We start from the raw sequence: 230,156 nt of genomic DNA, 5'->3' as shown, positions 1-230,156 counted from the left end.
CTGAGCGCGGCGGCAGGGATGTCCCTGGTCTGAGCGTCGCCTTCAACCGTCGAGGGCGCGCCCCTGGGGGACGAAGCCGGACGCGGCCGTGAGGAGTCGGTGCGCCGGTCGACTGCTGCTCGCACCGTTCGGTATCGGACGGCGTGCGGCTGTCATGTGTGTGGGTGTCATGTGTGCGGCTGCCAGGTCGCTAGGGCGGCGTCGACTGTGTCGGCCACCGTCTCCCTGTCCGGCTGTGCGCCGAGCATGAGCCGCAGGAAGAGCAGAGGGCCGAGGATCCGGGAGGCCAGGTCCCGGGTGTGTTCTTCGACGCCAGAGCGCAGTTCACCGCGTGCGACGGCGGCGGCGAGCGCGTCGGTGAGGTGCTCGCCGGCGCGGCCCGACATCTCGTCGCGCAGGCTTCGTACCGCCGGGTCCCGCTCCGCGCGCTCCATGATCGTAGCGATGACGGAAGCGGAGACCGGACGGTTGAGCCAGTCGGCCTGCTGCTGCAGGTACGTCACCAGCTCGTCGCGGAACGGGCCGTGGCCCAGGGTGAGCACGGGGTGGGCGGCGCTGGTCAGGGTGTCCAGGAGGAGGGCCTGCAGGTCGGGCCAGTGCCGGTAGACGGTGGCGCGGCCCACTTTGGCTCGTGCGGCGACGGCGGCGTGGGTGATGTGTCCCGGCCCTCCTTCGGCGAGGAGTTCGGTCGCAGCGGCCAGGGCGGTGGCGCGGCTGCGGCGGGCTCGGGGGTCGTCGTTCGTACGAGGCATCGGGGCACCATTCTTTCCGAGTAGTTTGTGAGACGACTTGACTCACAAGCTAGCTCTGATACATACTGTCTCACAGATGGCTCGGAAGCCGCGGCAGCGGGCCCCGCACGTCACCCACCCCTTGAGGCCAAGGAGACAGCTCATGCCTGTGACCATGAACGAGAACGCCATCGCCCTCCGTTTCGCCGACCGCGCCACCGCCTACCAGGCACTCAGCGAGCTGAAGCACCTAAACTCCGCCACCACCGAGGTCCGCGGCGCCGTCCTGATCGAGCGCATGGAGGACGGCACCGTCCATTTCCCCGAGGGCATGGACACGGAGTCCGGACGCGGCACAGCGGTCGGCTCGCTTATCGGTTCGCTCGTCGGCGTCCTTGGCGGGCCCCTCGGCCTGTTGATGGGCTGGGGCATCGGTGCGCTGATCGGCGGAGGCCACGACTACAAGCGGGCCACCGAAGCGACCGAGGCCGTCGGTGCCTTCACGCCGCATGTCCCGCCGGGCGGCACCGTCATCCTGGCCGGGGTCGAGGAGGCCGACACGGAGGCTATGGACCTGCTGGCCACGCGCTACGGTGCGGCCCTCGAGCGCCGCCCCGCCGACGAAGTGCGGGCCGAACTGAAGGCGATGGAGAAGGCGGCCGACGAGATCAGGAAGCAGGAGGCCAAGGACAAGCGCGACGGCAAGCGCGCCGAGCGCGAGCGCAAGGCAGGCGAGCGGAAGAGCAAGGACGGCGCTGACACGTCGGGGGCGAACCTTGCCACGGCCGACACGTCCTCCACAGACGCGGGGTAACACCCCCCTGCCCCGCAAGGTGGGGGGCGGGCCGGCCAGGTCCGCCTCCCACCGTCTTCATTCGTTGCAGACTTGATGCCGCGTACAAGTCAGCCTGGTCGCTGTGTGAGATCGCTTCGCGGCGGTTCGGTCTTCGCCTTCCGGCCCGGCTACCTCCCACTCGCCTCGTCGATCTGGGAGATGGGCGGATCCGTCCAGCCGACTGGGCTCCGGCTCCGGGGCAGACGCCGGTGGTATGGAACCGGCTGCGGTAGCCACCCGGCGAGACTCCGCAGGACCAGCCGCGCGCAGTGTGCCCAGTGGGTCGTCGCGCGGTGTCCGTTCGGTACCCCGAGGGCAGCCAGCCTGAAGACCCCGGTGTGGATGAGGCTGGTTTCTCGGCGGCGAGACCGAGGGGGCCGACGCGCTTCGGGCCGCGGGCCGCGGTACGCGAACGCGCCGAGCGCGACTGCGACATGGATCTGTGGGTGCTCGACAAGGACGGCAACCTGCTGTCCGACCCCATCGACGGCTGGTCGTCACTCCGTAGACCCCGGGTATGCAGAGCGGCGTACCCGGCCTGCACCGCCCGTGAGGACGGGAACGGTGCGATGAACGACCCGGCCGCGGAGGCCACGCTCCCTTCCCCTCGGGAGACCGCGGCCGGGTCTCTTCCCATCCGGCATCGGCATGAGAGGCAGGGCGGTGCACCTGGTGATGCGGGAGACGGCGAGTAAAGCACTGATCACAGTGCCGCGGCCACCGCCGAGAGCAGGCGCCACAGTCGGGTGTGGGGCGTGGGGTCGTGGATGGCGCGGTTGGTGAGGTAGGCGAGCGAGATGCCGGATTCCGGGTGGGCGAAGGCAAGGTGTCCGCCGAGGCCGTCGTGGCCGAGTGAGCCGTGGCCGAGCATGGGCTGGCGTGGGGACGACAGCGCGAAGACAGTGCCGAAGCGGGTGGGCTGGTCGACCAGGACCTCGTCGGGCCCTGAGGCCTGCTGGCGTCGGACACGGTCAACGGTGGTGGGTGAGATGGTGCGCAGGGGGCCGTCGACCACGCTGGAGTAGAGCCGTGCCAGTGACCTGGCGTCGAAGACGCCGTTGGCGGCGGGGATCTCCGGCTGCCACATCGCGGGATCGTTGAAGAGATCCGCGGTGACGACGGGGTTGTTGAAGGTGGCGTGCGTGAGCGTGCCCGGCCTGTCGGCGGCCGAGGCCAGGAAAGCGCCGATTCCCGGTGTGGGAGCGGCGTCCTGGTAGCGGACGACGCGATCGTTGTGCTCGGTGGGCAGACCTATCCATGCCTGCGGGTCGCTGTCCTGGGCGAAGCGCTCGCGCAACAGGGCGCCGACGCTCTCGCCGCTCGCGCGCCGCGCGACCTCGCCCACCAGGTAGCCGAGGGTCAGGGCGTGGTATCCGTGCCGGATGCCCGGATACCACGCCGGCTCCTGTCGGGCCAGGCGTCGCACGCACCCGTCCCAGTCGGCAAGGTCGGCCTTGGTCACCGGCTCGTCGAAGGCGGGCAAGCCGGCTCGGTGCGAGGCCAGTTCACGGACCACGACGCCGTCCTTGCCGGCCACGCCGAACTCCGGCCAGTAGGCCGACACCGGCGCGTCGAGATCCACCTCGCCCGTATCGACCAGGCTCGCGAGCACCAGGCCCATGACGCCCTTGGTCACGGAGTACCCCACGTGCAGGGCGTCCTCGGGGTACGGCGTCCCGCTGGTGTCCCGGGCGCCGCCCCACAGGTCCACGACCAGCTCGCCGTGGTGGTAGACGGCGACGGAGGCGCCGATGTCGTCGCCGTTGCGGAGGTTGCTCTCGAAGGCGTCGTGGACGCCTGAGAATCGGGGCGACGTATAGCCGAATGCCGTCGCCACCGGCGTGTGCATCGTGCTCATGCCTGCTCACGCTCCAGTTCCTCCATCGCCGCTCCGCCCGCCATCAGGTCGATGACCTCGGCGGCCTCCTTCTCGCCGCGCGCGAACGAGGCGACGAGCCGGCCGTGGGCGATGACGGCGAAGTGGTCGCCGACCCGCAGAGCTTGGTGTGCCTGGTGAGTGATCAGGACGACGCCGATGCCCCGGTCCCGTGCCGTTTCGACGGCCTGCAGGACGGTCTCGGCCTCGCGGACGCCGAGTGCCGAGGTCGGTTCGTCCAGGATCAGCACCCGGGCGCCGAAGTGCAGGGCGCGGGCGATGACGAGGGCCTGCCGCTCGCCGCCGGACATGGTGCCCACCAACTGGTCGGCGTCTCGGATCCGGCGGATGCCCAGCTGCTGGATCTCCCGCAGGGCGATCCGGGCCGCCGTCGCGGCGTCGAAGCGGCGGAACAGGCCGCGGCCCTTGGTGGGTTCGGCCCCGAGGAAGAAGTTGCGGGCCACGCTCATCAGCGGGACGGTGCCGGCGCCCTGGTGGACGGTTGCGATGCCACGGTCCAGGGCGTCGCGTGGGCCGCCGAGCGTCACGGGCTCGCCGTCGATGAGCATCGTGCCCTCCGTGGGCGTGTACACCCCGGAGAGGATCTTGATGAGGGTGGACTTGCCGGCCCCGTTGTGCCCGAGCAGGCAGAGCACCTGGCCGGGGCGGACGGTGAGCGAGATGTCCGAGCAGGCGCGTACCCCGGTGAACTGCTTGGTGACGCCCTGGAGTTCGATCAGGGGATGGTCGGTCACGGTGGTTGTCATGAGGGTCACCTGCCACTCAGTGCGAGCTTGCGGAAGTAGTTGTTCGCCATGACGGCGACCAGCAGGAGGGCGCCGAGGAAAAGCTGGGCGTAGTCGGTGTTCCAGCCGGTGTAGAAGATGCCGATGCTGACGATGCCGTAGGTCGCCGTGCCCAGGAGGACGCCGAGGGTGGAGCCGTAGCCGCCCTGCAGGAGCACTCCGCCGATCACGGCGGCGATCACGCCGTCGAAGATGAAGCTGGAGCCACGGGTGACGTCACCCCCGCTGTAGGTGATCGTCTGCAGGACACCGACCAGTGCGGCACCGGCGGAGGTGGCCATGAAGAGCCCGACCTTGACCCGGGCGGTCGGCACGCCGGCGTCCCGGGCCACTTCGGGGGCCCCTCCGGTGGCGTAGATCCAGCTTCCGGTGCGGGTGCGGGTCAGCACCCACCAGGCGACCAGGGTGATCGCCAGCCACCACACGATGGAGATCTGGAACTGACCCGCCTTGGAGCCGAACACGGCCTGCACGCTCGGCTCCGGCGTCAGCGTCACCGCCGTACTCCCTGACAGGGCGCGGCTGAGGCCCAGGGCGCCGCCGCCCACGACCAGCGAACTTCCCAGGGTGACGATGAAGGAAGGCAGCTTGGTGCGGGTGGCGACGAGGCCGTTGACCAGCCCGACCAGCAGGCCGAAGCCGATGGCCAGAGGGATCGATGCCCATTGGGGCATGGTGTAGGTGCCGCTGGCGATGGCCACGATCGCCGACGTGGCGCCGACGACGGAGCCGATCGACAGGTCGAACTCCCCGGCGATGAGGAGCAGCGCGACCGGGGTGGCGACCACTCCCAGTTCGGCGGCGGTGTCCAGCCAGCTCGCGGTGCCGTCCACGCTGGTGAAGCCCGCGCCGGACGCGGTCACCAGGAAGAAGACGTACACAGCGACAGCGCCGATCAGCGCGCCGAACTCCGGGCGCCTTGCCGTGCGTGCGATCAGTGAACGGGTGAGGGGTTCGCTCTGCTGGTCCGGCACAGCGGGCGCCGGAGCCGCTTGGTGAATGGTCATGAGTGCTCTCTCCTGAAAACGAGTGGTCTGCTGCTGCGGCGTCTCAGGAGGCACCGCGGATGCCCTGGTACGTCTGGTTGATCTTCAGCGCGACGCCCGCGCTGTCCTTGTCGATGACCAGCGGACCGGTGAGCACCGTGCCGGAGGGCGCGATCCCGTACTGCACGTACTGCTTGGCTATCAGGACGCCGTAGTACGTCTGGAGGTAGGGCTGCTGGTCCATGGCGTACTGGATCTTGCCTGCCTCGACGTCCTTGAGGACCTTGGTGGACAGGTCACCGCTGCCGATGGTCAGCTTGCGGCCGGCGTTGTTCGCCGCGGTCAGCGCGCTCTCGGCGACGATGGAGCCCGTGGTGAACACACCGTCGATGCTCTTGTCGGCCTTGAGCGCGCCCGCGATGGCCTGGGTGACCTTCGTCGGGTTGGTCGAGTTCTGGTACGGGATACGCAGCGAACTCGCCCTGCCACCGGCCTTCTTGAGTGCGTCGGTGTAGCCCTGGCAGAGCTGCTCCAGGGCGGGGTTGCCCGGGACCGTGTTGACGCACAGCCCCTTCTTCACTCCGAGCTTGGCCGCTTGCAAGCCCGACCTGGTGCCGGCGACCGCCGGCTCGATGCCGACGAACGAGAGGGCGCCGAGCTGTTTCCAGTCCGTCACGCCGGAGTTGATGACGACTACCGGAATGCCGGCCTTGATCGCCGCCTTGATCTCGGGGCTCTGGGCCTCGGGGAAGAAGTTGCCGACCACGATGGCGTCCGGCTTCTTCGCCATGGCCGCCTGCATCAGCTTGGCCAGCGTCGGGCCGGAGGCGTCGGTCGAGGTCGGGCTGAGGTACTCGGTGGAGACGTTCAGCTCCTTGCCGGCGTTGTCGGCGCCGGTCTTCATCGCGCCGAAGAACGGGTCGCTCAGCGGGCCGGACACGACGACCACGGACAGCTTGCGGCCGGAGGAGCTGCCGGAGCTGTCCGAGTCGGCGGAGTCGGTGCGCTTGGAACAGGCGGTGGTGACGGCGGCGGCGGCGACGACCGTCGCGATCAGGACGATGCGTGATCTGCGGGAGTGGGACATGGCTGCTCCAGGGGTTGGGGTGGGTCAGTGGTGACGGGACGGACTAGGGGGAGGGGGGGCAGGGGAGACGGGCGCTGGTCCGGATGACTTGGTGGGGGCCGGGTGGGGGGCGAATCCGCCGGGTCGGGGTGCCGTACCGGGGGCGCGCGCCCTGCGGGGAGGGCTGGCTCAGCCGCTGACCGCGGTGGTCTGCGGCGCCCAACGGCCGAGGCGGGCGGCGGCATCCTGCGCCATCCCGCGCACCACTTCACCGGCGGGCAGGATCTCCTGGACCAGACCCACGCCCTCGCCGACGATCATGTTCGCGACGTCGAAGTCCTGCTGCGAGACAGCCGCCTCGAACTCCGCGGCGGCCTCGGGGAGATGTGCGCCGAGTTCCGACTCCCGCCCGTGCCACCGGTCGATGAAGTGGTTGCGAAGCAGGCGCCCGTTGTACTCGGCGGGCCAGTCGTACTGGCGCACGATGTCGTAGACGCTCGTTCGGACGGTGTCGTCGCCGCTTGCGGCCACCGCGCGGGCGTGGGCGCGAGCGGAGACCGCTGCTTCCCCGGTTGCCCAGAAGCGGGTTCCGACCAGGACACCGTCCGCGCCGAGGGCGAGTGCGGCGGCGAGTCCGCGACCGTCCGCCACCCCGCCTGCGCCCAGCAGGAGCGTGTGCGGAGAGCGCTCGGCGATCAGGTCCGCGACATCGGGTACGAGGGTGAACGTCGACCGCGTCCCGACTCCATGCCCGCCGGCCTCCCCGCCCTGCGCGACAATGACGTCAGTTCCGGCGTCAAGGGCCTGGCGGGCCTGGTCGAGCGTATGGACCTGGCACAGCAGCGGTATGGCCGCGGCGCGGATCCGGTCGGCGAACGGGGCCGGGTCGCCGAAGGACAGCATGACCGCGGCGGGCTGGTACTCCAGGGCGACATCGAGCAACTCGGAGTGGCGGGCCAGGCTCCAGGTGATGAAACCGCAGCCCACCCGGGTGCCGGCCGCTGCGTCGAATTCCCGCTTCAGCCACTCTCCGTCGCCGTAGCCTCCGCCGATCATGCCGAGTCCACCCGCGGTGGTCACCGCGGTGGCGAGCGGGGCCCCGGAGACAAGGTCCATCGGGGCGAGCACGACGGGGTGCTCGATTCCGAAGGCGTGGGTAAGGCGCGTTGTCAGCAAGGCGAAGTCCCCTTCGTCCGGGCATCCGCCCGACAATGCGGCGGGCGGTGCGGCGTTAGGAGGACAGTAGGTTCGCCGAGATTTCATATCCAACGATTGGTTGCGATGGGAGGCATCGCTGGAAGAGAACCTTCCGATGGCCGACGAGCGTCAGGACGGTGACCAAGCGGCCTCGGGGAAGTGAGACACGCCCCAACGGCGCCCGGCACGGCACGTTGACGCGCTACCGCATCAACCGTGGGGCGGGCCGCCAGTACCAGGCCGACGCGCAGCACGCCGACGCACCACACCGGACGACGCGGAAACGCACCCCACTTCTCCGAGGCCGCTTTGCCGTCGCTCAGCCGGTTGCCGTGGAAGAACCCCCGACCATCCGCAGGACGGGCGGAGCCTGTTCCGCGGCCCGCGCGTGCGTGAGGAAGCGCGTCAGGGCGGGCGAGGGCGGTGTGTCCACGCGTTGGACGAAGACGGTCTGAGCGCGTGCCTCCTCCTCCGGCAGCTCGTGTACGCGAAGCTGTTCCTGGGAGACGTGTCGCTCGACCACGGCGGCAGGCAGCAGGGTGAGGCCCATGGCGGCCCCGACGCAGCCGAGGATGCCGTCCAGGGTTCCGAATTCCATGCAGCGAACACTGGCAGCGCCCCGCGCCTGCAAAATGCTTTCCAAGCGCCTGCGGTATGAGCAGCCGGTACGGAAAACCAGGATCTTGGGGTCGCGCATGACGGAGTCCAGGTCGGTGACCCGGCGTGCCGTGACGAGGACGAGGCGTTCCTCGAAGATCGCGGTTTCCACCATGTCGCGCTGTCGCACGGGGCCACTGACCAGCGCGCCGTCGAGCCGGTACTCCAGGACATCCCGGACCAGCTCATCGGTCGGCCCTGTGATCAGCGAGAGCTCGACGCGGGGACAGTCCTCCGCGAAGGCTGCCAGCACCGGGGGAAGCCGCAGGCCCGCCGTGGTTTCCATCGACCCGATCCGCAGTGGTCCGCACGGATCGGTCTCATCACCGATGACATGCCGCGCGTCGTCGACGAGCCTGCTGATGCGCTCGGCATACGGCAGCAGCTGCTCGCCCGCATTGGTCAGCGCCACGCCCCGGGCATGCCGACGGAACAGCGGGGCGCCGAGCTCCTTTTCCAGCGCGTGAATCCGTGCGCTGACATTCGACTGCACGGTGTGCAGTTCCTGAGCGGCCTTGGTAATGCCCTGCGTGCGCGCGACGGTCAGGAAGACCCGCAGGTCGGACAGTTCCATGGCGACCTCCACATGGGCCTGGGGTGGCCAGAAGCATACCTGCGGGCGGTTACGGGGTGGATGATCTCAGCGGCCGGGGACGGGCAGGACGCCTTCGGTGTACTGGGCGCGCCCGTGGCCGAAGGACCAGTCCTGAGGACCGTTCTCCATGATGCTGATGAAGACGTCCTCGCCGCTGATGCCGAGGGCTTCCAGCTGCTTGGCGATGGTGTGGTAGACGCGTTGCTTGACCTCAGTGGTGCGTCCTGACTGGGTGAAGATCTGGATCATCACCATGCGATCGGTGCGCTCCAAGCCCAGGCCGGCGTCGAGGGCGATGATGTGATCGGCGTCGTGCTCGGTGATGATCTGGAACCTGTCCCGCTCGGGGATGTCCAGCACGTCCACGAGTGCCCGGTGTGTCGCGTCGGCGACCGCCCGCACTTCGTCGATACGGCGTCCGCGGATGAGATCGATACGTACGAGTGGCATGTGTCGCTCCTTGAGCATGTGTTGCTGACGTTATGCCGTCGGCGTCGCGTTCACCGCCCCCGGGACCGTGGACCGCGGGGACGGCCAGTACGGTCAGGTGGCCGCCGCCGTCCGCGCGGGGCAGAAAATGGCTGGTCCACGGAGAAAGGCCGACGGCCCGTGGTCCGAGGCGTCCGGCGGCCAGGGGCCCCCTGAGCACCAGGGCGCTCTCGCGAACACGCGTCCGCCGATGTCGATCACGGCCGTCGGGCCGGACAGCCCTGTGCTCATCGCAACCCTCGCCGAGCGCTGCTGATCGTTTCGCTCACGCCATTGACGCTAATGACTGCGCAGCCGGCGATAGGAGATGAGTGCAGATCCAATGAAGGTGCGTGCCGCCGATCAGGCGGTGAGTATGAGCCGGTCATGGCACAGGCATGGTGGATGCGGGTGCACTCAGGTTGTTCGTACCAGGCGCAGTAGGCTTCGAAGTCGCCGTTGGCGCGGACGGCGCGCAGCTTGAGGAGCACTGACCAGGACCCAGGGGCGCCCGGTGATGTCCACCCGGTCTGTGACCGGTTGGCGGCGCATGCTCCTTCGATGATGCCGGTGGCGATCGGCCACCGCTTTTTCGGCGGTGTCATGGCGCGGGTATTGGGCCTTGTTGGCAAGGTGGCTCACGGCCTCATGGATGCCCCTGCGTTTGGCGCAGCACAGTCTTGCAGTGCGGGCCGGGCCTCGAGCGCGGCGGTGGTCTTCTGCACGTCACCGGCCAGGAGGGGCGGGCGTGGCGGGCGACCCAGGTCTCGGCGTAGGGCGCGCCGGTGTCGCGTAGGCACCAGGCTGCGCCACAGATGCTCGAGCACGTGGATCAGGTCGACGATGATGTGGATGTCCGCGCCGCGCTGCCCTGCTTCCGCCTCGATGAGGTCGATCTGATGGTGGGCCCCGTCGACGAGAACGACCCAGGGCCCGCGGTGCTCGGCCTGGCAGAACGCGTTGGCCACCACCTCGGCGGCGGTGTTGTTCACTGAAGCGCATACCTGTTTTCAAACTGGCCTTCGGCCCGGGCGGCGCTCGAGGGGCTCGGGATGGGCGGTGCCACGCCGGCCGGGGACGTCGAGGAAGTCGTCCGCCGTGCGCGGCGCGGGCCAGGAGTCGTGGATGGCTACCAGGAGGGCCATCCGTTTCCTGCTGTGTTTATCTCCGGACGCCGGCTGGGTCTTCATCGTGTTGCCCCCTGGCCGCACCCGACGCACGGCGCACGGTGCGGCGCGCTACGCCGACGTGGCCGCTGCCTCCTCCGCCGAGAGGCGCGGGCGGGTTGTCGACGCCTTGAGCCGTGCCTGGCTTCCGGCCGGGTCCGCCGGGCGTCGGGTGTGCCAGTCCGTGACCGCCTGGTAGGCCGCGGCGACCTCCAGGAGGCGGTCCTCCTCGTACGGCTGTCCGCCGAGGATGACGCCTGCCGGGACACCGTCGCCGTCGAAGCCGATCGGGAAGGCGATCTCGGGCAGGCCGAGGATGTCGAAGGGGACGGGGGAGGTCTGGAGGAGCACGTCGCACTGGTTCAGCACGCCGTCGAGCACCTCCCTCACCAGGTGGTTCTTGGCGCGCTGGGCTGTGATCCACTCGTCGCCCGAGAGCATCAAACCCTGCAGCCAACTCAGCAACGACACACCGAACTTGGCCGGATCGGCGCGCAGCCAGTGCCGGAACGGTTCCGTGCGCTCGCAGAGCCGTGCCGCGTTGAAGGTGCCGGTGAGGAGCGCCCAGTCGTCCGGGTACTTGACCTCGACGAGCGTGACACCGGGGATCGCGCCGAGCTGGTCGAGGAAGGCGCTGCGCAGCTCTCGCCGGTCGGAGAGGAAGTCGGCCGGCACGCCGACCTTCGTGGCCCGGCGTACACGAAGTCCCTTCGTTCCGACGGGCGTTGCCGCCCTGATGAGGTCGGGTACGTCCGGCAGCCCCAGGGTGCGTGGGTCACGGGCGTCCGGCCCGGCCATCACCTGGAGCATGATCGCCGCGTCCATGGCGTCCCGCGCCAGCGGCCCCGCGTGGTCGCGGGTGAACGACAGCGGTATGACGCCGTGCAGGGAGACTCGCCCCATCGTGGGCTTCAGCCCCGTCAGGTTCTGCTGGTTGGACGGGAGCACGATCGAACCGCCGGTCTGGGTGCCGATGGAGGAGGACGCGAGCCGTGCGGCCACCGCGCAGGCGGGTCCCGTGGAGGAGCCGCCCGGGTCGACGGACGGATCGTCGGGCGTCCACGCGTTGACCGTGGTCACGGTGCCGTTCGGCGTCGTGGCCCGGGTGGTCGCCAGCGGACCCATCTGTCCCTTCCCGAGGAGGATCCCGCCCGCCTGCCGCAGCCGGGCCACGGCGGTCGCGTCCTCGTCCGGCACGAAGTCCTCGAAGATGAAGGAGTTGCAGCGCGTCGGCACGCCGTCGGTGAAGTAGTTGTCCTTGACGCACAGGGGAATGCCGTGCAGGACACCCCGCGGGCCCTGGCCCCGGTCCGCCTTGCGCGCGGCGGCGAGCGCGGCCTCTCCGGTGACCTCCGCGTACGCCTGGTACACCGCGTCGTACCGCTCGATCCGCTCAAGGTACGCCTCGGTGAGCTCCGTCGCCGTGAGCTTCCCGCGCCGCATGAGTACGACGGCCTCGGCGAGGGTGGCCTCGGAGGGGTCGTTCCGTGCGGCCTGCCGTACGTCGACGTCGGGGACGCGGGGCGTGGCGGTGTAGGCCCGGGCCGGCGTCGCCGACAGCACCACCCCGCCCGCCACCGCGGCGGAACTCGCCAGGAAGACCCGCCTGTTGAGTGCCCTGTCCGCCATCACTCGCCCACCTTCCCGGTCCATGCCTCCGCGATGGACGGGTAGAGGAGGGGAGGTGCCTCCTGCTGGGCGTACGCCGGGCTCTCGGCGGACGGGGTCCACGCGGATATGGCCCCGGGGACGGATGTCACGAATGACCGCAGGTTCTCCAGGACTTGGGCCCGGGTGGGCACGCCGGTCTCGGCGTCCCCCTGCTCCGGCAGCAGTGTCAGATCGAAACCGGCGAGCGCCAGACGGGTTCGCACGAACGCGTCCAGCTCTTCCTGGGTAGGGGCTGGCACCTCAGTCAAGGTGGATCTCCTTGATCAGCACAGCGGGCTTGGGGAACCTACTATGCAATCTTGAAGAGTCAACCAACCCACGGTTCACAAGAGTTACACGGCACGGGCCTCGCTCACCGTTCCCGATCCCCCCGGATCGACCTGGCAGCACCCGCGATTCAGCCCTGCCCCGGCCCGCCCCCGGCCGTCACCTGCTCGACCGTGAAGCGGAGGGGCCGGTCCGCGCGCGGCCTCGGTGTCCCAGGCCTCACGGCTGTCGTGTATACGACGACCGGCTTGCCCATCCTTCCCCTCATGCACACGCAGGAGGTACTCGAAGAGCGCGGTGGACAGCTCCAGCCGGGTCCGCCACCGCCTGCGGTGAGCAGTTCGACCTGAACCCGGGCCCAGAAGGACTCCAGAGGTCGAAGACCTCTACCAGCGGTGTCGGTGGTTCGAGTGCTGCCTACGGCTTTCGTCGGGTCGCTGCGCCCATGAGCCGACGGCTCGCGGGGTGGTGTTCTCTGGCGCCAATTGGTCCGCGATCGGTCCGGATGGAACTCCGCAGGTCGCTATAGAGTAACGGCAAGAATTCAACTCATTACAATCATTTCGGGATATGCGCGTTCAACGGCCAAGGGGAGGCCCCTTCTTCTCAGTGCCCGGCTCCGACGCCCCACAGCAGCGGGTCCGCGGTAGGGGCGGTGCGGCGCCGGTGACCGTCCTGGACAGTCCGTCCCAGGCAGTCGGCGCGGGCTGTCCGAGCAGGTCAACTGAGGCTGCTGTGGCGGCAAACCGGTCCCCGTTGCGGGCCGGACCGGGGCGGTGCCGTCGCATAGACTCGGGTGACCAGCGTGGCGGGTGGGGGAGGCACGGGTGGACGATCGTGAAGCCGGTGATCCCAGAGTCCGGTTTGCCGCGGCGCTGACCCGGCTGCGTCGGCGGCTGCCAGACGTGTCGGACGAGACCCTGGCCCGGCGGGCCAGCGCGGTGGAGCTACCGTCCGGGCGCCGGGTCGCCGTCAACGCCCGCAGGCTCGGCGAATGGGCCAGCGGTCAGTCGGTACCGCGCAAGTTCGAAGTCGTCATGGCGTTGGTACAGGCCGTCGAGAGGGCGGCTGGAGGCGCGTCCGCCGATCAGCCCACTGTGGCGCACTGGCAGCGGCTGTGGCGTGCCGCGCGGGATTACCGGAGCAGCCCCGACCCCAACCCCAACCCCAACCCCAACCCCGACCCTGGCCAGCAGCCTCAGCCGCAGCCGCAGATCGTGATCGGCCGTCCGCCGAGTGATGCCGCCGCACTACGGCGGCGTGACGGGCTGGCCGAGAGCATCGACGCGGGCATGCGAGACGCATCCGTCCGGCAGATCCTGCTCACGGGCGCGGGCGGCGTCGGCAAGTCTCAACTGGCCTCGGCGGCGTTCCACCGCGCCAAGCAGCGGGCCGAGATCCTGCTCTGGGTGCCCGCGGGCGACCGCCTCTCGGTTCTGGGCAGTTACGCCCGCGCATGGCGGGCGCTGTCCGGGGCGCGCCTCGCGGGCATCGCGGGGAAAGTCCCCGCGCCCGGCACCGACCCTGGCGGGGACGACGAGACCCAGGCCGACCTGTTCCTGGCCTGGCTGAGATCAACCGCCACTCCCTGGCTCGTGGTCCTCGACGACATCGACGACCCGGGCGAACTGGCCGGGCTCTGGCCCGCCGGTGACGCAGGCCGGACCGTCCTGACCACCCGTCGGCGGGACGCCACGCTGCTGCGCCCGGGGGTCCGGGTGATTGCCGTCGGCGTGTTCACCGCCGACGAGGCCACCGCTTACCTGGCCGACCGGCTGCTGCTCGACCTGGGCCCGGCCGCCGGGCACCACGGGCCCCCGGCGCACCGTCGCGAGGATCTGGCGACCCTCGCGACAGCCCTCGGCCACTTTCCGCTCGCCCTTTCCCAGGCGGCCGCCTTCCTCATCGACACCGGCATGGACCTGCCCGCGTACCTGAGCCTTCTGGCAGACCGGCGGGAGAGCGTCGCCGGTCTGCTCCCGCCGTCCTCCCCCGCGGACGAGCACGGCGGCACGGTGACGAGCACCCTGCAACTCGCCCTCGGGCGGGCGGAGTCGCTGGCACCGCCCGGGACCGCCCGTGCCATGCTCGAACTGATCTCGATGTTCGCACCCGACGGCATTCCCGACGCGGTACTGCTCGGTCCGGGGGCGCGTGACTGGCTCGGCGGTGGCCGCGTCCCGCAACGGGGTGTCCTGCTGGCGTTGCGGGCACTGCACCGGTTGAGTCTGGTCACCCACCATGGACCTGCCGGCCGGGCGGTCGTCGAGGTGCATTCCCTCGTCCAGCGCGCGATCCGCGACGGTGTACCGGCCGACCGCCGCGAGCGGCTCGCCACGGCCGCGGCCGACGCGCTGGAGGAGCTGTGGCCCGCACCGGACTGCGCACCGGAGACGGAGACCGCCCTCTACCGCAGCGCCGAAGTGCTGCTGGCGAATGCCGGCGGTCAGCTCTGGCACGGCGGTGGCCTGCATCCCCTGCTCCGCCGCTTCGGGCCGCATCTGACCGCTCTGGGCCGTCCCGCCGCGGCCCGGGACATGGCCCAGGGCCTGGCCGACCAGGCCCGGCGGCGGCTGGGCGACGGCCACCGGGACGTGCTGACGCTGCGTTCGCAGGCGGCCCAGGCCGGGGGCGACCTCGGGGACACCACGGCGGCCGTCCGGTCACTGGCGGAGATCAGGCGCGAGGCGGAGGACAGCCTCGGCCACGCGGACCCGGACACGCTGTCCATCCGGCTGCACGAGGCGCGCTTCCGGATGGAGTCGGGCCTCATCGACGCCGCGCTGGCCGACTTCGTCACTCTGGCCGCCGAGGCGCGGGCGACGCTCGGCGCCGGTGACCCGCTGGTGACCGCCGCCGACGAATACGTCGCGCTGTGCCGCGGACTCTCCGGGGACGCCCACGGCGCGCGCGTCGCGTACGCCTCGATCGCCCGGGAACTGGAGCGGGACCTCGGGCCCCGGCATCCGGCGACGTTGAAGGTCCTCACCGACCTCAGCCGGTGGATCGGGGAGACGGGTGACGTGCGGCTGGCTGTCACCACCTATCAGCAGGCGGTGGACGGCCTGGTCTCCGTCGTCGGCCGGCTGCACCCCGAGACCCTTGTCGCCCGGCACAACCTCGCCTACTGGCACGCGATCGCCGGCGACCTCGACGGGGCGATCGAGCAGTTCGTCACAGCGGCCGACGACGCCGAACTCGCGCTGGGCGCCGAGCACCCCACGACCCTGACCTACCAGGTCAACCTGGCCTTCTGGCGTGGCGTCGCCGGCGACACCGCCGTCGCGCAGGGCCGACTGGAGTGGCTCCGGCGGACCTTGGAACGGGTCCTCGGCGCCGACCACCCGCGCACCCTGCGGGCCCGGCAGCAGCAGGCCGAACTCCTGCACCGCGGCGGTGACCACGCCACCGCCGCAGACCGGCTCGCCACCCTGCTGGACGACATGATCCGGGTCCAGGGCGCCAACCATCCGCGTACCCGGGAGGCCGGCCAACTGCTGACGCGGTGGTCGCAGGAACCGGCCGTCGCGGTCTCGCAGGACCTCAACGCGACGGAGAAGGTACCGCAGGCCGCCGCCGACGGACAGTCCTGACCACCGCACCCCCCGCCACGGCCGAGACCGTGCCGCCGATCGCCACCGTGATGTTGAGACGCTCGCGGTCCTCGACCCTCCGAAGGTACTCCCTCGCCTGCGCCTCGCCCTCGGGCGAGAGCTGGAGGTCATAGAGGTAATGCTCGGCCAGCCGCCGCTCGTCCTTGTTCACATACGTCAGCAGGCTCAGCACGGCGAACGCGACACCCACCACGATCATGAGTACGCCCACCACGGACACGGTCCTGCGCATGATGCCTCCCTGATGGCGGCGGCCGGAAGGTTGCCGCTGCCGTGCCTTGAGGCTGCCGAACCTAGGGCCGGGGCCCGTTCGCTGTCCCTCGCCGAACCCGCCGGCATCTACATCGGACCAGGCCAGGAGCGGGATCGCGGCCCCCGCTCCGGCCCGGTACGGGAGGCCGGGTGCCCCCGGTCGGCGCTGGGTGCCATCGCGTGTTGCGGAAGGCTGGGTGCGTGCGGGGTCGGGCGGGGCGTTGGCCGTGTCGGGGTGTGCCGCCGGAGCCAGTTGTGCATGTGCGGGGGATGGTGTGGGATCTCGACAGCGGCGGCCCGTGGGGGCGTTGGGGCGTGGGGACGTGGCAGGGGGTTGTCGGGTGGAGCCGTTCGAGGCGCTGGAGGCGGGGGATCCCCGGCAGGTGGGGCGGTACCGGATCGTGGCCCGGCTGGGCGCGGGTGGGATGGGCCGGGTGTACCTGGGGCGCTCGCCCGGCGGACGGTTCGTGGCGGTGAAGGTCGTACGCCCGGAGCTGGCCGAGGACGGTGGTTTCCGGCGCCGGTTCGCCCGGGAGGTGGCCGCCGCCCGCCGGGTGAACGGGGCGTTCACCGCGGGCGTGGTCGACGCCGATCCGGACGGATCACCGGCATGGCTGGCAACGGTGTACGTGCCCGGGGTCCCGCTGGGTGATGCCGTGGCAGCGCACGGACCGTGGCCGCAGGCCGCGGTGTTCGCACTCGGGGCGGGACTGGCCGAGGCTCTGGAGGCCATCCACGCGGCCGACGTGGTCCATCGGGACCTCAAACCGTCGAACATCCTGCTCGCTGCGGACGGACCGCGAGTCATCGATTTCGGGATCTCGGTGGCGGGCGAGGCCAGCGCGCTCACCAGCACCGGCACGGTCGTGGGCACGCCGGGGTTCATGTCCCCCGAGCAGCTGACCGGCAAGCCGGTCGGACCAGCGAGCGACGTCTTCGCCCTGGGCGCGGTACTGGCCTTCACCGCGACCGGGGCCGGGCCGTTCGGGACCGGCTCGGCGCACGCCCTCAGTTTCCGCGTCGTGTACGAAGAGCCCGACCTGCACCAACTGCCGCCAGTCCTACGGACCCTGGTGGCCTCCTGTCTGGCCAAGGAGCCCGGCCGGCGGCCCACGGTGACCACGCTGCTGCACCAGCTGGCCGATACCTCCGACGGCCAGCCGGCCGTCCCCCGGACAGTCACCGAGTCCGGCTGGCTCCCCGAGCCGGTCGCCGCGACCGTGCACTCGCGCAGCATCGCCGCGCCGCCGCCGGCGGCTCCACCACCCGCATCGCCCGAGACATCCGAGCCCCCGCCCACAGAGCCGGTGCCGGCAGAACCCGGTGCCGGCCTGCCGGAGCGCCCAGCACCGGCCCTGTCGAGGGAACAGCGCGGCTTCGTCCTCCCGCCGCCCGCGCCGCGGCTCAAGTCCCGGCCCTCCGCGAACGCTGCGGGACGCCCGCCCGGGATCACCCGCAGACAGACCCTGCTCGGCCTCAGCGGCGCCACCGCCGCAGGACTCGGCTTCGTCGGCTGGAAGATCCGGGGCAGAGGTTCCTCCGCCCCCGGCGAGCAGCGGTGGCTGTTCCGCGCCGGTGACTCCCTGGACTCGTCGTCGGCCGTGGCGGGCGGCGTGGTGTATGTCGGCTGCAACGACGGCTACCTGTATGCGGTGGATGCCGCGACCGGCGAACAGCGGTGGAAGTTCCGCACCCGCGACAGAGTGGGCTCGTCGCCGGCTGTGGCCAACGGGATGGCGTTCGTCGGCAGCTTGGACGGCTACCTGTACGCGGTGGATGCCGCGACCGGCGAGCAGCGGTGGAAGTTCCGCACCGGCCGCATCGTGTCCTCGTCTCCGACCGTGGCGGGCGGCGTGGTGTATGCCGGCAGCGTCGACGGCGACCTGTACGCGGTGGACGCCGCGACCGGCAAACAGCGGTGGAAGTTCACTATGGGCGGCATCGTGGGCCCGCCGGCTGTGGTCGGCGGGGTGGTGTATTTCGGCAGCGTCGACAGCAACCTGTATGCGGACGGCAGCCTGTATGCGGTGGACGCCGCTTCCGGTGAGCGGCGGTGGGAATTTCCCACGGACGGGGGCGTGTCCTCGTTGCCGGCTGTGGTCGGCGGGTTGGTGTATTTCGGCAGTGCGAAGGGCTACCTGTACGCGGTGGATACCGCGACCGGCGAGCAGCGGTGGAAGTTCCGCACCCGCGACAGTGTGCTCTCGTCGCCGGCTGCGGCCGGCGGGTTGGTGTATGTCACCAGCTACGACCACAACCTCTATGCGGTGGACGCCGGCACCGGTGGGCAACGGTGGAAGTTCGGCACGGGCGACGTCGTGTCCTCGACGCCGGTCGTGGCGGGCGGCGTGGTGTATTTCGGCAGCGTCGACAGCAACCTGTACGCGGTGGACGCCGCGACCGGCGAGCAGCGGTGGAGCTTCCGCACCGCCGGAGAATTGTACGAGGACCCTGCTGTGGCCGACGGGGTGGTCTATATGGCTTGTGGCAGCGTTGGACTTTATGCGGTGACGCTGTAGGGGCCGGGACCATGTGGCCGACGCGCGACGGCAGTCATCGGCCGGCGTCTGCATGTGCGGAACCGCGCATGAGTGACGTGTGGAGGTCCGACAACTGCTGTGCGTAGGTGTTGAGGTGCGGCGTAGGTGGCCCGGGTGGCCAAGGGGTGGCCGGACGCCTTTGGACGGTGCAGCACGAGGTACTGGCGCCCTGCACGGCGCAGGTGGTCCGATCAGGCACAAGGGCATCCCGCAGCATCAGTCGCGACGAGGCGGCGTGATCCCTGGTGCCCTCGTCATGCGTAGGTCTCGGGTTCGAATCTCGAAGGGGCGGCTCTGTGAAAGCCCCAGGACTCACTCGCCGTGACCTGGGGCTTTTGCTTTTTTCGGTGTTCGGTGGGTGAGCGGACCGGCCGGTGAAGGTCGGGCCGCGGACCTGGGGTTTCCTGCTCCTGCTGCCCCTCACTGGGCCTCGGCGCGGCCGGACCAGCTCCGAGGCCCGCTCACCGGGCGGTACGGTCAGCAGCGAGTCCAGCACTGCCCGCTGTCCGACGCTCAGCAGCCGGTACAGGGTGTCCCACGAGCGGCTGGTTCGCAGCGCCCTCCACGAGCGTCAACGCACTCACCCCGCCAACCCCGAGGGCGACCGGCCATGCTGCCCGTCAGCTCTCGTGAACTCCGCACCCGGCTCCGGGCTTTCGCCCTGTCCCGACCCCGCCAGGACACCGACCCGGCCCACGCCCTGGGCTGGTCGAACTGGCGCCGCCGTCCCCACCACCGCGCGACTGCCTGCCATCGCCGCTGGAACGAGAGCACCGCAACAGCTGCCGCATGACCAGGAACCTCTGTCACGAACTACAGTCGCCGTGTCAGGTGCCATTGAGGGGCCACAAGGACAGGGACACCTTGACAAGCACCGCACAGGACTGGCACGGATCAGCGTGTCTGACCTGGGAAAACGTCAAAGATGAGCATTGATCGGCAACGACCGCCAAGATCCCTGGCGGACTCATAACCCGTCGGCCGTGGGTTCGAGTCCCACCCGCCCCACTTGTGCAGGTTGATGACCTGGCGAAACGTTCCTCGTCAGGTGTCGGACCGTCTACTCCCGCTCAACAGACTGGTCTGACCTGCGCGTATGCGCCCGGAAACGTAGCTGTGAGGCGTGTTCTGGTCGGCTCTGTGTCTCGTACATGCGGATGGCGACGATCAGGCCGGAGACGGCGGTGAGGGCGCGACGGCGAAGCCGCCGTCGCGCCACCGGCGGTAGACCCCGACGGCGCGGGCGTGCCTTCGCGGTCCGTCTGCGGTGCGCACTTCAACCCTCAGCACGTCGAGCGCCCGCCGGCCCGGCGTCAGCATGCGGTCGAAGAGTTCGATGGGGGTCCTCTGGGTTGTGGACCGCTCGGGATGTGCCTGAGCCATGGCCGGTAAGTGGTGAGGAAACGGCCCGAGAGAAAGCGGCCCGAGAGAAAGCGGCCTCGCAGGGAGCCCTCGACGGTTGTCGGGGGCGGTCGAGGCCGAGTCTCGTTGAGGCGTGCTGCCAGCTGCGAGGGACGGCGGTCGGACGTCCACGGTCGCACGGCGACCTGCCCCCGGCGTGCCGAGGTCAGCGGCTGTTCCACCGCGGTGTCCCATTCGGTCTGCGGCGGCGGGCTCCGCAACATCTTCCGCGGGTAGGCTCTGCCTGATCAGGCGAAGTCGGCGGGGACGAGGCATGGGCGGGGTCGAGAAGACGCGGAATGGCGGGGCCGAGCGGGCGACCTCGCGGGATGTCGCCCGGCTCGCTGGGGTGTCGCACACGGCCGTGTCCTTCGTCTTCAACGGGCGTGCCCAGGGCAACCTCTCCGCCGAGACGCAGGAGAAGATCCGCAAGGCGGCCGAACAACTCGGCTACCGGCCGAACGCGGTCGCCCGCGGCCTGCGCCGGCGTCGTACGGCCGTGATCGGTCTGGTCACGGACGAGATCGCCACCTCTCCGTTCGCCGGGCGGCTGCTGCGCGGGGCCATGGACATGGCGTGGAGCAGTGAGCACTTGGTGCTCACCGTCGACTCCGGGCAGGACCCGGTCGCCGAGGACGCGGCTGTCGCCGAACTGCTCGACCGGAGGGTCGACGGGATCATCTACGCCGCGCTGTCGTTGCGCCGTGCCCGAGTCCCGGAAGGGCTGCACCGCACGTTCGCCGTGTTCGCCAACTGTCTCCCCGAGGACGGCTCCCTCCCGGCCGTCATCCCCGCCGAGCGGGCCGGTGGCCGCAGCGCCGCGCGCGTCCTTCTCGACGCGGGCCACCGCCGTGTCGCCCTGGTGGGCGGTCTGGACGACATCGCGACCGCGGAACGGCTGCGCGGCTTCCGGGACGCGCTGCGGACGGTGGGGCTGACGGCTGGGAAGGACTGGGTCGTGCGGACGGGAGGGGAGATCTCCGCCGGGTACCAGGGCGCGCTGCGGCTGCTGGACGGTGTTCCCGCCCACCGGCGACCCACGGGGATCGTCTGTTACAATGACCGGGTCGCCGCGGGCGTCCTGCACGCCGCCGCCCGCCTGGGCCTCGACGTGCCCGCCGAGTTGTCCGTCGTCGGCTATGACGACCAGGAGCACATGGCGGCTTTCCTCAGCCCGCCCCTCACCACGGTCGCGCTGCCCCATCGCGCGATGGGAGAGACGGCCGTCCGCCTGCTCCTGGACGCCATCGACAGCGGGACCGCGCCGCCGGTCATCACCCGGCGGCTGGAGTGCCCCGTCGTCACGCGGGGTTCGGTGGGACCAGCTCCCAGCCCGTGACCTCGACGTCCGTCCCCGTCACGGTCAGCTCCGCGATGTCGTCGTCCCGTCGGTACACCCGTTCCGTGGCCGTCGCCCGGTCACCCGCGAACAGTTCCAGCAGGGAGCCGTCCACGAGGATCCGTACGGTGAGGGTCTCGCTCGGCGGGGTCGGCAGGACCAGGAGGGCCGTGCCGTCCGGGCGGGAGCGTGGCCAGGCCGTGCGGTCCAGGGTCACCGTGCCGGACGCCGGATCGAGTCGCACGGTCAGTTCGGCCCCGGACGTGGCCCGCAGCAGACTCACGGTCGCCGCCGAACGGGCAGACACCAGCAGGTCGTACGCGAGGGGGAGTGGCCGGTGCGGTCCTGGTGCGGCCGTGAACGGGACGGCCGCTCGCAGGAGTTCGAGCTCCGGAGCCGGTACGACCCGTAGCGTGCCGTCCTCGTGGGTGTCCATCACCCGGGGTGCCGTGAGGACGCCGGACCAGCCCGCGCGGTCCACCTCCTCGGGCGGGCGTGACTCCCAGGACCAGCCCCAGAGCAGGGCGCGGCCGGACTCCGTGTCCTGGAGGACGGAGGGGGCGTAGAAGTCACGGCCGAGGTCCAGCGGGCCGCCGCCCGTACCGGCCGCGAACCTCGGTCCGCCGTCCGCCTGCACCACCAGACGGCCCGTGACGTACGCGGTGCTCAGCGGGTCGCCGTCCCACAGGGCCACCGCCAGCACCCAGTCGCCCCTGGGGGTCACCCACAACTGCGGGCACTCCCAGCCGATCGCCCGCCTGCCGAAGGCGCGGGCCGCCGCCGGGTCCCGGCCGTCCAGCAGGACCCCGGCGAACCGCCAGTCGTACAGGTCCTGACAGTCGTACACCAGGACGGACGGGGTGCCGTCGGCGTGGCCGGCGCCCATCAGCGCCCAGCGGCGTCCGGCGAAGCGGAAGACGAAGGGGTCCCGGAACATCGTCACGTCCAGGCCGGGTGGTGGGCCGGCGACCACCGGCACCGGCAGTTGCTTCCACTCCTGGAGGCCGTCGTCCTCGGCCACGGCGAGACAGATCGCGCTCAGGCCCTGGTGGTCGTGGTCGATCCCGGAGTACACCGCTGTCGGTACACCACCGTCGTCCACCACGCAGCCGGACCAGCAGCCCGCCTCGTCCGGGCCGTCTGGCGTGGGGCGCAGGGCGATCCCATGGTCGTCCCAGTGGGCGAGGTCGGGGCTGGAGGCGTGGCCCCAGTGGACGTTCGTGTGCACGGGGGCGTCGGGGTTGTGCTGGTAGAAGAGGTGGTATCGATCGCCCCAGCGGAACGGGCCGTTCGGGTCGTTCATCCAGTTGGCCGGCGGGCGGACCCTGAAACGCGGGCTGTTGGCGTCGGTCGACCGGCTCACGGGACTGCCTGCGGCGGAACTCAACGATTGACTCCTGCGGATGTGATGCCCTCGCGCAGAGGGCGCTGGCCGACGACGAACACGAGGACGGCGGGGATCATGGAGAGGACGACTCCGGCGAGGACGACGGAGATCGAGCCGGTGCCGAGGTTGCCCTGGAGGGAGACCAGGCCCAGGGGCAGCGTGAGGTTCTCGGTGGAGGTTTCCAGGATCAGCGGCCGGAAGAACTCGTTCCAGTGGTAGTTGAAGGCCAGCACGCCGACGATGGCGAGACCGGGGGCCGCCAAGGGGGCGTACACCGACCGGAAGACGCGCCACGGACCCGCGCCGTCGATCATCGCCGCCTCGCCCAGGTCCTTCGGCATGCCCAGGAAGTACTGGCGCATCAGGAAGGTGCCGAAGGCCGTCGGGAAGGCCGGGACGATGAGGCCGAGCAGGGTGTCGGTCAGACCCATCGTCTTCAGTTCCAGGAAGACCGGGACCATCGTGACCTGCAACGGCACCATCATCGTGGCCAGGACCAGCGCGAACAGCGGCGTCTTGAAGCGGAATTCGAGGCGGGCGAAGGCATAGCCCGCCAGGCCCGCGGTGATCATCTGGCCGGCCGCGATCAGCGCGGTCACCAGGGTGGAGTTCAGCGCGTACAGCCAGACGTCGATCTGGTCGAAGACCCCCCGGTAGGCGTCGACGGTGGGGTCCGTGGGGATGATCTTCGGCGGCAGGCCGAAGGACTCCGCCGGCGTGCGCAGTGACGTCGACACCGTCCAGATGACCGGGCCGAGCGTCAACAGGGCGCACAGCGCCAGGCCCGCGATCCGGCCCCAGGGCGCCAGGCCGTGCCGTACGCGTGACGCGGTGGGGCTCGTGCGGGGACCCGGCATCGAACCCGATACCGAACCCGAACCCGCACCCGATACCGAACCCGAGAGGGAACTCGTACTCATCTGACTCACCCGGCTCACTGGTAGTGGACGTAACGCCGGCTGAGCCGGAACTGGAGTGCGGTGACCGCCATGATCAGGGCGAAGAGCACGACGCCCACGGCGGACGCCTCGCCGAAGCGGAGCTGCTCGAAGGCCGTCTCGTAGATGACCATCACGACCGTGCGTGTCGAGTCGCCGGGACCGCCCGCCGTGAGGACGTACGGCTGCTCGAAGACCTGGAGGGCGTTGATGATGCCGACCACGGACGCGACCAGCAGCGTGGGCGACAGCAGCGGCAGGGTGATGGCGAGGTGTTTGCGCACCCCGCTCGCGCCGTCCAGCGCGGCCGCCTCGTGCACCTCTTTCGGGATGTTGTTCAGGCCGCCGACGAACAGCAGGAACGAGAAGCCGAACTGCTGCCAGACGTACGCCAGGACCACGGCCGCCATCGCCCCGTTCTCCGAGGTCAGCCAGGGGACCGAGGGGATACCGACCGTGCCGAGGAGCCAGTTCACGGGGCCGAAGTCCTGGTTGAACAGGTACTTCATCACCACCGAGATGGACGCGGCGGACAGCACCAGTGGGAAGAAGAACGCCGAACGGAACACGGACCGCAGCCACTTGGGCATCCGGCCGTTCACCGCGATCGCCAGCACGAGCGCGATCAGCAACTGGAGTGCGACCGCGAGCACCATGAAGACGAGCGTGTTGCGGAAGGAGACGAGGACCGTCGAATCGGTCAGGATCTCCCGGTAGTTGGCCGCTCCGGCCCACCGCGGGTCGTCGATCACGTCCCACTGGAAGAGGCTGAGGACGACCGAGCCGACGATCGGTACGACGGTGAAGACGACGATGCCGACGACGGTGGGCGCGAGGAACAGTACGGCGAGGAGGCGGGTGCCCCGGGTGCGGATGGTGGTGGCGGCCGTGGACGTGGACTCGGATGCCTTACGGGTCCGACCGGTCCTGCGGTTCCCGCGGTTCCTGTGGCTCATGCGGGTGCGGGCGGGCTCCGGCCCCACGGGCCTGGTCTCGGTGTTCGTCACACTTCACGCTCCATGGCCTTCTCCAGGTCCCCCTGCAGCCGGCGCAGCGCGGGACGCACCGCGCCGGGGCTCGCGAGGGCGGTTCCGGTGTGCTTGATCAGCAGCTGCTCGATCTCGTTGACCTGCGGCGGGGCCGGGATCGGGCCGGTGGTGGGGATCTTGTCGAGGGTGTCGTAGAAGACCTGCCAGTGAGCCGGTCCTGTCTCCCGGTAGCGGGCCTCGTCGACCATGGAGCGGCGGGCCGGAGTGGTCTGGTTGGCCGCGAAGAGCTGGGTCATCACGTCCTTGCGGGCGGTGTACTTGATGAACTCCCAGGCCTCGTCCCGCATCTTCGACGTGCGCAGCATCGCGTACCCGGCGGCGCCGAACTGGTGACGCCGGGTACGCCAACGAGGGAAGTACCGCACGTCGTAGTCGGCCGGTTTCATGCCCGCCTGATGCAGGCCGCCCGCCCAGAAGCCGCCCGCGGGCGTGACACCGACGCGGCCGGTGGAGAAGACGCCGACGAGGTTGCGGCCGTCGCCGCCCTCCGGCCGGGTGCACAGGTCCTCCTGGACGAGGGAGGACAGGTAGTCGTAGACCTCCGCGACGCGGTCGGAGTCGGCCAGGGGCGTCGTCCACCGGTAGCCGCCGCCCCGGCCGCGCCGCTGTGCCTCGGGATAGAAGGAGTTCCAGAGCCAGTCGCCGCCGGGGGCCTTGGACTCGGTGAGGAGGTTGGTGTCGTTGGCGAAGAGCCAGGGGACCACTCCGCCCCACAGCCGGTTGGTCCAGAAGTACGGGGTGAACCGGTCGCCGTTGCTGCGTTTCATCGCTCGCAGCAGCGTGGTGAAGTCGTCGTGGGTCCAGTCGTCGTCGGGGAGGTCGGCACCCGCGCGTTCGAGGACCCGGTTGTTGAGGTACATGTCGGCCGCGTTGAACTCGACCGGCAGCTGGTGGAGGCTCCCCTCGTACATCATCGACTCGACCAGCGAGGGATGGACGTCGGCGAAGTACGTGCGCAGCTCGGCCGCGTCCCGCTTCGCCCACCTGTCCAGCGGTACGCCGAGCCGCTGGGCGAAGAGCTGCACGCCCTCGGTGGCGACGTACACGAGGTCGGGTGCCGTGCCCGCGGCGATCTGGGTGAGGATCTTGGAGAAGAAGTCCGACCAGTCGTAGGCCTGTACGGGGTTGATGCGGATCCTGATGTCGGGGTGGGCCTCGCGGAATCCGTCGCGCAGGGCGCGCTGCGCCTCGGGGTTGAAGGCGGAGCCCAGGGTGGCGATGACGAGCGAGCCGTCGTCGCGGCCGGGGATGTCGGCGGCGGTGAGGCGGTCCCAGCCGGCCGCGACACCGGCGAGAGCGGCGGCTCCGGCGCCGTACGCGCCGTAGCGCATCAGGGCCCGTCGGGAGAGGAGCGAGTCGGTCATCGGCGAGCCTAACTCGTGTTAGCCGAAGTTTGATTCCACGATGATGAGAACCCCGCAGCGGCTCTGTCAAGGGACGTGCACGGATGGGAAGTTGCGAACGAAGCCGGTGCGCGAAGGCTTGACCTTTAACGTGTTAGGTATACGGTTCCGGTCGACATGAGCCGCGTCCCGACGACGACGTCGGGGAAGGGAGCCGCACGATGCGTGGCATGAAGAGGAGTTCGCTCGGCCCAGGGGAGACACTGTCCAGGCGGTCGCTTCTGACGGCCTCGGCCGCCGGCGCCGCCGGTGTTCTGCTGCCGGACCTCGTGAGACCGGCGGTGGCGGCGGCCCGCGAGGCGACGGCCGCGTGCACGGGCAGCTACCGCGCCGAGTACCACTTCACGGTCCCCGACCAGTGGATGAACGACCCGCAGCGCCCGATCTGGATCGACGGCGAGTACCACTACTACTACCTCTACAACCCCGACTACTCGACGGGCGGCACGACGGCCGGCACCGCCTGGCGCCTGGCCACCAGCACCGACCTCGTCTCCTTCACCGACCGGGGCATCGCCGTGCCGAAGAACACGACTCCCAACGGCGATGTCTGGTCCGGCTCGGCCGTGATCGACACCGGCAACACCGCGGGCTTCGGCGCGGGCGCGGTGATCGTCATCGCCACCATGGCGCCCGACGAGGTCACCCAGGCCCAGTACCTGTACTACTCGACGGACGACGGCCGCACCTTCACGAACCACGGCACCGCCCCGGTCCTCCCCAACCCCGGCGTACGGGATTTCCGCGACCCCAAGGTGATCCGCGACGAGGAGCACGGGCGGTGGGTGATGCTGCTCGCCGAGAACGACAAAGTCGGCTTCTACCACTCCGCCGACCTCAAGGCGTGGACGTACGTCGGCGGCTTCGTCAAAGGCGGCATCGGCGTCCTGGAGTGCCCCGACCTGTTCCGGATCAGGGCGGACGACGGGACCTGGAAGTGGGTGCTGGGCGTCAGCGCCAACGGCAAGGGCTCCGGGCTGCCGAGCACGTTCGCGTACTGGACGGGTTCCTTCGACGGTACGACCTTCACCGCCGACGCGTCCGATCCCCAGTGGCTGGACCACGGCTGGGACTGGTACGCGGCGGTCACCTTCGACAAACGTGACGCGAGCGGGGCCCTGGACCCTGACGCGCGGTACGCGATCGGCTGGATGAACCACTGGGACTACGCGAACACCACGCCCACCATCGAGTGCGACGGCTTCAACGGCACCGACTCGATCGTCCGCGAGATACGACTGAAGCACGCGTCGGGTACGTATTACCTGGCGTCCCAGCCGGTGGCGGCCCTGGACGACCATGTGTCGCGCACGGTGGACCTCGGCGACATCGCGGTCGACGGCACACGACCGCTCGACTACACGGGTACCGCGTACGAGCTGACCTGTGAGATCACCTGGGACCAACTGGTGGGCGCCGGCCTCCAGTTGCGGCGGTCGTCGGACGGTGGGCGGCACATCGACGCGGGGGTCTACGGCGGCTACGCCTTCGTCAACCGCGGTTACACCGTGAGCCCCGACACCTCCGGCCGCTGGCAGGAGAGCCGCACGCCGTTCGACCTGTCCGCCGGCACGGTCCGCCTGCGGATCCTCGTCGACCGCACGTCCGTCGAGATGTTCGTCGACGACGGCCGGTACGTGCACTCGACCGAGGCCTTTCCCGACCCGTCCGACACCGCACTGGCGCTGTTCACGATCGACGGGCAGGCGGTGTTCCGGAACGTGGTGATCCGGGAGTTCACGGTCTGATCCGACGGGGAGGTGGCCGGGGCGGGCCGAGAGGCGGCCGACGACCGGCGCGCAGCGCTGCTCGCAGGCCGCGCTTGTACGACGATGACGGCCTCGGCACTGCTCCGAGACGCGACGACGGGCCGCAGAAGACTGTCCTGACCGGGCTGCACCAAGGCTGGATCCGGCGCTGGCGGAGGCCGGCGTTTCTTCGGCCCGGCCCTACAACCGTGGCGCTGTCCTCGCAGGACCGCGACGACACCGCGTTGAGAATTCGTCCAGTGAGGGCTCGGTTGGCCGAGGCGGCGCGGCGGCGGGTTGAACTGTGCCCACCAGTGCGCCGCGTACACCTGTCCCTCACAGACGGCAGGGCCGAACCCAGGGACCGGCTGCCGACACGAGCGCCCGTCACTTCCGCAGCACGGGAGCACGGGTACGGCTACCTGATGCCCTGTACGCTGCGGCCACCCGCTGGGCGGACCTCCAAGGGCGGTCAGCCGGTGCGCGAGCCCTGCCCACCACCCCCCCCCGGAAACATCGGGCGAACGCCCCTAGCCGGCCTCAGGAGCCTACGAAGGCTGTCGGCAGCAGGTTGGGGTAAACCGGACGCGAACCGGAAATGGTCCCTGCCCTGAGCCCTCCGCATCCCGCGGTGCGGGGCCGGGCCCCTCCAGGACCCGGCCCCGCGTCCGCCCGCGACTCCGGTCCACCCGGGACACTCAGGCGATGCCCACCTTCTGATACGCCTCGTCGATCGCCGTCTGCGCGGCGGTCCGCAGCGGGGCGTTGCCGGAGAGATACGTGCTGGCGACGTCCCGCAGCGCCCGGTGCATGTCCTCGAACTCCGACTCCCTCAGCAGTCGCACCAGGGCGAGATAGATCAGCAGCGCCCACTCCTCGGCCTTGAGGACCGGCTTGCCCGCCGTGTCCACTGAGGTGAGCAGGTGGAACATCGCCTTGTTGTGGATGTTGCTGTTGGTGTGCACCCCACCGCTGTCGCGCGTCGTGCGCAGATAGTCGCGCATGTGGTCGGGATCGCCGGTCCGGACGGGATCGCTCATGTCGCGCAGCGGCAGCCCGTCGCCGCCCAGCCCGGCCCCGATCTCCCAGTTCCACGTGCGTACGTCCTCGCGGTCCGGTGCCTGGTACCAGTTGGCGATGATGACGCCCATCGTGTCCGCCAGCGACTCGTTCAGGGCGCCGGACTGGTCCTGGTAGACCAGATCGCTGGAGGTCTCGATCACCCCATGGGTCATCTCGTGGGCGATGACGTCGAAATGCCGGGCCAGGCTGACCAGGCGGGTCCCGTCGGACACCTGGCCGCACCACATCCGCCTCTTGAACCAGACGGCGTTGAACCACTCGGGTCCCGGCCCGTCCTCGTGGTAAGTGCAGTTGACCACGGAGATCAGGTCCATGTCGGCGTCGTCGATGCCGTTTCGGAACAGCTGGTCGCGGTAGAACCTCTCCACCCGCTCGGCGTTGACATGCGCCGAGACCCCGGCCCGGTGGCCGTCGCCCAAGTCCGCCTGCGGCGAGCCGATCGCCGAGGCCGGCGGCCGGGCGGTGTCGATGTCGGCGAAGTCCAGGTCGTAGGTGGCGATCTGCCGCCACTTGTCGTGGAGCAGGTACGAGCCGTCCTGCCGACTGCCCTGGATCCGCTGACGGACACTGACCTCGTCCTCGCCCTCCAACCGGGTGGGCACGGTGATCGTGGGGGCCATCCCGTACGACTTCAGGATCTCGCCGGAGTACGCGTCGACGAGGTAGCCGGTGAGCGGGCAGGCGTCGCGCGGCGACGACCCGAGACCATGGCCGCGATGGCCTTCCTCGCGGCGGTTTTCCGGCAGTTGGGCCGGCACTTCACGCACGTGCCAGGCCAGGTGCCAGTGGTCGTCCCGGCTGACGTACGCCAGCGTCGGCGGTGGCAGCTCCTCGGCGCTGATCGTGCTCCCGGTCGCCGCCCTGACCCGCTCCACGGCCTCCGTGCCCGACAGTTCCGGCACGGAGCCGACCTCGGTCACCTCGCCTAGTTTGCCGTCCATCGAGATCAGCCGCTGGTCCTCGTCCATCTCGACCAGCACCTCGGCGCCGAAGACGGGGATCTCCTGCTGGGTCTGCTCGAAGCGGACCAGAGTGGTGCCGGTGCCTGCCTGGTGGCGCTCCGTGCTCAGGGCGAGATCGGGCACCCGCTCGGGCCGGTCCTCCCGAACGGCCTCACGCAGCGCCGGCGCCTCCTCCTGCGCGAGCTTCTCGGCCAGGTAGAACCGTGCGGCGGACTCGGCCGAGTTGAAACCCCGGGGCTCAGCGCCCTCCGGGGCTCCCACCCCGCGAACCGACTCGGGCCCCGGAGGCGCGCCGCCCGCCTGCGGGTCGTCGGTGAAGTGATAGCGGAATCTTTCCAGATGCGACATGACTATGACCCCTTGCTGCGCCTCTCGCCGATTCTGTCTCGCCCCCGTGCCGTTCCCACCGTTCGCATATGCCCCCTTCAAACGTCACACCGCGGTGTGCAGGCGGCAACCGGACGGTTCGGAGCACCGGGCAACCCGTATCCCGTTCAACTGTGCGACGTTGAACGGGATCCCCCTTACGCCCCGGGATGCGGGAACGCAACCGCGGGCCGAGGATGGAGTCATCGGGAGCCTGTTCTCGAAGCAGCGTGCACGGTCGCGGGCCGCGGCGCGGGGCCACAGGGCCCCCCCGGGCTCCCGGGTCGCGGAGGAACTGAGATGCCCGTGCTCTTCTTCGACATCGGGGCGACCCTGGCGGATGGCCGACTCGAGGCCGACGGCTCGCTGACGCTACTGCCCCGGCCGCGCGTCGTCGCTGTGCTCGACTCCTTGCGTGAGGTGCCCAAGGGCATCATCTCCAACCCCGGGACGAGCGAAGGCGCAGCCGCCTCGGCTGCGGCGGCGCTTCACGAGGCCTTCCCCGGCCGTTTTCCGGACGACGGTCTCGTGCACTGGGGTCCGAAGAACAGCCGGCGGCTCTTCGACGAGGCGGTCGCGAGCGCGGCGGGTGCGGGGGCGGGAGCCGTCGAAGCCGACGAGTGCGTCTTTGTGGGGGAGGACTCTCAGGAGCGCGCGTTCGCCCGGGAAGCGGGGATGCGCACCGCGGCCCATCCCGTGTTCACCCTCGCGGCCATGGAGAACCGTCCCGCCTTCTGGACACGGATCGAGCTGCCGGAAGGCCAGGAACTGCCCGGGCTGGAGGCGGTCGCGAACGAGGCCGAGGTCGTTCCGGTGCATGTCGCCCCCGAGCGGCTCGTACTCGCCATGGCCACCACGCGCGGCGCCCAAACACTCGAACGGGCCGGATTCACCGTGGACATGCGCGGACACGTGGGGGACACGGCGGCCTTCCTCGTCCGCGACAACCGTCCGCTCCAGGTTGCCGACACCTTCGCGGACACCCCGTCCGCTACCCGCTACGCGGCCGAAACGTCGCTGCGCGCCACGGCCGTCTTCGGTTTCGTCGCCGATGAGCTGGCGGGAACGGCGACTCCGCCGGTCGCTTCGCTGGGGCCCGCACCCGGCGGTGTCTATCTTGCCGCGCCTGCCGGTACCCCGGTCGAGGATGTACACCTGCCCGGCGCGAAGCCCGGACACACCGAACGGCTGCTGCCTGACCCAGCCCTCCTCGCCCCGCGCGGCGAGGTGCGGCCCGCAGGCCTCACCGCGATGGCCGGTGACGGTCTCCCCTCCACCCGGACGATCGCCGCGGTCCGCGCGGCCGTGACCCCCGACGTGCTGCGCGGGCACGTGGCCCGCATCTCCGGGATCGAGCCGCTGGTGGCGGGCGGGTCACTGAAGGTCCGCAGCCGCGACGCATCGGCCGAGGACAACGGACGGGTCGTCGAGGCGCTGGCGCGCCGGTTCCAGGACCTCGGGCTGACGGTCCGACTGCACCCCTTCCGGTGGCGCGGACATCAGCTCTTCAATGTGGAGGCCGAGCACCGTGTCACCGGCGCCGACTCCACCGTGCTCATCACCGCGCATCTGGATTCCACCGCGGCCAATGGTGAGTTCTTCGACGCGGACGGCGAGCCGCGCCTGTACGACCCGGCCGTGGACCCGGCGCCGGGCGCCGACGACGACGGGAGCGGCACCTCGGGCGTCATGGCTGCGGCCGAGTGTCTGAAGGCGCTGCTCGAAGACGGTGGCGCGCCGATCCGGAACGTACGCTTCGTACTCTTCAATGCCGAGGAACAGGCGCTGGCCGGCAGCAAGTTCTACGCACGGGCCGCCGCTGCGGCGGGCGACCGCATCGCCGGTGTCTTCCAGATGGACATGATCGCGGGCCGGCAGCAGGGGAGCACGCCCACCGTCGAGATCCACAGCGGCTCCTCGGTGCCGGGCCCGGTCGTGAGCGCGTCCGACGCACTGGGAGGCCGTGTCGCGCGTACCGTCCCGGTCATCGACCCCGAGGTGACGGTCCAGCAGGTCACCGGCGCCGACGACCCGGCGGTGGGGCGCAGCGACCATGCGAGCTTCCACGAGCGGGGGTGGGCGGCCGTCGCCGTCTCCGAAGATCTGTTCTCCACGCCCGACGGCGCGCCCGGGAATGGCACCCGGCAGTACCACACCCCGGGCGACACCCTCCACGACCAGGACCACAGCACGGACTTCGCGGCCACCGTCGCACGATCCGTCACCGCGACCGCCTTGACGCTCGCCGGTCTGTGACCCATGTTCGCCCTCCCCGCGGGCATCACATGCGTCGGCGTGGAGAGGGGCATAACCATATGGTCGGTGTGACGGCCGTCGGCTCTGACCGCGGAGAACGCCGAGCGGTTCCGTTCCGTCCACCGGCGCGACAATCTTTCCTGCCGGATCTTCTTCGCCCACCAGTCGAACCGGTCCGGCGCCTCGCGGCGGCCGGCCCAGGCATCGGCATCGACGTCGCGATCACCGGTCGGGCCAGAGGAAGACACTCACGATGTGGAGCCCGGCCAGGTAGCTAGTCGCGGTCTTCCCGTAGCGGGTAGCGATGCCCCGCCACTGCTTAAGACCGTGTCTACGGCCTCCTCTGAGGTTGGTCAGGGGTGAGCGTGATGTCTGTGTTGCATCCGCAGCGGCAGCGCCACCGGTCGGTGGTTTTCCCGGGATAGGGCTCCGACGGCTCGAACCCGGCGGAGCGCGCCTCCGCGGCGGCTGCCGCGGGATCGGTTCGGCTGCCGGATCAGGGGCACTTCTTGCAGCCGGTGGTTCCTGACCGGATGGAGGACAGGCGCGTCGCATCTTCGTTTCCGCAGAAACAGCGGCACCGCCAACGGTCCGTGGTACGGCCAAGGTGCGGCTCCAGCGGCTCGAACCCGGCCGCGCGCACTTCGGTGGACGCACGCTCGTGGGTTGCCGAGTCGAGGGCACAGAACCGACAACCCCTCGAACCGCTGTTGACGTTGGAGTAGGTGGGGCTGGTTTCCCGACCGCATGTGGTGCAGCGGCATCGCCACGGTGCATGGCTGCCTGGGTAGGGTTCCAGAGGTTCGAGTCCGGCCGCGCGCATGGGTTCGCTGGCCTTCGGCGCGTTCGTGGCGGCTCCTTGCGCCTGGGTCTTCTTCGCCCGGCAGACGCGACAGCGCTGGCCCGCGTTACGGACAGCGAGCCCACGGCATGTGGGCCACAGGACTTGACCTCGATGCTTGTGACCATCGCCGAGCGGTATGCCGAAGGACCCATCGGTCACCTGCTTGAACGCGAAAGATTGGATCCCTCGATTACAGCCACCTGCTACCCGGCCTGGTGGGTAGCAGGTGGCCATGCTGCTGGTTGCGGGAGTGATCGGCGCAGCCAGTGTGGCTGGCGTCCCATCGGAGGCGCTGGGCCCGCTGTTGGGCGGCAGCGCAGTCCTGGCGGTCTTGGTCCTTTTCCGTGACCGCGGAGACTCTGGAAGAACCCAAGTTTCTTCGGGCTGTATGAAACCAAAACGGGAGGGCGCGAGCCAAGGCCAATCGCGAGGGTTGGCCCGCGTCGGGTCCAGATCTTCGTCAGCCGCGGCCGACCACCCGCACCGCTTGCCCCCGACCGGCGTCGGCGGGGCCCCTGCTCCGTTACCTGGGGGCGGGCACGGGCCGGATGCGTGAGCGGCATCCTCGGGGTCGGTCGCCTCCGCGTCGGCGCTCGGCCGCGCGAGTCGCGATGACTCTGGGCAGCATCGACGTAAGGCCGGCCACCCGGGGTGGCTACGGTCGCAGGTTCGCGTTGAGCAACACCCCGGCTGAATGGCCGAACTCGCCGGTGTGCCGCGCCGTCTGCTCCACGAGTGTGAGGTCAGGCACCTGGCCCCGTCGGCTCGGAAATCGACTGCCAAGCAGGAAAAGAATCCTTTGCTCGCATGTTTGTCATGCGGGGTGCTCTGCGTGTTTCGTAGCGGTGCCGTCTGCGGTGCGCGACCATACGGACGCCGACATCACATTCATCGGCATGGTGCGTGGAATCACCGAGACAGAAAGAAGGACGACGTGTCCGGTAGCGAAAGCGAGAACCCGGCAATCGCCTCCCCGACCCCCACGCCGACTCGGCCCAGGACGAACCGAGACTGGTGGCCGAATCAGCTGGACCTGCAAATTCTCCACCAACACTCGTCCCACTCCAATCCGATGGACGAGGACTTCGACTACGCGAGACAGTTCGCGACCCTCGACCTGGACGCGCTGAAGCAGGACGTCTTCCAGGTAATGACGACGTCACAGGACTGGTGGCCTGCCGATTACGGCCACTACGGGCCGCTCTTCATCCGGATGAGTTGGCACGCCGCGGGCACGTACCGTGTCGCCGACGGCCGGGGCGGTGGCGGCAGCGGCGCCCAGCGCTTCGCCCCCCTCAACAGCTGGCCGGACAATGCGAGCCTCGACAAGGCACGCCGTTTGCTGTGGCCGGTCAAGCAGAAGTACGGTCAGAAAATCTCCTGGGCCGACCTTCTGGTCTTCGCCGGTAACTGCGCCATGGAATCAATGGGATTCAAGACGTTCGGGTTCGGATTCGGGCGAGAGGACATCTGGGAACCCGAGGAGATCTTCTGGGGGCCCGAGGACATCTGGCTCGGAGATGAGCGCTACAGCGGCGACAGGGAACTCGCCGCGCCCTTCGGGGCCGTGCAGATGGGACTGATCTACGTCAATCCGGAGGGGCCCAACGGCAACCCGGATCCGCTGGCGGCCGCCCGGGACATTCGCGAGACATTCGGGCGCATGGCGATGAACGACGAGGAGACGGTCGCGCTCATCGTCGGCGGCCACACGTTCGGCAAGTGCCACGGTGCGGTCGATCCCGCGTACATCGGCCCGGAACCCGAGGCCGCACCCATCGAGCAACAGGGCCTCGGCTGGCGGAACACGCACGGCAGCGGAAAGGGCGCCGACGCGCTCACCAGTGGGCTAGAGGGCGCATGGACCGCCGAGCCGACCAGGTGGGACAACGGGTATCTGGACAACCTGTTCAGGTACGAATGGGAGCTGACTACGAGCCCCGCCGGTGCCAAGCAGTGGACTCCCACGGATCCTTCGGCCAAGGGCACGGTGCCCGATGCTCATGATCCGTCGAGGAGGCACGCTCCCATGATGCTGACGACGGACCTCGCGCTGAAGCTGGATCCGATCTACGGCCCGATCTCGAAGAGCTTCCACGAGAATCCGGGCAGGCTCGCGGAAGCCTTCGCCAAGGCGTGGTACAAGCTGCTGCACCGCGACATGGGACCCGTCACGCGTTACCTCGGCCCGTGGGTTCCCGAGTCGCAGCTGTGGCAGGACCCCGTCCCTGAGGTCGATCACCGACTCGTCGTGGACGAGGACATCGCTGCTCTCAAGAGCAGGATCGTCGCCTCAGGACTGTCCATCTCCCAGCTGGTCACCACCGCTTGGGCGTCCGCGGCGAGCTTCCGCGGCACCGACAGGCGTGGCGGGGCCAACGGGGCACGGATTCGCCTCGCGCCGCAACGGGACTGGGAGGTCAACCACCTGCCCGAGGTGGCCGAGGTGCTGCAGAAGCTGGAGCAGATTCAGCAGGACTTCAACCTCTCACATGCCGGCGGCACGAGGGTCTCGCTCGCCGACCTGATCGTCCTGGGCGGGTGCGCGGCCGTCGAGCAAGCCGCGAAGAACGCCGGTTACGACATCACCGTCCCGTTCGCACCGGGGCGCACGGACGCCTCGCAGGAACAGACCGACGTGGAGTCGTTCGCCGTGCTCGAACCCAGGGCCGACGGATTCCGGAACTACGTCCGCGCGGGAGAGAAGTTGTCGCCGGAGACACTCCTGCTGGACCGCGCCAATCTGTTGACGCTGACCGCCCCCGAGATGACGGTACTGATCGGCGGCATGCGGAACCTCAACACCGGCTATCAGCGATCCTCACACGGCGTCTTCACTCACCGGCCGGAGACACTGACCAATGACTACTTCGTCAACCTGCTCGACATGGGCACGGAGTGGAAGGCGTCAACTTCGGACGAGAACGTGTTCGAAGGCCGGGATCGCGCCACAGGCGAGCTCAAGTGGACCGCTACCGCGGTCGACCTCATCTTCGGTTCACACTCCCAGCTTCGAGCCGTCTCGGAGGTCTACGCGTCCCAGGACGCGGGACACAAGTTCGTGCGTGACTTCGTGGCTGCATGGGACAAGGTGATGAACCTCGATCGGTTCGACCTCTCCTGACCCCAACCGATGTCCCGCCGATGTCCCGGCCGGGGCGGTGACGCCGATCGCTCAGAGCTCCCGCAGCGCTTCCACGGCGGGCACGCGCGCTCCACTCCCAGCACGCGTGCCCGCCGCCCGCCCAAAGTGCCACTCGAAGCACAGCGGCTCTGCGGCACCCTGGGCTACCCGGCCTGTTCCCGCAGTCGGAGAGCGACATCCGGGCAATGCCGGACCGGGCGCGATCGTCAATGCTCCTGGAGCACGGAGAGAACGTTCCCGGCGGGGTCGGTGAACCAGGCGATCGCCGCAGGGCCGCCGTCACCGACGCGGACCACGCCCTTCCCGTCATGGTCGAACCCGGGATAGCGCTCAAGGCTCACGCCGCGCCGCTCCAGTTCATCGACGGCGGCCTCGATGTCGTCCACAGGGAAGTTGAGAATCGTGAACGTTGCGGGGGTGTGGGCCTCCTTCGGGTAGACGAAGACACGTGCGCCGCTGCCGAGGGTGAGGGTCAGCATCGCCATGTCCCCCTGCCCGGTCTCCTCCACCTGGAGACCGAGAGTCTCACCGTAGAACCGGCGGGCCTCGCCAAGGTCGTCGACCGCGAAGCCGCTGAACGCCTGCGACTGTCCGAACATGCCGTATGTCTCCTTCACAGGTGAACTGTCACGAGATCTCAGGGCACACCACACGCACCACGGTCAACGGCACGCCACGCGGTCGACGCCCGGATGGTCGTGCGCCCTTCACCCTCATCCAGCGATGGCCGGCCGCCGCCTGTGCTCCGCCGACGGACTCATCCTCGCGGAAAGTCACCGGAGCCAGCTGACGGTGGCGACGGCCTTGACGCGGTGGTCGGTCGCGGCGGCGTCCACGACGTGGCCGCCGCCGGTGCGGATGCCCAGCACGCCGATGCGGCCCGGACAGACCTCCTGACGCGTGGTCAGGTAGCTGACGGCGTTGGTGACGTCCTCGGCGCGCTGGAAGGGATCTTCCAAGAAGCGTGGCCCCCTTCGCCCTCGCCCTGAAAGGCCGCGTCGAAAGCGAGGGCGGCGAAGCCGAGGGCGGCCAGCCGTCGCGCATAGGGATCAGCCGTCTGCTCCTTCACGCCGCCAAATGGGTGGGCAATTACGATCGCGGGCAGGGATGCCGGTACACCGCCACAGGCATCGGGGTGTAGGGGTTCCGGAAAGAATTCGGTGGCCGGAGCTGGTCTCCGGCCCTGCCCATACCTCGCTGCCAGTGTCGCGTCTGCCCGCAAGAGGGGAGAGTTCCATCTCGGGAGTACGTCCGTGAGCTGTCGGCAGCCGGGTGGCGTGAATTTCCGGGAGGGTAGGGCATCCTGGGATAAAATCGACCCCGTCACAACTCGATGGTTTCATGCGACAGTTACTTGCGTGGAAAGCAGCATACATTTGCAGGAGCTGGGTGAATTCCTCAAAGCCCGGCGAGCGGAATTGAGTCCGCGCACGGTCGGGCTGCCGGAGACCGGAGGGCCACGAAGAGTGCCGGGTCTGCGGCAGGACGAGGTCGCCCGGTTGGCCGGGCTCAGCAGCTTTCACTACACCCGTCTGGAGCAGGGGCGCGCAGGGCCGTCGGCGGCCGTGCGCGCGACGCTCGTCCGCGTCCTGCACCTGAACGACGAACAGCGAGATCGCCTGTTCGAGCTGGCCGGCAAGGTGGGGGTCAAGGTCTGTCGACGGCCGGCGCAGAAGGTCCAGCCCCAGGTGCAACGGTTCCTGGACGACATCCCTTTCGCCCCGGCGCTGGTACTGGGGCGGTACATGGACATCCTCGCGTGGAACCCGTCGGCCGCCAACCTGTTCACCGACTTCGCCCTGCTGCCGGGGAAGAAGCGGAACTTCATTCGGCTCCTCTTCACCGAGCCCGCGGTGAGGGCGCTGTACGCGGACTGGGAGCGTGTCGCCCATGCTGCGTCACGCAGCTGCGGATGGAGGGAGCCAAATGCCCTGGAGACGCGCAGCTGGCCGAACTGGTGGGTGAACTGTCCGTGGCCGACGCCGACTTCCGGCGATGGTGGGGTGCCCGAGCACGCCACGGCGCTGAGCGTGGGGACAAAGACTCTGCGGCACCGCTCGTCGGGGAGATCACCCTCGACTGGGACAGCTTCACCTGCACCACCGATGCCGAGCAGCAACTGGTGATCTGGACCGCCGAACCCGGTACGGCATCGCACGACAACCTGCGCTTGCTCTCGTCCTGGACGGCGCAGCCGCCCGCACGTGCATCCGATGCTCCCTGATACGCCTGCGTCTTTACCGACTGTCCGCTTCCGTACTTCCGTGCTTGCATTCAACAGCTTTCTCGCTGACGGGAAAAGGCGGCGGAGTTCCCCCTGGGAGAAGAACATCCAGGGAGAAAACTCTCCCTCCCAGAACTGATGCCGATGATGCGAGACTGCCCGGCGTGACCGACCGCGGGCCTCGCAGCACGTGCGAATAGCGCCCGGTGGTGATGACGTCACGGGATTCGCCCCGCCCCTGCCGATGCGCAGGCCAGGTCCCCGCCCGCCGAGTCCGAAAGCGTATGTATGTCCTCCACTGAGTTCACCGATCCAGACGTTCCGCCCCCCACCGACTCCTCCGACTCCACCGAGTCCCCGGCACCACCCACCCGGCGCACGTTCATCGCCACGACCACTGCTGTCGGTGGTGCCGTCGTCGCCGGCGGTCTCATCGCCGGATCGACCTTCATCGATGCGGAGGATGCGGCAGCCGACGAGGCCGCACCCACGAGCCGCGTCTCCCTGACGGTGAACGGCTCTCGCCGAACCGTCACGGTCGACAACCGCACCTCGCTCCTGGACCTGCTGCGCGAGCACTTCGGTCTGACCGGCTCCAAGAAGGGCTGCAACGCCGGCGCCTGCGGCGCGTGCACCGTCCTGGTCGACGGCCGGCGCGTCAACTCCTGCCTGACCCTGGCGGCACGTCTGGAAGGTGCTGAGGTCACCACGATCGAGGGCCTGGCCGACGGCGACGAACTGCACCCGCTGCAGCAGGCGTTCATCGAGCAGGACGCCTTCCAGTGCGGCTACTGCACACCGGGCCAGATCGTCTCCGGGGTCGGCTGCATCCAGGAGGGTCACACCGGTTCACCGGAGGAGATCCGGGAGTGGATGAGCGGCAACATCTGCCGCTGCGGCTGTTACGTGAAGATCGTGCGCGCGGTCGAGCAGACCGCCGGGAAGTAGGGGCAATGCATCCTTTCTCCTTCACCAAGGCCTCCGACACCCGTGAGGCACTCGACGCCGGTCGGCACGGCGGCCGTTACATCGCCGGCGGCACCACCCTCGTCGACCTGATGCGGGAGACCGTCGAGCGCCCCGAGACCCTGGTCGACATCACCGGCCTGCCGTTGCGCGAGGTCACGGTCACCGAGCGCGGCGGCCTGCGCATCGGTGCGCTGGTGAGCATGGCTGAGACGGCCGCGAACCGGAAGGTACGCACCACGTACCCGGTCGTCTCCGAGGCCCTGGAGCTGAGTGCGTCGGCGCAGCTGCGGAACATGGCGACCATCGGCGGCAACATCATGCAGCGCACCCGGTGCACGTACTTCCGTGATGTGACCGCCGACTGCAACAAGCGCGAGCCGGGCTCGGGTTGTGCCGCGCTGGAGGGCTTCAACCGCACGCACGCCATTCTCGGTACGTCCGGCGCCTGTGCGGCCACTCATCCCTCGGACGTCGCCGTGGCGTTCGCGGCGCTGGAGGCGCGGGTGCACCTGCTGGGCCCGGAGGGCGAGCGCACCGTGCCCTTCGCCGACTTCCTGCTGCGACCGGGGAGTACCCCTCAACGTGAACAGGCCCTGAAGCAAGGTGAGTTGATCACCGCCGTGGAGATTCCCGCTCTTCCCCGTCCGCTGAAGTCCGGCTATCTGAAGGTGCGCGACCGGCAGTCCTACGAGTTCGCCCTTACGTCGGCGGCCGTGGCTCTGCACGTGCGTGGCGGGGTGATCCGGGAGGCGAAGGTGGCCGCCGGGGGAGTGGGCACGGTGCCGTGGAAGCTGCCCGCCGTCGAGCAGCATCTGGTCGGTGAGCGTCCCTCGGAGTCGTTGTGGGCGGCAGCCGCTGAGCGAGCCGCCGAAGGAGCCCGCCCGCTGCAGCACAACCGGTTCAAGGTCGAGCTGTTGAAACGGACCGTCGAGCGTCAGCTGCGCGTCGTAGGAGGTACCAAGTGAGCCCCCAGCCGCAGGCCGCCGTGGGTGCGCCGCTGTCGAGGGTGGACGGCCGGCTGAAGGTCACCGGCAAGGCGCAGTACGCCGCCGAGCACGACGTGGACGGGGCGGTGCACGCCGTGATCGTCGACGCGAGCATCGGACGCGGCCGTATCACCTCGGTCGACACCGGTGACGCCGAGAAGCACCCGGGTGTGCTGCGAGTGATCAGTCACCGCAACGCGCCGAAGCTGCCGTACCGCGACAACGCCGGGTCGAACAACCCACCCGGGCGCAGGCTGCGGGTGTTCCAGGACGACCGGGTGCTCTTCCACGGTCAGCCGGTCGCCGTTGTCGTGGCCACGACCCTGGAGGCCGCGCAGCACGGCGCGAGTCTGGTCAAGGTCCGCTACGACGCAGAAGAGCCCTCCACCGACCTGCACGAGGCCGAGCCGGACAAGCCGACGGACTACGCGCGCGGCGACGCGGAAGCCGGCCTGCGCTCCGCACCCGTGCGGCTGGATGTGACCTACCAGCTGGCGCGCAACCACCACAACCCGATGGAGCCGCACGCCACCATCGCCCGCTGGGACGGCAACCGGCTGACCGTGTGGGACAAGACCCAGTGGGTGATGGGCACGCACGACGAGCTCGCCGCCGTGTTCGACCTGCCCGCGGAGTCGGTGCGCGTCATCAACCCGTTCGTCGGCGGCGGCTTCGGCAGCGGGCTGCGGTGCTGGCCGCACACCGTGGTCGCCGCGCTGGCCGCGCGGGTGACAGGCCGTCCGGTGAAGCTGGTGCTGAGCCGCCGGCAGATGTACTTCGGTACCGGCTTCAGGCCGTCGTACGCGTACCGGCTGCGGTTGGGCAGTGATCGGCGCGGCCGGCTGTCCGCGGCGATCCATGACATCGACGCCGAGACCTCCTCGTACGAGACGTTCACCGAGGCCGTCATGGGCGCGGGGCAGATGACCTACAGCATGCCCAACGTCAGCCAGGCGTACCGGACGGTGCCGCTGGACGTGAACACCCCGATCTGGATGCGTGGCCCCGGCTTCGCCTCGGCGTCGTTCGCGATCGAGTCGGCCATGGACGAGCTCGCGGACCGGCTCGGCATCGATCCGATCGAGTTGCGTCGGCGCAACGAACCCAGCGAGGACGAGGCGAGCAACCTGCCGTTCTCCAGCCGGCGGCTGCGTGAGTGCTACACCGTGGGTGCCCGCGAGTTCGGCTGGCAGCGGCGCTCGTCGCGGCCGCGGTCGCGACGCGAGGGCGACTGGCTGATCGGCTTGGGCATGGCCGCCGGCGTCTATGACTGCGGGCGTTTTCCCGCGCAGGCCCGGGCCCGGCTGGACGCCGACGGCACCGCGGTGGTCGAGGCGGCCACCAGTGACATGGGGCCGGGCACCTACACCTCGCAGACTCAGGTGGCCGCGGACGCCCTCGGGCTGACCATGCGTACGGTGACCTTCCGGCTCGGCGACTCGCTGTATCCGCCGACGTCGCCGCACGGTGGCTCGGCGACCATGGCCAGTGTCGGCTCGGCAGTCGTCGACGCCTGCAACCAGGTGCGGCAGCAGGCGATCCGGCTGGCCGTCGAGGACCGCGAGTCGCCGCTGTACGGGGTGGACGCCAAGGATGTGGTGGTGCGCAGCGGTCGGCTGCACGTGCAGGGCAACCCGGCACGCGGTGAGAGCTACCGCAGCCTGCTGACCCGCCACGACCGCACCCATCTGGAAGCACGGGGAGAATATGCCGGGGCGCCCAGTCCCGCGCGGCGCTCCTACTTCGCCTACAACGCGACCTTCGCGGAGGTCGCCGTGGACGCGGCCCTGGGTCTGGTGCGGGTGCGGCGGATGCTCGGGGTGTACGACGCGGGCCGGATCATCAGCCCGAAGCTGGCCGAGAGTCAGGCGTTCGGCGGCATCGTGGGCGGCATCGGCACCGCCCTGCTGGAACACACCGTCACCGACCACCGCGACGGCCGGATCGTGAACGCCAACCTCGCCGACTACCTCGTCCCGGTGAACGCCGACGTCCCCGAGGTCAGGGCGATCTATCTGGACGGCGAGGACAACGACGGCAACCTTCTGGGCGTGAAGGGGCTCGGTGAGGTCGTGCAGGTGGGTGTGGCGGCCGCGATCGGAAACGCGGTCTTCAACGCCACTGGACGGCGGGTGCGTGAACTGCCCATCACGGCCGAGGCGTTGCTCTGACCCCAGCACGTCGGCACGTCCATTGACCGGTCCGGCAGCCGGTCCCCCGTCCGACTGCCGGACCTCCCCAGGGTCGCCGCCGCCCATGCACTCCCCGTAGGCGCGGCGGCGGCCCGCCCCATGCCCCCACGGCGAACCACGGAGAAGCCCCATGCTCAACATCGCGGACACACTGCAGCACTGGTGCCGCGAGGCACGCCCCTTCGCCCTGGCCACCGTCGTCGGCGTCACCGGCAGCGCACCGTTGCCGGTCGGTACCTCGGTCGCTGTCGACGAGGACGGCAACGCGGTCGGCAGCATCTCCGGCGGCTGCGTCGAAGGCGCGGTCTACGAGCTGTGCCGGCAGGTTCTCGACGACCGCGGCGTCCCGCAGCGTGCCTGGTTCGGCTACTCCGACGACGACGCCTTCGCCGTCGGGCTGACCTGCGGCGGCGAACTCGACGTCCTCGTCCAGCGCGTCGACCCCGCCGCCGACCCCCATCTCGGCGTCGCCCTGGACGACATCGTCCAGGGCAGGCCCACCGCCATGGCGCAGGTGGTCGACGGCCCGCACCACCTGCTGGGCCGCACGGTGTGCGTCCTTGCCGACGGCACCGCCTCCTACGGAACCCTGGACGGAGGGCTGACCGACCGCGTGGTGACCGCACAGGCGGCCGCCCTGCTCCGGTCGGGACGTACCGCCCGCGTCGAGCTGGGCGGAGACGCCGACACCTGCCCGGACCGGCTGTCCGTCCTCGTCCATGTGGCGGCGTCCCGCCCCCGCCTGCTGATCTTCGGCGCCGTCGACTTCGCCGCCGCGCTCAGCCGGGCCGGGGCCTTCCTGGGCTACCGGGTCACCGTGTGTGATGCACGTCCCGTCTTCGCCACCGCTGCTCGCTTCCCGGACGTGGACGAGGTGGTGGTCGACTGGCCCCACCGGTACCTGGAGCACACGGCCGTGGACCGCCGTACCGCCGTATGCGTCCTCACCCACGACGCCAAGTTCGACATCCCCCTGCTCCGGCTGGCCCTCGACCTGCCGGTCGGCTACGTCGGGGCCATGGGATCGCGGCGCACCCACGAACAGCGTCTGAGCCTCCTGCGCGAACAGGGCCTGTCCGACGAACACATCGCCCGCCTGCGCTCCCCGATCGGCCTGGACCTCGGGGCTCACACACCGGAAGAGACGGCCGTCTCCATCGTGGCCGAGATCATCGCCTCCGCCAACCTCGGCAGCGGCCTGCCTCTCTCCCAGGGAACAGGCCCGATCCACCGCCCGGTGCCCGCCCCGGCCGACGGCCGGCCCGGACGCGAAGAGATAGCCGTACGCGCCGGTGTGGGACGCGCCACCGGATCCCCGGTGAACAACGGCTCGCCCCACGTCGGCGACGCGAGCCGTGCGGTCGCCGAGCTGGTCCACGTACCAGCCACAGCCGCCGGAGGGCCCGTGAACCGGACGAATGGTGCCGCGGGCAACGTCCCCGAAACCCAGCCCCGCGCCCTCGCGGAGCCGTGACCGCCGTTCCCGCCTGACCTGTGGACCTTCCTCCCGCAAGGGCGCAACCAGAAGGTCCGAGCTACCGGGACTCCGCTCCGCCATGGGGCCCCATCCTTGGGAGACTGGCTGACATGACCGACAGCGCAGCCCATGAGCTGGGCGAATTCCTGAAAACCCGGCGTGCCGAGCTGACCCCCCGGTCAGTCGGACTGCCCGACTCGGGAGCCCCGCGCCGGGTACCGGGGCTGCGCCGGGAGGAAGTGGCCTTGCTGGCCGCGATCAGTACGGACTACTACACACGGCTGGAACAGGGTCGCATCGACGTGTCCGAACCCGTTCTGGCTGCCCTCGCCCGGGTCCTGAAGCTCGACGACGACCAGCGGGAGTACGCCTTCGAGCTCGCGGGCAAGGCGACCGGCCGCCCGCGCCGACCCGAGGTGCAGGTCGTCAACCCGCAGCTGCAGCGACTGCTCGACGACCTCGCCTCCATCCCGGCCGTGGTCCTCGGGCGCCAGACGGACGTCCTGGCCTGGAACGAGATGGGGGCTGCGCTGGTCGGGGACTTCGGAAAGATCCCGGAGAAGGATCGCAACTACGCGAAGATGATCTTCTCCGACCGTATGAGGGGCCTCTACGCCGACTGGGAGGGCGCGGCCCGTATGTCCGTTGCGCAACTGCGCATGGAGGCGGCTCGCGACCCCGACTCCCCGACGCTCGTCGCGCTGGTCGCAGAGTTGTCGGAGCGAGACGCGGACTTCCGGCGGTGGTGGGCCGAGCATCACGTGGCAGCCCGACGGGTCGGTGCGAAGACGCTGAACCATCCGGCCGTCGGCGAGCTCGTCCTCGAATGGGACACCCTCACCTGCAGCACCGACCCCGATCAGCAACTGACCATCTGGACCGCCGCACCCGGCACGCCCACGCACGACCGGCTGCGCCTCCTCGCGGCCTGGGTGGCTGACGGGAACTCGCTCGCCCCTGGCGCGGCGAGCTGACGACGGTGTGGCGCACGGGCCACGACCGGCTCCGGCGTCGCCGCGGAGCCAGGACTTCACCGACGCGGCCGCCTCACGGCGGTCATGAGGCGACGTCATCGAGCGACGTAGCCACCGTCGACGGGAAGGGCGACGCCGACCACGAAGCTCGCTCCCGGGCTGCACAACCAGAGCACCGCCGCGGCGACCTCATCCGCGTGGCCGAGCCGGCCGATCGGCTGGGCCGCCGCGGCCTCGGACCGGTCGAGTTCGCCCTGCGCTTCTCGCCCGCCTCGTGATGAGAAAGCCGCCGACTTCGTCCTGACTGGTCATCGGTTTCGCCCTTCATAGCGAACGGGCCGGTGCTTCCGTTCATTTGTCTGCCGCGTCGCCCATAGTTATGGGTCACCGTTATGGGTAACCCAAGCTGGAATCTGCCTTTGTTGCTTGTAAGGGGAGTTTTTCTTCCTGGGAGTAGCGGATCCGGGGAGAAAACTCTCCCCCTCAGCCGTCCTGCTATAGAAAAGCCGATCAGATAACCTGGCCCCGACAGGTGTAATCTGCGGTGCTTTTAGAGGACGTCTCAGTTGGGGTCCAGCAAGAGGCAGAAACGGCAAGCTGGCCCAGGGGGTTGGGTCGCCAAGGAGCAGTCCTGGGCGCACTGGCTCAGCGGGCCATCCAGCGGTCCATCTCCCGCGCCCGCGTGTCCAGCGCGGTGACGACGGCGGCTGAGCCGGTCCGGGGACTGGCGGGAACCTGCACCTCGTGCTGGACGCCACCACACACCTCACCGGGCCCCAGTTCGGGCATCTCCACCTCGATTCCCGCGCGCCGCGCGAGCGCGACCGCCGTCGCCACGAACCCCTCGGAGAGCGCGAGGATCACGGCGTGCCCCGTCCGGCAGTGCCAGGCGACCAGGCCGCGTGCGAACTCGGCGTATACGGCCGGATCGACCTCGAGTGTGTCCGGGTCGCCCCAATATTTTCCCTGGCCGATTCCTGATGGCAGATTGAGCTCCGCCTCAAAGACCTCGACCTGCCGTAGGAAGAGGCGGCCGGCACCGTTCGACGGGTTCCACAGCGTCTCGTCACCGATGTCGAAGTACATGCTCATCGCTAATCCCCCTGCTCAGCCGTCCCGGCACAGAGTAGAAGAACGGGCGGGTCGTAGGCACCCGGGTAAAACGGTGCCTCGGGAGGCCAAGGCTCGTTGCTCTGGCATGGGCATAGTTGAGCAGCTGGTACCGGACGGACGGACTCTGGGAGATCTTCCAGGACGTGGCGCCAGAGCCGCCCGTGCGTGCCCAGGGCGGCGGTCGGCGGCGGTGTGACGACCGCGCGGTTCTTGCAGCGATCATCTTCGTCGCCACGTCGGGCTGCACCTGGCGGCAGCTACCGCCGGTCTTCGGCGCCTCCTGGCAAACGGTCCATCGGCGCTTTACTGGCTGGTCCAAGGCCCGGGTGTGGGCAACGTTGCACCGCGTGGTGCTGGATCGACTCGGCGCGAACGACGAGCTGGACTGGTCCCGGTGCGCAATTGACTCGGCCAGTGTCCGGGCGGCCAAAGGGGGCCCTTGACCGGACCGAATCCGACCGATCGCGGCAAGCTCGGGTCGAAGATCCACGTCATCTGGTGACCGCAACGGCCTGCCGATCTCGGTGGGCATCTCCGGTGCCAACCTGCACGACAGCCAGGCCCTGATCCCGCTGATGCGCGGCATCCCGGCGATCCGCTCCCGCTACGGGCCAAGGCGCCGCCGCCCGGCCAAGCTGCACGCGGACAAAGGCTACGGCTTCGACCATCTGCGCGACTGGCTGCGCCGCCGCCAGATCGCTCCCCGCATCGCCCGCCGCGGCATCGAACCTTCCAACCGCCTGGGCCGGCATCGCTGAGTCGTGGAGAAAGGACCATGTCCTGGCTCAACGGATGTCGGCGCCTGCACCGCCGCTACGAGCGCAAGGCAGAGCACTTCCCCGCCTTCGTCGGCATCGCCAGCACCCTTATCTGCTACCGCCGATGCACCAACTGAGACGATGCCTTAGCTCTTCCAGCCGCCTTCATGGCGGCGGCCCGTCTCGGTCAGCTGACGGGGGAGGAGGCCGGCAGGTCCTGGTCGGCGGCCCAGGAGGCCAGGATGCGCAGGCGTTCGTGGGTGGGGGAGTCGGGCCCGGCGGTCCAGACGGTGAGGTGCTGGTCGGGGTCGGTGTTGGCGGTGAGGGTGTCCCAGTCCAGGACGAGTTCGCCGACGACGGGATGGTTCAGTGTCTTCGTGCCCACGGTGCGGGCGGCGACGTGGTGATCGCCCCACCAGCGGGCGAACTGCTTGTCCCGCATGGACAGTTCACCGACCAGCTCGATCAGGCGGGGATCCTCGGGATACTTCGCGGCCTCCATACGTAGTTGGGCGACGGCGATGTGCGCGGAGCTCTCCCAGTCGGCGTACAGGGTGCGCATGGCGGGATCCGTGAAGATGATCCGCGGGTAGTTGCGATGCTTTTCCGCGAGGCGGGAGAAGTCGGTGACCAGTGCGGCGGCCAGCGCGTTCCAGGCCAGGATGTCGCCGCGCCTGCCCTGCACGATGGCGGGTGTGGCGGTGAGGTCGTCCAGGACCCGCTGCAACTGCGGCTGGACCTTCTGCCGGCCGCGCCGCCGGGTACGGGTGCTGGTCTTGCCGGCGAGCTGGAAGAGGTAGCCCCGCTCGTCGTCGTCCAGGTGGAGGACCCGGGCGAGGACGTCCAGCACGGGCGCCGATGCCTGCATACGGCCTTGTTCGAGTCGGGTGTAGTAGTCGGTGCTGATGCTGGCGAGCTGGGCGACCTCCTCGCGGCGCAGCCCCTCCACCCGGCGGGGCCTGTCGGTCTCGGGGAGGCCGACCGTGCGAGGGCTCAGCTCGGAGCGGCGCTTCTTGAGGAATTCTCCCAGCTCATTGAGGGGAAGGTTGGCGGTCATGCTGCCCAGGATGACATCGATCGCACCTGCGTAAGGGGGGAGAATTTCCTCCCCGGATGTTTCCTTCCTGGGATGTTTCTCTCCGCTTTTCGCGCCTGCCCTCGCGGGTGAGGCTCGATCGTGAGCAGTCGTTCCTCACGATGGCTGCGGCTCACCGATCCCCGCACCGAAGGAAGATCCCATGCGCGGAGCAGTCATTCACGCCCCCGGCGATGTGCGCTTCGAGACCCTGGACGACCCGAAGATCCTCCAGCCGACCGACGCCGTCATCCGTACGGTCGCCACCTGTGTGTGCGGCTCGGACCTGTGGCCCTACCGGGGCGCGGAACCCATCGGCGACCCGCACCCGATGGGGCACGAGTACGTCGGCATCGTCGAGGAGGTGGGCAGCGAGGTCACCAACGTCGCGCCGGGCCAGTTCGTGGTCGGTTCCTTCGCGACCTCGGACAACACCTGCGCGAACTGCCAGGGCGGCTGGCAGTCCGCCTGTCTGAACCGCGAGTTCATGAGCACCTGCCAGGCCGACTACGTGCGCATCCCCAACGCCCACGGCACCCTCGTCGCCACCGACGGGCACCCGCATGCCGAGCTGGTGCCCAGCCTGCTCGCCGTCTCGGACGTGATGGGCACCGGCTGGTACGCCGCCCTCGCCGCCGAGGTGAAGCCCGGCTCGACGGCTGTCGTGGTCGGCGACGGCGCGGTCGGCCTGTGCGGTGTCATCGCCGCGAAGGAACTCGGTGCGGAGCGGATCATCGCCATGTCCCGGCACGCATCCCGCCAGAAGCTCGCCCTGGAGTTCGGCGCCACCGACATCATCAGCGAACGCGGCGACGAAGGCGTCGCCCGCGTCAAGGAGCTCACCAGCGGCATCGGCGCCGACTCCGTGCTGGAGTGCGTCGGCACCGCCGAGTCCATGCGGCAGGCCCTGCACTCCACCCGCCCCGGCGGCAACGTCGGCTTCGTCGGCGTCCCGCACGAGGTGGCCATCGACGGCCAGGAGCTGTTCTTCTCCCATGTCGGCCTGCGCGGTGGTCCCGCCCCCGTACGCCGCTACCTGCCCGACCTGATCGACCGAGTCATTACCGGCCGGATCAACCCGGGCAAGGTCTTCGACCTCACCCTGCCCCTGGACCAGGTCGCCGAAGGCTACAAGGCCATGGACGAGCGCCGCGCCATCAAGACCCTGCTCAGGCCCTGAGCGCAGACGCGTCCACACCCGGGGCCGCACCGACGCGGTCCGGCCCCAGGACCGGCAGCCAACCCCGCTCGCACAAGGACTGACCATGACCACCTTCGCCCTCATCGGTGCCGGACCCGGTCTCGGACTGGCCACCGCCCGCCGCTTTGGAGCCGCCGGCCACACCGTCGCCCTCATCGCCCGCGACGCGAAGAAGCTGGACGGTCTGACAGCCGACCTCGCCCGTGACGACGTCCAAGCGCGCGGCTACACGGCCGACGTCCTCGACATCGAGTCCCTGACCGCGGCCCTGTACGTGGCCGCGGCCGACCTGGGCACTGTCGAGATCCTCCAGTACAGCCCCGTGCCCCGCGCCGACTTCATCAAGCCGGTCCTCGACACGAGCGCCGACGACCTGGACGCCCCGCTCGCCTTCTCCGTCAAGGGCCCTGTCGCCGGCGTGCACGCCGTCCTGCCCGGCATGCGGGAACTGGGCCGCGGCACCCTGCTGTTCGTCAACGGCTCCAGCGCCGTACGACCCAATCCGAAGGTCGCCGGCACCTCGATCGCCTTCGCTGCCGAGAGCGCCTACGCCCGCATGCTGCACGACACGCTCGCGGGGGAGAACATCCACGCCGCCCAGCTGATCATTCCCGGAGCGATCCGGCCCGACGCCGAGCACAGCAGCCCCGACGTGCTGGCCGAGCGCCTGTACGACATCCACACCAAGCGGGATGGCTTCCGCCACTACGCCGAGCCTCTGCCCGCCTAGCCCCTGGACGACCACGTGAACCTCTCCCCGCTTCGCGCTCTCGCCCGCGCGGGCCCGGCCGCCGCCCTGCTGCTGGTCATGACCGCCTGCGCCGACGATTCCCCGCCCGCCTCCGCCGCCTCCTCCGCCTCCAAGCCCGCGTCGCCGCGGGCTTCGACGGCCCCGGCAGCCACGACACCGTCCGACAGGAACACCGCCATGGACATCCGGGTCACCCTCGACGGCCGCCCCGTCGACGCCACCCTGAACGACAGCCCCACCGCCCGCGACTTCGCCGCCCAGCTCCCCCTGACTCTCTCCCTGCGCGACCTCAACCAGGCCGAGAAGATCGCCGATCTGCCCCGGAAGCTGTCGACCTCCGGTGCCCTGGAAGGCGCCGACCCCGATGTCGGTGACCTGGCGTACTACGCGCCCTGGAACCAGCTCGCCACCTACTACCGCGACGCCCCCTACGCGACCGGCCTGGTCATCCTCGGGCACATGGCCGATGGCGGCGCCGAGCAGCTCGCCACCGCCGACGAGATCAACATCGAAGCCGCGCCCTGACCCTCACCGATCGCCCCTCACGGGACACCCCCGTGGCCGCGCCGTCCACTGTCCGCCGCGACGGCTTCAGCCGCCACCATGATCCCCTGTTTTCCACGCAAGGAGAGACCCCACGCATGCCTTCCGCATCCGGGACCACCCCCGGCAAGCTGCCCTTCGTCGTCTGGGTGCTCGCCGCCGGCACGTTCCTGATGGGGACCACCGAGTTCGTCGTCGCCGGCCTGCTGCCGGAGCTGGCCGGTGACCTCGGAGTCGGCGTCTCCCACGCCGGCCTGCTGATCACCGCCTTCGCCATCGGCATGATCGTCGGGGCGCCGACCATGGCCATGGCGACCCTGCGCCTTCCCCAGCGCCGGACGCTGATCCTGGCCCTGTCCGTGTTCTGCCTCGGACATCTGGTCGCCGCCCTCAGCACGTCCTTCACGGTCGTCCTCGCCGCCCGCGCCGTCACCGCCCTGGCCACCGGCGCGTTCTGGTCCGTCGGCTTCGTCGTCGCCACCACCGCCGCCGGCCAGCACAACGCCACCCGCGCCACGGGTGTCATGATCGGCGGCCTGACCCTGGCCAACGTCGTCGGCGTGCCGATCGGCTCCTTCGCCGGGCAGTTCACCGGCTGGCGCGGCCCCTTCTGGGCCCTGGCCGTCCTCTCCGGACTCGCCGCCGTGTCCATCGGCCGCTTCATCCCCGCCCAGGAGCAGCGCGCCGAGGTGTCCGTCCGGGCCGAGGTGCGGGCGCTGCGGCAGGGCCCGCTGTGGCTGGCGCTCGGCGCCGCGATGCTGATCATGGGCGGCGTCCTGGCGACGTACACCTATGTCACGCCGCTACTGACCGACCGCGCGGGCATCCCCGAAGGCGCCGTACCGCTCGTCCTCATCGCCTTCGGCGTCGGCGCCCTGGGCGGCACCACCACGGGAGGCCGCCTGGGCGACCGGCGTCCGATGGACACCACCATCACGGCCGCCGCGGCCACCGCCCTGATCCTGCTCCTGATGATCCCGCTGTCCGGCAACCCGGTGACAGCCACCCTCCTCGTGTTCCTCATGGGCCTGACCGGCTTCACGGTCAACCCGGTGGTCACCGCCCTCGCAATGCGCTGCGCGGGCGACGCCCCCACCCTCACCTCGGCGCTGACGACCTCCGCCTTCAACACCGGTATCGCCGCCGGCTCGGCGCTCGCCGGCACGGCCCTGGACTCCTCTCTCGGCCTGACCGGACCGCCCCTGGTCGGCACCGTCATCGCCGCCCTCACCCTTCTGCCCCTGATCGCCCTCGCCGTCCACGGCTCTTCCCGCAAGGGCCGGATCGTGGCCCGGAGCAGCGCTACCACGCACACGCGACGCGACAAACCCGCGCAGGTGCCGTCGCAGCACTGACTCACGCCCGGATCCGCGAACTGCCGAAACGTACCCGACGACGCACCAGCATGCGAGAGGACTCTGCCCATGACCGTGACCAACGAGGCCCTCACCGGCAAGCTGGCCTCCGTGACCGGAGCCGGCATCGGCCGCGCCACTGCCGTCGCCTTCGCCCGGGGAGGCGCCCGTGTCGCCCTCGTGGACCGGTCCCCGGACGGCCTGGGGGAGACCGCACGGCTCATCGAGGAGGCGGGCGGACAGGCCTTGGCCCTCGCCTGTGACGTCACCAGCGAAGACGATGTGCAGTCCGCGCTGGACGGCACCGTCCAGGCGTTCGAACGGCTGGACGTCGCCTTCAACAACGCCGGCATCGAGCAGCCGGTCAAGCCGGCCGCGGACATCGCGAAGGACGAGTGGGACCGCGCCATCGGCGTCAGCCTGACCGGGATGTTCCTGTGCATGAAGTACCAGATCCCCACTGATGCTCCAGCAGGGGGCCGGTACGATCGTCAACGCCTCGTCAGGCGCCAGCGTCAAGGGCTTCAAGGGACAGCCGGCCTACGCCGCGGCCAAGCACGGCGTCATCGGCCTGACCCGCTCCGCCGCCTTCGGCTACGCGGCGTCGAACCTCCGGGTCAAGGCCGTCTGCCTCGGCATCATCGAGACCGAGATGATCCGGCGCTTCGCCGAAAGCACACCCGGAGGACGGGACGCCCTGATCGCGGACGAGCCGATCGGACGCCTCGGCACACCGGAAGAAACAGCAGCCGCCGTGCTCCGGCTCTGCTCGGACGCCGCCTTCTTCACCACCGGCCACGCCCGGTCGTCGACGGTGGCCAAACCGTCTGACAGCGGCTCATGACAAGGCGTCATGGCGCCGCAGCCCATCCGGGCAGCCTCGACGCCACTCGCATCGCCGCACCTCCGCACCTGAAGGGACAACAGGACGTGAACCCCACGTACGACTTCACCGGCCAGGTCGCCTTCGTCACCGGGGCCGGCGCCGGTATGGGTCTGGCGACCGCCCGCGCGTTCGCCCAGTTTGGAGCCGCCGTCGCCCTCACCGACATCGACGAAGCGGCCCTGAACGCGGCCGCGAAGGAACTCACTGACGCCGGCCACCAAGCCCTCGCCCTCACCTGCGACGTCAGCGACGAGGACCAGGTCGCAGCCGCCGTCGACCGCACCGTGGAGACCTTCGGCCGCCTCGACATGGCCTACAACAACGCCGGCATCCAGATCCCGCCCAGTGACGCAGCCGACGAACCCGCCGAACGGTTCGACCGTGTCAACGCCATCAACCTCCGCGGTGTGTGGGCCTGCATGAAACACGAACTGCGGCACATGCGGGCCCAGGGCAGCGGCGCGATCGTCAACTGTTCGTCACTCGGCGGTCTGGTCGGTCTCCCCGGCCGCGCCTCGTACCACGCCTCCAAACACGGAGTCATCGGCCTGACCGCCAGCGCCGCCCTCGAATACGCCCCGCGCGGCATCCGCGTCAACGCCGTCTGCCCCGGCACCATCGACACCCCTATGGTCAGTGACATGATCGCCAAGGGGGAACTCGACCGCGCCGAGGCCGAGGCCAATCAGCCCGTCAACCGGCTCGGCACCGCTGAGGAAATCGCCCAGGCGGTCCTGTGGCTGTGCAGCCCCGGGGCGGGTTTCGTCGTGGGTGTCGCCCTCCCCGTGGACGGCGGCTACGTCGCCCGCTGAAGACAGCCGACGCTTGAAGGAGAGCTGAGAGACACCATGGAATTCATCAAGCAGCAGCCCAGCAGCAAGGCCCCGGCGGACTGGTTCACCGGCGACGTGTGGTGGGACGTCATCGTGGCCGGCCAGGAGCCCTCCCGGATGCGCGCCAACCTGGTCCGCTTCTCACCGGGCGCCCGCACCAACTGGCACTCCCACGCCCTGGGCCAGACCCTGCACGTCGTTTCCGGCATCGCCCTGATCGGCACCCGGGACGGCACCGTCTTCGAGGCCCACCCCGGCGAGACCGTGGCGTGTCCGCCGAACGAGGAGCACTGGCACGGCGCCGCCCAGGACCGGTTCATGGAGCACATCGCCCTGTGGGAGGGCACAGGCGACGGCACCCCCGAGACCACGTGGGCCGAGCCGGTCACCGACCAGCAGTACAACGGCCGCCGCACCCGCGACCAGTAGCCCCGGCCCATCCATCACGCATCCGGGGCTCACTCAGGACCTCACGGCGCCCCGTGGAGTGCCGTGTTGCCGACCTGCGCGGCAGCGCGGCAGCGCGGCAGTGGTCAGCGGTACGAGGATGAGCGCGGCCGCCGCCGTGCCTCTGTCGAAGCCGGATTCGGGCCGCGGAGCCTGCGCCGGGCGACCAGGGGCGAGCCTGCGACCAGCCCGAGGGAGACAAGGGCGAGCTGGCCGGCGTCGGATGGGCAGTCCGACGGTGTGTCGTAGCCGCCGCCATCGAGACCGGCCTGACGTTCGAAGTGGTTGAACGAACCGGGGAAGAACACCTCGTCGAGGGCATACAGCGCGGGGAAGGCGGCAGGCCCGCCGGCGAGCGAGACGGCCGCCCACTGGTCGGCGTGCCGGGCCTCGTGTTCCGCCAGGCGCTGCGTGCGCGGCGAGTCCACCTCCATGCGCTGGTCGGTCAGGAAGACCGTGCCGGACATGGTGCCGGCGCGGACGACTCCGTCGTCCAGGACCGCAGCGGTCGTCCCATTGTCGCCCTGACGCACCTCGCCGCCCTTGCCGACGCCGTAGAGCAGGGCCGCTCCGGAGACCGGCTCGCGGCTGGGGCGGCCACACCGCGCCGCAGCCGGGACGGCGCCCGCCCGCGCAGCGTGCCGACGATGGCGAGGACAAGGCCCACGAAGCCGCCGCAGATCAGGCACGCCGCCCACCACAACGCCCTGCGAGCTCGCCGGTTCCCCGGCCGCATGGCGGCGGGCACCTGTCGCTCCGGGACGGCCGGTCGGCGCTCCGAGGCGACCGTGGGAGCGGGCCGGTCCAGCGCTTTACCGGGCGCGATGCGACGGCTACCCGGACACGGCCGTGTCTGGACCGGGGCGTCGGCCCAGGCGCCTTGGGCGGCGACTGTGCGCAGGTGATCGGCAGCCAGGGCGTACCCCGTGTCCGGGTGAGTGGCCGAGCGGGCGCAGACCATCCCGTACACCTGCCCGTCCGTGGTCATCAGAGGTAGGCCAGTTGCCGGGGCGGGCGGGAGAGCGGATCTGGTAGACGTCGGTGGGGTGACCGAGAACTCGTAGACATCGAAGCCGGCGGCGTCCATCGGGTCGCCACCGTCGCGGCCCGCAGGCCGAGGCCGCCGTTGCGGGTATCCGGCGGCCACGGCGGAGCTGCCTCGCCTCGCGTCGCCTCGCGTCGCCTCGGCGAGGGAGCAGGCCGTGGCATTCAGCCCGGGCACGCACGCGTAGCACCGCGGCGCCGGTGCCCACGTCGTACAGGACGACGGTCGCGGGCAGCCGTTGCCCCGTCCGCCGAGCGGATCCACGGACGGTCCGCGCTGGCGATGACATGGGCGTTGGTCATCACCAGGCCCCCGCCGTAGACGAACCGCTGCCCTCGGAGCCCCGCCCGGTGTCGCCGACCCGTCCGGTGACCTGCACCCTGCTCTGCTGCGCGACACATGTCGCCGTGGCGGTCACGGCGTCGCCGGAGAGCTCGGCGACCCCGGTGGCCGGCTCGCTCTGGAACGGATTGAGCACTCGGGGGAAACCGGCCTCAATGAGCACGCCGGGCTCGGACGACCCACCTGACCTTCTGCTAAGGCAGCCGGTCGGTCAGGGTGTGCATGGTTGTCGACTCGCTATCTGAAGCTGCATGGCGGTCCAGGTGTACGGGGATCCCGCTGCGCTGCCCGCGGTGGCCGAACGACGCCGAACTGCCCAGCATTGGGTACGGCGTTCTGGGATGAGGTGGCCGACCGGCGGCGTCCGCGCATGGGAGGACGAGACAGGCTTCGACTCGGTGAACCGGTCCATGAGGGATGGTCGGCCCGCTCCGTGTTACGGCGTGGGAGGCCGCTGCGGGGAGCGGAGTACGAGCAGGGTGATCTCGCTGGGGGCGAAGACGCGGAACGGCGGGCCCCAGAAACCGGTGCCGCGGCTGGTGTAGAGGAGGGTGCGGGTGCCGTGGCGGCTGAGGCCGGCGACGACGGGCTGGTCGAGGCGGACGAGGTAGTGGAAGGGCCAGATCTGGCCGCCGTGGGTGTGGCCGGAGAGCTGGAGGTCGACGCCGCCTGCTGCGGCCCGGTCGACGAACTTGGGCTGGTGGGCCAGGAGCAGGACGGGCAGGTCGGGGTCGGCGCCGTTCAGGGCTCCGGCGAGGTGGGCGCGGTGGCCGGCCAGACCGGAGTACTCGGCGGTGACGTCATCCACGCCGGCGACCACAAGGGTGTCGCCGCCGCGTTCGAGCAGCAGATGACGGTTGCGCAGCGGCTCCCAGCCCAGCTCGTCCATCAGGTCGACCCAGCCCTGAGCCTCGCTGTAGTACTCGTGGTTTCCGGTGACGTAGACCCGGGCCCGGGTGGCGCGCACGGTGCCGAGCGGAGCGGCCTGGGCGCGGCGGCGTTCGGCCGTGCCGTCCGCGATGTCGCCGGTGTGGCAGACCAGGTCGGCCTCCAGAGTGTTGACCTTCGCGCAGACCCGCGCCGACCAGCGGGCGCGATCGAGCGGGCCGTAGTGGGTGTCGGTGATGAGGACGACGCGGGTGCCGTCCAATCCGGCTCCCAGGCGCGGGAGTTGTACGTCGAGCTGGCGCACCCGTGGCACCCGGCGGGCCTCGGCGTACCCCCAGGCGAGGAGCACGGCGGCTACGCCGAGGACCGCCCAAGTGACGATCCGGGCGCGGTCCTGACCGTCGCCTACGCCGGCCACGGTCAGGGCGAGGCGCAGCAGGACACCGAGCAGGACGGACCAGGTGAACAGCACCCAGCTGGTTCCAAGGAGGGTGTCTCCGACGATCGCCGCCCAGTCCTGCTGCCGCCGGCCGTGGCCGCGCACCATCGCGAGCGGCATGGCGATCAGACCGAGGACGAACAGGGCTGTGCCGCCTGTCGCCACGGGGAGCGGCCAGTGCTGGCCGGCGTGCAGCAGCACCCAGCAGGGCACAGTCCACAGCAGGACGGGAGCGATCAAAGGGATGTAGCGCATCAGGCGGCGCAGCCGGCCCTGCTGGGGCGCTGGCGCCGCACCGTCCTCGGATCGGGTTTCGCTGGTGGCGGTCACGCTTTCCCTTTTCTCAAGTAACCAGACTGCCGACCCGCGCACTGTATCCGGTCGTCCTGGGGGAGGTCTTGCCGATCATTGACGCCCATTTCATGGCAACGTGCGCGACGGGGCGACCGGCCCGGACCCGATCGATCAGGAGTCGTTGGCCGTGCGCCGTCGGACGGGCATGGGGATGGGACCGGTACCGCGAGACCCCGACCTGTGCCGTCACCGACTACCTGGCCATCGAGACCGTGCACTTCGCATGCTCACCCGAGGACAGGGGTGAACTGGTCCACACTCTCAGGCAGCAGGGGCGCCGGGTCGCCTTCCTGGGTACGGTGGATGGCATCGCACAGACGGCATACGTCCTCGCGTCGCCAGGGCCCGGCACATCACTGGCCAGACTGTCCACGTCAATGGAGGCGCGTTCACCACGCGGTAGCGCCCGTCGGCGAGGTCGAATGGTGCCGCCGAACATGATGCCCCGTATGGCGACTGATCCCGGAGCCTGATCGCCAGGCTCCGGCGCGGGAACGCTGCCCGCGCTCCCCGCACTGTCGCCGACCTCCGACACGTCGTCGGCCGCCCGAGACACAAGTCTCGGGCGGCCGACGCAAGATCCCGCAGCCGGATGCGCCAACAGGGTCTTGAGTACGCCGGGGTTGAACGGGATCACTCCCGCTCAGCCCACAGGGACGGTACGGAGTTACTGGGCGATGGTGAGGTAGGCCCGTTCGATCGTCTGGACCACCGTGTTGCCGGCCCGGTCGGTCAGCTTGGCCCGCAGCGAGACGGAGCCCGCCTTCGCAGGGTGGGTCAGCGACAGGTGGGTACCGCCGACCGTCTTGGCGGGCTGCCAGGTGGCACCCTCGTCGTACGACACGTCGAAGGCGAGCTTGGCGGGCCGCTGGCCGACCGCCGCGCCCGCGACGGTGAAGGGCACCGTGAACCGCTTGCCGGCCTTCGCCGTGCTGGACAGGCTCAGGTCGGGCGAGAAGCGGATCACCGACAGCGGGAGCGCGGTGATGTCGTCCTCCGGGGTCGTGGCGGAGCGGAAGGCCCACTCCGTCCGGACACGGGTGCTGACCGGATACACCGCGGGATCACGTGAGGAGTCCACGGTCAGCCTGTACGCGCTGTCCTGGGCGGGAACGGTGAACTCGGTGAGGTCGGTCACCGGGACGCCGTACTCGTCGGGGATCTCCTTGCCGTCCGCCTCCAGCTTGCTGCTCACCGAGGTGTAGTCGCTGATGCCCCAGTGGCCGGAGCCGTCGCCGAACTGCGGCAGATAGGCCCTGATGACGTTCCCGTGCCGCACGATGCCGGGGAATCCCTCCTCCGGTCCGGGGTGTCCGGCGCCGTTCAGGACAGGGCCGAAGACGCCGACGTTGAACCGCTCGCGGTAGCTCTGACCGGCCTGCCAGGTCCTCGGCATCCGCATCAGGAAGTTCTCCCAGACCGTTTCGCGGCCGTCGCCGCTGGTCTGCCAGGTACGGAAGGACCATTTGACGTCATTGGCGAGGACGTAGTCCGTGGTGCTCAGCGGCAGTTCGCCGCGCAGGTCGTGGGAGCCGAAGACCAGGCTCCCGTCGGGTGTGTGGGGCGACACCTCGACCTGGACGCGCCTGCCCTCGACGGGTACGCCCACCTGGAGGTCGACCTTGGCGAGCTGCTTCCGCGCGATGTCGGCGGCGAAGCCCTCCAGCTTGCCGGGGCGGTTCCAGGCCAGGTGGTAGGTGACCGGCCGGCCCTCGTCGTCCTCGCGGGTCCAGTCGCCGGCGAACACGGCGGACGCCTGGTCGGCGGACGGCTCGGGTCCGAGCTGTCCGAAGCCCGCGCCCTGGAAGGTCGGCAGGATGAACTGCATGGTGCCCGCGCGCAGGCCCTCGCCCCGGTCGTAGGTGTAGTCGACCATGGCTTCGGTGTTCTTGGCCGCGGCGTCGGGCACGGTGACCTCGACCGGCCGCGCCTGCCGTGCGTCGACCGTGACGGTGGTGTCCCCGTCCAGGGTCAACTTCGGCTGCACCAGCACGGCGTGGGTGGCGGAGTCGAAGGAGGGGTGGATCACCCCGTTGAGGGTGTAGTCGCCCTTGGGCAGCCGCACCGTGAGCTCGCCGTCCTGCTCATCGGCGTACATCTCGTAGAAGTCGCCGTCGTAGGCCGCGACGGAGGTGGCGGCGTCGCCGGTCGGCTCGCCGCTCTCGTCGAGGTGCTTGAGCGTCAGGCTGTACGACTCCACCTCGCGCTCCACGCCGACAGCGGTCCGCACCTGGACCCTGCCGTCGGCCGAGACGGCGGCCACCGAGCCGCCGAAGGAGCCGTCGGCTGTGCCGGCGCGGGTGTCGACGGTGACGGATGCGCTCGCCTCGCCGCCCGCCGGGACGGTGACCTGCTGCGGCGACACGGCGAACATGCCCTCGGCGGCGGGCTTGCCGTCCACCGAGAAGGCGTCGACGGACAGGTCGAGGGTGACCGGCTGGGTACCGAGATTGCGGTACGTCACCTGCTTGGTCGCCGGAGCGTCGTCGCCGTGCGGCCACTGCTGGACACCGAAGTCGAGCGGCTGCTGCTCGGTGACGACGCTCTGCTCCAGCGCCCGGACCAGGTCGGTACGGCCGGTGCCCTGCTGGAAGGAGCTGTACGAGCCCGGCTTCGCGGAGCCCGTGAGGACCGCCTTGATGCGCTCGCCGGTCCAGTCGGGATGCTGCTGGGCGAGGATCGCGGCGGCGCCCGCGACGTGCGGGGTCGCCATGGAGGTGCCCTCGATGGTGAGGTAGCCGGGTATGTCGGAGGGGTACCACTCCTCCAGGAGGCTGCCGGCGGCCGCGGCGGCCGTGATGGCGACGCCGGGCGCGGTCAGGTCGGGCTTGACCCCGCCGTCACCGACGCGCGGACCACGGCTGGAGAAGTCGGCGAGCCCGTCGGCCTTGTCGACCGCGCCGACGGTGAGCGCGGAGTCGGCGCTGCCGGGCGAGCCGACCGTGCGTTCGCCGAACTCGCCGTCGTTGCCGGCGGCGATGACGAAGAGCGAGTCGCTCTCGGCGGAGAGCCGGTTGACCGCCTCCTCCATCGGGTCGATGCCCGGCAAGTCCGTGCCGCCGAGGCTGAGGTTGACGACGTCGGCGCCCTGGGCCACCGCCCACTCCATGCCCGCGATGATCCCGGAGTCCGAGCCGAAGCCGTCGTCGGCCAGGACCTTGCCGTTCAGGAGCTTGGCCCCCGGGGCGACACCCTTGTACTTGCCTCCGCCCTTGGCGCCCGTACCGGCCGCGGTGGACGCCACGTGGGTACCGTGTCCGAACGCGTCGCCGGTACCGGTGGACCCGGAGAAGTCCTGCTCGGCGATCACTTGGCTCGCGAGGTCGGGATGGGCCGTGTCGATGCCGGTGTCCAGCACGGCGATCTTGATACCGGTGCCGTCGTAACCGGCGGCCCAGGCCGTGGGCGCGCCGATCTGCGGCACGCTCTTGTCCAGGCTCGCCTTGCGCCTGCCGTCGAGCCACAGCTCCTCAACGGCGGTGGAAGCGGTGAACTCCGCCGTTCCGTCGCCGTTGTCGGCGGTGCCGGTGCCGGTCACCGCGTTCCAGAACTCGGCGCCGCGCTTCTTCACGGGACGTATCGACTTGCCGTTGACGACCGGAAGCGACCGGCCGATCTTCGCCCCGGCCCCGGTGAACGGGGTCATCGAGGGCGCCTTCTTGCCCCGGAAGGTGACGATCAGGGGTACGTCGCCACGTCCTGCGTCGTCGTACCCATCGGCGACCAGCTGTGTCACGTCGAACAGTCGGGCGTCCAACTTGCCCTGTGCCAGCAGTAGTTCGGCATCACCGGGCACGACCTGGGTGTGCCCGGCGACCACCCGGACGGAGAACGGCACCCGCTCCCGGCCCTCCGCCCGCATCACGCCGGTGACCTTTCCGGCGCCGTCCAGCATGACCCGGTCACCGGTGACGAGGGTCACTGTCTTCACCGCCTGGGCGGTGCCCGGCGCCTTGGACATACCGGCCGCCTCGGCGGTCATGACGGTACCGGCGCCGCTCGCGCCCTGGGCCACCCCGCCCGGAACACCGGCCAGCAGAAGGGCCGTGGAGGCCACCCCTGCCGCCACGACCGCACGCCTCGGCCTCGCGGGTCTCGCGGGTCTCGCGTGTAACTCCACCTGAACTCCTGACACTTCGACATCGGACAGTGGCCGTCCCGCGTACGCCGACGGCTCGCACCAAGAGACGGACGGGGGCGGCGTCGGGTTGGAAAAGAATCCGACTTGTTTCTGACGACATGTCAGTGGGCGGTTCCACCGAGGCGGTACTGCCCTTCAGGGCAGGAGATCGGGCTGCCGGGATCCGCGGAGGTGCGCGGGGTGACACACCGGGCGAGACGAGCGGGGCGAAGTAGAAGAGCTCACCCGACGGGGATCCGCCAACAGCGTCGTGCCGCACAGGCCGGGCTGCCTCGCATGTCCGCGTCGCACTGAGCCGAATCAGGGGGCTGACCATGTCCTCCGCGCGCCCCTGCACCCACTCCGGGGCCGACGCAAGGGAGCGCGGGATACGTTTGAGAAGTGCCTCCGACGGTGGCGGCAACAAGGACCTTGACGATCCTCCTTCTTGCTGGCCAGAGGGCCTCCGCCCTCCCCTTGCGGGCTCGTCAATCGGTCCGGATGCGGAGGCTCCGCGCCAGGGTGGGGATGATCACCGTCGCAGGGATGAGGTGCAGCCCGAGGAGGGCGGTAGTGGTGGCGGCGTTTGCCCCGGCGAGGAGGGGCGGGAGCAACGAGATCGCGGTCAGCGACACTGCCGTCCACACGAATCGCTCGGCGGGGCGAGCGCTCCAACGAAGAAGAGCGGCGGCAATGACGACGCCCACGACCGAGAACAAGCCGGTCACTACGGCGAACCCGGACAACGGGATCGTCTCGCCCCCATCGGGGACCTCGAAGTCGACGCCAATGGCCTGGGCAAGCGCAGCGGCGAGGGTGGTGGCCACCATCGCTGCGAGCGTGGCAATGATGCCGGTGCCGGCGAGCCCGCGGAGTCGGTGGGCGCGGTTGGTCCGGCCCGATGGGCCTGCGACGCCCCCGGTGTCATTCGTGCTGCTCATTTCGCTCCTCCGTCAGTGACTGGCGCTCCGGGCGTGCTGGCCGGCAGGTGACCGTCCTGGCCCTGGGGGTGACGATGCGCACCCTCGCCGTGCGACGGCCGGGGTTCCGCAGGGCGCGGACCCCGGTGCCGCGGAGCCAGAACCCGGCGTCGCGTCCGAGGACCGGCCCGGGCTCGCCGTCGCGCAGCTCCAGCTGCACCCGCCCGCGGGTGACGACGCCGAACGCGTCGTACCACTGGGCCGCGACCACCGCTACACGCGCGCCACCGCGCAGCGCGAGCGTCCACACCGGGACTACTCCGTGCCGTCCGCCGGCAGGCGCTCCGGCAGCCCGAGCCGCGGGAACTGGTCGTCGTGGAAGGTGACGATCTCGGTGATCGCCCCGCCGGTGACGCGCAGGACGTCGATCGTCAGCGGCAGGTACGCGCCCTCCTGCTTCTGCCAGAGGTAGAAGGCGACGGCGGGCTGCCGGTTCACGGAGGTGGGGACGGCGCGCAGGCCCTTCATTCCCTCGAAGCCGTCCTCGATCCAGTCGTTCACCACCGCGTCGCGGCCGACGTACAGGCCCGGTGTGGGCGGCATCGAGCAGCGGACGTCGTCCCGCAGCATCGCGGCGAGCGCCGGGATGTCCGTGGCCACGCTGGCGTCGGTGAAGCGGCGCACGAGCTCGCGCATCCCGGCGTCCTGTTCGCCGCCGGTCCAGTCCTGCCGCTCGGCGGGCAGGTGCTCCCGCATGCCGGCGCGGGCGCGCTGCAGCGCGCTGTTCACGGAGTTGACGGAGTCCCCGAGGAACTCCGCGACGTCCTTCGCCGGCCAGCCGAGCACGTCCCGCAGGATCAGCACGGCCCGCGGGCGCGGCGCGAGATGCTGGACTGCGACCACGTAGGCCAGCTCGATCGTCTCCCGCGCGACGGCGACGGTCTCGGGCTCGTCCGCGTCGCCCGCGGGCAGCTCGTCGAGCAGCCGGTCCGGGTACGGCTGCAGCCACAGCACCTCGCCGCCGGTCGCAGGCTCCGGGCGGCACTTGGCGAGCAGGTCCAGGCAGGCGTTGGTGGCGATCCGGTACAGCCAGGCCCGGAACGTCGACCGCCCCTCGAAGGTCTCCCGCCGCCGCCAGGCACGGAGGAACGTCTCCTGCACGGTGTCCTCGGCGTCCTCGAACGACCCGAGCATCCGGTAGCAGTGCACGTGCAGCTCCCGCCGGTGCCGCTCCGCAAGCCCCGAGAACGCCGGCTCGTCGACCTCGCCCAACCCGCTCACGCCCAACTCCTCCAGCCGCGTGTCCGCACTCATCACGTCATCCTTCCGCCTCGTCGTGTCCCGTCGTAGGTGTGACGGCTGCGGGCGCGAAAACTCATCACCAGGGTCGGGTCGGTCGGCATGGCTGAGCGTTCTCTCATCCTTGGCAGGTCGGGTCTTCGACGCGGTGGACAACGAGGACGGCCTGCACCACTGCGGTCGTCCGGGAGGGGCCGCAGCGCAGCTTGCTCACGATCTTCCAGGTCTTGAGGGTGGCGTCGGCGCGTTCGCCGCGGCAGCGGATCCGGGCGTGGGCCTTGTCCACTGCCTTCTGCCGGCGCGACAGCTTCGGCCGGTAGCGGTGCCGCTTGAACGGGATACGCACGAAACCGCCGGCGCCCTGATACGCCTCGTCCACGAAGGCCATCACGTCTGCGTCGGTCAACGCGGCGATGATGCCGTTGGTTCGCGTAGCAGACAGGTCGTGTGCCGAGCCAGGAAGTGCCGCCGACGCCCAGGCGAGGCCTCCGGCCGCATCCGCGATCACCTGCACGTTCATCCTGCGGCGTCGGTGCTTTCCGGAGTAGGACGGCTTCCGATCGTGCACGGTCGATCGGGATCAGCGTGCCGTCGAGGATGACGTAGGCCAGCAGCGGGATCGTGGTCACCGCCTGGTGCAGATCGTTGGCGGTCACGGCGAGCAAGGTGATCGCCTCGCGGATATTCCGGGGGCGAGCCCCTACCGGGCGCCTCGCCTCTGTTCTCGGCCGGCCATCGGTCTCACCGCCTTCTTGACGGCGGCACTGGCCAAGCAGATGACGTCGCCGGTGGTGTCAGGGCGGTCGGGCCGGAATCCGTCCAGACGGCCACGCCACTGAAGTGATCTGACTCACATGCTGTCACAGGGATCGATTAGGCGGTGTCTTGTGCGCGAACCGCTCGAAAACAAGGGAGACATCATGGCTGAGAAAACGGATGTGGTTGTGATCGGCGGCGGATACGCCGGTGTCATGGCGGCCAATCGCCTGACGCAGCGCGGCGACGTGACCGTGACGCTGATCAACCCGCGCCCGGCCTTCGTCCACCGGGTCCGCCTGCACCAGCTGGTGGGCGGGACCGGCTCCGCCGTCGTCGACTACCAGGAGGTCCTGGCGGAGAGCGTCCGGCTGGTGGTCGACAGTGTGACGCGGATCGACGCGGCCGGGCGTGGTGTGGAGCTGGCAAGCGGTGGTGCGGTCGGCTACGACTACCTGGTCTACGCGGTGGGCAGTGGCAGCGCCGACCCGCGGGTGCCCGGGGCGGCCGAGTTCGCCTACCCGATCGCTGGCCTGGAGGAGGCGCAGCGGCTGCTGCCGGTCCTCGATGCCGCGCCCGCATCGGCCGCGGTGACGGTGGTCGGAGCCGGCCCGACGGGCATCGAGACCGCCGCCGAGCTGGCGGAGCAGGGCCGCAGCGTGACCCTGGTCTGCGGCGGGGTGCTCGGGCCGTACTTGCACCGGCGGGGGCGGCGTTCGGTGGCCGGGCGGCTGGCGGCGCTCGGGGTGAGGGTCGTGGAAGGCGCCGACGCGAAGGTGACGGTGGTGACGCGTGATGCGGTGCGGCTCGCTGACGGCCGGGAGCTGCCGAGCGCGGTGACCATCTGGACCGCCGGCTTTGGCGTGCCGGACCTGGCCGCGCGCAGTGGGCTGAGCGCCGACGCCCTGGGTCGGCTGCTCACGGACGAGACGTTGACGAGCGTGGATGACGAGCGCATCGTCGCGGCCGGGGACTCGGCGGCGCCGTCGGGCCTGCCACTGCGGATGAGCTGCCAGGCTGCGATGCCGCTGGGTGCGCGGGCCGCCGACACGGTGCTCAGCCGGTTGGCGGGGGAGCAGCCCGAGACCCTCAACCAGTCGTTCGGAGCGCAGTGCATCAGCCTGGGCCGGGGCACCGGCATCTTCCAGTTCGGCAACAGGTCCGATGCCGCGGTGTGGTTCCACATCGACGGTCGCCTCGGCGCGAAGATGAAGGAGGCCGTGTGCAAGGGCATCGTGAAGCACCTGGCCGATGAGGCGCACAAGCCCGGTGGGTACAGCCTGCACCGCATGAAGGGAGGCGCCGGGCGCCAGAATGCGCTGGAGGCCATGAGCGCCGAAGCGCCGCTCGTCGAACGGGTTTCCTAGCTCTGGGCCGGCCGAGGGGGAGATGATCAGGACATGAGTGAGGATCGCGCCATTGACCGGGCGACCGAGACATTCGTCGCCCACCGCAATCTGCTCTTCACCGTCGCGTACGAGATGCTCGGCTCGGCGGCCGATTCCGAGGACGTCCTGCAGGAGACCTGGCTGCGGTGGGTCGAGGTCGACCTGGAGCAGGTGCGCGACCAGCGTGCGTACCTGGTCCGGATCACGACCCGGCAGGCACTCAACCGACTGCGCACGATGTCGCGGCGCAGGGAGTCGTACGTGGGCCCGTGGCTGCCGGAACCGCTGCTGACCGCGCCGGACGTGGCCCAGGACGTCGAGCTCGCCGAGAGTGTGTCGATGGCGGTGATGCTCGTCCTGGAAACCTTGTCCCCGACCGAGCGGGCCGTGTTCGTGCTGCGCGAGGTCTTCGACGTCGGCTACGACGAGATCGCGGCGGCGGTCGACAAGACCCCGGCAGCCGTCCGCCAGATCGCGCACCGGGCCCGCCGGCACGTGGACGCCCGGCGCCCGCGCGCGGTGGTTTCCCAGAAGGAGACGCGGGCGGCTCTGGAGTCGTTCCTGCGGGCGCTGGAGGGCGGCGACCTGCAAGGCCTGCTCGACGTGCTCGCACCTGAGGTCGTCTATATGGGCGACGGCGGCGGTGTGAAGCACGCTGCGCCGCGGCCGATCATCGGCGCCGACAAAGTGGCCCGCCTCTTGGTCGGCGGCCTCGGCAAGAGCACGGTCCCGATCGCCTTCGGCCCCACCACGGTCAACGGCAGCCCGGCGCTGGAGGTCCACCTGGACGGTGAACTGGACGGCATCATGGCGGCCCGCGTAGAGGCCGGCCGCATCACCGGCATCTACCTCGTCCGCAACCCGGAGAAACTGTCCCGCATCGCATCCGAGACCCCGCTCACCCTGCGATGAACTACCGGGAGCGGATCAGCCACTTGGGGATCAGACGCAGCACTCAACCCCGTACGGTTCACCTCGCGTGTCACAACACCGCCTGTCAGAACACGCAAAGCTCGCCTTGCTGCATGGCTTTGTGCTCCAGGTATGACCGGGAGCACAAAGCGATGTGCGTCTGCTCGACGACGGCATCGGCCGCCCCCGGCGTGGGCGCACCCGTGAGAGCCTCGAAGACGGAGTTCGGGGCGGTTGCTCCACGCCCTACACAATTACCGGGCCCGCTCCGGCCAGAACTGCGCCGTGTACTGCTCCACGCCCTCCGGCACACCGCGGGCAGCGAGCTCAGCAACCTGGCGACGTCCAGCACTGACCACACGCACACTCCACGTACCTGGCCCATCCGACAACTCGATGCTGCCGGGCATAGGCCCACCCGCCATGCTCCACGCACGCAGCCTGCCCGACGAGCAATACACGATCGCCTCAGCCGTTACGTCCCAGAGACCAGCAGCAACGGCCGGCTCAGCATCCCAGACCTCAACCGTGAGAGCGGCTGTGTGCGTGTGCCCCGCACTCGTGAAGTCCAAGCGACCTTCACGCGCGGAGAGAAACGGGCCTTGCTCGAATGCGCCGGGGAACCTGACAGGCACCTGCGTGTCATCCCAGTCCTGCAAGGCCCAGGCGCCGAAGTCGACCTCGACGCACGTCTCCTGCCGCCTGATCAAAGTCGGCACAGCCCCTCCTCACGGGACGCCTACGGCGTCCGCCATCCCATCACGTATCCACCGACATGATCCCGAATCCACTCTCCAAGAGCGTGATAGCAGGTAGTGCCGCCAGGCCGAACTGGTCACCTGCACCGGTAGAGCCGGTGAAGCTGCAGCAGTCTGCCACCGCGCGCGGGATTCGCCGGCCTCGTCGGCACCTCCTGACCGAGCCCTGCGGATGGAGCTGTCGCTGGGCACTGTGCATGAGCGGATACGCGACGTGGGGCAAGCCGGGAGCCTCAGGAGCACCGGTGCTGCTGATCCCGTCGAGCCAGGGCTCTCACAACCGCACCTGGGCGAGCGGTACCCGGTGGCTCGGCAGTGCGCGCGAACGAGGCCCGTTGATTCAGCCGGCGCGGCGGGGGCCGCCACCTGTGGCGTGGGGCACGCCGAGGCGCTCGAGCAGTAGTCCTTCCCGCGTCGACCAGGGGCAGATCTCGACCTCCTTGGCCCCGCAGGCTTCCATGAGGGTCTCTGCGATCAGGGCTCCGGCCAGGGACTGCTCGGCGCGGTGCCGGGAGATGCCCGGCAGCTTCGCACGACGGGAAGGTCCCGCGTCGGCCAGCAGGGAGACCGACCTGCGCAGTTGAGGTAGCGCCAATTGCCGCCTGGCTCGGCGGGACTTGGCCCGGGCGGCGGCGAGACGAGCGAGCTGTTCGAAGGTTTTGGAGCAGGCCAGCACCCGCCCGCCCGGTTCGGCCTGCGGCAGGCCGGGGACGGCTTCCAAGGACCGGCGGAGGTGCTGCCGGATCTCGGCCAGGCGGCGTTGGGACGGCACGGTGCCGCCGGGAAGCCAGTCCCGGGTGATCCTGCGGGCGCCCAGCGGCAGCGAGTAGACCGCGCGAGGCTGGTCCCCGGTGCCGGAGGCGATCTCGACGGTGCCGCCGCCGATGTCCAGCACCAGCAGCTGCCCGGCCGTCGGACCCGCCCACTGGCGGGCGGCCACGTACGCCAGCCGCGCCTCCTCCTCGCCGGTCAGCAGGCGCAGGCGGGTGCCAGTAGTGCGTGCCACACGCGCGACGATCTCGTCGCGATTGGGCGCGTCCCGGATGACCGAGGTCGCGAACGCGAACACTTCCGGTCCGCGCAGACGCGGGCCGGCGGCGACGGCCTCAGCCACTGCCCGCTCGACGCTCTCCATACCGGCCTTGCCCAGCCGCCCCTTGCCGTCGAGAGTCTCGTGCAGGCTCAGCCGCACCTTGCGGGAGAACACCGGCTCCAGAACCGTACCCGGGCGCCGCCGCACCACCGTCAGCAGAGCACTGTGGCACCCGACGTCGAGCACACCTGCCTGCCGCATCCCATGACCTCCCCTGGTCCCGCACTCGACCGGACCGACTCCTGCCGCCATCCCCGACAGCCCAGACGACGGCCGGACGGGGACTCCGGCCCATCGTAGGAGCATATCGTCACCACCCGTTCACCCTCCGCCCCGGCCTACGCCGGCGGAGCCATTGACGAGTTCACGCCATCAGCCTGTCGTGCGTGCACCGTCTGGGGCCGCGAGAATGAGGGCCCGGTGAGGTCACGATCTGGGCGCTGGCCGCCATCCGCTGGAACCAGTCGGTTGCCCGGTGAGTTGCGCGGCGCTCCATGGCTCGTCCAGTCTCGACGACGGCTGAAAAGTGGTTCTGGATCACTTTTCAGTGCCGAGCCACGGAGGGGCGCCGACGCGGCCTGGACGTCGACGGCGTCGACTCCTCCGCCGACATGCTGGAGCGGCTCCGGCGCCGGGCAGACGAACAAGGCATTGGAGCCACCGTGTTCCACCAGCGCATGGAGGCTTTGAACCTGCCCCGCCGCTACCGGGCGATCTTCCTCGCCGGGCCGACCTTCACCCTGCTCCCCGACGACGCAACAGCGCTCGCCGCCCTGCGCGGCATCCGCGCTCACCTGCCTGAGGGCGGCACCGCCCTGGTGCCCCTGTTCACTCCCGCACCGACCCCCGCCGAACAGATCAGCCGGGTACGCACGGCCGCCGCACCCGACGGCGCCGAGCACCGGGTATCCGTCGTCGCCGAGCAACGCGACGAGACAGCCCGGACACAGACGACACTTCTACGCTACGAACGGCACCACGGCACAGACAGCACCATCGAAGACCGCCCATGGACCATGCATTGGTATACCCGGGACCAGTTCGAGACGCTGGCCACGACCGCCGGCCTGACCGTGACCGCGGTCACCGACCCGGACGGCAAGCCAGTCCCTGCCGATGGCACCGGTCTGCTGCACTGCCGACTCCAAGCCACCTGACCGCCTTGCTTCTGAAGAGCCTGGGATCACCCTCAGCAGGGTTCGATTTCGAAGGCCCGGGTCCGTATGAGACCGCGTACGATACGCGCCGCCGCGCAAGGGCAGGACGTGATGCTCCGTCAACTGTGCGGAGTCTGCCTCGTGTTCGGCCGTGGCCGGTGACAGTGCTGGTCATGCAAGCCGACATATCGTTCAGGGTTACTGAGGTTGAACTCGTGGTGTCGTAGGGGCTGACGGCTGGCCGTCGGCCGCGGTATCTCCGGAGGCACGCGGTATCCACAAGGGGGCGGGCTGACCGCCGAACGTCAGCAGTTCTTGATCCCCAGATCGGCGGCAACCGACCTGATCGTTGCCCTGGGACGCGACTGGTACAGCGCGACCGCGTCCGCCTTGAACTGCGGCGGACAGTTCCTCATGACCACGAGATGTGTCCGCTCTCAGATCCTTAAGGATCCAGTGTCTCGCGTGTCCAACATCAAGGGTCAAGGCCTTCCATCGCAAGGCCGCACTGCACCGTCCTGCCAGCTGACCGGCAAACTCAGACAGCCTACGACCGGAAAGACCCTGGAGAACCAGACCACCGGGCTGGTCTCCGCCCTGCCCGAACACCGACAATCGCGTCGGCCGCCCGACAACAGTTCCCCCTCAACGACTCTTCATCGCCCCAACCAAGACAGCGAGGTTGGATCGCTGATGAGACGTCTGGCCGACCGCGCCTACGGGTGCGTGTCCGTGATCGCGATGACCTCGTCGAGGTGGTCCAGGGCGGCCTGCAGGTCGTCGATCTTGGCCTGGATGCGCTCGCGCTCGGCTCGCAGCATGGCTCGTTGCTCGGCGTCGGTGTGCCCGGCGTCCCAGCACGGCAGGAGTTCGGCGATCCTTCGGCTGGTGAGGCCGGCGGCGAACATCTGCTGGAAGAAGTGGACCAGGGGGATGGCGTCCTGCCGGTACAGGCGCTGGCCGGACGGGCTGCGCTCCGCGATGAGCAGCCCTTGCTGCTCGTAGTAGCGCACGGCGCGCACTGAGACGCCGGCACCTCGTGCCACCTCGCCGATGCGGATCAGCCGCTCGGCTGCGGCCACTGTGACAGTCATGGTGATTCCTCTCACCCTTGGCCCTGACGACCAGCACTTGCCTCTGACGCTAGCGTCAGGTTCTAGCGTACCGGCCATGGATATCAACAACTCCGTCGCCCTTGTCACCGGAGCCAACCGCGGCCTGGGCCGCGCCTTCGTCCAGCGCCTGCTCGAACGGGGCGCCCGCAAGGTCTACGCCACGGCCCGCCGACCGGAGACCGTGGACCTGCCCGGGGTCGAGGTGCTGCCCCTCGACATCGCCGACCCCGCATCCGTGAGGGCCGCCGCCGAGGCCGCCCCGGACGTTTCGCTACTCATCAACAACGCGGGAATCAATACGGGCACCGACCTGGTGACCGGTTCGCTGGACGCGGTGCGGCACGAGCTGGAGACCAACATGTTCGGCCACCTGGGAATGATCCGGGAGTTCGCGCCGGCGCTCGCCAGGAACGGCGGGGGCGCGATCGTCAACGTCCTCTCCGCCATGTCGTGGTTCGGGGGCAAGGGCGCCAATGCCTACCACCTGACCAAGGCCGCCGCCTGGGCCATGACCAACGGCGTCCGCCTGGAACTCGCCGAGCAGGGCACGCTCGTCACAGCGGTACACCTCGGCCTGGCCGACACCGACATGGCGGCGGGCTGGCCCGTGGACAAGATCGCTCCGTCGGACCTGGCCGACGCGGCGCTCGACGGTGTCGAGGCGGGCTCCGCCGAGGTCCTCGCCGACCAGTGGAGTCGGGACGTCAAGTCCCGTCTGCCGCTGACGCCGGAAGAGTTCAACGCCGCAATGGACCGCGCCCTGGCGGCGCTGATGGCGGCCTGAGGGCCCCTCGGGCCGCACGGACTTCGGTCGACTGCTTCTCCTCGGCCTCTCGAACTCCTCTACTTGAGGTTGAACTCGTGGTGTTGTGTCGCTGATCAGGCGGGTCCGATGGTCAGGCCGGTCTCGGCGAGGCAGCCGTCTAAGAGGTGACTGCGGTACTGGATGAGGCGTAAGCCGCGTCGGATGCCCTGGTCGAGGTGTTCGGGGGTACTGAAGGCGACGTTGGAGAGCCATCCGCGTCGCAGGAGAGACCAGATGCCTTCGACGAGGTTGAGGTCGGGTGCGTAGGGCGGCAGGTAGGAGATGGTCAGCCACTCCCGGGCTGCCGCCCACTGCCGCAGGTCGGCGGCTTCGTGGACGTTGACGTTGTCCCAAACCAGGACGACCGGGCCGCCGAGCTGCTGGTGGGCAGCGATCAGCAGGTCCCGATAGTCGCGCCAGGAGAAGTTTGCGCCCGTCGCGTCGGCAGTCGTCTCTGCGAGGCCGGTAGATCAGCCTTGAGCGGTGGCCGGGTTTGGAGCAGGCCAGTGCGGCAGTGGATATCCGTCTGCGGGAACGGCCGCGGAGCCGCACCACCGGTGTGTGTCCGCGTTGTGACCAGGTCTTCGCCTGCGGCGGCGTCATGGAGAATCCGGTTCCGTCCTCGCAGACGGGCCAGGCTCCCCACGAGCCGCCGCGTGTCTGCCGCGCAGTGCCACACCTTCTTGCCCCACCCGGCGACCGCGTCATCGTCCCGCTCGACAGCGCGTCGGGTTGGAACCTGGCAGGACCAGCCGTTGCCGACCAGGAGTTTTCGCACGCCCTGGATCGTGTAGGTCAGGTGGAAGCACCGGCCGATCACCGTTTTGACCCGCGCCAGCGTCCACCGCTGATCCTCCCAGCCATGCGCGGCGGGACCCTTGGCCAGCTCCGCTTCCAACTGCGGGAACTGCTTTTCGCTCAGCCTCGGAAACGATGCCGGCCCCTGCGACCGCAGCGCCCGGGGACCGCCCTCGTCCTACTCCGCCGCCACCGCTGCACCGAACGGCCGCTCACCCGCAGGTCCTTGGCGATCACCGAGCTCGCCTCACCCCGAGCGAACCGGTCCGCCGCCTGGAGCCCGTAACTCCTCATGGAACTGCTGCCGTTCGGCGGTCAGCCCGCCCCCTTGCGGATACCGCGTGCCTCCGGTGAAACCGCGGCCGACGGCCAGCCGTCAGCCCCTACGACACCACGAGTTCAACCTCAGTAGTCGTTCAGCCAGTTGCCTGGGATCAACTCACGAACGCGATCGAGGTCTTCTGCCGTCCGTCCGCGGGCCAGGACGGCCGCGCCGTCATCGTCTCGCAAAAGGACGTCCTGACCAAGGAACCACCGGGATCCGTGTTCCTGACCGGTGGGATACACCGGGAACGGCAACCGGACGGCGTTCGCCTCCAGCAGCTCGATGCTGTCTTCGTCCGGGTCGAGGAAGTCGCAGAGACCTTCATCTGCGACCAAGGACTCGGACAGGACGATCTCGACGAAGCAGAGGGAAAGGCGCTCCAGCCAGTCCTCCCACCGCTCGGCGCTCTTGTCCGCGAGGTCAGGCCGCACGCACACCGCGGGGTCGTCGTCCTGGAGGCTGTCGAGGAGGATGCCCCAGGATGCGGCTCCCTGGTTCTCGTGTCGGAAGACCAGGGCCTCCTTGGCGTCATCCACATACAGTTCGGCCGGGCCGAGCAGCACATCATGGTTGCTGGTGAGATCGCGGCGGCGCCCGAACAGTAGATACGCCTCGCGCAGTGCTGTCGGCAGGCGGACGCCCAGCCTCTCTTCGGCAGCGACCAGGTCTGCCTCCGCCCACCCGTCGCCGTTCTCCAGGGCGCGGCCCCAGTGGGCAGCGAAGCCCTGGACGAAGCTCCATGCACCGCTGCGGCGTTCGACGCCTCTGGCAAGAGACGCAGCAAGACCGAACCCTTGTGTCATGCGAGGACGATAGCCGTCCCGCTCAGCAGCCCGCTGCACACCCCGACAGGCCGACGAGCGTTCGCGGTACTCGGCAAGATTGTGGACCCGCTTGATCAACACCTGTTGCCCGAACTCGGCATCAACCGGTCTCGCCTTGCACCGCAGGAGCCAGACCCGCGAAGGCATCCACGAGGGCGGCTGCGGGGAACTCCTGGAGGGATCTTGCCCATCCAGCAGTGCAGGTGGCGCCCAGCCCCGTCGCCAACCGCCAGGACCGGGGCGCGCATGTCCCGTCGAGTACTGGATCCATGGATCCATCTGCGGGCCACGAACCCGATCGAGTCGACCTTTCGCGACCGTGTGGCTGCGGACCAAGGTCACTCGAGGCGCCTGCTCCGGCACCGCTGCCCTCGCGATGGTCTTCAAGCTGATCGAATCCGCCCAGGCCCGCTGGTGGGCCGTGAACGCACCCCGCCTCGTCGCGCTCGCCGGTGCTGGAGCCCGCCTGGCACGCGGCCGACTCATCGAACGCCCCGAGGTGGTTGCGGCATGATCGAGGCCAGCCGATTCCCTGGAGGATCCGACGTGGCAGGGTCTGAACATGTGGTGGTGCGAGACGGCGTCCGGCTTGCCTGCCGGGACTGGGGCGGGCCGGGGCAGCCCATCGTGTTGCTGCACGGCCTGGCCGGTCACGCGGGTGAATGGGACGTGCTGGCACGGCGCTTGAGCTCTGGGTATCGGGTCGTCGCGGTCGACCAGCGCGGGCACGGCGCCAGCGAGCGGCACCCGCTGGACGTCTCCCGCGCCGCTTACGTCGCCGACGTCATCACTGTTGTTGATCAGCTGGCGCTGCGGCGGCCTGTCCTGGTCGGCCAGTCGCTGGGTGGTCACACGGCCATGCTCACCGCCTCTGCACATCCCGGACTGGTCCGCGCGCTCGTGCTCATCGAGGCCGGCCCCGGCGGTCCAAACCCGAACGGCCCCGTGGACATCGGCGGATGGCTCGGCTCGTGGCCGACACCGTTCCCCTCACGCGAGGCAGCGGCCGCGTTCCTCGGCGGCGGACCGGTCGGCGCGGGCTGGGCGGCCGGGCTGGAGGAACGTGAGGGCGGATGGTGGCCTCGCTTCGACCGGGACGTGATGGTCCGCTCGCTGGCGGAGAACGCCCAGCGTTCCTTCCTGCACGAGTGGGGGCAGGTCGCGTGCCCCACCCTGGTCGTCCTGGCCCAATACAGCTTCATCCGCGCGCAGGAAGCCGACGAGATGCTCAGGCAGCGACCCGCCACCCTGGCCATGAGCATCCCCGGCACCGGCCACGACCTGCACCTGGAACAGCCCGAAATCCTGTACACCGCTCTCTCGAGCTTCCTCGAGGGCCTTGCTTGAGAACTCCTGGGCGGTCACGACGAGACCACCGTGAGACCTCGCAGATAGCCATCGATCCACAGATCTTGACAGCGACTCGCCACCCTGCACGGCCGGGCTCGAAGCATCACGTACTGACCGAGGCGCACGGCATCCCGCTGCGGGTGTCACTGACCGGCGGTCATCGCAACGACGTCACCCAGCTCCGGCCCCTGGTCGACAGCCTTGGGCCAGTGAGGGGCAAGCGGGGCAGGCCCCGGCGCAGCCCCGCACGTTATACGCCGACCGAGGCTACGACCACGACGTCTACCGTCGCCGTCTGCGTGAGCGCGGCATCACGCCGAAGATCGCCAGGCGCGGCGAGCCGCACGGCTCGGGCCTGGGTCGCGTCCGGTGGGTCGCCGAGTCCGCCATCGCCTGGCTCCACGGACCCCGCCGCCTACGGACCCGCTGGGAAACCCGAGACGACATGCACGACGCCTTCCTCCAGCTCGCACACCGCATGACCCTCGCCCGCAAGCATCCGGCTTTCTGAAAGCACCCCTAAGCCTATTTCTTGTCGTCGGGCCCGGTCGCGTGGTCACTCTTCGGAGCGACCAGCGGGTGCGCGGGCGGCCTTCCCCGTGATCCTGAACTCTGCGACGAGATGCAGGGTTCACAAGAAGGGCCGTGGGGATGAGTGTGCTGGCACAGGCCAGGGCGTGGCCGAACGGGCGCTGCTCGAGGTCATGCTTCTTGTGGGTGTAGTAGAGGCCGATGACGGCGATGATGCCGGCGGCGAAGGCGACGAGGCCGGTGCGTACTCCGGTGATGATGACGCCCTCGGCGGTTCGAGGTCGTATTGCGGATGTGGAGTCCGTCGGACCACCAGGGTACTGGCCAGAAGGTGATGACGAAGGCCGTGGCTGCGAGGATGCCTAGCACCAGGGCTTTGATTTGATGGGCACCTTCTTCTCCTGCTCCTCGTTCACGGCGGCACGATGTCCGCCGTCGGTGGGCGGGATGCCGTGAACGTCCGGTCGCAAAGGAAGAGTTGAGGTTTCGAGTGCGTTCGACTCCCCTGATCGCGGGCGCGGTGATCGCGCATGCTGGCCGTGTCCTGCTGATCCGCCGCGCCACTCCGGCCGGTGCTCTGCTGTGGTCGTTCCCGTCGGGCAAGGTCGACCCGGGCGAGACGGCCAGCCAGGCTGCGGCGCGGGAAGCCCACGAGGAGGCGGGTGTCACGGTGGCGCCGCTGGTGGTGCTGGGTTCTCGGGTGCATCCGGTGACGGGTTGGCCGGTGGTGTACGTGGCGTGCCGGCTGCTGTCGGGCACCGCTCGGGCGGCCAGCCCGCGGGAGGTGGCGGAGGTGGCGTGGGTGCCGTCGGCGAGACTGCGGGAGTACGTGCCGGGCGGCGTTTATGCGCCGGTGCGGGCGTGGCTGGGGGCGCGCTGGTTGACAGACGAGAGTCCCCGCTTCGGACGGTGAGTCCTGGCGGGGCGGCATCGCGTCAGGGGAGTTGCGGAAACTCCTGGTGTGGGTCGGCGGCCATGCGGGTGATCGTCTGGTGGTTTCGTCGTGGGGGTCGTCGGCGAACGAGCGGTTGGCGTTGTGGCCGAGCTGCCTGAGGAAGGCGTCGATCTCTTCCGAGAGGTCGATCCAGTCTTCGTTGAGTGAGTACTGGGTGTCGGGCCGGCGCCCGAGCGCCATGTCGTAGGCCCGCTTGTGTGCGACGAAGAGCGGAGTCTGCTGCCGCGCTCACCCTCTTCGCGGACCTTGACGCGCCAGACGACGACGCCCTCGTCGACGATCTGCTTGCGGCAGGCGTCGCAGACGAATGCGGGGCAGTTCATAGCTTCGGATTCGCCGCCATACGGCGCCTATTCGATCACGTTGGGCTCCGGCGCGTGCGGGTGTGAGTCATCCGAGGTACGTCACCTGCAGGACGGTGAGCGTCTTGGTCTGCTGCCCGACGAGGAGTACGGCGAAGGACTGCTCGGTGACGAGCATGCGCACGACTCCGTCGTCTTCGCCGTAGGGCTGGGTTACGCCTAGCGGGTCGTGGCAGGCGTCGTCGAGTGCAAGGGTGAGGGCTTCGCTGGCGGCCGACGGCATCGACTCGTGGACGGCCTCAGCGGCAGGGTCGTACTTCAACCGGTAGAACACGTTCGCGGCCTTTCGCGAGGTCGCGGAGCAGCATTGCCGCAGAGTAGCGGATCGACGACGGTCTGTGTCGGACGATCGGGTGATCAGGCGGCGCCGCGAGACCTGATCCGTGCAGCATCGGCGAAGACGCGGTCCGTCGCGTCGATCCACTCACCTGCAGGTTCTTCGCCGCGTGCCTCAGCTGCAGCGATCTCGCGGCCGCGGTCCGCGGCAGCGACGGTGTCCTTGGCGATCCGCTCCCACTTCGCGAATACGACGAGCAGCTGGTGCGCGGGCGCACGGTTGATCTCCGAGAGGAAGCGCTGGGCGAGCGTTGGGTTGCCGAGGGCGTCGCGGATTCGCTCGATGGTCCAGGGCTCGCTGCTCATCGCTGTCTCCCTGCTAGGAGGTGCTGGGGTTGCAGACCTGCAATCTCACCAGGGTATCGCCGGGAGCGTGCAAGGTTGCACGTTCTGGCGCTTCGCGTGCAGGTCTGCATGCCGACAGCCGCTCTTCTGCGCGGCCCGCCGTTCGGCGAGCGGCAGCCGTAGCGTTGGGGCGCGGGCTCTTCGCCACCCATAGGGCGCCTCCGAAGCTGCCTCATGACTGGCCGCGCGTTTGCGGCTTCCCGGATATACGCGAACGGCCAGCTGCCACCTACGCCTGGCCAGATGTTCCACGTGTCATCTGGGGGCATGTATGGCTTCCGGCTCGGGACGCACGGCGACGGGTCGATGCCCTTGTTGGTCACACGGAGGTGACAGTGGATCTTGCGGCTCATCTTTAGGGAGGAGAGGGACGGTTCGACTGGCCGCAAGACTGGCTGCGTCGCCGTGAATTGCAGCCTCTCTGTACGGGAGTTCGCGGTTTCGGTCTGCCGTCGTGATCACCGACGGCGGCTACCTGGAGATTGAAATCGTCCTCGACCAGGCCGACCTCATCGAGGGCGACCACACGCACGCCGTCCTCCATGATGATGTGTCGTACGTGCCGATGACGCCGTCCGGGCGGAGCACCGAGTCGCGATAGAGCGCCAGGAACGGGCCCTGCCGCAACAGCTCCCTCGCCGTTCGTACTCACCCCATGCCGCACCTCTCAGCGCATCACCACCAGTGGGGCAGGCGAATCTGCGTGGCGCTACGCTGAAATCCCGACGTCTGCAGGCGGCTTCAGCCGCGATACGGCTCCAGATTCTCGGGAGCCTCACGCTTGGAGGCGGCATCACCGGCTGCTCCGACTGGCGGCGCGACGCAGTCGAGCAGCTGCAGGCGCTCGACTGCCGGGCGACGGTCCTCAACCCACGGCGCGCCCCGCTTTCCCGCGGGCGATCCGGCCGCCCACGGTGAACAGGTGGCCTGGGATCACCACGCGCTGGCCGGGGCCGACGTCGTCCTGCTCTGGTTCTGCCAGGAGAGCATGCAGCCGATGGTGCTGTACGAACTCGGAGCACACGCCGTAAGCGGCGCCACTCTCGTGGTCGGAGCACACCCGGGATACGAGCGCCGCCTGGACGTCGTTGCCCAACACCGGCACGCCCGTCCTGACCGCACGGTGCATGACGCCCTGCAGGCCACCGCCGGGCTGCCACCGCCAAGGTCGCGGCCATGGTGGCCCGGCTCTCCGGTTCGGCGCGGCTGAGTTGTCCGCCGACATCGCAACCTGTTTCCTCAGCCGCGGAGATGGGAGCGCACGGGGCCCCACCTGCACCCATGCCACGATCACCTGCGTGTCTGGATCACTCAACGGTGAAGTCGGCCGCCTTGGTGTCCAGCGTCGTGTCGCCGTCCTTCGCGGTGGCCAGGACGGCGACGTGCCACAGACCGCGCGGCGACGCGTCGGCTTCGGCGCGGGTGACGGTGACGGTATAGGTGCAGTGCACGGTGTCCTCACCGTACGGCTTGCAGACGGCCGACTCCACAGCGGCCATGTCCTTCGCGGTCAGCTGCTGCTTGGCGAACGACGAGTTCGCCGGCCAGGCCAGGACCTTCACGTCCTTGATGCCCGAGGACGCCGTGACGTCAGTGGTGAAGGTGAACGAGCCGCCGCGGTCGCCGTCGGGGGCGGCGTAGCGGGCGGTGCTGTGCGCCACAGACAGCGGCTGGTCCCCGGCGTAAGCGACGGCGAATGCTCCGGCACCTGCGAGGACGACGACACCGGCGGTCACGGACAAAACGATACGTCGCGACATGAGAAATTCCCCCAACAGACTCAGCTGGATCAGACCGGCGCTCTCGGTTGCGCCGTTGCACCAATACTGGCCGCGCAGCGGGCACCGGGTATGAGCTCACGTACTCAACCCAGGCCTGAGTAGCGCCAGTTCGGGTTGCGGAGTGTCACTGAAGCAGGTTCATCTTGCGGAGCAGTTCGCATCCGGCTCGCCCGTATAGTTGCCTTTTGATCTCTTTTGGTGCGGTTCACGCCACCTTCGGTACCGCCAGAGCTCCAGTGCAGGGTGAGTCCAGCGGTCACGGCGCCGAGGTCCCGGAGCAGGTGGAGGGCGAACGTTGGTGAGGCCGGGCAGTTGGCACTGCGCCTACCTCGACCTCGAACCCGGACGCCGGCCCGCAGCCCGGCGAGCCCGCCGCCGTCGAACTCCTGGACCACCTCTGCAACGTCGTCGTCACCGCCGTCGCACCTGACGCGCTGGGATTCCTCACCGGCCAACTCCCCAAACCCACCAGCGCCTGGCTACGGGGCTGCGCGCTGCGCCTGGCCGGCGTCGACGACGGCGCCGCTCTTGGTGGCAGTACGCCGCCGGCGCCGAATGCACCCCGGCCGCCTACTGCCTGTCCCTCTACCACCGGGCCCGCGGAGAAGCCCACGCCGCCGCCTTCTGGCACGAAACCAGACCGGCCTGGACGCGGCAAACGCCTCCGACACACGCCGGCATCTCCACCGTCCTGCGCATCCTCAGCCGCCTCGCCGGCCCCGGCCAACGGTCACGTACTCGCCGCGCCGACGCCATCATCAACCAACGCCAACGCCGTCACCCGCGGCTACCGCCGCTATCCCGGCGTCGAGATCCCCGTGCCCGAGCCCCGCTTCGCGGACCGCATCCGCTTCATCGGAATTTTTTTCGTCCTTACCTAAGCGCTGAGCCCGTAAACGATCTTCGTGTCCTTCGTGGCCAATGGCCCTGTCCGCTGGTCGGGATGTGCGGCAGACTGAGGCAACAGACACGGTCGAGTGGGAGGGCGCATAGAACACAAAAGTGAGTCGATGACAGCTTGCAGTCCGTCGGTGCTGGACGCGCTGGGTGCTGCTGGGTGGACAGCAGGTCGCAAGATCTCCATCACGGAGTGGACGCGGCGACTGACGGGTGCCGGGTTCGAACTCAACGACGTGGCGGTAGCGGTCTGGGCCGAGTTCGGCGAGCTGACGATCCGGAGTTCCCCGAGCCGTGTCCCCGGTTCCTCACTGCACATGGACCCCGTTGACGCCTGCATCGACGACGCTGAGGAAGCGTCCAAGTTGAGGCGGCACTACGGAGAGAACTTCAGCCCTCTGGGCATGTGGTCGAGCCAGTTCCTTGCGTACATCTCAGCCAGCGGTCGCGTCATCGCCGTGGGGCCGAACTGCCTCTGGTGGCTGGGTTCTACCTTCATGGAGGCGTTGGCCTACGTGGTGGACGGCGATGGCGGCGTCGATCGTGCGGAGCAGGCGGACTGGCTCGCCAACTGCCTGCCCGGCAGGTGAGACGATCTTGCCGTGGCTGGTGTGATCACAGCGTCGGAGCCCTCGTGGATAGCCCCGTTCACTGGGCTGAGCCCACGGCAGTTCGCCGAGTTGCTCACCACGTTGCGGCGCGAGGCCGCAGACCCGGTCCGCAAGGGCAGGCCTTGGAGCCTGCCCTTGCGGAACGGGTGCTGCTGGTCACCGCATATTGGCGCACGAACCTGACGCTGGGGCAGCTGGCGCTACTGTTCGGCGTCTCGAAGTCCGCGGCCGACCGCATCATCGACCACCTGGGTCCGGCGCTCGCGGTGCGGCCCCGTAAGCGGTTCCGTCAGGACACTGTGCTGATCGTGGACGGCACTCTGGTGCCCACGCGTGACCATACGGTCGCCGAGCAGTCCAAGAACTATCGGTACTCGGCGAACCACCAGGTCGTCATCGACGCTGACCCCCGGCTCGTCGTCGCGGTCGGCCGGCCGTTGCCGGGCAGTCACAACGACTGCAGGGCGTGGGAGTTGTCCGGAGCGAAGGACGCCGTCGGCACCACCACCGTGATTGCCGACGGCGGCTACCGGGGCACCGGCCTTGGCCATTCCGCACCGCCGCGAACCCGGCCAGACCGAACTCCCGGCCTGGAAACAGGAACGCAATGCGTTCCACCGCAAGGTCCGCGCCCGCGTCGAGCACGCCTTCGCCCGGATGAAGACCTGGAAGATCCTTCGCGACTGCCGTCTCAAGGGCGACGGCGTCCATCACGCCATGCTCGGCATCGCCCGTTTGCAGAACCTCGCCCTCACCGGATAGCCCCACCGTGCAGGGGATCGAGGGTGTGACTGCCTTAGAGCTCGCGCGGATAGGGCACGCGCGTCACGGGCACCGGGCAGGGCGAGCGTCCCACCTGTAACGGACCCAGGACTGGCGGACCAGGCGGCCGATGATGATGACTGCGCTGGCCAGTGCGACCCAGGCGTTCTGCACGCACTCCTGCCGGTCGGTCACCTTTGCCAGCGTCGAGAACCCTCGGTTGTGCCATGAGTTGGTCCGCTCAACGACCCATCGATGGGTGTGGTTGATAGGCAGGAAGGTTCCTTTAGGTGTGATGTTCGGGGTGCAGCCCAGCTCGGCGAGCAGGTCCCGGGTCCGAGCCGAGTCGTAGCCTGCGTCCAGGTGGACTGTGATGGCCTCTGGAAGCCGGAACCCGAGCACGGCGAGCGTCTCCAGCGTGGGACGCAGGAGCGGGGAGTCGTTCCTGTTGGCCCCGGCCAGGACCCATCCGATCGGGATCCCGCCGCCGTCCACGAGCACCGATCTCTTGAGACCTGATTTACCGCGGTCGATAGGGCTGCGGCCAGTGTTCTCTCCTCCGCACGGTGCTTTGACGATGCATCCGTCGACCACGAGGTTGTGCAGGTCGAGGCCGACGGTCTGGTCGTATGCCTCCAGGGCCAGGTGGTGGAGCTGTCCGAAGACGCCAGCGCGGATCCACTCGTCGCGCCGAGCGCGCATCGTGGTCGCCGAGCAGGAACCGTCAGCGTGCTGCTGATAGGTGCCGCCCAGGACGAGGCGGGCCAGGAGTTTGTCGAAGACGATCCGGTCAGGGATGCGAGGCCGGTGACATCCCAGAGGGTGGTTGATGTTCCGTTCGGGAAGCAGCGCCTGGAACTGCTCCCACAGAGGGTCGGTGATGAAGGTGGGCAGGACGGGCACGCGGTCTTCTGATCGTCGTCGGCTGAACGAAGAGGTGGGGCTGTCGCGGCGCAGCCGTCTGGGCGCGGCGCGACAGCCTGCTCTTGCTACTCGCCCTGCGAGTACGCCACCGCGCCGGCAGGCGAGCGGGCGATGACCACGGCGCCGACGAACCGTTCACCCTCGCCCTCGAAGGTGGACGCGCCACCCTCGATCCGCTCGATCAGGCCGCGGGTCCACTCCACGCCCGCGTCCGCCGAGTGCACCCAGAAGTGCATGATCTCGCCGATGTGGCCGAGCTGTCCGGGCCCGTCCTCCGGGGTGTAGTAGTCGGTAACGCTCTTGCGCCACTCCTCGTGCCCCTCCACCCGCTTCTTCAGTAGCGCCACCGCCTCCTCGCGCGGCAGGTGAACGATGAAGCCGATGCCGGACGAGACGACGTCCATCTTCTGGTCGTGGGAGACGAGGGCCTCGCGAAGGAGGGAGAAGAATTCCTCGGTGCCCCGCTGTGTGAGCTCGTACTCGGTGCGCGGCGGGCCGCCCGCCGTGGACGGGGCGATCTCGTGGGCCAGCAGCAGGCCTCGCTTCGCCATCTGCTTAAGCGCGTGGTAGATCGAGCCGGGCTTCGCGCTCGACCACTCGTGCGCACCCCAGTACTCCAGGTCGTTGCGCACCTGGTAGCCGTGCGCGCGGCCACGCTGGCGGACGGCACCCAGGACGAGGAGACGGATCGCGGGCATGCAGAGAACCCTTCCCCATCTAATCAATTTTGACTAGTGTAGCGGGTATGGCCGAAAAGACGATCCCCTTGCTCCCATGTCAGACCATCCAGCCCGTCATCGACTTCTACATGGCTCTCGGTTTCGAGGTGACCTTCCTGCAGAAGAGCCCCAATCCGTTCACGGTTGTCGAGCGAGGCGATATCGGGCTGCAGTTCTTCGGCATGAAGAAGTACGAGCCCAGCGAGTCGTACAGCACGTGCTATGTCCTCACCGATGACGTGGACGGGCTGTACGAGGCGTTCCGGGCCGGGCTCAAGGCCGCGTACGGGAAGATCCCGAGCCGGGGCATTCCGCGAATCGGGCCGCTCAAGGACATGTCCTACGGGGTGCGGCAGTTCCTGATGACCGACCCTGGGGGCAACTGCATCCGGGTCGGGCAGCCCACCAGCGAGGACCTGCACCACCGGCCCGCCCCCAAGGAGACCTTCGCGCGAGCGCTGCACAACGCCACCCTCTTCGCCGACTCCAAAGAGGACCCAGCAGGTGCGGCGAAGATCATCGACCGGGTGCTCGGGCTCGAGGGCGAGCGGCCGACACCCGCGCAGCTCGTACGCCTCCTCGTCCTGCGCAGCGACGTGGCCGGGCGGCTCGGTGACGAGACGACGGCGGTGTCCGCGCTGAAGAAGGCCGCCGCGGTCCAACTCACCGATGAGGAACGGCAGTCGGTCAGCGGCGACCTGGAGAGACTGAAGGACCTGGCGGGTTCGGAGCCGAAGCTTGAGGTGTGACATCTGAGCTGGATCGTCGGCCCGCCGTTCGGAGCGGTCCTTGGCGTGCTGAACCCCATCTGGCAGTCCGGCCGCCTCGTGTCTGAGGGCTGGACCTATCCGCGCGACCTCCTACTCGAATGACGTCACACGTCAACGGTCAATGAAGTTGGCATTCCCACGGCTCGATGTCCGGCTCCCCTGGGGGCAGCTCCATGGTGCAGTATCGGTAGAGCCAGGCTGCAGCCCTGCGCTCCGCGTGCTTCTCGTTGACCGGTTCTCCCTGCTCATCCAGTTCGAGGACGTTGGCGAAGATCGCGACGCAGATCTCCATCTGGGAGGGAGACTCGCGCAACTCCTCCCAGTAGTCGACCCCTTCCAGCATCGGGTGGCCTACCGACCCCCGGGCGAGCCATCCAGCGAAGCGTCGGAAAGCTCCGGAAGCACCATGACTGAGATGCGAAGGCATGCGAAGAATCTAGCCCCAGCCTTCCCAGGTCGATCGTCGACCTCCCACCGCAGGAGGCAACGGACTCTCAGGGGGCGGCGCCGATCCTTCGGGACACCCCTTTAGGGACGGCGCTTTACCCGCGACAGAGGGCGATTTACGCCACCGGCTGTCCGACCCCGAGTGCAACTCTCGTCACTCACCTGCGCGTTGGGCACCGGGCCACCCCGTTCAGCGCTCCCAACGCAATGGTCTTCGAGGTGGTTGCATCGCTCCGGGACTATTGATCCGAGGTGCGGGGTGGCGCGGCCGAAGCCGTGGGAAGTGGATGACGAGTTGTGGGCGGTGGTCGAGCCGCTGGTCCCGAAGGCCGAGCGTCGGTACCGAACATCCGGGACGCAAGCGGCATCCGGACCTGCTGGGGTTCCAGGGCATCCTGTTCGTGCTGCATACCTGGATCGGATCGCCTGGGAGTACCTGCCACAGGAACTCGGCTTCGGGTCGGGCATGACCTGCTGGCGTCGCCTGGCGGAGTGGATCGAGGCCGGGGTGTGGCCGCCCCGTCTGCATGAAGTCCTGCTCGCCAAGCTGGTCAGCGCGAACGTCCTGGACTTCTCCCGAGCGGTCGTCGACGGCTCCCGCATCCGGGCGTTAACGGGGGAGCCAGGACCGGACGAAACCCTGTTGACCGGGGCAGAACCGGCAGCAGACACCACCTGATCCCCGATGCCACCGGCATCCCGCTCTCCGCCACCCTGACCGGCGGGAACCGCAACGACGTCACCCAGCTGATCCCACTGCTCCAAGCGGTCCGCCCGTGCGCGGGAAGCGCGGCCGCCCCGGCGCCGTCCGGACGTAGTGCTAGGCGACCGCGGCTACGACCACGACAAGTACCGCCGGCTGGGGCCTCGGAGTGAAGCCACTGATCGCCCGCCGCGGCACCGAACACGTTTCCGGCCCGGGCAGCCCAACGCTCGGTAGTGGAGCGCGCGTTCGCCCACCGGCACTGGTTCCGCCGGCTGCGGATCCGTTGGAGATCCGCGACGACATCCACGAGGCCCTCCTGGCCCCGGATGCGCACTTATCTGCTGGCGGCGCCTGAACTCATCCCGGCAGGAGTCCTTACTACGTCACGACCGGGGGCAGCGGTTCACAGGCCGCGTGCCATGCAGTAGGAAGGGCGGCAACGCCGGTGCGGGCGGCGATGACCCCGCCCGCGATGGCGCAGGTAGTGTCGATGTCGCCGCGCCCGGAGACCGTGACCCACAGGCCCTCGTGCAGGTCGTCGAGGTGTCCCGCCGCACACCATAGGGCGTACGGGACGGTGTCGGGCCCTGACATCCGGTAGCCGGAGCCCAGGACCTCCGCGGCGTGCCGAACCGAGGTGCGCTTCGGCATCCGGGCCGCGATCCGCACTCCCGACCGGACGTCGCTGTCGGGGAGTCGCTCGGCGACTGCCTGAAGGAAGTCCGGTCTGGCCGGGGTGGGCCCGCCCCGGCTGCGGGTCGCCAGCGCCGCGGCCAGGGCGACCGCCACCGCTCCGGTGACCGCCTCCGGGTGGTGGTGCGAGACCACACCCTGGCGGGCGGCCTGCTCAGCGACCACATCGAGGTCGGCGCCGTGCCAGGCACCGAGCGGGGCGGCTCGCATGGCCGCGCCGTTGCCCCAGGAGCCCTGGCCGCCGAACTGTCCGGCGACCACCTCCTGCCAGGGCTCGCCCGCATCGATCCGGCGCAGCACGTCATGCATCGAGGCTCCATAGCCGCGGTGCGTGTCCTCGGCGTAGGCCGCCGCGAGGCGCAGGGCCAGGCGGTCCTGGTCGACGACGCCCCCGCCCTCGACGAGCTCCCGGACGAGAACCAGCGCTTGAGCGGTGTCGTCACTCCACCGCCACAGCGGTTCCGGGGGCAGCGTCCGCGCCTCCAGGGCTGCCGGTCCATGCCTGCGCAGGATGCCGAACCAGCGGTCGCCGAACGCGTCGCCGAACGCGAGCCCGTACAACGAATCCAGCACAGCAGTAGGCACGTTGATCATCGGCGCAGTATCGCAGCGCGATGGCTCTCCTGCACTCCGATTTCGGAGCCGCCAGGCTTCTGACCTGGACAGGGTGTTGGGCGGCCTGGTCTGTGACCTCGAAGCTACTGATCGCCCGCCGCGGCACGGACACGGCTCAGGCCTGGGCACCCAACGCTCGGTCGTGGAGCGCGCGTTCGCTTACCGGCACTGGTTCCGCCGCCTGGAGGCGTACCCGACTCCGGTGGGGGAGTGCGTTGCATCGTGCACGACGCATGGCGCCGTGCGCCCCCTGATCCGCACCGCGCCGGGTGTGGGCGATGCGCGGCTGTGCGGGCTGGTCAAGGCCGGATATCCAGCCGGGCAGAGGCGTTTTGCCGCCAACGATCAGTAATCGATCCACCGCGTGGAGTGGTTCCGGATGCGGGTGGACTGGGACGTTCGTGTGATGGGGCATCCGCACCCGCGGGGACGAATCCCCGTCGTCACCCGCGGGGACGAAGCCCTGTCGTCTGCGCTGGGATCGGTCCGGATCCCGCAACGCCGTACGGCTGTTCTGTCTCGAGCGCATGCCATGACCTCCCGGCATGCGCTTGCTTGCAGAACCCGGACCGCGCTTCAGCGCGGCAGCAGGACGCTGACCTGGCCTCGGATGTCCTGCACGAGCTCTTCGACGCTCAAGGCGATGTTCACGCTCGCCGCCATGCTGAGGAACATCACGGCGGACACGATGTGCGCCAGCGTCGCGGCATCGCTCTGTGTGACCCGCTCGTCTCGGCGCAGCACGGCGGCGATGGCCTCCTCGGCCTGCGCGGCGATGGCGAGCGCTTCGCCGTGCCGGGGCTCTTCGGGGTCGCCGAAGACCGCCTCTCGCATGTAGGTGCGTCCGTTGTCGATCTGGGTGCGATTGCATTCCACGATCGGCCGGATGATCGCCAGCATCGCGTCCAGCACGTCTGGAGTGGTCTCGGCATCCGCCCGGCCCCGCTCGAGCGCTGCCGCGTACTTGACGTTCTGCACGAGCAGGAGAAGCTCGCCCTTGGTCTTGGCATACAGGAACAGCGTCCCGGTGCCGATGTCAGCCTTGTCGGCGATCTGCTGGGTCGTGACCTCATCGACGCCGCGTTCGGCGAACAGCTCGCTGGCAGCGGCGATGATGCGGTCCAGTTTGTCCTGTTTATTCCGCTCGCGCCGTCCTATCGGCTGGGAGGCGGCAGGCATGACGGCACCCTCCGGGAATAGATTCTGACTATACTCAGTTATGAGGGTAGTCACTAACGTGTCGGCTCGAAAATACCTTGCTCATGCTCCCACAGCAGGGCGCGGAGCCATTGCTCCACCCGTGCGCAGCAGTTGCGCCGACCGCCCTTTACCCCCTGGAAAGGAACACCCATGCCCTCCCTCAACGGAGCAGTCGTCCTTGTCACCGGAGCAAACGGCGGCATTGGTACCCACTTCGTCCGCGAGGCCCTGGCTCGTGGCGCCGCCAAGGTCTACGCCACCGCCCGCGCCCCCCGCATCTGGGACGATGAACGCGTCGTCCCCCTCACCCTTGATGTCACCGACCCCGCGTCGATCGACGCTGCCGTCGCCGCGGCGCCGGATGTCACCATGCTCATCAACAACGCGGGCGCGACCCCGCCGAGTGCGAGCCTGCTCGACGTCACCGAGGCAGACATCCGGGGGAACATGGAGACGAACTTCTTCGGACCCGTCTTCCTCGCCCGCGCCTTCGCACCGATCCTCACTGCCAAGCCGGAGTCGGTCCTCGTCGACGTGCATTCCGTTGCCAGCTGGTACGCCTTCGGCGGCGTCTACAGCGCGTCCAAAGCGGCACTGTGGTCGGCCACCAATGCTCTGCGCATCGACCTCGCGCCCAAGGGCGTCCACGTGACGGGGGTGCACATGGGCTACGTCGACACCCCTATGGCCGCGCACGCCGACGGCCCCAAGCTGCTGCCGGCAGAGCTGGTGACGAAGGTCTACGACGCCGTTGAGGCCGATGAATACGAGGTCCTGGCCGACGAGTTGACCGCGCAGGTCAAGGCGGCTCTGAGCGGTCCGGTCGAGGCGCTTTATCCGGACCTGCACAGCACAAACGCCTGAGCTTGATCTTCGGCCCCGGCCAGGTCTTGTCGGGTCGGGGTTCCGCGATCTATGGCGTTCGAACGATGGGCCGGCGCCGAGGAGGCGTGCGCCGCCGCGGTCGTCGAGCCTCCGACGGTATGCGTGGTCGACCCAGCAGCCCCGACACCACCCGCAGCAGTGCGGACGGGTACCGGCTGCGCCACGCGGTGGTGAGTCCCAGCCAATCGGCCTGAACTCCGACCCGGGTGCCGACGCGCTCGAAATTCGTCCGCGACGCCGGGGCGCCAGTCGACCACGGTGCCGAAGACGTCGAACACCACCGCGTCTACAGCAGCGCCAATCCATCGGCCGTCTTCGGTAGTGACGGGGTTTCGCGCCATTGTCTTTCTCCTGATCGGCACGGAGGCGACGACGAACCAGGTAGCCCCCACGACGAACGAGCACCGCCGCGGCATCTGCTGCGTCGGTGTTCGTTTCGTGATGGGGTGTCAGAGTTGCTGGTTGGCAAGGCCGATGTACTGCCCCAGGCGGTACTCGAAGTCGATGCCGGCCTGTTCGACGACAGCCTGCGCGCCGACGGCGCGGGTGAGGAACCCGGGGAGGGTGATGGAGTGGGCGAACTCGCCGTAGGCGGCGATCAGATCCGCGTCCGGGGGCAGGGAGGCCCGGTTGATCTGGGCTTTCGCCGAGGCGAGTGAGGTGCGGTCGAAGGAGGCGAGCCGGCCCACGATCGTGTCGACGAAGGCGTCGAGTTCGCTGTCGGGGAGGGCACGGGTGGTCCAGCCCCAGCGTTCGGCGGTGTCGGCGTCGTAGTCGTCGCTGGTGAGGATGGCTTCCAGAGCGCGGTCGCGTCCGATGGCGCGGGGGAGGCGTTCGGTGCCGCCACCACCGGGGAGTAGTCCGCTGCCGACCTCCGGCTGCCCGAAGATTGCTTTCTCCCGGCTGGCGTACCGCAGATCGAGGGCGAGGGCGAGTTCGTTCCCGCCGCCGCGGGTACGTCCGCGGATGGCCGCGATGGTGATGTAGGGCGCTTTGGAAAGTTTGAGGACCAGATCCGTCCATACCGGCACCGCGTTCTCGTCCTCGGGGGCGGGGAAGTCGGCGGCGGCGGCCAGGTCGAAGTGGTTGTAGAAGAAGTCCGGGGTGGCGCTGTCGAACACCACGACCTGGATGTCCGGGTCGGTGGCCAGTTCCTCGACGATCTCAATGAGGCGCAGGACGGTCTCGCCGACGATGAGGTTGACGGGCGGGTTGGAGAAGGTGATCTTCGCGACCTGGGGTGAGGTGCGCGCGTAGTGGATGGTGCTTTGCTCGCTCATGGTCTGGGTCCAGATGTGTGAGGGCGGATGGCGACGGGGTGTCAGTGGGACGGTGACGCCTGGGGCGGATCGATTGCCGAGCAGGTCCGGCGGTCCTGCTCCCAGCGGTTGCCGCTCACTCCTGGTAATGCGGGAGGATGTCGCCGTTCTTGACGTAGGTGAGGGCGGCGGCGACGTCGTAGGCGTGGATCGCGGAGACCAGCGGTGCCAGCTGGTCGGTCAGGTCCTGGATCACGTTGCCGGTGAAGAAGGCGTCCCGTGCTGCGGTGTCGGTGAACCCGAGCATGAGGGAGGCGTGGAAGCGCTGGTCGTGGGGGTTGTCGTGGGCGACGTTCGGGGTGTCCCAGAGCTTTTGGTTCCAGGGCAGGAACGTCTGTGTGCGCAGTTCCTTCAACACTCCGGTGCCCGCGAGTGCGGGGACGAGTTGCTTCTTGACGAACTTCCGGAACTCACCTGCGCCGGCCCCGTCTCTGCGGCGCAGGTAGACCAGGACGCGGGCACCGACCTTTTCTCCCGGGCCTGCGACGTCGTACCAGCGGGATGAGTTCGGCGGGCCGGCGTAGAGCAGGGTGCGGCGGAACACGTTGATCTCGTCCTTGTAGGCCAGTTGCGTCTGCTTGCGCCCCTTCAAGGGCGCGACCGCCGATCGGAAGGTGACCTCCGCGACGCCGTCGATCTTCCGGTCGGCGGGGATCGAGGTCTCCACTCCCTCGGTCGCCGGCCACTGGCCCGGGTTGTGCTCGGCGAGGTGGATCTGGCGGTACTCCTCCAGGCCCGGGGTGGCGGAGATGATCCCTGAATGCGGGCCCTTCCAGTGGTCCATGCCGGTCTGGCGGGGCTGGTCGGTGCGCACCCACAAGAGGATCGAGGAGGTGAAGTGCTTCTTCACGTCCAGCTGGACGGCGGCTGATGGCATGCTCACGGTGTTGCCTTTCTCTTCCTGTTTCTCTTTCTGGTCAGGTGGTGGTCATCGGGCGAGGAACTCGACCGCGACCGGGGCGAACTCCTCGTAGTACTGGAAGATGCCGCCGTGACCGGAGTCCGGGTAGATGATCAGCTCGCTGTCCTCGATGCGCCGGTGCAGGTCCTCGGAGAGGACCGAGGGGACCATGCGGTCGTTGTCGCCGTTGGCGATCAGCGTCGGATGGGTGATCTTCGACAGGTCGTCGGGGGTGGAGAGCCCCCACTTCTTGATCGCCTTCAGCTGCGTCTGGAAGGCCTTGACCTTGATCTTCGCGTCGCGGTCGACGGTGCGCTCCTCGAGCCGCTTGACGAACGCGCGCGCGGCGGCCTTGCCGACGGAGTCGCGGTTGAAGAACAGGAACTCCTTGGGGTCCGACCGGGTCAAAGTGGCGCGCAGCGTGTCCCAGTACGTGGTGGCGACAACCTTCTCGATGTCCTTGCCGCCCTTGGGCCCGGTGCCGGTGAGGACGAGTTTGCGGACGAGTTCGGGGTGCTTCACCACAAGGGCCTGGGCGATGAAGCCGCCGAGGGAGAAGGAGAAGATGTCGATCTTGTCGAAGCCGAGCGCCGAGATGAAGGCGTAGGCGTCGTCGGCCATGGCCTCGACGCTGTCCGGCACCTGGCCGGTGGAGGCTCCGACGCCGCGGTTGTCGAAGGTGATGACGTGACGGCCCTTGGCGATGGGGTCGACGATGCGGGGGTCCCAGTTGTCCAGGGTGGCGGCGAGGTGGACGAAGAAGACGACGGGAATGCCGCCCCTGGGCCCCAGCTCGCGGTACGCATAGGTGACGCCGCCGGTGGTGATGGTGCGGGCCGGGGCATTCGCGTAGGAGGTGATGACGGGTTCGTTCGAGGTGCTGTTGGTGCTCATGATGGCTTCACCTTGCTTGTTGTGGGTGTGCGGTTTGGGTCGCCCGTCGCGGTCGCGGCGGGATCAGTAGTTGCCGGTGATGGCTTGGTTTGCCGCGGACGCCACCATGGGCCAGGGGCTGCATCGCCTGCGGGGTCTGGCCGAAACCGGACACCTTTCGCGCGACCGTGCGCACCACGCCTTGGTCGACGAGGCGTGCGGTGATCTGGCGGAGCTGATCGCCGCCGGCGTGTAGGTACAGGAAGGCGTACACCTGCCGGGCTTCTTCGCCTGCTTGCGGATCTTGCCGCTGAGGCCTGCGGCGGCCAAGGGCGTCAGAGGGTTCAGGTCGGCCTCGCGCAGGTGAACGCGGGGTTGGGGGACCGGCGATCCCGATGATCTTTACCGCCGGGCTTGAGCACCCGTAGGTACTTCTCCAGTTTCTCCCTGCCGAGGCTGTCCGGCATCAGGTCGCGGACGCCCTGATGGGGAGTCGATCCTCCCTCTCGTTTGAGCTGTTATATCCAGATGATCCGGTCGTCCAGATGATCCGGCACCTGCGGAACGCCTTCACGGGGTCTCGCCTCACCTGACCGGCCCGAGTACACTCAATTATGAGTCGCCTCATTTTTGTTGTCAAGAGGGGAGGACGTTCATGGGACGCGGTCACATGCCGATCGGGCGTCGAGAGCGGGCCAAGAAGGACAAGCGCGAGCGCATCATGACCGCAGCCCGCGAGCTGTTCGCCGAACACGGCGTCAGCAGGGTCACGACGCAGCAGATCGCCGAGCGGGCCGATGTCGCGATCGGCACCCTGTATCGGTACGCGTCCACGAAGGCGGAACTGCTGATCATGGTGCAGAACGAGAAGTTCGCCGACGCCATCGACGACGGCCTCGCTGCCGCGAACACCGTCGTCGGGCAGGGAGTGCTGGAGCCAGTCGCTGCTCTCATCCGGCCCGTAGTGGCCTGCATCAGGGGGCAGGTCGAAAACGGCCGCACGTACTTGCACGAGCTGGTCTTCGGCGACCCGGCAGAGCCCTACCGGCGTGCGGGCCTCGCTCTTTCCGCCCGCCTCGAGGACGGCATCACCGGCCTACTCACCCGCGACGAGTCCATTGGTGCGGCCGACGCGGCGACGCTGGCGCGCGTGATCACCGCGATCATCCACATCAGCACGACTGCCACCATGTACCTGCACCGCAGCGACGAAGCCGTCCTTGCCGACATCCGCAGTCAGATCCACGCCACCCTGGTACCCCGCCACTGCGCCGCATGACCAACCCGTTCCACGAGAGAACCGTCGAACACCACCGCAGGGGCACTCCACGGGCATGCATTACGACGTCGTCATCCCGGGCGCCCTTCCGGGCGGGTACGTCGCCGCGACGCCCGCTGCCCCGCTCAACTGCCAGTGGGGCGGCGCAGGGACAAGGTGTACAGACCTGCGGGGATGCCGGACAGGCCCTGGGACTCGAGTGCCTTTCCAAGGACGCAGTCGGTCAACTCTCCGTCGGACTCGATGAGAGAAGCGAGAGCGGTGAACCAGGATGTGCCGAGCAGCCGGGAGCTGCCGCCGGTCTGGCCAGGAGGTTGGGGCACCGGAGGCAACTTGAGCGTCTGGCCGTGGCCTTCCCAAAGGCTCGGCTCCCCTTATGCGGTCAGGAAGGCGCTGTAGGCCTCCTGCTTCTGGCGCTCGCTCCAGATGAACTGATGAACTCCGCCGTACGGTAGGCGATGCGGGCGGCGTCCTGGGTCCCTTCGCGGCGCCGGGCCATCGCCCGGTAGCGCGTACGAGATGCCTCGGCTCGTCGGACAGGTCTCCTTCCAGCCGCGGGACGCTGACCGCCGGCCCTCATGTCCCTGGAGCCGGGGGCGCGCGACCTGCACATCTGGAGGGCGAGACCCCGGCGGACGGCGCACGGGAGTTCTGGCCCGATGATGCGGCGACCGCGCTCACGGACCCGCCGCGAGGCCCTCCCGCGCCGACTTCCGATCGAGCCGGAGCGCTCTCCACGCTGCTGGAGGACGACCCAACCGAGCCCGGTGGCCGAGTCGAGCAACGTCGGTTTCCTGTTGTGTGGGCTCGAAGCGGGAGAAGGATGGTCAGCGTGCTCAATTCACCGAACGATGACCCGGAGAAGTTCTACGCCGATGTGCATGAGGTGGTTCACATCGACTCGGTGATAGACGTTCCTGCCACTTCTCTCCGACGTCAGGAGCCCGGCCGAGCGGAGTTTCGCGAGATGCCGTGAGACCTGCGGTCGCGTCATGTTCGCGCGACGAGCGAGATCCGATGTCGTGATCGCTTCATTGACCATATGGCGACACAGGCTCAGGCGTGCGGGGTCGGAAAGGATCAGCAACCGCTGGCGTACTTCGTCGATGGAGGGCGGTTGGCGCTGCCATGCCACCGGATAATGCAGCACGACCGGGAATCCTGGTTCGCCTCGAATGATGAGATGGGGGCGTCCGTGAATGGTCGGGACGAGGAAGACATGGTTCCCGCGGAGTGGGACATTGAGGTCCTGAAACTTGTCGAAGCGTACGCCTCTGCCGCCCTGAACTACCTGTGCGGCAGGGCTCACTGAGGAGATCAGCTCCGCGAGGGGCAGTTTTCGGAGCCTGGAACGCGTCTGCTCGGCCTCCTCGCGCAGGCGGTCGTGAATGCGTTCCCATTCTTCCGCGAAGAACTCCTCCACGGAGTCCTCCAGTAGCCGTACCAGGGATGTCCGAAACGCCTCCGGATCGTCGATCAATTTCTTCGCCAACTCGCCTCGGGAGAACGAGCGTGCTTCGCATGCCGTGACGAAGTCGGCCGGTTGGGTGAGCGCTCCGCTCGGGTCGAAGGCTCCGCCTTGGATCGCGTAGGCGGCGGCCTCGATGAACGTGGTCTCGTCGAGTTGCGACAGGCGATCGATCTCCGTCTCGATTTCCGCGTCGAGCGGAGGGCTCAGCGGGAGCATGAGGCGGCAGCGGCGGCGGGCCCAGAGCGGCGCGAATCGCGTCAGCCCTTCACGGAATTCCCGTGGAAGGGATTCGCTGACCTTTGCCAGCCATGACCGGGAGTCCAGGTGGTGGTCGGGCTCGGCCAGCGAGTGCAAGCAGGCTTGAAGCTCGGAGATCGGTGACGTTCCGATGGTCACGTCCGAACTCTTCGCGCCCCTGAGATCGAGGAGGACTGGCATCCGCTGACTGTAGACGAACAGTTACCGCCCTCGCGGTAACGATCGGGCTCACGCTTCCGCCCCCGACCTAGAGTCCCGGCTCATCAGTGGCACAACGTTGCGAGGGAATGAACGTGGTCGACAGTCCGGGGACAGAGAGCACCTGGCAGGCCGTCCCGGAGCCGGGATCCGGATGGCGCCGGGTGATCCGCCTACCGATGCGCGATGGAACCGAGCTGGTCACGGACGTCTACGCGGCCGATCCGAACCCGGCCCCGCGGCCCGTACTGCTGGAGCGCACGCCCTACGGCCGCCGGAAGGCGCGCGGCTCGGACGGGGCCTTCGCGTCCTGGAACCCGCCTCCGCCGGAGGCGGTGTGCCGGCGCTTCGTCGAACGCGGCTACCACGTGGTCCGCCAGGACTGCCGTGGCCGTGGTGAGTCCGGCGGTGAGTTCGTCAAGTACCTCAACGAAGCCGAGGACGGCTACGACACCGTCGAATGGCTCGCGGCCCAGCCCTGGTGCGACGGCCGGGTGGCCACGATGGGCGTCTCCTACGCGGCACACGTACAGACCGCGCTCGCCTCGCTGGGGACACCGTCCCTGTCGGCGATGTTCCTCGACTCCGGTGGCTTCGCCAGCGCCTACGAGACCGGTGTCCGGCTGGGCGGAGCCTTCGAACTCAAGCAGGCGACCTGGGCCTTCGCCAGGGCGCGGACCAGCTCGGCGACACTGGCCGATCCGGTGCGCAGCGCCGCGCTCGGCAGGGAGTCGATCGAGGAGTGGTTCAGGCAGCTGCCGTGGCGGCGCGGGCACTCACCCCTGCGGCACGCTCCGGAGTACGAGGACTATCTGCTCGAGCAGTGGGAGCAAGGTCGGTTCGGGCCGTACTGGCAGCAGCTCGGCATTTACGGGCGGGGCCATTTCGACCATTTCCCCGACGTGCCGAGCCTGCACATCTCCAGCTGGTACGACCCCTATATCCGGACCGCCGTCGAGAACTTCCAGGAGCTGGGGGCTCGCAAGACGAGCCCGGCGTATCTGGTTCTCGGTCCGTGGACGCACGGCCGGCGCAGCGTCTCCTACGCCGGGGACGTCGATTTCGGTCCTGAGGCGACCCTGGACGGCAACCTGGCGGCCGACTACGTCGAGTTCCGGGCCAACTGGTTCGACTCGCAGCTCTCCCCGACGCCGTCGACGTCGACGGACCCGGCTGTCCGCTACTTCAGGATGGGTGGCGGGTCGGGCAAGCGCACCGCGGACGGCCGGATCGACCACGGCGGTCGCTGGGAGGCCGGCTCGGCCTGGCCGCCGCCCGACGCACAGGCCACGGAGTTCTTCCTCACCGCCGGCGGGGAGCTCACGCCGGAGCCCGGGGCGCTCACCGGGTACCTGGAGTACGACCACGACCCCCGCGATCCGGTGCCGACGATCGGTGGGCAGGTGACGTCCGGCGAACCCGTGATGGTCGGCGGCGCCTTCGACCAGCGCCCCGACGACCGGACGTTCTCCCTGGCGGGGTCGCGGCTGCCGCTCGACGCCCGTCCCGACGTGCTCACCTTCCAGACTGCTGTGCTGGAGCGGGACGTCGTCGTGGCCGGCCCTGTCGTCGCCCGGCTCGCGGTCTCCTCCAGTGCGGCCGACACCGACTTCACGGTGAAGCTGATCGACGTCCACCCGCCGAGCGAGGACTACCCGGCCGGCTTCGCCATGAACCTGACCGACGGCATCCTGCGCTGTCGGTACCGCGACTCGTACGAGAACCCGTCACCGCTCGAACCGGGGCGGGTTTACGACATCACGGTCGAGGCCCCCGACACCGCCAACCTCTTCGCCCGCGGTCACCGGATCCGGATCGACGTCAGTTCCAGCAACTTCCCCCGCTTCGACGTCAACTCCGGCACCGGCGAGGCCGAGACCACCGACCGTCGCCGGGTGGTGGCAACGAACCGGGTGTTCGTCGACGGACGTTCAACGGTCACCCTGCACCTCCTCTCGGAAGACTCGGAGGACTCGGCATGAGCATCGGTACGGGAATCACTCTCGCGGCGGTCGGCGACCTCGTCCTCGACGACGACGTCCTGACCCCCCGCCTCGAGACAACCGCGCCCGGTCTTCTCGATGTCCTGCGCGGCGCGGACGTCACGATCGGGAACTTCGAGACGACCGCGATCGACTTCGACCGTTTCCGCGGCTGGCCGGAGGCCGAGCCAGGGGGATCGTGGCTGGTCACCTCGGTCCGTAGCGGAGCCGATGTCCGGGACATGGGCCTGGACATGGTGTCCAGGGCCAACAATCACGCCACCGACTGGGGGGTGGCCGGCCTGCGCTCCACCAGCGCCGTCCTCGAGGAAGCCGGACTCGTCCACGCCGGCGCGGGCGAATCACTGACCGCCGCACGGGCCCCGCGCTACCTTTCCACTCCCCGGGGGCGGGTCGCGCTCGTGTCGGCGGCGACCCGCTACCAGCCCATGTCCTTGGCCAGTGACCCGTTCGGAATCGTGCCCGCGCGCCCCGGCATCAACGGCCTGCGCACCAAGAAGTGGTTCGCCGTCCACCCCGCCCAACTCGCGGTCATGGCCTCGATCCGCGACAGTCTCCCGCCCGAGTCCCTGCACCACACGGCACGCGGCGCGGACGCACGGGACGGCTCCGTGACGCTCCAGGGAACCGCGTTCATCTCCTCCGACACCACCGGCGGCCGAGTCGGACCGTACTGGAGGGCCGAGGAGGAGGACATCGTCGCCCTGCGTACCAGCGTGCGGCAGGCCAAACAGAGCGCCGACATCGCCGTGGTCGCCCTCCACACCCACGAACCCGGCAACTACAGCGCCGAGCCGCCCCCCTTCATGCGGGAACTCGCGTACGCGGCCGTCGACGAGGGGGCGGATGTCGTCCTCGGCCACGGTCCGCACCAGTTGCGGGGTATCGAGGTGTACCGCGGCCGTCCGATCTTCTACTCGCTCGGCAACTTCATCTTCATGCAGAACCGGCAGTTTCCGCTGACCCGCGAGGCGTGGCGGCGCACGGGTCTCGACCCGGCCCGACACACCTCCGGCGAAATGCTCGAACAGAAACGGATCAAGGTCGTCGCTACCCAGGTGATCACGGAGCACCTGCCGCGGCCCAACCTCGAGCAGATGCCATGCGCTCACAAGATCCAGCGAAGGGTCAGCCGGCCCGAAGCCGCCAACGTCGAGAATCCCCGCAAGCCGACCAGCGGACACGAGCACGTTGCCAGGAATCAGATCGCAATGGGCCATGGTGTCCTCAGCTGCGCCTCGCGGCAGATCACGCAAAGTTGCCCAGATGCGGCGCAGCCGAGGGACATCCGTGAGTTGCTCACTGTGTCTGAAACAGGTTTCCATCCACGCGTCATGGGACTGCAGGTCGCCTCCTCGACCCGTGCCGGCGAACGTGCGGCCCTGCGTGTCGATCGCGCGTAGGTCGCCGATGAGATCGGCCAAGTCACCGGCGAACGCGGCCGATTCGCCCGGGCCCTCGTTGGCGGCCACGGTCCCGGGCAGCCACGTCTGCACGGACCACGGAAGCGGGTAGCCTGCCCCCGGCTCACCAAGCGCGACCGGCTCGGGCGTGGGGAAACGCGTGCGACCGGCCAGCTCGCGAGCCGCTTCCGCTTCGGACTCCAGCCACCGCCGCGTCGACTCGACGTCTGCGAACTCAAGAGGGAATCGGGCTGCGAACCGATCGCCGATACGGAAGATGGCGTTGACCGTACCCTGCGCAGCGATGCTCCTGACTGGCAGGCTCCGCCACTCGGGAAACTGCTGCTCTACCAACATGCGCACCGTCTCAGGCGACACCGTCAGCTGGTTGGCGTGCATCTTCATGCTGGCAGCATCCGTGTCACGATCTCCGACTTCAACCCATTTCTGTCGCGCAACCTTGCCTGCTGGCAGTCCGGCACGTGGCGGGGAGCCCTTGAATTCAGTGCGCGCATGACTGGCTGGACACGCATGAACCTGGCTCCACTCATCAGGCCCCCTTGGGATCGATCATCTAGGGAACCGGGAGGCGCTCTACCGGCGGACCGCCGAGATCAGTCCGCCGGGCCGCTCCTCGCGCTGCGGCGGGGCGCTGATCGGGCGGCCGTAGGCGGCAGCGCGCTCGCGCAGGGTGTGGCTGTCGGCCTCCCAGCCGTGCCCGGCCAGCCAGCCCACCGGGTCGTCGGGCATTTCCGAAACCCACATAGACGCCGCCGATCCCGGCGCGGCATCCGCGCCGAAGCGCTCGATCACGCCGCGCGAGCCCAATGTCAGCCCCATCCGACTGTCTGCCGCCGACTGCGTGCTGATCCGGGCCAGCAGTAGCTCCACCGCATCCTCGGGCAGATAGATCAGCAGTCCTTCGGCGATCCACACGGTCGGCACCGCCGGGTCGTGCCCTGCGGCGGCCAGCGCGCCTGGCCAGTCCGCACGCAGATCCGCCGCGACGGTGATCCGCTCGCAGCGTGCGACGGCCCGCTCCTGGCGCAGCACCGAAGCCTTGAAGTCCAGTGGCGCGGCGGTGTCGACCTCGAACAGCCGGGTGCCCTCGGGCCAGTCCATCCGGAAGGCCCGGCTGTCCATGCCGGCGCCGAGCAGCACGACCTGCCGGACCCCGGACGCGGAGGCCTGCTGCAACAGATCGTCGAGGAACTTCGTCCTGATGACGATGGAGAACGACACGGCCAGCCGGCGGCGCCGTGCGGCCTCATCATCGGGCAGCGGCGGCGAGGAGGGCCACAGGCCGCGGGTGGTGGCGAAGGCCTGGGCCAGTGGGTCGCGGAACAGCGCGTTCTCCCGCTCGGTCTCCAGCGCTCGCACCCTGGCCACCCCCACCGCCGTGGCCCACACTCCCGACGGCTGCACCCGCTCCTGCTCATCAGTCACCGCGCCAGCCTAGATGTTCGATTTCTTGGGGCCTGATGAGGGGAGGAGGGGCCCTGAGCAGGTGTGGGGGAGCGTGGCAGTGCTGTCCGCCGCTGAAAATCAGGCGGGTTGAGGCGGGTTGAGGGCGAAGAGGACCGCAACGGCGACGAAGGCGGCAGCACCGCAGCCCACGGCCAAGGGACCCCTCCCGGACCTCGTTGTCTACTGTCCGCCCATGAGAGCTCCGCGATGGATCCTCGTGATCGCCGCCGCAATGGCGCTGGCAGGCTGTTCAAGTTCCCCGGAGGCCGCTTCCCCGGTGGCCGCACCACCGGAATCGGCCCCGGCCTCGTCCAGCACGCCGACCGCACGGCCAAGCGCCACGGCAACCTCGGCCTTCTGCCTTGATCTGACGACCTTCCAGGTCGGCGTCGTCGCCTACAGCGCCGAAGTGGGTGCGGCGATCGAAGGGGAGCCGCTGGACTTCAAAGAGCTGCGGAGGAAGGCCGCCTTGATCGCCGACATGGGTGAGGCGATGCAAGCGAGCGCGCCGCCGGACGTCGCCAAACACTTCCGTACGGTGCTCAAGGCGATCGATACCTCGGCAAGCAATCTGAAGTCGGGCGCCAAGGCGCGTGATGTCGTGGATCCCGTGTACGGCGAGCGCAACCGTCCGGCCTTCGACGCGGTGGACGACTACGACTGCGGCGCTGCGTTGCCCGAGGGCAAGGCATGAAGACCGCCGGCAGGATCAGGACCCAGTGGCTCGCTGGAGTTGGGTGACCTCTCCGGCCTGTCCCATCAGCTCCGGTTCCGGCATAGATCTGGGGGAGCGATTGCGGAGCGCCACTCTCGCCTGATCAACCCGAATACCCACGAGTCGGATACCTCGCCGTTCACAACGCAGTCCTCCCGCAACGTCCCTTCACGGATGAATCCGATCTTCTCCAGGACCCGGGCAGATGCCAGGTTGCGCGTATCGGTCTCGGCCTGCACTCGATTCAGGTCCAGTGTGTCGAATGCCCACTGCAGCAAGGCGTGCGCGGCCTCCGTCGCGTAGCCGTGTCCCCACATTGCTTCGTCGAGGACGTAGCCCAACGACGCGCTGCGGTAGTCCGGGTTCCATCCGGTCAGACCGCACCAGCCGACGAAGGCCCCGTCAGAAGCGCGGTCGATGGCCACCCGGGCCCCGGTGCCTTCGTCCGCCATCGTCCGGCACATGTTGATGAAGCGTTTGGCGCGGGCCCGTTCGTCCCACGGCGGGGAGTCCCAGTAGCGCATCACGTAGGTGCTGCTGTGCAGGGCGAAGAGCAGGTCCGCGTCGGTGTCGGTGAAGGGGCGCAGTCGCAGGCGAGTGGTGTGCAGTATGGGGGTGGCCAAAGTCATGCGCACCATCTTGTGTCCTCATGGGGCGGGCAGAACACCGAATATCCGATCCCCCTCCGATCCTCACGACCAAGGCTGCGCCTACCAGCAGATCGTGCACGGCACGACTACTTGGCCTGCCCACGTGCTGGCTGGGACATCGACGGCGCTCCCATCCCGTCGGTCCTGCTTCGAGGCACAGCCGATGTGGTGACCTGCCGCTACGCACTCCCGTATCTCCGGTACTAGCGGCTGCTGACGAACGTCGGACGCTGACTGCGCCTCCGGGCACCTTCTGTGCACTCGTGTACGTCGACCGGGCGGACGGAAGCAGGAAGCTGGGACCCGATCCGTTTCACCGCGCCTTCACCGAGAAGGAGCTCCAGGCCCTGGAATCGGGATGGGCATACCGGCAGACGTACGCGCTCAGCCGTACGCAGAGGGCAGTCGTACTACGCGACTACGGCCGATCTCCCTCTCCCGCTGTCCCGTCTCCGCACGGCGGGAAGCTACTCCCGGCGCCGGTCCACGCCCCTTCTCCCGAGGCCGGTCCCGGTGCCGGGTGCATGCGTAAGGGCGTTCCATGTGCGCCGGATGGCGGGTTAAGGTCGCGTTCTGCGAAGATCTTGTATGGAGGAGCCGGGATGGACAACAGTGCGCCAGCACGCCGGGGCCGTCCCCCGGGCTCCGGTACCGCCGAGGGGGAGCTGACGGACCGCCAGTCGGCCATCGTCCGCTACATCACGGAGTCGGTCGCGGGGCAGGGTTACCCGCCGTCGATGCGGGAGATCGGCAAGGCCGTGGGCCTCGTCAGTACGTCCTCGGTCGCCCACCAGCTGATGACCCTCGAGCGCAAGGGCGTCCTCTACCGTGACCCGCACCGTCCACGCGCCTACCAGGTACGGCCCTCCTGGGCACCCGACCTCGGCACCAGAGGCGAAGCGCCGGTCGAGGTGCCGCTGGTGGGACGGATCGCCGCCGGTGCACCCCTGCTCGCCGAGGAACTGGTCGAGGACGTCTACTCCCTGCCCCGCCAAGTCGTCGGCGACGGCGACCTGTTCGCCCTGACGGTCTCCGGCGACAGCATGATCGACGCATCGATCTGTGACGGCGACATGGTCATCGTCCGCCGCATGGACAGCGCCGACCACGGCGACATCGTCGCCGCGCTCCTGGAGGACGAAGCAACCGTCAAGGTGCTGCGCCGGCAGGAGGGGCAGGTGTGGCTCATGCCCCGCAACCCCGCCTACGAGCCGATCCCCGGCGACCAGGCGCAGATCCTCGGCAAGGTCGTCGGCGTACTCCGCATGCTCTAGAAATGCGCGCGGCGCATCGCCGTGTGGCACCGTAAGGCTCAGGTCTGGCCCGTCACATCCCCCGAGGTGACGGGCCAGACCGTTCACCCGCTGGAACCGACCTGGGTAGAGGCCTGCTGCAGATCGGCATACAGGCGCAGCCCCGTACGCCGGGCCCGGGCAGGCGCTGCGAGACCCGCGCGCAGACGTCTTCTTGGCCGGGGTCTTCTTCGTGGCGGCCTTGGCAGTCTGGGCGGTCTTCGTGGCCGACTGCTTCAGATCGACAACCTTGCCGGGCTCTGCGGGCTCCGGCGTCTGGGGAAGGGGCTTGTCCTCCCGCTTCGCTTCGATGATCTCCGCCATGGCGTCGGCATAGGCGTTTCGAACTCCAGTCCTTCGAGGTCATCGCGGCTCATCGTCTCGATCAGCGCGAGCGGGCCACGATCTCCCTTTCGGGACCTCCGTGGCCGGAGGGAGCAGTTCGGCAGGGTCGCGGATCTCATCCGGCCAGCGCATCTCGTGCAGCACGATCACATCGTTTCGCACCAGCAGCAGGCCCAACCGCTCCCTGCCGTTCCACGCGTACTTCGCGATCGCCACCTTGGATGACCGGCCGAGGGCCTGGACCAGTACTGGCGATCTAGGTTATTCATAGCTGCGGAATGGCCGCCGAGCAGTTCATTCCTGCCGTGTGGCCGACGGGTTCAGCGCCGTGGTTTCCGCGGATGCGGACGACTTCGGCATGACTGGTGATGAGTCCCGCAGACCGCTGAGCGCTATGACCGTCATCGCCACCGCGGCCCCCGCCGCCACACAGAAACCGCTGTGTGCGCCGCCCGTGTCCACCACCCGCCCCGCGACCGCCGCGGCGGCTGCTGATCCTGCGGCGCTTGCGGAGTTGCCCCAGGTGAACGCCTGGGTGAGGACGGCGCGCGGGACCGACGACTGGGTGAGGACGGAGGCGAGGATCAGTAGGAGCGGCACGACGAGTCCGGTCAGGGCGAGGGTGGCGGCGACCGCGAGGGGCGCGTCGAGGAAGGTCAGCGGGAGGCTCGCGAGGGTGAGGCAGGCGGCGGCTGCGGCCTGGCGGCGCCGGGGTGAGCCGCCGTGGCGCAATGCTCCGTAGGCCCAACCGCCCACCAGATTGGTGCAGTTGGAGGCGAAATAGAGCAGCGCTGCCGCGTCCGACATGCCGCGTCCGACGGCATACGCGGCGACGGACACCTGCACCGCGCCGAAGAACACCCCGAGCGCGAGGCCGAGCGCGACCTGCCGCAGGAATGCGGAGCGGAGCAGAGCGCGTCCGGCGTGCCGGCGTTCGGCACGGCCGGTGAGGGGCGGCATAGTGCGGCGCTGGGCGGCGAGGGCGAGCCCGCCGCCGCCGACGAGCCCGGCTGCGAGCAGCACCCCGGCGCCCGGGTGGCCCGCCGCACCGAGGACGCTCACCAGGGCCGGGCCGGCCAGGTAGGACACGCCGTTGGCGAGGGCCTCCAGGGCGAAGGCGGTGGGCAGAGCGGCGGCCCGTTCGCCGGACAGCAGAGCGGACCAGCGAGCGGCGGACAGGGCACCGAGCTGGGGCAGCGTTGCCCCGACGAGCACTCCGGCGACGAGGTCCGGAACGGCGCCGGCGAGTAGCAGCGCCACGGCCCCGGCATGTGCGCCCAGCGCCCAGGGAAGCACCCGTGCTTGCCCGAACCGGTCGACAAGGCGCGCGAGTTGGGGCCCGGCGACGGCGTCCGCGACAGCGAATCCGCCGGTGACGAGACCCGCGGCGGCATACGACCCGGTGCGTGCGTGCACCAGCCAGACGATGCCGATGCCCGTCATGGCGATGCCCAGACGCCCGGCAGCGGCGGGAAGGAAGAAGGCCGCGGCACCCGAAGTGCGCAGCAAAGTGCGGTAGTTCGCCGAAGCCGAAGGCACGGCGCATCCCTTTCGCCGCCCGGCGGGACGCGCCAACGGGGTCGTCGGCGTCCGGATGTGCCGACCCGTGGCTGCGCCTGAAGCCGTCCAGTAGTGGCGTGGAGCGGGGACGCGCACCCCATGCCGACTTCATCACCGGGCAGATGTCATGCGGTAGTTGAAGATGCTCCTTGAGCGTAGAGGAACGGCACAGAAACGAACAGCGGACGTCAGGCGAGTTTCAGTGATGCGCGCACGTCGAAGAAGCTACGCACTATGGACGCGCAGCGATCCCAGCAGCCTGCAGGTTCACCTCGGAGGCGAGCTCGTTGAGCGGCCGCTGAGTTCGGCGGCGTACTGAGCGCGGGGCCCGCCTGCGACGGCAGCCCGGCCGGTGGCCGCTCCGATGGAGACGCCGAGGACCTCGCTGAGGACGGCGGGGGCATCAGTAAGCTTCTTCAGCGGTGCCGCTCCAGGGTGAGGACGGCTTTGGCGATTGACGTCATGCGGTTTGGGCTGCACCGGGATCTGCGGAAGATGCGCCAGGACTTCAGGCGTGCGACGCCGCGCTCGACCGGTGCCCGTGCCGCGGCCAGGGCCCGGTTGAGGGTCTTCTCGGTGAGGGTGAGTTCCTGCAGGGGCCTGCGTTTGATGCCCGTGGTCACCCAGGGGCCGCCGCCCTGGTAGGCGAGATCGGCCAGGGTAGGGACGCCCTGGCGCTCGCAGATGCGGATGATCCGGTGGGTGCGGGCAGCGGTCAGGTCGTGGGATCGGCCCGGCAGTGCGGGTGAGAGCCACAGCAGTCGGCCGCCCGGATCGGTGACCACCTGCACGTTCACCCCGTGTCTGCGGTGCTTGGCCGAGTGGTCGGCCCGTCCGTCGCCGACCCGGTCGCACTCGGCGAGCGTGCCGTCCAGCAGGACGAAGTCCGCCTCGGCCTCGCGCAGGACCTTCAGCAGACCCGGCACACGTTCGGCGAGCAGGCGGACGACCGCGCTGGTGTGGGCGTGGGCGGTGGACTCGCTGATCCCGAATCCGGCAGCGTTCTTCGCCAAGGTGGTGTGTTCGCGGAGGTACACCAGTGCCACCATCGCGCGCTGGGACGGGCGGAGCTTGCAGCGGCGGTCGCCCTCACGGGTGACAACGAGCATGGTGACCCATTCCACGAGCGCATGGGGCAGGTCGAGTGCGGCAGGATGGATGACCAACGAGGCCCCCGAGCAGCGTGGTTGAGACGTCAGACATCTCGATCAACAGCCCGGGGGCCTCGCTCGTTGCGGTTCGTGGACCGTCACCTGATCGGTGGCCAACTCGAAGAAGCTCAATCTCTCCGCCGCCGTATGTCTCGATGAATTCGCGATAGTCCGTCGGCAGTGTCATCGCAGTCCTACGGAACAATTCTGCCCAGTCGATGCTGTCACCTCCCGACGACGGTGGCGGGAGTAGCTGCCGGAGGCGAGTGATCGCAGGGTGGATCAGGCATTCCTCTCGTCTGGGCGATTCATAGCGGTCACTGGGGTTTTCTCAGAGGCTAACAGGCTGTCTCACGTGGCAAGTTCCGCGAGCTTCTTCAGTAGCTCGGGGCGGTGGCCATGGCCGGGTTTCAGCACCGCCGGTCGTTGCGGTCCACGTACGGGATCTTGAGGCCACGAGTAGCCCATGGCAGGCTCATGCCGCATGATCGATGAATTCGCGAAGGGCACCCTGCACGGGCGACTGCGGCGGGACCGCAAGGCGCTGCTCTGGAAGCTCGACGGCCTGTCCGAATACGACGCCCGCCGACCTTTGACGGTGACCGGGACCAACCTCCTCGGCCTGGTCAAACACGTGGCCAGCGTCGAGGCCAGGTACTTGGGCGAGGTCTTCGACCGGCCGTCCCCAGAACCGCTGCCCCGGTGGCAGGACCACGACGGCAGCGATCTGTGGGCGGCTGAGGACGAGGCGCGCGATCAGATCATCGAGTCCTACCGGCGCACGTGGGAACACTCGGACGCGACGATCGACGCGCTTGCCCTCGATGCCCCGGGCCACGTGCCGTGGTGGCCGGAGCCTTATCCCAACACGAACCTGTTCGCCATCCTGGTCCACGTCCTCGGCGAGACCAACCGGCATTGCGGGCACGCCGACATCCTGCGCGAAGGCGTGGACGGCCGAACCGGGATGCGCCCCGAACACGAGATGCAGATCGATGAGGACGCCCGCACCGCCTACTACGCGAAGATCGAGCAGGCCGCCAGATCGGCCGCATCAATCGAGGCATAGGCCGAGGCATAGAAGGCTGTCCCCCGTGACTTGATGCTTGATGTTCGAGCGGCATGATGCCGGCCGTGAGTGCTGATCTGTCGAAGCGTTTGGTTCCTGATGAGCTCTGGAGGCTGGTCGCCCCGTTACTGCCGTCATTCGCGGCTCGACCGCAAGGTGGCGGGACCGCTCCGCGCGACCAGCGGGCCGTGTTCACCGCAGTGGTGTACGTGCTGACCAGCGGCTGTGCCTGGCGGCATCTGCCGCCGACGTTCGGCACGTCCTCCGCCACCGCGCATCGCCGCATCACGATATGGACCGACGCCGGCGTGTGGCGTCGGCTGCACCGGGCGGTGCTGGACGAACTCGGGGCCCGGGGGCGAAGCGGACTGGACCTCGGCGATCGTCGACGCGGCCTCCGCTCGCGCCAAAAGGGGGGATCGCTGACAGGGCCGAACCCGGTCGATCGCGGCAAGAAGGGCAGCAAGCTGCACGTGCTGTCCGATGCTCAGGGCATCCCGCTCGCCGTCGCCGTGTCAGGTGCGAACATGCACGACAGTCTCGCCCTCAAGCCGCTCGTCCTCGGCATCCCCGCAGTCCGGTCCCGCCGGGGACCACGGCGGCGCCGGCCCGTCAACTCCGCGCGGACAAGGCGTACTTCTCCGCCGAACACCTCATCTGGCTGCGCGAGCGTGGGCTCGTCGCGCGCATCGCGCGGCCAGGCATCGAGTCCGGCGAACGCCTCGGTCGGCACCGCTGAAAGATCGAGCGGTCGATCGCTTGGCTCTTCGGCTACCGCCGCCTGACCATCCGATACGAACGGAAGGGCTCGCACTTCCTCGCCTTCCTCAGCCTGGCCGCTGCCCTGAGCTGCTACAAGAAGGTCGCGAAACTCGGGCCCGTTCCGCCAGGCGGTACTGGTGCTGCGCTGGTTCCGAGAACACGGCAGGCGGTTGGACGGGGCGGGCCGCCGCGCCGCCGAAGGAGGCCGACGGAGACTTGACGTCCGGCCACGCCCTCCGTCGCCGCCATCGTGGCCGCGGTCTGCGCCGCCCTCGCAACCGCCGCGGGGACAAGCGCCGAGCTGGTGGTCTGGCTGCCGCCTGCCATCGTCGACTTCGCGGCGCACCAACTTCCCGACGTAGGCACCCTGCCGCTCGCCGCGGCAGCACTCGTCCTGCAAGCCGTTGCTGCACCACTGCCCGAGGCCGGGCGGCAGCGGTGCAGCAACCGCCTGAAGCAGTGGCGAGGCATCGCCATTCGCTACGAGAAGACCGCCCCCATCTACCTGGCCGGACTCCACGTCGCAGGCATCGTCCTCCGGTCCGGCCGATGATCCAACGAGACCGTTAGGCGTGTCAGGGGCTCGGCGGGTTCCCGGCGCCCGGCGAGTCCCGTGCACTGGGCGGCCTTCCAGTGCCCTTCCAGTGCCCCTCCAGTGCCCTACCGGTCCCGTGTCCCCGGCGGTACGAGTGCTCGGCAAGCCTCAGGGACTCGGCGCCGTCAGGTACCGCTGGATCGTCGGTGCCAGCCATGCCACGATCTCCGCCCGCGCGAGCCCCACTGCCGGCGGCATCCGCAACACGTACCGCGTAAGCGCCAGCCCCAGCAGCTGCGACGCCATGAGTGCCGCCCGTGCCGGGACCTGCTCGGGGTCGGGGCACAGCTGCCGGGCGACCGGCAGCAGCTGGTCCCGCAGGATGCCCTGCATGCGCTCCGCCCCGGCTTGGTTGGTCACGCCGACCCGCAGCAGGGCGGTGAGGACCTCGTTGTTCTCCCACATGTCGAGGAAGTGCTCGACGAGGATGCGCCCCGCGTCCTGCCGGCGGTCCGCCCCGCTCACGTCCGGCAGGCGCAGGTCGATGGCGACGGCCGCCGCGAAGAGGCCCTCCTTGTTGCGGTAGTACCGCATCACCATCGACGGATCGATGTTCGCGTCCTTGGCGATGGCGCGGATGGTGGCTCGCTCGTAGCCGTCGGTCGCGAAGCGCTCGCGGGCCGCGGCGAGGATCGCGCCGCGAGTGGCGTCGGAGCGGCGGGGGGCGCCGGAGCCGGGAACCGCGGAGGTGCTGTCGCTGCCGTTCATGCCAACAAGCGTAGGCCAACGACCGTAGGTCAACAAGCGTGCGCCAACAAATGTTTGCCAACGACTGTTGACTTCCCTTTGACGTCTGGTTACCTTCGTCAACGAGCGTTGGCCAACATTTGTTGGCAATGGGCGATGGCAAGCAAGAGTTGGCAACAGGAGGCCACCATGAACGGCACCGCCACCCACAGCACCGTGATCGTCGTCGGCTCCGGCCCCACCGGTCTCCTCCTCGCCGGTGACCTCGCCATAGCCGGCGTTGCCGTGACCCTCGTCGAGAAGCGGCCGCGCAAGATCAGCAACCTCTCCCGCGCCTTCGGCGTGCACGCCCGCACCCTGGAGCAGCTCGACGCCCGCGGCCTCGCCGACGAACTCCTCACCACCGGCGACACCATCACCGGCCTGCGGCTCTTCCGCCGCCTCACCCTCGATCTGAGCACGCTGCCCTCGCGTTTCCCGTTCCTGCTCATCACCCCGCAGTACGAGGTCGAGCGGCTCCTTGAGCGGCGGGCCCGGGAGGCAGGGGTCGAGTTCGCGTACGAGAGCGAGGTCGTGGGGCTGCGGCAGGACGACGAGGGGGTCGACCTCGACGTGCGTGGCGCGGACGGGGCGGTCGTCACCCACCGGGCGGCCTATGTCGTCGGCGCCGACGGTCACCGGAGCGCCGTGCGGGAGGCGATCGGCCTGGGCTTCCCCGGTGTCTCCGTCATCAAGTCGCTGATCCTGGCCGATGTCCGGCTGGCCGAGAAGCCCGAGGGCGTCCTCACCGTCAACGGCCGCGGCGACGCCTTCGCGATGATCGCCTCCTTCGGCGACGGCTGGTTCCGGGTCATGGGCTGGAACCGCCGCAACGAGGTCTCCGACGACGCCCCGCTCGACCTCGACGAGGTCAAGGAGATCACCCGCCGTGCCCTGGGCACCGACTACGGCATGCACGACGCCCGCTGGCTCTCCCGTTTCCACAGTGACGAGCGCCAGGCACCGCACTACCGGGTCGGGCGGGTCTTCCTCGCCGGGGACGCCGCGCACGTCCACTCCCCGGCCGGCGGGCAGGGCATGAACACCGGCCTCCAGGACGCCGCCAACCTGAGCTGGAAGCTCGCCGCGGCCGTCCGGGGCCGGGCGCCCGAAGGGCTCCTCGACAGCTACGAGGCCGAGCGCCACCCGGTCGGCAGGGCGGTGCTGCGCAGCAGTGGCGGACTGGTCCGGCTGGCCCGCGCGCGGAATCCGCTGCTGCGTGCCGCCCGCGCCGTGGTCTCCGCGTTCGTCGACATGGCCCCGCCCGCCCAGCGCAAGGCCCTGGGTCAGGTCACCGGGATCGGCTACGCCTACCCCGCCCCCCGCGGCGCCCACCGCCTCACCGGCACCCGCGTCCCCGACGTCGCCCTGAAGGACGGCCGGCTCTACGAGGCGCTGCGCGGCGGCCGGTTCGTGCTGATCACGCCCGGGACGTACCAAGGCCCCGGTGTCCGCGAGGGGTGGCTGACCGTGGCGCGCTGGGCGGGCGACCGCCGGACGACCGTCCTGGTACGGCCCGACGGATACGTGGCCTGGGCGGCGGAGGGCGCGGACGCGACGGGGATCGAGGAAGCGGTGGCCCGGTATCTGGGCTAGGCCCTCTCGGCTGGATCATCCCGGCGTCGCGAGGTCAGGGCGGTCCAGAGGCGCCGCACCTCACGGCCGGGCTGATCCGAACGACAGGGTCTAGCTGTGCCATCTCATGACGTTGGTGCCACGGATGCGACAGCCGGGCGGTCGGTGGCGGTACGGCGCACATCTCGCCGGGCCTCCGCGAGCTGCACGGAGATCACCCACAGCACGCCGAGGTCGAAGACGAGCTCGGTGACAGAGGCGAACTGGTTCACGGTGAACTTGAACACCTGCCCGGCCAGGATGTCTGCGAGCAGTGCCAGCCTGAACAGCCGGAAGGCAACGGCCCGATCGCGCCACAGGCGCATCAGCCCCGCCATGCCGAGGAGGACGGACGCCGTGGCGCTCACCAGGATCCCGACGGCGGCACCGACTTGCGGATCGCGGTCGAGCTCGCCGCTCACGGCCTCCATCGGGATCCACACGGTGAACAGCACGGCCTCGGTGAGCACGCAGGCGACGGCCCCGACGGCGGCAGCGCGGGTGCGGGCGACGCGGCGCAGCGCGTGCGCGGCCTCCGCGAATCGTCGGCGGTGCGGTGCGGGAGGCCGCTCGGGGAGGGCTTCGATGAGCCGTACGAGCGCTTGGTCGGCGTCGCGCCGGGACCCCTCGATGAGGCGGAGCGCGGCGCGGCGCTGCTCGTCGGTGAGCCCGGAGCCGACGCCGCCGAGGGCGAGGTCGGCGGCCTGGACAGTGCGCTGGTCGGGAGTGAGGGCGCCGGGTTCGGCCCCTCGTCTCCGGATGCCTTGCACGAGCAGCAACAGCAGGGCAAAACTGCCGTAGATGATCCCGGCGGCGGGTTGATAGAAGTACCCGGGCTCGTCCGTGACCTGCTTGCCGACCTCGTCGATGAAGAGCCCGAACCCGACCCCGCCGACAACGGCGGCGGCGCCGCGGGCGGCCCGCCCGACGCAGCAGAGCAGGACGAGCAGGGCGACCATCATCAGCAGCCCGCCCCACAGCATGTGCGCGATGTGCAGGTGACTGCTCCCGCCGCCGAGTTTGGGATACCCGGCCTGGGCGAGAAAGGCGCGTGTGCCGAGCACGGCTGCGATGCCGGACAGCGCGAACCACTGCGCGTACGAGGCGGCGTTGGCTGCGCGGAGGAGAGTGGGTCGGGTTAAGCGCCTGAGGCGAGGTGAGCCCATCCCCCGAGCGTGGCGCGCGGCGGCTCGCAGGTCGATCGGGGAATGCCCGGAGAACTCCCCGACCACGCCCCCTAGGTGTGCCGTCTTGTCGGAACCTCTCGACACCTTCCCGCAGCAACTCACGATCGGGGACTTCCAGGCACCAACCTCCTGAGAGACCACAGTTGGCCCGCAGGGGCGTCGCCTGTCTCGTTGGCGTCGGTCAACGGCGAGGTGGTCTTTCGCGATCGGCCGCGGGGCTTTTTTTGCCGGCCAGTGCTCGTTGAGCCGCTCCAGGAAGCCGTCCGGGTTGGCGACCAGTGCGTTGAAGCGGCCGCGACGAAGGCTTGCATCTCTCGGTATCGGTCGCTCAGTGTCTGTGTGGCCTGCTGTTTCAGGGCAGCGTCGGCACGGACGGTCAGGTCTGGGTCTCTGTGCAGGTCGCGTCGCTGAGGGGTCATGCGAAGAACCTTTTGGCGGGGGAGGATTTCATCGGCTGCGGGGGAGTCGGGCCAGGACTGCAGGACGGCCGCCGGGTCGGGGTGCTGGCTGAGTTCGTCGTCGTTGAGCTGCCGGAGCACACCGTCGTCTACGGTCTCGGCGGATGGGACGGCGGCTGCCGTGTTGAGGAACCACTCGGGGCCTTCGACCTTCTCGGCGATCCAGGCCAGCCCGGCGGGGTGCAGCACATGGAGGACGTCGGCCACGGCTGCGTGCGGGGTGTGCGGGTTGGTGGCGAGGGCGGCCAGGGCCTGAACCCGGCGGTGCTCCGAGTGGCCTTCCAGGAGCCGGGCTGGACGGTCGTGGTCGATGCAGTCGATCATGCGGATCAGGGCCCGGCTCGGTGCGGGGGAGACGACGGCCGGCTGGTCCAGGGAGGCGAGCTGAGCGCAGGCCCCGGCGAGATGGTCAGGGTTGGCGCTGAGGAAGGCCAGGTCTTCGGCGAGGCGCAGGACACGGCCGTCGAAGTCCTGGGCGCCGGCCTGTTCCTCGGGCAGGCTGAGCAACTGGCCGCGGGTTACGAGAGCGTTGGAGGCGCGAAACCCTCGCTTCCCTCTTGATCACCTCGCCCTCGGCCTCCCAGGACAGGTCGCGCGCGTCGTAGTAGACGAGGTCGTAGTTTTGGATACCGGCGCCCGGAGGCCGCCCGGTGATGACATTCCACACCGTCTGGAACAGGCATCCGGAGGCTACACGCCAGCCTGACAAGTCCATGGCGGCCGCCCACTCCATCACGTCTGTCAGTACCTCGTTGCGGTCAAGCGCAGGCTTGAGAGCGGCCATCAGCCCGTCCCGTCCCTGTCGTGTGACTGCCTCGCGCACCGGTTCGGCAACGTGGCGGACGGGCCGGAGCGCGTTCGGTGTTACGCCTGCGACATGGCGGAGGCTAAATGACAGGTCATCCGGCCCTTGCTGCCCGTTCCGGCATGACTGGAGGGGTGGGGTGGGCGGCCGGAGGGCTACCGGCACCGCGTGCTGCTGGGATGTGCGAGATTGCCTATCTACGTGGCGTCGGGTCTCAGTCGCACAGCCTCTGTCCTCAGGATTCCGGGTCAAGACCCGTGTGGTGCAGTCAGGGCTTCGTGGGTCGACTCAAGGATCTTCTCCGACAGTTCGGTGCCTGCTGTGGCCCGGGCAAGCAGGATCGCGCCGACCAGAGTGGCCACCATGGGAAGGCCGTCGTTGGCGTCGGTGGACAGCCACGCGGCGAAGTCCTCGACCCCGGCCGCGTACGTTTCGCGCACCTCCCCGGCTGTGGGCTCGCGAGCCACGTCCCCTGCGAATCCCGCGGTGGGACATCCGGTGCCGGGCTGGTCACGGTGCTCGGCCGACAGGTAGAAGTCGACGAGGGCACCGCGCGCGGTGTCGTGATCACCGTGGGTCGCATCGAACGACGCCAGGAGTAGGTCAAGGTCCCCGAAGGCGGCTTGAGCCGCCTCGGCCACCAGGGCCTCCTTGGAGGGGAACTGCTTGTAGAAGCCGCCCGTGGTCAGCCCGATGGACTTCATCAGATCGGCGACGCTGATGCCGTTCACGCCGCGCTCCCGGAAGAGCTGGGAGGCCGCGGCGACCGCGCGCCTGCGGTTCTCGAGCGCTTGTGCCTGCGAAACGCGACTCATCAGTCACCTGCCCACGTTAGATAGTGAAGGGCATCTATCGTACACGAAGCGCCGGGCGGCCGGCTGTGACGCCCTCTTCCGTATGGCTCTGTCTCACTGCCGCAAGGCGGGGAGCCCGTGGATCCGCTTCAGTCTCCGGTCATGGGCGGCGACTGGTGGTACTGCAGACCGTTGACCGGAGCGCGTTAGATAGCTATCGTAATCTAAAGAGAGGTCGACGCTCTGGCCTCCCACCCATCCGCCAGCCCTGAAATGAGATCCACCCCATGACCACGCAGAACAAGACCGCCGTCGTCACCGGTGCGTCCGCCGGCCTGGGCAGCGCCTACGCGCAGCGGCTTGCCGACCGGGGCTACGACCTGATCCTGGTGGCCCGGAACACCGCGCGGCTGGAGGCGCTGGCGTCGGACATCCGCAGCCGCACGGGCCGTGCGGTGGACGTCGTTACCGCCGACCTCACCGATGCGGCGCAGATCTCCGTGGTCGAGGAGCGTCTGCGGACCGATGACAGCATCGAGGTGCTGGTCAACAATGCCGGCGGGGGGTTGTTCACGCCGCTGGCGACCTCCGACGCGGCGGCCTCCGAGGCGCTGATCAACCTCAATGTGACAGCGCTGACCAGGCTGACCATCGCGGTCCTGCCGGGGCTGACGGCCCGCGGGCACGGCACCGTGGTGAACGTCTCCTCTGCGCTGGCTCTCAACATCCTGCCCGTCAGCGCCGTGTACAGCGGTACCAAGAGCTACGTGCTGACGTTCACTCAGGCGCTGCAGCAGGAACTCGCCGAGAGTCCCGTCGTGGTGCAGGCCGTGCTGCCGGGCGCTGTCCGCACGGAGTTCTGGGACGGCTCTGGCGCCGACCTCGGGGCGTTCCCCGACGAGTGGATCATGAGCGTGGACGACGTCGTCGACGCGGCGCTCGCCGGCCTCGACGCCGGGGAGCCCGTCACCATCCCGTCGCTGCCCCAGATCAGCGACTGGGAGTCGTTCGAGAAGGCGCGTCAGGCGCTCGTCCCGAACTTGTCGCAGCGCGTCCCGGCCGCTCGCTACCGCGGCTGACCGCCGCTCCGACTCCGGTTTCCGGAGTCCCCTTGTGGCAGCGGCACGGCCGCTGCCACACACGACCGATGCGCTCGGCGTCCTCCCTCACGTACGGACAGCAACCGGGTCCAGCATCGCCATGGCGGCGGTCATGGGCGCGGCAAGCCCGTCCGTACCGTCGACTGCCCCTCCGGGCAGCTGCCTTCCATGGTGGAAGGCCCCGGGCTCATCAGGCCGCTCACCGCGTACACGCTGACCGCGAGGCAGGCAGCCCGCCACCGCGCAGCTCTCTCTCACCCTTCATTTGAGGAAACATCCATGTCGAACGCCCTGTGGAACCCAACGACCGTCGGGGAGATCCCCCTGCCGCACCGGCTGGCGATGGCCCCCATGACCCGGAGCCGGTCCACCCCGAACGGCGTGCCGACCGAGCTGAACGCCGAGTACTATGCGCAGCGCGCCTCGCACGCCCTCATCATCACCGAGGGCACCCAGCCCTCCGCCGACGGCCAGGGCTACCTGCTCACCCCCGGCATCTACTCCGAGGAGCACATCGCCGGGTGGCGCAAGGTCACCGACGCCGTGCACAAGGCCGACGGACGCATCGTCATCCAGCTCATGCACGCTGGACGGATGTCCCACCCCGACAACACCCCCCACCACCGGCAGCCGGTCGCCCCCTCCCCGGTCCAGCCGGCGGGCGAGACGTTCACCCTGTCCGGGCTCCAGGAGTTCCCGGTACCGCGCGAACTGTCCACCGAGGAAGTCGCTGCCACGGTCGACGATTTCCGGCGCGCCGCCGCGGCCGCCATCGCGGCCGGCGCCGACGGCGTCGAGATCCACGGCGCCAACGGCTACCTCCTGCACCAGTTCTTCGCCACCAACACCAACCAGCGCACCGACCGCTACGGCGGTTCCGTCGACAACCGCATCCGCTTCGCCGTCGAGGTCGCCACCGCCGTGGCCGAGGAGATCGGCGCCAGCCGCACCGGCCTGCGGATCTCTCCCGGCAACCCCTTTAACGACATCGCGGAGAGCGACACCCACGACCTGTACCCGGCACTCGTACGCGCTCTCGCCCCCCTCCACCTCGCCTACCTGCACATCGGAAACCACGGTGGCGACGACGAACTCCTGCACACCCTCCGCAAGCTGTGGCCGAACACTCTCGTCCTCAACCGGGCCGGCACCGACATCGCCACCCGTGCCAAGGACGTCGAAGACGGCATCGCCGACGTCATCACCGTCGGCACGATGGCCCTCGCCAACCCCGACCTGGTCGAGCGCGTACGCACCGGCGCCCCGCTCAACACCCCCGACCCCGCCACCATCTACGGCGGCGGCGAGGCCGGCTACACCGACTACCCCACCCTCACCGCCTGACCAACCCCGGCCCGGCGCCTCGCCTCCGCGAGAGTCAGCAGCCGCTGCCCGGCGCCATCGCCAGACCCTGCTCGTCCAACCCGCCGGTTCGACCCGATTCCCCTGTCCATCACCGGGGCGGAGCCGCTCCGTCCATCCACATTGGAGAAGCACATGTCTTCCTCGAACGTCGAAACCCAGGCGTCCACCGCCGACTTGCACCGGCTTGCCGATGAGTACGTCAAGCTCGTCAACCTGCGTGACCTAGACGCCCTGTTCGCCCTGTACGCGCCGGACTTCCGCAACCACGCCGCCGACGGCACCGCCACCGGCGTCGAGGAGGCCCGCGCGGTGCTGGCGTCGTTCCTCGACGCGGTCCCCGACTTCGCCGCCACGCCGGTCCGCGTCGTCGCCGAGGACGATTGGTTCGCGATCACCTTCGTCCTCACCGGCACGAACACCGGGTCCTTCAACGGCACTCCCGCCACCGGCCGATCGATCAAGGTACTGGAGGTCCACATGTTCAAGGTGGCCGACGGCAAGCTCACCGACCACTGGGGCCTCATCGACCTGGCGACGCTCTTCGCCCAGTTGCAGTCCTGAGAGAGTTACATGAAGAGTTACATGAGTTGAGGAAGACGCCCTGCTCGGTCTCGGCCGGGATTCCGCGCTCCATGGCACGCGCTGGTGGAGCGCGGGAGGGTGCAGCCCGGGCTCCCGGCTGAGGCAGACATCATGCCTCAGCCCAGGCGTTTACACCGCCCGTCTGGCCGTCTCTGGCGGGGCTGGTGCGCCGACCGCGCCCGCGGGTTGTCTCGGCTGCCGCCTGGCGCCTTTGTGGGCGCAGGGGTCCCGTCCAGTTCGTGCCCTGTCGGGTGGGCTGTTGTCCTGCGAACTCTGTCCATATGGGGGATTTCGGCGACACGGCCTCTGGGTTCGACAAGGCGTACTGGGATCAGCGCGAGGTGATTGAGGATCGGGCGGAAGCTGTGCGTGTGGGGGCGACGGCTCCTGCCCCTCCGGTGTCGCCGGTCTGTCCGGAGTGTGGGCTGATGGCGGATCGGTTCCCGACGTATTCGGAAGCGTGGGTGCTGCTGGAGCCGTTGGATCCGGTGGAGGCGTTGCCGTCGCATTTTGTGCCGCCTGGCGAGCGGTGGATGGTCGACGGGAATGGTGTCGCCTGGAATGCGGGGGATGCCGAGCCGGCCCAGGGTGCGGTGTGCCGGATAGCGCACCGCCTGGCGTGTCCGGGGCTGGAGCCGGTTGATCTGTGGCGGTGGCTGACGGCCGTGCGGGCGGAGAACGCCCGTAACGCGCAGCGGTTGTTCAACCCGCCCCGGCTGCCGGAGCCGCCGGAGGTGGGCGAGACGGCTGGCGCGTAGCAGCCAAGCCCCCGCCTGCACCTGAGTCCGGGCGGGGGCTTCGTCGCCTTCAGCCGAGATATGTCACCTGTAGGACGGTGATGGTCTTGGTCTGCTGTCCGATGAGGAGTACGGCGAAGGCGTGCTCGGTGACGAGCATGCGCACGACGCCGTCGTCTTCGCCGTAGGGTTCCGTCACGCCGAGCGGATCATGGCAGGTGCCTCCAGGCGGAGGCGCCGGAGTCCCAGGATTCGGCGAGTCGGCTGGAGGCCGGTGCGGGGACGGTGGCGGTGGCGGTGGCGGTGGACGATGTCAGCCCCCTCCCGCCGACGCGGCCCCGCCGATGGATGCGACCAGGACCGGCGGCTTCGGCTGGCACTTGGTGCAAGGCCTGTCGGCGGACGTGCAGGTCAAGGTCCACGCGTCGGGCAAGACGGTGACGGCCATCGGGCCGTGTCCCACGGGCACCCACAGGGCTGAAGAACGGCTCGTCGTCATCGGTGCGCATGCCGTGTGCTGCGAACAAGTCCGCGCCGCCGCCCTCGTGGGCGATGAAATCGCGGCCCTCCTTGGCCCCGGTGGAACACATCGACGGTGTCCGTTGAGGACGACATCAGACCGTTGAGCTCTTGCACGGTCGGTCCCAGCAACTTGACGTCCGGAAGGGAGGCAATCGGCCTGCTCGTAGTACGGCGCCTGTCTCTCCCTGCCTCATCCGAACGGGCATGCATGATCCACGCGAGCAAGCGTTCAACGACCCAGCGGTGGGGCAGCACGACGTACCCGGAGGTGTCCTTCGGACGGCTGACCGTCTTGATCGTGAGAGGGAGCGTGGATCGAATCCTTGATGTGAGTGTGGCCGCAAAGCCGAGGTGCCCACGTCCCCGGTCGCCGCTCACCGGAAGGGCGGATACGTTCGGATGGGTGGGTCGGCAGGGTCTCCGCACCGCGGAGTGACAGGCCCCGGCACAGGGCAGGGCCGTGAGCGCAAGGACGGTGGTCGCCGTGGGTGACTCCCACCACTATGACGTCATCATCATCGGGACCGGCGCCGGCGGCGGCTCGCTCGCCCACCGGCTCGCTCCTTCCGGCAAGCGCGTGCTCCTCATCGAACGAGGCGACCACCTGCCCCGTGAACGTGACAACTGGGACTCCACCGCCGTGTTCGTGAAGGGGAAGTACCGGGCTCCGGAGTTCTGGCTCGACCAGCATGGCAACGAATTCCCGCCCGAGGTCAACTACTACGTCGGGGGGAACACCAAGTTCTACGGGGCCGCCCTTTTCCGGCTACGCCCCGAGGACTTCGGTGAAATCCGTCATCACGGCGGTACTTCGCCGGCCTGGCCGATCCGGTATGAGGACCTCGAGCCCTACTACACCCAGGCCGAGCATCTCTATCTCGTTCATGGACGGCACGGCGAGGATCCGGGTGAAGGTCCGGTGAGCGCGCAGTACGCCTACCCGCCGGTGGAGCACGAACCGCGCATCCAGCAGTTGAGCGACGACCTGGAGAAGCTGGGTCTGCGCCCCTTCCATCTGCCGATCGGAGTCAATCTCAGCCAGGACGGCAATGGACGGGCCACCCATTCCAGCGCGTGTATCCGATGCAACCGGGTGGACGGCTTTCCCTGTCTGGTGCGCGCGAAGTCCGACGCCGAGGTCATCTGTGTGGAGCCCGCGCTGCGACACCCCAATGTCGAGATGATCACTAATACGCACGTCGTCAGACTGGAGACCGACGCGACGGGGCGCAGCGTCAAGGCGGTCGTCGGCCGGCTCGCGGACGGCTCGGAAGTCCGTTTCGCGGCGGACGTCGTGGTCGTCTCCTGCGGCGCGGTCAACTCGGCGGCTCTTCTGCTCGCTTCGGCCAACGACCACCACCCCGCGGGGCTGGCGAACAGCTCCGACGTGGTCGGACGCTTTTACATGCGGCACAACAACCTTGCTCTGATGGCCATTTCGAAGGAACCCAACGACACCCAGTTCCAGAAGACCCTGGCCTTGAACGACTGGTACCTCGGCGCGGACGACTGGGATTTCCCGCTGGGCGGCGTCCAGATGCTCGGCAAGTCGGACGCCGAGCAGATTCATGGTGAAGCCCCTCGATGGGCGGGCGCGGTTGCCCCAGACATGCCGTTCGAGGTGCTGGCCCATCATGCCGTCGACTTCTGGCTGTGCGGCGAGGACCTACCGCTGCCCAGCAACCGGGTCACCTTGGACGGTGACGCCCGCATCCACCTCCTCCTCGACGAGAAGAACAACGTCGAGGGTCTGAAGCGGTTGAGGCACAAACTCCAGAGCATGCTCGGCCACTTGGGCATGCATGAACACCGGCTGCTGTCCCGCAGCATCTACCTGCACAAGGGCATGCCGATCGGTGCCACCGCCCATCAGGCGGGCACCGTGCGCTTTGGCGTCGACCCGGCTGCTTCCGCCCTCGACGTCAACTGCAAGGCCCATGACCTGGACAACCTGTACGTCGTCGACACGAGCTTCTTCCCCAGCATCGGTGCGGTCAACCCCTCTTTGACCGCCATCGCCAATGCTCTGCGAGTGGGCGACCACCTCCTGGAACGCCTGAGCTGAGCCGACGTCCGGTGCCGCTGGTCCGACCGGGCGAAAAGTCCCGCCGGATGGCCCAACTGCGCCTTGCTGGACGCCCGCTCTCCTTCAGCAGGTGATTGCTTGACCCTTGTGCCGGGCCGGGTGCGGCCGGGCCCAGGAGCCGCGCAGCTAGGAGTCAGGGGATCGTGGATTCCACCGCAGCACTACCGCAGGGCGTCATTCCGGAGCAGCTGCTGAAGGGCCAGAAGGCCCTGGTCACAGGTGTCAATTCGGGTATCGGCAAGGCCACCACCATAGGGCTGGGCCGGGTCGGCGCCGACGTGGTCGTGAACTACGTGGCCGGCCGCAGTGCCGCCGAGGAAGTGGTGGAGGAGATCACCTCGTTCGGTGTGCGCGACGCGCCCTTCAGGGAGATGACGTTCGCGCAGTGGCAGAAGGTGCTCGACGTAAATCTCACCGGCCAGTTCCTGTGCGGCAGGGAAGCGACCAAGAAGTTCCGGCGTCGCGGAGCCCTGCCGGCGGTGTCCGTCCCGGCCGGAAAGATCATCTGTATGAGTGCGTCGCCCAAGTGATGAGGGCGACCATCCCCTGCAACTTGCCCCGCACGAGATCCGGATCAACGCGGTTGTTCCCGGGGGCCATTCGGACGCCGATCAACCGCGGTGCCGGCTTCGCCACCGGCGGCTGACCTTCTCCTGTACGTCCTGAACAGTGAAGGCCTTCATGCACACTTCGGTCCATCTGCTCGCGGATGCCCCCGCACAGCTGCTGCCCGCCCGAGAGCTCATGGCCTTCACCCTGGCCTCCCACATCATCCTGGTCCCCCTGGGCGTGGCGCTCCCTCTCATCACCTTGGTCATGCACTACCTCGGGCTGCGCCGCAACGACGCCACCGCCCTCCTGCTGGCGCGGCGCTGGTCGGCCGTCATGGCGGTCCAGTTCGCGGTCGGTGTGGTCACCGGCACGGTGCTCTCCTTCGAGTTCGGCCTGCTCTGGCCGGGCCTGATGGGCAGGTGGGGTGACGTCTTCGGCATCGGGTTCGGTGTCGAGGCGTGGGCGTTCTTCCTCGAAGCCGTGCTCATCGCCATCTACCTGTACGGATGGCGCCGGCTGAAGCCCCGTACGCACTTCCTGCTCGGGCTGCCGCTGCCGATCACCGCCCTGCTCGGGGCATTCGGCATCCTGGCCGCCAACTCCTGGATGAACACGCCCCAGGGCTTCTCCCTGAACGCCGACGGCGATCCCGTCGACGTGGACGTGTGGAAGGCCATCTTCACGCCGATGTTCGGGCCGCAGTACTGGCACTTCGTCGTGGCGATGCTGCTGACGGCCGGGTACATGGTGGCCGGGGTCTACGCCGTCGGCTGGCTGCGCGGCCGCCGGGACCGCTACCACCGGCTCGGCTTCGCCGTTCCCTTCACCATCGCCGCGGTCGCCACGCCCGTCCAGTTCGTTCTGGGTGACGCCATCGCCCGGTCGGTGTTCCACAAGCAGCCGGTGAAGTTCGCCGCGATGGAGATCGTCTGGAAGACCGACACGCGAGTACCGGAGTACATCTTCGGCCGCCTGCACCCGGACGGATCCGTCTCGGGCGGCATCAAGATCCCGCTGCTCGACTCCTTCCTGGCCGGCTTCAGCCCGAACACCAAGGTGGTCGGGCTGACCTCCGTGCCGGCCGACGAACGGCCGACGGCCACGCAGGCGACCATCGCCCACTGGGCCTTCGACATCATGGTCGGCGTCGGGTCCGCGCTGGTGCTGCTGGCTCTCTGGTACGGCCTGGTCTGGCTGCGGCACCGCAGGCTCCCGGCCTCCAGGTGGTTCTACCGCAGCGCGGCGTGCGCGGGCGTCGCCTCCGTGGTGGCGGTCGAATGCGGCTGGATCGCCACCGAGGTGGGACGCCAGCCCTGGATCGTCTACCAGAACATGAGGGTCGCCGAGGCGGTGACCTCGACCCGTTCCACCACCCTGTGGATCATGCTCGGCGTGGTGATCGTGGTGTACCTGTTCGTCTTCGGCTCGCTCCTCGGCGTGCTCCTCAAGATGCGCACGCGCTGGCGGCTCGCCGACGAACAGCAGGCGTCCTGGCACCCTGCCCATGCGCCGGAGGCGGACGGCCCCTACGGGCCGCGGGTACCTGTTCCCGGCGGCGACGCCACCACCGGCAGCGGACCCGCCCCGTCAGAAAACGGCCGACCGTGACCGCCGACCTCGTCGCAGTGGTGCTGCTGCTCGCCGTCGCAGCGTACGCCGGCGCGGGCGGAACGGACTACGGGGCCGGATTCTGGGACCTCACCGCCGGGGGAGCGGACCGCGGCAAGCGCCCGCGGTGGCTCATCGACCATGCCATGGCGCCCGTATGGGAGGTCAACAACGTCTGGTTGATCTTCGTGTTCATCATCTTGTGGACCGGCTTCCCCTCGTTCTTCCAGACCGTGTTCTCCGCGCTGTGGCTGCCCCTGGCGCTGGCGGCCGTGGGTCTGGTCCTGCGCGGTGCCGGCTTCGCCTTCCGCAAGTCCAGTCGCCGGCTGGTCGGCCGACGCCTCTACGGAGCCGTGTTCGCCGTGTCCTCGCTCGTGACACCGTTCTTTCTCGGCACCGCCGTCGGCGCAGTCGCCTCCGGCCGGGTGGCAGCCGGCACCGAGGCAACGGCGGACGCGTGGTCCAGCCCCACCTCGCTCATGATCGGGCTGCTGGCCATCGCGACGACCGCCTTCCTCGGCGCGGTCTTTCTCTCCGGGGACGCCCGCCGGTTCGACGCCTTTGATCTGATCGGCTACTTCCGGCGGCGCGCGCTGGCCAGTCTCGTCGTGCTGGCCGTCCTCGCGGTGATCACCCTGTTTGTCCTCGCCGACGACGCCCCGCACGTCTCGCACGGGCTCACCCACGGAGTCGGGCTGCTGTTCGCCGTCATCGCCGCCGTGGCCGCGCTCGCCACGGCCTGGCTGATGCTGCGGACACCGGGCAACTGGGTCCGCGTCACCGCCGTCGGGGTCGTCGCCTCTGGTGTCATCGCCTGGGGCATGGCCCAGCGTCCCTATCTCATTCCCACCTCGCTGACTGTGGCCGACGGGGCGGGGGCGTCGGGCACGCTGACCTGGCTGGTGGTGGTCAGCCTGGTGGCCCTGGTGCTCATCGTGCCGGCGGTCGTCCTGCTGTACTGGCTGGACACCCACGGCGAACTGGAAGCACTCACCGACGCCGACCTGCGCAAGGGAAACGGCCCGGACGGCGACGGCACGGCAGGCACCGTCTGATGCCCCGGCTCACGGTCTCATCCGAACGAGCGGCGTTCCGCGAGGAGGCGTTGTGACCGACGACCAGATCCTCCTCGGGCTCGCGCTGACCGTGGTGCTCGCCACCGGCTCACAGATTCTGGCGAGCAAGCTGCGCGTACCCGCCCTGATCCTGCTGCTGCCCGCCGGATTCGCCGCCGGTGCCCTCACCGATGTCGTCCACCCCGACAAGCTGATGGGGGCGAACTTCTCCGCCCTGGTGTCCCTGGCCGTGGCGGTGATCCTCTACGACGCCGGGCTGGGCCTCAACCTGCGCAACCTGACCGGTCGGACGCGGTGGATCGTGGGCAGACTGCTGCTGTACGGGGTTCTGGTGACGTTTCTGGTCACCGCGGCGGTGTCACCCGCGATGTTCGACATGCCGCTGCGGGTGGCCGCGATGCTCGGCGTGATCCTCGTCGTCTCGGGGCCGACAGTCGTGGGTCCGCTGCTCGACTACGTACGGCCGAACGACAAGGTCCGACGCATCCTCATCTGGGAAGGGACGCTGACCGACCCGATCGGCGGCATTCTCGGCGCTCTCACCTTCCACGCCATCGCGTCTTCCCACCAGGTCGACATCGGCCGGGGCTACCAGTTGGGCCAGTTCGCCATCAGCCTCGTCGTCGGTCTGATCGGTGGGGCAGTGGGCGCGATGCTGCTGTGGTGGACGCTGCGCACCCTGCGCCTCGGCGAGACGCTGGGCACGCTTGCGCAACTCGCCACGGTGATCGCCGTGTCGGCCGGCTGTGACATCGTCCGGGACGACACGGGACTCATCGCCGCGATCGTCACGGGACTGGCCGTCACCAACATCCGCGGCTTCGACATGCCCGCTCGCCGGCCCTTCTTCGAGACCCTGGTTCAGCTGATCATCGGCCTGCTGTTCGTCTCCATCTCCACCACCGTCACCCCGTCCTCCCTGGTCCCCGTACTGCTCCCCTCCCTCGCCCTGATCGCGATCCTCGTACTGGTGGTCCGTCCTCTGGTCGCCTTCGCCGCAACGGCACGTTCGGGCCTGACCCCAGGAGAACGGGCTTTCATCGGGTGGATGGACCCGCGCGGCATCGTCGCCGCCGCCACGGCGTCGGCCTTCTCCGCCGGCCTCGTCGACCAAGGGGTGAACGGCGCCTCCAGGATCCTCCCGGTCACCTTCCTGGTGATCGTGGGAACCGTCCTGCTGTACGCGCTGACCGCGGTCCCGGTGGCCCGACGACTGGCCGTCGTCAAACCGTCGGGCACCCGCATCCTCCTGGTGGGCGGCGAGCCGTGGGCGGTCGACCTGGGGCGGTGCCTGCGATCCGCCGGACTCGACGTGCTGATGTGGGCGGGGCTCGACACAGAGCGGCAAAGGATCAAGGCTGCGGGGATCCAGCTGGCCAGGGGCGATCTGCTGGCCACGGCCACCAACCCCGGCGCACGGCTGGAGGGGGTGACCGCCGTGTTCCTGGCCACCGCCGACGACGACTTCAACGCACTCGCCTCGGTCGTGATGCAGGACAACGTCGAGGGCCCTGTCTACCGGGTCGGCCCTCCGCACGAAAGCCACGGCGTCGTCGCCCCCTACACCGGCGGTGCCATCCTCTTCGGCAGTTCACTCGTCCGGCACGCCCTGGCAGCGCGTTACGAGGCGGGAGCCCGCTTCCTGGTCCAGCCCGCCTCCGCTCCGGTGCCCGCCGGCCACGACATGCTCTTCGTGGTGCGGGCCAACCGCCGGCTCGAACCGGTGACCGACAAGGAGCCGAACACGCCGCAGGAAGGCGACAGCGTCGTACTGCTCGGGGCCGCCCTTTCCCGGCAGTGAGCCTCACCGGCTGCCGCCCGGGCTACCTCGCGCCCGCACGTGCCCGGTTGAGCGTCGCGTCCAGGGTGATGGCCGCATCGATCAGCGCCAGGTGGGTGAAAGCCTGCGGGAAGTTGCCGAGCTGGCGCCCTGTCAGGTCGATCTCCTCGGAGTACAGGCCCAGGTGGTTGGCGTACGTGAGCATCTGCTCCAGTACGAGCCGTGCCTGATCTGTCCGCCCGGCCCGTGCCAGGGCGTCGACGTACATGAACGTGCACAGGGAGAACGTCCCTTCGGAGCCGCTCAGTCCGTCGGGCGACGCCTCCGGGTTGTAGCGGTAGACCAGGCTGTCGCTGACCAGTTCGCGGTCCATGGCGTCCAGGGTGGAGCTCCACATCGGGTCGTTCGGGGTGATGAAGCCGACCGTCGGCATCCGCAGCAGCGAAGAGTCCAGGACATCGCTGCCGTAGTGCTGCACGAAAGCCTCGTGCTTCGGATCCCATCCCTGCGTCAGTACCTGTTGGTAGATGCGGTCACGTTCGGTCGCCCAGCGCCCACGGGCTGCCGGACGGCCGCTCGCGGAGGAAAGCCGCAGGGCGCGGTCGAAGGCGACCCAGGACATCACCCGGCCGTAGGTGAAGTCCTTGCGTCCTCCGCGGGTCTCCCACAGTCCCTCGCCGGGCTGGTCCCAGTGGTCGACCAGCCAGTCGAGGAGTGTGTGCAGTGCGGTCCAGCCCTTGGTGTCGAGCTGGATTCCGTGCTGGTGCGCGAAGAAGATGCTGTCCAGCGCCTCGCCGTAGATGTCCATCTGTATCTGGTCCGCGGCCCCGTTGCCGATGCGCACGGGAGCGGAGCCTTCGTATCCCGCCCAGTGCTCCAGAGTCTCCTCCACCAGGTCGGAGGAGCCGTCGACCCGGTACATGATGTTCAGCGGTCCCGTATCGGAGTTCCCCCCGGCCTCTTCCCTCACGCGATCGCGCAGCCAGCTGATGAACGCCGTCGCCTCTTCCTTGAAACCCAGGCCCAGCAGGGCGTAGATCGAGAAGGAGGCATCCCGGATCCAGGTGAACCGGTAGTCCCAGTTGCGCTCGCCGCCCAGCTGCTCCGGCAGGCCCGCCGTAGGGGCCGCGACGAGGGCCCCGCTCGGCGCATAGGTCATGAGTTTCAGCGTCACGGCCGAGCGTTCCACCGCCTCGCGCCACCGGCCCGAGTAACGGGACTGGGCGAGCCATGACCGCCAGAAGCGGATCGTCTCCTCGTGGAGCTGCTGGAACTCCACGACACGGATTTCATGGGGCGGCCCATCAGGCGATGACTCCAGGACGACGCCGCGCTGCTGTCCGGCCCGTAGGGGCAGGGTGAAGTGAAGGTCCCGGTCACCCGACAGCAGGTTCAGCAGCCGCTCGTCCTCCGGTTCGCGGACGGCGTGCACGGCCAGTTCCAGTCCCTCTGAGGCGAACACCGCGCCGTGCTCCGTGATGCGCAGCTCGTGCGGTGCGCGGCCGTAGTCGAACCGGGGTGCGATTTCTGCTTCGAACGTCATATGGCCACGCACACAGCGCAGCATGCGGACGAGGCGATGGCGGTCGGTTGCGACGGCTCCGGTCACCGGCATGAAGTCGACCACTTCGCCCGTGCCGGACTCCGTCATGAAGCGCGTGACGAGTATGGCCGTGTCGGGAAAGTACAACTGCTTCGTCGCGTAGGTCGTGTCGGCGGGCCGGACAGTGAAGTGCCCACCCTTCTCCCAGTCCAGCAGAGCGCCGAACACGCTGGGCGAATCAAATCGCGGACAGCAGAACCAGTCGATGGTGCCGTCCGTGGTCACCAAGGCCGCCGTCTGCAGATCGCCGATCAGGCCATGGTTTTCGATCAAAGGGTAAGCATTCATAAAGCCTGCTTTCACCCAAGGGCGCCTCGAAGGCGAGCCCGACCGACTCCGCGATTTCCATCGGCCGCCGACCGGACGGCGAAAACGCTGCACGAGAATCCTCAGCAGTGGTTCACCCATCCAGCGTACGCAAGAAGGTCCCATCGGTCCTGCTGAACGAAGTCAGCAGCCGCACTGCTGGTGCCGTGTCGCTGCACGCTTCCGACCAGTGCCATACGGTGGCCGTACCTGCAACGAAGGCCCTCCCGGCCGAGGGAAAGGGTACGGGCATGCGCAGAATGATGTCCTGGGCCTCTGTATTCCGAATGCGGCAGTACACAATAGCCAGCTTGTGGATCGCGCCACTGTTCGGAATGGCGCTGGGCGTCGTCCTCGCCGAATTGGCCATTGCCGCCGACGGGGCGGACTGGCCGCCGAGCGGCTGGCGTTACTCCGCGACCACCGCGAGCGGCGTGCTCAGTTCCATCGTCGGGGCGATGGTGGCCCTGCTCGGTTTCGTCGTGACGATCGGCGTGCTCGTCATCCAACAGGCGACCGGAGCACTGTCCCCGCGGTACATGCGCCTCTGGTACAGAGACCGACTGCAGAAAACCGTCCTCGCCACCTTCACCGGGACGTTCGCTTTCGCTTTCTCCCTGCTGCGCAGCATCGAGTCGGACTCGGTACCGGACCTCGGGGTCACCCTCGCCGGCGCGGCTGTGGCCGTCAGCCTTCTGCTCCTGCTCGTCTATCTCAATCGCTTCACGCACAACCTCAGACCGGTGGCCATCGCCGACCTCGTCGGGCGCATGGGAGAAGGCGTCTTCGCCCGCGGGACCATGACACTCCACGCGTCCGTGCCGCACGACGATGAAGCCGTGACGGCGCGCGGACCGGTGACACTCATCCGCTCTGCAGGCGGCGGGGCCATCCAGGCATTCAACGTGGCCGGCTTGGTGACTGCCGGGGTGCGCCACGACTGCACGTTCGTCGTGCCCCACCTCATCGGAGACTACGTCCCTCCCGGCGCCGTACTCGTCGAGGTCCACGGCGGTACGTCCGCGCCCGACCCCCGGCACGTGACCGGTCTCATCGCCCTGGGCGCCGAACGCACCATCGAGCAGGACCCGGCCTTCGCCCTGCGGGTGCTCGTGGACATCGCCATCCGTGCCCTCTCCCCGGCGGTCAACGACCCCACGACAGCCGTTCAGGTGCTCAATCACATCGAGTCGTTCCTCACCGTGGCCGGCAGCGCGCAACTGCGGGGCCGCTACGTGATGGCGGACGACCGTGGCCAGCCTCGCCTCGTCCTGCACGGACGTGACTGGGAGGACTACCTGCAGCTCGCCGTCTCCGAGATCCGCGACTACGGGGCAAGCTCCATGCAGGTCTGCCGACGACTGCGCGCCCTGCTCGACGGCCTTCGCGAAAGCCTTCCGTCAGCGCAACATCCAGCTGTGCAAGCGGAGTTGGAGCTCCTGCGCCAGTCGGTGGAGCGGGCGTTCGCCGACCCGGCCCATCGAGCCGTCGCGGAGTGCGCCGACCGCCAGGGTATCGGAGGCCGGTCGCGGCCCCACCAGTAGAGGACCGCAACGTCCCCCGGTGTCCCTTGCTTGCCCGGGAGTCCGCCGGTCTGCCAGTGCCGCCATGCGGGCGTGGCCTGCTTGACCAGCCGGGTCTCCGCCTGCAAAGTCGGGATGCGGCACCGCAGCACCGCCTCACTCTGCCGACCAATCCGCCCGTCCCCGGGTGGCACGCGGCCTGACATCCGGGAGCGGCTGATCCGATGGTCCTCGACCTGGTTGTGATCGGTGCGGCCGTCACCCTGGGGCCTTTGCACAACAGCGCCTTCATCCTGCTGCTCTCCTCGCGGCACGGCATTCGCCAGGGCCTGGCGTTCCTGTTGTCGTGGTTGGCCAACCTGATTGCGGTGATCGCCTGCGTGATGCTGCTGACCGGCGGTCAGCCCCCGGCCCGTCACAGCGCGCCCTCGACTGCTGCGGTCTGTGCGAAACTCGCCGTCGGCCTGGCACTGGTGTTGTACAGCGCGCACCGGTACCGCCGACCGCCCCGTCCGCACGGCCCGCCACGCTGGACCGCCCGGATCGACAACGCCTCCCCGGCCGCGGCAGCCGGCCTGGCCTGGTTGCTGCAGCCCTGGGCACTGGTCGGCGCCGGCGCCGCAACCGCCGTCGACGCCGATCTCTCCACCCTCGCCGACTGGCTCGCACTGACCGGCTACTGTCTGCTGGCCACACTCAGCCTCATCGTCATGGAGATGTACGTCGTCTGGGCGCCCACGGTCGCGAACGCCCGTTTGAACGCCCTGCGGAGTTGGCTCGCGCAGCACCAGGAGCAGCTGATCGTCACACTCGCCCTGCTCCTCGGCCTGTGGCTGACGGCCCGCAGCATCGCCGAGCTGGTCGCCTGACAGGGACGGCCCCAGCGGCGGCGCGACCCCCGCGGGCATCCCCGGTGGTGGGCTGACCGCCCGGAGTATTTTCTGGGTGGGCTTGGGTCGGCTGACCGTGTTGGCTGTGAGGGTGCGGGCAGCGGTAGCGCGTCGCAGTTTCCATCGCTGGGTCGCCGGTATCCGGTCGCCCGAAGCTGCGGCTCCGGCACCGTGATCAGTAGCCGGTGCCGCGCTTGATCTGGGTCCGCTCGTTCCCATGGGCCGCACCCTTGTCGTCCAACGTGCGACACGCGTCGGCAATGTCCTGGCTCAGGCGATCGATCTGCTCGCGGCTCAGCGTTTCCTTGACCAGGGCGCGCAGGACCTTCACCCGCTCCGCGTTGGGCGGGAGCGTGTATGCCGGCACCATCCAGCCCCGCTCGGCCGAGAGCTGCCAGGCGATGTCGGACTCGTCGTAGGCGTGCTTGCCGACGAGACGGAAAGCGACCAGCGGCAGCTGCTCGAGGTCACTCCCGATCACTTCGAAGCGGTCGCTGCTCCGCAGCTGGTCTGCCAGAGCGCGGGCGTTCTCCTGCATCATCTTCATGACGTAGGTGTAGCCCTGGCGACCGAGCCGCACGAAGTTGTAGTACTGCGCGAGCACCATCGACGCACCTGTAGAGAAGTTCAGCGTGAACGTCGCGTCGGTCTTGCCCAGATAGTTCTCGTAGAACACGAGGTCCTTGGCCAGGTCGGACTCCTCGCGGAAGACCAGCCAACCGATGCCGGGGTAGACCAGGCCGTACTTGTGACCCGAGACATTGATCGAACGGACCTGCTCGAGCCGGAAGTCCCATTTCGAGTCCGGGTAGAGGAAGGGCCACACGAAGGCGCCGCTGGCGCCGTCGACGTGAATCGGGATGTCGAGGTCCCGCTCTTGACGGACGTCCCGCAGGAGCTTGTCGATCCCGACGACATCATCCTTGTGGCCGGTGAACGTGGTGCCGAGGACGGCGACGACGCCGATCGTGTTCTCGTCGAGGAGGGACTCCACGTCCTCCGGACCGATCGTGTACTTACCCTCGGCAAGCGGCACGATCCGCGGCTCGACGTCGAAGTAACGGCAGAACTTCTCCCACACGACGTGGACGTCTCCCCCGAAAACCAAATTGGGCCGGTCGATCGACAGGCCGGCTGCCTGGCGGCGCTCGCGCCACTTCCACTTCAGCGACAGCGCACCGAGCATGATCGCCTCGGATGAGCCCTGAGTCCGGCATCCCGTCGTCCTGCCCGGCGCGTGGAAAAGGTCGGCGAGCATGCGCACGCAACGCTGCTCGATCTCGGCGGAAATGGGGTACTCCGCATGGTCGATGAAATTGCGATGGAGGTTCTCGGCGATCAGCCGTTGCGCCTCCGGCTCCATCCAAGTGGTGACAAACGTGGCGAGGTTGCGCTGCGGGTCGCCCTCCATGGCGAGATCCACATCCACGAGTCTCATTGCGTCCGTCGCGGCCATACCTTCCTCGGGGAAGGTCTCCGAGGGAGCGGGCACCGTCAGGAATCGGTTACCGAAAAGAGCCCAATCATCACGTTTAGTCATGCGGTGATTCAAACAGCTCCGGAGCCAGCCGCGGGCGAGAGACACACCGAGACGGAACTGCACGCCGGTCCACGAACGGCGCTGGCCGCCCTCATTCGAGAGCGAGACCCGAGCCGCTTGACGGCATAGCAGCACGAGGTGTCTACCGCCTCGCCCAGACCAAAGCCCGGGCCGAAGAATCCCGCACCGGCACAGCCAGGGGCCACAGGTGTGCCTGCGGCGAGCCGCGGCGGCAAAGGCCACCAGCAACTATGTCTTCCCGGCGGGCGAGTCAGGTTGGGAATCCGGGTCCCTGATGGAGGGCTCCCCTTCATGCCCGCAGGCCCTCAGCGCGGTAGCCCAGCCGGATGACAAGCCGGGCCGAAATGCGGTGGCGGGGCGCGCCGGTGCGTTCCGTCACCGGGGCCGGGTGCTTTCGTCGGTGCCGGGCATGCCGCCACCTCCGCGCCCGCCCTGTTGGGCCGGTCGACGCTCGACCTTTCCTCATATGTGTCGCCCGATCCCCGCGGCACGTCCGTCGGTATGGGGGACAGCGGGCATCGCCGTCGAATCACCGAAAGAGAGATCGTCGTGGCAGGAAGTGTCAGCGAGAACCGCGGAACGGTGTACGCGCAGCTTCTCAGGGGTCAGAAAGCGCTGGTGACCGGTGCCAACTCGGGGATCGGCAAGGCGACTGCCATTGCCCTGGGCCGGGCCGGAGCAGACGTCGTGGTGAATTACGTCGTCGGGGCGGACGAGGCCGAGAAGGTCGTGGCGGAGATCGAGGGCTTCGGAGTCCGCGCCTATGCCCACGAGGCCGATGTGTCCGACGAGGACCAAGTGGTCGCCATGGTCGCGCGGATGGTGAAGGAGTTCGGCACCATCGACATCATGGTGGCCAACGCCGGCCTTCAAAGGGACTCGGCCGTGACGGAGATGACGCTCCAACAGTGGCAGAAGGTCATCGACGTCAACCTGACCGGACAGTTCCTCTGTGCGCGGGAAGCCGCCAAGGAGTTCGTACGGCGCGGTGTCGTTCCGGAGGTTTCCCGGGCGGCGGGGAAGATCATCTGTATGAGCTCGATCCATCAGATCATCCCTTGGGCGGGCCACGTCAACTACGCCTCTTCCAAGGGGGGCGTGGGCATGCTGATGCAGACCCTCGCCCAGGAGCTGGCTCCTCACGGGATCAGGGTCAACGCGGTTGCGCCCGGAGCCATCCGCACGCCGATCAACCGCGATGCCTGGTCGACCCCTGAGGCCGAGTCGGAGCTCCTGAAGCTGATCCCGTACCGCCGCGTGGGCGACCCGGACGACATCGCCGACGCCGTCGTCGCCATGGCATCCGACCTGCTCGACTACGTCGTGGGCAGCACGCTTTTCGTCGACGGTGGAATGACGCTGTTTCCCGGCTTCGCCACGGGAGGCTGAGCGCCGGTGGAGGAGATGTCACCCCCCGCCGGGTGGTGATCCTCGGCGGGGGGTTCGCCGGGCTGTTCGCCGCTCGGGCCCTGCGGCGGTCACCGGTTGCGGTGTCCGAGGTCGACCGTCGTGCCCGCCACCTCTTCCAGCCGCTGCTCTACCAGTGCGCCGCCGGATTCCTGTCGGAGGGCAGATCGCGCAACCGCTGCGCGGTCCTGCGACGCCACCACCGCCGGCAGCCGGGCAGCCAAAGCCGCGGGGGACAACTTGTAGGGAGGTGAAGGATACGCGTCAGTCAGGCGAGGAGCCTGCGCTTCTGCTCCTCGAACTCAGCCTCGGTGATGACGCCTTGTGACTTGAGCTCGCCGAGCTGTTTGAGTTGGTCGAGCATGCTGCCCATGTCGTCGGCCGGCGCCGCGGACTGCTGCGGCTGTGGCTGTGGCTGCGCAGAGTGGACGGGCTGTGACTGGGGTTCCTGGTAGCCCTGCTGGGCGGCCCACCGGCCCTGCTGACGGCGCGTCACGCGGTTGGACACGGCGGTCGCCGTTCCCGCGACGGCGGCAGTGCGGGCGATTCCGCGAAGAAGACCTGGCATGGCGATCCTTTCCCGCTCGGAATCGGTGAATGACTCACCGAGCCGGAGCACACTACGCCTCCATTGCACCATTGCTCGGATTCCGCTGCACCTCGGCGGGATCCGATCCGATGTAATTCCCGCCGATCTGCCGGACGCTGTGACTCGTGGCACGCTGGAAGCGTGTGCGTCGTCGGCGATTCCGTCCGGCGATGAGACCCAGCCAACAGGAGCTCGAAATGGCCACGCACAGTGCAGGAATGCGGCGAACCCACACAGGTCGGGGAATGGCTGTAACCGGCTGGACGGCATTCGCCGGGGTCATGATGGTCTTCGGCGGCATTATGGCGATATTCCAGGGGATAGCCGCAATAGCGGACGACGATCTGTTGGTCACGACCCGTAATTACACCTTCCAGTGGAGCCTCACCGGCTGGGGCTGGATGCATCTCATCATCGGCATCGTCGTGACGCTGGCGGGCTTCGCCCTGTTCAGCGGGAAGCTGTGGGCCCGAATGGTCGGCGTCGCCGTGGCAGGGCTGTCGATGCTCGCCAACTTCGCGTGGCTCCCCTGGTACCCGTTCTGGGCCATCACGCTGATCGTCATTGACGGCTTCGTCATCTGGGCCCTGTGCGCCCGCACGGCCAGCGACGCCTAGTCCGACGGACCGACGGACCGACGGGGGACGTGGACTCGTGCGGTGACCCGCCGGCGCGTTCGTCGTGGAACGGATCCCGCGTTGAATCCCGGGTGACGGGGATTGCGACAGGGGTATCAGTGGAGACCAGCGGCAGTGACGGCACTGCCCGCCGACGGACTCGGCCTGCCGTTCCTGGAGGGCGTCGCACTCCATCCCGTCCGCAACGTAGCCAAGATGAGCGCCGGGCATGCCCTGGACGACATGGACCGCAAGCCGTGGCTGCACACCCTGGCCGACCGCATCCGCGAGTCCGCCGAGTCCGGCCGGGGGCTGGTCGTGGCATGCTCGACGCTCAAGCGCCGCTACCGTGACGAGCTGCGGTCCGCCGCGACCGAGGTCGGGTGCCTGTACCTGGCCGTGAACCGGGACATTGTCCGGGGCCGCGTGGCCGGGCGCGCCGGGCACTTCATGCCCGCCGGGCTGGTCGACGCGCAGTTCGACGAACCTGGAGCCGCTGGAGCCGGACGAGCCAGGAGGCACCATCGACGCCACGGAGGACCTCCAGGTCACCCTCTCGCGGGCCCGTGACGCCGTCGGCGACCTTCGGCGGCCGTACAGCGTCCTGAGGCGGCGCGCCCAGGATGCCACCCACCGGGTCGATCAGCGACCTCTCCCGGACGAGGATCCACTGGACGCGGTCAGTGGGGCGTACGAACTTGAGCAGCGGACCCACGACCGTCGGCCCGGACACCACCAAGATCTGACAGCTACGTGACAAGTACAGTGGAGCCACAGCAGGCGCACCACGACCCCGCCGGGTGTGGGCGGCAGAGCGGCGCATATCGAGTCCCAGCCCCGCGTCGTACAAAATGACAGCGACAGCCAGTGCGACGAGCGGCGAGAAGGTGCTGCCCGCAGCCGCTCGGGGTGTCGTCCGTCAGAGCGCCGGCGGTGAAACCGACCGGCAGCAGGACGACCAGCGCAGGATCCGCGGCCGACTGGGGCCAGCACCTGTGAGCCCACCGCCAGTACCACGATCAGACCGAGGCCCGTGAGCACCCGGTCGGTCATCACCGCGGTGCCTTCCGCATGTCGGCCGACCGGTCCGCCTCCGTCTGGGGACGCAGCTGTCCGTCGACTTCACGCCTCACGTCACGACGCGGATTCGGCCGCTTCGAGTGAGGCGAGGACGTCCTGTACGGGGAGCCGACCGGAGGCGACCAACTGAGCTCCGCCACGTCGCAGGGCGGCGGCGAAGGGCGCGGCCCACACGTTCTCGTAGATCAGCAGGCCGGCGGAGTTGCCGGGCTCCACGGCCGCAGCGGCCTCCTCGAGGTCGTCCTGACCCAGCAGACCGGAGTGGACTCCCTCGAAGACGGCGAGGTCGAGTTCGCCGTCACCGGTGAGATCGGCGATCTCCAGGGCGGTCACCGAGCCGTCCTCTTCCTTCCTGATGAACACCAGGTCGAGGATCCGGATGAGGCCGCGGTCCACCAGATCGACCAGCAGCGGGAAGCCCTCGCCTGTCATTCGGTTGCCGGGGAATTCCACCACCAAGTAGTCGATGGGTCCCATCTCGTCGATCTTCTCGCTCACGGCGGTCACCTCTGGTGCTCGTGGGCCCCTGAACGCCATTGCATCACCGGACACCGGTCGTCGCACCCGGACGCAGGTCACCCCGCCGGCCCTCCCGCCTCGCTCGACGACCCTCGCCGGGATCTCCTCGAAGGCATGACAGGCAGCGACTCGCCCCCACCGGAGCCGGAGCGCCCCCGTGCGGCTCCACCCGACGATCAGCGCCGTTCACCGCAGCAAGGCAATGAACTGGACGAACTCCGCCGCCGAGTCAGCGAGTTGGAGAGCGTCCGGCACGAGCCGAGGCACCGGATCCGGTCGCTGGGCTCGGTCCTGCTGATCATCCTGGCGTCGGTGCTGGCGCTGCTGGCCGTGGTCGCGGTCTGGGCGAACAGCATCGTCCGGGACACCGACCGGTACGTCGCGACCATGGCCCCGCTGGCCTCCGATCCCGACGTCCAGCAGGCGGTCACCACCCGCGTCACCAACGTCGTGCTGCAGCGGATCGACGTGGACGCTCTGGTCGCGGAGCTGAGCCGGGCGGCGGCGCAGGAGGGCGTGCCGCCCAGGGCCGCGAGCCTCATCGGCGGCCTGAGCGGTCCCATCGAGAACGGTCTCAAGGAGCTGGTGAGCTCCACCGTGAGGCGGGTGGTCTCCAGCAGCGCCTTCGAGACGGCCTGGACGAACGCCAACCGTCGGGCCCACACGGCAGTGGACAAGGCGCTGACGGGCTCGGCCGACGCCGTGGTGTCGCTGAAGGACGATCAGGTCGCCATCGACGTCGGCCCCATCGTGGCCCAGGTGAAGGACCGACTGGTCAGCTCGGGTTTCGGGGCGGCCGCGAAGATCCCGGACGTCCACACGGACTTCGTCGTGGTCCACGGGAAGGACGTCGGCAAGATCAAGTCGTATCTGAGGGTGCTGCAGATCATCGGCAACTGGCTGCCCGTCATCGCGGTGCTGATCGCCGCCGCGGGCGTATTCCTGGCGTCCCATCGCCGGCGGGCGCTGATCGGGGCCGCGCTCGGGGTGTTCGCCGCCATGGTGGTACTGGGGGTGTGCCTCACTGTCTTCCGTACGGTGTATCTGGACCATCTGCCGCCGGGAACGAACGCGGGTGCCGCGGGCGCCGTCTACGACGCGCTGGTGAGGTTCCTGCGCGCCGGGGTGCGGGCGGTCGGGGCGCTGGCCCTGGTCACGGCCTTCGGGGCCTTCTTCGTCGGCCCGTCCCGAGCCGCCGTGTTCACCCGTCACTTCTGCAGCCGGGGCATCGGCGCGGGGCGCGACGTGGCCGCCTCGGCCGGGCTGCGCCTGGGCGCGGTCGGCCGGTTCGTGCACCGCTTCAAGAGGTGGATCGGGGCCGCGATCCTGGTGGTGGCCGCGATCGTCCTGTTCGTCTGGAGCTATCCGACCATGATGGTCGTGATCTGGACGGCGGTGATCGTGCTGGTGGCCTTCGCCATCCGCGAGTTCCTGGACACGGCGCCCGCGTGACACCCTGTCAGCCCGGTGGTGTCCGGTATGCCGCGTGCTCGTCCTGGCGCTTGCGCACGCGGCGCCAGATCGCCCGCTGGCATTTGCGGGCGGCGGTGCCGACCGCGATCAGGATGCCGATGTTGAGGAGCAGTTGCAGCAGCGAGCCCCGCGCCTCGGCCCAGCTGGCGAAAGCGCACGAGACACCGATCTCGGCCTCCGCCGGAATGGTGGCGACCGAGATGGAGACACCGAGCAGCGCGCTGGTACGGGCCTCCGTCAGGACACGATGCCGACGCTCGCCGCCAGCACGGCGACCGCCACCGAGAAGAAGTTCGGCGTGTCGATCAGGTTCGACACCGGCCTGATCACCAGGTCGAACGCCCGCGGCTGCAGGCCGAAGCCCCGGACCAGGAGACCGAAGAGGAGGGCGGCGGCGACGGCCAGCAGGAACCCGACGAGCAGGGCGGCGAGTCCCCGCCGCATCCGGTGCCCCGCGCGCCGGTCGATGCCGAACGCGATGCTGGGGATCGCCCCGTACTCCGGTCCGACGACCATCGCTGCGACGATGAGGACCTGGGGGTACGTGATGATGCCCACCGCGGTGATGAGGCCGGCGATCACCAGGAACGGGCAACAGCTGGGCGGATAGAGGCCCTCGGCCCGGATCCGGCCTTCACCTGCTCCCACACCGGCGCCTGCAGCCGGGCCCCGACTTCTCCGTCCCGCCCCTGGCCGCGCGGTCGGAGAAGGCGAAGTCGACCGGCGCCAGGACGATGGATCCGCGGTGCTCGAGTTCCAGATCTCGCAAGCCCCTGAGCACCTCGTTCGCGGCCCCGGTCAGCACGTCACATGCGATGGAGTCGCCGTCGGGGTTGCGGACGCGGTCCGGGTGCAGGACGAGATTGAGGACACCCGGCTCGGTGCCGAGCCGTGCGATCGCCTGGTCCCTGAGGTCCGGTGGGGACACCGCCCGGAGGTGCAGTATGTCCGTCGCAACCTCCGAGACTTTGGTCGCCGTCCATTGGCGCCGTGGCACCGGGCTCTGGCCAATCGGGACGACCCGCGCCGCCGGCTCAGCGCGCGAGATCCGGGCCCCTGCCAGATGGTGGGAGCATGCCGACCTCCGACCAGCTCAGCGAGGCGGATTTCCGGTCGCTGTACCGGCGGCTGCGGAGCACGGCCCCCGGTGCGGCGTCACACCGGGGCGCCCTGGACACCCTCACCTCCGAGCGGGTGCTGGCCGCCATCCGCGAGGTGCGTTCGGGCCGTACGATCTCGCTGGCCGCCCCGGCGAACACCCTCGCCGGGCCTGACGACACCGGAGCCCGCCGAGCACCGGCTCACCTCTCCGGCGGGCGGCGTTCCGGGACCGGGCGAGGGCCTGGACTTCGCCCGGGACCGCTTCGCCATGGACATCCACAGCGATGTCAACAGCCACCTCGACGCCCTGTGCCACGTCATCCACAACGGCACTCTGCACGGCGGCGTCCCGGCTGCCGACGCCCTTTCGCCCGACGGGGCGAGCACCCTGTCACTCGACCTGGCCCGGGACGGCATCGTGGGACGCGGCGTGCTGCTGGACATCCCGGGACTGCACGGCCTGCCCTGGCTCGAACCCGGATCCCACCTCACCGTGGAAGACCTCGCCGCCGCCGAGGCCCGGCAGGGTGTCCGAGTCGGCCCCGGCGACATCCTGCTCGTACGAGTCGGACACCGGCGGCGCCGCGAGGAGCGAGGCCGTGGGACGCTGCCCGCGCACGAGCCGGGCTGCATCCGGCCGCCCTGGAGTTCCTGGCCGAGCGGGAAGTGGCGGTGCTCGGCAGCGACGGCAACAAAGACACGGCGCCCAGCACCACACAGGGCGGGGCCTTCCCCGTGCACGTCCTCGCCGTGCACGCCATGGGGCTGCACCTTCTGGACTACGTGCGATTCGAGGACCTCGCACCGATCTGCGTACGAGAAGGGCGCTGGTCGTTCCTGTGTGTGATCGCGCCGCTGCGGCTGCCTTCCGCGACCGGCTCCCCGGTCAATCCGCTCGCTGTGCTGTGAGACCCCGGCCCGGCGAAGTCGACTGCGGTTCGACAGCGCCCTGAAGGTGCGCGGAGAACTGCGCGACCAGCCAGGACGGTGCCGCAGGCGACCGACGGATCATCGCGGCCCCGCAGCGGAGCCGCATATCGACTCAGCCGACGGAGCGCTCAGCGCTCAGGACGTCAACTGATCGACGCTCCCGCCCACCAGATACGGCCCAACACCAGCGACCCGCCGGTGAGCGCCTGGTCCTGGGTAAGCCCGTATCCAGGCGCGCAGCTGTCCCAGCCGTACGCGGGGCGAACATAAGGATCTCCAACGCCGGCAGGCAGTAGCCGAACAGGGCCACGTAGGAGGAGGTGTGGGACAGGCCGGCGTTCACCAGCGCCAGCCCCGCCGCGTCGGAGGGCTTGGGCGGTGGCCGGACCGGTGGCGGTGTACGCCGTACCGGACCAGACCCACGCCGTTGGCGAGCCTCACAGCGAGCGAGACTGTAGGGCGGGGAATTGGGAGCCGGAGGCTCACCCCCGGTGGTGGGCCGCACCGCCGCGAGATGAGGCAAGCCAGGCGAGGAGGAACGCCAGCCCTCTTCCCGATCCAGCCACCGGGCCGGCGGCACCGCCGCCCATACGACCCCGCCACGCGCGCGCCACGGGCCGCGCGGCGGCACGATGGCACCGTGGCCAGGCGGTCGACTTGTGGCTGTGCGGTGAGGGTCTACCCGCCGCGCAAAACCGCGTCGCTCTCGACCGGGACCGCGGCCATCCAGCTGGCCCTGGACGAAAACAACATCGCCGGGACGGAGCGTCTGCGGCACAAGCTCAGGGGATACTCGGCCGCCACTTTGGGATGCACGAACACCATCTGCTGCCGCACATCATCTACCTGCACACACCAGCCGGGCACCGTCCGCTTCGGCAGCACCCCCGCAAGCTCCGCGCTCGACGTCAACTGCCAGGCGACGACTCTCTACGACGCGCTCGACCGGCTGGCGACTCGCTGAACGCGGGGATCCGCGGGCCCTGCGGCAACAGTTCGGTCAGGACGAAGGAGCCGACCGCCGCCAGCACCACGACCGGGACCGTGTCCACGTTGCCCAGCAGGAGGACGACCAGCACCACGCTGCTGACGGGCAGCCGCAGGGCCGCGGTGGCCGACGCCGCCATCCCGGCCGCCATGGCCGGCACCAGGCCGAAGCCGGGCAGCGGCGCCAGCAGGGCGCCGATCGCCCCGCCGAAGAACAGCGCGGGGAAGACGGGCCCGCCTCGCAGACTTCCCATGCAGAGCGTGTACGCGACGCCTTTGAACACCAGCACCGCGATGAGCGCGCCCACCGACCAGGCATGCGGATCCGAGGCCAGCCGGCCCAGGGTGACCTGCCCGGACAGGGCGACCTCAGCCGGCGAACGGCCGGTGGCGACCGTGTAGAGCGCGATGCAGCCGGCCGCCCCGAGCGCGCAGAGGGTGGTGTTGCGCACCGTCCGTGACGACACGAAGCCGGCCGTGAACCGCCCGCCCACGAAGGCCCAGTGGATGAAGAGCGCGATGGCCGGCGCCATCAGCAGCCCCCACAGCACGTCCCCGGCGTCGAGCGGCGGCGCCTTGGGCAGACCGACGTTCAAACTCATGGTCTGCAAGCCGGTCCAGCGGCCGAAACCGGTGAACACCAACGCCCCGATTCCGCTGGACAGCATGGCGGGCAGCATCACCGCGAAGAGCTGCGGCCCACCCACTCCCGCCACCTCCATCAGGAGCACCGCGCCCACCACCGGGTTCCCGAAGAGCGCCGAGATCGCCGCCGCGGAGCCGGCCGCGCCGAGCAATGCCGTGCTCGCCTCGGTCTGAGGTGCCCGTACGAGACCCGCGAAGAGCAGAGCGAGGCCGGTACCCAGAGCCATCAGGGGCCCCTCGGGTCCCAGCGCGGCACCGAGCGGCAGGCTGAACAGAGCGGCGAGGAGGACACCCGGCAGCGACTTCCTCGTGATGCCGCCCGCGTGCAGGCCGCCCGCCGGGATGTGACCGCCCAGCCCCGGGAGCCGCGTGACGATCAGGCCGACGGCCACACCGGCCACCAGCAGCAGCGGGAACCCCCACCACCAGGGAGCCTGCTTCCAGCCCAGATCCCTGGGCCAGTCCGTCCAGACCAGCTGTTCCAGCTCGTGCATCGCCACGAGGAACCAGAACGCGACCAGAGACACCGGAACACCGATGAGCCCGCAGAACACCAGCGCCTTGCGGTACTCGGGCCGACGCAGCATGTTCTGCAGCTGGTCGGCCTCCTGGGGCTGATTTCCCGGCGCGGACCCGGCCGCATCTGCTTTCGTGCCAGCGATGGGGCCCTCCGGAGGTCGCGACATAACAGGTGATTCAACCTATAACGGAAGGAGGCTACCCAATCCGTCACTCATCGCCGAAAGCCGCACCGCCGGGGTCAGTGGAGAATCTTCCCCTCGCGCACTTGGACGGCCCCAGCCACGAGATCCGGCTGTCGGTCGACCACCGCGACGAGCCCGTGGCCGAGCGGACCCGCATCATCAACCGGCTGCGCCGGCACCAGCACGAACTCGGCCCCGCTCGCGACCCACCCGCGCGGAGCCCGATCCACCCCCGTACACCAGCTCTCCTCCAGGACTTCCCCGACCGGCAGGACAGATTCGTCGCCGAGCCCGCACGCAGCCACCCGCATCGCTGCACGAGGACGACCGCAACATCCTGACCTGCACGGTACTGAGCCGCGGCGGAGGAGTCCCGGCCCAGAGTCCCGGTCCACCGCCTCGGACCATGCGTATCGACTACGGTGTCGTCGCCCGCTGCGGCAGTGGCGAGCCCCTGCTCGCCCCGGAACTCACCCGCCTTGCCATGGCCCACGGGTATGTGCAGGAGCCTGCATCGTGGCGAACCCATCGACGCCATGGCCGGCACCCTCGCCGACCGGCACGACCTGCTGCGCCTGGTGTTCCGGCGGTCGTCCGGTGTCCGCCGACCGCAGTGGCCCGAGGCGGCCACTGGCTGGCCATGCGCCGTCCGGGCCCCCTGGATATCGTGGGCAACAAGGTAAAACGCCAAAACGCATCGTCGATGAGTGCGCGGTCGACGATGGAACGGATGGCAACCATGACCGCATCGACTATCGCCCCACAGGACGCCCACCCCGCGCGGCTCGGTGCCCCGGGCGCGGACGCGAAGACGGCAAGTGGGGCGGCTGAGCGCGCTGTTACCCGCAACGCAGTGAGTCTCGACGTGTTCGGCGCTCGTGTTGAACTGCCCCCTCCCGAGCAGCTCGCCTTTCTGGCCGGCGTTGGCGTACTGGCCGCCGTGGAGATCATCGAATGGCCGGTGGCGTTGGTCCTGGCGGTCGGACACCAGCTCGCCCACAGCCATCACGGCCGGGTGCTGCGCGAGTTCGGTGAAGCGCTGGAAGAAGCCTGAGGCTGCCCCCTCACGTGGCCGCCGCCGGTGTCCCCAAGGCGGCGATGCCCAGTACTGCTTGCCTCCTACACGCCGCTGCCCGCAGGTCGTGTCCGCCGCCCACGGTATCGGCGTGCGCCTTCGGGCTGGAACCTCCCGGCGACGAGCACCTGTAACGGCCGGTCTCGTATTCGCGCGCACCGCGACCTCAACGGACGACAGCAACAGGAGAAGCAATGGACAGCTACGTGAACCTGGCCTACGACTACCCGGTCCTGGGAGCTTTCTGGACGGTCATGTGGATCTTCCTGTGGGTGATGTGGATCTTCCTGCTCTTCCGCGTCATCGTCGACATCTTCCGCGACGACTCCCTGGGCGGAGCAGCCAAGACGGGCTGGCTCGTCTTCACGATCGTCCTTCCGTTCCTGGGCGTCTTCGTCTACGTCATGGCCCGGGGCAAGGACATGGGCAAGCGTGAGCAGGCGCACGTCAAGGCCCAGCTGGACGAGACGAACCGGTACATACGCGAGGCCGTGGGCGCCACCGGCCCCGCCAGCGAGGCAGAACAACTCGCCAAGCTCTCGGAGATCCGGGCCAGGGGCGACATCTCCGACGAGGAGTTCCGCCGGGCAAAGGAGAAGGTCCTCCACTGAGGCCCATACGGTTCCAGGGAAGAATGACAGTGCGCTCGCGCGCGTGGCTCGTGCCATTCACGGCACGCCCCTGCTGCGCCGCCTCCGCCACCCGGCAGGAGCGGGAGGCCCCGTTCCGATGAAGGGTCAGGACGGCCTGGACGAGTTCGGTGATCTGGGTGGTCGAGCATCGTAGTTTGCGGAGGGTCGCCCGGACTTGAGGGTGGCGATGGCCTGCGCGACGAGGGGCCGGATCTTTGCGTGGGACCGGTTCACCGCCTTCTGGCCTGGGGACAGGGGCTCCCACGCTCCCCAGCGAGGCGGCCGGCCCAGCTCGGTGACGTACGGGGCGTACAGAGGGCCCCCGTACGCCGTCGTCGGCGCGCCATCGTGCTCAACCGCAGAGGCGACTGGCCGCTCTGGGAGCTCCACAGCGTGGACGGACTGGCCGCGCGGAGTGTTGAGGGCGGTGAGACCCCGTGAGCGCCCGGTGGCGGTTCAATGTCTCCCTTCGCAGACGTTGAACCGCCAACAGGACCCCCGGGCGCTGCGGACGCATAGTGAGGAGTGGCCGTGCGGCGTCCGTCCGCGCATTTCTGGCCGCTACCAGGCGTCCGTGAGGAGGCCCCCTCATGCCGTACACCCGCATCCAAGGCGAATTCCGGATCGTGGGGACGAGCCCCGACGGGGACACGGTCCGGTTCTACCCGGACGACCCGGCGGTGTGGGACACGATCCCCGGCCCGGTTCCCATTCAGATCCGCGGCCCGGGCGGAGCCAATCTGCGCTTGGAGGGCATCGACGCCCTGGAGACGCACTTCGATCCCCCCTTCGTCGGCGGGGGCGTGCTGCACCAGCCCAAGGCGCAGGCCGAAGGGGCGGCTGCCGAACTGCTGCGCCTCCTCGGGTTCGACCCCGTACAGCGCACTCCGAGCGGGAAGGTCAAGGCCCCCACCAACCCCGCCGCCGTCCGCGGATACGTCCTGACCCGCGGCGGTGACCCGCTCGGCCGCTGCATCGCCTTCACCGGGCCCGGAGCAGGACCTGACGCCGATGCGGACGGCAACGTCTTCTTCACGCCGGCCATGCTGCACGAGACCGTCAACCACGAGCTGCTCGCCAAGGGCTTCGTCTACCCGACCTTCTACCGGGCCCTCTTCCCCGACCTGCGCAACGACATGACCGCGACCGCGCACAAGGCCCAGGCCGACAGCGAGGGTCTGTGGCCGCTCGACAAGACTCAGAAGCCCACGGTGGTCGTGGGCCCTCCGGAGGTCAGCAAGGACGTCATCCTGCCCAAGTTCTACCGGCGGCTCGGCGAGTACGTGCTGCTGAACGACGGAGACCCCGACCTCGGCGGTTTCGTGGTGTTCCTGCGTCGCAAGGCCGACACGTTCACCATCCTTTCCACCGGGCACACCAGCACCGGCCTGGACCTCATCATCGAGGTCAACGACAGCAAGGTCCGCTGGACCCACGACATCGAGGACATCGTCTTCGACAACTGAGTCCGCGGACCGAGTGAACCCGCAGACCGGGCGAGCCTGTGCACCGGCGGGAAGGAGACATCCGGAACGTTGGTTGCGGATGGAGATAGACAAGCGGCTCGCCTCGGTTTGCCGGTCACCGTCCCCAGCTCCCGGCGGCCCTCAGCCGAGTCGAGCGAAACGACCGTGCCGAGAGACCTCGCCGGTTACGGCGGGCCCTGGGCAGAGCGTCAGGTGCGGTGGCGGATGACGACATCAACCAGCCGTAGGTCCGCTCCACCGCCCAGCGTTTCGGTATCGAGTTTGCGGTAGCCGCCGTCTCCCCAGGTCTTGCGGATCGTGGGGTCGTCGGCGGTGACCCGGTTGAGAAGGCGGGCGCCGGCCACGGAGTGCTGGACGCCGACCGCGGTGACCAGGACCGCGAGCAGGAGGCCGGTTCCTCAGATCCGAAGATTCGTCACGAGCCTTCTGTTCGCCTCCGGGGGGCGACCCGCACTCCGGCCGGCCGCGCAGAGTCAGCGGCGTACGCGTTCATCCCTGCCAGGACGGCTTGGACGAGGCTTGTGATGCGGGGTGGTGCTGCACCGGAGTTTGCGCAGGAGCCGCCAGGTCTTGAGGGTGGCGATAGCGGGTTCGACCGGGGCTCGGATCTTGGCCTGCGAGCGGTTCACGGTCTGCTGCCCCTCGGACAGGGTCTCCCAGCGGCCTCGGTACGGCACGCGGACAGCCGTCCAGCGCCCTGATAGCCCTTGTCCGCCCAGCAGTGGATTTTTGCTGAGACGAGGGCGTCGAGTCGACGCCTCTCGGACGGCTTGTTCGAGCGTGGGTGCCAGGGCGGCCAAGAGGTCGACGGCTTCGGTGATGTACCGGTAGGCCGTGGTCGTGCCGATGGCGAACAACCCGGCTACGAGCTGGGCGTAGGGATGCCCGTTGCGCAGGTGGGTCCAGGCCGGACCGGTAAACAAGCACGTGAAGCCTCTGGTGGCACAGGTGATCTTGGTCGTGAACCTGCCTACCAGGGGCTTCACACGTCTGTCACGCCAACTGCCGCACTCGCTCAGTAGATTGAAAAGGGCTCCATGCATGACGGCACCGTGACTCTGGACGCCCATGGCGAGGCGACGGTCGCTTGAACGCAGAGGAGGACAAACCACCTACCTGAGGAGCGCGGCGATTTCCTCGCTCCGGACGTGCAGGGTGAGCCTCTGAAAGGCAACTGAGACCCGCTCGCTCGTTGTGGTCCTGGTCGGCAGCGATTCCGTGTCGACTTCGGGGAGCCGATGCTGGTCCGACATCGCGACCGTGGTGATGAACGAGGAGGCCCTCGGGGTCTTCGTGGCGAACGCTGCCCCGGCCTCGGTGTCCGTCGCGGGGCTCCGACCGTCGCTTCGGCCGGCCACATCCTCCTGCTGTGGCCCGGCGAAGCAGGTGCCTGGGCCGGACCTGCCGGTGCGGCACCCGCGGCACGACGGCCGTTCGGCGTTCCCGAACGGCCGGATTCGTACCGAGGCGGGAAACGTCACCCCATGCCGACCGCGTGCCCGATCGAGGCGGCGACCTTTGGGTGGGCGAGGTACTCCTCGATGTCGTGCGCCCGATCCCGGGAGTTGGCGACGGCCAGCTCGGTGAGTTCGCCCTTCCAGTCGTCCGCGAGCGGGCACCCGATGGCGACGCCGTCGGTGGGGCACCAGACGTTCACCCAGTGGGCCACCCGATCGGGACGCTTTGGGCCGCCGACGAGGAGCCGGCGGTACACGGTGTCCAGCCCGAGCGGGCTGCCCGCGGTGACCAGCAGCGTGACGTCCAGTTCCGGAGTGAGTCGGCTGATGAGGTCCATGCCGACTACGGTGCCGAGGCTGTGCGTCACCAGGACGAGCTCGCCGGAAGTCGGCATGGTGGCGAGCACGGTGTCCAGGACCGCATCCCGGACGCCTGGGTCTGCGAGGTACGCCGCGACATCGCGGAGTGTCGAGGCGATGATCCACTCGTCCACGTCGGACTTGGCGGCCAGCCAGCTCAGCTGCCGCTGCAGGGCCCCGACGAGAGCATCTCCGAAGGCTTCGGTGGCCAGTAGGTCCTCTCGCGGCATCCCCGCGTTCCCCGCAGCCTCGGCGATGAGCTCTTCGTAGGTGTTCCTGGCCGGACCGGCGGGGGCACATGCTTCCGCCACTCGGTCGGCCGTCATCTCTTCGAACGAGCGGGGAACGGATTCGTGTTGCTGGATAGCCCGCATAAGCTCGTCACCGTAGTACGGGAACCATACGTCCGCCGGGTCGATCGGTGTGATCCCGGCACGTGTGAGCCCGTGGTTGAGCCCCGCGGACCAACCCCGGCGGAGCACCTCCGGGTCTTTCCCCTGCTGGCTCCTGCCGTGCAGGAAAACGAGACGCCGGTTGCCGCCGAAGGCTGTGTCCCTGGCACGGAGGCCGACACGTGTGACAGTGGCTTCGTGTGAGGGCCGTGGTGCGGCAGTGTCTGTGGAACCGGGCAGCGACGGTACGGAGACCGGTCGCGGTGCCGTCGTCGCTTCCTGGAGGCCCGCCTCCGGGCCCATCTCGCTCAGCAGGGCCGACAGCGGAGACGGGAGACCGGGCGACACAGATGCCAGGTGTCTGAGGATTGAGCTGATGCGCACGCCTTCGTTCGCCACCCAGGCGATGGCGTCGTCACCGTCGCCAGGCTGCCACACGTCGCCGTCCTTGCGCAGGGTACGGCCCTGTTCGTCCTTCTCCGGCACGCCGCTGTGGTGCAGCGCCACTACTTCCCACTGATCGTTGAAGACGGGCGAGCCCGAGTTTCCCGGCTCAGTGTCGGTCTTGTAGTGCAGGAAGTCGTCCAGCCGCACCTGCAGTGCGTTGTCGCGGACGGCAATTTCCTTGAGCCGGCCCATGGGGTGACCGATGACGTTCACCGGTTCGCCGATGACCAGCTTGCCGACCTGGGCGCTGAGTCTGTTCCACCCGAACACGTCTCCCGGCGGCTGGTCGTCTGCGAGGGGCTGCACCAACACCAGCGCGAAGTCGAGACGCTCGTCCGCAAGGAAGCAGCTGCCGGGATCGAGTTCGAATCGGACCGGCACGGAGGGGGTGTTGTCCAAGGTGACTTGGGCGTCGAACTCGACGACACACTGCTGGGCGGTTGCCTCATCGGGCAGTACGTGGTGATTGGTCATCAGCAAGCGTGGTGAGACCAGGAATCCCGTGCCGGCAGGCAGCTCACGGCCATTCGCCCGGATCGAGAGCCGGGCGACCGTGCGGGCCGCGCGGGCACCGCGTGGCAGGAAGCTCCAGGCCTGCAGCTCTTTGGAGAGGCCGAGGATGCGTTCGTTCGCGGCGGGCGCGTCCAGCGCCTGCTCGCGGATGCTCTCCACTGCCGCCGCGGCGGGCACTCCTTGCCTGTCGAGCAGCCGTGCCGCGCGAGCGGCGATGGCCGCCGGTGAGTCCGGAAACAGCACTCCCGCGTCCAGCTGCCTCTTGATGTGCTGCCGCTCGGTGCTCGTTCTGCGATACCGCTCGGCTGCGGCGTCGGCCTGTTCGAGCCGCTCCGAGCGGGTGCTGCCGGTAACCGCCATGGGAGTCCCACCGTCCTGGTTGTAGTGCACCTGCTCTCCAGGAGGCAGGCTCAGGGCGTGCGGTGCAACAAGGAGGGGGGTAATCGGGTTACGGAGCCCGACGGCCTGCGGCTGGATCGGGCGCCTCATGGCCGCGCACAGACCGGGAGTCTCCCGGGCCGCGCACGGCATTCAGGACAGCCTGGCCCTGGCTGTCGACAAGCCTGGTGAAGACCTGCTGGGCGTAGCCGCGAACGACAGCCCAGGCGATGATCTGTGCCGAACAGTCGAGGGCGGTAGCCCGGGTACGAACTCCCCACGCATCAACAGCAGGCTCAGAACGGCGGTGAGCCCTCCGGTCGACAGCTTCAGCAGGGCCAGGGCCACCGGCACGTTGTACGGGGTCGAAGTGCCCTTGATACGGCCTAGCGAGGCTGCCGCGGCGACGGAGGCGGCTACGACACCGGTGATCTCGACGGCGACGTAGTCCCACGTGAAGGCGACCTCGGCATGGTCCTCGGCAGCGTTGGTCCGGATTTTCTGGCTCCGGGTGGGACAGCCCACGTCAAAGGACTGCAGCTCGGGGTGGACCGGCCGGAAGCACAGGGGCACCAGCCCGGGGGAGAGAATGCAGCCCAACCGACTGGTTGAGCCTTCCTCAGGAGAATTGCCACGCCAGGGCGTAGGGCTGTGCGAACTGGGTGATCCTGTGCGCACGAACGACGACCTCAGCGTCACCGGCGGGGAGACCCTTCCAGCTGACCTGCTCGACATTGTTGACACGGTCGAATCCGGGATTCGTGCCCATGTTGCCGTGGCGTTCCTGGCCGCCCACGCGGACGATCAGGTCCAGGTCGTTCTGCAGGGCCGCACCGGGCGGGTCCGTCCAGACCAGGGTGATCTTCAGGGTGTTGTCCGCTCCTTGCGGCACCGTGACGGGGAACGAGCGCTCCTCGCCCTGATCCAGCTCCTCCTCGTCGGCGAATCCGGCCCGGTCGCCGTCGCTTTGGAGGGCGGTGGACCGTTCGAGGTTGACAAGGCCGAAGCCGGAGTTGTTGTTGGGGGAGGCGCCTGCCTCGCTGGGGTTGTACTGGCCGGGCAGATCCTGTGCGCCGTTGATCAGCATGGCTTTGAGGAGCGCCGCGCTCGGGTTGGGGGTGCCGTTCTTCACCAGGGTCTCGCGTAGTACCGCTACGCACCCCGCGACAAGCGGGGTGGCCATGCTGGTGCCGCTGAGGAAGAAGAAGTCGGAGTCCGAGGAGGTGCCGAAGAGGTTGTCGGGCCCTGCCACGCGCGAGTGGGCCGACAGGATCGACGTGCCGGGGGCGACGACGTCGGGCTTGATACGGCCTTCCTGGGTCGGCCCTCGGCTGCTGAAGGCCGCCATTCCGGCCGGATTGTTCGCCTGCCGGTCGTCACGGATCGGGTTGACGGGAAAGGAGCCGATGTTCAATTGGCCGTATGTGAGGGGGATGTCCGGGCGATTACTTTCACTGGCGCCGATCGTGATGACGTTCTTGGCGCCGGCCTGCCCGCTCACGGATGCCTTGTTGATCTGTCCGTCCCGGTCCCGGTCATGACCGCTGTTTCCTGCAGAGAAACAGATGACGAAGTCCTTGTGGTCCCACACCATTTCGTCGGCCTCGAAGGCACTGGAGTCATACGGCAGACTCGGGCGCTTGGGGCCCCACGAGTTGGTGTGGATCCGTACCCCGTCCTGGAGGAACGGCGGCTCGAAGAGGTCACGCAGATCGGGTGGGATACCACCGAGGTTGCCGTTTTCGTCCAGAAGTGACTGCAGGACCAACTCCGCTTCGGGAGCCGTGCCGGTGACGGCCCCGCCCATCGAGGCCGACGTCCCGTTGCCGAGGACCGATCCCGCGACATGGGTTCCGTGGCCATCGGGGTCATCTGCTCTCTGCGAGAGCGTACGGCCGAGGGCGACCAGCCGCTTGACCCGTCCGCTGAAGGCGGGGTGCACGTCTGCCGTCGAGCCGCGGTCGAAACCGGTGTCTGCGACTGCCACGACTTGCCCCGCGCCCCGGAAGGGCGTCCCATTCAGGGATACCCGGGTATGCATCAGTGTTCCGGCAGTCGTGTTGTGCAGCACCATCTCGGGGACTCCCTCGACGTGGTGTACCTCGTCGAGGGTGGCCAGCGCGGCCAGGCCCGCCTCCTGGACCGTCATACGCACCTTGCGGTGGCCGGACCCGACGTCGCCGGCAGACACGCCGGCGGCTTGGGCGATCCGCTCCTGCACTCCGTCCGATGCCGCGTCGACGTCGGGGTGAAGGACAACGTCGACTGTGTGCGTGCCAGGAGCCGCGGCCTCGAGGGGCTCGGCCAGGTCGGCGATGGCCGGCCGCAGCCGGGACGACCGCAGGGACTGACCGAGCTTGAAGCCCTCGAGGTATACATCGGCCCACGCCACGAAGGGGAGTGTGCGCACGGCCTCCAGGTCCGAGGGCCGGTAACCGCAGAGATACGTGCTCTCCGGAACGTATTCGTGGATCTCCACACCAAGCGCCGCCAGCTGTCCCTTCTCCTCAGCGGTGGGCACATGTGTGGTTTGCACGAGCAGGTAGTTGGAGTGTGAGGCGTCCTCCGAGACCAACGATGCACTGGCGAGCTCGGCGGACTGGACCAAGGGGTCCACACTCACGCCGTTGATGGTGATCTGAGCCATACCGGACTCCTGGGTGGGGGTGATCGGATTGATTGCCTTGTGGTGTTCGGTGCACGCCGTGGATCACAGGCGTGCCAGGGAGGTGGGGAGTCCGGCCGCTCCCCGTCTGCGGGCTGTGTACGGATTCACCGGAGCCCCGGCCTTTCAGGGCCAGACACCGGAGAAGTCGATCTCGTTGGCCCAGTCAGGGTGGTCTATCAGCGGGTTCCGATTGCCCTGGATTTCCGCGATGGCGGCATTGCGGTGCAGCTCGTACTCGCTCACCGGCTCGTTGTCGTGCCAGGCCAGGAGGACGGGAAGCCGGTTCTCGGGGAACTCGCGCTGAGCGTCGCCGACCAGCCCCGGGTAGCGCAGCAGGAAGTACAGAGTGGCTCGCGCGACTGAGCCCTTCCCCTCCTCCGGCTCGAAACCCACGTCCTCCCGCATCCCGCAGGCGTCCCGGACCGCTTCTTCGAACCCCGGGAAGTCGAAGTAGGGAAAGTTGCCGCGGAAGCTGTTGCATCCGACCTCGCACGCGAACAGGTGGTGGAGGTCACCCCGCATCGGCTCCTGCTTGGCGAACCACGACTGCGGCACCACATGTTCGCAGTTGAAGGGCATCGACGCCTCCAGAGCGTCGAATTCGGCCTCGAACTCGGCCGGGCCCGCCGCGCTTTCGTGCAGGAGAAGCTCGTGCATGCGTGCCAGGCGGGCCTCCACCACGGCGGCGTCTGCCTGTATGAACTCCTCCGCGGAGAAGTCCTTCCCGGAGTAGATGCTGCGCAGTCGGCCGTCCTTGTGCAGGTCGACCCACGGATAGACCAGACGGATCGGCTTGTACCTGGGCCGGGGCGAGTGGGTCTCCTCCAGCAATGCGGTGAGCGCGCGGCGCAGCGCGTCGCCGTCGGCGGTGCTGATGCCCGCGTAGTAGACATCGCGTGCGGCGATGTCGGAAACCCGGTCGTAGTAGGGACGTTCGCGCGCGAGCCGGAGGTTGACCAGGGCCGCGTTCACGTCCCTCTCGACCACGGAGGTTCCGTCCGTCTGACCTGAGGTGGGAAGCGTCGGCGTGGTCGTCGGCGCAGGTACGAGGACAGACGGAGGGGTGGTGACTGCTGCCGTTCGGTGGGCGGGGTCGAATCCGAAGGTGATCCGCAGCGGGAGGGTGAGCTGAATGGTGCTGCCGTCGGTCTCGCGTGCCCGCGACCCGTTGGCCTCGACCCCTGGCAAGCCGGCCGATCCGTTGGTCCAGGCCGCGGGCGGAGTGCTCTCGACCGGGGACGGAGTCGTCCCACCGGTGAACACCTCGTCCCGCAGCCGAGCCGCCGTGCCGGTCAGCGTCACTTCCCGCAGGGCGCGCAGCACGCGGCTGATCCGCACTCCCTCGTTGGCCTTCCACGCCAGTTGGTCCTCGCCCATCTCCGGCCGCCAGACTGTGCCGCCGATACTCAGGGGCCGACCTTCGGTGTCGGTCTTCGGGATGGCCGAGTGGTGCAGTGCGACCACCTCCCACTGGTCGTTGAAGACCGCGGAGCCCGACGACCCCTCACGGGTGTCCGACTCGTAGTGCAGGAACTTGTCCAGCACATCGACGACCTGGTTCTCGCGCAGCGCAAGCTGCTTGGGCTCGCCCCTGGGGTGCTGAATGATGTTGACGAACTCCCCGACGACGACCTTCCCCTGCGCATCGCTGAGGATCAGCCGACCGAACGACGAGAGGGCCTCGCCCTGCGCGGCACGCTCGGCCACCGCGACCAGGCTGAAGTCCAGATCCCGGTCGGTGACGAAGAACCGCTGCGGTTCCAGCTGGAAAACCGCCGGCACGAGCGGACGTCCGTCGATCCCGGCTTGGAAGGCGAACGCGACCGTACTTCGGGACGCTTGCTCCTTGCTGCGCAGCACGTGGTTGTTGGTGAGCAGAAGGGAGGGGGACACCATGAATCCGGTGCCGTGGCCGCCACCCGGTCCGCTGATGGTGACCCGGCCGACCGAGCGAGAGACCAAGGCCCCCTCTTCCAGGAATGCCACGGGAGTGAGGTTGTTGCGCCCGATGAGGCGTTCCAGTCCCAGCACCTCGCTGCCGAAGCTGTCCGGCGGCAGCAGGAGGGTGCTTCCTGCCGTCTTGACGGGTTCCGACGGCGCCCTCTCGATCGCCCTGGCCAACGACCAGTCGGCGCCGAGGCGGGCCAGGCGCTTCTCGACTCGATCCGGCTCATCGGCGTACAGCACGCCACGTGCGTCGAGTACGGATCGGTTTCTCTCCCGCTGGGCGGTTCGGTTCGCATAGCGTTCCGCGGCCATCGTCACTTGTGACAGGTAGTCCGACTCCGTTTTGGAAAGGAGTGCCGCCTTTGGCATGGCCTGCCTCCTGGCTTGCTCGAATTGCGGTGGTGGTTTTGCTGTACGGCCTGCCCGCAGCTCACCTGGCGGAGGGCCAGCTGCTGGGGACGCCTGATCCGTGTGGGTGCCGAGGCAGCGGTGTGCGACGAGCAGACCGGGCGAGACGGTCCCCCCTGCGGCAACTTCGCAGTCGGCACACACCGGATGATCGTCGTCGTGTTCGAAGTTCCACAGGCTCCTCGGATCGGCTCCGCCCGAAGCGCTCCATCAGTAGGTGGCCAGGTCTTCGAAGTAGATCTCCACACCATTGCTGAGTGCGTCCGAATTTCTGCCCGGCTATTTCGTTGACGACTTCACCAATGTGCGGGTCGCTGTTGCGATCGGCCGCGGTTGCGATCGGCCGTGCCGAAAATTCCGCATGCGATGAGTTGCTGTGCGCCGGTGAATTCTCGTCCGCCGATGACCCGTCGGATTGTGGCAGCAGCGGCCAGGGACGTGGCGGTCCACTGGGAGACGAGGCCCCTCACCGTTGGTCACGGGCATCACTTCGATTCCCTGCTCGGCGCACTACGTGGGAACTCGTAAGTCGGCGCGTTGGTCTGCAAGTTGCACCAGCGCCTCGATGAAATTCTCCCCAGAGCCGTCGCTGTGCCCCGATGCCGCAGTGTCTTCGGCCATCTCCGAGGTGGGGTTTTCCTGCTTTCGATGCTCGCAGGTATGACGAAAATGCGCAAAAGGTAAATCTATGGTTCGTATGCAGCGATCCTGCTGCCTCTGATGTCCGTGAGCTTCTTCAGCGTCGCCGTTCCAGGGTGGGGATGGCTGCGGCGATTGATGACATTCGATTCCGGCTGCATCGTGCCCTGCGGGAGATCCGCCACCCTTTCAGCGTGCGACGCCGCGGTCGACCGGTGCCCGCGCTGCGGACGACGCGCCGTCACGGCTTGCTGGGTGGGCGTGAGGTTGCGGCCGGGCGGGCGCCTGATGGATGTCGTCACCAGCGGGCCAGCTCCCGTGTAGGCACGGTCGGCGAGGACTGGGACCCCCTGGCGTTCGCAGATCCGGTGGATCCGGTGGATCCGATGGATCCGATGGGTGCGGGCTGCGGTCAGGTCGTGCGCTCGGCCTGGCAGCGCGGGCGAGATCCACAGCAGCCGCCCTCCGGATCGGTCACCACCTGGACGTTCACGCCAAAGCGTGAGGCCGCCGCACAGAGATATCCGCTCAAGGCGTCCACCGCTGAAACCCAGCGGCGGCCTGGCCGGTGGGGATGAGGCAACCGGTTCAGGGGAGCGGCGTCGCTCGCCGATGTCAGCTAGCGCGACGAGACTGGCCACTTCGTCCGCTGGTCGGTACAGCCCTCTCGCCGTCCCGATCGGCTGGAGGACCGCAAAACGGGGCTGCGCAGGCGTCGTTGCGGTGAAGAATGGCAGCCATGACGAACGAGGGCTCTTCCATCGACCCGACCAAGCCCAGCATTGCCCGCGTCTACGACTACCTGCTCGGCGGCAAGGACAACTACGCCGTGGACCGTGAGATCGGCGACGTGTTCAAGCGTGACCTGCCCGGTTCGGTGGCCATCGCCTTCGCCAACCGCGCGGCCCTGACGCGGGCGGTCAGGGAGATCGCGAAGACCACGGGCATTCGGCAGTTCATCGACCTGGGCAGTGGCCTGCCGACCGCGGACAACGTCCACCAGGTCGCGCAGCGGCACGCTCCCGAGTCCCGGGTCGTCTACGTCGACATCGACCCCCAGGTGTTGGTCCACGGCCGCGCACTGCTGGAGAACAACGACCGGACCCGCGTCGTCGCGGTCGATGTCCGCAACCCCGAAGGCATCCGCACTCACCCCGACACCATCGAAATCATCGACTTCGCTCGTCCCGTCGCCGTCATCCTCAGCGCCATCCTCCACCACGTCAACGATGACGAAGACCCGGCCGGCATCGTCCGCTACTGGTGCGACCACGTCCCCTCCGGAAGCTACTTCTTCGTCAGCCACTTCCGCTCCGGCAACAACCCGGAGACCGCGGAGGCCGAGAAGGTCCTCCAGCAGACGTTCGGCCGGGGCCGGTGGCGCACCGACGCGGAAATCGCCTCCCTGCTGGACGGCCTGGAGATCCTCGACCCCGGGATCGTCCCCGCGTCCCTGTGGCGTCCCGACGAAACCGACAACGCGAGGGACATCGGCGAAAGACGAGAGCTCACGGTCTGGGAACACCTCATCGCCGCCGGACTGGCCCGGAAAGCCTAGACGTCAACCCGGGTGCCAATCGCCCGGCGGTTGCGCCTCTGCCCGCCAGATCGCCGGGGTGGCGAAGCGCCTCGGTATCGACGCCGGCGACTGAGCGGATTGACGTCCTGCCCGACCGCACCGCTCAGACCTCTGGTGGATGACTCGTGGGTGAACACGGTGACGTCCTCGGCCATGGAGTTCATCCGCAGCAGCGCGGACTGCTCGTGCCGCCAGATCCGCTCCGGCCGGGCGGGTGCGGGTCCACCCAGGTGGATGCGCAACTCCGCTGCGTTGTCGCACAGTTCGGGGGCGGCGGCGATGCGCTCCGGCGGGCCCCGTGGCACGTGGTCCCGCGCCGACGACGAACCAGGGCGGCCGTGGAGGGGGTGTCGCTCATCGGTCACCGCCGATCGCCGGGCGGGCGGGCGTCGGCGGCCGTCGCCGCGCCCAGCCGGTGGCGTACGGCGGTCAGTCGGCCGCGCAGACGGTGCAGAGGAGTGGGCGGCAGGGAGCGGGCGTTGCCGCGCGCGTAGTACCGCTCGACGTAGAGCTGGCCCGCGCTCGGCACCGTGGTGACCGCGATGTACCACAGGGTTGCGACCATCAGCAGCGGGATGACCTGGTAGGTCTGGTTGTAGATCAGTTGCACCGAGTACAGCACTTCGTGCACGGCCAGCACGCTGACGATGCTGGTGCCCTTGAGGGCGCGATCAATAGCTGCAGTGAGGGTGGGGCCGAGCAGATTGACCGTCTTGACGGTGACGAGCTGCGGTCCGAACGGGATGCCCCAGGCCCAGCGTCGGGTACAGGGCGCCGATGTTGGACCAGAACAGCAGTTGCACCAGCAGTGGCGTGGACCGGAAGATCCACGCTAACCCCAACTCGGCGTACGCAGCACCGCGTTGGCGGAGAGCCGTATTACAGCGAGCACGGTGCCGAGTAGGAAGCCGAGCACCATCACCACGGCTGTCAGCCACAGGGAGAGCAGTAGCCCGTCTGGCACGGCGGCGGTGGTGAAGTACCGGCCCACCACGTCCCACTGGAAAGCCAGGTTGCGGACGACGGAGTTGAGCACCATCACGAAGAGCAGCGGGGCGACCGCAGCGGTCAGCCACCGGCCGACGTGTCGGCGCGGCACGATCCGCGGCACGTTTGGGCCGAGGACGCCCGCCCGCTTCGGTGGCTTCGTGGCAGGGGCTGGCGTGACTTCGGAAGACGTGACCATCGAGAGGCTCTCCGGGGGAGGGAATCGCAGGCGTGGGTGACTCCCGGTGGCACTCGTAGGGAGCGCAACGGCACAGGCGCTGCGTGCCTACGGTGCGGCCGGGGCTCGGCGTCGTCACATTCGTCGCGTCCCTCAACGCGGCCGGAGGGGCTGCCACGCATCGCGGAGCCGGTCCGCCGTCAATCGTATGTGCCAAGGGCGTCTATGTGTCAACAGCACGCTGCGAGGCGCTGGTCGAGGCGGTTCGGTATCCGGGCGCTGCTTGACGAGCGCCACGATGTCCTGCTCAATTGGTCGCATGAATGCCCAGCAGCGCTTGGTCACGCGCGATCACATCGACTTCGGTCGGGTGTGGTCTGCCGCGTGTTGTGCCTGACTCGGCAGCGGGCCGTCTGACCGGCCCTTCCCTCCCTCGGTGACCCCGTCGCGGGCCCAGTTCTCTCTTCACGCGCGCTGCCGCAGCTCTGCTTCTCCTGACGCTCGACGTCGTCACGACTGCACCGACCCGTCTGCCTGACGGTCTGTTCACCCATGCCTGCACGCAAGGCGATTCCGTCATGCCTGCGTGCCGCCGCGATCCCTGAAAGGCCCATGCCCATGCCCGTCGAGTTCCTCGGCATCGCCGCCACCAACGACGGCTCCGAGACCACACCGCGCTCCGGCGCCGCGTTCGACAAGGAGTACACACTCAGGCTCGCCCGGGCGCACGAGGACCACAGCTGGGACCGGGTGCTGTTCGCCTACGGCTCCGGGTCCCCGGACCCCGCGCCGGCCGCGGCGTACATCGCGAGCAGGCTGGAGCGCCTGCAGATCCTGCTCGCCCACCGGCCCAACGTGTCGTACCCCACCTTCGCCGCCAAGACCTTCGCCACTCTCGACCGGATCAGCGAGGGCCGGCTGACGGTGCATTTCATCACCGGTGGCAACGACCACGAGCAGGGCCGCGAGGGCGACACCCTCACCAAGGACGAGCGCTACACCCGCACCCGCGAGTACATCCGGATCGTCAAGAAGATCTGGACCACCCACGAGCCCTTCGACCACGAGGGCGTGCACTACCGCTTCCACGACTTCGTCAGCGACGTCTTCCCCGTCCAACAGCCCCGCCCGAACGTCTCGTTCGGCGGTTCGTCCCCTGCCGCGTACGCCGCCGGAGGCGCCGAGGCCGACATCTACTGCCTGTGGGGCGAGCCCCTGACGAAGACCGCCGAACAGATCGAGAACGTCAAGGCCGCCGCGAAGGCCGCGGGCCGCACCGACGTGCCCCGCATCCAGGTCGCCTTCCGTCCGATCATCGCCCCTACCGAAGAACTGGCCTGGGAGAAGGCCCACCGCACGGTCGGCGCGATCAAGGCCCGCAAGGAGCGCGGCGAGACGATCACCAAGCGCCACAACGGCCACGCCCAGCCGCAGAACACCGGCTCGCGGCGGCTGATCGCCATCGCCGAGGCGGGGGAGCGCTACGACCGCGCCCTGTGGACACCCACCGCCGCCGCGACCGGCGGTGCGGGCAACTCCAACGCCCTGGTCGGCACCCCGGAGACGGTCGCCCAGGCGCTGCTCGACTACTACGACCTCGGCGTCGACATCCTCTCCGCGCGCGGCTACGACCTGGTGGACGACGCCATCGACTTCGGCCGGTACGTGATCCCGATCGTCCGCGAGGAGGTCGCCAAGCGCGACGCCGAGCGGGCGGCACGCGGGACGCAGAATCTCAGGGCGGTGACCGGATGACCTCCGTCGCCCAACCATCGCCTGACACAGCCGAGTTGACGGTGGTTCAAGTGCCGGCGTCCGACTCTCGGGTCAAGCCGCTGCTGCGGGAACTCGGCGACGAGTACTCCAGACGCTACGGCAAGGACGCCCACGCCGAGATGGCCCGCTACCCCGACGAGGAGTTCACCGCGCCGTGCGGTGGCGTCCTGCTGCTGCTCCTGGAGCGAGGCGAGCCGGTCGCGGGCGGCGCCTTCCGCCGGTACGACGAGGGCACCGCCGAGCTGAAGCGGATCTGGACGCACTCGGCCCACCGCCGACGCGGCCTCGCCCGCCGCGTCGTCGCCGAACTGGAGCGCGAGGCGAGCGCACGCGGCTACCGGCGGATCTACCTGACCACCGGGCCACGCCAGCCCGAGGCCCGCAGCCTCTACCTGGCCACCGGCTACACATCGCTGTTCGACACGGAGGCCGACCCGGAAACCATCGGCCCGCTGCCGTTCGAGAAGCACCTCAACGTCACTACGCGCACCTGAAAGGCCTCCGAACCTGTGAATCTTCCCGGCAGCAGAGCCCGCCTGTGTCTCGCCGCCACCTTCGAGGCCACCCTCACCGCCCACAAGGGGGTGTGCGCCAAGGCCGGCAGAAAGCCGTACGACGTGAAGGTCTACTCGGAGAACGCCGCGACCCTCACCGCGCTCCAGCAGGGCCGTATCGACGTGATCAGGTCGACGATCAACGGCCTGCGCTACCAGGCGGCGTAGCCCGCCTCGCAGTCCACCTTCCTCGGCGAGCACCACCGTCTCGACGTCGGCTTCGCCTCCAAGAAGGGATCCCCACTGACCAAGGCGTTCCAGGCAGCCGTCAACGAGCTGATCAAGGACGGCACCTACGCCCAAATCTTCAATGAGTGGGGTAACTCCGCCTCCGCGACCGACACGTCGCGGATCAACCCGCCCGAGCACGCATAAGAGTTGAGCAGGAACATCACGATGGCATCCACAACCGACACCGCGCCGCCCGGCGCGGCCACCCCCGGCACCGGCCCCCAAGCCCCGCCCGCCCCGGACGATCCGGCCTCACTCAAGGTCGTACCCGCCCGCCACTACGCCCGCTGGGCGTCGGCCGTCGCCGTGATCGTGCTGGTCGCCCAGTTCGTGCACGGGCTGGCCACCAACCCGGTCTGGGAGTGGAACGTCTTCCGCGACTACGTCTTCTCCGAGACGATCGTCCAGGCCGTGTGGGTGACCCTCCAGCTCACCGCCTACGCCACCGTCCTCGGCTTCCTCCTCGGCACCGTGCTCGCCTTCATGCGGCTGTCGCACAGCCCGGTGCTGCAGACCGTTGCCTGGACCTACATCTGGATCTTCCGTTCGATCCCGATGATCGTCCAGCTGGTGTTCTGGTTCAACCTGAGTGCGCTGTACGAGAGGTTGGGCTTCGGCATCCCCTTCGGCCCGGTGTTCTGGTCCGTCGACAGCAACAGCATCATCGGCACCATGGGCGCCGCCATCATCGGCCTCACGCTCCACCAGGCCGCCTATGCCGCCGAGATCGTCCGCGGCGGCGTCATCGCCGTCGACCACGGACAGCTGGAAGCCGCCGCGGCGCTGGGCATCCCCCGTCTGCGGCAGATTCGCCGGATCGTGCTTCCGCAGGCCATGCGGGCCATCCTGCCCACCGCCGGCAACGAGATCATCGGTCTGCTCAAGGGCACGTCGGTGGTCTACGTGATGTCGATCGGTGAGCTGTTCTACCAGGTGCAGGTGATCTACGGCCGCAACGGCCGGGTGATCCCGCTGCTGCTGGTCGCCACCGCCTGGTACGTCGTCCTCACCTCCCTGCTTTCGGTCGCCCAGTACTACGTGGAGCGCCGCTACGCCCGCGGCGCCAACCGCACCCCGCCGCCCACCCCGCTCCAGCGCTCCCGGCGCTTCGTCCGCACCCTGCGCGCGGCCGCCGCACAGCGCAACCAGCCCGTCATACCCCTGAAGTCCTTGGGAGACAGCCGATGAGTGACGTGACGGTAGCCGTCAAGGACGCGAAGCCGACGGTCGACGGCGTGATGGTGGACGTCCACGGCGTCCACAAGAGCTTCGGCCCGCTGGAGGTGCTGCGCGGCGTCGACCTGCAGGTCCGCGCCGGCGAGGTCACCGTGATCCTCGGCCCGTCCGGCTCCGGAAAGTCCACGCTCCTGCGCACCATCAACCACCTGGAGAAGGTCAACCGCGGCTGGATCAGCATCGACGGCGAACTCATCGGCTACCGCCGCTCCGGCGGCAAGCTGCATGAACTGAAGGAGAAGGACGTCCTGAAACAGCGCACCCATATCGGGTTCGTCTTCCAGAACTTCAACCTCTTCCCCCACCTGACCGTGCTGGACAACCTCATCGAGGCACCGGTCTCCGCGCTGCGCCGCCCACGCAAGGAAGCGGAGGAGACCGGCCGCCGGCTTCTCGAGCGGGTCGGGCTCGCCGACAAGACCAACGCCTACCCACGGCAGTTGTCCGGCGGCCAGCAGCAGCGCGTGGCCATCGCCCGCGCGCTCGCCCTCGAACCGAAGGTGCTGCTCTTCGACGAGCCCACCTCCGCGCTCGACCCGGAACTGGTCGGCGAAGTCCTCGACGTCATCAAGGACCTGGCCGGCACCGGAACAACCATGATCGTCGTGACCCACGAGATCGGCTTCGCCCGCGAAGTCGCCGACACCGTGGTGTTCATGGACGACGGAGTCGTCGTGGAGCAGGGACCGCCCGCGGCCGTCCTCGACAACCCGCAGCACGAGCGCACCCGCGCCTTCCTCTCCAAGGTCCTCTGACCACCCCTCACCCATTTTCCACAGGCAAGGAGCACGACCATGCCCACCTCGATCACTCGCCGCACCGCCGCAGCCGCGCTGGGACTCACCACCGCTTTGCTCCTCGCCGCGTGCAGCAACCCCGACGACGGCGGCACGACCGAGGTCGCGGCCACGTCGGGCGGCAAGACGAAGATCAACATCAGCCCGGACCAGAACCGGATCACCACCGACAAGGTCGACTCCATCGCCGCCCAGGTCCCGGAAAAGATCCGCAAGAGAGGCACCCTGGAGGTCGTCGACTCCTCCGGCTCCGCCGCACCGCTGACCTTCTACGCCACCGACAACAAGACCATCATCGGCGTCGAGCCCGACATCGCCTCCCTGGTCGCCGACGTCCTCGGGCTCAAGCTGCACATCAACACCGTCTCCTGGGAGAACATCTTCGTCGGCCTGGACAGCGCCAAGTACGACGTCGGCTTCAGCAACATCACCGTCACCGAGGAGCGCAAGGAGAAGTACGACTTCGCCACCTACCGCGAGGACAACCTGGGCTTCGAGGCGAAGAAAGGCAGCGGTCTGAAGATCACCGGGCCCGAGGACCTCGCGGGCAAGACGGTCGCCGTGGGCAGCGGCACCAACCAGGAGAAGCTGCTCATCGAGTGGAGCAAGGAGAACGAGAAGGCCGGCCGCAAGCCGGTGAACATCAAGTACTACCAGAACGACAGCGACACCTACCTCGCCCTCCAGTCCGCCCGCATCGACCTCTACCTCGGCCCCAACCCGACCGCCGCCTACCACGCGGCCACCACCGGGAAGACGGAGGTCGTCGGCACCTACTCCGGCGCCGGCGCCACCCTCCAGGGCCTCATCGCCGCCACCACCAAGAAGGACAGCGGCCTGGTCAAGCCGCTCGCCGACGCGCTCAACCATGTCATCGAGAACGGGACGTACGCGAAGGCGCTGAACCGCTGGGGCCTGTCCGACGAGGCCGTGACCAAGTCGGAGATCAATCCGCCCGGCCTGCCCAAGACCAACGAGTAGCCGACCCGGGGTGCGCAGGCCGTAGAACGCCTGCGCACCCCTGCCTTCGCACAGGAGTACAGGACACGAGGCCATGCCTCGCGAACTCCACGTCTCCATCGAACTCAACGGGACCGGCCACCACCCCTCCGCATCCCTCACCGCCGCCCACTGGACGGACCTGATCGGCCTCGCCGAACAAGGAGCCCTGGACTTCGTCGCCGTCGGCGACACCCTCACCCACCGGTGTAGTCGGCGCGGAAAAGGCCGCGCTGGCGCAGCGCCGGTACGTCGGCCTGCCCCGCCCCGCCGGCCGATACGACAGAGCACGGAGCCGGCCCGATGACACACACGACGACAACCACTGCAACGACCAAGCTGCCCAAGGGAGTTCACCTCGCCGCTCACTCTCCTGCGTCAACAACACCACCGGTCATCCGCACGTCCGCGAAGGAGTACGCGTGAACCCGTTCAGAAACCGTCATGCCGTCCGTCCCGTCCTGATGGCGCTTGGCTCGGCCGTCCTGCTGGCCGCCCCCGTCACCGTGCCGTCCGCCGCGGCCGCTGTGGTGGAGGAGCAGCCGCGCTCGTCCGTGGCACTCGACTGGTACGACACGACAGCGGCCACCATCGCGGCGGGCGGCGCCCCGACGCAGGTCACGAACAGCCGCACGTGGGCCATCAGTTGGCTCGCGGCGGCCCGAGCCACCCGTCAGGTGCCGTCCGGCGTCGACCGGGGCGACTTCCAGGACGCGGCCCTGGCGTCCGCCGTGCACGACGCTCTGGTTGCGCTGATCCCCTCCCGCACTCAGGAACTGGACGCCGCCCTGCGCACGACGCTTCAGGGCGTTCCCGACGGACCGGCCGAGTCGAAGGGCGTGGCGGCCGGTGCCCGCCAGGCGCGCCTGGTGCTCGCCGCCCGCGAGGGCGACGGCCTCGACCCGGCCTCGGTCAACGCGCCGTTCACCGTCCCGCCGGCGGCCCCTGGAGTGTGGCAGCCGACCCCGTCCGCCTACGCCCCGGCCGCGCAGTACGGCAGCCGGCTCGCCCGGCCCTTCCTGCTGGACACCCACGACCAGTACCGGCTGCCCGCACCGCCCGCCCAGAACTCCGCGCGTTACCGCGCCGACCTGGCCGAAGTCCGTGCATACGGGGCCGTGGACAGCACCGTACGCACTCAGAAGCAGACAGAGACCGCCACCTTCTGGCTCGGTTCCTCACTGACGCTGTACACCGAGCCACTGCGGGTGGCCCTCGCCCGGTCACCGCATTCCAGCGCGGAACGGGCCAGGCTCGTGGCCCTGTTCCACGTCGCCCTGGTGGACACGCAGATCGCCACCTCCGACACCAAGTACGCCTATCTGCGCTGGCGCCCGGTCACGGCCATCCGTACCGGTTCGATCGACCCCGACCCCGCATGGACGCCGCTGCACACCACGCCGGCCCATCCCGACTACCCAAGCGGCCACAACACGTACTCGGGCGCGGCGGAAGCGGTCCTGTCGGCGCTCGTCGGGCCCCGCACGGCGCCCTTCCAGGTGACCAGCCCCACCGCCCCCGGAGTGACCCGCACCTACACGTCCTGGAGCCGACTGTCCCAGGAGAACGTGCATGCCCGCGTGTACTCCGGCATCCACACCCGCTCGGCCGACGAGGCCGGTCTCGTCCTCGGCGAGCGGGTCGCAACGCACGCCCTGCGCAACGCCGCGCGCCTGTTCGGCACGCTGTGAGCGGCACCGGCACCAGGTGCGACCGGCACTCCGTGGTGTGATCGTCCACCGGGCAGCGCTCCGGCTGCCCGGTGAACTGCCTGCCAGGACGGAGACCTCGCCCGGCACTCGGCCCACCCGTCCACACCCAGGAACAGTGGCTCACGCCGGGCGTCCGCGGGATCGGCTCCGCCGGCCTTCTCGCCGACGTCGGCCATGAGATTCCCAGCGCCTTGCTGCCGAGCCTGCAGGTCGGCATACCCGCGGCCCGAGCCGAACAGCCCCTGCGGAATTTCATGCAGCTGCAATGATTCATTCCTGAACTGCCTGTTAGACATGGTGGGGTGATCCCCTCAGCGCCAGCCAACCCGAGCACACACTTTCTGGACAACCCGGTCTGGGCCGCACTGGCCGGCCCGCACGCCCACTTCGCGGAACGGGTGGGCCGAGCCGCCCGGTATCCGGCCGACGTCTATGCGTTCGCCGCCGTCGCCGATCCGGCGGATCCTGCCGCCTGGGCGGACCTGCACACGCTCCTGGGACCGGAAACCGTCGTACGCATCAAGGAAGTCGAGAGTGTCCCGCGTGGCTGGGAGGCCGTTGGCGGCGGGCGGGGCGTCCAACTGGTCGACACCGCGTTGCGGGCCGAGCCCGCCCCGGAGGCGGTGCGGCTCGGGCCCGACGACGTACCGGAGATCCTGGACCTGGTCGCCCGCACCAGACCGGGACCCTTCCTGAAGCGGACCGTCGAACTCGGCACCTATCTCGGCATCCGGCATCAAGGGCGACTTGTCGCCATGGCCGGTGAGCGGCTGAGGCTGCCCGGCTGGACGGAGATCAGCGCCGTCTGCACCGCCCCGGCGTACCGCGGCCGTGGACTGGCCACCCGGCTGGTGCGCGCGGTCGCCGCAGGCATCCGGGAACGCGGGAACACCCCGCTGCTGCACGCCTCCGCGACCAACACACAGGCCATCCGGCTGTACGAGTCGATCGGCTTCACTCTGCGCCGCCGGCCGAGGATCCTCCAGGCGCGCACGCCAGGACCACACCGCGGAGCCGGGGCGTTGTGACTCACGACGGAATGTGCACTGCGGCGCGGCAGACGGAGGTGCGGCACATGCCCCACCTCCGTGTCCTGAACCCGCGTCGCGTGGTCCGCCTTCACTCCCGGCCGCACATAGATCTGCAGCACGCGGCCGGCGCGCTCCGTCGATCAGGATCTTGCCAAGCCGGGTCATTGCTCGCGCGAGCAATGACCCGGCTTCGGCGGGCCGACAGGTCGACGCCGTGGTGGACCACTGTCCGTTGGGCCTGTCCTGCGGTCGCCGTTTGTAGGGCACCGTCGGCGGCGTAGCCGCCCTGGGGTCACGTTGCCTTGAGCGCGCCACCATCAATGACGTAGTCCGCGCCGATGATATTGCTGGCCACGTCGGAGAGAAGGAACGCGATCAGCGACGCCACCTCCTGGGGCTCGCTGATCCTGCCAGTAGTGATGGAGAACGCCTGCGGAATCTGCTTGAGGAACTCGGCATGCCCGGCACCTGCAAGGGCGGCGATCTTGCCACCGAATCCGTCGGGGTCCTCCCAGACGGAGGTGCGGACGACACCAGGTGAAACTGTGTTGACGCGTACGCCTTGGGGCCCGAATTCCTCGGCCAGCGATTTGCCAAGGGCGGTGAGCGCCGCCTTGGCCGCACTGTAAGCGACAGGACCGGCTGCGGGTAGCCGGGAATTGATGGACGAGACGTTGACGACCGCGCCGCGGCGCTGGACGAGACTGGGCATGGCAGCCCTCGTAACGCGGACCGCGCCGAGCAGGTTGAGGTCGAAGATGGCCGTCCACTGGGCGTCGTCGGTGTCCAGGAAGCCGACCGGTTCCAGGGCGTCACCACCGCCAGCGTTGTTCACCAGCAAGTCGATGCCCCCGAGTTCGGCGAGCGCTCGCTCCATGAACGTGTTCACCCCGTCGGCGGTGCTGAGGTCGGCTGACACGGGGAAGGCCCCCGTTTCCTTCAGCGCGGGTGCGATCGTGCGGGCAACGCCGACGACGTGGGCGCCCTCGCTTATCAGTGTTCTGACGGTTGCGAGTCCGATGCCCCGACTGGCACCGGTCACGATTGCGGTCCTGCGCTCCAGGTTGAGTTGCATGATCTACCAATCCTTGAACTGTGAGTAGCAAATCCGGACAGGGGCCGGCCGAGAGGGAGGGGCTCCGGTTGCGTGATCAGAGGGCTTCGATGGTGGCGTCGATCACCCTGGAGAGGAGGTCCGGCCCGTCGGCGATGCGGGCCAGGATCCGCAGGCCGACGATCGTGTGCAGTGGCAGGCTCCCGACGGCTTTGGGGCTACAGGCGGGCGCAATCTCTCCCGACCGCTGGCTTGCTCGACCAACTGGCAGAACGAGCCTTCCGCGCCGTCGAACATCCGCTGGACCACTACGGTCGCGGCCTCATCCGTACCGCCAGTTCCTCCGCGGTGTTTACCGCCCTGCAGCCGCGACGGTCCGGGTCGGCCAGGTCCATCTCGGCAAGCACCGCAGTATCGTGCGCAACCGCTCCTTCGCCGGCCTCGCTTCTTCGAGTAACTGTCCTGGAGCCGCCGCCTGTTGGTTTCCCAGTACCGACGCAGCGTCAGCTGGAACAGGGCTCGTTTGCTGTCGAAGGCGTTGTAGAGGTTGCTCTTGCCCAAACCGAGGGCGGCAACGAGGTCCTGCGGGGTGGTGTGAACGCGCAGACACGCTCCCGTGGCGGGAAGCCGGCGGGATCACCCGCCACTTGGTGCGGTCGTCGACCAGGTAGCGGATCGGGTCGAGTATCGCGCGGACGACGGCCCACTCCTCGTCCGTCATGTCGGTCGGGTATCGGCGCTCGCGGACCGGGTTGTCGGCGGCGTTTCCTAACCGGTGAACCAGGCAGCCACACGCACGGGTGACCGAGCTGGACGGCGCGGTACCTGCAGCGCACAACTGTGACATGCCCGGGCCCGCCGGAAGACCCCCACCGGGAAACCTTGTTCGACTATCGCTCGATAGCCTTCTGGGACAGAGAGACCAGCATGGAGTCGTCCACCTGCGATCCGTCCCACATAGCGGTAAGGCGGGTGATCTTGCCCCAACTGTCCAGTTCCAGCGCGATGACACCCCGGGAAGCGGACCCGTCAGCAGCGGTCCATTCGTAACCGCCGCCCGTCGCGCTGCCGACGATGTGTCGAACGGCCGTACCTTGACCGGAGTACGGCAGAAGGGAAGCAGTGCCGGTGAGGTAGGAGCCGATACTTCTGGGGCCGACAATCTGCACGTGCGCCGGAACGTCCTCGAAAACGGCGCCAGGCGCGAAAAGGTCCGCTGCGCCCGCCCCGTCGCCGTTCCGCAGGGCCCGAGCGAGCTTGTATGAGACGTTTTTCATGGTCTGCGCTGCGGTCTCTCCGACGGTGGATTCACGGAAGTCTGCCGGGAACTTGTCCGTGGGCACTCTCAGCTTCGCTGTGTCGGATATGCCGAAGTGCCTGCCGTCCCAGTAGTCGATCTGCCGGGTGATTCTCCGATCGCTGAAGTTGATGACACCCACCGCACGGATTTCGGAGGATCCGAACAGGCCGGCCGTGTCAGTGAAGAACACCATGGCGCCGGTCGAGTTGCCCAGTATCCGGGTGGGGTAGGACTTGCCCTCCTTGGGCCAGTTGGGCATGAACTGGCCCAGCGCAGTCCGCAGGGAATCCCAGTCGTACCAAGACCACCCCAGAACGGCGTCGATGTAGGTGACAGGGTTGCGCGAGAAGAAGGTCATCGTCCCGTCCGGGTCAGCCTCACTCTTGCGAGCGAGGTATTCCCGGACCAGCAGGGTCACATCCGTGGTGGCATGGGAACCGTCGATGACGACGTCGACGCCGGGGAACACAAACCCGTTGCTCGCACCGACAGCCGACGCGGTCGGGGCGGGAAGCAGTGACGCACCGGCGATACCCACGCCACCGACCGCGGCTCCTTGCACTAGCCCCCGTCTTGTCATGCCGTTCCCCGCCTGCTTGCTGATTCTCACCATGTGCCTCCTCATCGGAACGTTCTTGTCACGGTCTCTGGTCTCCGGCACCCGTAGGTGTGTCGTAGCGCCGAGATCAACTGGTTGAACATCGCAAACAGTACCTCTACATGCGTGCGCACGCACGTAGTTTGGGCGCTGAATAAATGGAGACGTGCGTGGACTACATTCCGTGCACAAAGATTTACTCTGAGTGCCCAACAGCAATGAAGCGTGGACGATGTGCGTCCGGTTCGGTTGCCAAGCGAACCGGCGGGCCCCCGGTTCTGGAAGTGGCGGCGGCGTCAGGAGGCGGCATGGGGCTGGGAGTGGCGGCGGTCAGGCGGGCCGCTGCGGAGGCGCCGGGCCCGGCCGCGGCCGCATCAGGGCCCGGGTGGGTGCCGTGGGTTTCGCAGCCGTCGGTGCGCGGCGGCTGATGGGCTGTCTGTGTGCACGCACTGACATCGCATGGCAGGCCCTGTGCGAAGCGCGACCCGCTCGCGACGTCATCGCTGAATAGGATGCTGGTCGTTAGCGATCATTCGACGCCTGCGGCGGGGCCTTCATGGAGTTGCCGGGATTTGCAATGCTCTCCAACGCCCGCGTCAGGGCGTCCAGGTCAACGCCCTCCAAGTGGTCCATCAGGTGACGGCGAATGCTCAAGACATGGGTATCCCGGGCCTGTCCCAGCCTGGCGAGCCCCACATCGGTGAGGATGGCGTTGGCGCCGCGGCCGTCGTCGCTGGCTTGCGCGCGCCGCACCAGCCCGTCGACTTCCAGACGTCCTACCGCGCGACTGATGGCACTCGGTGACTTGTGGCAGTGAGCGGCCAGGTCGGCGAGCCGCAACGTGCGCTCGGGTGCCTCGGACAGGAACATCAGCACGAGGTACTCGGTGTGCGTCATGCGCTCTGCGCGGTTCAGGTCGGCGTCAAAGGCTCGCATCATCGCCGCCACCGCCGGGAGCAGTGCCCTGATCACCGCCTGTTCGTCGCGGCGGAGAGGAGAGACCTTGTCACCCGCTGTCATGTTGCCCATCCTACAGAGTGCGTGCGCAAGCACGAAGTGGGGCTGAGGGGCCGTCGCCGTACCGGGCGAAGAGGCCGCCCATGCCCGCGCCGACGATTGCTGCGGTGACGAGGGAGATCGGGGCCGCGCCGGACTCCGAGGAGGCGTGGAGGCGCCGTGGAGACGTGGATCCCGCCCGACCCCGACGGTGGGTAAGGCCGTGTTTTGCGGGTGGAGCAGAGGGGCGTCGCCGAGCTCGCCGGAGCCGCGGTCGCCCTCGGGGCACTCGGACGCACCTGGCCGATCTGCGCGCCTGGTGCCAGGGGCGCCGGGCTACCGCCTGGCACCGCCAGCCACGTCTACTCGGGTACTCACTTATGGCGTCCAGGTCGTTGCAATCATCGCGGGCGGCGGTTTGGACGCTCCGTCAATAGGCGTCCTTGTCCAGCTTGTTCCACTGCACTCGGTGAGGTGAAGTTCTGCCGCGAGGGTGATGCATAAAGTAGTGACACATTACTCTCTGTGCCCAGGTGCGCCTTGAGGGGCGATCGCTGTGCTGGAAGCGCAGCAGGGCGACAGGAGGTACGGGTGTTATCCGAAGCGTTGTCGGGCTTGGCTGCCGCAGGCGGTACGGCTCTGGTGGGAGCCGTGGCGACGGACGCCTGGCACTCCGCGCGGACAGGCTTCGCGCGGCTGCTTGGCAGGGGCGAGCCTGCGCTGGAACGAGTCGAGTCAGTACGGCTAAGCCGAAGCCACCGTCGCCAAGCGAGCGTTCGACGACTCCGAGCTTGGCCTATCCTGCGAACCACCTCGTGTGCAAGGCCGATTGGAAGCCCTCGTCCTCGGCGGACATCAAGATGAAGCCGTGCACGCATGCTGAGCCGGGAAGCGGGCGTGCGGCGTTCGGCGTCCAGGTGCACAACATTGGCGACGAGGCCCTGGAAGTGTCGGTGGTGGTCGCGTACTTCAGATCGGAGGACCTCCAGACCTGCCCGGTGAAGTCCGACCCCTGGAGGGTCGTAATCGCTCCCGGCGATACCTGGTGGAGCGGCCTCAACTCTTGCTCGGTAGGCCACCTCCATGGATCTGCTGTGCAGTCTGCGGCGTGGGCGGTAACAGGGAACGACGCCGATCCGCGGCAAACTGCGGAACACCAGAGCTCGCCGACTGTCAGTATCAAGTCGGACGGTACGGTCGTCGTCAAGCAGTGAGCGGACCTTGGACTTGGGCCGCATGCGGTCGACGTGGAACGATTGTGCGCAGGATGGGAGACTCGCAGTAGCAACCTGTCGACGAGCCCGAGCAGGGGCTCGCGCAGGGCGTCATCGGTCCAGTGCGCGTGCACTCGTGCATATCGGCGTGTCTCATGGGCGTCAGAGCACCGACGAGCAGGGCTCGTCGAAGAGCTGAGCGACGAGGGCCTCCAACGGCTCGACAACGCCGCTGCCCGCAGCCGCAGCCACGCCAGCTTCAGCGACCGGTGCGCCAGTAGGTAGATCCACGAGCAACGCATGGCCTTCGATCATGTTCGAGAACGACAGCCCTCACCCAGCGGAGTGCCGCAAGCCAAGGGAAGAAACGAACCCGGTTTGCACGCGGGACAGGCTCGAGCTCATCGTCGGTGGCTCAGTCCTGGATGTAGCGGATCGGGACTGTAAGCCGTGTCCCTGACTCGGTCTGATAGGTAATCTCGTCGCCGACCTCCCGCCAGAGCAGAGCCCTGCCGAGGACGGAATCCGGGGTGAGCGATTCGGTGTCGCGGGACTTGAGCGCGACGATCTCGTAGACGGTGATGCCTACTTCGTCCTCGCCCTCGATACCGATCAAGCATCTGGTGTCACGAGGTGCCCACCGCTGTGGTTCGGGTCCGGGGATGCGTGGGCCAGGACGAGGCGGAGGTAGTCGCGGCGCTTCTCCAGATGCAGGCGGCGCCGTCTGCCCGCCTGCAGTTGCGATGACCGGGACGAGGAGTCCACTGCGATGATTTCGCATCCGGCTGAGCCAATGCCTCGTAAATGCGCCCAAGTTCGTCCTGCACCCAGCGATCAGCGTTCACCGACAGCCGTTCGACCGGAAGACGGGGATCCCGCACTGTCCTGGTGTCGGCCGTCGGTTTCTTCGTCGCGCCGCGCGGGAACCCTCCGACCCGCGGTGTCCACCACAGCACGCTCGCGGTGCCACGGCTCGTACTTTCGCTCGACGATCTGTTCCCAACCCGGCAGCGGCAGGTCCGGGATGTCGACCGACCGCGAGTCCACACGCCGCCGGTGCTCGACCGGATCCGAGCAGATGACCTCGACCTCGACGCACGGCACGCCCGCCCGCACCGCTGCGTCGCGCCACGCGTCGCGAGTCACCGCAAGGGGTTCACCGACTCGGCGACCACGGACAGCCCTTGCCGCAGATGCTGCTCGGCGAGGGCGTACCCGACGACGTAACCCGCCGGTCCGACGGGATGACGGGCCAGGCCGGAGCGGACCAGCGCCTGCTCGATGGTGTCGACCCGCAGGTGAACCGCGCCGGTGCGGCCGACCAGGAGACGGGCCAGCGTGGTCCTGCCGGTGGCGGGAAGACCGCCGAGGACGACGAGCATGGGTTGTCCCTTCCGGAGCGCTCCCACGCGGCACCCTTGACCACCAGCCGGCGGGGCGGGGACCATCCGGGGCGCGCGACGTGCCAGCCACGAACTTGTCATACGCGAGCAGGAATGCCAGTCGCGAGCAAGCCGGTTGCCTAGAATATGACCATCGGATTAGTGCTCCCTCACCAGAACCGGATCGACACTACGGTGCAGCTCGCCCGGGAGGCCCACGAGGCCGGACTGCGTTCTGTGTGGTTCGGGCAGACCTTCTCGTACGACTCCCCTTCGCTGGCCGCGATCATTGGCCGCGAAGTGTCCGGACTGCACGTCGGAACAGCTGCGATCCCCATCTTCGGCCGCCATCCGCTGCTCCTGTCCAGCCAGGCCCAAACAGCCCAGGCGGCCACCGGCGGCCGCTACCACCTCGGGCTCGCGCTCGGCACCAAGCAGCTGACGGAGGCCGGTTTCGGCATCCCGTACGAGCGCCCCATCCGTCTGCTCCGCGAGTTCCTCACAGCTCTGCGCCAACTCGTCGAAACGGGCAGCGCCGACTTCCACGGAGAGCTGCTGACCGCCACCACACCATTGCCGGCGACGGTGCCGGGCGCCGAACCGCCGGTGCCCATCCTGGTCGCCGCCATGGGACCGCAGGCGCTTCGCGTCGCCGGCGAACTCGCGGACGGCATCCTTCCGTACCTGGCCGGCCCGCGCGCGCTCGCCGAGCACATCGTCCCGGCCGTCACCGCCGCGGCCGAGGCGGCGGGCAGGCCGGCGCCGCGCATCGTGGCATTCGTGCCCGGCGTGGTCACCACTGACGCCGAGGCGGTGCGGGAGACCGCGACAGAGGCGCTCGCGTTCTACGAGCGGTTCCCCTCCTACCAGCGGGTCATCGGGCTTTCCGGGGGCACCCGGGCCGCCGACCTGGCCGTGATCGGGGACGAGGAGGCCGTCGCCGCCGAGGTACGGCGGTACCGGGAGGCCGGGGCGACGGAGGTGGTGTTCACCACGACGGACCTGGGCAGTGAAGCCGACCGGCGCCGCACCTGGAAACTGCTCGGAGAGCTGGCCACTGGCTGAGGCGCCGGACACGCCGGACTGCGTGTTTCTCCAGACCCGCTTACGGGTGCCTCGTCCTGGGAATCGGCGTCGCTCTGGCCGGGCAGCGGTCGCGCTCTCCGTGCTGCTTGCAGCGCTGCCGGTGGCACTCGACGGAACGCAGCTGGTGGCCGGCGCCGCCTTCGGGCTCACATCGAGGAACTGCAGCGCACCGCGAAGCCCGTGTCCGAGGCGCTGGTGTCGATCGCAGCCGTCCTCGACAGCCCTCCTCCGCGGCCACTCAGCGCGTTCGTCGAGGAGTACGAACTGGACGTGCACGCGGCGGACTTCGGCCCCTCGGCCGCGCGTCGGCTGCACGATCTCACCGAGGAGTTCCCGGCGGCGCACTGACCTCGGCGATGCACGCCGCCTCGGCATGCGGTCGCGGCACCGCCGCAGCCGACGCCGGAACCGCCCGTCGCGTGCGCCGACAGGGAAGCGAACGTCAAGTGGCCGGGCACGAACCGGAAGGCGTGGAAGAGTGGAAGAGGTGATGGCTCTGTCCGAGCATGGATCGACATCCTGCCGGCCTCCGAGCACGACCGGCTGACATCGGCGGAGGGCCGGCACCACGCTCGGACAGGCCCAAGAACTCCCCGGCCCGCACGGGCGGGCGCGATCGAGTCGCTCGACCTCGTCACCGAACATCGGCTGTTTGCGTGCGGTCTCGCACGATGATCTTGCCGATGTTCTCACCGCGCAGCATGCCCAGGAACGCGTCCACGATGCGCTCGAACCCGTCGACCACCGTCTCGTCCGGGGCGATCCGGCCGCTCTGCAGATGTGGTACCGCGAAGTCGTACAACTCCTCCTGCACATCACGGTAGTTGCTGACCAGGAACCCCTCCATGCGGATGCTCTTCTCCACGATGTCCGCGTGGTTGAAGCGCGGCGGCGGCGCGTCTGGGGTGTTGTACTGGCTGATCGTGCCGACGCGGACGATGCGTCCGAACTCGCGCAGTGCTCCCACCGCCGCGGTCAGTTGCAGGCCGCCGACGTTGTCGACGAACACGTCGATGCCGTTCGGCGCGGCCTTGGCCAGCAGGGCGGCGGCGGGTCCCTCGTGGTAGTCGAAGACGGCGTCGTAGCCGACCTCCCGCGTGAGATGGTCGGCCTTCGCTGCTGAGCCCGCGCTGCCCACGAGTAGTCCGGCGCCGAGCAGCCGGGCGAACTGCCCGGTCGCCGTGCCGACCCCGCCCGCCGCGGCCGACACGAACAGGTCCTCACCCTTCTGAAGCCGGGCGATGCGGGTCAGGCCCACGTAGGCGGTCAGGCCGGTGCCACCGAGGATGCTCAAGTACGCGGTCAGGGGCACGCCGTCGAAGCGGGGGAGCTGCCGGATCTCCTCGGGCGAGACAACCGCGTGCGTGCGCCAGCCCTTCCGGTGGAACACGATCTCCCCCTCGGCCAGCCGAGGCGTGCGCGAGGCGATGACCCGCCCGATGGTGCGGCCCTCCAGCGGTGCGCCGAGCGTGAAGCCGCCGGGCACGTCATCCATCATCTCGCGGTGATAGGGGTCGACGGACCAGTAGAGGTTCTTCACCAGCGCGCTGCCGACCGAGGGGTCGGGAAGCGTGGACTCGACGAAGGTGAAGTGGTCGGCGGTGGGAAAGCCGTGCGGGCGGGCGATCTGGTGCACGGTGAGCGCGGTCTCGTTCATGACCGGACCGTAGGGCGGGAATGCGCCTGGTGGGCAGCCGGTTGGGCTCATGCGACACCCCGTTCCATGAGCAGTTCTCATACATTGAGGTGAGCGCCCCGTGGCCCGCACGACCGCCTCCGATCTCGCCCCGCACGAGTTGCGCGTCCTGGTGGCGGTCGCGGACACCGGCGGCTTCTCGGCCGCGGCCGGGACACTCGGTATGACCCAGTCCGCGGTCTCCCACTCGGTTCGCGGCAGCGAGCGCAAGATCGGTGCCGTGCTCTTCGAACGCGGCCGCGCCGGCGCCCGCCCCACCCCGGCCGGAGAACAGGCCGTGGCATACGCCCGCCGCATCCTGCGTCTGCTGGACGTCCTGACCGCTGAGGCACGTGGTGCGGCCCGGTCCGACGCGGCGGAGGGGCCGCTGCGGATCGCGGCCTTCCGCAGCGCTGCTCTTCACCTGCTGCCGCCCGCGCTTGAGCGGCTGCGCGCCCGGCATCCCGGGATCGAGCCGCGGGTGCGGGTCGTACGCGAGGTGGGGCGCGGCACCGCGGGTGAAGTGGCCGACGGGAAAGCCGACATAGCCATCGCCACACTGGGCGGCTCCACGCCGCTTCCGCCGGGCCTTGTCGCAAGCGGACTCCTTGAGGAGTCGTATGCCCTGGTACACGTGGCGGGCCACGCAGCCCCGCGTTCGCTGCCCCTGGTCGACTGGGCTGAAAACTGCGGCTCGTACACCCGCGACTGGTGGGCGGCACAGGACTGGATCCCGAACGCGACCATCGAAGCCGAGGACGACGGAGCCGTGCTCTCCTTGGTGAGCGCAGGTCACGGGATGGCGATCATGCCCGCCCTCTCCTTGGTCGGAGCGCCGAACTCGGTCGGGATCACCGATCTGGGATCTGAGCGCCCGACACGCCAGGTCGGCTACGTCATCGCCTCTGAACTGGCCGGATCCGCCGTCGTGCGCGCCTTGGTGAGGGAACTGCGGGCCACGGTCCTCCAGGGGTGTGGGCATTCTCCTCCGCGAGGCTCGATCAGGCCGAGTGCGTGACCCGGGCGGCGCAGAGGAGTGAGACCAGATGCCACGAGCAGAAGGCTTACGGCGACTTCCTCGACAAGGATGCCCGCTACCGCCGGACCGGCGAATTCCCGGAAATCGTCCGGGGGTTGTGGCAGGCGAAGACGGTCGACCTGGCGGGTGAGCACCTCCGGGGTCGAGGAGGCGAAGCTGGCCCGGCTGCCCGAACCCGGTGCCGGAGGTGTACTTCGGCGGGTCCTCGCCCATCGCCGGGGAGTTCGCGGCGAAACACGTCGACGTGTACCTCACGTGGGGCGAGCCGCCGGCCGCGGTCGCCGAGAAGATCGCCTGGATCCGAGGGCTGGCGGCCAAGGAGGGCCGCACGCTGCGCTTGGGGATCCGGCTGCACGTCATCACCCGCGACACCCCCGAGCAGGCCTGGGCGGAGGCGAAGCGTCTCCTGGAGGGCTTCGACCCGGAAAACGGTGCGAACGGTCCAGGCTGGGCTCGCCCACGGCGAGTCCGAGGGGCAGCAGCGGATGCTCGCCCTGCACGGCGGCGGCCGCGACCGTCTGGACATCCACCCCAACCTGTGGGCCGGCATCGGCCTGGTCCGCGGCGGCGCGGGCACCGCCCTGGTCGGCAGCCATGACGAGGTCGCCGAGCGCATCAAAGGAGTACCACGCCCTCGGCATCGACGAGTTCGTGCTCTCCGGCTACCCGCACTTGCGGGAGGCGTACTGGTTCGGCGAGGGCGTCCTGCCACGGCCTCAGGCGCGCGGGCTGTGGAGCCATCCGTTCCGCGGCGCGACGGCCGCACAGCCCGTCGCTCAGATCTCCTTCGCGGACGCCGGGAGCCGGCGACGACCCACGTGATCGCCGACGACGCCGAGGCGGTCGCTCTCGCCGTCGAGCCGGCCGCCGAGTTCGCCCGCGAGGCCGCCCTCCGTGACGCGGGACGCATCACCCCCGGAGAGGTGGTCAAGCTGATGTCCAGCTGAGAAGTTCTGGGCTTGGCCTTGGCGGGCGGCGGGGCCGGGCGCAGCCGTCCGACGACGACGCCTGATGCGATGCCGATGGTACGGGCGAATGCCGGATCGAAACCACCAGCTGGCCCGACCTCGGCGCACAGTCGCAGAAGCTCGGTCAACCTGCGCTTGGTTTGTGAGGGCCCTTGTCCGCATGGCCCACCTCGCTGCCCGCGCTCCGGAGCTGTCGTCTCCGTCGCAGCGGTTGGGTCACAGTGCCCGGGCCGCGTAGGCCCTGACGTCCGCGTCCGGGTCCGTCGTCGCCGTGGCCAGGGCCGCTCGGGCGTCCTCGGTGGCACGGTGCCGGGTCAGTGCCGTCACGGCGGCCTTGCGGACGTCGGCGTTCGGGTCGGCGAGGGCTTTGGCGAGGGCGGGTACGGCGAGGCCGGGGGCCGCGAGGGAGAGGGCGGTGCCGGCGCCTGCCCGGACCTGCCAGGCCGGGTCGGACAGGGCTGCCTCCGCGCGCGCGGCCAGGGGTGTCGGGCAGCCGGTCGTGCCCAGTGCTTCATAGGCGGCCGCACGCACCAGGGCGTCGGGATCGTCGATGAGCTCGGTGAGGGCCGAGAGGACCATGTCGGGTCCGGGGCTAGCCGACGTGGTGCCGTCGGGCTGTCCTGCGGTCACGGTGGCCAGGGCCTTGGCGATGGTGACGCGGACCTCGCGGGACGGGTCGGCGGTCGCCGCGCGGGCCAGCTCCCCGGCTGCGTCGACCGACACGAGTGCTCGCACGGCCGCGATACGCACGGCGATGTCCGCGTCCGACAGGGAGCCCGTGAACAGCCCGGTGTCACCGAGGCGCAGAGCACGCAGGACGTCGAGTGCGGCGGCACGGGCGACGGGGTCGGCTTCGGACAGGGCGGCGACGAGGCCGTCGTGCAGGGCTGGTTCAGGGTCCAGCGTCTCGACCAGTTCGCGAAGTGAGGCGGCTGCGGCAGCGCGGACGCCGGCGTCGGGGTCGGCGAGCGTGGCGGCCAGTGCCGGTCCGGTGCCCGGCGGCACCGTCTCCGTCAGCACGGTGACGGCCGTTCGGCGAACGGTGGGCTCGGGGTCGGTCAGGTAAGGGGTGAGGGCGGAGAGCCGGGGCTCGTCCTCTGCGAGGGAGAGGAGCTCGAGCAGGCGCGGTGTGGCCGGCGTGTCCGTGTCGGTACCGGGGCGGGCGGTCGTATCGGTCAGGGCGTGCTCCGGCCGTATCGCCACAGGGGCCGCTTCCCGGGCGCCCGCGGTCGCCACCTGTTCCGGGTGGACCTCGCCGAGGCGGCGGGAGGGTCCGCCGACCGCGGTGAGACCGTCGACGGGCACCAGATAGGGAGCCACGGGACGCGCCGTGAACTCCATCGCACCGGTGGGGGACTTGCGCAGGTCGAGGTGGTGGAACCAGGACGCGTCGTCACGGTGGGGGTGGTCGAGGCGGTCGTGGTAGAGGCCCCAGCGGGACTCCGTGCGGGCCAGGGAGGCCCGCGCGGCCATCTCCGCGCAGTCGCGGATGAAGGTGACCTCGGCGCAGCGCATCAGCTCGTGCGGGGTGCGGGCGCCCATCGCGGCGATGTCGTCGCGCATCCGCTCGAAGGCCTCCAGGGCCAACGACAGTCGCGCGCCGGACTTCGGCGGGGCCACGTAGTCGTTCACGAAGCGGCGCAGCTTGTACTCGACCTGGGGTTGCGGCGGGCCGTCCGGGTTGCGCAGCGGGCGGTAGATCAGCTCGTGCGCCTCCTGGAGCTGGTCGAGGGGCAACTCCCCTTCGTACGGCGTGTACTGGGACGCGTCCGCGCCCGCCAGGTCCCCGAAGACGAACGCGCCGATCATGTAGTTGTGCGGGACGCAGGCCAGGTCCCCGGCGGCGTACAGGCGGGGTACGGTCGTACGGGCGTGGTCGTCGACCCGCACTCCCGAGGCCGAGTGGCCGCCGCACAGGCCGATCTCGGAGATGTGCATCTCGACGTCATGGGTGCGGTAGTCGTGGCCGCGGCCCGAGTGGAAGGTGCCTCGGGTCGGGCGCTCGGTGGAGTGCAGGATGGACTCCAGGGCCGAGATCGACTCCTCCGGGAGGTGGCTCAGCTTCAGGTAGACCGGGCCCCGGTCGCTCGCGACTTCCTCCGCGAACTCCGCCATCATCTGGCCCGACCAGTAGTCGGAGTCGACGAAGCGTTCGCCGTGCCGGTTGACCTGGTAGCCGCCGAAGGGGTTGGCGACGTAGGCGCAGGCGGGACCGTTGTAGTCCTTGATCAGCGGGTTGATCTGGAAGCACTCGATGCCGGTCAGCTCGGCGCCTGCGTGATACGCCATGGCGTAGCCGTCGCCCGCGTTGGTGGGGTTCTCGTAGGTGCCGTACAGGTAGCCGGAGGCGGGCAGGCCGAGGCGGCCGCAGGCGCCGGTCGCCAGGATGACCGCGCCGGCGCGGACGGTGACGAAGGCGCCGGTGCGGGTGTGGAAGCCCACCGCACCCACGGCACGCCCTTCCGCTGTGAGTACGCGCACCGGCATCACCCGGTTCTCGATCCGGATCCGCTCCCGCATCTCGCGCCGCCGCAGCTGCCGGTACAGGACCTTCTTGACGTCCTTGCCCTCCGGCATCGGCAGCACATAGGAACCCGAGCGGTGGACCTGGCGGACCGCGTACTCGCCGTGCTCGTCCTTCTCGAACTTCACACCGTACGACTCCAGCCGCTGCACCATCGCGAAGCCTCGGGTGGCGGTCTGGCGGACGGTGGACTGGTCGACGATGCCGTCGTTGGCGCGGGTGATCTCGGCGACGTAGTCGTCGGGTTCGGCGCGGCCGGGGATGACCGCGTTGTTGACGCCGTCCATGCCCATGGCCAGTGCGCCTGAGTGGCGTACGTGCGCCTTCTCCAGCAGCAGGACGTCCGCGCCGTGCTCGGCGGCGGTCAGGGCCGCCATGGTGCCGGCGGTGCCGCCGCCGATGACAAGGACGTCGCAGATGATCTCGTCCGCGTCGGTGAGGTCCGGGATCTGCAGGGGGGTGTCCACCAGGGTGCCTTTCAAGAACCGAGTGACGTGAGGACTTCGCGCCGCAAATCGATACGCGCCGGATCGTCGTGGGCGGCGCGCTCGCGCGGGCGCGGTACGTCCCGTACGGCGATCAGGCGGCCCGCGCCCAGCAGGGCCACGCGGTCGCCGAGGAAGAGGGCCTCGTCCACGTCGTGGGTGACGAAGACGACGGTGGCGCGCGTGCCGCGCAGCACCTCCACCAGCAGGTCCTGCATGCCGGCGCGGGTCTGGGCGTCGAGGGCGCCGAACGGTTCGTCCATCAGCACGGCACGAGGGCCGGCGGCCAGGGCGCGGGCCAGCTGCGCGCGCTGACGCTGGCCACCGGAGACGCGGTGCGGCCAGCGCCGGGCGTGCTCGGCGAGTCCGACCCGGTCGAGCCATGCCTCGGCCTGGGTACGGCGTTCTGCGCGGGACAACCCCTTGATGGCGAGGGGCAGTTCGACGTTCGCGCGCAGGGTGCGCCAGGGGAGCAGGGCGTCCTCCTGGAACACGAGGGCGCGTTCGGCGGACGGGGCGGTCAGGGGGCGTCCGTCCTGCGTGATCTCTCCGGAGAGCAGGGGCAGAAGGCCGGCCAGGGTGCGCAGGAGGGTCGACTTGCCACAGCCGGAGGAGCCGACGACGGTCAGGATCTCTCCGGGGGCCACGTCAAGGTGCACGTTGTTGAGCACGGGCGCGCCGGGGCGTCCGAGAGCGGCGTCGTGCAGGGCGAGGCGGGTGCCAGTGCCGGTGCCGGTGCGGGTGCGGGACGGTGAGCGGACGTCAGACGAGCTGGTCATGAGACGCGTCCTCCTTGGGCCTGGGGCCGACCGGTGCGGGGGAGGGGGCTTCGCGCGTCCGCCGCGGGACGCGCGCGCCGGGGACGTACGACGTGCGCGGCAGCCAGCGGGTCAGGCGGCGGCCCAGGAGTTCCACGGTCATGGAGGTGAGCCAGCCGAGGACGCCGATCGTGACCATGCCGACGAAGACGCCCGGGTAGTTGACGATCGTGTAGTCCTGCCAGGTGCGGTAGCCGACGCCGTACTGGCCGGAGATCATCTCGGCGGAGATCACGCAGATCCACGAGACGCCGATGCCGACCGACAGGCCGCCGAAGACGCCGGGCAGGGCGCCCGGCAGGACGACCGAGCCGAGGATGCGCCATCGGCCGCCGCCCATCGTCAGCACGGCCTCCTCCCACACGGGCGTCAGCGCACGGACGGCGTGCCGGGTGGAGACCAGGACCGGGAAGAAGGCGGCGGTGAAGGTGATGAAGACGATGCCCTGTTCGTTGGAGGGAAACAGGAGGATCGCCACGGGGACCAGGGCGATGGCCGGGATCGGGCGGACCACCTCCAGCAGTGGACCCAGCAGGTCCTCGGCCAGCGGGGAGCGGGCCATGAGCACGCCCCCGGCCACACCCAGCACCGCCGCCAGCAGGAAGCCGGTGAGGATGCGGGTCAGGCTGTCGGTGAGGTCCGTCCAGTAGTCGGCCCCGGCGAGGCGGTCGGCGAAGGCGCGGGCGACGTCGGTGACCGTGGGGAACTGCGAGAACCGCAGCCACAGGTCGACGTCCAGGCTGGTCAGGAGCTGCCACAGGCCGAGGGCCGCGGCGAGGGCGGCCGCCCGCAGTGCGTACCGGGCGGCTCGTGGTGCGGGCCGGTTCACGAGACACGCTCCAGGGCGTCGGCGTAGGTGATGACCCTTGCCCCTTCGTGCCGGTCGACGTACGCCTGCGCGGTCGCCGGGGCGACGAACGGCAGCAGCTTCTCGCCGTCGGCCACCCACACCGCCTTGTCGGCGAACCAGAGGGTGCCGGTGGTGGCGTCGGGGACGTAGGCGGCGCGGATGCCATCGGGGTGGGCGGCCACGTAACTGAGCAGCTGCGCCGGGGACTTGAAGGTCCTGGTCTCCTGGGCGCCCTTTGGCCACGCCTCGCTCGCGGCGGCGGGCGGCGTGGCCGCGAGCTGCTTCCCGTACGACGCCCCGAGCGCCTTCTTCACGTACTGGTCGTCGACGAACGCGTCCACGTCCACGTCGCCGGTCAGCTTCGCCGCCTTCAGGACCGACACGTCCTGCTTCAGCGCGGAGACGAGCTGCGGCTTGACCGCCGGGTCGAAGGTGGAGATGCCGTGGGCGCCGTTGTAGAGGTAGACGACCTCGGCGGGCAGGCCCGTGGCCTCGGCGACCTTCTCGGCGGCGGTGACGGGGTGGGCGTTGAGGTAGTCGGTGGCCTGTGCCTGGGCCTTGAGGAACGCCTCCAGGACGGCCGGTCGGTCCTCGGCGAAGTCCTCGCGGGCGGTGACGCCGTGGAAGGTGGGCAGGTTCAGCTGGGCGCCGTCGTACAGTGCCTTCGCCTTGCCCTGGTAGGTGAGCAGGCCGGGCCAGGCGACGAACTGCGACAGCGCGTCCGCGCTGCCCGCGGCCAGAGCCGAAGCGCCCACCGCGGGCTGCTGGTTGAGCTTCTCGATGCCGTCGTTGGGGTCGATGCCGGCGCGTTGCAGGGCCCGCACAAGGGTGCCGTCGGCGGCGGAGCCGACGCTCGTGGAGACCTTCTTTCCCTTCAGGTCCTTCAGGGAGCTGAGCCCCGAGTCGGGTGCGGTGACGATGGTGTTGAGGCCACCGCGCAGGTTGTAGCCGGTGACCGAGACCAGGTGGGTGGGGCGGTTCAGCTGCTTGCCCCGGGCGGCGTTGATGAGCAGCGGGAAGTCGCCCATCGAGCCGATGTCGATCTTCCCGGCGGTCATCTGGGCAGTGATGGGGGCGCCGGTGGCGTAGTCCTGCCAGACGACCTTGTAGGTGACGCCGTCGCCGAGAGAGGTCAGCTGCTTCTCGAAGTAACCGAGGGAGCGGAGCAGGGTGCCGGCTGTGACCGTGTTGATGGTCTTGGACTGGTAGCCGACGGTGACGGTGACCGTGGAGCTGTCGCCGGCCTCGGCGTCACCGCCGCAGGCGCTGAGCGGGAGCAGGAGGACGACTGCGCTTGCTGCGACTGCCGTGCGTTTCATGGGTGTTCGGCCTCTCACCGGAGCAGGTCAAGGGGGTCAGCGGAGCAAATAGGGCATGTTGACCGTGACGGCTCCGGTGGGACAGCGGGCCGCGCACGGACCGCAGTACCAGCACTCGTCGACGTGCATGTACGCCTTGCCACTGCTGGTGTCGATGGCGAGGGAGTCCAGCGGGCACATGTCCACGCAGAGCGTGCAGCCGTCGATGCACTTCGACTCGTCGATGGTCACGGGCACGTCGGCCCGCTGGGGCACCAAGGGCATGGCTGTCTCCAGGAATGTCGCGCGGTAGGTCTTGTTGCACGTGTTGCTGCGGGTCTTGCTGCGGGTCTTGCTGCGGGTCTTGCCGCGGGGAGGGCGGTGTCAGAGGGAGCGGTGCAGCAGGCCGCTCATCGTGATGCGGTCGCCGCGGAAGCGGATGAACTCCAGGTCTACGGGGCGCCCGTCGGCGAGGTGCGTGAGGCGTTCCAGCATCAAGACGGCCGCACCGCGCGTGGCCTGAAGCACGGCGGCGGAATGGGCGTCCGCGTTGACCGCCTCCAGCGTGATGTCGGCGTGTCCCAGGCGCTGGCCGGTGAGGGACTCCAGGAGGCGGAAGACGTCGGTGTTCTCCAGGTCGCAGCCGAGCAGGTCGGTGCCGATGTCCAGGGGGATGTAGGTGAGGTCCAGGGACAGGGGGAGGCCGTTCAGGCTGCGCAGGCGTTCGATGTAGAGGACGTCCGTGCCGGGTGGGATGCGGAGGCGCTCGGCGACCGGGGCGGGGGCCAGGACCGGGCCCATGGTGCGGACCTCGTTGGTGACGCGGCCGTGTTCGTGCAGGGTCTCCGCGAGGCCCATCAGCCGGTCGAGCCCGTGGGGGTACTTCTGGGCGACGACCACCGTGCCGACGCCGGGGAGGCGCTCCACCAGGCCCTCGGCGCGCAGGAGCTCGAGGGCCTGACGGACGGTGTTGCGGGAGGCCCGGTACTCGGTGGCGAGGGTCGACTCGTGCGGCAGGGTGCCGGCCGGGAAGCCCCCGGTGAGGAGCTGGTGACGCAGGAGATCGGCGAGCTGGCGTGCCTGGTCCGCGCGCAGCCGACGCCGCGTGCGCTGGGCGGCGACGGTGGGCGCGCCCTGGCCGGCGTGGTCTCGGATGCGGTCGGTGGGTGGCATGTTCGGGACCATACCTATCCGGTAGGGATGGTGGTGTTGCGGAAGTGTTGCGCCACCTGACACATCGCCGGATACGTCGCTGACCTGGGATTTCGGTAGACGGGAGGGAAGATCTGCCAGGGTCCGCCGACACCGTATGGGAAGGGCCTACGTCCGTTCGGTCCGCTGCGCCAGCCGGGCGCGCAGCCGGCTCAGGCGGTCGATCTCGGCGTCGATGGCCGCCAGCCTGCGCTCGACCACGCCGGAGCCGGGGGAGGCCGCGTCGGCGTTCGCGCAGCGCCGCCCCGGATCCTCGACCAGGAGCTGGATCCGGTCGGCGATGCATCGCAGGTCCTCGACGGTGAGACCGAGGCCGAGCAGTTCACGGATGACACGGACTCGGGCGATCTCGTCGGGCCCGTACCGGCGTTGGCGCGTGGCCGTGCGCGGTGGTGGGGGCAGCAGGCCGCGTTCTTCGTAGAACCGCAGGGCCCGTGGAGTGGTCCCGGCAGCTGCCGCCGCGTCTCCGATCCGCATGCCGACCTCCTTCTCCACGGCGCCGCGAGGCGTCGGCCGGGGGCGCCTACTGTGGCGGCAGCTCCACGACGACCGTGCCGAAGTGCCGCCCCTCGAACAGTTCCTGCAACGCTCGAGGAGCCCGTTCGATGCCCGGGATCCGCACCTGCGGAAAGGCGATCTCACCGGAGCGCAGCCAGGAGCCGAACCTGGTAGCCCACTCTTCCGCCACCCCGGGGTGGTCCACGCCGCTGTAGCCCCGCAGTGCGATCCCATGGGTGATGACGCGGTAGGAGTCGATGTCGGCCGGCGCGCTGCCGCCGCCCCCGTCCGGTGACAGTTGTCCGGACAGCGCGCCGACCAGAGCGAAGCGGGCACCGCGGCGCGCTGCCATGAGTGCCACCGTCAAGTGTTCGCCGCCCACGGTGTCCACCAGGACATCGATGCCCTCGGGCGCCGCTTCCCTCAGTTGCCCGGCGAGCGTGGCGGACGGGGAGCCGGGCACCACCACCGCGTCATAGCCCAGTTCGGTGCGCAGCCGATCGGCCTTGGCCGGGGAACGGGTACTGCCGATGACTCTGCCGGCACCCAGCAGCCTGGCGACCGGACCCGCCAGGGTGCCCACCGCGCCGGCCGCCCCGGTGACGAAGACCGTGTCGCCGGGGCGGATCTCGGCGAACCGGGTGAGCGCGCCGTAGGCGGCCGCTCCCGAGGACAGGTGGGCCACCGGGTCGGGCAGCACATCGCCGATCGGGGTGCACTGGTCCGCCGCGAGCAGCGTGTGCTCGCGCCAACCGAGCAGGTGGGTGACGGCATCTCCCGGCCGAAGCGGGCTGCCGGAGCCCGCGGCGACGACCTCGCCGACGGCGGGACCGAACAGGACGTCACCGGCGTGGATCGGCGGCAGCGGTATGCCCTCGACCTTTCCACCGATGAGGGTCCGCAGCCCGGGGAAGACGAGGAAGTACTGGTTCCGCACGACGACTTGTCCGGGGCCGGGAGCGGTCACCGGTTGTGTGACGACGGCGAAGTGCTCAGGGCCGGGCAGCCCTTTCGGGACGGCGGCGAGCCGGATCTCGCGGGTGGCAGAGGGCAGGGCCATGTGGAGCTCCTGGTCGGGGCGCGAGGGGTGTGGCGGGGCCGGCCGGTCGTGGTCGGCGCGCAGACGCTAACCCTTGACGTGCGCGTCAAAGGCAAGGCGGCCGCCGCTTGTCGCTCACGCCGCCGCCCTCAGCGGCCGACGTTCGCTGAGCGCGGCGGAGAACTGGTCGACGACCTGGTCCAGCGCCTCTCGCGTGCCCGGCTCCACGACGATGCCGCCGACCTGCCGTACGTCGATGTGCTTGTCCAGGACGAACCAGCCGGGCGTGATGTGGGTGGGGCCCATGGATGCTGCGGTCACCTCCCTGCGCACGGACGACCTCGGGTGGTCGGAAGTGGACCAGGCGGAGCTGCTGCAAGGCATCGAGGAGGGCGCCGACCGCCTCAATGGCCTCGTCGGCAACATCCTCGACATGTCCCGCCTCCAGACCGGCACCGTCACCCCGATCATCCGCGAGACCGATGTCGACGAGGCCATCCCGATGGCCCTCGGCGGCGTCCCCTAAGGCAGGGTCGACCTGGACATCCCCGAAACCCTGCCCATGGTCGCCGTTGACCGGGGCCCCATGGAGAGGTCCGTCGCCAACATCGTCGAGAACGCGGTGAAACACAGCCCCCACGGCACCCAGTCCTGGCTCGGCGAGCGCCATCGCCAGACCGGGTGGAAGTGCGCGTCGTGGACCGCGGCCGGGGCGTCCCCGACGAGGCCAAGGACCGCCTCTTCGAACCCTTCCAGCACGCGGCACCGGAGTCGGCCTCGGGCTGGCGGTGGCCCGCGTCTTCGCCGAAGCCATCGGTGGCACCTCCAGGCCGAGGACACACCCGGCGGCGGCCTCACGATGGTGCTGAGCGTCCCAATGGCGGCGGCGGCCCACCGCCCGCCGCCGGAAGCGGACGTGCCGGTGCCCGCCACGTCATAGCCTCACTGACGGTCGAAACCAAAGGCACCACGGCGTTCTTGCGCCGTCCTCGCCATGATCGTCGGCGTGTCTACATGAAACTTCGACCGCATGGCTGAACTGACCTGGCGCTACGGCTGTCCCGGCCGTCCTCACGGTCAATCGTGGCCATCTGCGCCCTCATCCACCGTGCTATGCGCCGCAACAGAGCGCTCTGATCAGGCCTGCACCGGGCCAGCGGCCGCTCGAGCACCAGCCGGCGCCCTGAGTCCGAGTCTCCGGCCGGAGCCGGAAGAACAGTGACGTGCGGCGGCCGCTGGGGCGGTGTGTCCTGCTGGTCAGGTGTGGGGTGGGAGGCGCTTACGGTAGACCGGATAGTCGATGATCGCCTCGATGGTGTCCGTGTGCCGCGCTTGCCAGCGTTGGCCCTGAGGGTGTGAAAAGAAAGTGATGGGGGACATGCAGGACGGAAAAGGGCCCGCTGTGCCGGAGGTGGTGGACAGTCCCGCTCTGCGGACCCAGTCCACGAGTGGGTTTGCGCGGTGGCTGCTGCGTCATCGGGTGCAGCCGGTGGGGCCGGCGGCGGGGGAGGGGCATGCGGAGCCGCATTCGTGGTGGAAGGTGATGTGCCTGACGGGGGTCGACTACTTCTCCAGCCTGGCCTACGTGCCGGCCATCGCCGCGCTCGCGGCCGGGGCGGTTTCTCCGCTGGCAACGCTGCTGATCGTGGCCTTGACTCTGCTGGGGATGCTGCCGATGTACCGGCGCGTGGCGAAGGAAAGTCCGCACGGGGCCGGGTCGGTGGCGATGCTCGAGGACCTGTTGCCGTTTTGGTGGGGCAAGCTGTTCGTGCTGGTCCTGCTCGGCTTCGTCGCCACCTCGTGGATCATCACGATCACTCTGTCTACGGCCGACGCCTCCGTGCACGTGGTGGAGAACCCTTTCTTCCCGCAGGCTCTGCACGGCCATGAGGTGGCCCTCACGGTGGCGCTGCTGGTCGTCCTCGGCGGAGTGTTCCTGCTGGGGTTCAGCGAGGCGGTCATGGTGGCCATTCCGCTGGTGGGGGTCTTCCTGGTGCTCAACGCCGTCATCATTGCCGTCGGCCTGACCGATGTGTTCACCACGGCCGGGGCACTGTCGGTTTGGACGGATGCGCTCGCGGACACCGGAGGCGGATTCGGTGACCTGGCGGGACCGGCTCTGCTGGCGTTTCCGCTGCTGGTACTGGGCCTGTCGGGTTTCGAGACCGGGGTGAGCATGATGCCGCTGGTCGCCGCCGACGGCAAAGATCCCGAACAGCGCCTGCAGTCGCGGATCCGCAACACCCGCAAGCTGCTGACCACCGCCGCCCTCATCATGAGCGTCTACCTGCTGGCCGCCAGTTTTGTGACCACCGTGCTCATCCCCGAGGAGGAGTTCGAGCCGGGCGGGGCCGCCAACGGCCGCGCGCTCGCCTGGCTGGCCCACGAACATGTCGGCGAGGCGTTCGGCACTGTTTACGACGTCAGCACCATCCTGATCCTTTGGTTCGCCGGCGCCTCGGCAATGGCGGGACTGGTCAACATCGTGCCCCGCTACCTGCCCGACTACGGCATGGCCCCCGAATGGGGACGGGCGGTCCGCCCCGTCGTCATCGTCTACACCGCCGTGTCCATCGCCATCACCATCGCCTTCGACGCCGACGTCGACAAGCAAGCCGGCGCATACGCCACCGGCATCCTGGCCATGATGGTCTCCGGAGCCTTCGCCGTCACCGTCTCCGTGATCCGCCGCCGCCGGCGCCTGGCGGGCGCCGGGTTCGCGGCGCTCACCGCGATCCTGCTCTACGCCCTGGTGGCCAACATCGTCGACAAGCCCGACGGTATCGCGATCTCCGGCGTGTTCATCGCCGGCATCATCGTCGTCTCCCTCATCTCCCGCATCTCGCGCACCACAGAACTGCGCGCCGACCGCATCGTCTTCGACGCGGCCGCCCGACAGTTCATCACCGACACCCTCGCCCACGACCAGGCCATCAACATCATCGCCAACCGCCGTCAGGCCGGTGACGCCGCCGAGTACGCAGGCAAGGAAGACGAACAGCGCCACACCAACCCGGTCCCTGGGCGAGCCGACGTCCTGTTCCTGGAGATCGACGTGATCGACCCTTCCGACTTCAGCGAAGCCCTCACCGTCCGCGGTGTCGAAGTCGACGGATACCGCATCCTGCGCGCCGACGCCCCAGCAGCGCCGAACGCCATCGCCGCGATCCTCCTGGCCCTGCGTGACGCCACCGGCGTCCAGCCGCACTGCTACTTCGCCTGGGCCGAGGGCAGTCCCCTGGTGCACATGTTCCGCTACTTCCTCCTCGGCCGCGGCGACACCGCCCCCGTCACCCGCGAGATCATCCGCAAACACGAACCCGACCCCGCCCTCCGCCCCGGCATCCACGTCGGGGGCTGACCCCCGCCGTCCACCCGATACCGCAGCCGGGGCAGAGCGCGGGCAGTGCGCCAGGCACGCCGTTCGCACACGTGGGCCGTGCCTGGCCCGCTGCACGGCCTGGGGGAGAGATACCACCGGCGCGGTGGTCGCAGGCGCCCCGATGGGTCGCCTCCGTGCTGTCTGCCGACGCGGCCGGCGGAGCCGCGAGCGCGCACATCGAGGGTCTACGATCAACGCTGCCGAGAGAAGACCGCTTACCGCCGGGGGACTTGGGGCTGTGGACGACCGGGATCTGGTACTCGCTGACCGCTACCGCTTGGTGCGCCCACTGGGGCGCGGCGGGATGGGGGAGGTGTGGGAGGCGCAGGACGCCAGTCTGCGGCGGCCGGTCGCTGTCAAGGTGATCTCGGTCCTTGCGGGTGGCGGCAGTCGGGCCGACGAGGCGCGCGCCCGGTTTCTGCGGGAGGCGCGGATCACCGCCGCGCTTCAGCATCCCCATATCGTGACCGTCCACGACCTCGGGGAGGCAGCCACCGGCGAGGGTACGACGCCGTTCCTGGTGATGGAACTGCTCCGGGGCGAGGGCTTGGACGCCGTTGTCCGGCGCGGGCCTGTCGGCGAGGAGGAGGTGGCGCACTGGGGGGCGCAGGTGTGCGACGCGCTGGGTGAGGCGCATGGCGCCGGCATCCTCCACCGCGACATCAAACCGGCGAATCTGTTCGTCGCGGCCTCGGGCAGCCTGAAGGTGCTCGACTTCGGGATCGCCCGCGCCGTCGACGCCTCGGCTACCGGTGACCGGCTGACCCACACCGGGTTCATCGTGGGCACGGCCGCGTACATGGCACCGGAGCAGGCACGCGGGCGCCCCGAGCAGCGCAGCGACCTGTACTCCCTGGGGTGTGTGCTGTTCGAACTGCTCACCGGGCGGCTGCCGTTCGTCGCCCCGGACACCCTTGGGTATGTCACGGCGCACCTTCATGATCCGGCCCCCGCGCCGAGCAGCCTCGTGCCCGGCGTCTCCGCTCCGTGGGACCGCCTGGTCGGTCGGCTGCTGGCCAAGGACCCGCGCGAGCGCTACGCATCGGCCGCTGTGCTCGCCGACGAGCTGCGGCGCTTCGGTGGTGTGCGGCAGGCCGTACCCGCGGCCCGTCGCTACACCCCCACCGTCGCCGACCGGGAGGAGCTCGGGGCGAGTTCACCGCCTCCGGCCGCCTCCGTGTCCGACGATCTCGCGGCGGTATCTACGGTTCAGGCGCCTGCCGGGCGGTCCAGTGGAACAGGCATGAGCCGGCGCAGCCTGCTCCAGAGGGGCGCGGGCGTCGCCGCGGTCGCGGTCGCCGGAGGGGCGGCGGCTGTGTACCTGACCGGCGACCCCAAGCGGGACCCGGTCGCCTGGTCGCAGAAGATCGCAGACGTCGACGTGATCAACTCCGACGGTCCGGACGTCGTCCTGGCCGATGGCCGGTGTCATGTGGCCGCCGGTCACTACTACAAGGAGACTGCCGCGCTCCATACCTTCGACCTTGCGACCGGCAAGCGTCTGTGGAAGGCGTCCCTCAACAAGGCCTGGGCCCGGCAAACACGCTTCGCGGTCATCGGCGGCATGGTCCTCGCCCTGACCCAGAACTCCGATTACAAAGGCGGACAGGTGCACGCCTTCGACGCTGCCACCGGCGAGCGCCGGTGGCAGCTGCCGGTCTCCGCCGGCGCCTCGGGGCTGGATGTGCACCGGCCCAGCGGCCTGCTGATCACCGGAGAGGGCGGTTCGGTGACTGGGATCGATCCGCGCACCGGCCATACGCGATGGGGGATCGACGTATCCTCCCCCTACGACGCCACATGGATCCTGGCCGGCGACCTGATTCTCTGCAGCGGAGGAGTCGCAGTACTCGGCAAGACGGGCGAGAAGCTGTGGACACGTTCCGGCTTTCAGCCGCAGGGTGACCTGGCGCAGCCCCTGGGTGAGGGCCTGCTCTGCTACGAGTCCGGCAAGACGGTCCCCGTCGACCTCGTCTGCCGTAAGGCGGACACAGGTGAGGTGATGTGGCGGAGCCCGTTCCAGAGGACCAAACCGGACACCTTCAGCAGCGGGGCCTTCCAGCCGCTCGACGAGTTGGTGTCGGACACCACGGTGTTCCTCCCGCTGGCCGCAGGGTCCCGCCGGAAACCGACCGCACTGAACGGACTCACCGGCGAGCAGACCTGGACCTACGGCAGTACGTACCAGGAGGTTGGCCTGAGGGAACGGGCGACGACGAGCGTGCCGGGCGGGTTCGTCCTGCCCACGGGATCGGGACCGGTGTGCCTGGCCGCCGACGACGGCACAGAACGGTGGCACGCCGATACTCAGCGAGTGCAGACCACCAGCGCATACGCCCTGCTCTCCGGGACGGAGCAGGCACGGGTGTTCCAGCGCTGGACCAGCGTGCGGATCGTCGGAGTGGAGCACGGCCGCACGCTCTGGACAGGCCAGTTCGACAGCACGGCCATGAGCGAGCCTGCCGCGAGCGGCAACTCCATCGTGGTCCTCGACGGCAGCGGCACCCTGTGGGCGGTGCGCGTGTGACCTTTTGGCCCGGCGGGAGAGCGGCCACTGGCACTGACTGACCTGTGTGCGGCAGTCGCCGTACGTGTCTTCCGCCGGGACATCGCGCTGTTCGGGCGGCACCTCCGCAGCGTGGACCGAGCTGGTTCAGAAGGTTGGTTGTGTCGCTTTTCGGAGGGTCCTGGCACAGATGCTGGGGACTGGTAGGGGAGCGTCACCGCGGTGTTCGGTTGCGAGCGTCGGGTCAGCGTGAGACCGCGTACGCCCTGCCGTCCGACAGGCTGAAATGACGCTCCGTCAAGACGGTCACGGTCACGGTCGCCCCTGTGGTCCGTTGTGGCCGGTGACGGTGCTGGTCATTCTGGGAGCGGAAGGCCACGGCCAGCCTGGAGTCAGGACCCTCGAACGGGGCTCTGGCGGATGGCTCGGTAGCGGCCTGGAGTAGTGCCGATGATGTTGGTGAAGGCGGCGATGAAGCTGCTCGGGTTGGCCCATCCGCAGGCATAGGCGGTTTGGGTGGTGTCGTGGCCGTCGGCGAGGAGCACGAGCGCGTGGTAGATGCGTAGTTGGGTGCGCCACTCATAGAAGGTCATGCCGAGTTCGTTGCGTAGCAGCCGGCTGAGGGTGCGGGAGCTGGCTCCGATCTTCTTCCCGAGTTCGGTCAGCGAGGCGTTGTCTGCCGGCCTCTGGGACAGCATGCGAGCGAGGGACTGCAACCGGTCGTCCTGTGGCTCCGGCAGGTGCAGTGGCTGCTCCTGGGTTTCCCGGAGTTCATCGACGAGGACCCGAAGGAGGCGAGAACGGGCGGCGCGGCTGTGGGCCGGCGGGGCGTGGTCGTAGTTGTGCGGCCCGGTCAGGGCGAGCAGGACCTCGCGCGCGAGGCCGGAGGCCAGGAACACGGCGGGTCGGTCTGGTATGCGCCGAGCCAGGGATGGCGCAAGAAAGACGATCCGCATATCGGTGTCGCCGTGGGCGCGGTGCTGGTGCGTGCATCCGGCGGGGGTCCAGGCGATCCGGTTGGCGGGGACGATTGACGTCCCGCGGCCGGTATGAACTGCCAAGACGCCGGTGGCCGCGTAAACCAGGTGTCCACGTGCGTGCGACTGCACGGCGCTTGCTGCGCCGGACAGCCAGAGGTGCCGTCCGCCAGACGGCCACACATCTGACGTTACGGTGGCGGTTCTCCGCGGTTGGCGGCGATCAGGCATCATGCGGCAGTTTATCGGTGGTCAGCCATGCCCCAAGGTGATGACCTGGAGTGGTCGTGAGCCGCGGACAGTGCGCCACAGAACCACACACCATTGGGGGCGCTCCTCGATGCCGTGGCTGAAGAGAGGAGAAGCCCATGGCGACGTTCGTCCTCGTGCCCGGAGGTTGGCACGGCTCGTGGTCATTCGAGGCGGTGGTTCCGCTGCTGGAGCGTGCCGGTCACACCGTTCACGCCCTGACCCTGACCGGTCTACGGCCCGACGACGACAATGCGACGGTTGCGACCGCCAACCTTGACACTCACGCCGACGACGTCTTGCGCCTCCTCGATCGCGCTCACATCACCAGCGCGACGCTGGTCGGTCACAGCTACGGCGGGATGGTGATCTCCGCCGCCGCCGACCGTGCCCGCGGCCGGGTCTCACGACTCGTGTATCTCGACGCCTACGTACCGCGCAACGGCGAGTCGTGCTGGTTGTCGACCACCGAGCGCTACCGACAAGCGTTCATCCTCGGCGCTGCCAGCACCGGTTACGCCGTGCTTCCGCCTGCCGGTGGCGATCCCCGCCGCCGTCCCCATCCGCTCGCCTCGTTCATGCAAACGATCCGGCTTACCGGTGCCGTCGACCATGCGCCCCGCCGTGAGTTCGTCTACTGCTCCGGATGGGAAGACCGCACCCCCTTTACTGAAATCCGCACCCGACTCCAAGCCGATCCGGAGTGGCAAGTGCACGACCTCCCAACCGGCCACAATGCGATGCGTGAAGCCCCGGGTGCTGTCGCCGAACTACTGACGTGAGCAGTCCCGAGTGACGCACCGCGGCAGCCCATTGAGCCCAGAAGGACGCGAACGACGCGTATAGCGCTGCGGGTCCGCTTGATCGCGCACGTCGCAGCCGAGATGGGCATCTCCCGTGCCACTGCATGGAAAAGCGCAGCACGAGGTGCCTTGCCTCCACCGATACCAGGGTCCGCCACCCGCCCTCCCAGCGACCTCACCCGCTGTACTGCGTCGGACGCGGTGGCAGACCCCGGGGACCAGCCAGGCCATGGGCGAACGCTTTCCTCCCGCAGCCGCTGGCGGGCTTGTGCATCAGACTCCTGGGGACGCCCGCACCACACGCAGTTGCTGTATGACTCCCCGGGGCCGGTCTGGGTTCGCTCGCAGGCCCGTCGCCGGGACCCGCGGTCGGGTTGTTGCCGATGGCTTTCATGTCGGCTCAACGACCCAACTGGGACTGGGCTTTCGCACTGTCACCGGTTCGGCTGTCCGGTCGAACGCGGACGGACCGCGATGCGGGCGCGCTGGCCTGGGGATGTGTCGGCGCCAGGCCCGCGGGACGGCTGTCTCATGTCGTCTGGGTGTGGTGCAGCCAGCGCAGGAGGGTGGCATTGACGGTGGCGGGAAGGGCGCTGAGCTGGTCGATGGCGTCGCGGTCTTCGGGGCGGGGTGGGATACCGGCTGTGGTCAGGGCTGCGTGCAGGTCGAGGCGCCGCTGGTCGCGCGGGTTGAGGGTGAGGCTGAGGCGCTGGGCGGGGTTGGGCGGCGGCAGCAGGTAGTCCGCGTCCTGTTGCTGTGCGGCCGGGGCCGGCCAGAGGGGCTCGGCGTCGTCGACGGCGTAGAGGTCGACGAAACTGCGAGGCGAACTGTCGAAGGCAAGGGTGGTCACATCGGTCTCCTCGTCATCAGCGTGCGGATCTGAAGGAACAGAGCCGTATTGGGTAGGGCCCGGTTGCGGCAGTGACCCGATGTCACGCCGATGGCGTCATCGGCGGCTCATCGTCTGGTCTGACCATCGGTGACGGACTGGGCAGCACAACGTTCTCCCGTCGCCGACCGCACTCCTGTACAGCTACGGGCTGTTCCGGCCCAGGACGGCTGCATGCGCGCATTGACCATTCGTGCAGCGATGTGTGGCTACCGCTGCCGGGACCATCCGTCGGGGATGGGAACGTTGCGCCAGCGCCCGGGGGGTCAGTCACCGTGACCGTTCCCGGAACGGAAACCGGCGAGGCTCGCCTGACGCGAGCGGGAGAAGCGGCGCACGTCGTGGCGGTGCTCACCAGCACTGCCGCCTAGAGCCGCCGGGAAGTCCGACAGCTTGATCAATCTCAGGTTGGTCGCGACCACGATGCCGACGTCGTCGGTTCGGGTGGTCGCGGCCGGTTCCCAGATCGGGAACCGGCTGATGGCGAAGACTTCGAGCGTGGTGTGACTGAGCGCCAGAGTTGGTTCTGACAGCGCTCCGTGATGCCTACGACTGTCAGCTGACCTGACCTGTCGATACGGTGGCATATCGTGTCCGTCCAAGGCATCTCAGCCACGGGGGCGGGCATGGCAAAGGATGACCAAGAGATTGAGCTGCGTGATGCGGCCGATCCCGACCCCGATCCGCATGCAGAGGCGATGTCGCCCGCGGATCTGGTCCTGCGCATGGAGTACATCGCACTGGCTCAAGGCATCGACTTGGGCGATGTGCGGGCTGTCGCCGGAATGGTCGCCGGCGCTGAGGTGTCCACCGATCGTGGTGAGGTCCGCGTGGCTCCCCAGCGTGAGGGGCCAACGGCCCGTGTGAGCATCCACGGTATTGGCATTTTTGTATGGTCCGAGGGGTGGACGAACGATCTCGTCGCGGCGGTGGCAGTTGCGGGCCTGTGGCGCCGGGGCAGCAGTCTGCGGGAGCTGCACGCCCACCATCCGTTCATGAGTTGCAGCGAGCTGGCGCTGGCCTTCGAGGAAGGTGACCCCGCGCCCACGAAGTGGCGTCAGCTCCTTTGCAGCGGGTGGCATCTGGAAAGGTGTCAGTTCCTGCCAGCAGCCTATGCACACCCTGAACTGCGCATGTTCTGTCCGGACGTCAGCATGGGGAGTCTGATCCTGAGCCGGAAGCCATTCGACTGGGCTGCGGGCCTTGTGAAGATCACACCTCTGGAGGCGGGTCATTACCGGGTGGGGTCCACATGGCCGGTTGCGTCAGTCCATGAGGTTTCTTCACTGCACGAGGCGCTTGAAGTCGCGGCTGCTCGCCTTCGTTCGCTCTCGGAAGCGTAACTGCGGGGCGTGAGGTTCTGAGGTGGCTGCGGGAGCTCCGGCATCGTCGAAGGCCACGTCAGCGGAATCAAAACGATCAAACGGTGGAAGAGCGGTCAGAACCCCACAGTTGGCCATTCAGTGCTCCAGTTGGCCACCGTGGCGCACCGTGGCAACGGTGGGCTGCGACGGGCCAGCACCGCGTCGGCAGGATCTCGGCCGTCTGGTGCGCTGTCGGTGATCCGTAGGCGATGTGTCGGGGGCCGCTGGAACCGTGGGCGTCGAGCTGCCCTGCAGAGCAGCCGCAACCGCCCTCATCAGCAAGGGAGCCCCCGCCGCCATGTCGACCACATCCTCCGTCCTGCCCTGGGATGTTCAACGGCTGCCGCGTGCCGATGGCAGCGTCTTCCTGGTCACCGGCGGCAACGCCGGCATCGGGTACTTCGTCGCGGAGCAGTTGTCCGCAACCGGAGCCACTGTCGTACTGGGCAGCCGGAACCCGGCGAAGGCCGAGGTCGCCACGGCCTCGATCCGCTCGCGTGTCCCTGGCGCGCGGGTGCGGGCCGTACGGCTGGACCTCGCCGACCTCTCGTCGCTCAGAACAGCGGTGGAATCACTGGAGGTGGAATGCCTCGACGCGGTGGTCCACAACGCCGGCGTCGCGCTCGACGACCCGCCGCGCCGGGAGACCGGGGACGGTCACGAGCTCATGTTCGGCACGAACCACCTCGGGCACTTCGCCCTGACTCACTGGCTGATGCCGCTGTTGTCGGCCGCACCGGCGGCCCGCATCGTGACCATGGGCAGCTTCGCGGCGAAGTCCGAGCGGCTCGACCTCGACGACCTGCAGTCCCGGAAGGACTACCGGCCCAAGCGCACCTACGGACGCTCCAAGCTGGCGCAGATGTACTTCGGCCTCGAACTCGACCGCCACCTGCGCGCCGTCGACAGCACGGTGGCAAGCGTGGTGGTCCATCCCGGCGGTGCGCTGGACTCTCTGACCCCGTCACGGCCGCCAGTTCATGTGCGGACCGGTGGTGCGCGGCTCTGCGGGGCACCAGCCGCCCTCCTCGTCCAGGGCAAGCACGCCGGCGCATGGCCCGCGGTCCGAGCGGTGCTCGATGCGACCGTGCGCGGAGGCCAGCTGTGGGGACCGCGCGTCTTCAGCCTGCGCGGCAGGCCCCAACGTGAACCGGTGTGGAACCACCTCGCCGACACCTCCGTAGCGGCGCGGTTGTGGGACGCGAGCTGTGACCTGACCGGCGTCGACCCCGGCGCCATCCTCGGATAGGCCCAGGCGCGCGCTTGGCCAACTGTGGGGCTCAGCCACAACACGCCGCCGTCCGGCTTGCTGACCCACCCTGGGCGGTTGGCCCTGGCCTGGCACCGGCGGCGAGCGCGCGCAGCAGGACCGCGGTCGGGACGTCAGGGAGCTTGACGTGAATCGGCGGTGCGAGGAGACCTTCGGTGCGGTGAGCGGGGCCGGGTAAGCAGCGGTATCCCGGCGTCGGGGTCCTGCACGCTCGCGGCGGCGGTCAGCACCACCAGCAGCAAGCCCAGGCAGTCCACGGCCACGTGCCCTTTGCGGCCCGCCACCTTCTTCCCGCCGTCCTGGCCTTGTCCGTCGCTCTGTCCGTCGGCGCCGACGGTGTCGGCCGCCCGCAGGGACCGCACGTCGCCGATCACCACCGTCGACGTGCGCCTGCAGGCGTACAGTATTGGGCAAATAGCCTTTAATTGTTTAAAATTTACAATTCGGGCAGAAGCGCAGCCGGAATCGTCGGATCCGGCGTCCGATCTGCCCGGGAGATCCGCAGCGAGTGGCCGTCGGCAGTCATGGGAGGGCGCGGGCGGATCGCATAGGCGCCAACAGGAAGATGTCCAGATGACCCGGCCCGATGACCCGCGCACCGCGGCGGCCCGGGTGTTCGCCGAGGGCGGCGCGTTCGGCGAGCTTCTGGCAGGCATCGACTGGGCGGCGACGCCGCTCGGGCCCCCCGTCTCCTGGCCGGGTCCCCTGGTGGACACCCTGCGTCTCATGCTCACCTCTGAGCATGGGATGGCTCTGTACTGGGGGGCTGAATTCGCCACGCTGTACAACCAGGGCTCCACACCCATTGTCGGCGCCAAACACCCCTGGGCGCTCGGCAGGCCCTATAAGGACGTGTTCCCCGAGGTCTGGGCCCACCCCGTGAGCTCTCACTTCCACTATGTGACCGGCACCCGCAAGCCCCTGCTGGTCCCGGATGAGCTGCTCATCATGGAGCGCCACGGCTTTTTGGAGCAGTGCTACTTCGACTCCGCCTTCCAGCCCGTGCTGCTGGACGACGGCACCGCCGGCGGCGTGCTGCAGATCCTCACCGAGACCACCGGCCGGGTACTGGGCGAGCGCCGGCTGCGCCTGCTGAGCGAGACCGGCACGCGCACGGCCGGGCTGCTCACCCCGGGCGAGGTCGCCCGCGTGGTCGCCGAGGTGGCGGGCTCCTACCCCGAGGAGATCCCGTTTCTGGGCCTGTACCTGGCCTCCGAGCCGGGGATGCAGTGCCCGGCGGCCTCCGCCGGGCTCCGGTCGGTGTCCGAGACCGTCTCGCTGGGTGCTGCCGACGGGTCGGAGGTGGCGGCCCGGCTGGCGCAGGTGGTCGCCGAGGGGGCCCCGGCCACGCTGGCGGCCACCGTGTTCACCGGCGGCGGCACGGCCGGGCAGCACGCCGCGGCCTCCCGGATTCCGGTCGAGCAGGCGCTGGCCCTGCCGCTGTACTGCGCGGGCCAGGTGGAGGGCGTCCTGGTGGTGGGCGTCAACCCCTGCTTCCCTCCGGCCGGGGCCTACCACGACTTCCTGGAGGTGCTCGCCTCAGCCGTGGCCGGGGCGCTGTCGGCCGCGCTCGCGCATGAAGAGCAGCGGCGGCGGGCGGAGGCGCTGGCCGAGGTGGACCGGGCCAAGACCGCCTTCTTCGCCAACGTCAGCCACGAGTTCCGCACCCCGCTCACCCTGCTCCTGGGCCCGCTCCAGCAGGCTCTGGCCGACGAGGACCGGCCCGAGCGGCGCGAGCAGCTGGAGCTGGCCGAGCGCGGCGCCCTGCGCCTGCTGAAGCAGGTCAACACCCTCCTGGACGTCGCCAGGGCCGAGGCAGGGCAGATGCGCCCGGTCCTCGAGCCGGTCGACCTCGCCGGTGCCACGGCCGAGCTGGCCGGGGTGTTCCGCTCCGCCTTCGAGGCGGCCGACCTGACGCTGGAGGTGGACTGCCCTCCGCTGCCCAAGCGGGTGCCCCTGGACCGGGACATGTGGGAGAAGATCATCCTCAACCTGCTCAGCAACGCCCTGAAGTTCACCTTCACCGGCGGCGCCCGGGTGCAGCTGGCAGCGGCCGCCGACCGGGCCCGGCTGACCGTGACCGACACCGGCACCGGCATCCCCGAGCACGAGCTGCCGCGCCTGTTCGAGCGCTTCCACCGGGTCCGCGGCGCCCGCTCCCGCTCCCACGAGGGCAGCGGCCTCGGTCTGGTGCTGGTGAAGGACCTGGTGGAAGCGCACGGCGGCACCGTCGGCGTGGACAGCCGGCTCGGCCGGGGCACCACCGTCACCGTGGACCTCCCCTTCGCCGCCACCTACCGGCCCCACCCGGCCCCGCCCGCAGCTGTCGGATCCCCCGGGAACACCCCCAGGGAAGGCGGAGGCCGCCGACCCGGCCGCGCCGCGGCCTATGTGGACGAGGCGCTGGGCTGGCTGACGGACGACCCCGTCCCCGCCGCGGTCACCCCCGCGGCCCGCACCCCGCACGCCCCCGCGACCCACGATGCCCCCCACGACCCCGGCCCGCACGAAGCCGACCGCCCCCACCGGGCCCGCCTGCTGGTCGTCGACGACAACGCCGACATGCGCGCCTACCTCAAGCAGCTCCTGCAGCCCGACTACGACGTGCTGCTCGCCCCCGACGGCCGGGCCGCCCTCGAGACGGCCCTGGCGCAGCCGGTGGAACTGGTGCTCAGCGACGTGATGATGCCCCACATGGACGGCTTCGAGCTGGTCCGGGCGCTGCGCGCCGACCCGCGCACCGCCCGCCTGCCCATCGTCTTGCTCACCGCCCGCGCCGGCGAGGAGGAATCCGTGCAGGGCCGGCACGCCGGCGCCGACGACTACCTGGCCAAACCGTTCTCCGCGCGCCAACTGCTGGCGCGCGTCCGCACCGGGTTGGAACTGTCCCGGGCGCGCGAACAGGTCCTGACCGAGACCCGCAACCAGCTGGCCGTGCTGGCCTCCCTGGCCGACGCCGGCCTGCGGCTGTCCGCCACCCTCGACCCGGACCAGATACTGCAGACTGCCGGCCAGATCCTGCTGCCCGACTTCGCCGACCAGATCAGCATCCACCTCACCGCCGCGACACCCGCCCCGGCGCAGTCGCTCCCGGCATACATCGCCGGCGCCCCCCTTCTTGCCCGCGACGCCCTGGCTACCGCCGCCACCCACGCGATCAACGGCACCACCCCAGCCCCAGCCGGCCCGCACCCGGCGCCCGCCGCCGTGCTGGCCCTGCCGCTGCACGCCCACGACCAGACGCTGGGGGCCCTGGTACTGGCCCGGCACACCGGCGGCTACTCCGCGGTCGAACACAAGTATCTGGAGAACCTCGCCCATCGCCTGGCCCTGGCCTACGACAACGCCGCCCGGTACCACAACGAGCGCCGCCTCGCCCTGACCCTGCAGCGCGCCCTGTTGCCCCACCACCTGCCCCAAGTCCCCGGCGTGCGCCTGGCCACCCACTACCGGGCCAGCGACCGCGGCGCCGAGGTCGGCGGCGACTGGTACGACGTGCTCGCCCTGCCCGACGGCGCCGTGGGGCTCGCCATCGGCGACGTCATGGGCCACGACGTGGAAGCCGCCACCATGATGGGCCAACTCCGTTCCGCCCTGCACAGCCTCGCACTGGAGGGCGCCGACCCGGCCCAGGTGCTGACCAGGCTGGACGCCTACCTGCAGTCGCTCGCCACCGACCGCTTCGCCACCTGCCTCTACGCGGTCTACGACCCCCACCATCACCGCCTGCGCTACGCCGCCAGCGGGCACCTGCCACCCCTGCTGGTAGCCGCCGACACCACCTACCTGGAGCTGCCCCCGGCGCTGCCGCTGGGGCTGGGCAGCACCCCAGTCGACCGAGAGGTGGCGTTCCCGCCCGGCACCAGCCTGCTGCTGTACACCGACGGTCTGGTGGAGAACCGGGCGCTATCCCTGGACGACGGCTTGGCGGCCCTGCGCCAGACCTGCGGCGCGCTGCCTGCCGCCGCCCGCCCCGACCCCCAGAAAATCACCGAACGGGCCCTGGAACTGCTCAACACCCCCGACCGCGTCGACGACGACGCCGCCCTCCTCGCAGCCACCGCCGAACCATCTTGTCGAACCGGCGACCCGCAGGCTGTCGAAAGTGCCAGACAACCGACCACTATTGCTCGCAGTCATTTCCAACGGAGGCGCGGATTTTAAGAGGCTGGGCGCGCGACGGTCATCGGAATCTCGCCGAGAAGTACGGCGACCGGCAAGGAACCGCCGATGATGTACCCCAGCGAAGCTGAGTGGGCCGGCGAGCCCAATTCCCGCCGCTCACCAGGAGTTGCGAGAACCCGAGATCACCTTTGCTTCCATTGCCACACGCACCTGTGCATGACCCCCGGGCGCCCCCTGGTCGCGGGCTTGACCGCTGACCGGACGGTTGAGACGTTCGAGATCGCGGAGCGGCTGCGGGCCACCCTGGACGCGGGTGTCACGAGCGTGCGCGACCTTGGGGGAGTGCCGTCCGGCTATCGCACCGCGCTCGAGCGCGACCTGATCGAGGGACCCCGGCTCCAGGTGGCGGTCAGGGTGATCGGACACACCGGCGGACACGCCGACTGCTCGCTGCCCGGCGGGACGAACGCCGCCCCCCACCTCACCGAGGTCGCCGACACGGCCGACGAGGTGCGGATGGCGGCCCGGCGCGTGCTGCGCGCGGGAGCGGACGTCGTCAAGGTCTGCGCCACCGGCGGCATGGGCAGTCCGTACGACGACCCCGACGACGAGGACCTGACGTACCAGGAGCTGAAGGCCGTCGTCGACGAGGCGGCACGCCGCCGCGGGAAACGCGTCGCCGCCCACGCCCAGGGCACGGCCGGTATCCACAGCGCCCTGCGGGCCGGTGTCACCAGCATCGAGCACGGTTACGGCCTGACGGACGAGCTGTGCGATCTGGCCCTGGAACGCGGCGCGTTCCTCGTCCCCACCCCGGCCACCGTCTTCGCCCCGCTCGACCCGGCAGCCATGCCCGACCACTATTTCCGCAAGAAGAGCCGCTGGTCCGGGGTGACCAAGGAGAACATCGCGCACGCCATCAGCCGTGGAGTTCCCGTCGCCCTGGGCACGGACGCCGGTGTCGTCCGGCACGGCCGCAATCTCGCCGAGCTCGCGTACTTGGTGGAGCTGGGCATGGACCCCCTTGACGCGATCACGGCGGGCACGTCGAACGCCGCCCGCCTCCTGGGCGTCGACGACCAGCTCGGCTCGCTGCAAACCGGGAGGACAGCCGACTTCGTGGTCGTGGACGGGGAACCGCTGCACGACATCGGCGTCCTCGGCCGGTCGGAGCACATCGTCCTCGTCGTGCAGGCGGGCGTCGTACGGAAGGACCTCCTCCGCCGGAAAGGCATGTAGGGGAATTCCCCTGCAGAGTGGATCCAATTCCCGATGGTGCAGGGCGAGTCGCGGCGCATAGCGTTTTCTCATGACCCAGACGCTGGAAAGGGTTCTGGCCGTCGTCGCAGAGCGGCGGGCCGAATTCGAAGAGAAGCGACACGTACCACGGGATGTGATCGCGGAATTCAAGAATGGCGGAATCTACCGGGCGGGCACGCCGAAGAAGTTCGGTGGTGACGCGAGCCCGCCCGCCGACTTCCTCCGTGTCATCGAGCGGATATCGACCGTCGACGGATCGGCCGGCTGGGTCGCCAGTTTCGGCTCGTCCGCGATCTATCTGGCCGCGCTTCCGCTGGAAACCCAGGCCGAGCTGTATGCCGACGGTCCTGATGTGGCCTTCGCGGGCGGCCTGTTCCCGGTGCAGCCCGCCGAACGCGTCGAGGGCGGCTACCGGGTGTCGGGCCGGTGGAAGTTCGCCAGCGGCTGCAAGGGCGCGGACGTCCTCGGCGTGGGCATCAAGGCCGGTCAGGATAAGGCCGGCCGCCCGCTGACCGCCGTACTACGGCCCGAGCAGGTGGAGATCGCCGAGAACTGGGACGTCATCGGCATGCGCGGCACCGGCAGCCACGACCTGGTGGTCGACGGAGCCGTCGTCCCCGAGGAGTGGACGTTCGTCCGCGGCGGCACCCCCACCGTCGACGAACCGCTCTACCGCTACCCGACCGTCCCCTACGCCGCACAGGTCCTCGCGGTCGTCGGCCTCGGCGTCGCACGCGCCGCACTCGACCAGGCCATCGCCGACGGCGGCCGCGCCGGCTACACCGGCGCGCCCAAGCCCGCCGAACGCGCCACCTACCGCATCGCGGTGGGCCAGGCCGAGGCCCAACTCCGTTCCGCCCGTGCCTTCTTCTACGAGATCACCGACGAGACCTGGGCGACGGTGGCGGGCGGCGACCCCGCGACCAGCGAGCAGGCAGGCCTGCTGCGGCTCGCCTCCGCCCACCTCGCGAAGACCGCATTCGAGGTCGTAAGGACCGCGTACCAACTCAGTGGCATCCCCGCCATCGCCGACGGCAGCCCCATGCAGCGCTACCTGCGCGACGCCTCCGTCGTCCCGCAGCACGCCTTCCTCCAAGAGGGCATGTACGACGGCGCCGGCGCCGTGTTGATGGGCGTCCCGCCCTTCCCCGGCTTCCTCTGAGCCACCCCCTCCCTCCCCACAGAAGGCAGGAACTCCTCCATGCCCGAACCCAGGAACGTCCGCCTGCGGGTGCTGTTCTGTATCGGCGTCAACCAGAACTTCTTCGACCTGCCCACCGGCAGGGCAAGGCCGTCTGGGACGGCTTCATGACCATGCTCACGCAACTCCACGAGCTGCCCGGCGTGACCGTCCTCGGTACCGTCGACGACGACCAGCACATGGTCGGCCCCTCCGACGCCTGGCCCTGGACCTCGTACGTCCTCGCCGACGTCGTCGACCAGCCGACGGTCGCCGCGGCCTGCAACCTCTTCCGCACCGTCCAGGTCGGCGAGCACGGCCTGTGGCGCTACATGAAGATCGCGGCGCGCGTCGGCCGCCCGCTGCCGGAGCCGGAGGCCGTCCGATGACCCGCGACGTCTCGTCCCTGGTCGAGTCCGACCGAGTGGCAGGCACCCTCTACACCGACCCGGACCTCTTCGAGCAGGAGATGGAGCGGATCTTCCACCGCACCTGGGTGTGGGTCGCCCATGAGAGCGAGATCGCCAAGGCCGGTGACTTCAAGACTGCCTGGGTGGGCCGCCGTCCCGTCATTGTCAGCCGCGATCGCCGCGGCGGGATCAACGTCCTGCTCAACCGCTGCCGCCACCGCGGTGCCAGCGTCTGCGAGACGCCCAAGGGCAACGGCAACGGCTTCACCTGCCCCTACCACGCCTGGTCCTACGCTCTCGACGGCACCCTGCGGGGCATCCCGTACCCCGAGGGCTACGAGGATGTGGTCGAGAAGAAGGACCTGCCGCTGCAGCGGCTCAAGGTCGGCACGTACGCAGGGATGATCTTCGCGAGCTTCGACCAGGACATCGAGCCGCTGGAGGACTTCCTCGGCGGGGCCCGGCTGTGGATCGACCGCTTCATGAAGCAGGGTGCCGGCTACCCGATCAAGGTGCAGGGCGAGCACAGGTTCCGGTTCAACGGCAACTGGAAGATCCAGCTGGAGAACACCACCGACTGGTACCACTTCCCGATCGTGCACCGCTCCTGGATGTCCTCGGTGGACGCCGAGACCGCGAGCATGCTGTCGATCATGACCGACGAGACCGCGGTCACCCATGCCCTCGGCAACGGCCACAGTGTGTCCATCTCCGTTGCCGACCACGCGGACCTGGACGTCGATGACGGCACGCCGCGCGCTCCCTCGCCGCCGAGGCGGACTTCCCGGAGGCCCTGAGCGCGCACCTGAGCGCACTCCTGGACCGCGGACGCGAGATCTCCGAAACCGAGTACCGGGTGGCACTCGTCAGCAGACGTACGGCTCGCGCTCGCATCCTGGACCTCCTCACCTGGGCCGACGCGATCCTCGCCCCCGCTGCCCCAGGCCCTGCCCCGCGCGGCTTGCACGCCACCGGCACCCCGATCCTCTCTCGCCCCTGGCAACTGCTAGACCTGCCCGTCGTGACCATCCCCGGCCACCGCGACCCGCACGGCATGCCTCTCGGCCTGCAACTCGTCGGCCATCCCCACCGCGTGGGCCGCCTGCTGGGCATCGCTCGCAGGGCGGAGGAGGCCATCCGTATCCGCCGGGCAGAGGAGTCCGCCTGTTGAAGATCACCGCGATCGAGACGATTCCGTACGCCATCCCGTACACCAAGCCCCTCCGCTTCGCGAGCGGCGAGGTCCACACCGCCGCACACGTCCTGGTGCGCGTCCCCACCGACGAGGGACTGACCGGAGTGGCCGACGCGCCACCGCGCCCTTTCACCTACGGGGAGACGCAGGCGTCCGTGACCGGCGTCATCGAGCAGGTCTTCGGACCCCAGCTCACCGGCCTGGACGTGTTCGCCCGCGAACAGGTCCACGCCCGGCTGCACCGCACGGTCGGCAACCCGGCCGCCAAGTCGGCCATCGACATGGCTCTGTGGGACATCGCAGGGCAGGCGCTCGGGCAGCCCGTCCACCGCCTCCTCGGCGGCTGGAGCGACCGGATGCGGGTGGCGCACATGCTCGGCTCGGCGGCCTCGCCGGTCGCTACGGCCACCGCGCGGGCGGCCCGGTTCTTCGCTGCCCGCCCCCGTACAGGCGGGCGCACATGGAGGCGAGCACCTCGGTGATGTCGCGTACCAGGTCATCGGCGGTCTCGGTGGGGTCGAGGACGACCAGGCGCTGCCCAGACGCCGACAGCGCGGCCTCCAGGTGCTCGACGCCGAACCGGGCCAGCCGGTCGCGGTGCTCGACCACGATCACCGCCGTCTGCGGGTCGGACAGCAGCCGGTGCAGCTTGCGGCGCCGCCCGTTCAACCCGGATCCCACCTCGGTGACGACCTCAGCGACGGCCAGGCCCAGCCCGTTCGCGCCGGACACGACCCGGGCGGCCTGCCGCTCAAGATCGGCTTTCTGGTCAACGGACGACACGCGGCAGTACGCCACCACACGCCCGGACGGCTGGACGGCGACCTCGTCGACCAACCACGTCCCGGACGGCGCCTGGCGAACGGGGACGGGCATCTTCCCGTCCTTCACCCACCGCCAGGCGGTCTGGTAGCTCACCGACTATGAATGACTAGAGAACCTGTAGCAGCTTTCACCCCCTACGGTTCGACGATGTGCCGCAGATAGGCGTGCGGGTCGGCGAGATAGCGACGCCAGTGATCCACTACGCCGAGTTCCCGCCAGGCGACCCTCCGTAGGCCGTGTTCGCCGACCTCGACGATGTCCGCGCCCGGCAGGGCAGTCAGCAAGGGTGAGTGCGTGGCACAGATGACCTGGCCGCCCTCCTTGGCCAACCGGTCGATGTGCCCGATCAGTTCGAGGCACGAGGAGAAGGAGAGCGCCGCCTCCGGCTCGTCGAGGACATAGAGCCCGGCGTGTAGGAACTTACCGCGGAATGCCGCGAGAAAGCCCTCGCCGTGGCTGACCGAGTCCGGCGAGAACCCCTCCCTGTCCAGGGCGTCCAGCGCGGTCTCGGCCCGGAGGAAGAAGCCCTTGCGGGCCGACCAGTTGGTGGCCATACGGCGCCCGCGCGAGGCCGCGTCGAACCTCATCCGCTCGCCGAGCGCCGACTTGCCACGCGGGGAGGCGTAACGCCAGTCGTGGGAGCCGCCATAGGAGTCCAGACCGAACCCCTCCGCCAGCGCCTCGACCAGGGTCGACTTCCCCGAGCCGTTCTCACCGACCAGAAAGGTCACCGGCGCGGTGAAGCGCAACCCTTCGTTGAGCAACTGCCGGACGCAGGGCACGGACCAGGGCCAGGCGTCCTCGTCGTACGAGGAGAGGTGGGCATACGCGCGTTCGACAATCACTCGACCAGTGTCGCGCAGGACTCGGATGACGTACGTGTCCCCAGGTCGTCGGGACGGATCGCTCTCCTTGTTCGTCCGGTGGAGCAGGTCAGGTCAGGAGCATCAGCGCCATCGCGGCGGCCATCGCCGGCCCGCCGATCCGGGCCGACGGGTGCGGATGCGAGGCCCGGGGTACCGCTCCGAACCGGGCCGCGGCCCATAGCGCTACGAGGGCGACGGCGGCCCAGGTGGATGACCGGTCAGGCGGGGCCTGCTCGTGCATCGAGGCATGTCCGCCGAGCGCCGCCCGCCAGTGCACGAACAGCAGTCCGGCCATGCCCAGCAGGTCGTACGCCACCGGCAACCGCGCTGTGAGCAGGTCGTCGTCCCGGCGACCCAGATCACGGTGGCGGCCAGCAGCAGACACCATCCGAGCGGACCTGGGATCACCTCCCGGGCCTCCAGGGCTGGGGGAGGGCCGGTCCCCTCGGGCAGGGCCATGGCCACCATCGCGGCGGCCATGACCAGATGCGGCACCCAGCGGCGCACCCGAACCGGCCGTCCCGCCACACCACAGGCGCAGCTCACCAGCCCGAGCACCGCCGCGAGCAGCATCACCGCGGCTCAGCCCCCGTGGCAGTGGCGGTTCGCGGGCCGCGGCACGTCCAGGGTGGGGTTGGGAACTGGTTGCGATTAAGTCAACTCTAGTGTGCATTAGAGCCTTTGAGTTGGTGTTATGGTGACTGCATGAACCTCAAGGAATGGGCGATCGCGAACGGAGTGCATCCGCACACCGCGTATCGCTGGTTCCGTGAGGGGACGTTGCCGGTACCGGCTCAGCGGGTCGGTCCGCGCACGATCCTGGTGAACATCGACGCGAACACAGCGCCCGAAGCTGTGGGCGGGCTGGGGCTGTACGCCCGTGTCTCCTGCCACGACCAGAAATCCGACCTCGAACGCCAGGTAGCCCGGCTGTCCGAGTGGGCGGCCAAGACCGGCAACAAGGTGGTTCGGGTCGAGTCCGAGGTCGCCTCGGGCATGAACGGCGCCCGGTCGAAGGCGAAGCGTCTGCTGGCCGACCCGGCGGTAACCACAGTCGTGGTCGAGCACAAAGACCGGCTCGGGCGGATGAACGTCGAACTCGTCGAAGCGGCCCTGTCCGCGACCGGCCGTCGCCTGGTCGTGCTCAATGACGGCGAGGTCGAAGACGATCTGGTGCGGGACATGGTGGAGGTGCTGACCTCTTTCTGTGCACGCCTGTACGGGCGCCGGTCGGCGAAGAATCGGGCCCGTAAGGCGCTGGAGGCCGCCGAGCATGGCTGACTCCAAGCTGCGGCCGATCGCCGCGCCGTTCGTCGCGCTCGGCCCCACCGGTGTGGCTGTACGCGACCGGCTCAAGGTCCTCACGCCGGAGGACGAGAAGGTGTTGCGCCTGGTGGGCACTCATCTCGGCTCGCTGGCATCGCATGATCTCAAGGCGCGGTGCGCTGACGGGCTGGAGCATGACAGCGACACGTGGGCGTCCCGGAAGCGTGACCTGACGGCCGAGTCGTCGTCCAGGTGGGCCGGGTCGATCACGAAGGCCACGCATGATCAGTGGGCGTTGTCGCGGCGCTGTCAGCTCGCCCACATCCAGTCCCTCGAAGCCGGTATCAAGACGATCGCGCACCGGTTGTCCCAGCCCATCGGGGAGAAGGGCACCAAGCGGGCGCCGGGCGGCTACCGGTCCAAGCAGGAGTGGCACGCCAAGACACGCCGCTTGGCGACGCTTAAGGACCGCCTGGAGCGGGAGCGGACCGACCGCGAGGCCGGCGTCGTGCATGTGGTGCGAGGTGGCAAGCGCCTGGCCCGCAACCGCCACAACCTCGAAGCCGCCCAGATCACCGAGACCCAATGGCGCGAACGCTGGGAGGCTGAGCGCTGGTTCCTCGCTGCTGACGGCGAGTCCGGCAAGCGTTTCGGCAACGAGACCATCCGCGTCAGCCCCGAGGGCGAAGTCTCGGTCAAGCTCCCGGCCCCGCTCGCCGAGTACGCGAACGCCAAGCACGGCCGGTACGTCCTCGCTGCGAAGGTCTCCTTCCCGCACCGGGGCACCGAGTGGGCCGACCGTGTGGAAGCCAACCGGGCTGTGGCCTACCGCATCCACCTGGACGTTGCTCGCGGACGCTGGTACCTGACCGCCTCGTGGACGTTCCCCATCACGCGGACGATCCCGTTCGATGCCGCACTCGCTCATGGCGTGATCGGGGTGGACACCAACGCCGACCACCTCGCCGCCTGGCGGCTCGACATCCACGGCAACCCGTGCGGTGAGCCCCGCCGCTTCTTTTACGACCTGCCCGGCACCGCCCAGCACCGCGACGCACAAGTCCGCCACGCGCTGTCGCGGCTGCTGAACTGGGCTCGGTCCTGGGGCGTCAAAGCGATCGCAGTCGAAGACCTCGACTTCCAGGCCGAGAAGACCCGCGAGAAACACGGTCGCAAGCACCGCTTCCGGCAGCTCATCTCCGCCATGCCCACCGGACGCCTCCGCGCCAGGCTCACCTCCATGGCCGACCAGACCGGTATCGCGATCATCGCCGTCGATCCGGCGTACACCTCGAAGTGGGGCGCGCAGCACTGGCAAAAGCCCCTCACCGGCAAGACTCGCATGACGACCCGTCACGATGCGGCGAGCATCGCGATCGGGCGACGCGCCCAAGGGCACCCGATCCGGCGACGGATGACACCGCCCCCACACGACCAGAGCGATTGCGTGGGGCATCGGACCGTCCAGGCCGACTCGGAGGCCCCGGGGCGTGAGGAACCCCGCCCCCGCGTACCCGGACCACGCACCAGATGCGTGCCGCTGGACGCGGCGAGAACGCGGGCGACCAGGACACCCAAAACCGTTCGGGATGTCCGCAGTGACCAGGTACGGGTCCAAGACTCACTCCTGCTCACTGATTAGGAACGGTTGCGGTCGAAGAAGCCGACCGGTTTGAGGGTGAAGCCCGCGTAGTCGACGGGCATGACGGGCCAGTCCTCGGGGCGTGGGAAGTGGGTCAGGCCGAACGTGTGCCACAGCACGATGTCCTCGCCGTCCACCGACCGGTCGGCCGCCGTCCAGGCGGGCAGGCCCGCGCCGCCCGGGTGCTGGTTGACGAAGTCGCCGGCCGGGTACCGCTCGTCCACGTCGTACGCCGTCACCCACAGGTGCTTGGTGGCGAAGGCGGCGCGGTCGTGGATGCCGGAGGCGTCGTCGGCGAGCAGGACCGGCTGGCCCTCGGGATACAGGGCGTACCGACCGGCCGACCGAGGCGGTTGACCTTCTCCGGGTTCACCACGTGCCAGGTGCGCGCCCGCCCCTGATCCGCGAGGCGCCGTGCGTCCGCCTCGCGCCCGAGACGGGTGCGCCGCTCGGCGAACGCGTTGCCGTACGGGCCGCGGGAGATGACCGTCGAGGAGAACGGGCACGCCGTCGGCACGGTGGTGGTCGAGCCCGGCCAGACACTGCTCGACGCGGGACTCGCCGCCGGGCTGCCGATGCCGTACTCCTGCACGGTCGGGAACTGCGGCGACTGCATGGTGCGACTCCGCAGCGGAGAAGTCAGCCAGAACGAGCCGAACTGCCTCACGCCACAGCAGCAAGCCGACGGCTATGTCCTGACGTGCGTGAGCTGCCCCCCTGTCGAAGGTCACCCTCGACATCGCGGACCCGTGATCACTGGCTGGCCGCCCCTCCGTGGCCACCGAAACCGGGCTCGCGGGCGCTGACGCTGACGGAGCGGGAAGGCCGATTCGTCATGGGCGGCTGCGTCGCCCTGGCTGACCGGTTCGTCAACCGGGTCGCTGTGCACCTCATATATGCAACCCGCAGCGGCTACATAGGCAACTTGGCGGTGCGTTCAGGGTGGGCGGCGGTGACGTAACGGATGGCGGTCGGCTCTGTCCGCAGTTTCGTGAAGGGCGGGTGAGGTTGCCGGTCAGCCCAGCGAGGCGCTCGCTGCACGCAGTTCGTCCAGGGCCGCCAGGGTGTACCCGGCGAGTTCGTCCTTGCCGTCACGGTCGCCCTCGGACCATTGGGCGTATCCCCGTTTGAAGGCGAGGACGCCCAGCTCGCCCGCCAGAGCCGCGGTCGGATCGGGTATGCCGCGGGCGACCAGAGCGGTCGTCATCGCGGCCGCGAGGCTGACGCTCTTGAGGGCGTCGCGCTCCTGGAGTTCGGCGCTGGCGGCGACGGCGGCCTTCAGGCGAGGCGCGAGCTCTCGGCTCATGGGGCCCATCGCGCTCGACGCGCGCTCCAGACCGGCGGCGACCGCCTCAAGCGGGCTGGCACCAGCGGGCGCGTCGGCGATCCCCTCGGTCAGCAGTCGGCTCAGCGTCTCCTGTCCGGCCACCAGCAGCTCGCGCTTGTCGGGGAAGTGCCGGAAGAAGGTGCTCTTGGTGACTCCTGCGCGCTCGGCGATCTGCGCGACCGTCGTGGCGTCGTATCCCTGCTCGGTGAACAGGTCGACGGCAGCCACGACGAGGCGTTCGCGTGCGCCTGGTTCCCATCTGCCCATGGTCACCATCCTAGGTGATGGGACTCTTGTCCCATCACCTGCAGTAGAGTGATGGGACAAGAGTCCCATCACTCCTGGGGGAGTTTTCCATGCGCGTTCTTGTCACCGGCGGCACCGGTCTGATCGGTTCCGCTGTCGTCGCCGAACTGCTCGACAACGGCCACACCGTCCTCGCACTCGCTCGCTCCGGCGCATCCGCGCGGGCAGTAGAGGCGGCCGGCGCCGAGCCCCTCCGGGGAGCCCTCGCCGACCTGGACACCCTTCGTGCCGGCGCCGCCCGGGCCGACGGGGTGATCCACCTCGCGTTCAACAACGACTTCAGCAGCCCCGAGACCCTCGCGAAGTCGGTCGCGGAGGAGGGTGCCGCCCTCGCGGCCCTCGGCGAGGCACTCGTCGGCAGCGACCGCCCACTCGTCACCTGCTCGGGTACGCCCTACATACCCGGCCGCGCCTCCACCGAGGCCGACCCGCTGATCACCGAGGGGCCGGTCGACGGTCGCGGTCGTGCGGTCACGTCGGTCCTGGGCCTGTCCTCGCGCGGGGTCCGCAGCAGCGCCGTACGCCTGCCGCGCACGGTTCACAACCAGGGCTCCGGCGGATTCGCCGGCCTCCTGACCGGCATCGCACGCCGGACCGGAGTGTCCGGTTACCCGGGTGACGGCGCACAGCGCTGGCCGGCCGTACACGCGCTCGACGCGGCAGTCCTCTTCCGGCTCGCCCTGGAACAGGCGGAAGCAGGTACTTCCTGGCATGCGGTGGCCGACGAGGGGGACACGGTTCGCGATATCGCCACGGTCATCGGCCGACGGCTGGGCCTGCCGGTCGAGTCGGTATCGGCTCAGACGTTCGGCCCCCTCGGCCAGATCTTCGAGAGCGACCAGCCCTCGTCCAGCACGTACACCCGGCAGACGCTCGGCTGGGAGCCCAAGCACCCCAGCCTTCTGGATGACCTGGAGAACATCCAGCCCTGACCGGCGACCGGGACGTTCGGGCAGGCCCCTTGCCGAAGCGATGCCCCGTTCGCGCGTCCCTGATCCGTGAATCTCGCGACTCCTTTCCGTCCTGAAGGACCGGGCTTCCCGCTATGCCGGGTTGGCGTTGCGACGGACCAGCCCGGCCCGTAATGCGTTGGTGGCTTCGACTGTGTCGGCGCGCGCGGTGTGGCCGCAGGCGACGCGTGGAACCCAATGGAGCTTGGTGGGCTCGTGTGTCGGCGACGGCTGAAAGAGTGGACCAGTGGCGACGCTTGGGATTCGAGCGCGCCAAGCCGGCTGGCAAGTTCCTGCTTGCGCGGTCAAGCAGCGTGAGTACTCCGTGCGGGTCGGCGTGACGGCGGCGGCGGGCGGCGCTGCCTCGATGGGCGGTCTGGGCTTTCACGGCCGGCCCGGTCCACGGTGCCAAGGGGGCACCGCCTTTACGACTGGGCGGTCATCGATCTGGCCGAACCCCGCCCAGGCAGTCGCCAGCTGATCCGCCGCAACCGCACCTCCGGTGAACTCGCCTGCTACCGCTGCTTCTCACCCGCCCCCGTGCCCTGAACACCCTGGTCCGCGTCGCTGAATCAAGGTGGCGGGTGGAGGAGACCGCCGACTCCACCCCAGACCGAGACCCGGATCACGCCCACGTTGCAGGTGAGACAGCCTGGCGCCCAGCGGAGAGCAGCCCACAGCTCATGAATGAAACTCGACGGTCACCGGACCATCGTGTGGCGCGAGAAAGACACCATTCGGCTACAGGCGCGGTCCGGGCGCGACGTCACCGCGGTCTGGATGGCGCGTCGCGGCCACGTGCCGCAGCGGCCGCTCAGATGTGGCCGTCCAGGAACTTCCGTACCTCGGCGATGGTCATTGGCCCCGTGCCGTGCGCCACCGCCTCTCCCTCCTTCAGGAGGACGTAGGACGGGGCTTCGGTGATCCCGTATCGCTCGGTTGCGGCCGGACAACGCGTGATGTCGGTGCGGACGGCCGTCAGGCGGCCCGTGTAGTCGTCGGCGATGCCACCCACTACGAGGTCCATCACCCGGCAGGGCTCGATTGCCTTGGGCCATGTCCCGGTGAAGTATGCGAGGACCGGAACTGCGCTCATCCCGAGGATGAAGTTGAACTCCGCGTCCTCACGGGGTCGGTGAACCCGGTTCGCCATGGAAGCTCCTGACCTCACGTTCCGTCATTTCATCCCCATCATCCCTCGCGCGGTGTGCCAGGCCGGCCCGGCCGGTCGTCCGGCTGACCTGTCGGAAGGGAGGCACGGGGTTGTCGCAGAACCACGGTGGTCCCCGGCGCGAGCGGCCCGGCCCCCGCCCCTGGTGACCCGGCCCGGCCGCCCTGCCGGTCACGCAGCCGCAGCCCGCTGCGCGCCCGTGGGTCAGCTCGTGCCAGGACAGCGCACTCCACGACGACGTGAAAGCCGTTTTCCAGGGCACAGCGGCCCAGATCACCGATCAGATGCTCGATGAGCGCGTCGACGAGCGGACCGGTGCGTATCGTCCACCGGATCCAGTCGAGCCGTATCCGGCACCGCGCTGCTCAGAGACAGCGCCCCGACGGGCTTCCCGAGCACCGATAACGAGGCACGATTCCTGGACCGCTCGCGGGCGCGGTCGTGGACGGTCGAAGTACGCGTCAGCTGCCCCGAAGACCGACCGCCAACGTCAGTTCAAGGACCCGGTGTGGCGATGCGAGATCCGGAAACAGTTCCCGCAGCTGCGACATCCGGTACCGGACTGTCTGGGGATGGACGAACAACGCCGCCGCCACCTCGTCCCGCCTGCCCTGGTGCAGCAGCCACGCCCGCAGCGTCTCCTCCAGCCGCCGTGCGGTCGCGACAGGCAAGGTCCGCAACGGTGCGAGGGCTCGGGCGCGCAGGTCTGCGAACGCGTCCACGTCGGCGCTCAGCACCAGCTCGGGCAGGTGGTCCTCGGTGTCGCGAATATCAGAGGAGAGGGAGCGTGCGCGTGCGGCTCGTGCGTACGAGGCGGACGCACGAGTCCATGGTCGGCCCGGGCCGACCACGGCGGTGCGGTCGGTCAGCTGCCGCAGGAGATGTGATCGGTCGGCATCGGGGACGAGCAGTACACCGGTGGCATCCGGCAGATCGTCGAGGACGAGGGTGCTCGGGTCGAGCGTGCGGTAGGCAGGCCGGGCCTGGGCGGCGGGCAGCAGGACCGCGGTCAGCGAAACCGGAGGCTGCCACCCGGCCCGTTGAGCAGAGGCCAGCAGCACGTCCGGGCTCGCGCCGGCGAGGAGGTCGCGGGCCAGGTGTTCCAGGTGGCGCTCGTGATCCCTGCCCCGGGCGGCCAGTTCGTCGGCGTGGCCCGCGGCGCTCGCGGCGGAGAGCTCGTCGATGTAGGCGAAGGTCAGCTCGGCGAACTTGGCGACCTCGGCGGCGGGCAGCCCTGCGGGTACGGCGCCGGCTGCCAGGCATCGCCAGGCCACGCGGGCGCCGACGCGGTAGGCGCTGAGCAGGGCGTCCATCGAACGGCCGTCACGCACCTCGCCGCGGCCCAGCTCGTAGGCGGCGTCACCGGCGTCGCCGCCTGTGGCGTTCCCGCTCGCGAGGTCCAGGTAGTGCCCCAGGGCGGTGCGGACGGCTCGGCGGATGGTGGCGCCCATGTGGCCCGAGAGGGCGTTGGCGTAGGGAGGGACCTCGTCGATGATCGCCTGGACGACCTCGTCGGCGGTGGTCTTCAGCGCGGCCCGAAGTGCGGTGACCGTCGTCTCGTCCAGGGCCAGTTCGCTGGCCCTCTGGATTGCATGGCTCACGTATCTATTCCCTGCGAACAATTCAGCCAGCCAGATTTACGTCCTGCGGTCAGGACTTTACGCCTTGGGGCGCAGCAAGCTGGAGTCATGACGAGTACAGCCCTCCGCAGCAGGGCGTGGAAACTGCTGGAGATGGTCACGACGCCGCTGCTGCCGTCGGACTACCTCGACCTGGTCAGCCCGCTGCGTGCGGGTGCTGACCTGCGTGGGCGCATCGAGGCCGTGCACCCCGAGACGGGTGACGCCGCGACTGTCGTGATCAGGCCGGGACGGGGCTGGCGCGGCCACACAGCCGGTCAGTACGTGCGGATCGGGGTCGACGTCGACGGGGTGCGCCTGTGGCGTGCCTACTCCCTCACCTCGCCGACAAACCGCAAGGACGGCCGCGTCACGATCACCGTGAAGGCGATCCCGGACGGCAAGGTCAGCAACCACCTGGTCCGCAGGGCGAAACCGGGCACGCTGATCCAGCTCGACCAGCCGACCGGTGACTTCGTGCTGCCGCAGGCCAAGCCCGCCAAGGTGCTCTACCTGACGGCCGGCAGCGGCATCACGCCTGTGATGGGCATGCTGCGTGACACCGAGTTCGACGACGTCGTCATGGTCCACTGCGCGCCACAGCCGCACGACGTGATCTTCCGCAACGAGCTGCACGACCTGGTCGCGGACAAGAAGCTGCGGCTCACCGAGGTGCACACCGACACGGACGGCATGCTCGACATCGCCCGTCTCGACGAACTCGTGCCCGACTGGGCCGAGCGCGAGACCTGGGCCTGCGGGCCCGCGGGCCTGCTCGACGCCGCCGAAGAGCACTGGATGGAGCACGGCGTCCAGGAGCGCCTGCACACCGAACGCTTCCGCCCCAGCATCGTCGTCGCCGGTGACGGCGGCGATGTCACGTTCAGCGTCACCGGCAAGACCGTCGACGCGGACGGCGCCACCCCGCTGCTGGACATCGGCGAGGAGGCCGGCGTGCTCATGCCCTCCGGGTGCCGCATGGGCATTTGCTTCGGCTGCGTCACGCCGCTCAAGGCGGGCGCCGTCCGCGACCTGCGCACCGGCGAGATCACCGAGGCCGAGCCGGGCGTCCTCATCCAGACCTGCGTGTCCGCCGCGGCGGGCCCCTGCGACATCGAACGGTAGGAGCACCTTGACCGCCATCGACCCCACCGCCCACCTGACCGCGGAGCAGATCGAGGAGCTGGGCCACGAGCTGGACGCGATCCGCGACGAGGTGATCGCCGAACGCGGCGAGAAAGACGCCGCCTACATCCGCAAGGTCATCTCGGCGCAGCGCAAGCTCGAGCTGGTCAGCAGGGGTGTGCTGCTGTTCTCGATCTTCCCGCCCGCGTGGGTGCTCGGCACCGCCGGGCTGTCCGTGGCGAAGATCATGGACAACATGGAGATCGGCCACAACATCCTGCACGGCCAGTGGGACTGGATGCGGGACCCGAAGATCCACTCCACCACCTGGGAGTGGGATCACGTCTCGCCGTCCGAGCAGTGGAAGCACTCGCACAACGAGCTGCACCACACGTACACCAACGTGATCGGCAAGGACAACGACCTCGGCTACGGCATCATGCGCGTCGACGAGGACCAGAGGTGGCACCCGTTCCACCTCGGCCAGCCGCTGTGGAACTTCCTCAACGCGTGCTTCTTCGAGTACGGCATCGCAGCGTACGACCTGGAGCTCGGCAAGAACCTGAACAAGCGCCGCCGCAAGAACCCGGAGTTCCGCGCGCGGGCCAAGGCCGTCGGCCGCAAGATCCGCAAGCAGGTGCTCAAGGACTACGTGATCCACCCGCTGCTGTCCGGCCCGTCCTTCCTCCCCACGCTCGCCGCCACGTTCACCGCGAACCTGGTCCGCAACCTCTGGACCCACTCGGTGATCATGTGCGGGCACTTCCCCGAAGGCGTACAGGTCTTCGAGCGCCGGTCGATCAAGGGCGAGACGCGCGGCCAGTGGTACCTGCGCCAGATGATGGGCTCGGCGAACATCAGCGGCAGCAAGGCCATGCACTTCATGACCGGCAACCTCTCGCACCAGATCGAGCACCACCTGTTCCCGGACCTGCCGAGCAATCGCTACGCCGAGGTCGCGGTGAAGGTGCGCGCGCTGTTCGAGAAGTACGAGCTGGAATACGTCACCGGCCCGCTGCCCAAGCAGGTGTTCTCCGCGTGGCACAAGGTCTTCCGGCTCTCACTGCCGAACAAGAAGCCCACGGTCAAAACGCCGGACCGCGAGCAGGAGCTCGTCGCCGCCTGATTCCCGGTATTGGTTCACATCTCTCGGCCGAACCCGGCGGTGCCAGGAGCGTCCGCGGTGCCTGCGGTGAGCCCGTTGGCGGCGGGCCCTCGGATTGCCGGGACGACGCAGCCGGCGCACAACCACCGTCCTGATCCAGGACGGTGGTTCATCGCTGGAAACCGGCGTCCCTTCTGCTGCTTCGCTCTCGTCCGACGCTTGGAATGAAGCGCCCCGCGCTCGCCGCGTAGTCCAGATAGGCCGGGCCGTGCGCCGCCCTGAGATACGGCTCCTCGACCACGCGTACCTGAAGCTCGACGGCGATGATCAGCGCGGCAAGGGAGGCAAGCGCCAAGATGTTCGGCACCATCAGCGAGAGTCCGGTACCGGTGACACCGATGGTCGTGAAGATCGGGTTGCGAACGTAGGCGAACGGTCCGCTGCGGACGAGCGCGGTGCGCTCAGCCGCGTCCACGCCCACCCGCCAGGACTCTCCCATGGCCCGCTGCGCGCCCAGGGTGCCGACGATGCCGAGCGCGGTGATCGCCACGCCGATCGCGTGCACGGCCCAGGCGTCGTCGATGAATACCGGCAGGCCCGCCAAGGTCGCAGCCGGCGCGGCGGCGGCGCCGAGCAGGGCGGCGACGAACAGCACCCCTGCCCACCAGGGAGCCGAGCCGGGAGTGCCCGACAGGCCGCGGAAGCCCGAATCACCGGTACGGCGGCGCTGGATGAGTGTGCGGACACCAAAGGCGGACAGCAGCCAGAACCCGTACAGCGCCAGTGCCGCCCAGGCCCAGCCGGTCACTTGTGACTCGCCTCCTTCGGGGCGCAGCACGAGCAGCCCGCACCCGCACCCGCACCAGCGCACCCGCAACTGTCCTGCTCCTCTGCCTCGGCGAGCCCTCCGACAGGCACCGCACAGCAGTTGTCGCCGCGCCACGCCTCGCGCCCTTCCTTGACCGCGACGGCGGCGATGACGAGGGCGGCGATGGGGTCGGCCCAGCTCCAGCCGAGCAGGGAGTTGGCGAGCAGGCCGACCAGGAGGACGGCGGCCGACCAGGAGGACGGCCGACAGGTACGTGCACAGGAGAGTCTGTTTGGAGTCGGCCACCGCGGAGGCGGAGCCGAGTTCCCGGCCGGCGCGGCGCTGGGCGGCGGACAGGAACGGCATGACCGCCAGGGAGAGGGCGGCCAGGACGATACCGGGCGAGGAGTGCTCGGCTTCGCTGGCGCCGGTGAGAGCACGAATGGAGTCGAGGGTGACGTAGGCGGCGAGGGCGAAGAACGTCAGCGCGATGACGCGCAGAGCGGTCTTCTCGCGGGCCTCGCGGACAGCGTGGTCGGTGGCGGAAAACTGCCAGGCCACGGCCGCGGCGGAGGAGACCTCGACGACCGAGTCCAGTCCGAAGCCGATCAGGGCGGTGGAAGAGGCGAGGGTGCCGGCGGTGATAGCGACGATCGCCTCGACGACGTTATAGGTGATCGTGGCGGCGACCAGCAGACGTATGCGCCGGGTCAGTTGGGTGCGACGAGTCGGTATGGGACCGAGGGAGAGCGCCGTCATCAGCAGCAGCCCTTCTCTTCAGCATCCACGCAGGTGCGGTCGGCTTCGACGGCGAGCACTGCGCCGAGCAGGTCGTCCAGGGCGTGGCCCAGGCGGGCGTCGGCCAGTTCGTAGCGGACGCGACGGCCCTGTGGGACGGCCACGACGATGCCGCAGTCACGCAGGCAGGCGAGGTGGTTCGACAGCCGGGTGCGGGAGATCTCCAACGCTTCGGCGAGATCGGCCGGGTGCGCGGGCGCCTTTCGCAAGGCGAGCAGGATGCGGCAGCGGATCGGGTCGGCGAGGGCGCGGCCGAAGCGGGCCAGGGCGTCGATGTCGGAGGCGAGGGTCAGCACGTCCTCGACGGTACACGGAACCCTGAATTCAGGGAACCATGTACCGTCGGCGGATGTCGACCTGAAGGTCAGTGCTTGTGCGGCCCGTCCCGGTGGATGGGGCCGTGCGGGTCCTCGCAGTGCGCGGCGTCGCCCGCTCCTTCGCCGGTCAGGGCGACCTGCAGGACCTGTTCCGGGGTGTGGTCGACCTGGAGCGTGGTGTGGGTGATGCCGTAGTCGTGCTGGAGGAGTTCCTCCAGGTCGCGGCGGACGGCGTGGCAGTCGCCGCCGGGCTGGACCAGGATGTGCGCGGAGAGGGCGGACTGGCCGGAGGTGATCTGCCAGACGTGCAGGTCGTGCACCTCGACGACGGTCGGCTCGCCGACGAGCTTGTCGCCCAGCGCGTCCGGGTCGACATCTGCGGGGGCGGCCTCCAGGAAGATCCGGCCGGACTCGCGCAGCAGCCCGTACCCGGCCTTGAACATGAGGGCGACCACCACGAGCGTGGCGATGGCGTCGGCGCGGGCGAATCCGGTGAGCAGCACGATCAGACCGGCCACCGCGGTGCCGATGAAGGCGAACAGGTCGTTGAGGATGTGCTGGTAGGCGCCCTCGATGTTGAGCGAGGACCGGTTGGCCTTGGAGATGCACCAGGCGGCCGCGATGTTCACCACGATCCCGGCGAGGGCTGTGGCGAACACCAGCCCGCCTTCCACCTCGGGCGGATCGATCAGGCGGTGCACGGCCTCGTACGCGAGCCAGGCGCCGAGCAGCAGCAGGGTCAGGCCGTTGGCCTGGGCGGACAGTATCTCGGCGCGCTTGAGGCCGAACGTGAAGACGCCGCGTGCCGGGCGGGCGGACAGCCGCATGGCGATCAGCGCGAACACGATCGACACGGCGTCGGTCAGCATGTGCGCCGCGTCCGAGATCAGGGCGAGGGACTGGGCCGCGATGCCGATGACGACCTCGCCCGCCATGAACACGGTGATCAGGCCGAGTGCGATGCCCAGCCAGCGCCGGTCGGCGTCCACCGAGACGCCGTGGGAGTGCCCAGCGTGCCCTCCTCCTCCGTGCTCGAGTCCTGAACCGTGCACGTGAGTGTGATCGCCCATGGTGTACGCCTTCCCCCTCGCAACGGATGCCTTGCCCGCAGTGAAACGCACACCTACGCGAATCACCAAAGGCTGCATCGGTGACCGTTGTCATGTCGGTTAACAAGCCTCTGACCTGCGGGAACTTGTCGACTGGTGGAGGGGCCCCGAGCGGCGGTGCCGGGAGCTGCACCCTGTCGTGAACCAGCGGGCGGGGTGGTCGGTACGCTTCCAGGACGTACGAACCATGCGGTTCCGTCGCCCGCCCACCCGTTACCCGCCGCTCCGTCCGCTTCGCGTGACGGACTCCGTGAAGGCCACGATCTGATGCGTACGCACTGCTCGCCCGGAGCCGGCTCGCCGGCGTCCGGCGCACTGCGGGGGCTTCGGGCCGGGGTGCTCGCGGTGCTGTGCGTGCTACTGCCGCTGGCGGGGCACGTGCTGTCGCAGTGCCACGCGCCCCGGTGGATCATCGTGGCCGCGACGGCGGCCGTCGCGCTGCCGGGCGCGGCCGTGCTGACGCGGCATCGGTTGACGGACACCCAGTTGCTGGGCGTGCTCGCCCTCGCGCAGCTCGCCTACCACGTTGCCTACGCGCTGCCCGGAGCGTGCGCCGCGGTGACCGGGCAGGACACTTCCGTCGGCGGTCTGGGCCGGCTCATCGAGCATGACGCGGCCGCCGGGCCGCCGCCCGGTGTGCTGCTCACCGGCCATCTGGTCACCCTGCTGCTCGTCGCCCGTCTGCTGGGTGTTTCGGAGCGGCTGCTGTGGCAGAGCAGGTCCCTCCCGTTGGTCGTCCGGCGTCTGCTGCTGTTCCTCTGGCCGTTGCTCGGTGGCGGTCGTCACGGCACCGGCCCGCGGGTCGCCTTCCCCGAGAGCGCCTCGCCGCTGATGTCGGCCCTGCTGGTGCGGCTGCACGAGGGGCGGGCGCCGCCGCGCCAAGGGCACGGTCCGTTCGCCCTTCTCCGGCCGATGCCGATCGGCGTGCTCCGCCTGCCCTGACGGGCCTGACGCGAGGGCCGCCCGGCGGGCCGGTCCCTCCCGTCCCCGGCCTGGCTGCCGGGGGTCACAGAGAGTCCCGCGTCATGTACGTCACCGACCGGCGTGCCGTCCGCACGGCGGCACGCGCCCTTGTTGTTCCGGCCGCCCTGGCGGCCTTGGCCGCCGCCGCCCCACGGGCCGCGGCCCACACCGAGCTCGACATCAGCAGTCCGGGGGCGAACGCCGAACTCGCCGGACTGCCTCCGCGCGTCACGCTGACCTTCAGCGACGCGATGACCCAGAAGTACGCCAAGGTCGCCGTCACCACCTCGGACGGGAAGTCGGCCGGTGACGGCGAGCCGCAGGTCTCGGGCAAACAGGTCACGCTCGCTGTCGATCCCACCTCGCGCGCCGGGCGGTACACGGTGGGCTACCGGGTCGTCTCCGCCGACGGTCACCCCGTCTCGGGCTCGTACACCTTCACCGTCGCCGAGGCCGACAGCCGCAGTCCGTCCCCGCGCGCCGAGGAGCAGACCGGTGCGGCGGCTCCCCGCGCCGCCCAGAAGCCCTCGCCGGACAACCGTGACGAGGAGTCCTCCGGCGCGGCCGTCCCCGTCCTCGCGGGTGCCGGCGCACTGGCCGTGGCAGCCGCGGGCACGTACGCCGTACGACGAAGGCGAGCCGGTCATGGCCACTGAGACCACCTCCAGGGCCAGGCGGCTGCCCCAGCTGCCGCTCGTGCTGGCCGGATCCGTCGGCCTGGCCGTCGCCGTCACGGCGCTCGCGGTGTGGGCCGGTGGCGGGGCCGCGGTCGAGATCCCCGGGATTCCGGATGCGGGTGCGCTGACCGCGTGGGGCCTGCCGGTTGCCCGTACCCTCACGGACGCGGCCGCCGTGGCGACCGTGGGCGCGCTGTTGCTGGTCGTCGTGCTGCTACCGGGCGGCAAGAAGCTCAGCCCGGCCCAACTGCGCTACCTCAACTGGGCCGCCGCAGCTGCCGGATTGTGGGCCGCGGCGGCGGTCGCCGCGCTGGTGTTCACGCTCTCGGACCTGTTCGCCCAGCCGGTCGGCGAGATCGTGTCTCCCGCGGTGGTGGCGGACTTCGTCGCCACGGACGCCCAGGGACGCTCGTACGCGCTGATGGCGGGTGCCGCAGGCGTGATCGCCACGCTCTGCGTGGGCATCGGCACGGCCCGCTGGGCCCGTCTGGCGCTCGTCCTCGCGCCGGCCGGGATGCTCCCGCCCGCCTTCACCGGGCACTCCTCGGCGGCGGGCAATCACGACGCCGCCGTCACCAGCCTCGCCCTGCACCTGGTCGGTGTCGCGGTATGGGTCGGCGGTCTGGTCTTCGTTCTCATCGTCGCCGCGCGCCGCGAAGAACAGGCGGCGGACGCCGTGCGGCGCTTCAGTCCGCTCGCCGCGTGGGCGCTGCTCGCTGTCGCGGCCGGCGGCGTCGTGAACGCCGCGGTCCGATTCCCGTCCCTGGGTGAGGTGTTCACCAGCCGCTACGGGCTGATGGTGCTCGCCAAGGCGGCGGCGCTCGCCGTGCTGGGCGGCATCGGATGGTGGCATCGCCGCCGCACACTGCCCGCCCTCAAGGACGGTCGGTGGCGTGGATTCGTACGGCTCGCCGCCGGTGAACTTTTGCTCATGGCCGCGGCCATCGGTCTCGCCGTCGGCCTGTCGCGCACTCCCGTCCCCGGCGCCGGTGACGCCTCGCTCTCGCCCACCGAGGAGCTGCTGGGCTTCGCCGCACCGCCTCCGCTCGGCGACTTCCCGTGGACACCGCTGTTCACCCAGTGGCACTTCGACCCGCTGTTCGCGTTCGGTACGGCCGCCGCCGCGCTGCTGTATCTGGCGGGCGTACGGAAATTGCGCGCCCGGGGCGACAAGTGGCCCGTCGGGCGGACGATTTCGTGGCTCGCGGGCCTGGTGGTGACTGTGCTCGCCACGATGAGCGGGCTCAACACGTACGGCAAGGTGCTCTTCAGCGTGCACATGGGCCAGCACATGATCCTCGCGATGACGGTGCCGATCCTGCTCGTCCTGGGCGCCCCCGCCACCCTCGCCCTGCGGGCCCTGCCCGCCGCCCCGAAGGGGGAGCCGGACGGTCCGCGCGAGATGCTGATGAAGCTGCTGCACAGCCGATACGTCAAGCTCGTCTCGAATCCGGTGGTGGCGAGTGTGCTGTTCATCGGCAGCGCCTTCGTCGTCTACTACAGCTCGCTCTTCGAGACCCTGATGCGCAGCCATCTGGGCCACATGTTCATGCTGGTGCACTTTCTGGCCGTGGGCCTGCTGTTCTTCTGGGTCGTCATCGGCATCGACCCCGGCCCGCGCCGCCCGCCCCATCTGGGCCGGCTGTTCGTCCTCATCCTGACGATGCCGTTCCACTCCTGGTTCAGCATCTCGCTGATGAGCTCGACCGCGCTGATCGGCGAGGGCTGGTGGTCGGCGCTCGACCGGCCCTGGGTCGAGTACCCGATGGACGACCAGTACGACGCCGGGGCCATCGCCTGGGCCACCGGTGACATCCCCGTCCTGATCACCACGATCATCCTGGCCATCCAGTGGGTCCGCTCCGACCAGCGCGAGGCCCGCCGCGTGGACCGGCAGATCGACCGCGGCGACCACAACGACCCGCTCGCCGCCTACAACGCCTACCTGGCGGGTCTGCACGCCCGCGACCGGCGACCCGCCCGCCCCTCCACGCCTACCCCCACCGAGGAACCATGAGCAAGCTGAAGAAGAACCTGATCGCAGCCGCCGTCCTCATGGCCGGCTTCGCCCTCGCCATCGGCTCCTACCTCCTGCTCGCCCCGGACAACCGGGACAGCGGCGGCCTCGATGCACAGCCGGCCGCCGAGGCACTGCCCGTCCGAGAGAACAGCCACCGCCTCACCGAGCCGAAGAAGAGTGAGCTGACGTTCGTCGAGTTCCTGGACTTCGAGTGCGAGGCGTGCCGGGCGTACTACCCGGCCGTGGAGCAACTGCGGGAGGAGTACGGAGACCGCGTCACCTTCGTCGCCCGCTACTTCCCCATGCCCGGCCACCGCAACGGCGAACTGGCCGCCCGCACCGCCGAAGCCGCCGCCCGTCAAGGCAAGTTCGAGGAGATGTACACCAAGCTCTTCAGCACCCAGAAGGAGTGGGGCGAGTCGCAGGACTCGAAGGAGTCCGTCTTCCGCGGCTACGCGAAGGAACTCGGCCTGGCCATGAACCGGTTCGACGCCGACCTCGCCGATCCGGACGTGGCCGGACGCGTCCAAGACGACCAGCGCGACGGCCTCGGCCTGGGCGTCCAGGGCACACCGACGTTCTTCCTCGACGGGGAACGGATCGCCAACCCCGCGTCCTACGAGGCGTTCAAGGCGCTCATCGATGCCCGGCTGTCCGGCTGACGGCGCGGGGAGAGCACACCATGCAGTATCTGATCGACCAGGTGCGTGTCTTCCGTGCCCGCGCGGCTGCCCACACCCTGCACCTGGCCGGCCTCACCCAGCCCCACCGGCCACGGGCGATGCTCATCTCGTGCTCCGACGCCCGCGTCGTGCCCGCCCTGCTCACCGCCGCCCGGCCCGGAGACCTCTTCGAACTGCGCACGTACGGAGGGGTGATACCGCCCTACGACGCGAAAACGCCGACCGGCGAATCCAGGACGATCGAGTACGCGGTCAACGAACTGAAGGTCTCGGACATCATCGTCTGCGGCCACTCGCACTGCGACGTCGTCACCGCGGCGATGCACGACAGCCTGACGGCCTCCGGTATCACGGAGTCCGACGACGATCCGGCCCCGCTGACCGGAGACGTCACCGCCGCCGGGCACTGGCACGTGCTCAAGCAACTCGACGTGCTCAGCAACTACCCGTGCCTCGTGCCCCGGCTGGCCGACCGGTCGCTGTACCTGCACGCCTGGTTCCACGAGATCGACACCGGCGCGACCCTGGCCCACCACCCCCGCGCCAGCACCTTCCTGCCCCTGTGAACAGCCCCACCCGAACCGACGTATACGACAAGGTGAACGCCCGTGACCTCCACCAGCCGGCTCGTCTACGACGAACGCCTGACCGCCCCCAAAGCCTGGTGGGCCATCGCCGTCCTCTTCGGCCTCTCCCTGGCCCTGATCTTCCTGCCCTACGGGACCATCGCCGCGCTCATCGCCCTGAGCATCGGCACCTGTCTGGCCGGGATGTACGTCAGCGCGCAGGGATCGGAGCGTATCCGGGTCACCGGCGACACACTGTTCGTGACGGACGCCCGCATCCCGCTGGCCGCACTGGGACAGCCGGAGGTCCTCGACGGCGAGGAGGCGCGGGCCTGGCGGACGTACAAGGCCGATCTGCGGGCGTTCATGGTGATGCGCAGCTTCATCACCACTGCGGTGCGCGTCGAGGTCGTCGACCCGGACGACTCCACCCCTTACCTCTACCTCTCCACGCGGACGCCGCACCGGCTCGCCGAGGCGATCGGTGCGCGAGCCTGACCGAGCGGCTCGTACGGCTGTTTGAAGGACGGATGCCGACCGGTCAGGAATGATGAGCGACCGTGCCACGTGATCACGTGAGCGGGCACGAGATGCGTGCCCCCGCAGGCCGGGCCGGCCGCGCGGGAACGTGTGCGCGGGCCGGTCTGTTCGCCGTGCTCGGCACCGTGCTGGCGACCTTCGGCCATCACGCGATCGCCGAAGGCACGGTCCCCTGGCGGCTGGTGGGCGCATCGATCGTGGCCCAGTTCGCGGCGGTATGGCCGCTGGCACGCCGCCGCTACGCGCCGACGGCGACCGTCGTGTTCACGCTGGCCGTGCAGGGCGTGCTGCATCTTGCACTGTCCTACGTGGACGGGGACACACAGGCCGTGGCGCCGGGACACGCGATGCACATCGGCCACGGCACGGCCGCGGTCGGAGACGGTCACGCCTGGCATCACGCAGGGACAGCGATGACGACCGTGCACGTGGTTGCCGCGCTGGTCGTGGCCTGGCTGCTGCACCGGGCGGACGCACGGATGACGGCCGCCCTCGGCACACTGGGCACCGTGGCCAGGGCGGCTGTTGCGGCTCTGGCCACGGTGCTGCCGCGACCGGTCCACGACACCGGGCACATGGTGTTGGCGCTGCCCGACCGGCGGCCGGGAGCCCCCTTCGAGGTGGCGGCGCACGCAGGGGATGACGTACTGGAGCACGCGGTGGTGCGCAGGGGACCACCGCGGCGGGAGCGCCTCCAGTCCCTCACCGGTCCCTGACGTCTGCGGGGCCGGCTCTTTCCGTACCAGCAAGGAGTCCCCCTGTGTCTATGTCCACCCCCCGTCTGCCGGCCCATGCCGGCCGCCGGATCGCACTCGCCGGCGCCGCCGCACTGACGGCTACGCTCGCCTTGGCCCCACCGGCCGCCGCGCACGCGGAGGTCGAAGCCGACAAGGCCCAGGCCCTGGCCGAGAACGTCACCCTCAGCTTCGTCTCCGAGGCCGAGTCCGACTCCGCGGGCTTCACCGAGCTGCGCGTTGTGCTGCCCAAGGGCATCGCTCCCGGTGACGTGACGCTCGACGAAGCCCCCAAGGGCTGGGAGCTGAAGGCGACGAACGACGGATATGCCGTCAGCGGCCCCGCTCTGAAGGCCGGCGTCGACGCCGAGCACAAGATCAAGGTCCGGCAGCTGCCCAACGCGAAGGAGATCGCGTTCAAGACGATCGAGACCTACAGCGACGGCGAGGTCTCCCGTTGGATCGAACTGCCCACGGGCGGCGCGGAGGCTGAACAGCCTGCACCCCTGTTGGAGTTGAAAGCGGCGGCCCCGGGGGCCAAGCCGGTGAGCCCCAGTCCGACGGAGACTGCGAGCGAGACGCCCAGTGCGCCCGCCTCCACACCCGCCGCCACCCCGACTCAGACGGACGCCTCGGCGGCCGCCAGTGACACGGCGGCCGATGAGGACGACAGCATGTCCTCCGGCATCGTGGTCGGTGTGGTCGTCGTCCTGCTCCTGCTCGGCAGCGGGGCCTGGTGGCTGGTCAAGCGGCGGACCGCCTCGTCCGAGAGCTGACGTTCCGCGCCGTCGCCTTGGGGCCCAACGACCGCTGCCGCAAGGCGACGGCCCGCCCGCCGCATTGAACGTTCCCGAGCCGACCGGCGTCACAGCGGTAACCGACTCCAAGGGAGCCACCATGACCGCCGTACGTAGCAGGCCCCGTTTCGTCTTCTCCACCGCGCTGGCCGGGGCCTTGCTGTGTGCGACCACCGCCTGCGGCTCTTCGACGTCCGCAGAGACCGCCGAGGTGGGCGAGCAGAAGACCACCTGGGAGGAGCCGACCTCGTACACCTACACGCTGACATCGACCACCCAGGTCCTGGCCGGGACCTTCCGGGTGCAGGTCCGGGACGGCAGGGTGACGGAGGCAGTCGGGACGGATGCAGACAGTCGGCGGCAGGCACAGGAGGTCCCCGATGAACTACCCACGATCGGCGAGTTGTTGAAGCGACTGAGCCAGGCGCGCAGCGACAATGCAGACACGACGGAGGCGGCGTACGCCGACGACGGGCACCCGGTGCGGATCTCCCTGGACTGGGACAAGAACGCCATCGACGACGAAGCCCTGTACGTCATCAGCGCCTACGATCCAACCGCCGGTTGAAGCCGTGTCCTTACTGCCACATGCAAGGCCGAGCGACTGCCTCAGGACGGGCAGTCTCCACTGATCTCTGCGAAGGGCCGACTCGGACCGGCTCGGACGCTCTTGGTCACCACGTGTCGGCCCTCCCTCGCCCGCGACTGGGAGGGCCGGCGCGACCTGATCACCGTCGCCGCAGAGATCTTCGAATCAGACTGGCAGCCGCCCGACCTGGAGCCGGGGCGATGGCGGGACAGTCTGCGGACGTACTGCCGGGACCTGCGCGCGCACTACCGCCATCACCCCGGCATGACCACCCTCGCCCTGAGCGAGAACATCACCATGGCCCGGCATCCTGCGATGCTGCGCAACGTGGACGCCCTGATCGGATTCTTCGCGGACGTGGGCCTGTCGCTGCCGGACTCCTACCGGGCGTGCATGGAGACGATCCGGCTGGTCGTGGGATTCGTGGAACTGCAGGACCGCCTGTACGACCGGCCACCGGCCCATCTCAACCCGACGGACCTGCTCCACGTCCCGCCGCCCTGGCTGCAGCCCGAGGCAGACCAGAGCCTGCCGAACCTGAAGCAGGCCGGCGAGTTGGAGCCCGACTCGCCTGACACGCTCTTCGAGTTCTCGCTGGACGTCCTCGTCGAAGGAATCGCGGCCCGCACCCCTTCCTAGGACGAGCTCAGGAACCACCGGCGACGGCACCCATCCGCAGATTCCAGCGGCCGCCTCGGCCAGTGAGCTGGACGGCGGTCAGGGGCGGAACGTCCACGTTCCAGAACGACCGCTGCGGCGCGTTCAGTACGCGGATCACCGCGGCACGCGCCACGGCCTGCTCGACCACCGCCAGAACCCGCCCCGCATCACTCGACAGGCCGTCGAGCCAGCTGGAGACCCGCTCGCACACCTCGGCCACGGACTCGCCGCTGTGCGGCGCCGCTCCCGGATCCGACATCCAGGCGACGAGGCCGGGCCCGTCACTCGCCGCTACCTCGTCGAGCGTCCGGCCGTGCCAAGACCCCATGTCGATGTCCCGCAGCGCCGGTTCCACGGTGACGGCGTCCCACCCCAGCACCTGAGCCGTCTGCGTGCATCGCTGCGACGGCGCCGTGTACAGGGTGGCCGCTGTGGGGAGGGTTCCGGCGATCGCCTTCGCCTGTCGCAGCGCCCGATCGTCGAGGGGCACGTCGGCGAAGCGCACGTCGCGTTCCGCGCGGGCGGCGGCGCACAGCAGGGTGAGGCGGACGGTCATGAAACTCTTTCGCCGGGTGGCTGAGGTCGGTTCATGGTAGGTGGCGTACGCCATGTTGGCCGAAGCCCCATTTGCCCCTACGCTCTGGGGCGACAAGGACGACGGCGCCACGGAAGCCGGTGCAAGCCCGGCACGGTCGCGCCACTGTGTGCCGCCCCCTCTTCGGAGGTGGTGGTGAGTCAGACCCAACGCCGTCGTCGCGTGCTCCACACGACGCGGGACGCGATGTTCCCGAGGAGGTCTCGCCATGGCGCAGTCCACTGCCGCCCCTACTCCCACCACCCAGACCCTCACGCCGCTGCCGCTGCGGGCGATCGCCCCGTGGGCGGTCTTCGTCGGTGTCCTGATGCTCGTCCTGCTGTACTTCGTCGGCGCCGAGCAGGGCGCCACCGCGCTGGTCTCCGGTGAGGGCGTGCACGAGTGGGTGCACGACGCCCGCCACCTCCTCGGCTTCCCCTGCCACTGACGGGTCCTCATCCATGAACTCCGTCACCGTACGCACCCTGCTGGTGCGCGGCATGCTCGCCGGCGTCGCCGCCGGCCTGCTCGCCTTCGTCTTCGCCTACCTGGTCGGAGAAGGCCCGGTGGACTCGGCCATCGCGTTCGAAGAGGCCAACTCCCATGAACACGGCGGCGAGGAGCTCGTCAGCCGGTCCGTGCAGTCGACGGCCGGTCTCGCCACCGGCGTTCTCGTCTTCGGCGTCGCCATCGGCGGCATCGCGGCGCTGGCGTTCTGCTTCGCGCTGGGCCGGATCGGCCGGTTCGGTGCCCGGGCGACGGCGGCACTCACCGGGCTCGCCGGATTCCTCCTCGTCTACCTGGTACCGATCCTGAAGTACCCGGCGAACCCGCCCGCCGTCGGCAACCCCGACACGCTCGACAAGCGCACCATTCTGTTCGTCCTGATGATCGCGCTGAGCGTTCTGCTGGGCATCGGCGCCGTCCTGTTGGGCCGTCGCCTGGCGGTGGCGTGGGGCAACTGGAACGCCTCCATCGCCGCCGGCGGGGCCTTCGTCGCGGCAGTGGCCGTCGCCATGGTCGTCCTGCCGTCCGGCGAGAACACCCCGAAGGGCTTCCCCGCCACCGACCTGTGGGAGTTCCGCCTGGCCTCCATCGGCGTCCAGGCCGTGCTGTGGGCGGCGTTCGGGCTCCTGTTCGGCTACCTGGCCGAGCGCGTCCTCGAACCGAAACCGGCCCGCGGCCGGGTTCCCACGCTGGTCGCCTGAACCATCGGCGACATGCGGCGGGATCTACCGGGGGCGCGCCCGGCAGATCCCGCTGTGTTCTGAGTACGGCGTTGACGCACTGCGTCCTTCCGCGTCGCGTGAGCCCTGGACCGGTGGGCTACAAGGTCACAACGAGGGCGCAACGTATGGGTGGCGACGCTGCGGCTCGACGCGCATCGTCCTTACCATCCGAGGTGCAGGGAGTACGGGCAGCGACCTCCCGGGCAGGAGGCTCGATGCGGTCGAACGTTTCACGCTCGGCATTCCGGCGCGTGGTCGGGATCGTCGCGGCCTCCCTGGCAGTGACCGTGAGCACTGGGTGCAGCGTTCCCGTCGATGCGGTCGCCGGTATCTCCGTGTCCGACGATGGCCATCTGCTCGGCGTCATGATGGTCTGCGGTCATCGGATCGATGGCGCGACTGTCTACGTGGACAGCGAGGACGTCGACAAGCAGAGGGCTGTCGGCTCATGGACCGCTGCCCGCCCTCTCACAGCAGGTCTCGCCACCTGGAACCTCCAGGCTCCGTCCCCCGGCTGGGCCACGACCAGAGCTCTCACCCCCCTCGCTCCCAAGAGCACCTATCTCCTCTACGGCTGGACCAAGGACAACTCGTGGTCATCGCGGAGCGTGTCCTTCGACCTGACCGACCTCGACCGGCTCAGCCCGGGAACGGTCCGCTACGACGACATCTCGGCAGACGGCGACGAGTCTCCCATCACCGTCCCCCTGGCGGAGTTCAAAGCCACGGCCTGCAAGGACAGGTGACGCCCCGGCGCCGGACGGCCCACGGTTCGCTGCCCTCAAGCGCGTTCCGGCAGTGGAAGCCGCAGGCGGTCGGTGGCCCAATAGCCTCCTCGGTCCGCGAGTTTGGCGTCCAACGGGC

At 69.3% G+C, this 230,156-nt stretch carries 192 protein-coding genes and 33 pseudogenes (1 of these 225 cut by a window edge); 118 read left to right on the top strand and 107 right to left on the bottom strand.

The features are described from left to right. Positions 1–4, top strand: the end of a protein-coding gene (locus tag OG252_RS02035; protein ID WP_266452417.1) for a hypothetical protein. Its footprint begins 539 nt before the window's first position; only the last 4 of its 543 coding nucleotides appear in the window; its start codon lies off the left edge, out of view; its stop codon occupies positions 2–4. A gap of 163 nt (positions 5–167) precedes the next feature. On the opposite strand, the gene OG252_RS02030 is transcribed toward OG252_RS02035, so the two are convergent. Then, entirely contained in the window at positions 168–752 is a 585-nt protein-coding gene (locus OG252_RS02030) for a TetR-like C-terminal domain-containing protein (RefSeq protein WP_329333220.1), read from the bottom strand. Positions 753–894: 142 nt separating this feature from the next. On the opposite strand from OG252_RS02030, the gene OG252_RS02025 reads away from it, so the two are divergent. Continuing rightward, positions 895–1,545: a histidine kinase gene (locus OG252_RS02025; RefSeq protein ID WP_266452419.1), complete on the top strand. Its 651-nt coding sequence runs from the start codon at positions 895–897 to the stop codon at positions 1,543–1,545. 724 nt (positions 1,546–2,269) lie between these two features. On the opposite strand, the gene OG252_RS02020 is transcribed toward OG252_RS02025, so the two are convergent. From OG252_RS02020 to OG252_RS01970, 10 genes are all read right to left on the bottom strand, one after another. Beyond that, a complete protein-coding gene (locus tag OG252_RS02020; protein WP_329333212.1) occupies positions 2,270–3,424 on the bottom strand; it encodes a serine hydrolase domain-containing protein in 1,155 nt (384 codons plus the stop codon). After that, a complete protein-coding gene (locus OG252_RS02015; protein ID WP_329333211.1) occupies positions 3,421–4,209 on the bottom strand; it encodes an ATP-binding cassette domain-containing protein in 789 nt (262 codons plus the stop codon). Before OG252_RS02015 ends, OG252_RS02020 begins: the two co-directional genes overlap by 4 nt. Positions 4,210–4,214: 5 nt before the next feature. Beyond that, on the bottom strand, positions 4,215–5,255 hold the full coding sequence (locus OG252_RS02010; protein WP_329333209.1) for an ABC transporter permease: 1,041 nt from the start codon (positions 5,253–5,255) through the stop codon (positions 4,215–4,217). A 43-nt stretch (positions 5,256–5,298) separates the two neighbouring features. Then, on the bottom strand, positions 5,299–6,321 hold the full coding sequence (locus OG252_RS02005; RefSeq protein WP_329333207.1) for a sugar ABC transporter substrate-binding protein: 1,023 nt from the start codon (positions 6,319–6,321) through the stop codon (positions 5,299–5,301). A gap of 168 nt (positions 6,322–6,489) precedes the next feature. Beyond that, entirely contained in the window at positions 6,490–7,476 is a 987-nt protein-coding gene (locus OG252_RS02000; protein ID WP_329333205.1) for an NAD(P)H-dependent flavin oxidoreductase, read from the bottom strand. A gap of 340 nt (positions 7,477–7,816) precedes the next feature. Continuing rightward, positions 7,817–8,728: a LysR family transcriptional regulator gene (locus tag OG252_RS01995; protein WP_329333202.1), complete on the bottom strand. Its 912-nt coding sequence runs from the start codon at positions 8,726–8,728 to the stop codon at positions 7,817–7,819. Positions 8,729–8,794: 66 nt separating this feature from the next. After that, a complete protein-coding gene (locus tag OG252_RS01990; RefSeq protein ID WP_329333200.1) occupies positions 8,795–9,199 on the bottom strand; it encodes a tautomerase family protein in 405 nt (134 codons plus the stop codon). 656 nt (positions 9,200–9,855) lie between these two features. After that, positions 9,856–10,209 carry a hypothetical protein gene (locus OG252_RS01980; RefSeq protein WP_329333198.1) on the bottom strand — a complete coding sequence of 118 codons (354 nt, stop codon included), beginning with the start codon at positions 10,207–10,209 and terminating at the stop codon, positions 9,856–9,858. 246 nt (positions 10,210–10,455) lie between these two features. Further along, entirely contained in the window at positions 10,456–12,012 is a 1,557-nt protein-coding gene (locus OG252_RS01975; protein ID WP_329333196.1) for an amidase, read from the bottom strand. Next, positions 12,012–12,302: a hypothetical protein gene (locus OG252_RS01970; RefSeq protein WP_329333194.1), complete on the bottom strand. Its 291-nt coding sequence runs from the start codon at positions 12,300–12,302 to the stop codon at positions 12,012–12,014. Before OG252_RS01970 ends, OG252_RS01975 begins: the two co-directional genes overlap by 1 nt. 846 nt (positions 12,303–13,148) lie before the next feature. Between OG252_RS01970 and OG252_RS01965 the strand changes: the two genes are divergently transcribed. Continuing rightward, positions 13,149–15,914 carry a tetratricopeptide repeat protein gene (locus tag OG252_RS01965; protein ID WP_329333192.1) on the top strand — a complete coding sequence of 922 codons (2,766 nt, stop codon included), beginning with the start codon at positions 13,149–13,151 and terminating at the stop codon, positions 15,912–15,914. On the opposite strand, the gene OG252_RS01960 is transcribed toward OG252_RS01965, so the two are convergent. Continuing rightward, entirely contained in the window at positions 15,865–16,167 is a 303-nt protein-coding gene (locus OG252_RS01960; RefSeq protein WP_329333191.1) for a hypothetical protein, read from the bottom strand. The genes OG252_RS01965 and OG252_RS01960 overlap by 50 nt on opposite strands. A 361-nt stretch (positions 16,168–16,528) precedes the next feature. On the opposite strand from OG252_RS01960, the gene OG252_RS01955 reads away from it, so the two are divergent. Together OG252_RS01955 and OG252_RS01950 are read left to right on the top strand one after the other, a co-directional pair. Continuing rightward, complete coding sequence (locus tag OG252_RS01955; RefSeq protein ID WP_329333189.1) at positions 16,529–18,706, top strand: outer membrane protein assembly factor BamB family protein; 2,178 nt, start codon at positions 16,529–16,531, stop codon at positions 18,704–18,706. A gap of 1,696 nt (positions 18,707–20,402) precedes the next feature. After that, a complete protein-coding gene (locus OG252_RS01950) occupies positions 20,403–21,467 on the top strand; it encodes a LacI family DNA-binding transcriptional regulator (protein WP_329333187.1) in 1,065 nt (354 codons plus the stop codon). Here the strand turns inward: OG252_RS01950 and OG252_RS01945 are convergent. The 4 genes from OG252_RS01945 to OG252_RS01930 all read right to left on the bottom strand — a co-directional run bounded on the left by OG252_RS01945 (position 21,430) and on the right by OG252_RS01930 (position 26,205). Further along, entirely contained in the window at positions 21,430–22,830 is a 1,401-nt protein-coding gene (locus OG252_RS01945; protein WP_329345060.1) for a glycoside hydrolase family 32 protein, read from the bottom strand. The two genes, OG252_RS01950 and OG252_RS01945, sit on opposite strands and share 38 nt — an antisense overlap. A 20-nt stretch (positions 22,831–22,850) precedes the next feature. Further along, a complete protein-coding gene (locus tag OG252_RS01940; RefSeq protein ID WP_329333185.1) occupies positions 22,851–23,711 on the bottom strand; it encodes a carbohydrate ABC transporter permease in 861 nt (286 codons plus the stop codon). Positions 23,712–23,788: 77 nt separating this feature from the next. Further along, positions 23,789–24,799, bottom strand: coding sequence for a carbohydrate ABC transporter permease (locus tag OG252_RS01935; RefSeq protein WP_329333183.1), 1,011 nt, complete (start codon positions 24,797–24,799; stop codon positions 23,789–23,791). Beyond that, positions 24,796–26,205: an extracellular solute-binding protein gene (locus tag OG252_RS01930; protein WP_329333181.1), complete on the bottom strand. Its 1,410-nt coding sequence runs from the start codon at positions 26,203–26,205 to the stop codon at positions 24,796–24,798. The genes OG252_RS01935 and OG252_RS01930 overlap by 4 nt, the downstream gene beginning before the upstream one ends. A gap of 209 nt (positions 26,206–26,414) precedes the next feature. Here OG252_RS01930 and OG252_RS01925 point away from each other — a divergent pair, with 209 nt between their 5' ends. Then, positions 26,415–27,992 carry a glycoside hydrolase family 32 protein gene (locus OG252_RS01925; protein ID WP_329333179.1) on the top strand — a complete coding sequence of 526 codons (1,578 nt, stop codon included), beginning with the start codon at positions 26,415–26,417 and terminating at the stop codon, positions 27,990–27,992. 698 nt (positions 27,993–28,690) lie between these two features. On the opposite strand, the gene OG252_RS01920 is transcribed toward OG252_RS01925, so the two are convergent. Next, positions 28,691–30,385: a M4 family metallopeptidase gene (locus tag OG252_RS01920; RefSeq protein WP_329333176.1), complete on the bottom strand. Its 1,695-nt coding sequence runs from the start codon at positions 30,383–30,385 to the stop codon at positions 28,691–28,693. 318 nt (positions 30,386–30,703) lie between these two features. On the opposite strand from OG252_RS01920, the gene OG252_RS01915 reads away from it, so the two are divergent. Both OG252_RS01915 and katG read left to right on the top strand, forming a co-directional pair. After that, a complete protein-coding gene (locus OG252_RS01915; RefSeq protein WP_329333175.1) occupies positions 30,704–32,659 on the top strand; it encodes a M28 family metallopeptidase in 1,956 nt (651 codons plus the stop codon). A gap of 1,778 nt (positions 32,660–34,437) precedes the next feature. Continuing rightward, on the top strand, positions 34,438–36,627 hold the full coding sequence (katG, locus tag OG252_RS01910; protein WP_329345059.1) for a catalase/peroxidase HPI: 2,190 nt from the start codon (positions 34,438–34,440) through the stop codon (positions 36,625–36,627). A 227-nt stretch (positions 36,628–36,854) separates the two neighbouring features. On the opposite strand, the gene OG252_RS01905 is transcribed toward katG, so the two are convergent. Then, positions 36,855–37,247, bottom strand: a complete 393-nt coding sequence (locus OG252_RS01905; protein ID WP_266452461.1) for a VOC family protein — start codon at positions 37,245–37,247, stop codon at positions 36,855–36,857. Between the two features lie 186 nt (positions 37,248–37,433). Continuing rightward, positions 37,434–37,768, bottom strand: a pseudogene (locus OG252_RS01900) (alpha/beta hydrolase); the annotation flags it as partial. A 40-nt stretch (positions 37,769–37,808) separates the two neighbouring features. Here OG252_RS01900 and OG252_RS01895 point away from each other — a divergent pair. The 6 genes and pseudogenes from OG252_RS01895 to OG252_RS01870 all read left to right on the top strand — a co-directional run bounded on the left by OG252_RS01895 (position 37,809) and on the right by OG252_RS01870 (position 45,470). After that, a pseudogene (locus OG252_RS01895) lies at positions 37,809–38,872 on the top strand (helix-turn-helix domain-containing protein). 288 nt (positions 38,873–39,160) lie between these two features. Continuing rightward, a complete protein-coding gene (locus tag OG252_RS01890) occupies positions 39,161–39,820 on the top strand; it encodes a (2Fe-2S)-binding protein (protein WP_266452462.1) in 660 nt (219 codons plus the stop codon). A gap of 5 nt (positions 39,821–39,825) precedes the next feature. After that, positions 39,826–40,806: an FAD binding domain-containing protein gene (locus OG252_RS01885; RefSeq protein ID WP_329333172.1), complete on the top strand. Its 981-nt coding sequence runs from the start codon at positions 39,826–39,828 to the stop codon at positions 40,804–40,806. After that, positions 40,803–42,998: a xanthine dehydrogenase family protein molybdopterin-binding subunit gene (locus tag OG252_RS01880; RefSeq protein WP_266452466.1), complete on the top strand. Its 2,196-nt coding sequence runs from the start codon at positions 40,803–40,805 to the stop codon at positions 42,996–42,998. Before OG252_RS01885 ends, OG252_RS01880 begins: the two co-directional genes overlap by 4 nt. Positions 42,999–43,149: 151 nt before the next feature. Beyond that, on the top strand, positions 43,150–44,493 hold the full coding sequence (locus tag OG252_RS01875; protein ID WP_443068378.1) for an XdhC family protein: 1,344 nt from the start codon (positions 43,150–43,152) through the stop codon (positions 44,491–44,493). Between the two features lie 113 nt (positions 44,494–44,606). Then, entirely contained in the window at positions 44,607–45,470 is an 864-nt protein-coding gene (locus OG252_RS01870; RefSeq protein WP_329333169.1) for a helix-turn-helix domain-containing protein, read from the top strand. A 95-nt stretch (positions 45,471–45,565) separates the two neighbouring features. On the opposite strand, the pseudogene OG252_RS01865 reads toward OG252_RS01870, so the two are convergent. Together OG252_RS01865 and OG252_RS01860 are read right to left on the bottom strand one after the other, a co-directional pair. Further along, positions 45,566–45,727: pseudogene (locus OG252_RS01865) on the bottom strand (SDR family oxidoreductase); the annotation flags it as partial. A gap of 388 nt (positions 45,728–46,115) precedes the next feature. After that, positions 46,116–46,562 (bottom strand): DUF6086 family protein, encoded by a 447-nt coding sequence (locus OG252_RS01860; RefSeq protein WP_329333167.1) that lies wholly within the window; start codon positions 46,560–46,562, stop codon positions 46,116–46,118. A 116-nt stretch (positions 46,563–46,678) separates the two neighbouring features. On the opposite strand from OG252_RS01860, the pseudogene OG252_RS01855 reads away from it, so the two are divergent. Beyond that, positions 46,679–47,478, top strand: a pseudogene (locus OG252_RS01855) (IS5 family transposase). A 50-nt stretch (positions 47,479–47,528) separates the two neighbouring features. Here the strand turns inward: OG252_RS01855 and OG252_RS01850 are convergent. Continuing rightward, the gene (locus OG252_RS01850; RefSeq protein WP_266452472.1) at positions 47,529–48,398 is read right to left on the bottom strand and encodes a helix-turn-helix domain-containing protein; all 870 of its coding nucleotides are present in this window, start codon (positions 48,396–48,398) and stop codon (positions 47,529–47,531) included. Positions 48,399–48,579: 181 nt separating this feature from the next. On the opposite strand from OG252_RS01850, the gene OG252_RS01845 reads away from it, so the two are divergent. The 8 genes and pseudogenes from OG252_RS01845 (at position 48,580) to OG252_RS01810 (ending at position 54,414) form a co-directional block, all read left to right on the top strand. Further along, complete coding sequence (locus OG252_RS01845; RefSeq protein ID WP_329333164.1) at positions 48,580–49,596, top strand: zinc-dependent alcohol dehydrogenase family protein; 1,017 nt, start codon at positions 48,580–48,582, stop codon at positions 49,594–49,596. Positions 49,597–49,681: 85 nt separating this feature from the next. Then, positions 49,682–50,347 carry an SDR family NAD(P)-dependent oxidoreductase gene (locus tag OG252_RS01840; RefSeq protein WP_329333162.1) on the top strand — a complete coding sequence of 222 codons (666 nt, stop codon included), beginning with the start codon at positions 49,682–49,684 and terminating at the stop codon, positions 50,345–50,347. Between the two features lie 15 nt (positions 50,348–50,362). Then, positions 50,363–50,893 carry a cyclophilin-like fold protein gene (locus OG252_RS01835; RefSeq protein ID WP_329333160.1) on the top strand — a complete coding sequence of 177 codons (531 nt, stop codon included), beginning with the start codon at positions 50,363–50,365 and terminating at the stop codon, positions 50,891–50,893. A gap of 116 nt (positions 50,894–51,009) precedes the next feature. Further along, complete coding sequence (locus OG252_RS01830; RefSeq protein WP_329333158.1) at positions 51,010–52,266, top strand: MFS transporter; 1,257 nt, start codon at positions 51,010–51,012, stop codon at positions 52,264–52,266. A 69-nt stretch (positions 52,267–52,335) separates the two neighbouring features. Continuing rightward, positions 52,336–52,671: pseudogene (locus OG252_RS01825) on the top strand (SDR family NAD(P)-dependent oxidoreductase); the annotation flags it as partial. 58 nt (positions 52,672–52,729) lie between these two features. Then, the gene (locus tag OG252_RS01820) at positions 52,730–53,110 is read left to right on the top strand and encodes an SDR family oxidoreductase (protein ID WP_329333156.1); all 381 of its coding nucleotides are present in this window, start codon (positions 52,730–52,732) and stop codon (positions 53,108–53,110) included. Positions 53,111–53,196: 86 nt separating this feature from the next. Continuing rightward, a complete protein-coding gene (locus OG252_RS01815) occupies positions 53,197–53,964 on the top strand; it encodes an SDR family NAD(P)-dependent oxidoreductase (RefSeq protein ID WP_329333154.1) in 768 nt (255 codons plus the stop codon). Between the two features lie 36 nt (positions 53,965–54,000). After that, entirely contained in the window at positions 54,001–54,414 is a 414-nt protein-coding gene (locus tag OG252_RS01810; RefSeq protein WP_266452485.1) for a (R)-mandelonitrile lyase, read from the top strand. A gap of 104 nt (positions 54,415–54,518) precedes the next feature. Here OG252_RS01810 and OG252_RS01805 read toward each other — a convergent pair whose 3' ends face one another. From OG252_RS01805 to OG252_RS01770, 8 genes and pseudogenes are all read right to left on the bottom strand, one after another. Next, positions 54,519–55,121 carry a hypothetical protein gene (locus tag OG252_RS01805; RefSeq protein WP_329333151.1) on the bottom strand — a complete coding sequence of 201 codons (603 nt, stop codon included), beginning with the start codon at positions 55,119–55,121 and terminating at the stop codon, positions 54,519–54,521. A 657-nt stretch (positions 55,122–55,778) separates the two neighbouring features. Next, a complete protein-coding gene (locus tag OG252_RS01800) occupies positions 55,779–55,982 on the bottom strand; it encodes a hypothetical protein (RefSeq protein WP_329333149.1) in 204 nt (67 codons plus the stop codon). A gap of 273 nt (positions 55,983–56,255) precedes the next feature. Then, entirely contained in the window at positions 56,256–57,476 is a 1,221-nt protein-coding gene (locus OG252_RS01795; protein ID WP_329333147.1) for a metallophosphoesterase, read from the bottom strand. A gap of 691 nt (positions 57,477–58,167) precedes the next feature. Beyond that, the gene (locus tag OG252_RS01790) at positions 58,168–61,569 is read right to left on the bottom strand and encodes a S8 family peptidase (RefSeq protein ID WP_329333145.1); all 3,402 of its coding nucleotides are present in this window, start codon (positions 61,567–61,569) and stop codon (positions 58,168–58,170) included. Between the two features lie 539 nt (positions 61,570–62,108). Continuing rightward, on the bottom strand, positions 62,109–62,561 hold the full coding sequence (locus OG252_RS01785) for a DUF6069 family protein (RefSeq protein WP_329333143.1): 453 nt from the start codon (positions 62,559–62,561) through the stop codon (positions 62,109–62,111). Further along, the gene (locus OG252_RS01780) at positions 62,545–62,850 is read right to left on the bottom strand and encodes a hypothetical protein (RefSeq protein WP_329333141.1); all 306 of its coding nucleotides are present in this window, start codon (positions 62,848–62,850) and stop codon (positions 62,545–62,547) included. Before OG252_RS01780 ends, OG252_RS01785 begins: the two co-directional genes overlap by 17 nt. A gap of 5 nt (positions 62,851–62,855) precedes the next feature. Then, positions 62,856–63,854 (bottom strand): RNA polymerase subunit sigma-70, encoded by a 999-nt coding sequence (locus OG252_RS01775; RefSeq protein WP_266452493.1) that lies wholly within the window; start codon positions 63,852–63,854, stop codon positions 62,856–62,858. Positions 63,855–63,957: 103 nt separating this feature from the next. Then, a pseudogene (locus OG252_RS01770) lies at positions 63,958–64,528 on the bottom strand (transposase family protein); the annotation flags it as partial. Between the two features lie 231 nt (positions 64,529–64,759). Between OG252_RS01770 and OG252_RS01765 the strand changes: the two are divergent. Together OG252_RS01765 and OG252_RS01760 are read left to right on the top strand one after the other, a co-directional pair. Continuing rightward, a complete protein-coding gene (locus OG252_RS01765) occupies positions 64,760–65,962 on the top strand; it encodes an NAD(P)/FAD-dependent oxidoreductase (RefSeq protein ID WP_329345058.1) in 1,203 nt (400 codons plus the stop codon). Positions 65,963–65,995: 33 nt separating this feature from the next. Next, positions 65,996–66,895, top strand: coding sequence for an RNA polymerase sigma-70 factor (locus OG252_RS01760; protein WP_329333138.1), 900 nt, complete (start codon positions 65,996–65,998; stop codon positions 66,893–66,895). A 1,098-nt stretch (positions 66,896–67,993) separates the two neighbouring features. Here the strand turns inward: OG252_RS01760 and OG252_RS01755 are convergent. Continuing rightward, on the bottom strand, positions 67,994–68,947 hold the full coding sequence (locus OG252_RS01755; RefSeq protein ID WP_329333136.1) for a Ppx/GppA phosphatase family protein: 954 nt from the start codon (positions 68,945–68,947) through the stop codon (positions 67,994–67,996). Between the two features lie 293 nt (positions 68,948–69,240). Here OG252_RS01755 and OG252_RS01750 point away from each other — a divergent pair, with 293 nt between their 5' ends. Next, the gene (locus tag OG252_RS01750; RefSeq protein ID WP_329333134.1) at positions 69,241–69,903 is read left to right on the top strand and encodes a class I SAM-dependent methyltransferase; all 663 of its coding nucleotides are present in this window, start codon (positions 69,241–69,243) and stop codon (positions 69,901–69,903) included. A 716-nt stretch (positions 69,904–70,619) separates the two neighbouring features. Here OG252_RS01750 and OG252_RS01745 read toward each other — a convergent pair. Beyond that, positions 70,620–70,997 (bottom strand): MerR family DNA-binding transcriptional regulator, encoded by a 378-nt coding sequence (locus OG252_RS01745; protein ID WP_329333133.1) that lies wholly within the window; start codon positions 70,995–70,997, stop codon positions 70,620–70,622. Between the two features lie 76 nt (positions 70,998–71,073). Here OG252_RS01745 and OG252_RS01740 point away from each other — a divergent pair, with 76 nt between their 5' ends. Further along, a complete protein-coding gene (locus tag OG252_RS01740) occupies positions 71,074–71,802 on the top strand; it encodes an SDR family oxidoreductase (protein WP_266452503.1) in 729 nt (242 codons plus the stop codon). 95 nt (positions 71,803–71,897) lie between these two features. Here OG252_RS01740 and OG252_RS52265 read toward each other — a convergent pair. Further along, positions 71,898–72,994: pseudogene (locus OG252_RS52265) on the bottom strand (IS630 family transposase). Between the two features lie 32 nt (positions 72,995–73,026). After that, on the bottom strand, positions 73,027–73,749 hold the full coding sequence (locus OG252_RS01725) for an SMI1/KNR4 family protein (RefSeq protein WP_329333130.1): 723 nt from the start codon (positions 73,747–73,749) through the stop codon (positions 73,027–73,029). Between the two features lie 291 nt (positions 73,750–74,040). Between OG252_RS01725 and OG252_RS01720 the strand changes: the two are divergent. The 4 genes and pseudogenes from OG252_RS01720 to OG252_RS01705 all read left to right on the top strand — a co-directional run. Next, a pseudogene (locus OG252_RS01720) lies at positions 74,041–74,284 on the top strand (IS256 family transposase); the annotation flags it as partial. Further along, positions 74,281–75,117 (top strand): alpha/beta fold hydrolase, encoded by an 837-nt coding sequence (locus OG252_RS01715; RefSeq protein ID WP_443068377.1) that lies wholly within the window; start codon positions 74,281–74,283, stop codon positions 75,115–75,117. The pseudogene OG252_RS01720 and the gene OG252_RS01715, both read left to right, overlap by 4 nt. 86 nt (positions 75,118–75,203) lie before the next feature. Then, positions 75,204–75,631, top strand: a pseudogene (locus OG252_RS01710) (transposase); the annotation flags it as partial. Positions 75,632–76,141: 510 nt separating this feature from the next. Continuing rightward, positions 76,142–76,564: an NUDIX hydrolase gene (locus OG252_RS01705; protein WP_329333128.1), complete on the top strand. Its 423-nt coding sequence runs from the start codon at positions 76,142–76,144 to the stop codon at positions 76,562–76,564. A 432-nt stretch (positions 76,565–76,996) separates the two neighbouring features. Here the strand turns inward: OG252_RS01705 and OG252_RS01700 are convergent, their stop codons facing one another. After that, the gene (locus OG252_RS01700) at positions 76,997–77,242 is read right to left on the bottom strand and encodes a hypothetical protein (protein WP_329333126.1); all 246 of its coding nucleotides are present in this window, start codon (positions 77,240–77,242) and stop codon (positions 76,997–76,999) included. An 83-nt stretch (positions 77,243–77,325) separates the two neighbouring features. Next, a complete protein-coding gene (locus OG252_RS01695) occupies positions 77,326–77,610 on the bottom strand; it encodes a hypothetical protein (RefSeq protein WP_329333123.1) in 285 nt (94 codons plus the stop codon). A 493-nt stretch (positions 77,611–78,103) separates the two neighbouring features. On the opposite strand from OG252_RS01695, the gene OG252_RS01690 reads away from it, so the two are divergent. Continuing rightward, on the top strand, positions 78,104–78,250 hold the full coding sequence (locus tag OG252_RS01690; protein ID WP_329333121.1) for a hypothetical protein: 147 nt from the start codon (positions 78,104–78,106) through the stop codon (positions 78,248–78,250). A gap of 321 nt (positions 78,251–78,571) precedes the next feature. Then, positions 78,572–78,859 (top strand): hypothetical protein, encoded by a 288-nt coding sequence (locus OG252_RS01685; RefSeq protein ID WP_266452516.1) that lies wholly within the window; start codon positions 78,572–78,574, stop codon positions 78,857–78,859. A gap of 97 nt (positions 78,860–78,956) precedes the next feature. Here the strand turns inward: OG252_RS01685 and OG252_RS01680 are convergent, their stop codons facing one another. Further along, positions 78,957–79,409 (bottom strand): DUF5707 domain-containing protein, encoded by a 453-nt coding sequence (locus OG252_RS01680; RefSeq protein WP_329333117.1) that lies wholly within the window; start codon positions 79,407–79,409, stop codon positions 78,957–78,959. Between the two features lie 1,052 nt (positions 79,410–80,461). On the opposite strand from OG252_RS01680, the gene OG252_RS01675 reads away from it, so the two are divergent. Together OG252_RS01675 and OG252_RS01670 are read left to right on the top strand one after the other, a co-directional pair. Then, on the top strand, positions 80,462–80,917 hold the full coding sequence (locus OG252_RS01675; protein ID WP_266452520.1) for an SUKH-3 domain-containing protein: 456 nt from the start codon (positions 80,462–80,464) through the stop codon (positions 80,915–80,917). A 12-nt stretch (positions 80,918–80,929) separates the two neighbouring features. Next, positions 80,930–81,700 (top strand): annotated as a pseudogene (locus OG252_RS01670) (transposase). Between the two features lie 63 nt (positions 81,701–81,763). Here the strand turns inward: OG252_RS01670 and OG252_RS01665 are convergent. Together OG252_RS01665 and OG252_RS01660 are read right to left on the bottom strand one after the other, a co-directional pair. Then, a complete protein-coding gene (locus OG252_RS01665; RefSeq protein WP_329333114.1) occupies positions 81,764–82,603 on the bottom strand; it encodes an IS5 family transposase in 840 nt (279 codons plus the stop codon). An 86-nt stretch (positions 82,604–82,689) separates the two neighbouring features. Then, the gene (locus tag OG252_RS01660) at positions 82,690–83,322 is read right to left on the bottom strand and encodes a PadR family transcriptional regulator (protein ID WP_266452527.1); all 633 of its coding nucleotides are present in this window, start codon (positions 83,320–83,322) and stop codon (positions 82,690–82,692) included. Positions 83,323–83,369: 47 nt separating this feature from the next. Between OG252_RS01660 and OG252_RS01655 the strand changes: the two genes are divergently transcribed. Further along, the gene (locus tag OG252_RS01655; protein ID WP_329333112.1) at positions 83,370–84,092 is read left to right on the top strand and encodes a bleomycin resistance protein; all 723 of its coding nucleotides are present in this window, start codon (positions 83,370–83,372) and stop codon (positions 84,090–84,092) included. A 139-nt stretch (positions 84,093–84,231) separates the two neighbouring features. Here the strand turns inward: OG252_RS01655 and OG252_RS01650 are convergent, their stop codons facing one another. Continuing rightward, positions 84,232–84,540 carry a DUF7677 family protein gene (locus OG252_RS01650; RefSeq protein WP_266452531.1) on the bottom strand — a complete coding sequence of 103 codons (309 nt, stop codon included), beginning with the start codon at positions 84,538–84,540 and terminating at the stop codon, positions 84,232–84,234. Between the two features lie 303 nt (positions 84,541–84,843). On the opposite strand from OG252_RS01650, the pseudogene OG252_RS01640 reads away from it, so the two are divergent. Then, positions 84,844–85,611: pseudogene (locus OG252_RS01640) on the top strand (IS5 family transposase); the annotation flags it as partial. 33 nt (positions 85,612–85,644) lie between these two features. On the opposite strand, the gene OG252_RS01635 reads toward OG252_RS01640, so the two are convergent. Further along, on the bottom strand, positions 85,645–86,553 hold the full coding sequence (locus OG252_RS01635; protein WP_329333109.1) for an ADP-ribosylglycohydrolase family protein: 909 nt from the start codon (positions 86,551–86,553) through the stop codon (positions 85,645–85,647). Positions 86,554–87,150: 597 nt separating this feature from the next. Further along, on the bottom strand, positions 87,151–87,753 hold the full coding sequence (locus OG252_RS01625) for a TetR/AcrR family transcriptional regulator (protein ID WP_266452534.1): 603 nt from the start codon (positions 87,751–87,753) through the stop codon (positions 87,151–87,153). A gap of 171 nt (positions 87,754–87,924) precedes the next feature. Between OG252_RS01625 and OG252_RS01620 the strand changes: the two genes are divergently transcribed. After that, a complete protein-coding gene (locus OG252_RS01620) occupies positions 87,925–88,638 on the top strand; it encodes an SDR family oxidoreductase (protein WP_329333107.1) in 714 nt (237 codons plus the stop codon). A 470-nt stretch (positions 88,639–89,108) separates the two neighbouring features. Here OG252_RS01620 and OG252_RS01615 read toward each other — a convergent pair whose 3' ends face one another. The 4 genes from OG252_RS01615 to OG252_RS01600 form a co-directional block, all read right to left on the bottom strand. Then, positions 89,109–89,939, bottom strand: a complete 831-nt coding sequence (locus tag OG252_RS01615; RefSeq protein ID WP_329333106.1) for an enoyl-CoA hydratase/isomerase family protein — start codon at positions 89,937–89,939, stop codon at positions 89,109–89,111. A 115-nt stretch (positions 89,940–90,054) separates the two neighbouring features. Further along, positions 90,055–90,855 (bottom strand): strictosidine synthase, encoded by an 801-nt coding sequence (locus OG252_RS01610; protein WP_329345056.1) that lies wholly within the window; start codon positions 90,853–90,855, stop codon positions 90,055–90,057. A 51-nt stretch (positions 90,856–90,906) separates the two neighbouring features. Continuing rightward, complete coding sequence (locus OG252_RS01605; protein WP_266452537.1) at positions 90,907–91,773, bottom strand: alpha/beta fold hydrolase; 867 nt, start codon at positions 91,771–91,773, stop codon at positions 90,907–90,909. Positions 91,774–91,780: 7 nt separating this feature from the next. Next, positions 91,781–92,026 carry a hypothetical protein gene (locus OG252_RS01600; RefSeq protein ID WP_323186326.1) on the bottom strand — a complete coding sequence of 82 codons (246 nt, stop codon included), beginning with the start codon at positions 92,024–92,026 and terminating at the stop codon, positions 91,781–91,783. 381 nt (positions 92,027–92,407) lie between these two features. Between OG252_RS01600 and OG252_RS01595 the strand changes: the two genes are divergently transcribed. Beyond that, on the top strand, positions 92,408–93,031 hold the full coding sequence (locus OG252_RS01595) for a TetR/AcrR family transcriptional regulator (protein WP_266452541.1): 624 nt from the start codon (positions 92,408–92,410) through the stop codon (positions 93,029–93,031). A gap of 125 nt (positions 93,032–93,156) precedes the next feature. On the opposite strand, the gene OG252_RS01590 is transcribed toward OG252_RS01595, so the two are convergent. Further along, complete coding sequence (locus OG252_RS01590; RefSeq protein WP_329333103.1) at positions 93,157–93,354, bottom strand: hypothetical protein; 198 nt, start codon at positions 93,352–93,354, stop codon at positions 93,157–93,159. A 518-nt stretch (positions 93,355–93,872) separates the two neighbouring features. Then, complete coding sequence (locus OG252_RS01585; protein WP_329333101.1) at positions 93,873–94,940, bottom strand: ArsR/SmtB family transcription factor; 1,068 nt, start codon at positions 94,938–94,940, stop codon at positions 93,873–93,875. A gap of 197 nt (positions 94,941–95,137) precedes the next feature. Between OG252_RS01585 and OG252_RS01580 the strand changes: the two genes are divergently transcribed. Continuing rightward, a complete protein-coding gene (locus OG252_RS01580) occupies positions 95,138–96,940 on the top strand; it encodes a CocE/NonD family hydrolase (RefSeq protein ID WP_329333099.1) in 1,803 nt (600 codons plus the stop codon). Then, positions 96,937–97,845 (top strand): annotated as a pseudogene (locus OG252_RS01575) (CapA family protein); the annotation flags it as partial. The gene OG252_RS01580 and the pseudogene OG252_RS01575, both read left to right, overlap by 4 nt. A 255-nt stretch (positions 97,846–98,100) precedes the next feature. Here OG252_RS01575 and OG252_RS01570 read toward each other — a convergent pair. Beyond that, positions 98,101–98,721, bottom strand: a pseudogene (locus tag OG252_RS01570) (phosphotransferase); the annotation flags it as partial. Positions 98,722–98,958: 237 nt separating this feature from the next. Beyond that, positions 98,959–99,810, bottom strand: a complete 852-nt coding sequence (locus OG252_RS01565; protein ID WP_329333097.1) for a class I SAM-dependent methyltransferase — start codon at positions 99,808–99,810, stop codon at positions 98,959–98,961. Between the two features lie 238 nt (positions 99,811–100,048). Here OG252_RS01565 and OG252_RS01560 point away from each other — a divergent pair, with 238 nt between their 5' ends. Continuing rightward, the gene (locus tag OG252_RS01560; protein WP_266452555.1) at positions 100,049–100,525 is read left to right on the top strand and encodes a hypothetical protein; all 477 of its coding nucleotides are present in this window, start codon (positions 100,049–100,051) and stop codon (positions 100,523–100,525) included. A 65-nt stretch (positions 100,526–100,590) separates the two neighbouring features. Here the strand turns inward: OG252_RS01560 and OG252_RS01555 are convergent, their stop codons facing one another. Continuing rightward, complete coding sequence (locus OG252_RS01555) at positions 100,591–101,175, bottom strand: GNAT family N-acetyltransferase (protein ID WP_329333094.1); 585 nt, start codon at positions 101,173–101,175, stop codon at positions 100,591–100,593. A gap of 623 nt (positions 101,176–101,798) precedes the next feature. On the opposite strand from OG252_RS01555, the gene lexA reads away from it, so the two are divergent. Continuing rightward, a complete protein-coding gene (gene lexA / locus OG252_RS01550) occupies positions 101,799–102,470 on the top strand; it encodes a transcriptional repressor LexA (protein WP_329333092.1) in 672 nt (223 codons plus the stop codon). 381 nt (positions 102,471–102,851) lie between these two features. Here the strand turns inward: lexA and OG252_RS01545 are convergent, their stop codons facing one another. The 3 genes from OG252_RS01545 to OG252_RS01535 form a co-directional block, all read right to left on the bottom strand. Further along, positions 102,852–103,079, bottom strand: coding sequence for a Ku protein (locus tag OG252_RS01545; protein ID WP_329345055.1), 228 nt, complete (start codon positions 103,077–103,079; stop codon positions 102,852–102,854). A 48-nt stretch (positions 103,080–103,127) separates the two neighbouring features. Then, positions 103,128–104,372, bottom strand: a complete 1,245-nt coding sequence (locus OG252_RS01540) for an MFS transporter (RefSeq protein ID WP_329333090.1) — start codon at positions 104,370–104,372, stop codon at positions 103,128–103,130. A gap of 437 nt (positions 104,373–104,809) precedes the next feature. After that, complete coding sequence (locus OG252_RS01535; protein ID WP_329333088.1) at positions 104,810–105,559, bottom strand: transposase family protein; 750 nt, start codon at positions 105,557–105,559, stop codon at positions 104,810–104,812. Between the two features lie 469 nt (positions 105,560–106,028). Between OG252_RS01535 and OG252_RS01530 the strand changes: the two genes are divergently transcribed. The 3 genes and pseudogenes from OG252_RS01530 (at position 106,029) to OG252_RS01520 (ending at position 107,928) form a co-directional block, all read left to right on the top strand. Then, positions 106,029–106,613: a DinB family protein gene (locus OG252_RS01530; RefSeq protein WP_266452563.1), complete on the top strand. Its 585-nt coding sequence runs from the start codon at positions 106,029–106,031 to the stop codon at positions 106,611–106,613. Between the two features lie 56 nt (positions 106,614–106,669). Then, positions 106,670–107,487: pseudogene (locus OG252_RS01525) on the top strand (IS5 family transposase); the annotation flags it as partial. Between the two features lie 138 nt (positions 107,488–107,625). After that, a complete protein-coding gene (locus OG252_RS01520) occupies positions 107,626–107,928 on the top strand; it encodes a hypothetical protein (RefSeq protein WP_329333085.1) in 303 nt (100 codons plus the stop codon). A 150-nt stretch (positions 107,929–108,078) separates the two neighbouring features. On the opposite strand, the gene OG252_RS01515 is transcribed toward OG252_RS01520, so the two are convergent. Next, positions 108,079–108,678: a TetR/AcrR family transcriptional regulator gene (locus OG252_RS01515; protein ID WP_329333083.1), complete on the bottom strand. Its 600-nt coding sequence runs from the start codon at positions 108,676–108,678 to the stop codon at positions 108,079–108,081. Positions 108,679–108,846: 168 nt separating this feature from the next. Here OG252_RS01515 and OG252_RS01510 point away from each other — a divergent pair, with 168 nt between their 5' ends. Next, complete coding sequence (locus OG252_RS01510) at positions 108,847–110,292, top strand: FAD-dependent monooxygenase (RefSeq protein WP_329333081.1); 1,446 nt, start codon at positions 108,847–108,849, stop codon at positions 110,290–110,292. A gap of 104 nt (positions 110,293–110,396) precedes the next feature. Here OG252_RS01510 and OG252_RS01505 read toward each other — a convergent pair whose 3' ends face one another. Then, positions 110,397–111,476, bottom strand: coding sequence for a hypothetical protein (locus OG252_RS01505; protein ID WP_266452571.1), 1,080 nt, complete (start codon positions 111,474–111,476; stop codon positions 110,397–110,399). A gap of 326 nt (positions 111,477–111,802) precedes the next feature. Between OG252_RS01505 and OG252_RS01500 the strand changes: the two genes are divergently transcribed. Further along, on the top strand, positions 111,803–112,516 hold the full coding sequence (locus OG252_RS01500; RefSeq protein WP_329345437.1) for a hypothetical protein: 714 nt from the start codon (positions 111,803–111,805) through the stop codon (positions 112,514–112,516). Positions 112,517–112,559: 43 nt separating this feature from the next. Here OG252_RS01500 and OG252_RS01495 read toward each other — a convergent pair. Further along, a pseudogene (locus OG252_RS01495) lies at positions 112,560–112,670 on the bottom strand (nucleotidyltransferase family protein); the annotation flags it as partial. 338 nt (positions 112,671–113,008) lie between these two features. Continuing rightward, positions 113,009–113,575, bottom strand: coding sequence for a TetR/AcrR family transcriptional regulator (locus tag OG252_RS01490; RefSeq protein WP_329333077.1), 567 nt, complete (start codon positions 113,573–113,575; stop codon positions 113,009–113,011). Positions 113,576–113,841: 266 nt separating this feature from the next. On the opposite strand from OG252_RS01490, the gene OG252_RS01485 reads away from it, so the two are divergent. The 4 genes from OG252_RS01485 (at position 113,842) to OG252_RS01470 (ending at position 117,359) form a co-directional block, all read left to right on the top strand. After that, the gene (locus OG252_RS01485; RefSeq protein WP_329333075.1) at positions 113,842–114,633 is read left to right on the top strand and encodes an SDR family NAD(P)-dependent oxidoreductase; all 792 of its coding nucleotides are present in this window, start codon (positions 113,842–113,844) and stop codon (positions 114,631–114,633) included. 300 nt (positions 114,634–114,933) lie between these two features. Further along, positions 114,934–115,998, top strand: a complete 1,065-nt coding sequence (locus OG252_RS01480; protein WP_329333073.1) for an alkene reductase — start codon at positions 114,934–114,936, stop codon at positions 115,996–115,998. 153 nt (positions 115,999–116,151) lie between these two features. Further along, on the top strand, positions 116,152–116,580 hold the full coding sequence (locus tag OG252_RS01475; RefSeq protein WP_329333071.1) for an ester cyclase: 429 nt from the start codon (positions 116,152–116,154) through the stop codon (positions 116,578–116,580). A gap of 302 nt (positions 116,581–116,882) precedes the next feature. Next, complete coding sequence (locus tag OG252_RS01470; protein ID WP_329333069.1) at positions 116,883–117,359, top strand: DUF6083 domain-containing protein; 477 nt, start codon at positions 116,883–116,885, stop codon at positions 117,357–117,359. 49 nt (positions 117,360–117,408) lie between these two features. Here OG252_RS01470 and OG252_RS01465 read toward each other — a convergent pair whose 3' ends face one another. Beyond that, positions 117,409–117,537: a hypothetical protein gene (locus OG252_RS01465; protein ID WP_329333067.1), complete on the bottom strand. Its 129-nt coding sequence runs from the start codon at positions 117,535–117,537 to the stop codon at positions 117,409–117,411. A gap of 521 nt (positions 117,538–118,058) precedes the next feature. Beyond that, positions 118,059–118,169, bottom strand: a pseudogene (locus tag OG252_RS01460) (IS5-like element IS4811 family transposase); the annotation flags it as partial. 151 nt (positions 118,170–118,320) lie between these two features. Here OG252_RS01460 and OG252_RS01455 point away from each other — a divergent pair. From OG252_RS01455 to OG252_RS01435, 5 genes and pseudogenes are all read left to right on the top strand, one after another. Further along, entirely contained in the window at positions 118,321–119,925 is a 1,605-nt protein-coding gene (locus OG252_RS01455) for a GMC oxidoreductase (protein ID WP_443068376.1), read from the top strand. Between the two features lie 209 nt (positions 119,926–120,134). Further along, positions 120,135–120,571: pseudogene (locus tag OG252_RS01450) on the top strand (sugar dehydrogenase); the annotation flags it as partial. A 56-nt stretch (positions 120,572–120,627) separates the two neighbouring features. Then, a complete protein-coding gene (locus OG252_RS01445) occupies positions 120,628–122,106 on the top strand; it encodes a cytochrome ubiquinol oxidase subunit I (RefSeq protein ID WP_266452588.1) in 1,479 nt (492 codons plus the stop codon). Next, entirely contained in the window at positions 122,103–123,161 is a 1,059-nt protein-coding gene (locus OG252_RS01440; protein ID WP_329333065.1) for a cytochrome d ubiquinol oxidase subunit II, read from the top strand. The genes OG252_RS01445 and OG252_RS01440 overlap by 4 nt, the downstream gene beginning before the upstream one ends. Positions 123,162–123,213: 52 nt before the next feature. Next, on the top strand, positions 123,214–124,983 hold the full coding sequence (locus OG252_RS01435; protein WP_329333063.1) for a cation:proton antiporter: 1,770 nt from the start codon (positions 123,214–123,216) through the stop codon (positions 124,981–124,983). A 22-nt stretch (positions 124,984–125,005) separates the two neighbouring features. Here OG252_RS01435 and OG252_RS01430 read toward each other — a convergent pair whose 3' ends face one another. Then, complete coding sequence (locus OG252_RS01430; RefSeq protein ID WP_329333061.1) at positions 125,006–126,973, bottom strand: glycoside hydrolase family 15 protein; 1,968 nt, start codon at positions 126,971–126,973, stop codon at positions 125,006–125,008. 209 nt (positions 126,974–127,182) lie between these two features. Between OG252_RS01430 and OG252_RS01425 the strand changes: the two genes are divergently transcribed. Beyond that, a complete protein-coding gene (locus OG252_RS01425; RefSeq protein ID WP_329333059.1) occupies positions 127,183–128,415 on the top strand; it encodes a DUF2254 domain-containing protein in 1,233 nt (410 codons plus the stop codon). Between the two features lie 203 nt (positions 128,416–128,618). Further along, complete coding sequence (locus tag OG252_RS01420) at positions 128,619–129,263, top strand: GAP family protein (RefSeq protein ID WP_329333057.1); 645 nt, start codon at positions 128,619–128,621, stop codon at positions 129,261–129,263. A 196-nt stretch (positions 129,264–129,459) separates the two neighbouring features. Here the strand turns inward: OG252_RS01420 and OG252_RS01415 are convergent, their stop codons facing one another. Beyond that, positions 129,460–130,824, bottom strand: a complete 1,365-nt coding sequence (locus OG252_RS01415; protein ID WP_329333055.1) for a glutamate decarboxylase — start codon at positions 130,822–130,824, stop codon at positions 129,460–129,462. A 603-nt stretch (positions 130,825–131,427) separates the two neighbouring features. Between OG252_RS01415 and OG252_RS01410 the strand changes: the two genes are divergently transcribed. Then, positions 131,428–132,234, top strand: a complete 807-nt coding sequence (locus OG252_RS01410; protein ID WP_329345053.1) for an SDR family oxidoreductase — start codon at positions 131,428–131,430, stop codon at positions 132,232–132,234. A 286-nt stretch (positions 132,235–132,520) separates the two neighbouring features. Here the strand turns inward: OG252_RS01410 and OG252_RS01405 are convergent, their stop codons facing one another. Beyond that, complete coding sequence (locus OG252_RS01405; protein ID WP_266452597.1) at positions 132,521–132,820, bottom strand: SHOCT domain-containing protein; 300 nt, start codon at positions 132,818–132,820, stop codon at positions 132,521–132,523. Between the two features lie 218 nt (positions 132,821–133,038). On the opposite strand from OG252_RS01405, the gene OG252_RS01400 reads away from it, so the two are divergent. Continuing rightward, the gene (locus OG252_RS01400; RefSeq protein WP_329333052.1) at positions 133,039–133,458 is read left to right on the top strand and encodes a DUF7144 family membrane protein; all 420 of its coding nucleotides are present in this window, start codon (positions 133,039–133,041) and stop codon (positions 133,456–133,458) included. A 135-nt stretch (positions 133,459–133,593) separates the two neighbouring features. Beyond that, positions 133,594–134,028 (top strand): gluconokinase, encoded by a 435-nt coding sequence (locus tag OG252_RS01395; RefSeq protein ID WP_329333050.1) that lies wholly within the window; start codon positions 133,594–133,596, stop codon positions 134,026–134,028. A 43-nt stretch (positions 134,029–134,071) separates the two neighbouring features. Here the strand turns inward: OG252_RS01395 and OG252_RS01390 are convergent. Next, positions 134,072–134,511: pseudogene (locus OG252_RS01390) on the bottom strand (cation:proton antiporter); the annotation flags it as partial. A gap of 81 nt (positions 134,512–134,592) precedes the next feature. Then, a complete protein-coding gene (locus tag OG252_RS01385; RefSeq protein ID WP_406499295.1) occupies positions 134,593–135,015 on the bottom strand; it encodes a DUF6325 family protein in 423 nt (140 codons plus the stop codon). A gap of 156 nt (positions 135,016–135,171) precedes the next feature. Between OG252_RS01385 and OG252_RS01380 the strand changes: the two genes are divergently transcribed. Beyond that, entirely contained in the window at positions 135,172–136,509 is a 1,338-nt protein-coding gene (locus tag OG252_RS01380; protein ID WP_329333047.1) for a hypothetical protein, read from the top strand. A 7-nt stretch (positions 136,510–136,516) separates the two neighbouring features. Here the strand turns inward: OG252_RS01380 and OG252_RS01375 are convergent. Beyond that, positions 136,517–137,476 (bottom strand): annotated as a pseudogene (locus tag OG252_RS01375) (DUF389 domain-containing protein). 117 nt (positions 137,477–137,593) lie between these two features. Between OG252_RS01375 and OG252_RS52260 the strand changes: the two are divergent. Further along, positions 137,594–138,166: pseudogene (locus tag OG252_RS52260) on the top strand (cyclase family protein); the annotation flags it as partial. 137 nt (positions 138,167–138,303) lie between these two features. Further along, complete coding sequence (locus OG252_RS52255) at positions 138,304–138,540, top strand: hypothetical protein (protein ID WP_443068521.1); 237 nt, start codon at positions 138,304–138,306, stop codon at positions 138,538–138,540. 929 nt (positions 138,541–139,469) lie between these two features. On the opposite strand, the gene OG252_RS01365 is transcribed toward OG252_RS52255, so the two are convergent. After that, positions 139,470–140,780: a chloride channel protein gene (locus OG252_RS01365; RefSeq protein WP_329333045.1), complete on the bottom strand. Its 1,311-nt coding sequence runs from the start codon at positions 140,778–140,780 to the stop codon at positions 139,470–139,472. Between the two features lie 200 nt (positions 140,781–140,980). On the opposite strand from OG252_RS01365, the gene OG252_RS01360 reads away from it, so the two are divergent. From OG252_RS01360 to OG252_RS01350, 3 genes are all read left to right on the top strand, one after another. Beyond that, positions 140,981–141,238 (top strand): hypothetical protein, encoded by a 258-nt coding sequence (locus tag OG252_RS01360; RefSeq protein ID WP_329333043.1) that lies wholly within the window; start codon positions 140,981–140,983, stop codon positions 141,236–141,238. 326 nt (positions 141,239–141,564) lie between these two features. Then, positions 141,565–141,951 (top strand): hypothetical protein, encoded by a 387-nt coding sequence (locus OG252_RS01355; RefSeq protein WP_329333042.1) that lies wholly within the window; start codon positions 141,565–141,567, stop codon positions 141,949–141,951. Positions 141,952–142,166: 215 nt separating this feature from the next. Next, positions 142,167–142,583 (top strand): SHOCT domain-containing protein, encoded by a 417-nt coding sequence (locus OG252_RS01350; protein ID WP_329333040.1) that lies wholly within the window; start codon positions 142,167–142,169, stop codon positions 142,581–142,583. A gap of 118 nt (positions 142,584–142,701) precedes the next feature. Here the strand turns inward: OG252_RS01350 and OG252_RS01345 are convergent. Next, positions 142,702–142,889 (bottom strand): annotated as a pseudogene (locus OG252_RS01345) (IS5/IS1182 family transposase); the annotation flags it as partial. A gap of 305 nt (positions 142,890–143,194) precedes the next feature. On the opposite strand from OG252_RS01345, the gene OG252_RS01340 reads away from it, so the two are divergent. After that, the gene (locus tag OG252_RS01340; protein WP_266452605.1) at positions 143,195–144,070 is read left to right on the top strand and encodes a nuclease; all 876 of its coding nucleotides are present in this window, start codon (positions 143,195–143,197) and stop codon (positions 144,068–144,070) included. Positions 144,071–144,278: 208 nt separating this feature from the next. Here OG252_RS01340 and OG252_RS01335 read toward each other — a convergent pair. The 6 genes and pseudogenes from OG252_RS01335 to OG252_RS01310 form a co-directional block, all read right to left on the bottom strand. Then, positions 144,279–144,483: pseudogene (locus OG252_RS01335) on the bottom strand (IS5 family transposase); the annotation flags it as partial. Positions 144,484–144,506: 23 nt separating this feature from the next. Further along, positions 144,507–144,990 (bottom strand): annotated as a pseudogene (locus OG252_RS01330) (transposase family protein); the annotation flags it as partial. 578 nt (positions 144,991–145,568) lie between these two features. Continuing rightward, positions 145,569–147,620 carry a trypsin-like serine peptidase gene (locus OG252_RS01325; RefSeq protein WP_266452607.1) on the bottom strand — a complete coding sequence of 684 codons (2,052 nt, stop codon included), beginning with the start codon at positions 147,618–147,620 and terminating at the stop codon, positions 145,569–145,571. 637 nt (positions 147,621–148,257) lie between these two features. Then, positions 148,258–150,285, bottom strand: a complete 2,028-nt coding sequence (locus OG252_RS01320; RefSeq protein ID WP_266452608.1) for a S8 family serine peptidase — start codon at positions 150,283–150,285, stop codon at positions 148,258–148,260. Positions 150,286–150,429: 144 nt separating this feature from the next. Beyond that, a complete protein-coding gene (locus OG252_RS01315) occupies positions 150,430–152,493 on the bottom strand; it encodes an endonuclease (RefSeq protein ID WP_329333036.1) in 2,064 nt (687 codons plus the stop codon). 904 nt (positions 152,494–153,397) lie between these two features. Beyond that, a pseudogene (locus OG252_RS01310) lies at positions 153,398–153,802 on the bottom strand (transposase family protein); the annotation flags it as partial. Between the two features lie 237 nt (positions 153,803–154,039). Between OG252_RS01310 and OG252_RS01305 the strand changes: the two are divergent. After that, a complete protein-coding gene (locus OG252_RS01305) occupies positions 154,040–154,858 on the top strand; it encodes an SAM-dependent methyltransferase (protein WP_266452610.1) in 819 nt (272 codons plus the stop codon). Here OG252_RS01305 and OG252_RS01300 read toward each other — a convergent pair. Both OG252_RS01300 and OG252_RS01295 read right to left on the bottom strand, forming a co-directional pair. Beyond that, a complete protein-coding gene (locus OG252_RS01300) occupies positions 154,855–155,184 on the bottom strand; it encodes an FAD/NAD(P)-binding protein (protein WP_329333034.1) in 330 nt (109 codons plus the stop codon). The genes OG252_RS01305 and OG252_RS01300 overlap by 4 nt on opposite strands. Positions 155,185–155,240: 56 nt before the next feature. Beyond that, positions 155,241–156,065, bottom strand: a pseudogene (locus OG252_RS01295) (amino acid ABC transporter permease). Between the two features lie 597 nt (positions 156,066–156,662). Here OG252_RS01295 and OG252_RS01290 point away from each other — a divergent pair. The 9 genes and pseudogenes from OG252_RS01290 to OG252_RS01250 all read left to right on the top strand — a co-directional run bounded on the left by OG252_RS01290 (position 156,663) and on the right by OG252_RS01250 (position 164,377). Continuing rightward, positions 156,663–157,799, top strand: coding sequence for an LLM class flavin-dependent oxidoreductase (locus OG252_RS01290; protein WP_329333032.1), 1,137 nt, complete (start codon positions 156,663–156,665; stop codon positions 157,797–157,799). Next, on the top strand, positions 157,796–158,314 hold the full coding sequence (locus OG252_RS01285; RefSeq protein ID WP_329333030.1) for a GNAT family N-acetyltransferase: 519 nt from the start codon (positions 157,796–157,798) through the stop codon (positions 158,312–158,314). The genes OG252_RS01290 and OG252_RS01285 overlap by 4 nt, the downstream gene beginning before the upstream one ends. A 54-nt stretch (positions 158,315–158,368) precedes the next feature. After that, positions 158,369–158,749: pseudogene (locus tag OG252_RS01280) on the top strand (transporter substrate-binding domain-containing protein); the annotation flags it as partial. A gap of 21 nt (positions 158,750–158,770) precedes the next feature. Continuing rightward, positions 158,771–159,793, top strand: a complete 1,023-nt coding sequence (locus tag OG252_RS01275) for an amino acid ABC transporter permease (protein ID WP_329333028.1) — start codon at positions 158,771–158,773, stop codon at positions 159,791–159,793. Then, on the top strand, positions 159,790–160,596 hold the full coding sequence (locus tag OG252_RS01270) for an amino acid ABC transporter ATP-binding protein (RefSeq protein ID WP_329333026.1): 807 nt from the start codon (positions 159,790–159,792) through the stop codon (positions 160,594–160,596). The genes OG252_RS01275 and OG252_RS01270 overlap by 4 nt, the downstream gene beginning before the upstream one ends. Positions 160,597–160,635: 39 nt before the next feature. Further along, positions 160,636–161,619, top strand: coding sequence for an ABC transporter substrate-binding protein (locus OG252_RS01265; protein WP_266452614.1), 984 nt, complete (start codon positions 160,636–160,638; stop codon positions 161,617–161,619). Between the two features lie 73 nt (positions 161,620–161,692). Next, positions 161,693–161,944, top strand: a complete 252-nt coding sequence (locus OG252_RS01260) for a hypothetical protein (protein ID WP_329333023.1) — start codon at positions 161,693–161,695, stop codon at positions 161,942–161,944. A gap of 115 nt (positions 161,945–162,059) precedes the next feature. Next, positions 162,060–163,328 (top strand): vanadium-dependent haloperoxidase, encoded by a 1,269-nt coding sequence (locus OG252_RS01255; protein WP_329333021.1) that lies wholly within the window; start codon positions 162,060–162,062, stop codon positions 163,326–163,328. Positions 163,329–163,651: 323 nt separating this feature from the next. After that, positions 163,652–164,377 carry a GNAT family N-acetyltransferase gene (locus OG252_RS01250; protein WP_266452617.1) on the top strand — a complete coding sequence of 242 codons (726 nt, stop codon included), beginning with the start codon at positions 163,652–163,654 and terminating at the stop codon, positions 164,375–164,377. Positions 164,378–164,672: 295 nt separating this feature from the next. Here the strand turns inward: OG252_RS01250 and OG252_RS01245 are convergent, their stop codons facing one another. The 5 genes and pseudogenes from OG252_RS01245 to OG252_RS01225 form a co-directional block, all read right to left on the bottom strand. Beyond that, positions 164,673–165,455, bottom strand: coding sequence for an oxidoreductase (locus OG252_RS01245; protein WP_329333019.1), 783 nt, complete (start codon positions 165,453–165,455; stop codon positions 164,673–164,675). 869 nt (positions 165,456–166,324) lie between these two features. Then, positions 166,325–167,272, bottom strand: coding sequence for a nuclear transport factor 2 family protein (locus OG252_RS01240; protein ID WP_329333017.1), 948 nt, complete (start codon positions 167,270–167,272; stop codon positions 166,325–166,327). 582 nt (positions 167,273–167,854) lie between these two features. Continuing rightward, positions 167,855–168,352, bottom strand: coding sequence for a MarR family winged helix-turn-helix transcriptional regulator (locus OG252_RS01235; RefSeq protein ID WP_266452623.1), 498 nt, complete (start codon positions 168,350–168,352; stop codon positions 167,855–167,857). Between the two features lie 1,605 nt (positions 168,353–169,957). Next, on the bottom strand, positions 169,958–170,158 hold the full coding sequence (locus OG252_RS01230; RefSeq protein WP_266452627.1) for a hypothetical protein: 201 nt from the start codon (positions 170,156–170,158) through the stop codon (positions 169,958–169,960). A gap of 218 nt (positions 170,159–170,376) precedes the next feature. Continuing rightward, positions 170,377–170,924: pseudogene (locus OG252_RS01225) on the bottom strand (AAA family ATPase). Positions 170,925–171,071: 147 nt separating this feature from the next. Here OG252_RS01225 and OG252_RS01220 point away from each other — a divergent pair. Next, entirely contained in the window at positions 171,072–171,989 is a 918-nt protein-coding gene (locus OG252_RS01220) for an LLM class F420-dependent oxidoreductase (protein ID WP_329333013.1), read from the top strand. Between the two features lie 201 nt (positions 171,990–172,190). Then, positions 172,191–172,358, top strand: a complete 168-nt coding sequence (locus OG252_RS01215; RefSeq protein ID WP_329333011.1) for a hypothetical protein — start codon at positions 172,191–172,193, stop codon at positions 172,356–172,358. Positions 172,359–172,644: 286 nt separating this feature from the next. On the opposite strand, the gene OG252_RS01210 is transcribed toward OG252_RS01215, so the two are convergent. Then, complete coding sequence (locus OG252_RS01210; protein WP_329333008.1) at positions 172,645–173,667, bottom strand: NADP-dependent oxidoreductase; 1,023 nt, start codon at positions 173,665–173,667, stop codon at positions 172,645–172,647. 100 nt (positions 173,668–173,767) lie between these two features. On the opposite strand from OG252_RS01210, the gene OG252_RS01205 reads away from it, so the two are divergent. The 4 genes from OG252_RS01205 to OG252_RS01195 all read left to right on the top strand — a co-directional run bounded on the left by OG252_RS01205 (position 173,768) and on the right by OG252_RS01195 (position 175,671). Next, positions 173,768–174,703 carry a LysR family transcriptional regulator gene (locus OG252_RS01205; protein WP_329333006.1) on the top strand — a complete coding sequence of 312 codons (936 nt, stop codon included), beginning with the start codon at positions 173,768–173,770 and terminating at the stop codon, positions 174,701–174,703. A 199-nt stretch (positions 174,704–174,902) separates the two neighbouring features. Continuing rightward, the gene (locus tag OG252_RS52250; protein ID WP_443068375.1) at positions 174,903–175,322 is read left to right on the top strand and encodes an LLM class flavin-dependent oxidoreductase; all 420 of its coding nucleotides are present in this window, start codon (positions 174,903–174,905) and stop codon (positions 175,320–175,322) included. Continuing rightward, positions 175,319–175,546, top strand: a complete 228-nt coding sequence (locus tag OG252_RS52245) for a hypothetical protein (protein ID WP_443068374.1) — start codon at positions 175,319–175,321, stop codon at positions 175,544–175,546. The genes OG252_RS52250 and OG252_RS52245 overlap by 4 nt, the downstream gene beginning before the upstream one ends. After that, positions 175,543–175,671 (top strand): hypothetical protein, encoded by a 129-nt coding sequence (locus OG252_RS01195; protein WP_329333004.1) that lies wholly within the window; start codon positions 175,543–175,545, stop codon positions 175,669–175,671. Before OG252_RS52245 ends, OG252_RS01195 begins: the two co-directional genes overlap by 4 nt. A gap of 237 nt (positions 175,672–175,908) precedes the next feature. Here OG252_RS01195 and OG252_RS01190 read toward each other — a convergent pair whose 3' ends face one another. The 9 genes from OG252_RS01190 to OG252_RS01150 all read right to left on the bottom strand — a co-directional run bounded on the left by OG252_RS01190 (position 175,909) and on the right by OG252_RS01150 (position 184,722). Next, the gene (locus OG252_RS01190) at positions 175,909–178,683 is read right to left on the bottom strand and encodes a fumarate reductase/succinate dehydrogenase flavoprotein subunit (protein WP_329333002.1); all 2,775 of its coding nucleotides are present in this window, start codon (positions 178,681–178,683) and stop codon (positions 175,909–175,911) included. An 11-nt stretch (positions 178,684–178,694) separates the two neighbouring features. After that, complete coding sequence (locus OG252_RS01185; RefSeq protein WP_329333000.1) at positions 178,695–179,480, bottom strand: ABC transporter ATP-binding protein; 786 nt, start codon at positions 179,478–179,480, stop codon at positions 178,695–178,697. Then, positions 179,464–180,348, bottom strand: a complete 885-nt coding sequence (locus tag OG252_RS01180) for an ABC transporter permease (RefSeq protein ID WP_266452637.1) — start codon at positions 180,346–180,348, stop codon at positions 179,464–179,466. The genes OG252_RS01185 and OG252_RS01180 overlap by 17 nt, the downstream gene beginning before the upstream one ends. Beyond that, complete coding sequence (locus OG252_RS01175) at positions 180,345–181,688, bottom strand: ABC transporter substrate-binding protein (RefSeq protein ID WP_329332996.1); 1,344 nt, start codon at positions 181,686–181,688, stop codon at positions 180,345–180,347. The genes OG252_RS01180 and OG252_RS01175 overlap by 4 nt, the downstream gene beginning before the upstream one ends. A gap of 36 nt (positions 181,689–181,724) precedes the next feature. Then, positions 181,725–181,952, bottom strand: coding sequence for a 4Fe-4S dicluster domain-containing protein (locus OG252_RS01170; RefSeq protein ID WP_053852588.1), 228 nt, complete (start codon positions 181,950–181,952; stop codon positions 181,725–181,727). A gap of 99 nt (positions 181,953–182,051) precedes the next feature. Continuing rightward, a complete protein-coding gene (locus OG252_RS01165) occupies positions 182,052–182,840 on the bottom strand; it encodes a GntR family transcriptional regulator (RefSeq protein WP_329332990.1) in 789 nt (262 codons plus the stop codon). A gap of 147 nt (positions 182,841–182,987) precedes the next feature. After that, entirely contained in the window at positions 182,988–183,356 is a 369-nt protein-coding gene (locus OG252_RS01160) for a MerR family transcriptional regulator (protein WP_266452645.1), read from the bottom strand. A gap of 46 nt (positions 183,357–183,402) precedes the next feature. Then, positions 183,403–184,437: an MDR family NADP-dependent oxidoreductase gene (locus OG252_RS01155; RefSeq protein ID WP_329332988.1), complete on the bottom strand. Its 1,035-nt coding sequence runs from the start codon at positions 184,435–184,437 to the stop codon at positions 183,403–183,405. Positions 184,438–184,551: 114 nt separating this feature from the next. After that, entirely contained in the window at positions 184,552–184,722 is a 171-nt protein-coding gene (locus OG252_RS01150) for a hypothetical protein (protein WP_329332985.1), read from the bottom strand. 4 nt (positions 184,723–184,726) lie between these two features. Here OG252_RS01150 and OG252_RS01145 point away from each other — a divergent pair. The 3 genes and pseudogenes from OG252_RS01145 to OG252_RS01135 form a co-directional block, all read left to right on the top strand. Then, positions 184,727–185,356: pseudogene (locus OG252_RS01145) on the top strand (sensor histidine kinase); the annotation flags it as partial. Between the two features lie 438 nt (positions 185,357–185,794). Then, entirely contained in the window at positions 185,795–187,777 is a 1,983-nt protein-coding gene (locus tag OG252_RS01140) for an amino acid transporter (protein ID WP_443068479.1), read from the top strand. Positions 187,778–188,036: 259 nt separating this feature from the next. Then, positions 188,037–190,325 carry a serine/threonine-protein kinase gene (locus tag OG252_RS01135; RefSeq protein ID WP_329332981.1) on the top strand — a complete coding sequence of 763 codons (2,289 nt, stop codon included), beginning with the start codon at positions 188,037–188,039 and terminating at the stop codon, positions 190,323–190,325. 371 nt (positions 190,326–190,696) lie between these two features. Here OG252_RS01135 and OG252_RS01130 read toward each other — a convergent pair whose 3' ends face one another. Beyond that, positions 190,697–191,203: a helix-turn-helix transcriptional regulator gene (locus tag OG252_RS01130; protein WP_329332979.1), complete on the bottom strand. Its 507-nt coding sequence runs from the start codon at positions 191,201–191,203 to the stop codon at positions 190,697–190,699. Positions 191,204–191,649: 446 nt separating this feature from the next. Between OG252_RS01130 and OG252_RS01125 the strand changes: the two genes are divergently transcribed. Beyond that, complete coding sequence (locus OG252_RS01125) at positions 191,650–192,312, top strand: alpha/beta fold hydrolase (RefSeq protein ID WP_329332977.1); 663 nt, start codon at positions 191,650–191,652, stop codon at positions 192,310–192,312. Between the two features lie 550 nt (positions 192,313–192,862). Here the strand turns inward: OG252_RS01125 and OG252_RS01120 are convergent. Continuing rightward, positions 192,863–193,183, bottom strand: a complete 321-nt coding sequence (locus OG252_RS01120) for a hypothetical protein (protein ID WP_266452657.1) — start codon at positions 193,181–193,183, stop codon at positions 192,863–192,865. A gap of 305 nt (positions 193,184–193,488) precedes the next feature. Further along, the gene (locus OG252_RS01115) at positions 193,489–193,824 is read right to left on the bottom strand and encodes a hypothetical protein (protein ID WP_329332975.1); all 336 of its coding nucleotides are present in this window, start codon (positions 193,822–193,824) and stop codon (positions 193,489–193,491) included. A 24-nt stretch (positions 193,825–193,848) separates the two neighbouring features. Here OG252_RS01115 and OG252_RS01110 point away from each other — a divergent pair, with 24 nt between their 5' ends. Next, positions 193,849–194,565: a DUF6193 family natural product biosynthesis protein gene (locus OG252_RS01110; RefSeq protein WP_329332973.1), complete on the top strand. Its 717-nt coding sequence runs from the start codon at positions 193,849–193,851 to the stop codon at positions 194,563–194,565. A gap of 319 nt (positions 194,566–194,884) precedes the next feature. After that, a complete protein-coding gene (locus OG252_RS01105; protein WP_329332970.1) occupies positions 194,885–195,835 on the top strand; it encodes an SDR family NAD(P)-dependent oxidoreductase in 951 nt (316 codons plus the stop codon). Between the two features lie 134 nt (positions 195,836–195,969). Here the strand turns inward: OG252_RS01105 and OG252_RS52240 are convergent, their stop codons facing one another. Then, positions 195,970–196,233 (bottom strand): transposase, encoded by a 264-nt coding sequence (locus tag OG252_RS52240; RefSeq protein WP_443068373.1) that lies wholly within the window; start codon positions 196,231–196,233, stop codon positions 195,970–195,972. Positions 196,234–196,429: 196 nt separating this feature from the next. On the opposite strand from OG252_RS52240, the gene OG252_RS01095 reads away from it, so the two are divergent. The 7 genes and pseudogenes from OG252_RS01095 to OG252_RS01065 all read left to right on the top strand — a co-directional run. Then, entirely contained in the window at positions 196,430–200,020 is a 3,591-nt protein-coding gene (locus tag OG252_RS01095) for a SpoIIE family protein phosphatase (RefSeq protein WP_329332968.1), read from the top strand. Positions 200,021–200,086: 66 nt separating this feature from the next. After that, positions 200,087–201,220: a metal-dependent hydrolase family protein gene (locus tag OG252_RS01090; protein ID WP_329332966.1), complete on the top strand. Its 1,134-nt coding sequence runs from the start codon at positions 200,087–200,089 to the stop codon at positions 201,218–201,220. A gap of 70 nt (positions 201,221–201,290) precedes the next feature. Further along, positions 201,291–202,403: an acyl-CoA dehydrogenase family protein gene (locus OG252_RS01085; RefSeq protein ID WP_329332964.1), complete on the top strand. Its 1,113-nt coding sequence runs from the start codon at positions 201,291–201,293 to the stop codon at positions 202,401–202,403. A 146-nt stretch (positions 202,404–202,549) separates the two neighbouring features. Beyond that, positions 202,550–202,810 (top strand): hypothetical protein, encoded by a 261-nt coding sequence (locus tag OG252_RS01080; RefSeq protein WP_329332962.1) that lies wholly within the window; start codon positions 202,550–202,552, stop codon positions 202,808–202,810. Further along, positions 202,807–203,628 carry an aromatic ring-hydroxylating oxygenase subunit alpha gene (locus OG252_RS01075; protein ID WP_329332960.1) on the top strand — a complete coding sequence of 274 codons (822 nt, stop codon included), beginning with the start codon at positions 202,807–202,809 and terminating at the stop codon, positions 203,626–203,628. Before OG252_RS01080 ends, OG252_RS01075 begins: the two co-directional genes overlap by 4 nt. Before the next feature lie 59 nt (positions 203,629–203,687). Next, entirely contained in the window at positions 203,688–204,002 is a 315-nt protein-coding gene (locus OG252_RS01070) for a hypothetical protein (protein ID WP_329332958.1), read from the top strand. Beyond that, positions 203,999–204,355 (top strand): annotated as a pseudogene (locus OG252_RS01065) (enolase); the annotation flags it as partial. The gene OG252_RS01070 and the pseudogene OG252_RS01065, both read left to right, overlap by 4 nt. Before the next feature lie 53 nt (positions 204,356–204,408). Here the strand turns inward: OG252_RS01065 and OG252_RS01060 are convergent. The 3 genes and pseudogenes from OG252_RS01060 to OG252_RS01050 form a co-directional block, all read right to left on the bottom strand. Then, positions 204,409–204,944, bottom strand: a pseudogene (locus OG252_RS01060) (IS607 family transposase); the annotation flags it as partial. 41 nt (positions 204,945–204,985) lie between these two features. Next, complete coding sequence (locus OG252_RS01055; protein WP_329332956.1) at positions 204,986–205,696, bottom strand: AAA family ATPase; 711 nt, start codon at positions 205,694–205,696, stop codon at positions 204,986–204,988. An 88-nt stretch (positions 205,697–205,784) separates the two neighbouring features. Next, positions 205,785–206,105 carry a hypothetical protein gene (locus OG252_RS01050; protein ID WP_329332954.1) on the bottom strand — a complete coding sequence of 107 codons (321 nt, stop codon included), beginning with the start codon at positions 206,103–206,105 and terminating at the stop codon, positions 205,785–205,787. A gap of 317 nt (positions 206,106–206,422) precedes the next feature. Here OG252_RS01050 and OG252_RS01045 point away from each other — a divergent pair, with 317 nt between their 5' ends. Beyond that, positions 206,423–206,998: an IS607 family transposase gene (locus OG252_RS01045; protein ID WP_329332952.1), complete on the top strand. Its 576-nt coding sequence runs from the start codon at positions 206,423–206,425 to the stop codon at positions 206,996–206,998. Then, entirely contained in the window at positions 206,991–208,625 is a 1,635-nt protein-coding gene (locus OG252_RS01040; RefSeq protein ID WP_329332950.1) for a transposase, read from the top strand. Before OG252_RS01045 ends, OG252_RS01040 begins: the two co-directional genes overlap by 8 nt. Here OG252_RS01040 and OG252_RS01035 read toward each other — a convergent pair. Then, positions 208,622–209,241: pseudogene (locus tag OG252_RS01035) on the bottom strand (copper amine oxidase). The gene OG252_RS01040 and the pseudogene OG252_RS01035 sit on opposite strands and share 4 nt — an antisense overlap. Here OG252_RS01035 and OG252_RS01030 point away from each other — a divergent pair. Next, positions 209,201–209,431, top strand: a complete 231-nt coding sequence (locus OG252_RS01030; RefSeq protein ID WP_329332948.1) for a 2Fe-2S iron-sulfur cluster-binding protein — start codon at positions 209,201–209,203, stop codon at positions 209,429–209,431. The pseudogene OG252_RS01035 and the gene OG252_RS01030 overlap by 41 nt on opposite strands. Positions 209,432–209,640: 209 nt before the next feature. Here the strand turns inward: OG252_RS01030 and OG252_RS01025 are convergent, their stop codons facing one another. Then, on the bottom strand, positions 209,641–210,219 hold the full coding sequence (locus OG252_RS01025; protein ID WP_329332946.1) for a TetR/AcrR family transcriptional regulator: 579 nt from the start codon (positions 210,217–210,219) through the stop codon (positions 209,641–209,643). A gap of 89 nt (positions 210,220–210,308) precedes the next feature. Here OG252_RS01025 and OG252_RS01020 point away from each other — a divergent pair, with 89 nt between their 5' ends. Then, a complete protein-coding gene (locus tag OG252_RS01020; protein ID WP_329332944.1) occupies positions 210,309–211,190 on the top strand; it encodes an SDR family oxidoreductase in 882 nt (293 codons plus the stop codon). Between the two features lie 432 nt (positions 211,191–211,622). Then, a pseudogene (locus OG252_RS01015) lies at positions 211,623–211,813 on the top strand (IS701 family transposase); the annotation flags it as partial. Between the two features lie 209 nt (positions 211,814–212,022). On the opposite strand, the gene OG252_RS01010 reads toward OG252_RS01015, so the two are convergent. Together OG252_RS01010 and OG252_RS01005 are read right to left on the bottom strand one after the other, a co-directional pair. Then, positions 212,023–212,361, bottom strand: coding sequence for a thioredoxin family protein (locus OG252_RS01010; protein WP_266452688.1), 339 nt, complete (start codon positions 212,359–212,361; stop codon positions 212,023–212,025). Positions 212,362–212,840: 479 nt separating this feature from the next. After that, entirely contained in the window at positions 212,841–213,980 is a 1,140-nt protein-coding gene (locus OG252_RS01005) for a helix-turn-helix domain-containing protein (protein ID WP_266452690.1), read from the bottom strand. An 87-nt stretch (positions 213,981–214,067) separates the two neighbouring features. On the opposite strand from OG252_RS01005, the gene OG252_RS01000 reads away from it, so the two are divergent. Both OG252_RS01000 and OG252_RS00995 read left to right on the top strand, forming a co-directional pair. Beyond that, on the top strand, positions 214,068–215,123 hold the full coding sequence (locus OG252_RS01000) for a ferredoxin reductase (RefSeq protein ID WP_329332941.1): 1,056 nt from the start codon (positions 214,068–214,070) through the stop codon (positions 215,121–215,123). Positions 215,124–215,130: 7 nt separating this feature from the next. Next, entirely contained in the window at positions 215,131–216,249 is a 1,119-nt protein-coding gene (locus OG252_RS00995; RefSeq protein ID WP_266452694.1) for a fatty acid desaturase family protein, read from the top strand. A gap of 148 nt (positions 216,250–216,397) precedes the next feature. On the opposite strand, the gene OG252_RS00990 is transcribed toward OG252_RS00995, so the two are convergent. The 4 genes and pseudogenes from OG252_RS00990 to OG252_RS00975 form a co-directional block, all read right to left on the bottom strand. After that, positions 216,398–216,778, bottom strand: coding sequence for a methyltransferase family protein (locus OG252_RS00990; protein WP_329345052.1), 381 nt, complete (start codon positions 216,776–216,778; stop codon positions 216,398–216,400). A gap of 254 nt (positions 216,779–217,032) precedes the next feature. Beyond that, positions 217,033–217,795, bottom strand: a pseudogene (locus OG252_RS00985) (cation transporter). Beyond that, on the bottom strand, positions 217,795–218,130 hold the full coding sequence (locus OG252_RS00980) for an ArsR/SmtB family transcription factor (protein WP_266452700.1): 336 nt from the start codon (positions 218,128–218,130) through the stop codon (positions 217,795–217,797). The pseudogene OG252_RS00985 and the gene OG252_RS00980 overlap by 1 nt, the downstream one beginning before the upstream one ends. A 68-nt stretch (positions 218,131–218,198) precedes the next feature. Then, positions 218,199–219,221, bottom strand: coding sequence for a cation diffusion facilitator family transporter (locus OG252_RS00975; RefSeq protein ID WP_329332934.1), 1,023 nt, complete (start codon positions 219,219–219,221; stop codon positions 218,199–218,201). Between the two features lie 306 nt (positions 219,222–219,527). On the opposite strand from OG252_RS00975, the gene OG252_RS00970 reads away from it, so the two are divergent. The 10 genes from OG252_RS00970 to OG252_RS00925 all read left to right on the top strand — a co-directional run bounded on the left by OG252_RS00970 (position 219,528) and on the right by OG252_RS00925 (position 227,468). Beyond that, positions 219,528–220,202, top strand: coding sequence for a hypothetical protein (locus OG252_RS00970; RefSeq protein ID WP_329332933.1), 675 nt, complete (start codon positions 219,528–219,530; stop codon positions 220,200–220,202). 83 nt (positions 220,203–220,285) lie between these two features. Further along, a complete protein-coding gene (locus OG252_RS00965; RefSeq protein ID WP_329332931.1) occupies positions 220,286–220,879 on the top strand; it encodes a copper resistance CopC family protein in 594 nt (197 codons plus the stop codon). Then, positions 220,869–222,917: a cytochrome c oxidase assembly protein gene (locus tag OG252_RS00960; protein WP_329332929.1), complete on the top strand. Its 2,049-nt coding sequence runs from the start codon at positions 220,869–220,871 to the stop codon at positions 222,915–222,917. Before OG252_RS00965 ends, OG252_RS00960 begins: the two co-directional genes overlap by 11 nt. After that, positions 222,914–223,582, top strand: coding sequence for a DsbA family protein (locus OG252_RS00955; protein ID WP_329332927.1), 669 nt, complete (start codon positions 222,914–222,916; stop codon positions 223,580–223,582). Before OG252_RS00960 ends, OG252_RS00955 begins: the two co-directional genes overlap by 4 nt. A 20-nt stretch (positions 223,583–223,602) precedes the next feature. Beyond that, on the top strand, positions 223,603–224,169 hold the full coding sequence (locus tag OG252_RS00950; RefSeq protein ID WP_329332925.1) for a carbonic anhydrase: 567 nt from the start codon (positions 223,603–223,605) through the stop codon (positions 224,167–224,169). Positions 224,170–224,211: 42 nt separating this feature from the next. Further along, a complete protein-coding gene (locus tag OG252_RS00945) occupies positions 224,212–224,667 on the top strand; it encodes a DUF3093 domain-containing protein (RefSeq protein ID WP_329332924.1) in 456 nt (151 codons plus the stop codon). A 62-nt stretch (positions 224,668–224,729) separates the two neighbouring features. Continuing rightward, positions 224,730–225,425 carry a hypothetical protein gene (locus OG252_RS00940; protein ID WP_329332922.1) on the top strand — a complete coding sequence of 232 codons (696 nt, stop codon included), beginning with the start codon at positions 224,730–224,732 and terminating at the stop codon, positions 225,423–225,425. A 50-nt stretch (positions 225,426–225,475) separates the two neighbouring features. Next, on the top strand, positions 225,476–226,219 hold the full coding sequence (locus OG252_RS00935; RefSeq protein ID WP_329332921.1) for a DUF1775 domain-containing protein: 744 nt from the start codon (positions 225,476–225,478) through the stop codon (positions 226,217–226,219). Between the two features lie 121 nt (positions 226,220–226,340). After that, positions 226,341–226,808, top strand: a complete 468-nt coding sequence (locus tag OG252_RS00930; protein ID WP_329332919.1) for a DUF6174 domain-containing protein — start codon at positions 226,341–226,343, stop codon at positions 226,806–226,808. Between the two features lie 102 nt (positions 226,809–226,910). Continuing rightward, positions 226,911–227,468: a TetR/AcrR family transcriptional regulator C-terminal domain-containing protein gene (locus tag OG252_RS00925; protein ID WP_329332918.1), complete on the top strand. Its 558-nt coding sequence runs from the start codon at positions 226,911–226,913 to the stop codon at positions 227,466–227,468. Between the two features lie 7 nt (positions 227,469–227,475). Here the strand turns inward: OG252_RS00925 and OG252_RS00920 are convergent, their stop codons facing one another. Next, positions 227,476–228,045, bottom strand: a complete 570-nt coding sequence (locus OG252_RS00920; RefSeq protein ID WP_329332915.1) for a histidine phosphatase family protein — start codon at positions 228,043–228,045, stop codon at positions 227,476–227,478. Between the two features lie 247 nt (positions 228,046–228,292). Here OG252_RS00920 and OG252_RS00915 point away from each other — a divergent pair, with 247 nt between their 5' ends. The 3 genes from OG252_RS00915 to OG252_RS00905 all read left to right on the top strand — a co-directional run bounded on the left by OG252_RS00915 (position 228,293) and on the right by OG252_RS00905 (position 230,038). Then, positions 228,293–228,511: a CbtB domain-containing protein gene (locus tag OG252_RS00915; protein WP_266452728.1), complete on the top strand. Its 219-nt coding sequence runs from the start codon at positions 228,293–228,295 to the stop codon at positions 228,509–228,511. A gap of 13 nt (positions 228,512–228,524) precedes the next feature. After that, positions 228,525–229,271: a CbtA family protein gene (locus OG252_RS00910; protein ID WP_266452730.1), complete on the top strand. Its 747-nt coding sequence runs from the start codon at positions 228,525–228,527 to the stop codon at positions 229,269–229,271. A gap of 356 nt (positions 229,272–229,627) precedes the next feature. Beyond that, the gene (locus tag OG252_RS00905; RefSeq protein ID WP_266452732.1) at positions 229,628–230,038 is read left to right on the top strand and encodes a hypothetical protein; all 411 of its coding nucleotides are present in this window, start codon (positions 229,628–229,630) and stop codon (positions 230,036–230,038) included. Positions 230,039–230,156 lie beyond the last annotated feature (118 nt).

It is taken from the genome of Streptomyces sp. NBC_01352, assembly GCF_036237295.1.
GTDB classification, from domain to species: Bacteria; Actinomycetota; Actinomycetes; order Streptomycetales; family Streptomycetaceae; genus Streptomyces; species Streptomyces plumbiresistens.
This window is presented reverse-complemented; position numbering and strand designations above follow the sequence as displayed.

What these genes read in the sequence shown, in the direction of transcription:
- OG252_RS02030 (WP_329333220.1), bottom strand. Translation starts at nt 752, where the DNA reads ATGCCTCGTACGAACGACGACCCCCGAGCCCGCCGCAGCCGCGCCACC.
- OG252_RS02025 (WP_266452419.1), top strand. Translation starts at nt 895, where the DNA reads ATGCCTGTGACCATGAACGAGAACGCCATCGCCCTCCGTTTCGCCGAC.
- OG252_RS02020 (WP_329333212.1), bottom strand. Translation starts at nt 3,424, where the DNA reads ATGAGCACGATGCACACGCCGGTGGCGACGGCATTCGGCTATACGTCG.
- OG252_RS02015 (WP_329333211.1), bottom strand. Translation starts at nt 4,209, where the DNA reads ATGACAACCACCGTGACCGACCATCCCCTGATCGAACTCCAGGGCGTC.
- OG252_RS02010 (WP_329333209.1), bottom strand. Translation starts at nt 5,255, where the DNA reads ATGACCATTCACCAAGCGGCTCCGGCGCCCGCTGTGCCGGACCAGCAG.
- OG252_RS02005 (WP_329333207.1), bottom strand. Translation starts at nt 6,321, where the DNA reads ATGTCCCACTCCCGCAGATCACGCATCGTCCTGATCGCGACGGTCGTC.
- OG252_RS01995 (WP_329333202.1), bottom strand. Translation starts at nt 8,728, where the DNA reads ATGGAACTGTCCGACCTGCGGGTCTTCCTGACCGTCGCGCGCACGCAG.
- OG252_RS01990 (WP_329333200.1), bottom strand. Translation starts at nt 9,199, where the DNA reads ATGCCACTCGTACGTATCGATCTCATCCGCGGACGCCGTATCGACGAA.
- OG252_RS01975 (WP_329333196.1), bottom strand. Translation starts at nt 12,012, where the DNA reads ATGGCGGACAGGGCACTCAACAGGCGGGTCTTCCTGGCGAGTTCCGCC.
- OG252_RS01960 (WP_329333191.1), bottom strand. Translation starts at nt 16,167, where the DNA reads ATGCGCAGGACCGTGTCCGTGGTGGGCGTACTCATGATCGTGGTGGGT.
- OG252_RS01950 (WP_329333187.1), top strand. Translation starts at nt 20,403, where the DNA reads ATGGGCGGGGTCGAGAAGACGCGGAATGGCGGGGCCGAGCGGGCGACC.
- OG252_RS01940 (WP_329333185.1), bottom strand. Translation starts at nt 23,711, where the DNA reads ATGCCGGGTCCCCGCACGAGCCCCACCGCGTCACGCGTACGGCACGGC.
- OG252_RS01930 (WP_329333181.1), bottom strand. Translation starts at nt 26,205, where the DNA reads ATGACCGACTCGCTCCTCTCCCGACGGGCCCTGATGCGCTACGGCGCG.
- OG252_RS01925 (WP_329333179.1), top strand. Translation starts at nt 26,415, where the DNA reads ATGAAGAGGAGTTCGCTCGGCCCAGGGGAGACACTGTCCAGGCGGTCG.
- OG252_RS01920 (WP_329333176.1), bottom strand. Translation starts at nt 30,385, where the DNA reads ATGTCGCATCTGGAAAGATTCCGCTATCACTTCACCGACGACCCGCAG.
- OG252_RS01915 (WP_329333175.1), top strand. Translation starts at nt 30,704, where the DNA reads ATGCCCGTGCTCTTCTTCGACATCGGGGCGACCCTGGCGGATGGCCGA.
- OG252_RS01905 (WP_266452461.1), bottom strand. Translation starts at nt 37,247, where the DNA reads ATGTTCGGACAGTCGCAGGCGTTCAGCGGCTTCGCGGTCGACGACCTT.
- OG252_RS01890 (WP_266452462.1), top strand. Translation starts at nt 39,161, where the DNA reads ATGTCCTCCACTGAGTTCACCGATCCAGACGTTCCGCCCCCCACCGAC.
- OG252_RS01885 (WP_329333172.1), top strand. Translation starts at nt 39,826, where the DNA reads ATGCATCCTTTCTCCTTCACCAAGGCCTCCGACACCCGTGAGGCACTC.
- OG252_RS01875 (WP_443068378.1), top strand. Translation starts at nt 43,150, where the DNA reads ATGCTCAACATCGCGGACACACTGCAGCACTGGTGCCGCGAGGCACGC.
- OG252_RS01870 (WP_329333169.1), top strand. Translation starts at nt 44,607, where the DNA reads ATGACCGACAGCGCAGCCCATGAGCTGGGCGAATTCCTGAAAACCCGG.
- OG252_RS01860 (WP_329333167.1), bottom strand. Translation starts at nt 46,562, where the DNA reads ATGAGCATGTACTTCGACATCGGTGACGAGACGCTGTGGAACCCGTCG.
- OG252_RS01850 (WP_266452472.1), bottom strand. Translation starts at nt 48,398, where the DNA reads ATGACCGCCAACCTTCCCCTCAATGAGCTGGGAGAATTCCTCAAGAAG.
- OG252_RS01845 (WP_329333164.1), top strand. Translation starts at nt 48,580, where the DNA reads ATGCGCGGAGCAGTCATTCACGCCCCCGGCGATGTGCGCTTCGAGACC.
- OG252_RS01840 (WP_329333162.1), top strand. Translation starts at nt 49,682, where the DNA reads ATGACCACCTTCGCCCTCATCGGTGCCGGACCCGGTCTCGGACTGGCC.
- OG252_RS01830 (WP_329333158.1), top strand. Translation starts at nt 51,010, where the DNA reads ATGCCTTCCGCATCCGGGACCACCCCCGGCAAGCTGCCCTTCGTCGTC.
- OG252_RS01820 (WP_329333156.1), top strand. Translation starts at nt 52,730, where the DNA reads ATGCTCCAGCAGGGGGCCGGTACGATCGTCAACGCCTCGTCAGGCGCC.
- OG252_RS01810 (WP_266452485.1), top strand. Translation starts at nt 54,001, where the DNA reads ATGGAATTCATCAAGCAGCAGCCCAGCAGCAAGGCCCCGGCGGACTGG.
- OG252_RS01785 (WP_329333143.1), bottom strand. Translation starts at nt 62,561, where the DNA reads ATGAGCAGCACGAATGACACCGGGGGCGTCGCAGGCCCATCGGGCCGG.
- OG252_RS01775 (WP_266452493.1), bottom strand. Translation starts at nt 63,854, where the DNA reads ATGAGTGCGGACACGCGGCTGGAGGAGTTGGGCGTGAGCGGGTTGGGC.
- OG252_RS01765 (WP_329345058.1), top strand. Translation starts at nt 64,760, where the DNA reads ATGGCTGAGAAAACGGATGTGGTTGTGATCGGCGGCGGATACGCCGGT.
- OG252_RS01760 (WP_329333138.1), top strand. Translation starts at nt 65,996, where the DNA reads ATGAGTGAGGATCGCGCCATTGACCGGGCGACCGAGACATTCGTCGCC.
- OG252_RS01755 (WP_329333136.1), bottom strand. Translation starts at nt 68,947, where the DNA reads ATGCGGCAGGCAGGTGTGCTCGACGTCGGGTGCCACAGTGCTCTGCTG.
- OG252_RS01750 (WP_329333134.1), top strand. Translation starts at nt 69,241, where the DNA reads ATGGCTCGTCCAGTCTCGACGACGGCTGAAAAGTGGTTCTGGATCACT.
- OG252_RS01745 (WP_329333133.1), bottom strand. Translation starts at nt 70,997, where the DNA reads ATGACTGTCACAGTGGCCGCAGCCGAGCGGCTGATCCGCATCGGCGAG.
- OG252_RS01740 (WP_266452503.1), top strand. Translation starts at nt 71,074, where the DNA reads ATGGATATCAACAACTCCGTCGCCCTTGTCACCGGAGCCAACCGCGGC.
- OG252_RS01725 (WP_329333130.1), bottom strand. Translation starts at nt 73,749, where the DNA reads ATGACACAAGGGTTCGGTCTTGCTGCGTCTCTTGCCAGAGGCGTCGAA.
- OG252_RS01715 (WP_443068377.1), top strand. Translation starts at nt 74,281, where the DNA reads ATGATCGAGGCCAGCCGATTCCCTGGAGGATCCGACGTGGCAGGGTCT.
- OG252_RS01695 (WP_329333123.1), bottom strand. Translation starts at nt 77,610, where the DNA reads ATGAGCAGCGAGCCCTGGACCATCGAGCGAATCCGCGACGCCCTCGGC.
- OG252_RS01680 (WP_329333117.1), bottom strand. Translation starts at nt 79,409, where the DNA reads ATGTCGCGACGTATCGTTTTGTCCGTGACCGCCGGTGTCGTCGTCCTC.
- OG252_RS01660 (WP_266452527.1), bottom strand. Translation starts at nt 83,322, where the DNA reads ATGCCCGCGATCCGTCTCCTCGTCCTGGGTGCCGTCCGCCAGCGTGGC.
- OG252_RS01655 (WP_329333112.1), top strand. Translation starts at nt 83,370, where the DNA reads ATGGCCGAAAAGACGATCCCCTTGCTCCCATGTCAGACCATCCAGCCC.
- OG252_RS01650 (WP_266452531.1), bottom strand. Translation starts at nt 84,540, where the DNA reads ATGCCTTCGCATCTCAGTCATGGTGCTTCCGGAGCTTTCCGACGCTTC.
- OG252_RS01635 (WP_329333109.1), bottom strand. Translation starts at nt 86,553, where the DNA reads ATGATCAACGTGCCTACTGCTGTGCTGGATTCGTTGTACGGGCTCGCG.
- OG252_RS01625 (WP_266452534.1), bottom strand. Translation starts at nt 87,753, where the DNA reads ATGCCTGCCGCCTCCCAGCCGATAGGACGGCGCGAGCGGAATAAACAG.
- OG252_RS01620 (WP_329333107.1), top strand. Translation starts at nt 87,925, where the DNA reads ATGCCCTCCCTCAACGGAGCAGTCGTCCTTGTCACCGGAGCAAACGGC.
- OG252_RS01615 (WP_329333106.1), bottom strand. Translation starts at nt 89,939, where the DNA reads ATGAGCGAGCAAAGCACCATCCACTACGCGCGCACCTCACCCCAGGTC.
- OG252_RS01610 (WP_329345056.1), bottom strand. Translation starts at nt 90,855, where the DNA reads ATGCCATCAGCCGCCGTCCAGCTGGACGTGAAGAAGCACTTCACCTCC.
- OG252_RS01605 (WP_266452537.1), bottom strand. Translation starts at nt 91,773, where the DNA reads ATGAGCACCAACAGCACCTCGAACGAACCCGTCATCACCTCCTACGCG.
- OG252_RS01595 (WP_266452541.1), top strand. Translation starts at nt 92,408, where the DNA reads ATGGGACGCGGTCACATGCCGATCGGGCGTCGAGAGCGGGCCAAGAAG.
- OG252_RS01585 (WP_329333101.1), bottom strand. Translation starts at nt 94,940, where the DNA reads ATGCCAGTCCTCCTCGATCTCAGGGGCGCGAAGAGTTCGGACGTGACC.
- OG252_RS01580 (WP_329333099.1), top strand. Translation starts at nt 95,138, where the DNA reads ATGCGCGATGGAACCGAGCTGGTCACGGACGTCTACGCGGCCGATCCG.
- OG252_RS01555 (WP_329333094.1), bottom strand. Translation starts at nt 101,175, where the DNA reads ATGACTTTGGCCACCCCCATACTGCACACCACTCGCCTGCGACTGCGC.
- lexA (WP_329333092.1), top strand. Translation starts at nt 101,799, where the DNA reads ATGGACAACAGTGCGCCAGCACGCCGGGGCCGTCCCCCGGGCTCCGGT.
- OG252_RS01530 (WP_266452563.1), top strand. Translation starts at nt 106,029, where the DNA reads ATGATCGATGAATTCGCGAAGGGCACCCTGCACGGGCGACTGCGGCGG.
- OG252_RS01515 (WP_329333083.1), bottom strand. Translation starts at nt 108,678, where the DNA reads ATGAACGGCAGCGACAGCACCTCCGCGGTTCCCGGCTCCGGCGCCCCC.
- OG252_RS01510 (WP_329333081.1), top strand. Translation starts at nt 108,847, where the DNA reads ATGAACGGCACCGCCACCCACAGCACCGTGATCGTCGTCGGCTCCGGC.
- OG252_RS01505 (WP_266452571.1), bottom strand. Translation starts at nt 111,476, where the DNA reads ATGGGCTCACCTCGCCTCAGGCGCTTAACCCGACCCACTCTCCTCCGC.
- OG252_RS01490 (WP_329333077.1), bottom strand. Translation starts at nt 113,575, where the DNA reads ATGAGTCGCGTTTCGCAGGCACAAGCGCTCGAGAACCGCAGGCGCGCG.
- OG252_RS01485 (WP_329333075.1), top strand. Translation starts at nt 113,842, where the DNA reads ATGACCACGCAGAACAAGACCGCCGTCGTCACCGGTGCGTCCGCCGGC.
- OG252_RS01480 (WP_329333073.1), top strand. Translation starts at nt 114,934, where the DNA reads ATGTCGAACGCCCTGTGGAACCCAACGACCGTCGGGGAGATCCCCCTG.
- OG252_RS01475 (WP_329333071.1), top strand. Translation starts at nt 116,152, where the DNA reads ATGTCTTCCTCGAACGTCGAAACCCAGGCGTCCACCGCCGACTTGCAC.
- OG252_RS01470 (WP_329333069.1), top strand. Translation starts at nt 116,883, where the DNA reads ATGGGGGATTTCGGCGACACGGCCTCTGGGTTCGACAAGGCGTACTGG.
- OG252_RS01445 (WP_266452588.1), top strand. Translation starts at nt 120,628, where the DNA reads ATGCACACTTCGGTCCATCTGCTCGCGGATGCCCCCGCACAGCTGCTG.
- OG252_RS01430 (WP_329333061.1), bottom strand. Translation starts at nt 126,973, where the DNA reads ATGGGTGAACCACTGCTGAGGATTCTCGTGCAGCGTTTTCGCCGTCCG.
- OG252_RS01420 (WP_329333057.1), top strand. Translation starts at nt 128,619, where the DNA reads ATGGTCCTCGACCTGGTTGTGATCGGTGCGGCCGTCACCCTGGGGCCT.
- OG252_RS01415 (WP_329333055.1), bottom strand. Translation starts at nt 130,824, where the DNA reads ATGACTAAACGTGATGATTGGGCTCTTTTCGGTAACCGATTCCTGACG.
- OG252_RS01405 (WP_266452597.1), bottom strand. Translation starts at nt 132,820, where the DNA reads ATGCCAGGTCTTCTTCGCGGAATCGCCCGCACTGCCGCCGTCGCGGGA.
- OG252_RS01400 (WP_329333052.1), top strand. Translation starts at nt 133,039, where the DNA reads ATGGCCACGCACAGTGCAGGAATGCGGCGAACCCACACAGGTCGGGGA.
- OG252_RS01385 (WP_406499295.1), bottom strand. Translation starts at nt 135,015, where the DNA reads ATGGGACCCATCGACTACTTGGTGGTGGAATTCCCCGGCAACCGAATG.
- OG252_RS01380 (WP_329333047.1), top strand. Translation starts at nt 135,172, where the DNA reads ATGACAGGCAGCGACTCGCCCCCACCGGAGCCGGAGCGCCCCCGTGCG.
- OG252_RS01365 (WP_329333045.1), bottom strand. Translation starts at nt 140,780, where the DNA reads ATGCTGCGTCGGCCCGAGTACCGCAAGGCGCTGGTGTTCTGCGGGCTC.
- OG252_RS01350 (WP_329333040.1), top strand. Translation starts at nt 142,167, where the DNA reads ATGGACAGCTACGTGAACCTGGCCTACGACTACCCGGTCCTGGGAGCT.
- OG252_RS01340 (WP_266452605.1), top strand. Translation starts at nt 143,195, where the DNA reads ATGCCGTACACCCGCATCCAAGGCGAATTCCGGATCGTGGGGACGAGC.
- OG252_RS01325 (WP_266452607.1), bottom strand. Translation starts at nt 147,620, where the DNA reads ATGGCGGTTACCGGCAGCACCCGCTCGGAGCGGCTCGAACAGGCCGAC.
- OG252_RS01320 (WP_266452608.1), bottom strand. Translation starts at nt 150,285, where the DNA reads ATGGCTCAGATCACCATCAACGGCGTGAGTGTGGACCCCTTGGTCCAG.
- OG252_RS01305 (WP_266452610.1), top strand. Translation starts at nt 154,040, where the DNA reads ATGACGAACGAGGGCTCTTCCATCGACCCGACCAAGCCCAGCATTGCC.
- OG252_RS01290 (WP_329333032.1), top strand. Translation starts at nt 156,663, where the DNA reads ATGCCCGTCGAGTTCCTCGGCATCGCCGCCACCAACGACGGCTCCGAG.
- OG252_RS01285 (WP_329333030.1), top strand. Translation starts at nt 157,796, where the DNA reads ATGACCTCCGTCGCCCAACCATCGCCTGACACAGCCGAGTTGACGGTG.
- OG252_RS01275 (WP_329333028.1), top strand. Translation starts at nt 158,771, where the DNA reads ATGGCATCCACAACCGACACCGCGCCGCCCGGCGCGGCCACCCCCGGC.
- OG252_RS01270 (WP_329333026.1), top strand. Translation starts at nt 159,790, where the DNA reads ATGAGTGACGTGACGGTAGCCGTCAAGGACGCGAAGCCGACGGTCGAC.
- OG252_RS01265 (WP_266452614.1), top strand. Translation starts at nt 160,636, where the DNA reads ATGCCCACCTCGATCACTCGCCGCACCGCCGCAGCCGCGCTGGGACTC.
- OG252_RS01260 (WP_329333023.1), top strand. Translation starts at nt 161,693, where the DNA reads ATGCCTCGCGAACTCCACGTCTCCATCGAACTCAACGGGACCGGCCAC.
- OG252_RS01245 (WP_329333019.1), bottom strand. Translation starts at nt 165,455, where the DNA reads ATGCAACTCAACCTGGAGCGCAGGACCGCAATCGTGACCGGTGCCAGT.
- OG252_RS01235 (WP_266452623.1), bottom strand. Translation starts at nt 168,352, where the DNA reads ATGACAGCGGGTGACAAGGTCTCTCCTCTCCGCCGCGACGAACAGGCG.
- OG252_RS01220 (WP_329333013.1), top strand. Translation starts at nt 171,072, where the DNA reads ATGACCATCGGATTAGTGCTCCCTCACCAGAACCGGATCGACACTACG.
- OG252_RS01210 (WP_329333008.1), bottom strand. Translation starts at nt 173,667, where the DNA reads ATGAACGAGACCGCGCTCACCGTGCACCAGATCGCCCGCCCGCACGGC.
- OG252_RS52245 (WP_443068374.1), top strand. Translation starts at nt 175,319, where the DNA reads ATGACGAGGTCGCCGAGCGCATCAAAGGAGTACCACGCCCTCGGCATC.
- OG252_RS01185 (WP_329333000.1), bottom strand. Translation starts at nt 179,480, where the DNA reads ATGACCAGCTCGTCTGACGTCCGCTCACCGTCCCGCACCCGCACCGGC.
- OG252_RS01175 (WP_329332996.1), bottom strand. Translation starts at nt 181,688, where the DNA reads ATGAAACGCACGGCAGTCGCAGCAAGCGCAGTCGTCCTCCTGCTCCCG.
- OG252_RS01170 (WP_053852588.1), bottom strand. Translation starts at nt 181,952, where the DNA reads ATGCCCTTGGTGCCCCAGCGGGCCGACGTGCCCGTGACCATCGACGAG.
- OG252_RS01165 (WP_329332990.1), bottom strand. Translation starts at nt 182,840, where the DNA reads ATGCCACCCACCGACCGCATCCGAGACCACGCCGGCCAGGGCGCGCCC.
- OG252_RS01160 (WP_266452645.1), bottom strand. Translation starts at nt 183,356, where the DNA reads ATGCGGATCGGAGACGCGGCGGCAGCTGCCGGGACCACTCCACGGGCC.
- OG252_RS01155 (WP_329332988.1), bottom strand. Translation starts at nt 184,437, where the DNA reads ATGGCCCTGCCCTCTGCCACCCGCGAGATCCGGCTCGCCGCCGTCCCG.
- OG252_RS01150 (WP_329332985.1), bottom strand. Translation starts at nt 184,722, where the DNA reads ATGGGCCCCACCCACATCACGCCCGGCTGGTTCGTCCTGGACAAGCAC.
- OG252_RS01140 (WP_443068479.1), top strand. Translation starts at nt 185,795, where the DNA reads ATGCAGGACGGAAAAGGGCCCGCTGTGCCGGAGGTGGTGGACAGTCCC.
- OG252_RS01125 (WP_329332977.1), top strand. Translation starts at nt 191,650, where the DNA reads ATGGCGACGTTCGTCCTCGTGCCCGGAGGTTGGCACGGCTCGTGGTCA.
- OG252_RS01110 (WP_329332973.1), top strand. Translation starts at nt 193,849, where the DNA reads ATGGCAAAGGATGACCAAGAGATTGAGCTGCGTGATGCGGCCGATCCC.
- OG252_RS01105 (WP_329332970.1), top strand. Translation starts at nt 194,885, where the DNA reads ATGTCGACCACATCCTCCGTCCTGCCCTGGGATGTTCAACGGCTGCCG.
- OG252_RS01095 (WP_329332968.1), top strand. Translation starts at nt 196,430, where the DNA reads ATGACCCGGCCCGATGACCCGCGCACCGCGGCGGCCCGGGTGTTCGCC.
- OG252_RS01090 (WP_329332966.1), top strand. Translation starts at nt 200,087, where the DNA reads ATGATGTACCCCAGCGAAGCTGAGTGGGCCGGCGAGCCCAATTCCCGC.
- OG252_RS01085 (WP_329332964.1), top strand. Translation starts at nt 201,291, where the DNA reads ATGACCCAGACGCTGGAAAGGGTTCTGGCCGTCGTCGCAGAGCGGCGG.
- OG252_RS01080 (WP_329332962.1), top strand. Translation starts at nt 202,550, where the DNA reads ATGACCATGCTCACGCAACTCCACGAGCTGCCCGGCGTGACCGTCCTC.
- OG252_RS01075 (WP_329332960.1), top strand. Translation starts at nt 202,807, where the DNA reads ATGACCCGCGACGTCTCGTCCCTGGTCGAGTCCGACCGAGTGGCAGGC.
- OG252_RS01050 (WP_329332954.1), bottom strand. Translation starts at nt 206,105, where the DNA reads ATGGTGTCTGCTGCTGGCCGCCACCGTGATCTGGGTCGCCGGGACGAC.
- OG252_RS01045 (WP_329332952.1), top strand. Translation starts at nt 206,423, where the DNA reads ATGAACCTCAAGGAATGGGCGATCGCGAACGGAGTGCATCCGCACACC.
- OG252_RS01040 (WP_329332950.1), top strand. Translation starts at nt 206,991, where the DNA reads ATGGCTGACTCCAAGCTGCGGCCGATCGCCGCGCCGTTCGTCGCGCTC.
- OG252_RS01030 (WP_329332948.1), top strand. Translation starts at nt 209,201, where the DNA reads ATGCCGTACTCCTGCACGGTCGGGAACTGCGGCGACTGCATGGTGCGA.
- OG252_RS01025 (WP_329332946.1), bottom strand. Translation starts at nt 210,219, where the DNA reads ATGGGCAGATGGGAACCAGGCGCACGCGAACGCCTCGTCGTGGCTGCC.
- OG252_RS01020 (WP_329332944.1), top strand. Translation starts at nt 210,309, where the DNA reads ATGCGCGTTCTTGTCACCGGCGGCACCGGTCTGATCGGTTCCGCTGTC.
- OG252_RS01010 (WP_266452688.1), bottom strand. Translation starts at nt 212,361, where the DNA reads ATGGCGAACCGGGTTCACCGACCCCGTGAGGACGCGGAGTTCAACTTC.
- OG252_RS01000 (WP_329332941.1), top strand. Translation starts at nt 214,068, where the DNA reads ATGACGAGTACAGCCCTCCGCAGCAGGGCGTGGAAACTGCTGGAGATG.
- OG252_RS00975 (WP_329332934.1), bottom strand. Translation starts at nt 219,221, where the DNA reads ATGGGCGATCACACTCACGTGCACGGTTCAGGACTCGAGCACGGAGGA.
- OG252_RS00970 (WP_329332933.1), top strand. Translation starts at nt 219,528, where the DNA reads ATGCGTACGCACTGCTCGCCCGGAGCCGGCTCGCCGGCGTCCGGCGCA.
- OG252_RS00965 (WP_329332931.1), top strand. Translation starts at nt 220,286, where the DNA reads ATGTACGTCACCGACCGGCGTGCCGTCCGCACGGCGGCACGCGCCCTT.
- OG252_RS00960 (WP_329332929.1), top strand. Translation starts at nt 220,869, where the DNA reads ATGGCCACTGAGACCACCTCCAGGGCCAGGCGGCTGCCCCAGCTGCCG.
- OG252_RS00955 (WP_329332927.1), top strand. Translation starts at nt 222,914, where the DNA reads ATGAGCAAGCTGAAGAAGAACCTGATCGCAGCCGCCGTCCTCATGGCC.
- OG252_RS00950 (WP_329332925.1), top strand. Translation starts at nt 223,603, where the DNA reads ATGCAGTATCTGATCGACCAGGTGCGTGTCTTCCGTGCCCGCGCGGCT.
- OG252_RS00935 (WP_329332921.1), top strand. Translation starts at nt 225,476, where the DNA reads ATGTCCACCCCCCGTCTGCCGGCCCATGCCGGCCGCCGGATCGCACTC.
- OG252_RS00930 (WP_329332919.1), top strand. Translation starts at nt 226,341, where the DNA reads ATGACCGCCGTACGTAGCAGGCCCCGTTTCGTCTTCTCCACCGCGCTG.
- OG252_RS00920 (WP_329332915.1), bottom strand. Translation starts at nt 228,045, where the DNA reads ATGACCGTCCGCCTCACCCTGCTGTGCGCCGCCGCCCGCGCGGAACGC.
- OG252_RS00915 (WP_266452728.1), top strand. Translation starts at nt 228,293, where the DNA reads ATGGCGCAGTCCACTGCCGCCCCTACTCCCACCACCCAGACCCTCACG.
- OG252_RS00910 (WP_266452730.1), top strand. Translation starts at nt 228,525, where the DNA reads ATGAACTCCGTCACCGTACGCACCCTGCTGGTGCGCGGCATGCTCGCC.